Here is a 221,408-nt window from a genome sequence, read left to right as displayed (position 1 = left end):
AGGTCCCCCGCGCGCGGCAGGTGTTCGTCAACCGCAACCTGCGGATGGACCGCATCGACGCGGTCGGCTTCGACATGGACTACACGCTGGCGATCTACCACCTGCGCCAGCTCGAGACGCTCGCGTTCCAGATGACGCTGGCGCGGATGATCTCGGTGATGGGCTACCCGCCCGCGCTCGGGGCGCTCCACTACGATCCCGAGTTCGTGATCCGCGGCCTGGTGGTGGACAAGCTCCACGGCAACATCTTCAAGATGGACCGGCACAACCACGTGGGCCGCTGCTACCACGGGCGCCGGGAGCTGCCGTTCGACGAGCTGAAGCGGCTGTACCGCGACGAGAAGATCCACCTCTCGCTGCCGCGCTTCGCCTGGATCGACACGCTGTTCGCGCTCCCCGAGGCCTGCCTGTTCGCGCTCGTGATCGAGCTGCTCGAGGGGCTCGGCCAGACGGTGGACTACGCCCGCCTCTACGACGACATCCGCGAGGCGATCGATACCGTCCACCGCGACGGCACGCTCAAGGCCGAGGTGAAGAAGGAGCTGCCGCGGTACCTGGTGAAGGACGCGGAGCTCGGGCCCGCGCTCCACAAGCTGCGGTCCGGCGGCAAGAAGCTGTTCGTGCTCACGAACTCGCTCTGGGACTACACCGACGCGGTGATGTCCTACGTGCTCGACGGCGTGCTCCCCGAGTACCCGAGCTGGCGGAACTACTTCGACGCGGTGATCACCGGCGCGGCGAAGCCGGCGTTCTTCGCGGAGCGGCGGCCGCTGTACGAGGTCGGCCCCGCCGGCGAGCTGGCCGAGGGTCCCGCCGCGCTGGAGCGCGGGCGCTTCTACCAGGGCGGCGACCTCCCCACGCTGGAGCGGCTGCTCGGCATCGGCGGCGACCGGATCCTGTACGTGGGCGACCACATCTACGGGGACATCCTGCGGTCGAAGAAGAGCTCGCTCTGGCGCACCTGCATGATCGTGCAGGAGCTGGAGGACGAGCTGGCCTGGCTGGAGCGGAACCAGGCGTCGCTCGCGGAGCTGTCGCGCCTCGAGGACCTGCGCGTGCGGGTGGAGGACGAGCTCGCGGTGCACCGCGCCGCGCTGAACCAGCTCGACCGGCGCATCGATCGCGAGGCGCCCACCCCGGACGAGCGCGAGCGGCTGGAGCAGGAGCGCCGCCGCGACAAGGCGGAGCTCGAGGCGCTCCGGCGCGCGCAGCGCGACGCGAACACGCGGATCGAGGAGCTGCAGCTCGGCGTCGAGGGCGGCTTCAACCGCTACTGGGGGCTCACGTTCAAGGAGGGGAACGAGAACTCCCGCTTCGGCGAGCAGATCGAGGACTACGCCTGCCTGTACACGAGCCGCGTGTCGAACTTCGTCTTCTACTCGCCCATGCAGTACTTCCGCTCGCCGCGCGCCGCGATGCCGCACGAGCGCGCCGCGCCCGCCCGCATCTCGCCGTGGGGCGACGAGCACGGCGCCCCGGTGGCGGGCGACCGCCCGTCCAAGGCGTCGAAGGCCTCGCGCTGAGGGGCGCCTCGCGGCGCCTTGCGGGGCCGCGTCCCGCGGTCCACGTACGCGAGCGGTGACGCACATCAAGCCGGCTCCGCCGAAGGAGGCGCAATCCCGGTTGCGCAGCGATCCCTCGTGGGGTGACGGCAACATGCCTGCGATTGAGCACGATTGCCGGTGATAGGTGTCCTCGCGTTCCACCCATGGTCAGGAACGGGGGATCCCATGCTCGGTCTTGCGAAGGGGATGGCGGCAGCCGCCGTGCTGCTCGCGTCGGTCGGCGCGTTCGCGCTCGACGTCGGGCCGGAGCTCGTGGTCCCGGGCAGCGCGCTGTCGCCCTACAGCGACGCGCTCACGGCGGGCTACGCGACGAACGGCTATCGCGGCCGGATCGCGGTGGCGGCCACGCCGGCCGGCTACGCCGTCGCGTGGAGCGGCGCCGACCATGCGATCCACGCGCTGGCGCTCGGCCGGTACGGCGAGCCGCTCGGGGTCGCCGCGGTTCGCGTCGGCGAGAACGGACATTCCCCTTCCATCTCCTGCGCGAGCGAGAACTGCCTGGTGGTCTGGAGGGCGCGGGACGGCTCGACGGATTCCTTCGGGAACGTCCGCGCGGCCATCTTCGGCGCGCGCCTCTCGCACGGCATGCAGCTGCTCGACGCGTCGCCCATCCGGATCGCGGTCTATCCGGAGCCCGCGCGCGACCGGATCTGGCAGGTCATCGGCGCGCAGTCGGATACCGACGGCGCGAGCTACTACGTGACCTACATCTCGCTCTTCGATGCGCCCGGCTGTTACACGCTATGGGGCACCGCGATCTCGAGCGCCGGGGCGCTGGCCCCGCCGACCATGCTCGCCCAGGAATGCGACTGGGGCTACCCGCTCGAGTGGGCGGGCCTCTACGACGGGGACTGCTTCGTCGCGCTCCAGTGGTGGGACGAGATGCCCGGAAGGCGGTGGCCGACCACCGTGCTCGCCTATTCCACGGCCAATCGCTTCGTCAACTGGGATCAGCCGAGCCCATGGTGGCCGATCGAGGTGGCGGCGGGCGGACCATCGTCCCTCGTCCTCTTCAACTCGTACGACTACGAGCTCCACGACGGCGCGGCCTCGCTGACGCAGTACACGTTGCGGGCCGGCTGGCTGGGTGACCAGCCGGTCCAGTTCACCGCCGACAACACCGCCCTGCTCCAGGCCGAGCCGCCGGCGGCCTCTGCCGGCGGGTACCCGGTCGTCGGGGCCTTCGACGGCCAGCAGTACCTCGCCGTCTGGTGGACGCGACGCGCGTACCAGCCCGCGGACGTCCTCGGCGCCCTGCTCCCCGTCGAGCTCGGCCCAGCGGTCGGTGCACAGCCCCTGTTCTCATCGGTGAGCGTCGAGCCCGCGCTCGCGTCCGCGGAGAACGGGACCGCCCTGCTGCTGTACGCGGCGCCGTCCGCGGCGGATCCGACCGTGGACGAGGTCAGGGGCCGCGTGATCTTCACCGACTCGACGCCGCCCATCGTCACCGTGCCGGCGTCGATCGCGGCCATCGCGAGCGCCGCGGGCGGCGCCACGATCTCCTTCGACGCGACGGCCCACGACGACCACGCAGGGATCCTGCAGCCGACGTGCTCCCGCCCGTCCGGCTCGATGTTCCCACCGGGCACCACGCACGTGACGTGCACCGCGGTGGACCCAGCCGGCAACGCGGGGTTCGCGTCGTTCGACGTGGTCGTGACGTTCCAGTGGACCGGCGTGCTGCCGCCGGTCCGCCCCGACGGCTCGTCGGTGTTCAAGGCGGGCCGGACCGTCCCCGTGAAGTTCCAGCTCGCCGGCGCGAGCGCCGGGATCCGCGATCTGCAGGCTCGGCTGTTCCTGTCGCGGATGGCGGACGCCGAGCTCGGGAGCGTCGAGGCGGCGGCTCCCTCCACGCGCGCGGCGACCACCGGAAACCTCTTCCGCTTCGACGGCGAGCAGTACGTCTTCAACCTGAAGGTCGCGAGCGGGACCTGGCGGGTGACCATCGACCTCGGGGACGGGGTCGACCGCAGCGTCCTGGTGTCGGCCACCGAGTGACGCGCCCGGCCCGCTGCCCGGGGCCTGGCGAGGCGTGGTACGCCCAACGCCGCGCTTGACCGCGCCCGCGCTCGCACGTACACCCGATCCCGGCAGAGCGTCCTAGGCTGGTGCCGGGCCCGGTCTTCAAAACCGGTGGATGGTGCTGAGAGGCGCTGTCGGAGGGTTCGATTCCCTTGCTCTGCCGCCACTCGCCCGCGGTGCGTCCTCCCCGCTGGCGGCGCGCAGCTGCCGGCTACCGCGCGAACTGCTCCAGGCGATAGCCGGAGGTCACGCTGAAGGCGAACATCGCCCCGCCCTCGCGCTCGCCGAGGTCGTTGCGGCGGCGCACCAGATCCGACACGCCGGAGAACGAGAACGTGAGCGTGTCCATCCAGGGGACGGCGCGCCGCCACGCCAGGCCGACCCGCGCGCCCAGGGCGGGCATGAGCACGACGGTGCTGCCGGCGGCGTCCACGCCGCCGATGCCGAGGAGCTGGAGCGAGACGCGCTCGTGCACCGGGAGCTCGGCGCCGCCGCCCACCATGAAGAGCACGTGGCCCCGGTCGCGCCCGCCCACCCAGTCCAGGCTGTGCGCGAGGAGCGCGCGGTCGTAGTGCGAGGTGAGCCGGACGGACGGGCCGGCCACGAGGTCCTGGCCCGTGCCGCCGAGGACGGAGAGGCCGGCCTCCAGCGTGCGAACGAACGGCGCCAGCGCCGGGGCCGCGTCGCCCTCGCCCGCGGGAACCTGGACCAGCGGCGCCGCCGTCCCGGCGCGCGTGACCGCGACGGCGGCCGGTGCGCCGGCGGAGGGGGGCAGCGTCATGACCGGGCGCCCCTCGCCGGCCCGGCTCACCGCGCCGGCCTTGGGCTCGGGGGCCGCCTCGGCCACCACCGGCGGCTCCTTGGCGGGCACCACGTGGCACCCGCGGCAGTCGGTCGGCCCCTTCGCGATCTGCACGTGGCAGCTGCGGCAGGTCTCGTGCGCTTGCCTGGGGGTGAACACGATCTTCGTGACCGCGCCGTTCCCGTGGCAGGACTTGCAGGAGATCTTCCGGGCGAGGTGCGCGGCGTGGTCGAGCGTGACCGTGCCGTAGGTCTTGGTGGTGCGGACCACCTTCGAGGGCGGCGGCGGGAGCGCGGTGATCACGACGCCACCGGCCGCCTCCGGCACCGACGCCACCCGCGCGCCCTCGGCGGGAGGCTGGGGCGTCGCGGCGAGCGCCAACGCCAGGAACGCTGCGAGCGGCGCCACGGGCATGGCGCGCACCATACCCGAGGTGCGGCGCCCTCCGACAGCCCCGCCACCACGGCACGCGGCCGCGCGGCGCAAAGCTTTCGCGCCGCCTGCCCTGGATCAACTTCGCGCCGCCGGACCGGACCGGCCGCGCGTCAGCGCGCGGCGAAGCCGGGGCAGGTCACCCCGGTGCCGCCGATCCCGCAGTAGCCCTCCGGGTTCTTGGCCAGGTACTGCTGGTGATACTCCTCGGCGTAGTAGAAGGGCGGCGCGGCGCGGATCTCGGTCGTGATCGCCCCGCGCCCGCGCGGCGCGAGCGCGGCCTGGTACGCCTCGCGCGACGCGTCCGCCAGCCGGCGCTGCGCCTCCCCGTGCGCGTGGATGGCCGACCGGTACTGCGTCCCCACGTCGTTCCCCTGCCGCATGCCCTGGGTCGGGTCGTGCGATTCCCAGAACACCTTCAGCAGGTCGGCGTAGGTGATCCTGGCCGGGTCGAACACCACGCGGACCACCTCGGCGTGGCCGGTGCGGCCGGTGCAGACCTCGCGGTAGGTCGGGTTGGGCGTCTCGCCGCCCGCGTAGCCGACCGCGGTCGCGTACACGCCCGGCAGCTTCCAGAAGACGCGCTCGGCGCCCCAGAAGCAGCCGAGGCCGAAGTCGGCGAGCTCCATTCCGGCGGGGAACGGAGGGACGATCCGGTTCCCGTTCACGAAGTGGTGCTCGGGAACGGGCATCGGCTCGGCGCGCCCGGGGAGCGCCTCGCCGGCCGCCGGCAGCGTGGTCTTGGTCGCGAACATGCGCGGGATCTAACGGGCACGCCGCGCCTGGCGCCACCCGCGCGAGGGCACCCCACGTGACGCTTCCGCGCCGCCGGGACACAGCGTCAAGTACGCCCGCAGCCCCCCTGATCCAGGAGACGGACCATGAAGCGCCTCGCACTCGCCGCCCTGCTCGCCGGCCTCGCCGCGCCGGCGCTCGGCGCCACGAAGACGTACCAGGTCACCGGCCCGGTGGTGGAGGTCGGCGACGAGAGCATCACCGTGCAGAAGGGCAAGGAGAAGTGGGAGATCGCCCGGAGCGCGGACACCAAGCTCGCCGGCGAGGTGAAGAAGGGCGACAAGGTGACGGTCGAGTACCGCATGACCGCCACGAACATCGAGGTGAAGCCCGCCGGCAAGGCGGCGGCGAAGGCGAAGTAGCCCGTGAAGCAGCCTGCGCGCGCTCCCGGGCCGCGCGGCCCGGGAGCGCCGCGAGGCGTGCGCCTACTCCAGCTTGAAGCCGATGCGCAGCGTCACCTGGAACTCGGCCACCTTGCCGTCCTTGATGGCGCCGCGCTGCTCGGCCACCTCGAACCAGCTCATGTGCCGCACCGTCCGGCCCGCCTCCTCGATCGCCGCCCGGGTCGCCTCCGCGAAGCTCACCGGGGACGTCCCGACCACGTCGATCTTCTTGTAGACGCCGCTCATCTCGGCTCCTCTCCCCGGCCGCGCGCCGGGATGGTTGACGGTCGGTCACCATGATGCGCCGCGGCCGCGAGGTCCGCAGACGCCCTGGTGGGTCCGTTCACCGCCCGCGCAGGGCCGGGCCGGCCCCGGCGCGCCGCGCACGCCAGCGCGCCAGCACCGCCTCCACGTCGAGGGGCGCGAGCGTGGTGGGCGGGCCGGTCACCGCGGTCCGGTTGATGCGGCGGATCCGCGCATTCAGCGCCTCGAGCCGCTCGCGGACGACCCGCTCGTCGTCGAGCCGCTCGATCCCGGCCAGCACCGCCTCGGCCTCGTGGCGGATCGCGATCGCGTCGGGCAGCGAGGAGAGCCCCTCGCGCTTCAGCTTCTCCTTGATCCACCAGGCCTCGGGCAGCTCGCCGCCGGTGAGCGGCAGCGGCTTGCCCGCGCCGGAGAGGCGCTCGAACGCGCCCTCCTCCTGCGCCTCGCGGATGAGGCGCTCCACGAACCCTTCGTGGCTCTCGCCCTGCCTGCGCCGCGCCACGCCGGATCCATGGCGCCGCGGGCGCGCGGGCGCAAGCGCTAGACGCCGCCCAGGTACGTGTAGCCCTTCATCACCGCCTCGTAGAAGTCCTGGAGGCTCACGCCCTCCTTCGGCCGGATGGCGCCCTCCTTCACCTTCTGGTCGAGCGCGGCCTTGACGCGGCGGAACAGGTCGGCGGGCTCGTACTGCACGCGCGAGAGCACCTTCTCGATGGTGTCCCCCGGGATGACCTCCTCGATGTAGAAGTCCTCCGGGTCCTCGTCGTCCACGAACACGTGGATCTCGTTCACCCGGCCGAACAGGTTGTGCATGTCGCCCATGATGTCCTGGTAGGCGCCGGTCATGAACATGCCGAGGTAGTACGGCTCGCCGGGGCGGAGCGCGTGCAGCGAGAGCGTCTCGTCCACCCCCTCCCCCTCGATGAAGCGGTCGATCTTCCCGTCCGAGTCGCAGGTGATGTCGACGATGGTCGTGTCGCGGGTGGGCGCCTCGCCCATGCGGTGCAGCGGGACGATGGGGAAGAGCTGGTCGAACGCCCAGTGATCCGGCGCGCTCTGGAACAGCGAGAAGTTCGCCATGTACTGGTCGGCGATCTTGTCGCCCAGGTCCTTGGTCTCGCGCGGCGGGCGCTTCTTGCCGCGGTTCATGTCGGCGATGCCGCGCACCAGCTTCCAGAACAGGCTCTCCACCACCGCGCGCTCCTCCAGCCCGAGGATGCCGAGCTTGAACATCTGGAGCGCCTCCTCCTTCTTGGCGGCGGCGTCGTGGTAGGTCTCGGCGCGGTTGCGCGGGGTGAGCGAGGAGACGATCTCGCGCATCTCGCGCACCACCTTGGCCTCGTTCGGCTCCGGCTCGGAGGCCTTGGCGATCTCCTCGACCGAGCCGATCTCGATGTGCCCGAACACCGGGATGATGATGCAGGAGTGGTGCGCGGTCACCGCCCGCCCCGACTCCGAGACGATGTGCGGCTCGGGCACGCCCTCGTTCATGCAGACGCGCTGGACGTTGTAGACGACGTCGCCGACGTACTCGTCCATCGAGTAGTTCACCGAGGAGGTGAAGTCGTTGGTGCGGGTGCCCACGTAGTCCACGCCCAGGCCGCCGCCCACGTCGAAGTATTCGATGGGCAGCCCCATCTTGCGCAGCTTGGCGTAGACGCGGGCGCCCTCGTTCACCGCGTCCTTCACCACCCGGATCTCGGTGAGCTGCGAGCCGACGTGGAAGTGGAGGAGCTTCGCGCAGTGCTCCTTGCCGGCCTCCTTCAGGATCCGGACCGCCTGGATCAGCTCCGGCACGGTGAGGCCGAACTTGGCGAAGTCGCCGGAGGAGCCCTCCCACTTCCCGGTGCCGCGGGTGGTGAGCTTCGAGCGGAGCCCGATCATCGGGTCCACGCCCATCTCCTCGCCGAGGCGCAGGAGCTGCGGCAGCTCGGAGAGCTTCTCGATCACCACGATGACCTTGCGGCCGAGCTTGCGCCCGAGCAGCGCGAGCCGCAGGTACTCCTCGTCCTTGTAGCCGTTGCAGATGGTGAGCGCGTCGGGGTCGGCGTTCATCCCGAGCACCACCAGCAGCTCGCCCTTCGACCCCGCCTCGAGCCCGTAGTGATACGGCGCGCCGGCGTCGACGATCTCGTCGACGACCTCGCGCATCTGGTTCACCTTGATCGGGTAGACGCCGAAATAGCTCGCGCCGTAGCCCATCTCGGCGACGGCCTTCCCGAACGCCTCGTTGATCTGCTTCACCCGGGCGCGCAGCACGTCCTGGAACCGGACCACGCACGGGAAGCCGATGTTGCGCTCGCGGATGTCCTCGACCACGTCCATCAGGTCGATGGTCGGGCCCGGCTGGCCCATGGGGTGGACGGCGACGTGCCCCTTCTCGTTGATCGAGAAGAAGCCGGCGCCCCAGCCGCTCACGTTGTAGTACTGCGCCGCGCGCTCGATGGACCAGTCCGCGGCCGCCATCGCCGTCGTCGCGTCGCTCCGCTGCTCGGGGATGCTCATGTCGCCGCTGATCTACGACACCGCGGCCGAGAAATGAAGCGCCGCGCCCGTCGACTTCGCGGGCGCCGTCCGCTAAGGAACGATCCCCGGTGACCCCGCGCCACGCCCGCCCTCCCCGCCCCACCGCCGACGCGTCGTTCCGCGGCCGGATCGCGGGCGCCCGGACCGTCTTCCGGCAGGTCCCGGGCACGCTGCGCCTGGTGTGGGACACCGACCGCCGCAGCGCGATCGCGGTGGCGGCGCTCACGCTCGTGTCGGCGCTGCTCCCGGCCGCCATGGCCTGGATCGGCAAGCTCATCGTGGACGGCGTGGTGGCGTCGGCCCGCAGCGGCCTCGCCGCCGACCGGGTGCGCGTACTGTGGCTGGTCGCCGCGGAGGCCGGGCTGATGGGCCTCCAGCTGGCGCTCGCCCGGCTCCTCGGGATGCTGCGCGAGCTGATGCGCGCCGGCGTCGGCAACGTCATCAACGAGCGCATCCTGGAGAAGGCGGTCGAGCTGGAGCTCCGGCACTTCGAGGACGCCGAGGTCTACGACAAGATGCAGAACGCCCGGCGGGAGGCCTCCGCCCGGCCGCTCTCGCTCGCCATGCAGGCGTTCGCCATCGGGCAGAACGCCGTCACCCTGGCCGCGCTCTCCGGGCTCCTGCTCCGCCTCTCGCCGGTGAGCGTGCTCGTCATCGTGGCGGCGTCCATCCCGGCGTTCGTGGCCGAGGCGCGGCTCTCGGCCGAGTCGTTCCGGGTGAACACCTGGCGCGCACCCGAGGGGCGCAAGCTCAACTACCTCGAGTGGATCCTGACCCGCGACAGCCACGTGAAGGAGGTCAAGCTGTTCGGGCTGGGCCCGCTCGTGCTGGGGCGCTACCGCGCGCTGTTCCGCAAGTTCTTCGAGGAGGACCGGCGCATCGCGATCCGGCGCATGCGCGCGGGCGTGGCGTTCGGGCTGGTGTCGCTGGCCGCGTTCTACGGGATGTACGCGCTCATGGCCGGCCGCGCCGCCCAGGGCGCCATCACGCTCGGCGACCTGACGCTCTACATCGCGGTGTTCCGGCAGGGCCAGGGGGCGGTGCAGGCCATCCTCTCCGCCATGGGCGGCATGTACGAGGACGCGCTGTTCATGTCCAACCTGTTCGCCTTCCTGGGCATCCCCACCGGCGGCGAGGCGGCGCGGGTCCGGCCGGCGCTGTCGCCGCCGCGCGGCCGCCCCGGCGCGCTCGAGCTGCGCGACGTGTCCTTCCGCTACCCGGGCAAGCAGGAGTGGGCGCTCCGCCACGTCACCCTCACGCTCGCGCCGGGCGAGAAGCTGGGGCTGGTGGGCGAGAACGGCGCGGGCAAGAGCACGCTGGTGAAGCTGCTGCTGCGGCTCTACGAGCCCACCGAGGGCGCCATCCTGTACGGCGGGGTGGACCTGCGCGACATGGACCCGGCCGACCTGCGCAGCCGGATCGGCGCGGTGTTCCAGGACTTCGTGCGCTACCAGTTCACCGCCGCCGAGAACATCGGCCTCGGCAACCCGCTCCACGTGGACGACCGGCCCCGCATCGAGGAGGCGGCGCGCCGCGGCGGCGCCGAGCCGGTCATCGACGCGCTGCCGCAGCGCTACGACACCGTGCTGGGCGGCTGGTTCGAGCGCGGCCACGAGATCTCCGCCGGCCAGTGGCAGAAGCTCGCCATCGCGCGGGCGTTCATGCGGGAGGCCGAGGTGCTCATCCTCGACGAGCCGACCGCGTCCATCGACGCGGAGGCCGAGCACGAGCTGTTCCACCGCTTCCAGGCGCTCGCCGCCCACCGGTCGGCCATCGTCATCTCCCACCGGTTCTCGACGGTCCGCATCGCCGACCGCATCGGCGTGCTCCACGGCGGGCACCTCGAGGAGCTGGGCACGCACCAGGAGCTGATCGCGCGCGACGGCCGCTACGCCCACCTCTTCCACCTGCAGGCGCAGGGCTACCTGGACTGACGCGTGCGCGGCCTCGAGCAGATCCCCTGGCTGTACGACCTCGGCCTCTCGCTCGCCGAGCGCGGGCTGGTGGGGCGCTGGCGGCGGTGGCTCGCCGGCGGGGCCCGCGGCCGGACGCTCGACCTCGGCACCGGGACCGGCCGCAACCTGCCGCTCGCGCCGGGCGGCGTGCGCATCCTGGCGCTCGATCCCCACCCGCAGAACCTGGCCCGCGCGCGGCGGCGGGGCCCGGGCGTGCCCATGGTCCGGGCGCGGGCGGAGGCGCTGCCGTTCCGGGACGGAGCGTTCGACACGGTGCTCTGTGCGCTCGTGCTGTGCAGCGTGGAGGACCCGCCGCGCGCGCTCGCCGAGCTGCGGCGCGTGCTCCGGCCCGGCGGCGACCTGCGCGCCATGGAGCACGTCCGCCCGGCCGGCCTGGCGGGCCGGATCCACGACCTCCTCCAGCCGGCCTGGACGCGGCTGACCGGCGGCTGCCACCCGAACCGCGACACCGAGCGGACCATCGCCGAGGCCGGCTTCGAGCTCGTCCCGGCCAGCCGCGAGGCCCGCGGCAACCTGCGCCGGCTCGAGGCGCGCGCGCCCCTGTCGCGCGGGCCCGACTCCCGGTAACGTCGTCGCGTGCGCCCCGTCCGACGCCTCCGCGCGCTGCGCGCCCTCGCCGCGGCGTTGCTCGCCGCGGGCGCGGCGCCGGCCACCGCCGACGAGGCGCCGGCGCCCGGGGCGCCGCCGGCCGCGGCACCGACCGAGGCCGCCCCCGACGCAGCTCCGTCCGACGCGCCATCCTCGGCCACCGCGGGGCCGTCGTCGTCCGCGACCGTCCCGGCGGCGCCGCCGGCCCCGTCACCGGCCGAGGCCGCGCCCCAGCCGGCGGAGCCCCCGCCCTCGCCGCCGCCGGATCCGTCGGTGCCGCCCGAGGACACCTCCCCGCCGCCCTACGCCGAGGACACCTGGCTCGACGTCGGCCACGCCTTCCTGGAGGAGCGGCTGTTCGCGCCGGTGCTGGTGCTGGACCGGTTCTTCTCCGACGAGCGCGACCTCGAGGCGGAGCGCGCCCGCTCCTTCCTGCGCGTGCGCAACGCGCTGCGGGTCCACCAGCGCGGCACGCCTGCGTACGCGCTCGACGTCCGGGCGAGCCTGCGCCTGCCCGGGCTGAACCGGAGGCTGGAGCGGCTCCGGCTGGTGATCGTCGGCCAGGCCGAGGACGTGGTGAACGGGTTCTACCCGGAGCTCACCGGCGCGACGCCGCTCGGCCCGAACCAGCAGGGCGCCGCGAACGCGGAGCTGCGCTACGGCGCCTGGGACGGCCTCTACTCGCACGTGGACCTCGGCGCGGGCCTCCTGCTCGAGCTGCCGGTCGGCGCGTTCGGCCGGGTGCGCTACCGGGCCTCGGTCCCGCTCGGCCGGTGGTTCCTGGGCCGCATGGCGCTGGCGGGGTTCTGGCGGACGGACACGCGGCTCGGCACCTCGCTCGACGCGTCCGTGGAGCGCCCGCTCGGCTCCATCGCGCTCCTCCGCCTCGCCGGGACGTCGCGGCTGACCCAGCGCAGCCGCGGCGTCGAGTGGGGCTCGGAGCTGGCCGGCCTCCGCGCGCTCGGCCCGCGGACGGCGGTGTCGCTGGCGGCCTCGGTCGAGGGCGCCACCGACGCGCCGGCGGACGTGGACCGCTACCGCGTCTACGCCCGCCTCCGGCGCGACCTGTACCGCCGCTGGATCTTCTACGAGCTGGAGCCGGAGGTGGCCTGGCCGTGGGAGGCCGAGCGCGGGGGGCGCTTCCGCGAGTACGCCATCACGTTCCGGCTCGAGGTGCAGCTCCAGGGCAGCGAGCCGCCGGTCGAGCCGCCGGCGGAGCTGCCCGAGCCGCGCGACCCTCCCCACCTCCGGCCGTCCGGCGCGCAGCCCTAGCGGCCTCCCGCGTCGGGAGGGGGACTTGCGGAGGTGCCCGCCGCCGCGGGTACGATCCCCGGATGCGGTCACCCCCGGCCGCCGCGTCCGTCGCGCTCGTGCTCGCCGCGCTGCTCGCGCAGGCGTGCGCGGCGCCCGCGCGCACCTTCCGCTGCCCCGAGCACGGCGGCGCCCCGTGGCGCGAGCTCACCAGCGACCACTTCGTCCTGCGCACCGACCTGCGCGCGCCGGAGGCGGCCGCGCTGGTGGCGCGCCTGGAGCGGCTGCGCGCCGGCGTCGCGGCCACGCTCCTCGCGCCGGCGCTGGGCGCGCCGGCGGCCGAGGACGAGGCGCGCGTCGAGGTGATCGCGTTCCGCACCGACCAGGAGTACCGCCCGTTCGCGCCCGACGGCGCGGAGGGCTACTACCTCCGCTACGCCGGCGGGCCGCCGCGGATCGTGCTGTCGGGCGCGATCGACCGGCGCCAGCGCGCGCTGCTCGCGCACGAGCTGACGCACCACTACCTGGCGGGCGCGCTCCGGCGCCAGCCGCGCTGGTTCGCCGAGGGGCTGGCGGTCTACATGGAGTCGCTCGGCGACGATCCGGGCGTGCGCGCGCTCCACGTGGGCGCGCCCCCCGCCGACCGGCTGGCGCGGGCCCGCGCCTCCCCGGTGCCGGCCCGCGAGCTGCTGGCGTGGGACGGCGCCCCGGGCGCGCGGTCTGCGCTCGACGACTACGCCGCGAGCTGGCTGCTGGTGCACTGGCTGGCGCACCGCCGTCCCGAGGCGTTCGCCGACCTGGAGCGGCGCCTGGCCGACGGGGAGGCGCCGGCGCGGGCCTGGACCGCGGCGCTGCCCGACCTCGACCCCGCCCTCCCCGGCGCGCTGGAGCGGCTCGACCGGACGCTCGCGGAGTACGCCCGCGGGCCGCTCGAGGCGCGGCGCCGCGAGGCGGACGTGCCGGTGGCGGTCGGCTACTTCGAGCGGGCCGTCGCGCCGGTGGAGGTCCACGCGATCCGCCTGGCGCTGTGGCAGCTCGGGCCGCGCAAGGGCCGGGCCGCGCTGGAGGACGAGGTGCGCGAGGCGCTGGTGGAGGATCCGGCGCACCCCATCGCGCTCCAGTTCCTCTCGGCCATGGACAAGCTCGACCCCGCCGCGCTGGCGCGCCGGTCGGTGGCCGCGCACCCGGACGACCCGCGGGCCTGGACGTTCCTCGCCTCGGCGCTCGAGGGCGAGGCGCAGGCCGGGGCGCGCGAGGCGGCGCTCCGGCGCGCCGCGGAGCTGGCGCCGTCGAACCCGGCCGCGCTGCACAACCTCGCGCAGGAGCTGCTGGCCCGCGGCCGCTCCGGCGAGGGGCTGCCGTTCGCGCGCCGCGCCGCGCAGATCGCGCCCTGGAGCGCGCCGGTGCTGGCCGGGTACGCGGCGGTGCTCTCCGACCTGGGGCGCTGCGGCGAGGCCATCCCGCTCCAGCAGCGCGCGCTCGACGCGCTGCCGGAGCGCGAGCCGGCGGCTGCGCGCCGCGAGCTGGCGCGCGGCCTCGACCGCTACGCGCTGCAGTGCCAGCTCGCCCGGCGCCTCGACGACGCCGGCCCGGCCCCGCGCCCCTGAGCCCTACCGCCGCCGGCGGGAGCCGGGGCCCGCGGGCGCGGGCTGCGCGGCGCGCAGGACCTCGATCGCGGCGCGCAGGTCGGCCGGGAGCGGCGCCTCCACCACCAGCCGCCTCCCGGTGCGCGGGTGGTCGAAGCCGAGCCGCAGCGCGTGCAGCGCCTGGCGTCCCACCGCCTCTGCCGCCCGCCGCGCCGGATCGGCGGGCGCGAGCCGGGCCTCGCGGCGGGTCCCGCCGTAGACCGCGTCGGCGAGCAGCGGGTGGCCCGCCTCCGAGAGGTGGACGCGGATCTGGTGGGTGCGGCCGGTGTGCAGCGTCACCTCGGCGAGCGACGCGGCCGCGCCGAACGCCTCGCGCACCCGCCACTCGGTCACCGCCCGGCGCGACGAGGTCACCCGGCCGGTGAAGCGCAGGCGGTCGCGCGGATGGCGGCCATAGGGCGTGTCGAGCCGGCCCTCCGGCGCGAGCGCGCCGTGGCACAGCGCCAGGTACACCTTCTCGACCGAGCGGCCCTTCCACTGCGCCTGGAGGGCGGCGAGCGCGGCCTCGGTCTTCGCGACCACCAGGCAGCCCGAGGTGTCCTTGTCCAGCCGGTGGACCAGGCCGAGCCGCGGGAGCGCGCCGTCCGGCCCGGCCGCGCCCGGCAGCCCGAGGCGGTGGAGGAGCGCGTTCACCACCGTCGAGTGCGGCGTGCCGCGCGCCGGGTGCACCACCATCCCGGGCGCCTTGTCGAGGACGATGAGGTCGGCGTCCTCGTGCAGCACGGCGAGCGGCAGGTCCTGCGCGACGAGGCCGCTCGGCTCGGGCGGCGGGAGCTCGAGCGCGATCGCCTCCCCGCCGCGGAGCCGGGCCGAGGCCTTGGCGCCGCGCCCGTCCACCTGGACCAGGCCGGCCTCCACCAGGCGCTGGACGCGGGCGCGGGAGAGCTCGGGCGCGAGCCGCACCAGCGCCGCGTCGAGGCGCGTGCCGGCGAGCTCCGGGGGGACGTGCAGGGTGCGCCGGTCCGGCGTCGCGCCGCCTTCGGCGGGGGCGGTGCCGGGCGCCGCGCGCGGCGGGGGTCGCGTCACCAGATGCGGGACTTCACGTGCCCCTTGGACCTCAGGATCACGTCCACGATGGCGCGGTCGTAGAAGTTGGTGCGGCCGTAGAGGTCCGGCGAGACGCGCGACCGGTACAGCTCGCGCCCCTCCTCCAGCTCCTCGCGCAGCGCGTCGAAGAAGTTGTCCTGCTCGATGCCGCGGACGATCTTCTCCTCGTTGTAGAGGGAGACGTCGGAGCAGATCGCCCGCGCCAGGCGCGTGGCGGCCTCGGGTGAGTCGATGAGCGGCATACGGGCGCGGATCGTACGCCGCCTTCCCGGGGTGGTCAACGATGCGGCCCGCACGCACCGTGGAACCGCCGGTCCCGGGCCGCTCCGCGCGGCGCCTCGATGCGGCCGCGCCTCGCGACCTGGCCGCCCATCCCGAGCGCGAGCGCGGCCCGCGGGCGGCGCGCGAGGTCGAGGGACGCTCAGCGCGGCCGGGGCGCGCCCGGGGCGGTCGCCGCCGAGACGCGCTCGAGGTAGGAGCGCGCCACCTTCTGGCCGTCGAGGCGCAGCTCGCGCGCCATGCTGAGGAGGATGCCGCGCAGGTAGACGGGCGCCGGCAGGAGCGCGAAGCGGTCGCCCTCGATGTTCTCGATGTGGTGGCGGGTGACCTTGATGCGCTCGGAGAGCTGCTGGAGCGTGATCCCGCGGGCCTCGCGGAGCCGCCGCAGCACCTCGCCCGTCCAGGCGGTGGCCTCCGGCGCCGGCGCGCCGCCCGGCGCGGCCGCGCTCACCAGGGGGATGGGCTCGGGACCCGCCTGCGCGGCGGAGGGCAGCGGCACCGGCGTCATGGCCGGGCCGCTGACCTCGCGGCGGAGCGGGATGGGCGGCGGCCGCGGGGGGACCGGCGGGGGCCCGTCCGTGGGCGGTGGCGGCGTGGGCGCGGACGCGCCGGCGGCGTGGCCCGGGCGCAGCGGCCAGGACTCCTCGGCGCTCGCCTCCGCCTCGCGCAGCGCCTCCTCGCGATCCGGCTGCGGCACGAGCGGGAGCACGCGCGCGGGCGCCGGCCAGCGGTCGCCGGCGTCGGCCTCGGACGTCTCCGCGTTCGCAGCGCCGGACCGGTCGCCGAGCAGGTCGTCGTAGCGCCGCCGCGCGTCCGGGTCGAGGAGCGTGGACTGCGCCTCCTCGATCCGCCGCGTGAGCAGCGACGCCTCCTCGCTCGACATGAGCGTGTAGGTCGCGATCGAGCCGGGGCCGTAGAGCGCGCGGGCGCGCTCCACCGCCTCGGCGATGTCGCGCGACGACGCGTCGGGTGGGACCTCCAGGATCTCGTACAGGGTCTGATCTGCGAGCCGCTTCAGCACCTCATGCCTCGTGCCGCGCCGCGATGTCGAGCGCCAGCAGCGCGTCGGCGATCCCGGCGAAGGCCTTGGCGGCCCGGACGTCGGGCCGCTCGACGAGCAGCGGGCGGCGCGCACGGAGCGTCCGCCACATCTCGTCGTCGTAGGGGATGAACCCGAGATAGTCCATCTCGAGCCCGAAGTACTTGCGCCACGCCGCCACCACGGCCTTGCCGACGTCGGCGTCCTGCGGCGTGCGCGCCTCGTTCACCACCAGCCGCGGCCGGAACGCGGCGAGCTGCCGGGCCAGGTTCGCGCCCGCCTCGGGATCGCGCTGGCTCACGGTGGTGACCAGCTCCACCGGGCTGCGGAAGTTGCCGCCGGCCATCACCGTCCGGAGCAGCGGCTCGTACCCGTACACCTGCGCGACGTTCCGCATGCGCCGCCAGAACGCCGCCTTCACGAAGCGGTACGCGTTCTCGACCGCGGTCGGCTCCGGCACCAGCACCAGCACGCCGTGGTCGGCCACCAGGAAGAAGTCGAGGACGTTGGTGTGCGTGCCCGCCCCGAGGTCGAGGATGGCGTAGTCCACGTCGAGCTGCTGGACGTGGCGCAGCAGCCGCATCTTCTGGGCGTAGGGCGGGTTCGCGGCGTCGAGGTGGTCGAGCGCGCCGGAGACGAGCCCCAGGTTCTCGATGCCGGTCGGCGTGACCACGTCGTCGATGCGCGGCACGCGCCGCTCGATGAAGTCGGACAGCGTCCGCTTCGGGACGTCGAGGCCGAGCGTGGTGTGCAGGTTCGCGCCGCCCAGGTCCGCGTCCACCAGCACCACCCGCCGCCGGCGCCGCGCCAGCTCGATGCCCAGGTTCGCGGAGATGAGGCTCTTGCCGATGCCGCCCTTGCCGCCGCCGACCGCGACGATGCGCCGGGCGCGGGCCGGGTCCGGGCGCGGGCCGGCCTGCCGGGTCTCCGGCTCCGGGACGGTCCTCACCAGCTTGAGCGTCGGCACGTCGCCCATCGCCTCATCCTAATCCGAAAGGACGACTACTCCAACAGCTCGGCGTTCCAGTATGCGGCGTCGGCCAGGGACAGGAAAGGCCGCCACTCGCGGTACAGCGCGCGCCGCGCCCGGCTCCGGAACGTGGGCGTCCAGCGCGGCCGGGTGGGCTGGCGCAGCAGCCGCATCCCGGCCTCCTCCGGCGTCCGCCCGCCCTTCCTCAGGTTGCACCGCACGCACGAGCAGACGACGTTCTCCCAGTTCGTGGACCCGCCGCGCGAGCGCGGGACCACGTGATCCAGGTTCAGCTCCGCGCGGCGGAAGCGCCGGCCGCAGTACTGGCACGTGTTCTCGTCGCGCGCGTAGATGTTGAACCGCGAGAAGCGCACCCGCGCCCTCGGCAGGTGCTCGTACGCGAGCAGGACGATCACCCGTGGCACCCGGATGCGCCGGCCCACCGTGCCGATGGAGTCGTGGTCCGCGGCCGCGGCCAGCGCGCTCCAGCTCTCGAAGTCGAACAGCTGGAACTGCTCGTCGAGCGCCTTCGCCACCCCCTGGTACAGCAGCGTGAACGCGCGCCGCACCGAGGTGATGTGTACCGGCTGGTAAACCCGGTTGAGGACGAGGACGCCGGTTTCGAGCATCGCTGTTCGGAAGATCATACGCGGGCGGCCCGCTGGCCGCACGCGGGCCCGGGGGCGCGGATCGCCGCGGTCGGGTGGGTCGCGGTGCGCCCCTCCTCCGGGTCAGCCCTTGCCCCCGGCGCGGCGGAGCAGCCCGAGGGACGCCTCCTCGGGCGCGCCGTAGAGCAGCCGGTACGCGGCGTAGGACCGGAGCACGCGCTTCACGTAGCCGCGCGTCTCCTCCACCGGGATCTCCTCCACGAACTCGTCCACGTCGAGCGCGTCGCGCCCGCCCAGCCAGCGTCGGACCGCCCCGCCGCCAGCGTTGTACGCGGCGAGCGCGAGCGGGAGCGAGCCGTCGAACCGCCGGACCAGCTCGCCCAGGTAGTGCGAGCCGAGGCGGATGTTGAGCGACGCGCGCATGAGGTCGGTGCGCGTCGGGCGGGAGAGCTTCAGGCTCTTCGCCACCGACTGCGCGGTGGGGAGCATGAGCTGGGTGAGGCCGACCGCGCCGGCGCCGGACATGGCGCGCGGGTCGAGCGCGCTCTCCTCGCGCATGAGCGCCTGCACCAGCTCCACCGGCACGCCCGCGGGCGGCGCCCAGCGGCGCACGTCGTCGCGGTAGGCCGGCGGATACGCGATGCGCCAGGCGCGCAGGTTCTCGCCCTCGGGCGGCTTGCGGAGCGCGCCGCGAGCGCGGGTGCGCAGCAGGTTGTGCGCGGCGCGGTGGTCGCCGGCGCGGTCGAGCAGGTCGGCCACCAGCAGCACCGGCTCGGGCGCGTCGCCGGCCGCGCGCAGCCGCGCGGCCGGGATCGCCGACAGCTCCTCCGAGGCGGCGCGCGGCAGGCCCATGCGCAGGAGCAGCAGGCCGGCGCGGAAGTGCGGCTCCTCGCGCAGCGGGCCGGGGTCGTAGGCGGCCTCGGGGGTGCCGCCGGCCGGCGCGGCGCGCCGCGCGGGGAGGCTCTGGCCGCCGTGGCCGTCGAGCCGGGCCCGGGCGAGCAGGCCGTAGTAGTCGGTGGGGTAGCGCGTGGCGAGCTCGGTGAACACCGCCTCGGCGGCCCGGCGCCCGTCCTCGCCGCGCCCGGCCAGCAGCCGCGCGCGCCAGTAGGCCGCCCGGGCGTGCTCGTAGCCGTCGCGGCCCGCCTGCTCCTCCTCGACCGCGAGGAGCTGCGCGATCGCGCCGTCCAGGTCGCCCGCCTGCTTCAGCAGCCACGCGAGCCGGAAGCGCGCCTCCTCGCGGTAGTCGCCGCCCGGGTGGTCCCGCACCAGCGCCGCGAGCGCCTCGCGCGCCTCCTGCGACTTGCCGGCGCGCGCCAGGAGGTCCGCGGCGAAGAACAGGGCGTCGTCGGCGAACGCGTGGCCGGCGAAGTCGCGCGCGAGCTGCCGGTACAGCGCCACCGCCTCGTCGCGATCCCCGGAGATCGACGACGCGCCGGCGAGCAGGTACAGCGAGCGGACCCGCAGCCCCTCGTCCTCGCAGCCCGCCACCACGGGTCGCAGCGTGTCGATCGCCAGCCGGTAGTTGCGCTCCTTGCGGTAGCCGCGGCCCAGCGCCGCCCGGGCGCGGCAGGCGGCGGCGCCGAGGTCGTCCGGGCGGAGCGCGGCCACCGCGGGCTCGAGCAGCGCCAGCGCCTGCCCGTTGCGGTTCGCGTCGAGCAGCCCCTCCGCGCGCCGCAGCGTCTCCTCGGCCGAGGGCGGGCCGCCGTGCGGCGCCGGCAGCGCGGCCGCCGCGGAGAGGCACTCCGAGGACTCCGGCGCGAGCGGGTGCGCCGTCCAGCACGCCATCAGGTCGCGCCGCGCGCCGGCGGGATCGGGAGGACGCGCCGCGGCGCGGATCCGGCCGGCGAGGAGCAGCGCGGACGCGGCGAGGTCGGGCCGCGAGAGATCGTCCGGCGCGCCGTCGCGCAGCAGCGGCGCGAGCGCCTCGAGCGCGGCCGCGCCCTCGCCGAGCGCCGACGCGGCGCGCGCCCGCGAGAGCCGCGCCTCGGCGGCGAGCAGCGACCGGTCCGGCACCTGCGCCCAGGCCGCCAGCGCCTCGCGCGGGCGCCCCGCCGCGAACAGCGCCGCCCCGCGCAGGAACGCCACGCGGTCGGCGAGGTCGGGCACCTTCTCCTCGAGGCCGGCGAGGACCTTCAGCGCCTCCTCGGGCCGCGGGACCTCCAGGAGCGCCAGCGCGCGGACGTAGGCCGCCTCCGGCTCGGGCGCCCTCGCGAGCCGCGCGGCGGCGTCGGCGTGGCGCCCGGCGTCGTAGGCGGCCTTTCCCTCCGCGGCGGGGCCCTTGCGGAACAGCGGCGCGAGGTCGGCCTCGCGGAGCGGCGGGGGCGTGGGGGTCGGGGCGGCGGCGAGGAGACAGGCGGTGAGCGCGGCGGTGAGCATCGGTCCGGGGGACAGAGTGGGACCCGGGGGAGACGCGGTCAAGGGACCGTTCGCCCGCAGGGGCGAGCGGGGGCGTGCCGCCCGGGCGCACCGGGGGGAACGGCCGGGGCCGCCGGCGGATTCCCTCCCCGGCCGGCGTGCGCCCGTGCGGTGCGCAGCGCCGAAAAGGGTTAGGATCCCGGGGCGTGGACATCCGCACCCAGGCCACCCTGCTCGCCGCGATCGTGACGCTCGCCCTCGCGGCGGCGGCGCTGCTCCGCGACAACCGCTCCCGCGTCTTCACGCTGTTCGCGCTGTTCTCGGCCGACCTGTTCCTGTTCTCGCTCGCGCTCTTCTTCCTGCGCTGGAAGCAGTCGTTCGGGACGGTCTGGTGGGAGCGGCTGGCGGTCGGGACCGGGGCGCTCATCCCGGCGGCGGCGCTCGCCTTCTTCCTCGAGTTCCTCGGGGTGGCGCGCCGGCCCGCCCGGCGCGCGCGGAACGCGATGCTGGCCGGCTCGCTCACCGGCCTGGTGGTGGCGATCACGCCGCTCGTCCACGTGAAGCCCGCCAAGCTCCTGGTCGGCGCCTACGTGCTGGGCGGCCTCGCGGCGGTGCTCTCCACCCTGTGGGGCAAGCGGCACGGCTCGCAGACCCGGGTCGAGCGCGCGCGCCTCCAGTACCTGTTCGTCGGCGCGCTGGTGGCGGTGGTGCTCTCGACGCTCGACATGCTGCCGATCTTCGGCGTGCCCTATCCGCCGGAGGGGCTCGGGTCGATCGTCCTCACCGTCTTCATGTTCTTCCTGTCGCAGACGCTGCAGCGCCACCGGCTGCTCGACCTGCACGAGTTCCTCGGGAAGATCGTGGTGGTCACCGCCCTCGGCCTGGTGCTGGTGGCGATCTACGGCGGCCTGGTGTCGTGGGTGGGCGACCGGCCGGAGCTCTTCTACTTCAACACGGTGGTGGCCTCGTTCGTGATCCTGTCGCTGTTCGACCCGATGCGCGACAAGGTCGAGGAGTGGGTGGTCGCGACGCTGTTCCACGAGCGCTACGAGCTGGTGCGGCGCCTCGAGGACCTGCGCGACCGGACCGGCAAGGTGATCGAGCCGGCCGGGCTCGCGGCGGTGGTGCTGGACGGGCTGGTGGAGACGCGCCGGGTCACCCACTGCTCGCTGTGGCTGCTCGCCGACGACCGCCCCGGCTACCGGCTGCTCGACTACCGCGGCCCGCCGCCGGCGCCGTTCCTGGAGCCGGCCACCGCGCGGGCGCTGCTCGGCGCCTCGTCCTCGGGCCAGAAGGCGATCCTGGCGGAGAACATCGACCGCCGCGTGGCGGAGCTGCGGGCCCTGCTCCCCACCGGCCCCGGCGACCACGTCAGCCGCCGCGGCGCGCCGGCCGCCATCGCCGAGGAGCTGAAGCGGCTCGGCGACGCGCGCGCGGTCATGGGCACCATGCGCGCCGGCATCGCCATGCCGCTGCTCGCCGGCGACCGGGTGGTCGGGTTCCTGGCCTGCTGGGACGAGCGGGTGCAGGAGGCGTTCGCCTCCGACGAGATCGCCGCGCTCATCGAGGTGGCGGATCGCTGCGCGCTGGTGATCGAGAACTCGAAGCTGTACCAGCAGATGAAGGAGCGCGACCGCCTCGCCGCGCTGGGCGAGATGTCCGCCGGCCTGGCGCACGAGATCCGCAACCCGCTCGCCGCCATCAAGGCCGCCATCCAGTACCTCGACCCGCGCAAGGTCCCGGAGGACGACCGCGAGTTCTTCGAGATCGTGGTCGAGGAGGTGAACCGCCTGAACGGCGTGGTCACGCAGTTCCTCGACTACTCGCGGCCGCTGAAGCCCTCGCTCGCGCCCACGCAGGTGAACGAGGTGCTGGAGAAGACGTTCAAGCTCCTGCAGGCCGAGGTGCCGGAGTCGGTCCGGCTGGAGCTGGAGCTGGCCGAGTGGCTGCCGCGCGTCCAGGCCGACGCGGAGCAGCTGAAGCAGGTGTTCCTGAACCTGGCGCTGAACGCGTTCCAGGCCATGCCGCACGGCGGACGCCTCACCGTCTCGACGAAGCTCGCCCGCGACGAGCTGGCGTTCTGGCGCGAGGGGGCGCGGCGCGCCGACGTGGTGGAGATCCGCTTCCGCGACACCGGCCCGGGCATCCCGGACGACGCGCGGGAGTCGATCTTCGTGCCGTTCTACACCACCAAGGAGAAGGGCACCGGCCTCGGCCTCGCCATCTGCCAGCGCATCGTGAAGGCGCAGCAGGGGACGATCGTGGTGCGCTCGGCCCCGGGCGAGGGCGCCGAGTTCCTGATCGCGCTGCCCGGCCTCCACGAGGAGCGCCCGGCCGAGGCGCCGCGCCCGCCGCTCGACGAGGAGGAGAAGGCCCGCGCCCGGGAGCGGCGCCGGGCCCGGGCCGAGGCGCGCCTCCGCGGCCGGAGGCGGCGGAAGAAGCACGCCTGATGCATACCCCTGCCCTTCCGTGGTAACGAGGCGCCGTGGCCCACGTCCTCATCGTAGACGACGAGGTGAACATCCGCCGGGTCCTCGCGGCCATGCTGAAGCGCGAGGGCTACGAGGTCACCACCGCGGCCGACGGCGAGCAGGCGCTCGGCGTGCTGCACCGCACGCCGGTGCACGTGGTGGTCACCGACCTCGTCATGCCGCGGGTGGGCGGGATGGAGCTCCTGCGCCGCGTCTCGCAGGACTTCCCCGACGTGCCGGTCATCCTCATCACCGCGCACGGCTCGGTGGACAGCGCGGTGGCCGCGCTCAAGGCGGGCGCGTTCGACTACATCACCAAGCCCTTCGAGCAGGAGGAGCTGAAGAAGGTCATCGCCAAGGCGGCGCGCGCGCACGACCTCGAGCGCCAGAACCTGCACGCGATGCTGAACGACGGCGACGGCCCGCCGCTCATCGGCCAGTCGCCGCCCATGCGCGCCATCTACGACATGGTGGCCCGGGTGGCGGACTCGCCCTCCACCGTGCTCATCACCGGCGAGAGCGGCACCGGCAAGGAGCTCATCGCCAAGGCGCTCCACCGCGGCTCGTCGCGGCGCGACAAGCCGCTCATCAAGGTGAACTGCGCCGCCATCCCCAAGGACCTCGTCGAGAGCGAGCTGTTCGGCTACGAGCGCGGCGCGTTCACCGGCGCGGTGGGCTCGAAGCCCGGGCGCTTCGAGCTGGCCGACGGGGGCACGCTGTTCCTGGACGAGATCGGCGAGGTGCCGGTCGAGATGCAGGTGAAGCTGCTGCGCGCCATCCAGGAGTCCGAGTTCGAGCGCGTCGGCGGCATCAAGACGCTCCAGGTGGACGTGCGCCTCATCGCCGCCACCAACCGCGACCTGAAGCAGCTCATCGCCGACGGGCGCTTCCGCGAGGACCTCTACTACCGGCTGGCGGTGGTCCCCATCGCCCTGCCCCCGCTGCGCGACCGGCGCGAGGACGTGCCGCTGCTGGTCCGGTACTTCATCGAGAAGTACGACCAGCGGCTGGGCAAGAAGGTCGAGGGCATCGAGGACGAGGCGCTGGAGCTGCTCGCGAACTACTCCTGGCCCGGGAACATCCGCGAGCTGGAGAACCTGATGGAGCGCTCGGTGCTGTTCGCCGACGGCCCGCTCATCCAGGCGAGCGCGCTCCCCGACGCGCTCCGCGAGAAGGGCGCGCAGGCGTCGGTGCCGATCGCCGCGGTGGGCCCGCTGGGCGCCATCGCCGCGCCGAGCGGCGCGTCCATGAAGGAGATCGTCCGCCAGGCCCAGGCCGAGCTGGAGCGCGAGCTGATCACGCGGGCGCTGGAGGAGACCGGCGGCAACGTCACGCGCGCGGCCAAGCGGCTCCAGATCAGCCGCAAGTCGCTCCAGGTGAAGATGAAGGAGCTGGGCCTGCGCGGCGCCGTGGACGTCGAGGACGATCGGAGCTGAGCCGCGCCTAGCCCTGGCCGCCGTGCTTCAGCCGCTCCAGGGCGGCGTACACGTCGGAGCGGACCAGCCCGCGGGCCCGGGCCACCTCGCGCGCGACCGCGGAGGGCGGCTCGCCCGCCGCGAGGCGCCGCCTCAGCTCGTCCTCGAGCGGCTCGGCCTCCGCCGCCGCGGCCGGCCCGGCCCCGGGCGCGGGCGGCGCGACCACCAGCGTCACCTCGCCCTTCACCTCGCCCGCGAAGCGGTCCGCGAGCGCGCCGAGCGGCCCGCGCGCCAGCTCCTCGTGCAGCTTGGTCAGCTCGCGCGCCACGAGCGCGGGGCGGTCGCCCAGCGCGGCGGCGAGGTCGCGGAGCGTCTCGGCGGTCCGGTTCCCGGCCTCGTACAGCACCAGCGTGGCCGGCGACGCCGCCAGCCAGCCGAGCGCCGCGGCGCGGGCGCCGCCCTTGCGCGGCAGGAACCCGGCGAACACGAACCGGTCGGCCGGGAAGCCGGAGGCCGCCAGCGCCGTGACCGCCGCGCTCGGGCCGGGCACCGGCACCACCGGGACGCCCGCCTCCCAGGCGGCCGCCACCAGCGCGGCCCCGGGGTCCGAGACGCCGGGGGTGCCCGCGTCGGTGCAGAGTGCCACCGACTGGCCGGCCCGCAGCCGCGCCAGCACCGGCTCCAGCCGCCCGCGCTCGTCGAACGCGGGGAGCGACAGGAGCAGCGGCGCCGCCGCCCCGAGGTGCGCGAACAGCTTGTGCGTGCGGCGCGTGTCCTCGGCCGCCACCGCCGAGACGGTGCGCAGCAGCTCCGCCGCCCGCGGCGACAGGTCGCCCAGGTTGCCGATGGGCGTCGCGAGCACGTACAGCGTGCCCGGCGCCGCGGCCTGCGGCGGCCGCGCGCTCACCCCACCCTCCCCGTCGCCGCCGTGCGCGCCATCACCAGTGCCCCGGGCGGCCGTCGCCGTCGAACGCGGCCGGGAAGTGCTCGATCCGCGGCGCGCCCTCGCCGAACGTGATCGCCACCACGTCGAAGCGGATCGCCTGCTCCAGCCCGCCGTGCCCGAGCGCCCAGTCGGTGGCGGCGGCCACGACCCGCCGCCCCTTGCGCGGGCCCACCGTCTCCTCGGGACCGCCCTGCGCGTCGGAGGTGCGGCTGCGCACCTCGACGAACACGAGCACCTCGCCGTCGCGGCAGACCAGGTCCACCTCGCCGCGCCGGGTGCGGTGGTTGCGGTCGAGGATGCGGAAGCCGCGCTCGGCGAGCCAGGCCGCGGCGAGCGCCTCGCCCTCGCGCCCGCGGGCGTGCCGCCCGTCCCCGTCGCCGCCGGCGTCCGCCATCGCGCTAGGCCCCGTGGTCCGCGGCCTCGCGGAACGCGAGGTCCGCCGTGGCGTGGACCACCTGGCCCGCGCGCGCCGCCTGCTTCAGCAGGCGCGCAGCGAAGCGCCGCGCGCCGTCGGAGAGCCCCTGGAACGCGTCGTCCACCAGCCCCACGCGCCGGCCCCCGGCGAGCCCCTGCTCCAGGAACGCGAGCTTCATCGCGAGGAACACCAGGTCGCGGTCCGCCGGCGGGAGCGAGATCGCCGCCGCCGGCCGCCCCGCGACCAGCACGTGCAGCCCGCCGCGGTCGTCCACCTGCACCCCGCCCAGCCGCTGGGAGGTGAGCCCCGCCAGCACCTGCCCCGCCTTCTCCGCCACCCCGCGGCCCGCGGCGGCCGCGCTCCCCCCCAGCTCGGCCGCGGCGCGCTGGAGGAGCTCGCGCAGCGGCTCCGCCGCCGCCGGCGCCGCCACCACCGGGGCCGGCGCCGGCGGGGCGGGCGCGGTCGCCTCCGCCTCGAGCCGCTGGAGCTCCGCCTCGATGGAGCGCACGTCGCGGACGAACCCGCCCGCCTCGGAGGCGAGCCGCGCCTCGAGCGCGGCCTGCTGCTCGTCGAGCCGCGCCTTCTCCGCGGCCGCGCCCCGCGCCTCCGGTTTCGCCTCCCACGCCTCCAGCCGGGCGCGCGCGCCGGTGACCGCCGCCTCGGCCTCGGCCAGCTTCCCGAGCACCTCGCGCAGCTCCGTCGGCCTGGCCAGGCCCAGCGCGGCCAGCGCGCCGCGCACCGCGGCGCCGTCGCGCTCGAACTGCGCCTCGACCTTCGCCTGCCAGTCGTCCACCACCCGCCGCCGCCGCGCGATCCGCTCCCAGCCCTCCTGCGCGGAGACCCAGCGCAGCGCGACCCACGCCGCCCAGCCGAACGCGGGGATGTCGAGCAGCGCCAGGTAGCGCATCCCGGTGGCGGCCGCCGCGCCCGCCACCCCGGCCGCGGCGAGGAGCGCGCCCGCGCCGGCCCCGGCCCAGAACGGCGGCGCCCGCCAGAACGGCAGCGGCGCCCCGCTGGCCTCGGCCTCCTCGATCCCGGCGCGCTCGGCCTGCACCCGCGCCACCGCGTCCGCGCGCCGCGCGGCCGCCTTCTCGTACGCGGCCAGCGCCGCGTCGGCGTCGCCCAGCGCGTCGCGCGCGGCCGCCGCCGGCGCGAGCTCGTCGCGCGCGCGCCCGGCGGCCGCCAGCGCCTCGCGCAGCCGGGCGCCGTCACGCAGCGCGACCTCCAGCTCGGTGGCGCGGGCCTGCAGCCCGTCCAGCTCCTGCTGCAGCTTCTCCGAGGCGCGCGCGCGGACCCGCTCGCCCTCGAGCTGCTCGCGGCGACGCCGCGCCTGCTCCGGCGAGAGCGGCGCGCGCTGCGGGACCGCGGCCGCGGCGCCCGCCACCGAGGGGCGCCGCGAGGGCAGGTCCGCCGCGGCGATGGTGAGGAGCGCGCCCTGCCGCGCGCGCGGCGGGACGCCGATGGGCGCGCGCAGTGCGGCGGCGATCTCGGCGAGGTCCTGGGAGACGAGCGAGAACGCGCGGCGCTCGGCGTCGAAGCGGTGGAGCTGCGCGCCCGCGGTGAAGTCGCGCACCAGGCGGTAGGTGACCCGGTCGTCGCCGACCAGGGTGAGCCCGGCGCGCACGGCGGCGCCGGCCGGGCCGCCGGGGGCGCGGGGCAGCGCCTCCCCGTCGCGCGGATCGGGGTGCAGGAGCGCCTCGAGCAGGCGCCGCAGGGCGGCGCCGTCGGCGGAGACCACGTTGTATCCGGGGCGCAGCGTCGCCCGGCCACCAGCGGGCGCGACGCCGCGCACGCCCTGGGCTGCGAACTCGAGGAGGATCACGCTCGGGCCGGCATGTTAGCTCCCGGGCGCCGACGCGGGAAGCGCGGTGTCCCGCGCCCAAGGCACGGCACGGCCGCACACCGGCACACGCCGGGGTGCGGCCGCGAGGTGCGGAGGTGCGAGGCCGGCGCCGGACGGCGCGCCGGCTGGACGCTACGCCGGGGTCGGCGCGGCGTGGGCGGCGTCGGCCGCGCCCGGACCTTCCTCCTGGTGGAGGCGGGCCGCCTTGCCCTGCAGGCCGCGCAGGAAGTACAGGCGCGAGCGGCGCACGCCGCCGTGACCCACGACCTCGATCTTGTCGATGCGCGGGCTGTGCACGGGGAACATGCGCTCCACGCCCACGCCGTAGCTCACCTTGCGGACCGTGAACATGGAGGAGCCGGGCGCGCCCTTGCGGTACGCGATCACCACGCCCTCGAAGACCTGGATGCGCTCCTTGTCGCCTTCCTTGATCTTCGTGTGCACGCGAACGCTGTCGCCCGCACGCATCTCGGGGAGGTCGGTCCGCAGGTACTTCGCCTCGATGTCGGCAATCGCCTTGCGCAGCATGACGTACGTCTCCTTTACCGCTCGCCTACAGTTCGTCGTCCCCGGCCTCGATGAGCCGGAGGTCGCTCTCCGGAAGCGAGAGCCTCGCGAAGAGGTCCGGCCTCCGCTCCCGGGTGGCCCTGAGCGCCTCGCGCCGGCGCCACCGCTCGATCCGCCGGTGGTCCCCGGACAGGAGGACCTCCGGAACCTTCATCCCCCGGAACTCCGGGGGCCTCGTGTACTGCGGGTGCTCGAGGAGCCCCTCGACGCCCGCGAAGCTCTCGGCGTCCGCGGACGCCGCGTTGCCCAGCACGCCGGGGACGAGGCGCGCGGCGGCGTCGACGACGCAGAGCGCCGCCAGCTCGCCGCCCGTGAGGACGAAGTCTCCGATCGAGACCTGCATGTCCACCGCCGTCATCACCCGCTCGTCCACTCCCTCGTACCGCCCGCACACCAGGATCAGCCGCCCGTGCTCCGCGAACCGCCGCGCCAGCGCCTGGTCCAGCCGCGCGCCGCGCGGGCTGGTCAGGACCACCCAGGCCCCCGGGAGCCGCGCGCGCGCGGCCTCGATGGCCTCGACGAGCGGCTCCGGCTTCATCACCATGCCCGCCCCGCCGCCGTACGGCGCGTCGTCGCAGACCCGGTGCTTGCCCGTCGCGTGGTCGCGGATGTCCGTGATCGTCGCCGCGAGCAGGCCGGCCTCCTGCGCCTTCCCGAGGATGCTCTCCCCCAGGTACCCCGCGCACATGCGCGGGAACAGCGTCAGGATGTCGACCTCGAGCCTCGCCACGTCCGATCCTCTTCCTCGGCGGCCTCCTCTCGCCCCCGGCCTACGGCTCCAGGAGCCCTTCCGGCGGGTCCACCACCACGCGACCCGCCGCGCGATCCACCTCGACGTACGGCGCGAGCGGCACCAGCAGCTCGCCCCGCGCGCCCTGCACCACCAGCACGTCCACCGCGCCGGTCTCCATCAGCCCGGTCACCGTCCCGAGCGCCTCGCCCTGGACGGTCACCACCGGCAGGCCCTCCAGGTCGCCCCAGTAGTGCCTGCCCTCTCCCGCCTCGCCCAGGGCCTCGCGGGGCGCCAGCACCTCGGCCCCGACCAGCGCCTCGGCGCCGGTGCGATCGGCGACGCCGTCGATCCGCACCGCCCAGAGGCGCCCCTGCGGCCGCGCCTCCAGCACCTTCCGCTCCACCTGCCCGGCCGCGCCGTGCCGGAGCACGACGCGCTCGAGCGTCCCGAGCGCGCCCTCCGACCCGGCCACGCCCAGGTGGCCCTTCAGCCCGAGCGCCCGGACCACCTTCCCGATCCGGACGAGCGCCACGGTCAGTCGAGGATGTCGAGCACCGCGCGCCGGCCCTGGCGCCGGGCCGCGCAGTCGAGCACGGTCCGGAACGCCTTGGCGGTCTTGCCGCCCCGCCCGATGACGCGCCCGAGGTCGTCGGGGGCCACCGTGAGCTCGAAGACGGTCGCGCGGTCGCGCTCGATCGCCTCCACCCTCACGGCGTCCTTCTGCTCGACGAGCTCGCGGGCGAGCCAGTGGACGAGGTCGCGCATCGACCCTTACGCCTTCGGCGCGACGGGCGCGGCCGCCTTGGCGGCCCGCTTCAGGATCATCGCGACCGTCTGGCTCGGCTTGGCGCCGGCCTTCAGCCAGTGCTCGATCCGCTCGACCTTGAGCTCGATCCGCTCCGGGCGCTTGGTCGGATCGTAGATGCCGACGTCCTCGAGGTACTTGCCGTCCCGCGCGTTGCGCGAGTCGGTCGCCACCACGTGATAGAAGGGCGCCTTGTGCGTGCCCGCGCGCGACAGACGAAGAACGACCGCCATGAGCTCTGCCTCCGTGAAGCCTAAGATCCTGGAACGTGGAAGCTTCTCCAGCGGTGCGTCCGCGGAGCCTCCACGAAAAGTGGGTTCCTTTACGCTAACTTAGCGCGGGTGTCAAGGCGCAGGGTGACCTTCCTGCGCGGCACCGTCCGCCGTCGCGCGGCGCGAGGCCCGCAGCCGCGCCAGGTGGCCGCGCGGCGACACGCGCAGCACCGCCGCCCAGACCGCCCAGGCGATCGCGGCGCCGCCCAGGCCGCCGACCAGCAGATCCGGGCCCCAGTGCGGCCCGGACCACGCCCGCGCCGCCGCCCCGGCCGCGGCGACCACCAGCGCCACCCTCCCCCGCCGGCCGTAGGCGAGCAGCGTGTAGCCGACGAACACGCCCAGCGGGAGCCCCGGCGCCGAGGTGAGGTGCCGGAAGGTGGTGACCAGCAGGTCTCCCGCGTCGGCCGGGCGCGGCGCGGAGAGGACGCCCTGCGCCCCCACCGCCACGGCCCCTGCGACCGCCAGGGCGGCCCACAGCGGCGCGACCGCCTTCAGCACCCCGGGGACCTCGCGCTCCAGCCACGAGTACAGCGCGAGCCCCAGCAGCGCGAGGGCCCAGGGCTCGCTCGCGACGCCGGCCATGGCCCAGGCCACCTCGGCCCACCCCGGCGGCCCGGCGTGCCGGAGGGCGTCGAGCGGGTCCTGGGCGAGGAACGGCGGCATGGGAGGGATGGTTGTACCAGCGGGCCGCGGCAGCGGAAAGCGAGAGGGGGCCCCGAACGCGCGAGAGGCCGCGTGCGGCGCACGCGGCCTCCCTGGCGAGCATCGGCCGTGCGGCCGGCGCTACTCGGCCTTGGCGGCCTTCTTGGCGGGCTTCTTCTCCGCCTTGGGGGCCTTCTCGGCCTTCGGGGCCTTGGCGGCCTTCTTCTCGCCCTTCTCCTCCGCCTCGGGGGCGGCGGCCGGGGCGCGGTCCACCAGCTCGATGACCGACATCTCGGCGTTGTCGCCGGCGCGGCGGCCGACGCGGACGATGCGGGTGTAGCCGCCCGGCCGCGCCTTGAAGCGCTCGGCGAGCGTGTCGAAGAGCTTGTTCAGCACCTCGACGTCCCGGACGTCCCGGTGGGCGAGGCGGCGCGCGTGCGGCGTCCCGCGCTTCGCCTGCGTGATCACCTTGTCGGCGAAGCGCTTCAGCTCCTTCGCCTTCGGGGTGGTGGTGACGATCCGCTCGTGGCGGAGGAGGCTCGTCACCATGTTCTTGAACATTGCGGTCCGGTGCTCGGTGGTGCGATCGAGCCGGCGGCCGACGACGCGGTGCTTCATCTGGTGATCTCCTGTCCCTGTGCGGGCGCGCTAGACCTTGGGCGCGCCGCCCTGCGGCGCCGCCTTCGGCGGCCAGTTCTCGAGCTTCATGCCGAGGGAGAGGCCCATCTCGGCCAGGATCTCCTTGATCTCCTTCAGCGACTTCCGGCCGAAATTCTTCGTCTTGAGCATCTCGGCCTCGGTCTTCTGAACGAGGTCGCCGATGGTCTTGATGTTCGCGTTCTGCAGGCAGTTCGCGCTGCGGACCGAGAGCTCCAGCTCGTCCACCGAGCGGAAGAGGTTCTCGTTCAGCTTCTGCTCCTCGACCGGCTTGATCTCCTCGGCCGGCTCCTCCGCCTCGTCGAAGTTGATGAAGATCGAGAGCTGCTCCTTCACGATCTTCGCGGCGAAGGCGACCGCGTCGGCCGGGGCGACCGAGCCGTCGGTCCAGACCTCGAGCGTCAGCTTGTCGTAGTCGGTCTGCTGCCCGACGCGCGCGTTGGTGACCTGGTAGTTCACCTTGCGGATGGGGCTGAAGAGCGCGTCGATGGGGATGGTGCCGATCGGCGAGCCGGGGATCTTGTTCCGCTCGGCCGGGACGTAGCCGCGGCCGCGGCGCGCGGTCATCTCGGCGCGGACCCGCCCGCCCTCGCTGATGGTGAGGATGTGGTGGCCCGGGTTCAGCACCTCGACCTGCGCGTCCGTGATGAGGTCGCCGGCCTTGATCTCCTTCGGGCCGTCCGCCTCGATCCGGATCGTCTTCACGTCGTTGGTGTGGATCTGGAGCAGCACTTCCTTGAGGTTGAGGATGATGTCGGTGACGTCCTCGGCCACCTCGGGGATGGTCATGAACTCGTGCTCGACGCCCTCGACCTTCACCGAGGTGATCGCGGCGCCCTGCAGGCTCGAGAGCAGCACGCGCCGGAGCGAGTTGCCGAGGGTGATGCCGAAGCCCCGCTCGAGCGGCTCCGCGACGAACTTCCCGTAGGTGTTCGAGAGGCTGTCCTGGTCGACGACCAGGCCGCGGGGCTTGATGAGGTCCCGCCAGTTCTTCGTGACGATCGGATCGACCATGGGCTGTCTCCTCGGCCGCCGCCCCCTCTCCCGGCCCGCTCAGCCATGCGGCGGGAGCACCGTGGGACGCGCGACTGCTTGGGATGGTGCGGTGCGGGCCCGCGGCGCTCGCGCGCCCGGCCCGCCCGCCCGGGCCCGTACCGCGGCCGCCGTGACGACGGCCGCCGCCCCGGGCCCGCGGGGGGGGCGACTACTTCGAGTACAGCTCGACGATCAGCTGCTCCTGGATCGGCATGGTGATGTCCTCGCGCGCCGGCGAGGTCTTCACGGTGCCCTTGAAGCCGCCCTTGTCCAGGTCGAGCCACGCCGGCACGCCGCGGCGGTCCACCGCCTCGAGCGCCTCGGTGATCCGGACCACCTTCTTCGAGCGGTCCTTCAGCTCCACCTTGTCGCCGGGCCGGCACAGGTAGCTGGGGATGTTGACCTTGCGGCCGTTCACCTTGAAGTGGCCGTGGCGGACCAGCTGCCGGGCCTCGTTGCGGGTGTCCGCGAAGCCGAGCCGGAAGACCACGTTGTCGAGCCGGAGCTCGAGGGTCTGCAGCAGGTTCTCGCCGGTCTTGCCCTTGGCGGCCGCCGCGTTCTGGTAGGCGTGGCGGAACCCGGCCTCGAGCAGGCCGTACATCCGCTTCACCTTCTGCTTCTCGCGGAGCTGGACGCCGTACTCGGAGAACTTGGTCCGGCCCTGGCCGTGCTGGCCGGGAGGATACGGGCGGCGCTCGATGGCGCACTTGTCGGTGTAGCACCGATCGCCCTTGAGATACATCTTGAGGTTTTCCCGGCGGCAGAGCCGGCAGACGCTTTCGCTGTAACGGGCCACGTGTGTCTCCTGGAGGTGATCAGACCCGGCGGCGCTTGGGCGGCCGGCACCCGTTGTGCGGGATCGGCGTCACGTCGCGGATCAGGGTGATCTTGAGGCCGGCGGCGGAGAGCGCACGGAGGGCGGACTCGCGGCCGGCGCCCGGGCCCTTCACCACCACCGAGACGGTCTTGAGGCCGTGCTCCATCGCCTTGGCGGCGGCGTCGCCCGCCGCGACCTGCGCGGCGAACGGCGTCGACTTGCGCGAGCCCTTGAAGCCGCGCGCGCCGGCGCTGGACCAGGCGATCACGTTGCCGGTCACGTCGGTGATGGTGATCTGCGTGTTGTTGAAGGTCGAGGCGATGTGGACGATGCCCGCCGCGATGTTCTTCTTCACCCGCTTCTTCCCCTTCTTCGGGGTCACGGGCGACGCGGTCACCGGCTCGATGCCGCCGAGGTTGGGCGCCGCCGGGGCGGTCGCCTCCTCCTTCTTCGCAGGCTGCTCTGCCTTCGTCTGCTTCTCGTCAGCCACTGAGGATTCTCCGGTTCTCTAGGAGTGCGTTAGGCCTTGGGGGCCGGCGCCGCCGCCTTGCGGACGAGGCCCTTCTTCGGGCCCTTCCGCGTGCGGGCGTTGGTGTGCGTGCGCTGGCCGCGGACCGGCAGGCCCTTGCGGTGCCGGAGGCCGCGGTAGCAGCCGAGGTCCATGAGCCGCTTGACGTTGAGCGAGATCTCGCGGCGGAGGTCGCCCTCCACCTTCACGTTCTGCTCGATGGTCTCGCGGATGCGGCGGACCTCGTCGTCCGTGAGGTCCTTGGTCCGGGTCACCGGGCTGACGTTCGCGCGCTCGAGGATGAGCTTCGCGGAGGTCTTCCCGATTCCGTAGATGTACTGGAGGCTGACCTCGATCCGCTTCTCACGGGGAAGGTCGACGCCGGCGATTCGAGCCATTCGTCTCTCCGAAAACGCGCGGGGGCCTAGCCCTGGCGCTGCTTGTGGCGGGGGTTCGCCGGGCAGATGATCCGCACGGTGCCCTTGCGCTTGATGACCTTGCACTTGTCGCAAATCTTCTTGACCGACGCGCGGACCTTCATGACCGACGCCTCCGATGCTGCTTCAAAAGACAAAAACGCCCGCCGCGACGACCGGCGGGGCTGGCGGCGGGACCCTTGCTCCTGGCCCCTACTCTGAGCCGCCCGGATTTTCCGGGGTTTCCCGGTGCCGCCCCTGAACGAGCGGCTTTGCGAAGCGGGCCCTATAACACAGAGGATTTTGGGGTGCAAGCACGAGCGACGGCCCGTCGTCGCCCGCTCCCCCGCTCGCCTGCGGTCAGGCGTCCTCCAGCGGCACTCCTTCCGGCAACGTGAGGACTTCCGGTCCGTTTTCCGTGATGGCCACGGTGTGCTCGAAGTGCGCGGATCGAGACCCGTCCCGCGTCACCGCGGTCCACCCGTCGTCGAGCGTCTCGACCTCGCGACCGCCCGCGTTCACCATCGGCTCGATGGCGATGACCATCCCTGCCCGGAGGAGCGCCCCCGTCCCGGGGGTCCCGAAGTTCGGGACCTGGGGCGGCTCGTGCAGGCGGCGGCCGATGCCGTGGCCCACGAAGTCGCGCACCACCGAGAAGCCCGCCGCCTCGACGTGGCGCTGCACGGCCGCGCCGACGTCGCCGGTGTGGCGCCCGGGGAGCGCCGCGGCGATGCCCCGCGCCAGCGCGGCCCGGGTCACGGCCAGCAGCCGCTCGCCCTCGGGCGAGGTCCGGCCCACCGCGACCGTCCGGGCCGAGTCGCCGTACCAGCCGTCGAGCACCGCCCCGAAGTCGAGGCCGACCAGGTCGCCCTCCTCGAGCACGCGGTCCGGCGACGGGATCCCGTGGATCACCTCGTCGTTCACCGAGATGCAGAGCGTGGCGGGGTAGCCGTGGTAGCCGAGGAACGCCGGGGCCGCGCCGAGCTCGCGCGTGCGCGCGGCCGCCAGGCGATCCAGCTCGGCGGTGGTGACGCCCGGGGCGGCGGCGGCCGCGAGCGCCTCCAGCACCTCCCAGACGACGCGGCCGGCGGCGCGGATCCCTGCCACGTCGGCGGAGGTCCGCGTGGCGGCGCGTTCGCGGGTCGTCCCGTACATGCGCTGGCGGTGCGGGCCGGGCCTAGCGGCCCAGGACCTTCTTCGTCACGGCGAGGATGCCCTCGGGCGTGCCGACGCCCTCGACGTCCGACAGCTCGCCGCGATCGCGGTAGTAGCGCTTCAGCGGCTCGGTCTTGGTGCCGTACTCCTGCATGCGCTTGCGGACGTTCTCCGGCTTGTCGTCCTCGCGCTGCACCAGGGCGGTGTCGTCGCGGTCGCAGAAGCCGGCACGGTGCGGCGGGTTCTGCGACACGTGGTAGACCGCCCCGCACCTCGGGCAGCTCCGGCGGCCGCTGATCCGCTCGACCACGAGCTCCTCGGGGACCTCGTACGAGAGCGCGCGGTCGATGGACCGGCCCAGCGAGCGCAGCAGGCCGTCGAGGTACCCCGCCTGCACCACCGTGCGCGGGTAGCCGTCGAGGATGAAGCCCGGCGCCACGTCGGGGCGGGAGAGCCGCTCCTTCACCATGGCGTTGGTGATGTCGTCGGTGACGAGCCCGCCGGCGTCCATGATGGCCTGGACCTGCTTGCCGATCTCGGTCCCCCGCGCCTTGTGGTCGCGGAACATGTCGCCGGTCGAGATGTGCGGGATGCCGAGCTCCGAGGAGAGGAGCTTGGCCTGCGTGCCCTTGCCCGCGCCGGGCGGGCCGAGGAGGATGAGGATCATCGCGTCGCCTCCGGATGCGCGAGGGGCGCCGCCGCGGCGAGGCCCCCGCGGCGTGTCACGCGCCGACCGCCTGCCCCGTCGTCATGCGCCGCCCGCGGATGCGCGGGCCCCGCGGGCCGGTGAAGCCTTCGTAGTGCCGCGTGATGAGGTGCCCCTCGATCTGCTGCACGGTGTCGAGCGCCACGCCCACCACGATGAGCAGCGAGGTGCCGCCGAAGTAGAAGTTCACCCCGAACTCGTTCGTGATGATCGTCGGCAGCACGCAGATGGCGGCCAGGTAGATGGCGCCGCCGAAGGTGATGCGGGACAGCACGAAGTCGATGTAGTCGGCGGTCTTCTTGCCCGGGCGGATGCCGGGGATGTAGCCGCCGTACTTCTTGAGGTTGTCGGCCACGTCGACCGGGTTGAACGTCACCGCGGTGTAGAAGTACGCGAAGAAGATGATCAGCGCGACGTAGATGGTGTTGTAGATCCAGCTCCCCGCCTGGATGGCGTTCGACATCCGCTGCAGGAACGGGAACCAGCCCGCCATGGTCGCCGGCAGCAGCAGCAGCGACGACGCGAAGATGGGCGGGATGACGCCGGAGGTGTTCACCTTCAGCGGCAGGTGCGTGGACTGGCCGCCGTAGAGCTTCCGGCCCACCATGCGCTTCGCGTACTGGATCGGGATGCGGCGCTGGCCGCGCTCCACGTAGACGATCGCCCCGATCACCACCACCATCAGCGCGGTGAGCACGAGCAGGCCCAGGGCGCTGAGCTGCGAGCCGGAGGCGCCGAGCTGCCGGACCGTGGTGTAGATGGCGGCCGGGATGCGGGCCACGATGCCCGCGAAGATGATGAGCGAGATGCCGTTGCCGACGCCGCGCTCGGTGATCTGCTCGCCCATCCACATGATGAAGGCGGTGCCGGCGGCGAGCGACACCATGGTGAGCAGGCGGAAGCCCCAGCCCGGATCACCCACCACCGCCACGCCGTTCCCGGCGCGCAGCGACTCGAGGTAGGTGGCGATGCCGTAGCCCTGGATCGCGGAGAGGATCACCGTGCCGTAGCGCGTGTACTGCGTGATCTTGCGCCGCCCCAGCTCGCCTTCCTTCTGCATCTTCTCGAGCGACGGGACCACCACCGTCAGGAGCTGCAGGATGATGGACGCCGACACGTACGGCATGATGCCGAGCGCGAAGATCGAGAGCTGCTCGAAGGCGCCGCCGGAGAAGAAGTTGAGCAGGCCGAGCAGGCTGCCCTGCTGGGCGACCACGTCCTGCATCGCCCGCCGGTCCACGCCGGGGGTGGTGACGAAGATGCCGAGCCGGTAGACGGCCAGCATCCCGAGGGTGAAGACCAGCCGCTTCCGGAGCTCGGCGATCCGGAAGATGTTGAACAGCCCGCTCGCTGCCGCCATGCGGTTCCCTTTCCCCTTCGCCCTGCCGGACGGCCGACCGCCCGCCCACCGTCCGGGCGGCCCGCCGTGGACGGCGGGCGCGCCGGGACCCCTACTTCGCCTGCGCGGCCGCCTTCTTCGCGGCCTTCGCCTTCTGGTGCATGGTCTGCGGCGCGGGGATCAGCTCGACCTTCCCGCCCGCCTTCTCGATGGTGGCGCGCGCGCCGGCGGTGACGCGGTGGACCTTGACCGTCAGCGCGCTCGAGAGCTCGCCGCCCGCCAGGACCACCACCCCGTCGCGGTTGCCGCGCACCAGGCCGGCGGACTTCAGGGCGGCCGGGTCCACGACGCCGGAGAGGCCCTGGAGGTCACCCACCTTCACCTCCTCGAGCTCGCGCCGGAAGATGTTGTGGAAGCCGAACTTCGGGAGGCGCCGCTGGAGCGGCATCTGGCCGCCCTCGAAGCCCTCGAAGTGCATGTTGCCGGAACGGGCCTTCTGGCCCTTTCCGCCGCGGCCGGCGGTCTTGCCGAGGCCGGAGCCCTGGCCACGGCCGACGCGCTTCTTGGCGCGGTTGGCGCCCCGGGGCGCCTTGAGCTGGTTCAGCGACATGAAGGTTCTCCTTTTAGCACGCGGCGCGTGACTGTCACGAACGGGCCGCGGCCTTCCTGGCCTTCCGGCCAGGCGGCGGCGCAGCGTCCACCCGCTCCCACTCCACGAGGTAGGAGACCTTCGCGATCATCCCCAGCGTCTGGGGCGTGTCGGGGAGGAGCTTCGTCGACTCACGCTTCTTGAGACCCAGGCCCTCGACGATGACCCGGTGCGGCCAGGGGCAGCCCGCGAGCCCGCGGACGAGCTTGACCTTGATGGCAGCCATGGTGGTTCCTTCCTACGCCCCGGTGATCTCGGCGGCCTGCTTGCCGCGGAGCCGGGCGCTGTCCTCGATCGAACGCAGCCGCTTCAGGCCGGCGACGGTCGCCTTGAGGACGTTGTGGGGGTTGCGGGAGCCCTGGCTCTTGGTGAGCACGTTGCGGACGCCGGCCGCCTCGAGGACGGCGCGGACGGCGCCGCCGGCGATGACGCCGGTGCCCTCGCCCGCGGGCTTCAGCAGCACGCGCCCGGAGCCGAAGTGGCCGAGCACCTCGTGCGGGATGGTGGTCCCGACGAGCGGCACCTTGAACAGGTTCTTCTTGGCCTGGTCGCCGCCCTTGCGGATGGCCTCCGGGACCTCGTTCGCCTTGCCGAGGCCGACCCCGACGTGGCCCGCGCCGTCGCCGACGACGACGAGCGCCGAGAAGCTGAACCGGCGGCCGCCCTTCACGACCTTGGCGACGCGGTTGATGTGGACGACGCGATCCTGGAGCTCGAGCTCGTTCGCGTTGATGGGGGTGGTAGCCATTCGAGACCTTTCCGTCGCCTAGAACTTGAGCCCGGCTTCGCGCGCGGCGGCGGCCACCGCCTCGACGCGGCCGTGATAGTCGAAGCCGTTGCGGTCGAACACGACCTGCTCGATCCCCTTCGCCTTGGCCGCCTTGGCGAGGGCCTCGCCCACCTTCTTGGCGGCGGCGGTCTTGTCCTCGTCGCCGAGCTCGCCCTTGAGCGACTTCGAGGTGGTCGCGACCGAGACGAGCGTCTTGCCCGCCACGTCGTCGACCAGCTGGGCGTACATGTGCTTGAGGCTCTTGTAGATCGTGAGCCGCGGCCGCAGCTCGGTGCCGGAGATCTTCCGGCGGATGCGGGCCCTGCGCTTCTCGCGCGTGGTGACGTGCTTCGCCATGACGTTCCTCCTTGCGGCGGCGCCGACCCGGCCGCCGCATGAGTGGGTGTGGAGACGGGCGCGCTACGCCGCGCCGGTCTTGCCTTCCTTGCGGCGGATGGTCTCGTCCGCGTACTTGATGCCCTTGCCCTTGTACGGCTCCGGCGGGCGGAGGGCGCGCACCTTCGCGGCGGTGAGGCCGAGCAGGTGCTTGTCCACCGAGCGGATGGTGAGCTTGGTCTGCTTCGCGTCCACCTCGGCGGTGACGCCGTCGGGGAGCTTGAAGACGACCGGGTGCGAGAAGCCCAGCGTGAAGTGGATGTCCTTCCCCTTCACCTCGGCCTTGAAGCCGACCCCGTTGATCTCGAGGCCCTTCTCGTACCCCTTCACCACGCCCTCGAGGGCGTTCTTCACCAGCGTGCGCGTCAGGCCGTGCAGGCCCTTCGCGACGTGGGACTCGTCCTGGCGGGCGACCTTCACCTCGCCCTTGTCCACCTGGACGCTGACGAGGGGGTTCGTCGGGAAGTGCATCTTCCCCTTCGGCCCCTCGACCTTCACGACGTTGCCGTCCACGGAGACCTTGACCTTCTCCGGGATCTTGACGGGCAGCTTGCCGACACGAGACATGGCGGTCTTCCTTACCAGACGGTGCAGATCAGCTCGCCGCCGACCTTCTGCTTGCGGGCCTCGCGATCCACCATCACGCCCTTGGACGTGGAGAGGATCGCGACCCCCATCCCGTTGAGGACACGGGGGATGGAGTCGGTCGCGACGTAGCGGCGGAGCCCGGGCTTCGAGACGCGCTTGATGTCGCTGATGGCCGGCTCGCGGTCGGCGCTGTACTTGAGGACGATGGTGATGGCGCCTTGGACGCCGTCCTCGTGGAGGACGAAGTCCTTGATGAAGCCCTCCTCGCGGAGGACCTCGGCGATGCGGACCTTGAGCCGCGAGGCCGGCACCAGCACCTTCTCATGACGCGCGGAGGAAGCGTTCCGGATGCGCGTCAGCATGTCGCCAATGGGATCGGTGAAGCTCATCGATCGATCTCTCCTACCAGCTCGACTTGATGACGCCGGTGATCTCGCCCTGCAGCGCGCGCTTGCGGAAGCAGATGCGGCACATCTGGAACTTGCGCAGGAAGGCCCTCGGGCGGCCGCAGAGCGGGCAGCGGTTGTACTGCCGCACCGGGAACTTCAGCTTGCGCGTGGCCTGCGCCATCTTGGAAAGCTTCGCCATGGAATCTCCCTCTACTGACGGAACGGCATGCCGAGGTGGCGCAGCAGCGCTCGGCCCTCTTCGTCGTTCCGGGCGGTGGTCACCACCGTGATGTTGAGGCCTTTGATCTTCTCGACCTTGTCGTAGTTGATCTCCGGGAAGATGATCTGCTCGCGGACGCCGAGCGTGTAGTTGCCCTTCCCGTCGAAGGCCTTCGGCGACACGCCCTTGAAGTCGCGGACGCGCGGCAGCGCGATCGAGACCAGGCGGTCGAAGAACTCGTACATCCGGTCGCCGCGCAGCGTGACCATGGCGCCGATGGACTGGCCCTGGCGCAGCTTGAAGTTGGCGATCGACTTGCGGGCGCGGGTCACGACCGGCTTCTGGCCGGTGATCGCGGCGAGCTGCTCGACGGACGCGTCGATGATCTTGCCGTTGTTGATCGCCTCGCCCAGGCCCATGTTCACCACGATCTTCTCGAGGCGGGGGGCCTGCATCGGGTTCGCGAACCCGAGCTCCTTCATCAGCTCGGCACGAAGCTGCTTGTCGTACCGCTCCTTCAAACGCGCTGCCATCGTGTGTCTCCTTGCCTTCGGCCGGCCTCTTCGCGTGCCGGGCGATGCGTCGTGTCTCGATCCCGCCGCGACCTACTTCGCGGCGGCCTTGCGCTTCTGCAGCCGGGCCTTCTCCTTGGCGCCCAGCTCGCGGCCGATCTTCTCGCGCCGCACCGGCTTCTCGTCCTTGCCCACCACCATCACGCTCGAGATGGCGATCGTGCCGGCCATCTCCAGGATCCCGCCCTCCGGGTTCGCCTGGCTGCGGCCCTTCTTCTGGTGCCGCTTGACGGTCATGAGCTTCTCGACGCGCACGCGCCCATCCTCGCGCAGCACCTCGAGCACCCGGCCCGACTTGCCCTTCTCCTTGCCGGCGATGACCTTGACGGTGTCGCCCTTGCGAATCTCGGCCATGACCTAGAGGACCTCCGGCGCGAGGCTGATGATCTTCATGAACTTGCGGGCGCGGAGCTCGCGGGCGACCGGGCCGAAGATGCGGGTACCGATGGGCTCGAGGTCCTTGTTGATGAGGACCGCCGAGTTCCCGTCGAACCGGATGTAGCTGCCGTCGGGGCGCTTCACCTCGCGGGCGGTGCGGACGATGACGGCGCGGGCGACCTCGCCCTTCTTCACCTTGGCCTGCGGGATCGCCTCCTTGATCGAGACGACGATCACGTCGCCGATGGAGGCGTACTTCCGCCGGGTGCCGCCGAGCACCTTGATGCACATCACCCGCTTCGCGCCGGAGTTGTCGGCGACGTCGAGCATGGTCTGCTGCTGGATCATGGCCTAGGCCTCCGCCTTCTCGATCGTCTCGGCCACGCGCCAGCGCTTGTCCTTCGAGATCGGGCGCGTCTCGACGATCCGCACGCGGTCGCCGATCTGGCACGCCTGGTCCTCGTCGTGCGCCTTGTACTTCTCGGCCTTGGTCACGATCTTGCCGTACTTCGGGTCCGCCACCCGGCGCTCGACCTTCACGACGACGGTCTTCGTCATCTTGTTCGAGACCACCACGCCGATGCGGGACTTCCGGTTGCCGCGCTCCATGTCGGTCACTCCTTCGCCTTCCCGGCCACGGCCGAGGCGAGGGCCTTCTCGCGGGCCACGGTGAGGCAGCGCGCGATGTCGCGCTTCGTCTTGCTGAGGTCGGCGGTCGAGTCGAGCACGCCGGTGTTCGCCTTGCTCTTCAGGTCGAAGAGCGTCTGCTTGAGCTCCGCGGCGCGGGCCTCGAGCTCCTGAACCGAGAGCTCTCGCAGCTCCTTGACGGTCGCCATGGTCGTCGCTCCTTACAGCGTCTCGCCGCGCTTCACCATCTTCGTGGCGACGGGCAGCTTGTGGGCGGCGAGGTGGAACGCCTTCTTCGCGGAGGCGTCGTCCACGCCGGCCAGCTCGTACAGCACGCGGCCCGGCTTGATGACGGCGACGTAGAACTCCACGTTGCCCTTGCCGGTGCCCATGCGCGTCTCGGCGGGCTTCTTGGTGATGGGCTTGTCCGGGAAGACGCGGATCCAGAGCTTGCCGCCGCGCTTCACGTAGCGGGTGATGGCCACGCGGGCCGCCTCGATCTGGCGGGACGTGAGCCGGCCGCACTCGGTGGCCTGGAGGCCGTACTCGCCCTGGGCGAGGTCCGAGCCGCGGTACGCCTTGCCGCGCATGCGGCCCTTCTGCATCTTCCGGTACTTCGTTCGCGCCGGCTGAAGCATGTCCTTCTCCTAGGTGTGCCTGAGGCGCGGCCTTACGGCCGGGCGCCGCCGGTGGTGCGCGGAGCGCGCGCGGCCGCGGACTGCGGGAGGACCTCGCCGCGCATGATCCAGACCTTGCACCCGATCTTGCCGTAGGTCGTCTTCGCCTCGGCGAACCCGTAGTCGATGTCCGCGCGCAGGGTGTGCAGCGGCACGCGGCCCTCGCGGTACCACTCGTACCGGGCCATCTCGGAGCCGCCCAGGCGGCCCGAGCACGCCACGCGGATGCCCTTCGCGCCGAACTTCAGCGCGGTCTGCACCGACTTCTTCATGGCGCGGCGGAACGCGATGCGGCGCTCGAGCTGCGTCGCGATGTTCTCGGCGACGAGCTGCGCGTCGGTCTCGGCCTTCCGGACCTCGACGACGTTCAGGTAGACCTCGTTGTCGGTCAGGCCCTGGAGGTCCTTCTTGATGGTCTCGATCCCGGCGCCGCGCTTGCCGATGACGATGCCCGGGCGCGCGGTGTGGACGTTGATCTTGACCTTGTTGGCCGCCCGCTCGATCTCGATCCGGGAGATGCCGGCCTGGCCGAGCTTCTCCTTCACGAACTCACGGAGCTTGATGTCCTCGTGCAGCCACTTCGCGTAGTTCTTCTCTTCGTACCACTTCGAGTCCCAGGAGCGGATCACTCCGAGGCGGAACCCGATAGGATGAACTTTCTGTCCCATTGATCTCTCCTCTCGGGTTCCTAGCCGCGCGCGGCGGTACCGAGCTCCACGTACACGTGGCTGGTCTTCTTCTCGACCCGGAACGCCCGGCCCATCGCGCGCGCCATGAAGCGGCGCATCTTCGGGCCCTGGTCCACGGTCAGCGTCTTCACGAACAGCGCGTCCACGTCCACGCGGCCGCCGCCCTGCTCGGCGTTCGCGACCGCCGACCGCAGCAGCTTCGCGAGCGGCTTGGCGGCGGACTGCGGCGTGTACTTCAGCATCGCGAGCGCGTCGCCGACCTTCATCCCGCGGACCTCGTCCGCGACGATGCGCACCTTGCGCGGCGCGACGCGCAGGTAGCTGAGGGAGGCGTGCGGCCCCGGCGCCGGGGCGGCGGGGCGGTTCTTGCGGGCGCGCGCCGGCGGCGGAGCGCGGCGTTCGGCCTTCTTCTTCGGCGTCGTGGTCTGGGTCTCGGCCATGTCCAGTTCCTCGCTACTTCTTCGCCGGGGCAGGTGCCGCCGCGGCCTTCTTCTCGGCCGAGTGGCCGTGGAAGGTGCGGGTGGGCGCGAACTCGCCCAGCTTGTGCCCGACCATGTTCTCGGTCACGAACACCGGCACGAACTTCCGCCCGTTGTGGACGGCGAACGTGTGCCCGACGAAGTCCGGCAGGATGGTGCTCCGCCGCGACCAGGTCTTGATGACCGACTTCTTGTTGCCCTTGTTCGCGTCCTCGACCTTCTTGGTGAGGTGCTTGTCGGCGAACGGGCCCTTCTTGATCGAACGCGCCATGAGTGGCTATCCCTTCCCGCCTAGCGCTGCGTGTTGCGCACGCCGGGGCGGCGCCGCGTGACGATGAACTTGTCGGTGCGGCGGTTGTTGCGGGTCTTGAGGCCCTTGGTCTTCTGTCCCCACGGGCTGACCGGGTGCGGGTTGCCCTGCCCCGACTTGCCCTCGCCGCCGCCGTGCGGGTGGTCGACCGGGTTCATGGCGAGGCCGCGGACGGTCGGGCGGATGCCCAGCCAGCGGCTCTTGCCGGCCTTGCCGACGCGCACCGACGAGCTCTCCACGTTGCCGAGCTGGCCGATGGTCGCCTTGCAGTCCTGCAGGACCTTGCGGACCTCGCCGGACGGCAGGCGGATCTGGGCGTAGCCGCCCTCCTTCGCCATGAGCTGGCCGAAGGAGCCCGCGGTGCGGATCATCTTCGCGCCCGAGCCCGGCGCCGTCTCCACGTTGTGGATCACGGTGCCGAGGGGGATGGTGCGGACCGGCAGCGCGTTGCCCGGGCGGATGTCCACGTCCGCGCCGGACAGCAGCGTGTCGCCGACCGCCACGCCCACCGGGGCGAGGATGTACCGCTTCTCGCCGTCCAGGTAGTGGAGCAGCGCGATGCGCGCGGTGCGGTTCGGGTCGTACTCGATCGCCGCGACCTTGGCCGGCACGCCGTCCTTGTCGCGCCGCCAGTCGATGAGGCGGTAGCGGCGCTTGTGGCCGCCGCCGATGTGGCGGGTGGTGACCTTGCCGTGGGCGTTGCGGCCGCCGCTCTTGCGGACCGGCTTGGTGAGCCGCTTCTCGGGCTTCGCCTTGGTGATCTCGGCGAAGTCCGCCACGGTCATGTGGCGCCGGGCCGGGCTGGTGGGCTTGTATTCCTTGAGGGCCATGTGCGTCTCCCGTCCGGCTTATGTCCCCTCGAAGAGGGCGATGGTGTCGCCTTCCTTGAGGGTCACGTAGGCCTTCTTCCAGTTGGGCCGGCGGCCGACGTTGCGGCCGACGCGCTTGTTCTTCCCGCGCGCGATGGCGGTCCGCACGTCGAGCACGTGCACGTTGAAGAGCTTCTCCACCGCCTGCTTCACCTGGATCTTGGTGGCGTCGCGGTGGACCTCGAAGGCGTACTGACGGTTCGCCTCGCGGGCCCGCTCCGCCTTCTCGGTGATGAGCGGGCGCTTCACCACGTCCTGGACAGCGAGGTTCATGACAGGCTGGCCTCCAGCTTCTTGGCGGTGTCCGCGGTCAGCACCAGGGCGTCGTGCCGCAGGATGTCGTACACGTTGAGCCCCTCCACCGCGAGGAAGTCGGAGCCGTCCAGGTTCCGGACGCTCTTCGCGAGGGCGAGGTTCGCGGCGTCGTCCACCACCAGGGCCTTCTTCGCGCCGAGCGCGGCGAGGACCTTGGCGGCGGCGGCGGTCTTCGGCGCCCCGGGCTTCCACTCCTGCACGATGACCAGCTTCTGGTCCTTGGAGCGGAGCGCGAGGGCCGAGCGCAGCGCGGCCTTCCGCACCTTCTTCGGCACGTCGTAGGAGTAGTCGCGCGGCTTCGGCCCCATGGCCTTGCCGCCGCCCACCCACTGGGACGCGCGCGTCGAGCCCTGGCGGGCGCGACCGGTGTGCTTCTGCTTCCAGGGCTTCTTGCCGCCGCCGGAGACGAGGGACCGGTTCTTCACCGCGTGGGTGCCCGAGCGATCGGAGGCGAGCTTCGCCTTCACCACCTCGTAGAAGAGGTGCTCGTTCACCTCGCCGGCGAAGACGGCGTCGGCGAGGTCGAGCTCGCCCACCTTCTTCTTCGACAGGTCGTAGACGTCGAACTTGGCCATGATGTCCTCGACTACTTGATCTCCACGTCCACGCCGGCCGAGAGGTCGAGCTTCATGAGCGCGTCGAGCGTCTGCGGCGTCGGCTCGAGGATGTCGAGCAGCCGCTTGTGCGTGCGGATCTCGAACTGCTCACGCGACTTCTTGTCGACGTGCGGGCTGCGGAGGACGGTGAACTTGTTGATCCGGGTGGGGAGCGGGATCGGGCCGGCGACCTTGGCGCCGGTCCGCTTCGCGGTCTCCACGATCTCGCCGGCCGACTGATCGAGCAGCTTGTAGTCGTAGGCCTTGAGCCGGATCCGAATCTTCTGAGTCGCCATTGAAAAGCCTTTTGTCTGCGTGTCCGGCGCAGCGCGACGAGGGGCCCGTCCATCCGGGCGGGCCACCCGCCGCCGTTCGCTCGGCGTGCTTCGCTACTGGATGACCTCGGCCACCACGCCCGCGCCGACCGTGCGGCCGCCCTCGCGGATGGCGAAGCGGAGCTCCTTCTCCATCGCGATGGGGGTGATCAGCTCCACCTCCATCCCGATGTTGTCGCCCGGCATCACCATCTCGACTCCCTGCGGCAGCTGCACCGACCCCGTCACGTCCGTCGTCCGGAAGTAGAACTGCGGCCGGTAGCCGTTGAAGAACGGGGTGTGACGGCCACCCTCCTCCTTCGTCAGCACGTACACCTCGGCCTTGAACTTCGTGTGCGGCGTGATCGACCCCGGCTTCGCCAGCACCTGACCGCGCTCCACCTCCTCGCGCTTCAGGCCGCGCAGCAGCGCCCCGATGTTGTCGCCCGCGCGCCCCTCGTCCAGCAGCTTGCGGAACATCTCGACGCCGGTCACCACCGTCTTCGCCGTCGCCTTCAGCCCGACGACCTCGATCTCCTCGCCCACCTTCACGATCCCGCGCTCCACGCGGCCCGTCGCCACCGTCCCGCGCCCCGAGATCGAGAACACGTCCTCGACCGGCATCAGGAACGGCTTGTCCGTCGCGCGCTGCGGCGTCGGGATGTACGCGTCCACCGCGTCCATCAGCTTGAAGATCGCCTGCTCGCCCAGCTCGCCCTTGTCGCCCTCGAGCGCCTTCAGCGCCGACCCCTTCACGATCGGGATCTCGTTCCCAGGGAAGTCGTACTCGCTCAGCAGCTCCCGGACCTCCAGCTCCACCAGGTCCAGCAGCTCCTTGTCGTCCACCATGTCCACCTTGTTCAGGAAGACCACGATGTACGGCACGCCCACCTGCCGGGCCAGCAGGATGTGCTCCCGCGTCTGCGGCATCGGACCGTCCGCCGCCGACACCACCAGGATCGCGCCGTCCATCTGCGCCGCCCCGGTGATCATGTTCTTCACGTAGTCCGCGTGCCCCGGGCAGTCGACGTGCGCGTAGTGCCGCTTCTCCGTCTGGTACTCCACGTGCGCCGTCGCGATCGTGATGCCGCGCTCCCGCTCCTCCGGCGCCTTGTCGATCTGATCGTACGCCAGGAACTGCGCCCCGCCCTTCTGCGCCAGCACCTTCGTGATCGCCGCCGTCAGCGTCGTCTTGCCGTGGTCCACGTGCCCGATCGTCCCGACGTTCACGTGCGGCTTGCTGCGCTCGAACTTCTCCTTGGCCATGGCTTCCTCTCTTCCGTTGACGTACGCGGCGCTACTTCGCGCCGGCGGCGACGCCCTTCGCCTTGGTGACGATGGTCTCCGCGATGCTCGTGGGGACCTGCGCGTAGTGCGCGAACTGCATGCTGTAGGTGGCGCGGCCCTGGGTCTTCGACCGAAGGTCCGTCGCGTAGCCGAACATCTCCGCCAGCGGGACGTGCGCCTCGATGACCTGGACGCCCGCGCGGGGGTTCATCGCATGAATCTTGCCGCGACGCGAGTTCAGGTCGCCGATGACGTCGCCCATGTAGTCGTCGGGCGTGGTGACCTCGACCGCCATGATCGGCTCGAGCAGGACGGGCGAGGCCTTGGCGGCGCCCTCCTTGAAGCCCATCGAGCCGGCGATCTTGAACGCCATCTCGGACGAGTCGACGTCGTGGTAGCTGCCGTCGAACACCTCGACCTTGAGGTCGACCATGGGGTAGCCGGCGAGCACGCCGGAGGTCATGGCCTCCTCGATGCCCTTCTGGATCGGCGAGATGAACTCCTTCGGGATCACGCCGCCCACGATCGCGTTGTCGAACTCGAAGCCCTTGCCCGGCTCCTGCGGGTGGAGGCGCAGCCAGCAGTGACCGTACTGGCCGCGGCCGCCGGTCTGCCGGATGTAGCGGCCCTCGGCCTCGACCGTCTTCGTGATGGTCTCGCGGTAGGCCACCTGCGGCTTGCCGACGTTCGCCTCGACCTTGAACTCGCGGAACATGCGGTCCACCAGGATCTCGAGGTGGAGCTCGCCCATGCCGCCGATGATGGTCTGGCCGGTCTCCTCGTCGGTGTGGACGCGGAAGGACGGGTCCTCCATCTGGAGCCGCTGCAGGGCGACGCCCATCTTGTCCTGGTCGCCCTTGGTCTTCGGCTCGATGGCGATGTGGATCACCGGCTCCGGGAACTCCATCCGCTCCAGGATGACCGGGGAGTCCTCGGCGCAGAGCGTGTCGCCGGTGGTGCTGGCGCGCAGGCCCACGGCGGCGGCGATGTCGCCGGCGTAGACCTCCTTGATCTCCTCGCGCTTGTTCGCGTGCATCTGCAGGAGCCGGCCGATGCGCTCCTTCTTGTCCTTCGTCGAGTTGTAGACGTAGGACCCGGCCTCGAGCTTCCCCGAGTACACGCGGAAGAACGTGAGGTTCCCGACGAACGGGTCGTTCATGATCTTGAACGCCAGCGCCGAGAACGGCTCCGCGTCGGAGGTCTTGCGGACGACGTCGTTGCCCTTCGCGTCCACGCCCTTCATGGCGGGGATGTCGACCGGGCTCGGGAGGAAGTCCACCACCGCGTCGAGGATCTGCTGGACGCCCTTGTTCTTGAACGCCGTCCCGCAGAGCACCGGGAAGAACTTCATCTCCAGGGTGCCGCGGCGGATGCCGCGCATCAGCTCGTCGTTGCCGAGCGGCTTGCCGTCCAGGTACTTCGCCATCAGCTCGTCGTCGATCTCGGCGACGGTCTCCTCGAGCTTGGCGCGGTACTCCTTCGCCTGCTCGGCCAGGTCGGCCGGGATCTCGACCTCCTGGTACTTCGCGCCCATGGTCTCGTCGTCGAAGGTGATCCCCTTCATCTTCAGGAGATCGACCATGCCGCGGAACTTGTCCTCGGCGCCGATGGGCACGTGCAGCGGGAGCGGGCGGGCGCCCAGCTTCTCGCGGATGGTGTCGACGGCGTGGAAGTAGTCCGCGCCGACGCGGTCCATCTTGTTGATGAAGCAGATGCGGGGGACCTCGTACTTGTCCGCCTGCCGCCAGACCGTCTCGGACTGCGGCTGCACGCCCTGCACCGCGTCGAACACCGCGCACGCGCCGTCGAGCACGCGCAGCGACCGCTCCACCTCGATGGTGAAGTCGACGTGGCCGGGGGTGTCGATGATGTTCAGGCGGTGGTCGCGCCAGAACGCGGTCGTCGCGGCGGACGTGATGGTGATGCCGCGCTCGCGCTCCTGCTCCATCCAGTCCATGACGGTGGTGCCCTCATGGACCTCGCCGATCTTGTGCGTGACGCCGGTGTAGAAGAGGATCCGCTCGGTCGTGGTCGTCTTGCCGGCATCGATGTGGGCCATGATGCCGAAGTTGCGATAGCGCTCGAGTGGGGTGGTGCGGGGCATCTGGACCTTCCTGAACCGTCGTGCGTACGCAGAACCGGGCCGCCCTGGGCGGCGCCGTGACCAACGACCGAGCTGTCAAAGAGCGAAGCGGGTTCCCTGAACCCTGCCGGCCGAGCCGGCCCCCTGCTCTCCTCGATCCCTTCTCGCCTCTCCCTTACCAGCGGTAGTGGGCGAAGGCCTTGTTGGCCTCGGCCATCTTGTGCGTGTCCTCGCGCTTCTTCACCGCGTTCCCGCGGTTCGAGGCCGCATCCATGATCTCGCCCGCGAGCTTCTCCACCATGGTCTTCTCGCCACGGCCGCGGGAGTACTCGATGAGCCAGCGCATCGCGAGCGCGGTGCGGCGGTCCTGGCGGACCTCGACCGGCACCTGGTACGTCGCGCCGCCGACGCGGCGGCTCTTCACCTCGACGACCGGCTTCACGTTGTCGAGCGCCTTCTTGAACACCTTGAGCGGATCGTCCTTCAGCTTCGCCTCGACCTGATCGAAGGCGCCGTAGATGATGCGCTCGCCGGTGGACTTCTTGCCCTTGCGCATCAGGTTGTTGACGAACTTCGCCACGATCCGGTCCTGGAACTTGGGATCGGGGAGGATCTTCCGCTTCTCGACTTCACGACGACGAGGCATCGAACCGTTTCCTTGTCCGCGAGGCTAGCTCGCGCGCTTGGCGCCGTACTTCGAGCGGCCCTGCTTGCGGCCCTGCACGCCCACGGCGTCGAGGGTCCCGCGGATGATGTGGTAGCGAACGCCCGGGAGGTCCTTCACGCGGCCGCCGCGGATGAGCACCACCGAGTGCTCCTGCAGGTTGTGGCCGACGCCGGGGATGTAGCTCGTCACCTCGAAGCCGTTGGTGAGGCGCACACGGGCGACCTTGCGGAGCGCCGAGTTCGGCTTCTTGGGCGTCGTCGTGTAGACGCGCGTGCAGACGCCGCGCTTCTGCGGCGACTCCTTGAGGGCCGGGGCCTTCTTCTTCACCTGGAGCCTCTCGCGGCCCCTGCGCACCAGCTGGCTGATCGTCGGCATCGTGTGCGAGCTCTTTTTCTCAACAGAAACGCCCCGGCGTTCGGCACGGGGGCGTCGGAGGACAAATCCCGTCGTAAGGGCGGCGGATTATACGGAAGAGCCCACACGTGTCAAGCGGTTCCCGAACTCGGGTCTTGACGCGCGCTGCAACCTCCCGGATGCCGCCCGGAAGGCCGCGCTTCTACACGAAATCGCGAGGAGGTGCGAGCGAATTCGCGCGGACCCGCGCGCGCTCCCGGTCGCGGGCTCCCCCGGACGGCCGCGGCGCCTGCCCGAGCACGTCGCCGACCACCCCGGCCAGCGCCCGCATGGCCGCGGGGAGGCCGGCGCCGTCCAGCTCGTCCGCCGGGATCCAGCGGATCCCCTCCTCCGGCGGCGGCCGGGCGAGGGAGCAGCGGAGCGCGCGGAGCTCGAGCCGGCGATGCGTGAGCACCCGCTCGACCCGGCCCAGCTCCTCGCCGGCGCGCAGCCGCAGGCCGTGGCGCGCCCGTGCGTCGCGCTCGAGCGCGCGCCCCGCCTCGTCCCCCGGCCCCACCTCCGCCGCGGGGAACGCCGCCAGGCCGGCGAAGAGCCCGCCCGCGGGCCGGCGCACCAGCGCCACCCTCCCCTCGCGCACCACCACGGCGCAGGCGAGGACCAGGCGCACCTTGTCCGGGCGCCGCCGCGGCGGCGGGAGCTCCGCCGCGCGGCCGGCGGCCCGCGCCGCGCACCGCGCCGCCACCGGGCAGCGCGCGCAGTCCGGGCTCGGCCGGCACACCGTCGCGCCCAGCTCCATGAGCGCCTGGTTCAGGTCGCCGGGCCGCTCGCGGTCCACCAGCGCCGCGGCGAGCGCGGCCACGCGCGCGCGGGCGGCGCGCGCGGCGGGATCGCCCTCGACCAGGAACAGCCGCGACAGCACGCGCGTGACGTTGCCGTCCACCGCCGGCACGGGCGCGGCGAACGCGATCGAGGCGACCGCACCCGCGGTGTACGGCCCGAACCCGGGCAGCGCGCGCAGCGCGTCGTAGCCGGACGGCAGGCCGCCGTGGCGGCGCAGCGCCTCGCGCGCGGCGGCGAGCAGGTTGCGGCAGCGCGCGTAGTAGCCGAGGCCGCTCCAGGCGGCGAGCACGTCCTCGTCGCGCGCGGCCGCGAGCGCCTCGAGCGTGGGCCAGCGCTCCACGAAGCGCAGCCAGTACGGCGTGGCCGTCACCACCTGCGTCTGCTGCAGCATCACCTCCGCGAGCCAGACGCGGTACGGGTCCGCGCCGCGCTGCGGCTGGCGCCACGGCAGCGGCCGGTGGCCGGCGTCCCACCACGCCAGCAGGCGGCGGCGGAGCGCGGCGAGGCGGGCGGGCACGGCGGGAGCGGGCACGGCCGGAAGGTAGGCGGGAGCGCGGCGCACCGTCAAACTCCCGGGGCTGCGCGCCGGCCCACCGCACCGCGCGGCCTCGCGCGCCCCGGTTCGCGGGCTGACGCGAGGTCCGCGCGGGCCCGGACGCACGACGGCCCGGACCGCTCGCGCGATCCGGGCCGCGGGGACGCCGGGGGATCGCGCTACGCGATCCGCTTCTCGACGGCCTCCCAGTTCACGTTCTTGAAGAACGCGTCCACGTACTTCGCGCGCTCGGTGGCGAGGTAGTCGCGCATGAACGCGTGCTCCCAGCCGTCCAGCGCCAGCACCGGCCGGAAGCCCACCGGCACGTTGTTCTCGTGCAGCGTGAGCCAGTGGTTCGACAGCCAGCCGGTGTTCGGATCCTGGAACGTCATGGCCCAGCCGATGCCCGGCATGGTGGCGATGGCGCGGAAGTCGGCGAGCCAGGTCTCGTACTTGCCGAAGGACGCCTCGATGGCCTTGCGGAGCTTGCCGCCGGCCGGCGGCTCGGCCTGCGCGCCCGGGGCGAGGTTCGCGAAGTAGTACTCGTGGTTCACCATGCCGGAGTACTCGAAGCCGAGGCGGCGGGTGAGCTCGGCGAACACCGGATCGGCGCCCGCGGCCTTGCCCTCGTTGCACAGCCCCTGGAGCTTCTCGGTGAGCGCGTTGGTGCGCTTCACGTAGCCCTCGTACAGCTTGAGGTGCTCCTCGATCTGCTTGTCCGAGATGCCGGTGAGGCCGCGGACCTTGGAGAAGTCGTGCGGGGTGTAGCGCTTCACGTCTGCCATGATTGCCTCCGTCGGCCCCCTGGGCCGGGCAGTGAATTCCGTTCGAGATGCGGTGGCCGGGACTTATGAATCCGCCCCGTATGTGTCAAGGCGCCGAACGGGTCCCGAGCGGGACGATGTTCACCATTGGATAATCTCGGCGCGGGCCGCGCGCGGGCGCGCGGGGGCGACCGCCGGTCCGGCGGGACGGCTCGGCACCGCGCGCGCGCCGGGCGCCCCCTCTCGCGCCTCCCGTCCAGGTGCTAAGGTGCGCCGCATGCCAGCCCCCCGGAGCCGCCGGCGCGTCCCGCGCGCCCTCCTCTTCGCCGCCGCCGCGGTCGCGATCGCGGTCGCGGGGCTCACGCTCCTCTGGGCCGCCCTCCCCGACCCCGCCCCGCTCGCCCGCGACAACCCGCGCACCACCGCGCTCATCGAGCAGCGGCGCGCCGAGGCGAAGGAGAAGCGGCGCGCGTTCCGGCCGCGCCAGGCCTGGGTGCCGCTCGACCGCGTCTCGCGCTCCATGGTCCAGGCGGTGCTGCTCTCCGAGGACGCCAACTTCTACGGCCACGAGGGCATCGACTGGGAGGCCACCCGCGACGCCGCCGCGCACGACCTCGAGCAGCGCAGCTTCGCCCGCGGCGCGTCCACCATCACGCAGCAGCTCGCCAAGAACCTGTGGCTGGGCACCGAGAAGAGCCTGTGGCGCAAGCTCAAGGAGGCGCTGCTGGCCGTGAAGCTGGAGCGCGAGCTCCCCAAGCGCCGCATCCTCGGGCTCTACCTGAACGTGGTCGAGCTGGGCGACGGCGTCTTCGGCGTGGAGGCGGGCGCGCGGGCGCGCTTCGGCACCAGCGCCGCGGCGCTCACCCCGGCGCAGGCGGCCGTGCTCGCCAGCATGCTGCCGGCGCCGCGCCGGGTGGACCTCTCCAGCCCGTCCACCTGGCTGAAGCGTCGCTCGCGGCGGCTGCTCGACCGGATGCGCGCGGCCGGCCGGCTCACGGCCGAGCAGCACCAATCGGCGAGCGCCGAGCTGGAGCGGATCCTGGCCGGCCCGGCGCCGCGCGACGACCGCGAGGAGCCGCCGGACGTCGTGGACGACGTGCCGGTCGCGGCGGTGCCGCGGGCGGAGCCGGTGCCCGCGGCCGCGGCGGCGGCCCCGGAGCCCGCGGCCGCCGAGCCGGCCGGCCCCGGCGAGCCGCGCTAGCCGCTCATCCGCGCCGCGCCCGGAACCACTCCAGCGTGCGGGCCAGCCCGTCCGCCAGCGGCACCTCGGGCCGCCAGCCGATCGCCCGCGCGGCGAGCGACGGGTCGATGCACGACCGGCGCTGCTCGCCCGGCCGCGCCGGCGCGTGCTCCGCGGGGCGATCCACGCCGGCGGCGCGCGCCAGGTGCGCGTAGAGCGCGTTCACGTCGGTCTCCACGCCGGTGCCGACGTTGAGCGGCCCGTCGTGGCGCCGCTCCGCCGCGAGCAGGTTCGCGCGCGCCACGTCGCCCACGAACACGTAGTCGCGGGTCTGGCCGCCGTCGCCGTACACGGTGCAGGGACGTCCCTCGAGCAGCCGCCCGCAGAAGATCGCCACCACGCCCGCCTCGCCGTGCGGGTCCTGGCGCGGCCCGTACACGTTCGCGTAGCGCAGCGCCGCCACCGGGATGCCCAGGGCCGCCCGGTAGACGCCCAGGTACAGCTCGCTCGCGGCCTTCGCCGCCCCGTAGTGCGAGACCGGCGCCTGCGGGTGCGTCTCGGGCGTGGGGATGACCTCGGTGTCGCCGTAGGTGGCGCCGCCGGAGGAGGCGAACAGGACGTGCTCCACCGAGCCCGCCGCGGCCGCCGCCTGCATGAGGTTGAGCAGGCCGCCCACGTTGACGTCTGCGTCGAAGCGCGGGTCCGCCATGGAGCGCCGCACGTCGATCTGCGCGGCGTGGTGGCAGATCACCTGCGGCCGCTCCTTGCGGATCGCCTCGGCCGCGGCGGCGCTGCGCACGTCCACCGGGTAGAAGCGCGCGCCCTGCGGCACGTTCTCGCGCTTGCCGCTGGAGAGATCGTCGAGGACCGCGACGTCCCAGCCCGCCTGCACGAACAGGTCTGCGATGGTGGAGCCGATGAACCCTGCCCCGCCGGTGATGAGGATGCGCTTGCCCATGGTGTGTCCCCCGCCCTCGCCGGTCAGACGTGCGCGCGGAACCAGTCGATGGTCCGGCGCATCCCTTCCTCGAACCCGATCCGCGGCGCCCAGCCGAGCCGCTCCCTTGCGCGCGTGAGATCGGGTCGCCGAACCCGCGGGTCGTCCTGCGGGAGCGGCCGGTGCTCGATGGGCACGGTGCGGCCCACCAGCCGCTGCACGGCCTGCGCGAACTCCAGCACGGTCATCTCGTGGTCGTCGCCCACGTTCACCGGGTCCTGGCAGTCGCCGTGGAGCAGCCGCCAGATCGCCTCCACGTTGTCGTCCACGTAGCAGAAGCTGCGCGTCTGCGAGCCGTCGCCGAACACGGTGATGGGCTCGCCGCGGAGCGCCTGCGCCACGAACGTCGGCACCACCCGGCCGTCGTCGAGCCGCATGCGCGGCCCGTAGGTGTTGAAGATGCGCGCGATGCGGACCTGCACCTCGCGGTAGCGGCGGTACGCGACGGTGATGGCCTCGGCGAAGCGCTTGGCCTCGTCGTACACCGCGCGCGGGCCGACCGGGTTCACGTTCCCCCAGTAGCTCTCGCGCTGCGGGTGCTCGAGCGGGTCACCGTACACCTCGGAGGTGGACGAGAGCACGAACGGGGCGCCGCTGCGGCGCGCCAACTCGAGCGCGTTCTCGACCCCGACCGAGCCGACGTGGAGCGTCTCGAACGGATGCCGGAGGTAGTCCACCGGCGACGCCGGGGAGGCGAAGTCCAGCACCGCGTCCACCCGGCCCGAGATGGCGAGCGGCGCGCAGACGTCGGCCTGGAGGAAGTCGAAGCGCGGCTCCCGGCCGAGGTGCTCGAGGTTGCGCAGCGTACCCGTGATGAGGTTGTCGACGCCGGTGACGCGCCACCCCTCCGCGAGGAAACGATCCGTGAGGTGGCTGCCGATGAACCCGGCCGCGCCGAGGATGACCGCTCGCTGTTCGCTCATGCCGCTCGCAATCTATTTCTTCGCCTCGCCCACGTCCTCGAGCGACAGCTGGCCGGGCAGGGCCCCGCGGTACTTCTCCAGCACGAGGTCGATGCCCTGCCGGATGTACTCGGCGACCGGCACCTTGGTGCGGGCGTGGAGCAGCTTCAGCCGCTCGTCCTGCTCCGGGGTGATGTAGACCGTCGTGGAGATCTTCTTTCGCGCCATGGGAGCGAACCCTCGGGGACGGCTGCCTACGCGGCGCGAACGTATGTGACCGTCGATATAGTGTCAATTGGCGCAACCCGGGGCGCGCCGCGGACGCCCCGGCCGCCCCGCGGACCCGTCCCGCGCGGGCGGGACGCGCACGGCGGCCGTTCACGCAGGGTGCTGCGCCGGCACGGGGCGCGCAGGGGACGCGGGCATGCCCACCCCTCCCCTGCGCCGCAGCGATCGCCCCGCCCTGGCCGCCGCCCTCGCCGCGGCGCTGCTCGCCCCGGCCTGCGCGGCCGTGCCGCGCCTCCACCCCCGCGCCGCCGAGGAGGTCGAGCGCGGGTACCGCCACCTCGCGGACGGCGATCCCGAGCGCGCCGAGGTGGCGTTCGAGCACGCGCTCGCGTTCGACCCGGATTTCCCGGAGGCCGAGAACGGGCTGGCGGTGGTGGCGCGCGTTCGCGGCGACCTGCCCGAGGCGCGGCGGCGCCTGGAGCGGGCCCTGCGGCTGCGCTCCGACTTCCCGGAGGCCCACGCCAACCTGGGCGAGGCGCTGCTCGCCGGGGGCGACGCGCGGGCGGCCGAGGGCGCGCTGCGCGAGGCGCTGCGGCTCGACCCGGATCTCGCCGACGCGCGCCAGAACCTGGCGCGCGCGCTGCTCCGGCGGGCGCTCGCGCCGGGCGCGGACCGCGCCGCCGGGCTGGCCGCCGCGCGGCGGGAGCTCCTGCACCTGCTCGAGACCGACCCCGGACGCGCGTCCGCGCACCACGATCTCGCCCTCGTGGACTCCCTGGAGGCGCGGTGGGCGGCGGCGGAGCGCGGCTACCGGCGCGCCGTCGAGCTCGCCCCGGCGTTCCCCGAGGCGCTGCACGGGCTGTGCAACGCGCTGGTGCGGCTGGACCGCTGCGGCGAGGCGGTGGTCGCCTGCGCCCGGTGCCTCGAGGCCGCGCCCGGGCTGGAGGCGTGCCGGACGAGCCTGCGCGGCGCGAGCGCGTGCGCCGCGGGCGCGACCGCGGGCCGCTGAAAGGGAACGCGCCGGGCCCGCGAAGGCCCGGCGCGCCGGTGCGGCGGAGGCGTCCCCTAGTTCCTGGGGCCGGCGAGCAGCTGCTTGCCGTAGGCGAAGCCGCGCTCGAACGCCTTCATGTTGAGGTCGATGGTGGCGGGCGGGACCGAGTCCTTCACCGCCTCGCGGGCGGCCTGCTCGGAGACGAGCCCGGTGATGGCGGTGAAGAAGCCCACCATCACGATGTTCAGCACCATCTTCTTGCCCAGCTCCTCCGCGATGCGCGTGGCCGGGACCGCGTACACCTTCACCGTCGGGGGCAGCCCGGTGGGCTTCACCAGGTCCTCCTCGATGATGAGCGTCCCGTCCTTGCGCAGCTCGGGCGAGAACTTGGCGAATGCGTCCTGGGACATCGCCACCATGAGGTGCGGGTTGTGGACGTACGGGTAGAGGATCGGCTCCGCGTCCACCACCACCTGCGCGCTGCAGGCCGACCCGCGCGCCTCGGGGCCGAACGCCTGCGTCAGGCAGGAGTGCTTGTCGTCGAACAACGCGGCGGCCTTGCCGATGATGATGCCGCCCAGGATGACGCCCTGGCCGCCCAGCCCGCCGATCTTGATCTCCGTGGGACCCATGTCGTCTCTCCCGCTCACGCCCAGGCCGGCTTCTTGCCGGGGGACTCGTAGGGAACGTACTTGGCGCCGAGGACCTCGCTCATGCGGGCCTCCATCGCCTCGACGTTGGTGGGGCGCTCGCGGTTCACGAAGGTCCCGACGACGATCTCCTTGCGGTAGTCGAGGTCGGTCTCGGTGGTGGGCGCGCCGTTCTTGATGACGCTCTTCTCCTTGTAGAACTTCATCTCGTCGAGCCCCTCGCCGAGCTTGTTGCGGCGCAGGTAGAGCGTCGGGCAGGGCGAGAGGATCTCGATGAAGCGGAAGCCCTTCTTGTTGAGGGCCTCGCCCATCGACTTGGCGAGCTGCTTCACGTGGTAGGAGGTCCAGCGCGCCACGTAGACGCCGCCGCAGGAGTCCACCAGGCGCGGCAGGTTGAACGTCTCCTCGTAGGCGCCGTACGGCGTGGTGGAGGCCACCGCGGTCTGGAACGTGGTGGGCGTGACCTGGCCGCCGGTCATGCCGTACGTGAAGTTGTTCACGCACACGACCAGCATGTCCACGTTGCGGCGGGCCGCGTGGATGAGGTGGTTGCCGCCGATGGCGGACAGGTCGCCGTCGCCGGAGTAGACCACCACCTTCAGGTCCGGGTTCGCCATCTGCAGGCCGGTCGCGAACGGGATGGCGCGGCCGTGCGTGGTGTGGAACGAGTCGAGGTTCAGGTAGCCCGCCACGCGGCCGGTGCAGCCGATGCCGGAGACGATGGCGACCTTGTCGAGGTCGAAGCCGGAGCCGTCGAGCGCGCGGGTGAAGCAGTTCACCGTGGTGCCGATGCCGCAGCCGGGGCACCAGATGGACGGCAGCCGCTCGGTCCGGAGGTACTTCGAGGTCGGGTTGGGCTTGACGGGCTCGCTCATCGCACGGACTCCAGGATCTTGTTCAGGATGGTCTCGGGGTTGTGGACCGTGCCGCCGACGTGCGGCACCGGCACGACCTTGGTGCGGCCCGCCACCACCCGCTCCACCTCGAGGGCCATCTGGCCGAGGTTGAGCTCGGGCACGACGAACGCCTTCACCTTCTTCGCCAGCTCCGCGATCTGCTTCTCGGGGAACGGCCAGGCGGTGATGAGCCGGAACGAGCCGACCTTGACGCCCTGCTCGCGCGCCGCCTTGACGGCGCGCTCGGCCACGCGGGAGGTGATGCCGAAGCTCACCACCACCACGTCGGCGCCGTCGAGGTCCTTCTCCTCCCAGCGCACGATGCGGTCGGCGTTCTCGACGATCTTGTCCTGCAGCCGGAGCTGCATCTTCTCGTGCGTCGGCACGTTCATGGCCGGGTAGCCGCGCTCGTCGTGGGTGAGGCCGGTCACGTGGATCCGGTAGCCGTCGCCCGCCTTGACCATCTCCGGGACCATGCTGCCGTTCGGAGCCTCGAACAGCTTGAAGCCCTCACCCGGCTTCTTCTTGGTGTAGCGGCGCTCGCTCACCTTGATCTGCTCGGCGGGCGGGATGACCACCTTCTCGGTCATGTGCCCGACCACCTCGTCGAGCATCACCAGCACCGGGACGCGGAACTCCTCGGCCAGGTTGAACGCCTCGACGGTGAGGTCGAAGCACTCCTGCGGGGAGTTCGGGCAGAGCGCGATGAGGCGGTAGTCGCCGTGCGAGCCGAAGCGGGCCTGCATCATGTCGCCCTGGGCCGGCTGCGTGGGCAGGCCGGTGGACGGGCCGGCGCGCTGCACGTTGATGTAGACGCAGGGCGTCTCGGTGATGGCGGCGTAGCCGATGTGCTCCATCATCAGCGAGAAGCCGGGGCCGGAGGTGACGGTGCAGGCCTTGGCGCCGCCCCAGACCGCGCCGAGCAGCGCGATGGAGGCGCCCAGCTCGTCCTCGAGCTGGATGAAGCGGCCGCCCACGCGGGGGAAGCGCGCGGAGAGGCGCTCGACCACCTCGGTCGAGGGCGTGATGGGGTAGCCGGAGGCGAAGCGGCAGCCGGCGGCGATGGCGCCCTCGCTGCAGGCGTGGTCGCCGTCCAGGTAGTGGCTGCCGGTGAGGGTGCCGGACGAGTTCGCGTTGGACATGTCTCTTCGGGCCTCCTAGGCCGCAACCTGCTCGAGCTTCTCGCGGTAGCCGTAGATCGAGAAATCGGGGCAGAAGTGACCGCACATGTCGCAGCCGTTGCACAGCTCCGGCTTCGCCAGGAACGGCGGGTGGTAGCCCTTGGCGTTGTAGTCGCTCTCCAGCTCGAGCGCGCCCAGCGGGCAGAACTCCACGCAGAACGCGCACCCCTTGCAAGTCTCGCGGTTGATCACCACGACGCCGCGAAACTTCTTGTCCTTCTTCGCGGCAGGCGAAGTCGCACTCATGCTCCGGTCCTCGGTGCCCGGTCGGCCGGGCGTTTGAGAGAGAGCGCTCTCGTACCAGACCGGGGCGTGCCGTCATTGGACCGCGATCAATCTTTGGCAAATTCCCGACGATTTCCGCGAATCTCGGACAAAATGCACCCATTCAATCGATTTTCCGGCGCGCTCACCCACCGTGAACGACGGCGGCCCGCGCCGCCCGCTCGCCGCCGCGGATACAGCGCTTTTCGCCGCGCGGCTTCGTGCACCGGATCGGTCCACGTCCGCCGCGGCGCGCCGCGGGCGCCGGACGCACGAAGGCCGGCGCCCAGGCGGGCGCCGGCCTCCTCGTTTCACCGATCGTGTCGGAACCGGCCTACTTGATGGTCCAGGTGTCGTTGCCGGCGAGCAGCTTGCCGAGCTGCCCCGCGCCCGGCTTCGCCTTGGCGGCGTCGATCATCTCCCAGGTCATCTCCTCGCAGGTGGCCTTCTGCACGTTGCGGAAGATGCCGATGGGCGTCGGGAACCCGGCCTTGTCCGCCAGGCCCGCCAGCATGAACGCGATGGTCGGGTCCTCGCGCGTCGAGTCGTGGACCAGGATGTCCTGCTCGGTGATCCCGTCCACGCCGAGGGTGACGACCTCGAGCTCGCCCCGCTGGTGGTTGATGCGGATGCCCTTCTTGTTGTCCTTGCCGAACAGGAGCGGCTTGCCCTGCTCCATGCGGAGCTGCGCCTCGGCCTTGTTCGCCTTCTCGGTGAGGAACGTGTAGGCGCCGTCGTTGAACACCGGGCAGTTCTGGAAGACCTCGACGAACGTGCTGCCCTTGTGCTCGGCCGCGGCCTTCAGCACGCCGCCCATGTGCACGCCCTCGACGTCGATGGCGCGCGCCACGAACGTCGCCCCGGCGCCGAGCGCGAGCAGCGGCGGGTTGAACGGGTAGTCCGGCGAGCCGTCCGGCGTGGACTTGGTCTTCTTGTGCAGCTCGGACGTCGGCGAGACCTGGCCCTTGGTCAGGCCGTAGATGCGGTTGTTGAACATGACCAGCTTCATGTCCAGGTTGCGCCGCATCGCGTGGATGAAGTGGTTGCCGCCGATGGCGAGCGCGTCGCCGTCGCCGGTCATGATCCACACCTGCAGCTCGGGCCGGGAGACCTTCAGCCCCGAGGCGAAGGAGGGCGCGCGGCCGTGCAGCGTGTGCATCCCGTAGTTGTTCATGTAGTACGGGAAGCGCGAGCTGCAGCCGATGCCGGACACGAAGACGATGTTCTCGCGCTTCACGCCGACCGAGGGCAGCGTCTTCTGGATCTGGTTGATGATGGAGTAGTCGCCGCAGCCCGGGCACCAGCGCGGATCGACGCCGGACTCGAAGTCCTTCTTGGTGTAGACCGGCAGCGCCGCGGTGACCGTCTGACCGTTCGTGCTCATGTGTTCCTCGTTCCTTTCCGGGCGGCCTACAGGGCCTCGGTGACCTTGGCGACCAGGTCGTGGATCTTGATCGGCTTGCCGTTGATCCGGTTGTACTGGAGCGGATCGACGCCCGGGAACATGCCGCGCAGGTAGAAGGCCAGCTGCCCGCCGTTCACCTCGGGCACGAGCACCTTCTCGAAGCTCCGCAGCACGTCGCCGAGGTTCTTCGGCAGCGGGTTCAGCCAGCGCAGGTGGACGTGGGAGACCTTCTTCCCGGCGGCCTGCAGCGCCTCGGCGGCGCCGCGGACCGAGCCGAAGGTGCCGCCCCAGGACACGAGCAGCAGCTCCCCGCGCTTGTCGCCGTACACCTCGACGTCCGGCACGTCCTCGACCACGTTCCGGACCTTCTGGGCGCGGGTGAGGACCATCTTCTCGTGGTTGTTGCCGTCGTACGACACCATGCCCGAGAGCGCGTCCTTCTCCAGGCCGCCGACGCGGTGCTCGAGGCCGGCCGTGCCCGGGATGGCCCAGGGGCGGATGAGCTTGGCGTCGCGCAGGTACGGCATGTACTGCGTGCCGTTCGCGTAGTTCTTCTCGGTCTGGTACTTCACCTTCAGCTCGGGCAGCTCGTCCGGCGACGGGACGCGGAACGGCTCGGAGCCGTTCGCGAGGTAGCCGTCGGTGAGCAGCAGCACCGGCGTCATCCACTTCGTCGCGATCTTCATCGCCTCGATGGCCGACCAGAAGCAGTCGGCCGCGCTCTGCGCCGCGATGACCGGCATGGGCGACTCGCCGTGGCGCCCGAACAGCGCCTGGAGCAGGTCGGCCTGCTCGGTCTTGGTGGGCATGCCGGTGGAGGGGCCGCCGCGCTGCACGTCCACGATCACGAGCGGGAGCTCGGTGATCACCGCGAGGCCCATCATCTCGGACTTGAGCGCGAGGCCCGGGCCGGAGGTGCTGGTGCAGGCGAGCGCGCCGCCGAAGGCCGCGCCGATGGCCGAGCCGATGCCGGCGATCTCGTCCTCGGCCTGGTAGGTGACGACGCCGTACTCCTTGAACTTCGCCATCTCCTGCAGGATCTCGGTGGCGGGCGTGATGGGGTAGCTGCCCAGGAACACCGTGCGCCCGGTCAGCTGCGCCACCGTGGCGAAGCCGAGGGCGGTGGCGAAGTTGCCGGTCACGTTGCGGTAGGTGCCCGGCGCGAGCTTCGAGGCCGGCACCTGGTACCGCTCGTGGAAGAGCTCGGAGGTCTCGCCGAACACGTGGCCCGCCATGAAGACCTTCGCGTTCGCGTCCGCGAACTCGGGCTTCTTGGCGAACTTCCGCTTGATCGACGCGAGCTGCGGATCGATCGGGCGGCTGTACAGCCAGTACATCAGGCCGAGCGCGAAGAAGTTCTTGCAGCGCGCGACCTCCTTCGAGGACAGGCCCGTCCCCTCCAGCGCCGCCTCGGTGAGCTTGTTCATGTCCACGAGGACGACCCGGTAGTTCGACTGCAGCGCGGGGTCCTCGAGCGGGTTCGACTTGTAGTTCGCCTTCTCGAGGTTCGACTCGGTGAAGGCGCCCGCGTTCACGATCAGCATGCCGCCGTGGCGGAGGTCGGCCAGGTTCGTCTTGAGCGCGGCCGGGTTCATCGCGACGAGCACGTCCGGCTGGTCGCCCGGGGTGAGGACCTCGTTCGCGCCGAACGAGAGCTGGAAGCCGGAGACGCCGAACAGCGAGCCCGCGGGCGCGCGGATCTCGGCGGGGTAATCGGGGAAGGTCGCGAGGTCGTTGCCGGCCAGCGCGTTGGCCTTGGTGAACTCGGTGCCGGTGAGCTGCATGCCGTCGCCCGAGTCGCCGACGAAGCGGATCGTGACGGTTTCGACCTGCTCGACCTTGTGCTTGGCCGTCTGTGTGGACATGTCGCCCTTCGTCTCCCTGTGAGGTGCCTGGCTGCTGTGACCGTGCGTGCGGCTGCCGGATCCCGCCGCGCCGCTGGATGTACCCTCGGCGCGCCCCGCCAATTCCTGACGGGGATCTAAAATGGGGCCACAGCTATGCCGGACCGCGGCATGGCTTGTCAAGCCGACCTGATGAGCCAACGCCGCGAAACGACTCAGTTTATTGTGGACCGGACCCGTCCCCAATACCTGCGGTGCGGCGATCTGGCGCAAAGAACCGAGCCACCTCAGCGACTTGCGCGGGGTCAACCCCGGCGGGCCTCGCTCCCGGCGACTCCAGGGGGCACGCGGCGGGGCCCGATCGCCGGCGCACGGCCCGCACCGACCGTGCCTCGATGGCGTCAGCGCTCCGGGAAGATCTTCCCCGGGTTCAGGATGCCGAGCGGATCGAACGCGGCCTTGAGCCGGCGCTCCAGCGCCACCACCTCGGCGCCCTGCTCGTACTCGAGGAAGTCTCGCTTCGCGACGCCGACGCCGTGCTCGCCGGTGATGGTGCCGCCCAGGTCCACCGCGTCGCGCAGGATGGCCGCCACCGCCTCGTCCACCTTCGGGCGCTCCTCGGGCCGGTCGAACAGGACGTTGCAGTGCAGGTTCCCGTCGCCGGCGTGGCCGTAGGTCGCGACGGTGAGGCCGAGCCGCTCGCCCACCGCCTTGGCGCGCGCGATCATCTCCGGGATCCTCGAGCGCGGGACCGCGACGTCCTCGGAGAGCTTGAGCGGGTGCAGCGCCTTCAGGTTCACCGACAGGTAACGCCGCGTCTCCCACACGTCGCGCCGCTGGGCCTCGTTCTGCGCCACGATCACGTCGCCCTGCGCGTGCGCCTGGACCTTCTCGGCCAGCCGCACGATCTCGGCGAACACCTGCTCCTCGTCGTTGCCGTCGGTCTCCACCAGCAGCGCCGCGCCGGCGCCGGGCGGGAAGCGGTAGGGCGAGGTCTTCGCGGCGGCGGCCAGCGAGACGTCGTCGAGCAGCTCCAGGCAGCGGGGCAGGATGCCGCCCTGCAGCACCTCGTTCACCGCGCGCGCCGCCTCCGCCACCGAGGCGAACACCACCAGCGCGGTGGCCACGTGGCGCGGGCGGGGCAGCAGCTTCAGCGTCGCCTCGGTCACGATCCCGAGCGTCCCCTCGCTGCCCACCAGCAGCGCGGTAAGGTCGTAGCCGGCCACGCCCTTGATGCTGCGCTTGCCGACCCGCAGGATCTCGCCGGTGGGGAGCACGGCGGTGAGGCCCAGCACGTACTCGCGGGTGACGCCGTACTTCAGCGCGCGCGGGCCGCCGGCGTTCTCCGCCACGTTCCCGCCGATGGTGCACATGTCCAGCGAGTTCGGGTCGGGCGGGTAGAACAGCCCGTGCCGCTCCACCTCGGCCTGGAGCACCCCGGTCACCACCGCCGGCTGCACCCGCGCCACCAGGTCCTCCGGCGAGATCTCCAGGATCCGGTTCATGCGCTCGAGCGAGACGGCGATCCCGCCGTGCAGCGCCAGCACGCCGCCGGACTTGCCGCTGCGCGCCGCGACCGGGATCACCGGCACGCGGTGCCGGCTCGCGACGGCGAAGATCGCGCGGATCTCCTCGGCGGACTCCACCAGCACCGCCGCGTCCGGCGGGCGCGCGCCCAGGTCGGACTCGTCCCGCCCGTAGGCCTCCAGCCGCCCGGGATCCCGCACCAGCCGCTCGCGCGGGAACGCGGCCTCGAGCTCGCGCAGCGCGGCGTCGCGGGCGGCGGTCATCCGTACACCTCCAGGTTGGCGCCGGTGATGGCGTCGGGCGCGTCCAGCGCCGCGAACACGACCACGCGCGCGACCTCGTCCGCGCTCATCCGCGGCGGGAACGGCGTGCGGGCCAGCATCTCGGTGTCGGTGGAGCCCGGCGACACCGCCACGCACTGCACGCCGTGGTCGCGCAGCTCCTCCGCCAGGCAGCGGGTGAGCCCGATGAGCCCCCACTTCGACGCGTTGTAGGCGGCCGCCTCGGCGGTGCCGATGGTGCCGGAGATGGAGGCGACGTTCACGATCCGTCCCCTCCCCCGCGCCTTCATGCCCGGGATGGCCGCGCGCGCGCACAGGAACGGCCCGACCAGGTTGACGTCCAGCACCTCGCGGAACGTCTCGGGCGCGGTGTGCTCGGCGAGCCCGCGCGCCAGGATCCCGGCGCCGTTCACCAGCACGTCGACCGGCCCGAGCGCCGCCTCGTGCCCGGCCACCAGCCGCTCCACCGCGGCCGCGCTGCGCACGTCCCCGGCCACCGCCCGCGCCGCCCCACCCTCCGCCACCACCGCGCGCAGCTGCGCCTCGGTCCGGGCGAACACCGTGACGCGCAGGCCGCGCGCGGTGAGCGCCCGCGCCACCGCCGCGCCGATGCCGCGGCCGCCGCCGGTGACGATGGCGGTCCGCCCGGCGGTCATCGCGCCCTCGGGCCCGCCCCGCGCGCCCGCCCGCCCCGCGCGCCGCGGCGGGCCGGCCGCGGGCCGTCCGCGCGCGCGATGGCCTGGGCGAAGCTGCGCCGGGCCACGCCGCTCCGCGCCAGCGCCCCGGCGAACCCCTCGGCGTGCGCGCGGGCGCGGGCGCGCCGCTCGCCGCGCACCGTCAGGCACAGGTGCTCGGCGTCGAGCACGCACCCCGCGCCGCGCGCGCCGAGGTGCGTCACCAGCGCGTCGGCCACCGACTGCGCCAGGTCCTCCGCGAGCACCAGCCGGTGCGCGAGGCAGTCCACCAGGCGCACCAGCTGGCCGAAGCCCACCACCCTGCCGCCGGGCAGGTATGCGACGTGCGCGACGCCGCGCGAGGGCAGCAGGTGGTGCGGGCAGACGGAGTGGAAGTCGATGCCGGTGAGCGTCACCAGCGCACGGCCGGCGCTCGGCATCGCGTCGGCCAGCACCTCGGCCGGCTCGATCCGGTAGCCGTCCACCAGGTCCTCGAGCCAGGCCTCCGCCACGCGGCGCGGGGTGCCGGCCAGCTCGGGCGAGGCCCGCACCTCCGGCGGCAGCCCCAGCGCGTCGAGGAAGCGGGCGGTCGCCTCGGCGGCGGCCGGGGCCGAGGCGCGCGGGCGCGCCGGCCGCAGGGCGCGGAGCCTAGCGGCCACCCGGCCCCCGGTACGTCACGCACGAGTCCGGGATCTCGTAGAGCCGGATCTCGCACAGGCCGGGCAGGTGCGGCTCGAGCACCTCCCACACCCAGCGGGCGATGTTCTCGGCGGTGGGGTTGTCGAGGACGTCGTTCAGCGTGCGGTGGTCCACCCGCGCGAGCACGTGCTCCTGCACGATCCGCTTCACGTCCCCGAAGTCGGCGATCATCCCGGTGGCGGGATCGATCTCGCCCTCCAGCGCGACGAAGAACCGGTAGTTGTGGCCGTGCATGCGGAAGCACGGGCCCTCGTAGCGCGGCAGGCGGTGCGCGGCGGCGAAGTAGAACTCGACGTCGAGCCGCATGCGCCGGCGGTCGGTGTAGTCGATGGGCGCCATCGGTGTCCTCGTTATAGCTCCACTTCGAGGTCCCCGCCCTCGCCGACGTGCACCGGGAACGTGCGCACCGACGCCTCGGGGAACTCCGGGCAGGCGCCGGTGGCCAGCTGGAAGGGCCAGGCGTGGAGCGGGCAGTACACCACCTCGCCGCGCACGTCGCCGAACGCGAGCGCCGCGCCGCGGTGGGGGCAGACGTTGTCGAGCGCGTGCACGCGCTCGCCGCGGCGGAACAGGGCGATCTCCTGGCCCTCGATCTCGACCAGCCAGCCGTGCCCGTCGGGCAGGTCCTGGAGGCGTCCGACGCGGTGTCTCACGGGCCGGGATCTACGGCGGGCGCCCCCGTCCCGCCGGGGAATCGCCCGTCCGTTCGCCCCCTTCCGCGGAGCGCCCGGCGCCCCGGGCCCACCTGCACGCACCGCCCGGGGCTGCGCGTCCCCTCGCAGCAGGACAGGCGTGGGCGTAACGGTCCTCCGCGGTGGCCGTCTTGTCAGCGGGGAGGGAAGCCACGTGGAACGCAACCGCACGATCGTCATCGAGGCCGATCCGGAGCGCCGCCAGCAGCTCTCGCAGCTGCTCGTCGCGTCCGGGTTCGACGTCACCGTCTCTGCGGACCTCGCCGCCGCGCTCCTCGAGGCCGCCCGCGCCGCGCCGCCCTCCGACGGCCAGCCGGCGCGCCGGCCCACGCTGTCGGAGATCGAGCGCCGCTACGCGCGCGAGGTCCTGCGCGCCACCGGCGGGAACAAGACGCGCGCGGCCGAGATCCTGGGCATCGACCGCAAGACGCTCTACCGGCTCATCGGCGCGGTCCCGGTGCGGCAGCCCGACGCGGTCGCGCCGGTGAACGGCGTGGACGCGCCCGCGCCGGCGGCGGCCGCCGGCCGCGTCAACGGCATTTGAGAGCGCCGCCCATTCGCGTAGAGCCCTGCTGCGGCGCACGCTGGCTGCCTGCGCCGGGCAGACTCGTCCCTGTGCTGCTCGACGTGCCTACGGGCACGCCTGCGCTGCTCGGTCCTCATGTGCCCGGCTCGGCGACGCCATCGTGTGCCTCGCGACGGGCCCCACGCGAACGGGAGGCGCTATGAGCGGCTGGCGACCGGGGGCGGGGGCGCTACTCGTCGCCCTCGCCCTCCTCGTCGTCGTCGTCGTCCGCGCCCTCGGTGGTCTCGTCGGAGACCTCGCCGTTGAGCGCGTTCTTCAGCACCTGGCTCGGGCGGAACGTCAGCACGCGGCGCGCGCTGATCTCGATCTCCTCGCCGGTCTGCGGGTTGCGGCCGACGCGGGACTTCTTGTCCCGCACGATGAAGTTGCCGAAGCCGCTGATCTTGATCTTCTCGCCGCGTTCGAGCGTCTCCTTGATGGTGTCGAAGACCATCTCGACGATCTCGGCGGCCTCCTTCTTGGAGAAGCCCACCTTCTCGTAGACGCTCTCGATGATGTCGGCCTTGGTCACGGTGTCGCTCCCATCCCCGCGGGCGGCGTCGGCTAAGTCCCGAATTCGTTAGCCTATTTGCCCCAACGTGTCAAACCTTCGCTAGCGCCCCGCGGGCGATCCGCCGCGCTCGGCCGGCGGCTTCGCGCCGCCGCTCGCCGCCTCGAGCTCGTCGCGAGCGCGCTCGCGCGCGGGCCGGGTGGGCTCGCCGGCCGCGTCCAGCGTGCGGCGCACCTCGTCCGCGCCCGGGCCAGGGACCACCGGCTCGCCGGCCGGGTCGCGCCCGACGCCGGCGGTGAGCGCGAGCACCACCCCGCTCGCCGCCACGGCGATCGTCGCCAGCACCAGCCCTGCGGCGGCGACCCGGCGGGCGCCGCCCTGGACCAGCGCGCGGATGCAGAGGACGAGGGAGACGAGCCCGACCACCAGCCCGAACGGCGCGGCGAGCGGGTTCCACGACGCGAACGCCGCCGCGAGCGCGAACGCCGCCGCTGCCCAGGCGCGCCGGCCCGCGGGCGTCACGCTATCCCCGGAGCTCCGCCCCGACGCGCTCGCGCAGCCGCGCCACGATGCGCGCGTGCGCGGCGTCCGCCTCGGCGTCGGTGAGCGTGCGATCCGGCGCGCGGTAGGTGATGGCGAGCGCGAGGTTCTTGCGCCCCGCCGGCAGCGGCGCGCCCTTGTACACGTCGAACAGGATCACCGCCTCGACGAGCGGCTCCTCGCGCACCAGCGCCTCCACGGCGGCGGCGGTCACCGCGTCCTCCACCACCACCGCCACGTCGCGGAGCACCGCCGGGAGCCTCGGGATGGGCCGGTACTGCGGGATCAGCCGCGCGGCCGCGAGCAGCGCGTCCAGCGAGAGCCGGAACGCGAGCACGCCGCGCGGGAGCTCGAACGCCTCGGCGACCCGGGGGTGCAGCTCGCCGAGCTCGCCCAGCGCCGCGCCGCCCGGCGCGCGGAGCGCCGCCGAGGTGCGCGGGTGCAGCCAGCCGGGCCCCGGGGCGGACCAGGACGCCTCCACCCCGAGCGCCTCCAGCAGCCCCTGCACCGCCGCCTTGGCGTCGTGGAAGTCGGCGACGTCGCCGCCCACCGCCCAGCCCACCGGGCTGCGCCGCCCCAGCAGGACGCCGGCGACCTCGGTGGCCTCGTGGCCGGGCGCGTCCCCGGCGGCCCCGGCCGCGCGCGGGCCGTAGGCGCGGGCGATCTCGTACAGGCGCACGTCCTCGACCCGCTGCCGCCGGTTGTGCGCGGCGTTGCGGAGCAGCGACGGCACCAGGCTGGTGCGCATCACCGCCAGGTCGGCGCTGATGGGGTTCCGGAGCGCGATGCCGCCGGCGGCGAGCCCGCCGGCGAGCGGCTCGAGGTCGCGCGCCGCCACGAAGCTGAAGTTCACCGCCTCGCTGAACCCGGCCGCCTCCAGCGCGGCGCGGGCGCGGCCCACCGCCTGCGCCTCGGCGGACTCGGCCGGCGTGCGCACCGCGGGGCCGGGGAGCGTCTCGGGGATGGCGTCGTAGCCCAGCGTCCGGACGATCTCCTCGACCAGGTCCTCCTCGATCAGGACGTCCACGCGCCAGCTCGGCACGCCGAAGCTCACCGCGTCGCCGTCGCTGGCGCGCTCCTCGAAGCCCAGCGAGAGCAGGATGCGGCGGGCGTCCTCGCGGCTCACCGGCATGCCCAGCACCTGCGCCGGGCGATCCCAGCGCATGCGCACCTCGGGCGAGGCGACCTCGCGCGCCTTCGCGTCCACCACCCCGGCGCGCACCGTCCCGCCGGACAGCCCGGCGATGAGCGCGGCGCAGCGATCCAGCGCCGGGATCACCATCCCGGGGTCGGCGCCGCGCTCGAAGCGGTAGGACGCCTCGCTCTTCAGGCCGTGGCGGCGCGAGGTCCGGCGCACGCCGCTCGGCGCGAACCAGGCCGACTCCAGCAGCACGCGGGTGGTGCCGCCGGAGATCTCCGAGTCGCCGCCGCCCATCACCCCGGCGAGCGCGCTGCCGCGGTCGCGATCGGCGATGAGCAGGTCGTCCGGCTCGAGCGCCCGGTCCTTGCCGTCGAGGGTGGTGATCCGCTCGCCCGGCCGCGCGGTGCGGACCACGATCTCGTGGCCGGCCACCCTGTCGAGGTCGAACGCGTGCAGCGGGTGCCCGAGCTCGAGCAGCACGTAGTTCGTCGCGTCCACCACGTTGGAGATGGAGCGGATGCCGCAGCGCTCCAGCCGCTGCGCGAGCCAGGTCGGGGACGGGCCGATCTTCACGCCCTCCACCACGCGCGCGGCGTAGCGGGCACACTTCTCCGGCGCCTCGATCCGCACCTTCACCGCGTCGCCCGCGGCGCCGCCGCCCTCCACCAGCCCGGGCCTCGGCAGCCGGACCTTCTGGCCCAGCAGCGCCGCCACCTCGCGGGCGATGCCCACGTGCGAGAGCGCGTCCGGCCGGTTCGGGGTGACGTTCACCTCGAACAGCACGTCGTCGAGGCCGAGCGCCTCGCCGACGGGCGTGCCCGGGACCGTGCCGGGCGGGAGGATGAGCAGGCCGGTCGCGTCGGCGGAGAGCCCGAGCTCGCGCGCCGAGCAGAGCATCCCGAAGGACTCCACCCCGCGCAGCTTCGCCTTGGAGATCTTCGTGCCGCCGGGCAGCTCGGCGCCCACCGTGGCGAGCGGGACCACGTCGCCCACCTGGTAGTTCTTCGCGCCGCACACCACCTGCAGCGGCTCGCCGCCGCCCGCGTCGACGCGGGTCACCGAGAGCTTCTCGGCGTTGGGGTGCGGATCGGAGGCGGCGATGCGCGCCGCCACCACGCCCTTCAGGCCCGCGCCGGTGCGCTCCACCGCCTCGATCTCGAAGCCCACGGCGGTGAGGCGCCGCGCCAGCTCCTCGGGCGCGGGCAGGTCCACGTACTCCGACAGCCACTTGAGCGAGATGCGCACGGCGTTCTCAGAACTGTTCGAGGAAGCGGAGGTCGTTCTCGAAGTACAGGCGCAGGTCGTCGATGCCGTAGCGGAGCATCGCCATGCGCTCGACCCCCATGCCGAAGGCGAAGCCGGTGAAGCGGCGCGGATCCACGCCGCCGTTCTCGAGCACGCGCGGGTGCACCATGCCGGCGCCGAGCACCTCCAGCCAGCCGGTCTCCTTGCACGTGCCGCAGCGCTTGCCGTCCTTGCGCCCGGTGCCGCCGCAGATCGAGCAGGACACGTCCACCTCGGCGCTCGGCTCGGTGAACGGGAAGTAGCTGGGCCGGAAGCGCGTGCGGGTGCCCGGGCCGAAGTAGGCGCGGGCGAACGCGGCCAGCGTGCCCTTCAGGTCGGCGAAGGTGATGCCCTCGTCGACGCACAGCCCCTCGATCTGGTGGAACATGGGCGAGTGGGTCTGGTCGTAGTCCGACCGGTAGACGCGCCCCGGGCAGATGATGCGGATGGGCGGCCCGCCGATCCGCTTCATGGCGCGGATCTGCACCGGCGAGGTGTGCGTGCGGAGCAGCACCGCCCCCGGCCTCGCGGGCCCGCCCGGCGCCGCGCCGGTGCGCCCGCCCGGCGACAGGGTGGACTCGTCCACGTAGAACGTGTCCTGCATGTCGCGCGCGGGGTGGTCCGGCGGGATGTTGAGCGCCTCGAAGTTGTACCAGTCGAGCTCGATCTCCGGCCCGCTCGCGACCTCGTAGCCGAGGCGCGCGAAGATGGCGGAGATGTCCTCGGTGGCGCGCGTGACGGGGTGCCGGTGCCCGCGCGGCAGGAGCCGGCGGCCGGGCAGCGTCACGTCCATGGGCGGGCCGGCCAGCTCGGCCTCGAGCGCGCGCGCGGCGACGCCGCGCGCGGCGCCCGCGAGCAGCGCCTCGACCTCGTCGCGGACGCGGTTCGCGACCTCGCCGACGCGCGGGCGCTCCTCGGCGGGGAGCTGCCCCATGCCCCGGAGGACCTGGGACAGCTCGCCCTTCTTGCCGAGGAAGCGGACGCGGAGCTCCTCGAGCCCCTTCTCGTCCGCGGCGGAGGCGATGGCTTCACGGGCGCTCCGTGCGAGCGCCTCGAGCTGCGAGAGCAGGTCGGCCATCGGACCCCTCCCCTACGCCTGGGCGGTCTTGACGATGGCGGCGAAGTCGCCCGGGAGGGCGAGCGCGAGATCGGCGAGGATCTTGCGGTCGATCTCGATGCCGGCCTTGCGGAGCGCGGCGACCAGCTTCGAGTAGGTGGTGCCGTTCTGGCGGGCGGCCGCGTTGATGCGGACGATCCAGAGCGCCCGGAACTCGCGCCGCTTCAGCCGGCGATCGCGGGTCGAGTAGTTGAGGGCGCGCTCCACCGCCTGGTTCGCGCGGCGGTAGCAGTTCTTGCGGCGGCCACGGAAGCCCTTCGCGAGCTTGAGGACGCGATTGCGACGGCGACGGGCCTTGAATCCCTTCTTGACGCGCATCTTCCTTCTCCTTGCCGGCGGGAGGCACGTCGGCCCGTCACGCTGCGTGACGGGCCGGGTACGCTTCGGAACCCCGCTTGGGCGTTACGGCTTCTCCGGCCCTAGCGGGCGTACGGGAAGCACTCCTTGATCTTCTTCTCGTCCATCGGCGTGAGGTGATCGGTCCCGCGCAGGTGGCGCTTCTGCTTCTTGGTCTTGCCGAACGTGGCGAGGTGGCGGACGCCGGCGCGGCGGAACTTCACCTTGCCGCTCTTCTTCGGCACGAAGCGCTTCTTGGCGCCGCTCTTGGTCTTCAGCTTGGGCATGGGTCCTGTCGCTTCCTGTTCGCTGCTGCGTCGTGCGCCGCGCCTGCGCGCGGCGGTGCTGTCTATCTCTGTGCGGCCGGGTCCGCGGCGGCCGGCGCGGGCGCCGGGGCGGCGGGCGCCGGGGCCGGCGTGGGCGCGGGCGCGCCGGCGGCGGGGGCAGCGGCGGGCGCCGCGGCGGCCGCGGCCTTGGCCTTGTCGCGCTGGGACTGGAGCATCTTCGGGTTCGGCGCGAGGATCATGAACATCTGGCGCCCTTCCATGCGGGGCGCCGACTCGATGACCGCCACGTCGCGCAGATCCTCGATGACCCGCTGCAGGACCTTCTGGCCCAGCTCGCGGTGGGACATCTCGCGGCCGCGGAACATCACGGTGATGCGCGCCTTGTTCGCCTCGCCGAGGAACGCGCGCACCTTCTTGATCTTGGTGTCGTAGTCGTGCTCCTCCGTGCGCGGGCGGAGCTTCACTTCCTTGAGCTGCACCACGACCTGCTTCTTCTTGGCCTCGTTCTGCTTCTTCTTCTCGAGGTACTTGAAGCGGCCGTAGTCCATGATCTTGCAGACGGGCGGCTTCGCCATCGGGCTGACCTCGACGAGGTCCATGCCCAGCTCCTGCGCGCGCGCCAGCGCCTGGTCGATCGGGAGCACGCCGAGCTGCTCGCCCTCGGCCCCGATGACACGTACCTCGCGGGCCTTGATGCGGCGGTTGGTGCGCGCATCGCGGCTGCCGCCGCCGCCCCGCGGATCTCTGTGCTGGATCGCCATGCTCCTCCGGCCCTCGGAAAAAGACGCTGTAGAATAAGGATTTCGGCCGCAATGTCAACGCGGCCGTGCGCCCGGGCGCGCGCGTCCCCTTCCCCTCGTGCGGGGACGGGGACGGCGCGGCGGGTCCTAGCGGCTGCCCGGGTCCGACGAGTCCTTCTTCGCCTCGCGGATCCAGCTCATCATGTCGCGGAGGCGCTTGCCCACCTCCTCGATGGGATGAGCGGCCTCGGCGGCGCGGTAGCGGGCCATGGTGGGACCGCCCGCCTGGTTCTCGAGGATGAACTCCTTGGCGAAGTGGCCGCCCTGGATCTCCTTGAGGATCTTCCGCATCTCGTCCTTGGACCGGCCGTCCACCACCCGCGGGCCGCGGGTGTAGTCGCCGTACTCCGCGGTGTCGGAGATGGAGTGGCGCATCCAGGCCAGGCCGCCCTCGTACATGAGGTCCACGATGAGCTTCAGCTCGTGGAGGCACTCGAAGTAGGCGCTCTCCGGCTGGTAGCCGGCCTCGACCAGCACCTCGAACCCGTTCTTCACCAGCGCCGCCGCGCCGCCGCACAGCACGGCCTGCTCGCCGAACAGGTCGGTCTCGGTCTCCTCCTTGAACGTGGTCTCGAGCACGCCGGCGCGGGTGCAGCCGATGCCGCGGGCGTAGGCGAGGCCGACGGCCTTGGCCTGGCCGGTCGCGTCCTGGTGGACCGCGACGAGGCCGGGGATGCCGCGGCCGTCCTGGTACTGGCGGCGGACCATGTGGCCCGGGCCCTTCGGCGCGACCAGGAGCACGTCCACGTCGGCGGGCGGGCGGACCTGCACGAAGTGGATGTTGAAGCCGTGCGCGAAGAGCAGCGCCTTGCCCTTGGACAGGTGCGGCGCGATCTCCTCGTCGTAGACCTTCTTCTGCGTCTGGTCCGGGATGAGGACCATGATCACGTCGGCCTCCTTCGAGGCCTCCGCGACCGAGAGGACGCGCAGCCCGGCGCCCTCGGCCTTGGCCTTGGACTTCGAGCCGGCCGCCAGGCCCACCCGCACGTCCACGCCGGAGTCGCGCAGGTTGAGCGCGTGGGCGTGGCCCTGCGAGCCGTAGCCGATGATCGCGACCTTCCGCTTCTTCAGGAGGTCGAGGTTCGCGTCCTTGTCGTAATAGATGGTCGCCATGTTCGTTCCTCTACGTCAGTGAGGGGGGAGCCAGCGTCTTGAAGCCCCGCTCGAGGGCGATGCGCCCGGAGCGGCAGAGTTCCTGGATGCCGAAGGGGCGGAGCCGCTCCTCCAGCGCGTCGAGCTTGCCGGCGGTGCCGCTCGCCTCCACCACCAGCGCGTCGGGAGAGACGTCCACGATCACCGCCTCGTAGGTCTCGGCCAGCGCCCGGAGCTCGGCGTGGTTCCGCTCCGGCGTGCGGATCTTCGCGAGCAGCAGCTCGCGCTCGATCAGGTCCTGGGGCGAGAGCTCGCGCACCTCCACCACCGGGACCAGCTTCTGGACCTGCCGGACCACCTGGTCCACCGGGCTCGAGGAGAGCCGGACCACGATGGTCATGCGCGAGTACTCGGCCCGCTCGGTGGGGCCGACGGTGAGGCTCGCGATGTTGTAGCCGCGCCGCGAGAACAGCCCGGCGATCCGGTGCAGCACGCCCGGCTTGTTCTCGACGAGGAGGCTGATGGTGTGGGTGGAGCCGTTCGGCTGCGGGGTCTCGGTCCGTTCCATGTCACTCACCGTCGATCATGTCGTTGAGGGGGGCACCGGCCGGCACCATCGGGTACACCTTCTCCTCGCGCCGGATCCGGACGTCCACGATGGTGGGGCCGTCCTGGTTCGCGAGCGCGCGGTCGATGACCTGGTCCAGCTCCTCCGGGGTCCGGGCGCGCAGGCCGAGGCACCCGTAGGCGTCCGCGAGCTTCACCAGGTCCGGGAGGTCGGCGAGCGGCGTCTCCGCGTACTTCTCCTCGTAGAACAGCTCCTGCCACTGGCGGACCATCCCCAGGAACAGGTTGTTCAGGACGAAGATCTTGATGGGCAGCCGGAGCTCCGACGCGGTGGCGAGGTCCTGCAGCGTCATCTGGAACGAGCCGTCGCCGTCGATGCCGATCACCAGCGCGTCCGGGCGGCCGAGCTGGATGCCGATCGCGGACGGGAGGCAGAAGCCCATGGTCCCGAGGCCGCCGGAGGTGACGAACGTCCGGGGCTCGGCGGTCTTCCACCACTGCGCCGCGAACATCTGGTGCTCGCCCACGCCGGTGGTGACGATGGCCTTGCCGCCGGTCCTCTTCCAGAGCGTGTCGATGACGTACTGCGGGAGCAGCGGCTGCTTGGGATCCTGGCGGTAGCGGAGCGGGTGCTTCTCGCGCCAGTCGTTCACCCGCTTCCACCAGGCCGCGAGGTCCGGGCGCCCGTGGTCGGCGAACGCGCGCCGCGCCTCCTCGTGGAGCTGCGGCAGCAGGCGCTTCAGGTCGCCCACCAGCGGCACGGTGGCGGTCACCAGCTTCGAGATCTCCGCCGGGTCCACGTCGAGGTGGATCACCTTCGCCTCGGGGGCGAACGTGGAGAGCTTGCCGGTGACGCGGTCGTCGAAGCGGGCGCCGAGCGCGATGATCAGGTCGGACGCCTGCACCGTGTAGTTCGCGAACCGCGAGCCGTGCATGCCGAACATGCCCAGGCACAGCGGGCTGGTCTCCGGGAACGCGCCCTTGCCGTGGAGCGTCGTCACCACCGGCGCGCCGAGGAACTCGGCGAAGGCGAAGACCTCCTTGTGCGCGTCGGCGGTGCGGACGCCGCCGCCCAGGTACACCACCGGCCGGCTGGACGCGCGCATGAGCTGCGCGGCGTCCTTGAGCCGCGGCTCCTCGCGGACCGGCGGGTGGTAGCCGGGGATCTCCACCGTCTCCGGCCACTCGAACTCGAGCTCGGCGTTGAGGACGTCCTTGGGGATGTCCACCAGCACCGGGCCGGGCCGGCCGGTGCGGGCCACGTAGAACGCCTCCTTGAGGATGCGGGGCAGCTCGCGCACGTCGGTCACCAGCCAGTTGTGCTTGGTGATCGGCATGGTGATGCCGGTGATGTCCGCCTCCTGGAACGCGTCGGTGCCGATGAGGCTCGAGGACACGTTCGCGGTGATCGCGACCATGGGCACCGAGTCCATGTACGCGTCGGCGATCGCGGTCACGAGGTTGGTCGCGCCGGGGCCGGACGTGCCCATGCACACCCCCACCTTGCCGGTGGCGTGGGCGTAGCCCTCCGCGGCGTGCCCGCCCACCTGCTCGTGGCGGACCAGCACGTGCTTGGGCCGCTCGACCCCGTACAGCGCGTCGTAGAGCGGGAGGATCGCGCCGCCCGGGATGCCGAAGAGGACCTCCACCCCCTCCGCGTCCAGGGCGCGCAGGACCGCCTTCGCGCCCGTCATCTTCTCCTTGGCCATGCCGTCACCTTCGATTCACGAGTGTTCGAGGGAGCTGCGCTGTCGTCGAAGCGGAACGCCGACGCACGGCCCGGCGTCGCCGCCCCGGGGGGCGGCGCCGGCGCGGACCGTGCGCGTCATACGGCCACGGCGCGGATGCCGCGGCCCGCGGAGCCGCGCGAGGGCGCGGACGCGGCGGCGCCGCCGGGAACGGCGAGGCGCTTGGCGCCCTCGCTCACCGGCGGCCCCCTTCGAACGCGGCGATGTCCGCCTCCTGCGCGAGCAGGAAGCCGAGCTCGTCCACGCCGTTCAGCAGGCAGTAGCGCGCGAACCCGTCCAGCGGGAACCGCGCGGTGGACCCGTCGGGCAGCGTGACGGTCTGCGCCTCGACGTCCACGCGGACGCTGGCGCCGGGGGCGGCGAGCAGCTTCGCGTGGCTGGCCGCGTCGAGCACCACCGGGACGAGGCCGTTCTTGAGCGCGTTGTTGCGGAAGATGTCGGCGATGCGGGTGGAGATCACCGCGCGGACGCCCGCGTCCACCAGCGCCCAGGGCGCGTGCTCGCGCGACGAGCCGCAGCCGAAGTTGTCGCCCGCCACCAGGATCGAGCAGCCCTGGGCCTCCGGCCGGTTCATGACGAAGTCGGGCCTGGGCGCGCCGTCGGCGGCGTAGCGCCAGTCGGAGAACAGCGCCTTGCCGAGCCCCTTCTTGTCGGTGACCTTGAGGAAGCGGGCCGGGATGATCTGGTCGGTGTCGACGTTCTCGCGGGGGAGGACGACGGTGCGGCTCTCGATGACGCGGATCGGTTCCATCACCGGCCCTCCAGCACGCGGCGGGGATCGGCGACGGCGCCCGTCACCGCGGCGGCCGCGGCGGTGAGCGGGCTGGCAAGGAGCGTCCGCCCGCCGGGGCCCTGGCGCCCCTCGAAGTTGCGGTTCGACGTCGAGACGCAGTACTGGCCGGCCTGGATGTTGTCGCCGTTCATGGCGATGCACATCGAGCAGCCGGGCTCGCGCCACTCGGCGCCGGCCTCGCGCACGATGCGGTCGATGCCCTCGGCCTCGGCGTCCTTCTTCACCCGGTGCGAGCCGGGCACCACCAGCGTGCGGGTCCGCACCTTGCGCCCCTTCAGCACCCGGGCCGCCTCGCGCATGTCCTCGATGCGGCCGTTGGTGCAGGAGCCGATGAACACCACGTCCACCTTCTGGCCGGCGATGGGCTTGCCGGGGACGAGCCCCATGTAGCGGAGCGCGGCCTCGAGCGTGGCGCGGGCGGAGGCGTCCCGCTCGGCTACCGGGTCCGGCACCAGGCCGGTGACGGCGATGCCCTGCCCCGGGTTCGTGCCGAACGTGATCATCGGCTCGAGCGCGGCGGCGTCCAGGCGGAGCTCGCGATCGTAGGTGGCGCCCTCGTCCGACGGCAGCGCGCGCCAGCGGGCCACCGCCTCGTCCCACGCGGCGCCCTTCGGCGCGCGGGGCCGGCCGGCCAGCCACTCGAAGGTGGTGTCGTCCGGCGCGACCAGGCCGGCGCGGGCGCCCGCCTCGATCGACATGTTGCAGAGGGTCATGCGGCCCTCCATCGAGAGCGCGCGGACCGCGGGGCCGAGGTACTCGATGACGTGGCCGGTGCCGCCGCCCACCCCGAGCTTCGCGATGATCGCGAGGATCAGGTCCTTGGCGGAGAGGCCGGGGCCGAGCTGCCCGTCCACCCGCACCGCCAGCGTGCGGGGGCGGCGCTGCAGCAGGCACTGCGAGGCGAGCACGTGGCCGACCTCGGAGGTGCCGATGCCGAACGCGAGCGCGCCGAACGCGCCGTGCGTGGCGGTGTGGCTGTCGCCGCACACCACCGTCATGCCGGGCTGGGTGGCGCCCATCTCCGGGCCGAACACGTGGACCACGCCCTGCGCGTCGTCGCCGAGCCCGTGCAGCTCGACGCCGAAGTCGGCGCAGTTGCGCTCCATCTGCGAGACCTGCGCCGCCGCCTGCGCGTCCACGAACGGCCACCGCCCATCCGCGCCGCGGGGCAGCGTCGGGATGGAGTGGTCCATGGTGGCGAGCGTGCGCTCGGGGCGGCGGAGCTTCAGGCCGCGCTCCCGCAGCACCGTGAACGCCTGCGGGCTCGTCACCTCGTGCACGAGGTGCAGGTCGATGTAGAGGATCGCGGGCGCGTCCGGGGTCTCCGCGCGGACCACGTGCGCGTCCCAGACCTTGTCGACGATGGTCCTCGGCTGGCTGCCGTCGCTGCGCTTCGACATCAGGGCGTCCCCATCTCCGCGCGGGCCTCGCTCTCGGTGGGCGGTGGCATCTTCAGGGCGATCCGGTTGACCACGTCGAGGAACGCCCGCGCGCTGCCCTCGATGATGTCGGTGGAGAGCGCGCGGCCGCGGTACACGCCGGTCGGGTGCTCGACCTCGATGGAGACCTCGCCTTGCGCGTCCTCGCCGTGGGACACGCTCGCGATCTGGTAGTCGCGGAGCTTGAGGCTGATGCCGGTGACCTTCTCGATGGCGCGGTACACCGCGTCCACCGGGCCGTCGCCGGCCGCGACCTCCTGGATCCGCTCGCCGGCGGCGGAGCGGAGCGCCACGGAGGCGCAGGGCAGCGTGCCGGTGCCGGAGGTGGTGGAGAGCGCCTCCAGCTCCCAGGCCACGCTCCCCTTCCCCAGGATCTGCCCGTGGACCACGAGCGCCTCGATGTCGGCGTCGTAGATGTCCTTCTTCTTGTCGGCCAGCACCTTGAAGTCGGCGAAGACCTTGTCGATCTGCGCCTCGTCGAGCTGGTAGCCGAGCGCGAGCAGCCGGTCCTTCAGCGCGTGGCGCCCGGAGTGCTTGCCGAGCACGAGCTGGCTGCGGGCGAAGCCGACCTCCTCGGGCCGCATGATCTCGTAGGTCTCGCGGTTGGTGAGCATCCCGTGCTGGTGGATGCCGGCCTCGTGCGCGAACGCGTTCTGGCCCACGATGGCCTTGTTCCGCTGCACGTGGAGCCCGGTCACCTGCGACACCAGGCGGCTGGTGGGGAAGAGCCGCTCGGTCTGGACGCCGGTGGTCACCCCGAGGACGTCGTGGCGCGTCTTGAACGCCATGACGATCTCCTCGAGGGACGCGTTCCCGGCGCGCTCGCCGATGCCGTTGATGGTGCACTCGACCTGGCGCGCGCCCTCGAGCACGCCGGCCAGGCTGTTCGCGACCGCCATTCCCAGGTCGTTGTGGCAGTGCACCGAGATGACCGCCTTCTCGATGCCGCGGACGTGCTTGCGCAGGTAGCGGATGGTCTCGGCGTAGGTCGAGGGGAGCGCGTAGCCGACCGTGTCCGGGATGTTCACGGTGCCGGCGCCGGCCTCGATGACGCGCTCGACCACCTCGGCCAGGAACTCGAGCTCGGTGCGGGCGGAGTCCTCGGCGGAGAACTCGACGTCGTCGAACTTCTCGCGGGCGAGCTTCACGCCGTCCACGGAGCGCTTGATGATCTCGTCCTTCGCGAGCTTCAGCTTGAAGTCGCGGTGGATGGGCGAGGTGGCGAGGAACACGTGGCAGCGGCGCCGCGGTGCGTCGGCGAGCGCCTTCCACGACGCCTCGATGTCGCCCTTGTTGCAGCGCGACAGGCTCGCGACGATCGGCCCCTCGACCTGCCGGCTGACCGCCTGGATCGCCTCCAGATCACCGGGGGAGGCGGCCGCGAAGCCGGCCTCGATCACGTCCACGCCCAGATCCCGAAGGGCCCGCGCCACCTGGAGCTTCTGCCCCAGGTTCATCGACGCCCCCGGCGACTGCTCCCCGTCGCGGAGAGTGGTGTCGAAGATGGTGACCCTTTGGCCTGCGTCGCTCACGGTTTCGTCTCTCCTTCCGGGACCTTGACTCGGTCTGACCGGCTCGGCTGAAACGGGAACCGCGAAGGGTACCAGAAACGTCCGGCGATGTGTACCCATCGAACACCCGTAAATGGGCGTTCTACCGCACCCTGGTGGGCGTGGAGTCAGTCCCGGCGACCTTAAAAGGGCGCCGTCGCCTCGCGGGTCATCAACTCGGCGAAGGCCTCGAGCGGCATGGTCTTCAGGTCCTCGCCGCCGTGCCGGCGCGGCGAGACGCCCTTCGCCTCGACCTCCTTCTCGCCGACCACCAGCGTGAACGGGATCTTGGCGAGCTGCGCGTTGCGGATCTTCGCGCCGAGCTTGTCCGACGACGCGTCCACCTCGACGCGCCAGCCGCGCGCCTGCAGCGCCTCCCCCGCCTCGCGCGCCCACGCCTCGAAGCGATCCGAGACGGTCACCACCCGCGCCTGCACCGGCGCGAGCCAGGCCGGGAACGCGCCGGCGTAGTGCTCGACCAGGATCGCGACGAAGCGCTCGAAGGAGCCGTAGATGGCGCGGTGGATCACCACCGGCCGGTGCTCCTTGTTGTCCTCGCCCACGAAGGTGAGGTCGAAGCGCTCGGGCGCGGCGTAGTCGAGCTGGATGGTGCAGGTCTGCCACTTCCGGCCCAGCGAGTCGGTCACCAGCATGTCGATCTTCGGGCCGTAGAACGCGCCGTCGCCCGCGTTGAGCGTCCACTTCAGCCCGGTCGCGTCGAGCGACTTCCGCAGGAGCGCCTCGGCGCGGTCCCAGAGCGCGTCGTCGCCGATGCGCTGCTCGGGCCGGGTGGAGAAGGTGGCCTCGAAGCCCAGGCCGAACGCGCCGTAGACCACCTTCATCAGCTCGAAGATCCGCAGCACCTCGTCGGTGACCTGCTCCTCGCGCAGGTAGATGTGCGCGTCGTCCTGCTCGAACTGGCGCACGCGGGTGAGGCCGCCCAGCGAGCCGGACGCCTCGTTGCGGTGGAGCGCGTCGGTGGTGAAGTAGCGGACCGGCAGCTCGCGGTACGAGCGCTTGTCCATCCTGTAGATGAGGTGGTGCGACGGGCAGTTCATGGGCTTCAGCGAGAAGCTGCACCGGTCCTCCAGCGGGAGCGCCGGATCCGACTCGCTGTCCACCACCAGGAACATGTTCTCCCGGTACTTGCCCCAGTGCCCGGAGGTCTCCCACAGCCGCTTGTTGAACAGCAGCGGCGTCTTCACCTCCTGGTAGCCGTTCTTCAGCACCAGGCGGCGCATCGCGTCCTCGAGCACGTTGTAGAGGACGGTGCCGGCGGGCAGCCAGAACGGCGCGCCGGGCGCGAACTCGTGGAACGTGAACAGCCCGAGCTGCGGGCCGAGGCGGCGGTGGTCGCGCTTCTTCACCTCCTCGAGCTTCGCGAGGTGCGCGTCCAGCTCCTTCTTGTCGAAGAAGGCGGTGCCGTAGATGCGCTGGAGCATCGCGTTCTTCGCGTCGCCGCGCCAGTACGCGCCGGCCACGTTCAGCAGCTTCACGACGCCGATGCGCCCGGTGGACGGCCCGTGCGGCCCGAGGCAGAAGTCCACCCAGTCGCCGTGCTTGTAGAGCGTGAGCGTCTTCGCGCCTTTCGCGGCGATGTCCTTCACGATCTCGACCTTGTAGCGCTCGCCCATGCCCTCGAAGAGCGCCAGCGCGGCCTCCATCGAGATCTCGGAGCGGACGAACGGCAGGTCGGCCTTGATCGCCTCGTTCGTCGCCTTCTCGATCCGCTCGAGGTCCTCGGGCGTGAACGGGGTCTCGCGCGCGAAGTCGTAGTAGAAGCCGTCCTCGATGGCCGGGCCGATGGTGACCTGGGTGCCGGGGTAGAGCTTCTGCACCACGCTCGCCATGACGTGCGCGGCGTCGTGGCGCGCGACCTCGAGCGCCTCCGGGCTCCTCGTGGTGACGATCTCCAGCCGCGCGTCGCGCTCGATGGCGCGGGAGAGGTCCACCGGCTCCCCGTCCAGCCTGGCGAAGTAGGCCGCCTTCGCGAGGCCCGGGCCGATCTGCCCCTTCACGAAGTCGATCACCGGGGTGCCCCGCGGCGCCTCCTTCTGGCTGCCATCCGGGAGCGTCACCTTCACGAGGTCGGACATGTCGGTATGCCTATCTGCGGTCGAAAAAAAAGGCCAGCCTGGCGGCTGGCCCTCGGTGGCGGGGGACGCCCGCGATGTGGGCACGGCTGGGATCGAACCAGCGACCCCCTGCGTGTCAAGCAGGTGCTCTACCACTGAGCCACGCGCCCTTCGATGAGGCGCGGTTATAGCCGAACGGGAATCGGTGTCAACGGCCGGGCGCGCGCGCGGCGCGCAGGAAGAACAGGAAGTACTGCGCGAACGAGACCGTCACGCACAGCGCCGCCAGCAGCCCCAGGGCGGCCACGTACGGCTCGACGGCGCGCCGCGGGTAGCCGCCGTAGTCGCCGGCGAGCGCGGTGAGCACGGTCGCGGCGAGCGCGAACGTGGCGTACTTGCCGATGCGGGTCGGGGCGACCGGGATGACCCGGTGGACGGTGCGCAGGAGCGCCGCGCCGGCCAGCTGCGCCAGGTCGCGGGCCACCACCAGCGCCGGGAGCCACGCCGGCAGCCGGCCGGTGGCGGCCAGCGCCACCAGCGCGCACGCGGCCAGGAACTTGTCGGCGATGGGATCGAGGAACGCGCCGAGCCGGGTGCGCTGCCGGAGCGCGCGCGCCACCAGCCCGTCGAGCACGTCGGTCGCGGCCGCCGCCGCGAACGCGGCCAGCGCGCGGGGCCGGTCGCCGCCCACGTAGAGGACCAGGAACGCCGGCGCGAGCGCGATGCGCAGCGCGGTGAGCGCGTTCGCGAGGTTCACCGGCGAGCCCTCGTCCTCGGCCGGGCGGGGCTCGTCGTCGAGCGGGCGCGGGGGCGGGACGCTCACGACGCCTCACGCGCGGTCGCGCAGCGCGCGCAGCGCCACGAAGCGCCGCACCGGGCCGGCGGCCGCGGCCGCGGGGTCGGCGCGCGCCACCGCGGCGGCCACGCCGGGCGCGTCGAGCCGCAGGAACGGGTTGACCGCGCGCTCGCCGGCGAGCGTGCTCGGCGCGGGCTCGCGCCCGGCGGCGTGCGCCGCCTCCACCTCCGCCAGCCGCGCGCGCGCCGCCGCGCCGTCCGGCTCCAGCGCGAGCGCGAACGCGAGGTTGGGCGCGGCGTAGTCGTGGCCGGGGTGGACCTCCAGCGCGCCGTCGAGCCGCGCGATGGGGCCGAGGAAGCTCTCCGCCAGCCGGGCGGGATCGCCCCCGTGCCGGCAGTTGCCGCACCCTGCCCAGAACAGCGTGTCGCCGGTCAGCAGCCGCCCCGCCCACTCCAGCAGCACCGAGCCCGGCGTGTGGCCCGGGACCGGGTGCACGCGCAGCGCGAGCGCCCCGAGCGCCACCTCGGCGCGGCCGGCCAGGTCCACGTCGGGCCGGAAGCGCTCCGCGTCGCCGCCGTGCCCGAGCACCTGCGCCCCGAGCGCGCGCGCCACCGCGGCGGTGCCGCCGGTGTGGTCGGCGTGGCCGTGCGTGTGGAGGATCCAGCGCGGGCGGACGCCGTGCGCGGCGGCGAGCGCGAGCGCGGCGTCCGGATCGCCGGGATCCACCAGCGCCGCGTCCCCGCCCGCGGCGAGCAGGTAGGTGTAGTTGTCCTTCCCGTACCGGCGGCGGTCGAAGATCACGGCCGCTCCCCGCCCCCGGCGTCGTGCGGGTGGTGGCTGAGCCCGATGCGGTTCCCCTCGGGGTCGAGCACGTAGATGGTCCAGCGGGTCCGGTGGACCACCTGCACGCCCGCCTCCTCCAGCCGGTCCTCCCAGGCCCGCCGCTCGTCCGGCCCGATGCGCAGCGCCACCAGGTGCAGCCCCGGCTTGCCGTCGCGCCAGGGGCGCGGGGCCGGCGCCTCCTCGGCGCGCTCCAGCGCCAGGAACTGCCCCTCCCCGAGCGCGAGCCACACGCTCCGGTCGCCCCCGCCCTCCTCGCGCGGCCAGCGCCGCAGCACCTCCAGGCCCAGCACCTCCCGGTAGAACCGCTCGCAGCGGGACAGGTCGGCGCACTGGATGGCGAGGTGGTGGAGCGCGGGCGGCACGCGCGGAGGGTAACCCCTCGCCCTGGCCGGACGCCACCACACCCGTGATAGCCTCGGCGGGCCGTGAACCCCTCCCCCTTCCCCAGGCGACTGCTGGTGCTCTCCGAGGACGCCGCGCTGGCGGGCCTCGTCGCGGGCGCGGCGGTGCGGCTGGGCGCGGCCGCCGAGGCGGTCGGCAGCGGCCGGGCCGCGCTGCAGGCGCTGGCCCGCGGCGGCGCGCGCGCGGCGGTGCTGGACCTGCCGGTGGCCGACGTGGGCGCGGGCGAGCTGCTCGCGGCGTTCGGGCGCGCGGGTGTACCGGCGCTGGTGGTGTCCGGCGTGTACCGCGGGCGGCAGGGCGAGGCGGCGCTGCGCCGGCTCGGCGCGCGCGAGGTGTTCGAGAAGCCGTTCGACGTGGACGCGCTGGCGGCCGCGGTGGCGCGGCGGCTCGGGACGCACGCCCCGTCGCCCGCGCCGGAGGAGGCGCCCGACGAGGTCACCGGGGCGCTGCCGCTCCCGCCCGGCGAGGGCGATCCCGCGCCGCTCGCGGCGCCGCCGCTGCCCGCGCTCGACCTGCCGCCGGCCGCCGCGCGCCCGGCCCCGCCGGCGGCGCACGACGCGTTCCTCACCCCGCTGCCCGAGACGCGGCACGCCCGCGCCACCGCGCCGGAGCCGGCGCCGGCGTCGGCCGGCGAGCTCTCCGCCACGCGGGTGCCGCGCCTCCTGGTGGCCCTGCACGTCGGCCAGGCCAGCGGCGCGCTCACGCTCACGCGCGGGCCGGTGCGCCGCATCGTGGTGGTCGAGCGCGGCGCGCCGGTGTACGCGGCCTCGAACGTGGCGGCGGAGCGCTTCGGCGCGGTGGCGGTGCGCCGGGGCGCCGTGACCGCCGAGCGGCTGGAGGCGCTCCGGCGCGCGGCGCCACCCGGCGCGCGCACCTCGGACCTGCTGGTCGAGGCGGGCGTCATCACCCCCGACCAGCGGGTGGAGCTGCTCACCGGCCTGGTGCGCGCCGTGGCCTGGTCCACCTTCGAGTGGCGCGACGGCACCTACGCGTTCCAGCACGGCCGCCCGCCGGCCGGGCGGGTGCCGCTCCGGCTGGATCCGGCCGAGGTGATCCTCGACGGCATCCGCCGCACCGCCTCCCCCGAGCGGCTGCGCGAGGACCTGCCCGGCGCGGCGCACCTCGCCCCGGTCCCGGATCCCGCCTTCGAGCTGTACGCGCTGCGGCTGCGGCCGGAGGAGGCGCGGCTCCTCGCGCTCGCCGACGGCACCAAGAGCGTGGACGATCTGCTGCGGCTCACCGAGCTGCCGGCGCGCGACGCGCGCGCGTTCCTGGCCGCCTGCCGCACGCTCCGCGTGCTCGACGAGGTGGAGCGCGTGCTCGCCTCGACCCGCCGGATCGGCTTCATGTAGCGCCCGCGCCGGCCTCGTCCGCGGCCCGCCGCGCTTCCCCTTGCCCGCGCGGCGTCAAAGGACTATAAGTTCCGGCCCTTTGCAGGCCGGCGTCCGTACCGGCCCTTTCCAGGCCGGAGCCCAATGACCCCCCGCGAGCAGATCCGCAACGTGGCGATCGTCGCCCACGTCGACCACGGCAAGACCACCCTCGTCGATTTCATGCTGCGCCAGGCCGGCGTGTTCCGGGCCAACGAGCAGGTGGTCGAGCGGGTCATGGACTCGAACGACCTCGAGCGCGAGAAGGGCATCACCATCCTCGCGAAGAACACCGCCGTCACGTACCAGGGCGTGAAGATCAACATCGTGGACACGCCCGGCCACGCCGACTTCGGCGGCGAGGTGGAGCGCGCGCTGCGCCTGGTGGACGGGGTGCTGCTGCTGGTGGACGCGGCCGAGGGGCCGCTCCCGCAGACCCGCTTCGTGCTCTCCAAGGCGCTCTCGATGGGCCTGCCCTCGGTGCTGGTCGTCAACAAGGTGGACCGGCAGGACGCGCGCGCGAAGGAGGTCCTCGACCTCGTCTACTCGCTGTACATCGACCTCGGCGCGAACGAGCGGCAGATCGACTTCCCGGTCATCTACGCGATCGCGCGCGAGGGCAAGGCCGCCCACACCGTGCAGGGCGCGTTCGCGGCGGAGTCGCTGAAGCCGCTGTTCGACGCGATCCTCACCCACGTCCCGCCCCCGCCCGCCGGCGAGCGCGAGACGCTGCAGATGCTGGTCGACAACCTCGACTACGACGACTACGTGGGCCGCCTCGCCATCGGCCGGGTCGCCTCCGGCCTGGCGCGCGAGGGCATGGCCATCTCGGTGCTGCGCGAGGAGGGCAAGGTCGTCCCCGCGAAGATCGTGCGGCTGTACGCCTACGACGGCCTGAAGCGCGTCGAGGTGAAGGACGCCGGCCCGGGCGAGATCGTCTGCATCGCCGGCGCCGAGGAGATCGGCATCGGCGACACCATCGCCGACCCGGCCGCACCGGAGGCGCTCCCGCGCATCAGCGTGGAGGAGCCCACCATGTCGATGGTCTTCAAGGTCAACGACGGGCCCTTCGCCGGACGCGAGGGCAAGTACGTGACCAGCCGCAACATCCGCGAGCGGCTCTACCGCGAGGCGTACCGCAACGTGTCCATCCGCGTGGAGGACACCGACACCCCGGACGCGTTCAAGGTGGTGGGCCGCGGCGAGCTGCAGCTCGCGGTGATCGTCGAGAACATGCGGCGCGAGGGCTACGAGGTCACCGTCTCGAACCCGGAGCCGATCCTGAAGACGGTCGAGGGCGAGGTGCACGAGCCGATGGAGCTGCTCGTCTGCGACCTGCCCGACGACGGCGTGGGCGGCGTCACCCAGAGCATGGGCTCGCGCAAGGGCCGCATGGTGGACATGCAGCCGCTCGGCTCGGGCCGCACCCGCCTCCAGTTCCGCGTGCCCGCCCGCGGCCTGATCGGCTTCCGTGGCGACTTCCTCACGCTCACCCGCGGCGAGGGCATCATGTCCTCGCAGTTCGACGGCTACGAGCCGTGGCAGGGCAAGATCGAGAAGCGGAAGAGCGGCGCCATCGTGGCCGACCGGATCGGCGACGTGGTCGCCTACGCCTGCTTCTACGCGCAGGAGCGCGGGGCGCTGTTCGTGAAGCCGGGCGACAAGGTGTACCCGGGCATGATCGTGGGCGAGCACAGCCACGACAACGACCTCGACTTCAACATCTGCAAGGAGAAGAAGCTCACCAACATCCGCGCCGCCGGCCGCGACGAGAACGTGATCCTGACGCCGCCGCGCGAGCTGAGCCTGGAGGCGGCGCTGGAGTGGATCGCCGAGGACGAGCTGGTCGAGGTGACGCCGCAGTCCATCCGGCTGCGCAAGAAGTTCCTCGACCCGACCGCGCGCTACAAGATCGAGCGCGACCGCAAGCGCGGCCAGGCCGAGGCGTCGTAGCCGGGCCGCCCCTCCCCGCAGCACCGACGCCGCCCGGCCCCCGGGCGGCGTTCGTCGTTCCGGGCCCGCGCTCGCCCCGGCGGATCGCCGCCCGGGCGGCGCCGGCCCCGCGATCCCTCCCGACGCGGCGCGCCGGACGGCGGCCCGGAAAGCGAAACGCGCCGCCCGGTCTCCCGGACGGCGCGTCGTGTCCTGCGGCGCTGCCGCGAAGCCGGCTACACCTTCGGCTTGGCGCGCTCGCGGACCTCCTGCTTCTGCTTGATCCGCGGCTGGCCCTTCGCCGCGGTGTTCACGAACAGCAGGCCGTCGGCGTGGCCGGGGACCGCGCCGGACACGAGCAGCACGTTCTGCTCGGCCTCGATGCCGACCACGGTCAGGTTCTGGATGGTGACGTTGTCCACGCCGTAGTGGCCGGGGAGGTGCTTGCCCTTCCACACCTTGCCCGGCGTCTTGCGCTGGCCGATCGCGCCGACGTGGCGGTGGTGCTCGTGCGCGGTGGAGCTGTCGCGCGCGGCGCCCTTCATGTTCCAGCGCTTCATGACGCCGGTGAAGCCGCGGCCCTTCGTGACGCCGGCGACGTCGATCCGCTGGTTCGCCTTGAAGACCTTGTCCACGGTGAGGACGTCGCCCGCCTTGAGGTCGCCGAGCTGCTTGGCGTCCTTCACGCGGATCTCCTTCACGTGGCGGAAGATGGGCGTGCCGGCCTTCTTGAAGACGCCGACCTCGGGCTTGGAGAGGCGGTGGGCGTGCTTCTCGTCCACCACGCCGAAGCCGATCACGACGGCGTCGTAGCCGTCCTTCTCCGCCGTCTTGCGGCGCACCACCGTGCACGGGCCCGCCTCGAGCACCGTCACCGGGACGCAGTCACCCTCGGGGGTGAAGATCTGCGTCATCCCAACCTTCTTCGCCAGCAGTCCCGTCGACATGAGCACCTCGCATTGGTCCGCCGCGCGTCGGATGGCCGCGGAGGACGTGCCTTGGAAAGGGTGGGCTTTCTACCCGCCGGCGCGCGTGCTGTCAAGCGAAGCCCGCGTGGCGCGGGGGGTTTTGGCGGCGGGCGCGGCTACCCGGGCATCGCCTGGCCGGCCATGTCGGTGACCTGCGCCAGCAGCGCGTCGATGTCGAAGGGCTTCGCCAGGTAGCCCTGGGCGCCCACCGACGCCGCCTTCTGCGGGTTCCCGTCGGCCGAGATGACCACGATCGGGATGCGCGCGGCCCCGTTCCGCCGCTGGCGGAGCGCCTGCGCGAACGCGAGCCCGTCCATCACCGGCATCATCAGGTCGAGGAGGATGATCGACGGCTCCTCCTCGGCCACGCGGTCCAGCGCCTCGAGGCCGTGCCGCGCGCGCGCCACGCGATACCCCTCGCCCTCGAGGATGTCGCAGATGGCGTCGAGGATGTCGGGATCGTCGTCGACGACGAGGACCAGCGGATGTTCGTTCATGGCAACGGCGGCGATGCGGGGCGCGCAGTATACGCTCCGGCTCCGGGAAGGGTGAGCACGAATGCTCCCTCCTCCACCGAGAGCGTCCCGCCCAGCGCCGCCGCCGCCCTGCGCGCCGCGGGCAGCGCGAGCGCCCTGCCCTTGGGATCCCCGGCAGCGCCCTTTTTCGGGTCTTCGAGCGCGCCCGGAACGGCCTCGGAACCGCTCACCCGCAGCGTCGCCCGGCCCCCGTCCAGGCGGGCGCTCACCCGCACCGGCTCGCCGTCGCGACCGGCCGCCGCCACCAGCGCGTCGAGCACCCGCTCGAGGAGCGCGCGATCGGCGCTCACCGCCAGCGCCGCCTCCACGCCGTCCAGCGACACCTCGCCGACGTCCGCCGGCCGGTGGCCCGCGGCGTGCTCCAGCGCGTCGCGAAGCGCGATGGCCTCGGGCCGCACCGGGAGGCCGCCCACCTCGAGCCGCTCGCACAGGAAGTGATCCTCGACGAGCTGGCGCACCCGCCCCAGCGAGCGCAGGCACATCGCGGTCAGCTTCTCGCCCCGCGCCCCGCCGCGCTCGGCGGCGCTCATGCGCGCCAGCAGCTCGGCCGACCAGAGCGCGGTCGAGAGCGGGTTGCGGACCTCGTGCGCGACGAAGCCGAGGTAGCCCGAGCGCTCCTCGGCATCCGCCGGCGCACCCTCGCTCGCCGTCCGTTCCGTTCCGTTCTTCGCCGACATTCGCGCGTCCGCCTGGCCGCCTGGCCGCCTCCTGGGGATAGCCATCACAGGTTGCGGAGGGTACCGCCCATCCGCAAGGGGGTCGCAGGCGCCCTGAATCGGGTGTTTGCAATTCTTACAGCCGAAAAACCCAACAGGGCAGGCTTCTCGTGGAGACCCTGTAAGGATTACGGGCTCCGGCCGGGCTGGCGAGCCGCGGCCCTCCAGGCAACCACTCGGGATCACGGCTGAAAGGCGCTTGACCCCAGACGGCACATGGGTTGCTTAGGGGCCTACTTGCTGCCACCGCCATGCACCACGGAGGTCCGATGAAGCGCCAGAGCGTCCCGGGTACCGCGAGCTCCCTCGAGGTCTACCTCTCGGAGATCAATCGGTTTCCGCTGCTGACGGTCGAGGACGAGCAGCGGCTGGCGCGCCAGTACTGCGCAGATCGCGACACCCGCGCCGCCCACCGGCTGGTCACCGCGAACCTCCGCTTCGTGGTCAAGGTCGCCTACGAATACCGCTCCTACGGGTTCCGCATGGCCGACCTCATCCAGGAGGGCAACATCGGCCTGATGAAGGCGGTCCAGAAGTTCGATCCGGACAAGGGCATCCGCCTCATCTCGTACGCGGTCTGGTGGATCCGCGCGTACATCCAGAACTACATCCTCAAGTCCTGGTCGCTGGTGAAGCTCGGGACGACGCAGGCGCAGCGCAAGCTGTTCTTCTCGCTGGCCCGCACGAAGCGCGAGCTCGACAAGCGGTCCCAGGAGCACGGCGCCGACTCCGACGGGCACGACGCGAACAAGGTGGCGAAGAAGCTCCGCGTGAAGCCCGGCGAGGTCCGCGAGATGGAGCAGCGGATGGAGGGGCGCGACCTGTCGCTCGACGCGCCCATGGGCGACGACGGCGGCTACTCCCACGTGGACTTCCTCCCCTCCGGCACCGCCTCGCAGGACGACGAGCTGTCCGGCGTGCAGGAGCAGAAGGTCGTCTCCGGCCGGGTCGGCGAGGCGCTGGGTCGCCTCGACCAGCGCGAGCGCTACATCATCGAGATGCGCGTCATGAGCGACCGCCCGCTCACGCTCAAGGAGCTGGGCGAGCACTTCGGCTTCTCGCGCGAGCGCGCCCGGCAGCTCGAGATCCGCGCCAAGGAGAAGCTGAAGGAGGAGCTGCGCGCGCTCGCGACGGAGATCGACTGGCCCACCGACGGCGCGCCGGTGGACATCGACGACCGCGCGCTGGCCTGACCGCGGGCTCGCCCGGCCCTGGGCCGCCCGGGGCCGGCGCTACGCCATGCCGTGCTTCTTGAGGCGGTAGCGGAGCGTGTCGCGCGACACGCCCAGCAGGCGCGCCGCCTTGGACTGGTTGCCGCTGGCGCGCTCCATCGCCTCGGCGATGAGCTTGCGCTCCACGTCGTCGAGCACCAGCCCCTCCCCCGTGACCTGCGGCACCAGCTTCTCCGGGCGCTTCCCGCCGGGGGCGGCCGCCTTGCGCAGCTCGGGCGGCAGGTGCTCGGGCCGGATCTCGTCGGCGCCGGCGTGCAGGATGAAGGCGCGCTCGATCACGTTGCGCAGCTCGCGGACGTTGCCGGGCCAGTGGTACGCCCTGAGCAGCTCCATCGCCGCCGGCGCCACGCCCTTCACCTGCCGCTTCATCTCCTGGTCGAAGCGCGCGACGAAGTGGGCGGTGAGGATGGGCACGTCGTCGAGGTGCTCGCGGAGCGGCGGCACCACGATGCGCACCACGTTGAGGCGGAAGAACAGGTCGGCGCGGAAGCGCCCCTCCGCCACCCGCTCCTCCAGGTTCACGTTGGTGGCCGCGATCACGCGCACGTCGGCGCGGAGCTCCTGCACCCCGCCCACCCGGCGGAACGTCTTGTTCTCGAGGAGCCGGAGGAGCTTGGCCTGGCCGCCGGGCGGCAGGTCGCCGATCTCGTCCAGCATCACCGAGCCGCCCTCGGCGGTCTCGAACAGGCCGCGCTTCTGGGCGTGCGCGTCGGTGAACGCGCCGCGCTCGTGGCCGAACAGCTCCGACTCGAGCAGGTGCTCGGGGAGCGCCGCGCAGTTCACCTGGAGGATGGGCTTGTCGGCGCGCGCGCTGCGGAAGTGGATGGCGCGCGCCACCACCTCCTTGCCGGAGCCGCTCTCGCCCTCGATCAGCACGGTGGTGGTGTCGCTGCCGGCCAGGCGCGAGATCATCGAGCGCACCTGCTCCATGGCCGCCGACGAGCCCACCACCGCCTCGACCGCGCTCGCGCCGCGCTTGTCGCTGGTGAGCGTGGCGATCTGCCGGCGGGTGCGCACGTTCGCGAGCGCGCGCTCCACCGCCTCGTCGAGCTGCTGGAACGGGAACGGCTTCACCAGGAAGTCGATGGCGCCGTGCTTCATGGCCTCCACCGCGATGTCCACGGTGGAGTGCGCCGACATCATCAGCACCGCCACCTCGGGGTGGAGCGACAGCGCGCGCTGCAGCGTCTGGACGCCGTCGATCCCCGGGAGGCGCACGTCGAGCAGCATCACGTCCGGCGGGGTGGCGGCGACCATCTCCAGCGCCTGCTCGCCCGACTCGGCCGAGAGGACCTCGTAGCCGCCGCGCTGCAGCCGCTCCGCCACCGACCAGCGGATGAGCTTCTCGTCGTCCACGACGAGGATGCGGGCCGGGGTGCTGTTCATGCGGCGTGCTCCGGGGCGCGCTGGGGCCGCGCCTGTTGCAGCGTCACGGTGAAGGTGGTGCCGCCTTCGGGCGGGCAGCGGTAGCCGATGTGGCCCCCGTGCTCCGCCACGATGCGCGCGGAGATGGCGAGGCCGAGCCCGTTCCCCTCGCGCTTGGTCGTGAAGAACGGCTTGAAGATCTGGGCGCGGAGGTCGGCCGGGATGCCCGGGCCGGTGTCCTCCACCTCGACGCTCACGGTGCCGTCGCCGGCGCGGGAGCGGACGGTGAGGCGCCCGCCGCGGCGGGTCGCGATCATCGCCTGGCAGGCGTTCAGGCAGATGTTGAGGAACACCTGCTCGAGCTGCGACGGGTCGGCCAGCACCGCCGGGAGCCCGGGCGAGAGCTCGGGGACCAGCTCGAGGGTGCCGTCGCGCGACTGCTGGCGGATGAGGAACAGCACCTTCTCGAGCGTGGCGTTCACGTCGGTGGAGCGGAGCTTCGCCTTGGCCGGGCGGGCGAAGCTGAGCAGGCTCTCCATGGTGTGCGTGAGCCGCCGCACCTGGTGCTGCATCTCGGTGACGATGTCGGAGTGGCGCGCGTCGTCGGAGAAGTCCTCGGCGAGCAGCTCCAGCGCGCCGGACAGCCCCGCCAGCGGGTTCTTGATCTCGTGCGCCAGGCCGGTGGCGATCTCGCCCACCGCCGCGAACCGGTCGGCCCGCACCATGCGCTCGCGGTAGAACGCCTCCAGCTCGGCCTGGCTGCGCCGCAGCGCCGCCAGCGTGGCGTCGAAGCCGCGCGCCGCCACGCCCAGCTCGTCCGGGCGCCCCTCGTCGGCCCGCACCGAGAGCTCGCCCGCCTCGGCCCGGCGCATCACCGTCACCAGCCGCTGCAGCGGGGTCACCGCCTCGCGGCCCAGCAGCCAGAGCAGGATCCCGAGCAGGCACACGAGCGCGGCCCCGGCGGACAGCGACAGCGTCTTCGCGAGCTGCGCCTGCGCCTCCAGCACCGGCTCGCGGGTGAAGCGCAGGTCGAGCCAGCCGTTCACGTGGCTCTGGGTGCCGTGGCAGCGCGCGCAGGACTCGGCGTTCACGATGGGCTGGAGCACCGCGTACTCGGCGTCGTTGCCGCCCGGCCCCACCACCACGGTGGTGCCCTCGACCCGGTTCACCTCGGACCACGGCACCCGCCCCAGCAGCGCCGGGCTGGTGGAGATGGAGATGTAGCCGTTCGGCGCGATCAGGCTGGCGGAGAGCAGGTCGCTGCGGTGGGCCACCAGGGCCTCCAGCAGCGTGCTCACCTCGCGCGGCTTCCCCGAGAGCATCACGTTCGACACGCCCGAGGAGACCATGGTCGCGAACAGCTCGGCCCGGTCCTGCCGGCCGCTCTCGATGTCGGCGCCGTAGAAGTGCACGGCGGCGGCCACCATCGCGGAGAGCGTCACGGCGAACAGCAGCGCCGTCGGCACCAGCACGCGCGCGCGCATGCTGGAGTCCAGGCTCCGGTAGCTGCGCTCGAGCAGGTTCATGCGGTCGGCCCGTGAGACAACGCGCGCCAATATCTCAGGAATTCCGGGCCCGGGGAAGGCCCGGCCTCCCCGCTAGGCGGCGTCGCCCCGGGCGGCCGGCGCCGCGGACAGGTCGAAGATCTGGACGGCGGCCGCGACCAGCGGGTCGTTGGCCCCGCCGTCGCACACCGCCTGGCGCAGGCGCGTGCTGGGGGCGTGCAGGATCTTGGAGACGATCGAGCCCGCCATGGCGTCGAGCCGCTTCGCGAGCTCCGGGTCCTCGCCGAGGCGGCGGAGCGTGCGCTCCACCTCCTCGCGCGCGATGGCGCTGGCGCGGCTGCGCATCTCCTGGATGAGCGGCGCGGCGCGGCGCTCGGCCTCGGCGCGCGCGAACTTCTGCACCTCCTCGTCGGCGATCCGCTCGGCGTGCTGGGCCGCCTGGGCGCGCTCGGCCATGGCGGCCTTCATCACGCGATCGAGGTCGTCGACGTCGCACAGGTAGACGTCCGGCAGCGCCCCGGTCTCGGCGGGGATGGCGCGCGGGACGGCCAGGTCGACCATGACGATCCGCTTGCGGCGGGCGTGCAGGATGCGCTGCATGACGGCCGGGGCCAGCGCCGGCGGCGCGGCCGGCGCGGCGGACACCACCACGTCGGCGCGCAGCAGCTCCTGCTCCAGCGCCTCCAGCGGCCGGGCCTCGCCGCCCACCTCGGCGGCCAGCGCCTCCGCGTTCGCGAGCGTGCGGTTCAGCACCACCACCGAGGCGCGCTCGTCGCGCATGTGCTGGGCGGTGAGGCGGGCCATCTCGCCCGCGCCGATCACCGCCACGCGCCGCCCGGCGAGCGGGCCGAGCACCTTGCTGGCGAGCGCGGCCGCGGCGTTGCCCCAGGACACGCCGGCGCGGCCCACCGCGGTCTCGGTGCGGACGCGCTTCGCGGCCGCGAGCGCGCGGGAGAGCACCGAGGCGAGCTCCTTGCCGGCGGCGCCCGCCTCGGCGGCGCGGTGGAACGCGTCCTTCACCTGGCCCAGGATCTGCGGCTCGCCCAGGATGGCGGACTCGAGGCTGGAGGCGACGCGGACGAGGTGCCGGAACGCCTCCTCGCCCTGGAGCTCGAACAGCGGGAGCGGGCGGCCGGCGCGCGCCTCCATCGCGTGGCGCAGCGACAGCTCCGCGGCGGCGGGGCAGCGGGCGGCCGCGAAGATCTCCACGCGGTAGCAGGTCGAGACGATCGCGACCTCGTCCACGCCGTCGAGCGCCTGGAAGGCGGTGAGCGCGTCCAGCAGCTCCTCCGACGGCAGCGCGAGGACCTCGCGGTCTGCGACCGTGGCGCCCTTCTGGTTCAGCCCGACTGCGACGAGCACGAGGCGCTCCTTTCGGGAACGGGCGGCATGCGAGCAAGCGGCGTGCCCCACGAGATCGTGCAGGATTTCAGCATCGGCGCGCCCCGGATCGCGCAAGGGTTGCGCCGGACCAGGGCATGGGTCCCCGCCGGCGAAACCGCTGCGGGCCCGCCGGGAGCCCGGGGGATCCCTCGATCCTGCGCGCAACGTCGCAGGGTTAGCTCCTCGAGTGGACCTCCTCGCGCCACCGCGCCGCACCGCCTCCCCAGGTCCGCATTGGTTCACGCCCGGACGTGCGCCGCCGCCCGGCGCGGCGCCGCCTCCGGCGCGCCGGCCCGCGCGCCGGCGCACATCGGGAATCCGCCCGACCCCGTCTCCGGTGTCCGCGCCCGCGGCGCTCGGGCCCGCGCGGCCCGCCGGCCCCGGTGCCCGCGCCGGCCCGTCCCCGGCCTCGCGCCCCGGCCCGCTCCGGCGCCGCGCCGGTCCGCGCCCCGGAATCTTTCCCGCGCGGCTCGGGCATCGTCCCAATTTCTTCGCCGCTCGATTGGCGAGACATTGCCAATCGAAAGGAGCCAATCAATGGCCAACACGTTCAAGAGCGGCAGCGCGGTGCAGAGCGGTTACTACCTCAACCTCTCCCGGTGGGCGATCGAGCCGGTCGCGAAGGACGGCGAGCGCCTCCCGCAGGGCAAGGGCGAGTGGCGGCGGATCCCGGTGGCCCTGGCGCTGGTGCTCACCCCGGTGCTCGGCGCGACGTTCCTGATGTTCATGCCGGTCATCGGCTTCGTGCTGCTGGCGCAGGCGGTGGCGACGCGCGCGGTCCGCACCTTCCGCGGCCCCGCCGAGGAGCTGGCCGCCACCATGAGCCCCGGCTGGCAGCCCGGCGAGGCGCACTTCACCGGCAAGTCCCCGGAGAACGGCGGCGTCGAGGAGAAGGGGCCCTCGGCGCGCGACGAGAAGCTCGAGGCGCTCGAGAAGGAGATCGAGGAGAAGCGGCGCCAGGGCTGAGCGGCGCGGTCCACCGCGGTCCCACGGTCGACGGAGCAGCACGGAAGGAGACGGTCATGGCCAAGTACACGGGCGGAGCGAACGTGAAGGGCGGCTACTACTGGAACCCGAGGGCGTGGGCGGTCGAGGTGGTCCCGTCGGAGGGCGGGCGCCTCCCGGGCAGCGGCGCACGGTTCGTGAAGGTGCCGTTCCCGCTGCTGCTGGTCGTGGTCCCGGTGCTCGGGGCGCTGTTCCTGATGTTCATGCCGGTGATCGGGTTCGCGCTCCTGGTCCACGCGGTGGTGAAGAAGGTGACCGGCGGGGTGAAGGAGGGCGCGGCCGACCTCGCCGCCACCGTCCACCCCGGGTGGCGCCCTGGTGAGGCGCACTTCACCGGCAAGCCCGGCGAGGAGGAGGAGAAGGCGCCGGGCGCCGCGCCGACGAAGGAGCTGAAGGCGCTCGAGGACGAGATCGCGCGCAAGCGCGGCGACGAGTAGCTGCAGGGGGCGGGGACCGGGGCCGGCGGCGATTGCCGCCGGCCTCTTTCTTTGGGAGTGTGGGTCGGGTGGGGCCATTCCCCCACGCGCCCGAAGGGATGGGTGAACCCACCCAGGACCGCCGGTGCGCCGCCCGCGTAACCGCCGGATCTCGCTGGGCTGACCCGCGCAGCACGGAGCTCCGGCGCGGGCACGGCACGTGCTACCTGCCGGGGCTGGAGAACGGCGGCACTCTGGGAGGGGGGCTGCGGTTCTTCACCCGATGCGGGCAGCTTCCGGTGGGGGCCGGCGGCTGCGCCGCATCTCTTCTTTCCGGCCCCGGACGCCCTACTCGTCCACGCGGATCACGCCCTTGCGGATCGCGAAGCGGACGAGCTCGGTGCGGTTGTGGACCCCGAGCTTCTCCATGACGTGCTCGCGGTGGCTCATGGCGGTCTTCACGCTGATGCCGAGCACGTCCGCCACCTCCTTGTTGCTCCGCCCCTCCGCCACCAGCTTCAGCACCTGCTTCTCGCGGTCGGTGAGCGACTCGTACGGATCCGCCTCCCCGGGCGCCGCCGGGCCGGCCTCCTCCATGGCGGTGCGCGCGACCTCCGGGTCGAGCACCAGGCCGCCCCGGTGCACCGCGCGGACCGCGTTCGCGAGCTCGGCGCCGGCGGACTTCTTGAGCACGTAGCCCGACACGCCGGCCTTGAGCAGGCGGCGGACGTACTCGCGATCCTCGTACTGCGAGAGGATCAGGATGCGCGCGCGCCGCCCCAGCTTCTTGAGCTGGAGGCTGGCCTCGATGCCGCCCAGCCCGGGCATGGCGATGTCCATCAGCACCACGTCCGGATCGAGCCGCTCCACCTGCTCCAGCGCCTGCATCCCGTCGGCGCCCTCGCCGACCACCTCGATGTCGGGCTGGAGCTGGAGCAGCGCGCGCACGCCCTCGCGCAGGATGGCGTGGTCGTCCACGATGACCACCCGGATCTTGTCGCTCACGTTCCCCTCCCCTCGGCGTCCGCCTCCGCTCCGGTGGCGGCCGGGCCCGGCTCGGTCGTGGCGCGCGGCACCGGGATGCGCACCTCGACGCGGGTGCCCTTCCCCGGCGCCGACTCCACCGTGGCGCTGCCGCCCAGGATCTCGGCGCGCTCGCGGATGCCCATGAGGCCCCAGGAGCGCCGCCCCTCGCGGCGCGCGACGGCCTCCGCGTCGAAGCCTCGCCCGTCGTCCTCGATGTCGATGCGGAACACGTCGTCCTCCAGCGCGACCTCCACCAGCACCGCGGTCGCCTGGGCGTGGCGGGCGATGTTGCTCATCGCCTCCTGGCAGATGCGGAACAGCGCCGTCTCCATCTCGGGCGGCAGCCGCCGGTCCAGCTCCCCGAACTCGCAGCGCACCGACATGCCGCGCGTGCCGAGCTGGCGCTCCGCGTACCAGCGGATCGCGGACAGCAGCCCGAGGTCGTCGAGCACCGACGGGCGGAGGTCCAGGATGATGCGGTGCACGTCCTCCAGCGTGCGCACCGCCACCGCCTTCACCTCCTCCAGGCGCGGCGCCTTGCCGCCGCGCATCGCGTCCTGGGCCGCCTCGAGCCCCATGGCCAGCACCGCCAGGCTCTGGCTGGTCTCGTCGTGCAGCTCGCGGGCGATGCGCTTGCGCTCGTCCTCCTGCGCCGAGATGAGCTTGCGGAGGAGCTGCGCGCGGGCCTCCTCGCGCGCGGCGAGCTGGGCGTACGCCTCGTTGAGCGCGTGCGTGCGCTCCTCCACGCGCTGCTCCAGCTCGGCGTTCACCCGCGCCACGTCGTCGAGCAGGCGCCGGAGCGCCAGGCGCATGCGGTCGAGCGAGCGCCCCAGGCGCCCGACCTCGTCGGTGCCGAGGTCGGGGATGGACCAGTCCAGCTCGCCGCCCGCGATGCGCTCCGCCTCGCCGGTCAGCACGCCGATGGGCCGGGTCACGCTGCGCGCCGCGCCCCAGGCGAACGCCGCCGCGATGCCGAGGTGCGCCGCCAGGCCGGCCGCCACCAGCCACCAGGGCACGTCGCCCTCGGTCGGCAGCGCCTCGGCGGTGCGCTGCCGCACCACCACGCCCCACGGCGCCGCGGCCAGCGGCGCGAACACCATCAGCTCGGCCGGCGCCGCCGCCTTCACGCCCCACTCGCCATGGCAGCCGTCGCAGCGGGCCGCCTGGGCCCGCTTGTCCTTCACCAGCTCGCCCAGGTGCGCCCGGCACTCGGTGCGGCGCCCGACCCGGGCCGGCACGGTGCTCGCGATGATGGTGCCGCCCGCGTCGATCAGCTCGGCGAAGCCGCTCTCCCCGCGGCGCAGGTGCTGCAGCACGCGATCGAAGCCGCGCCGCGACGGGTCGAACGTGCCGCCGGCGATCCCGATGATCTGGTTCTGCCAGCTCCGCACCGGGACGAGCTCGTGCACCACCCGCCCGCGCGCGCCCTGCTCCGCGCCGGAGAGGCGCGGCAGCCCGGTGCGCAGCACCTCGTCCACCACCGTGAGGTCGTCGGCCGGCGCCGCCGAGCGCGGGCCGCCCGGCGCCTCCGCGAGCACGTTGCGCTCGGCGTCCAGCAGGTAGACGCCCTCGCGGTGGCGGAACTGGTGGTACGCGTCGGCCACCACGCGCCGCTCCTCCTCGAGGTCCGCGTTGCCCATGGTCTGGGCCACGCCGGAGGCGAGCCGCTGCAGCACCTCGAGGTCCTCGGTCAGGACGCCGTCGAAGTGCGTCGCCGCCATGGCCGCGGCGGACATGCGGCCCGCCACCACCCGATCGTCGAGGTTGCGCGCCCAGTGGATCCCGGTCGCGCCCATGATGACGAGCGGGACGGCGATGCCGGTGGCCATCAGCAGGTAGACGCGCCGGCGGATGCCGCCCGGCATGGCCGGGTGCGGCGCGGTCCGGTACGCCGCCGGGGCGGGCGGGGGCGCGGGCGGCACCGGCGGCGCGGGCGGCGCGCCGGCCTCGGGCCCGGGCCTCATCGGCCGCCCCCGGGGTGCGTGCTGTGGGCCATGTGGTACAGCTCGTCGAGGTCGCCGCGCGTGCGGAGCAGCACCGTCCGGCCGCGCTGCTCCCAGGCCAGCTCCTGCCAGGGCTGCCCCGCCACCAGCACCGCGGAGAGCGTGGCCGGGTACGAGCCCACCGTGGTGCGCTGGACGCGGAGCACGTTGCGATCGGCGAGCAGCGGCGCCGCGATCTCGGCGCCCTCCGCGGTGGACTGCAGGATCTGGACGGCGGGCGCGCCGCTGCGATCGACGACCGTGATGGCCGCGGAGCCGCGGCGCCCACCGGCGAGCCGGATCTCCGAGGGCGGCCAGGCGAGCCGCTGCGGGAAGTAGCCGGGCAGCATCAGCATCGCGCCGAGCCGGCGCTCGGCCTCCTGCACGGTCGCGGCGTGGCGGACCGCGCTGCCCTCCCCGGCGATCCACCCGGGCAGCGCGCCGAGGGCGGCGATCACCAGCGCGGAGGTCGCGGCCACCCACACCAGCGCCGCGAGCATCCGCGCGAGCTCGAGCCCCGCCTCGCGCGCGCGCGTCACGCTCCCGGTCATACCACGAAGAACAGCAGGGCCGTCAGGGTGAGGGCCGCCAGCGCGACGCGCGCCGCCCCGAACGGCAGGCGCGGCGCCGGCGGCTGGAGCAGGCGGCGGCAGCGCAGCTCGATGTCGCGCGAGCGCACGCGCGCGAGCGGCTCGGACAGCGCGGCGGCGAGCGGCAGCGTCCGGCGCACCGGCGGCGGCCCGGCGGTGGCGCGGTGGAGCTTGAGCAGGCCGCTGGCGAGCGCGAGGCGATCGCCGCACGCCTCCGCGGCGTGCTCGTCCGCGAGCCACTCGGCGTCGCGGGCCAGCGCGCGCGAGACCACCTGGAACGCCGGGTTGAACCCCATCACCACGCGCGCCAGCAGCACCACCCAGCTCGCGGCGGGATCGCGGCGGGCCAGGTGGGCGAGCTCGTGGGCCAGCGCCGCGCGCAGCTCGGCCGCGTCGAGCAGGCGGAGCGCGCCGCGCGAGAGCACCACCGCCGGCCTGCGGATGCCGGTGCAGAACAGGATCGGCGCGCCGCGCTCGACCCACAGCAGCGAGGGCACGCGCGTGCCGAGGCGGGCGGCCAGCTCGGCCAGCGTGGCGCCGAGGCGCGCGGCGGTCTCCGGGTCCGGCACCGCGCGCGCCGGCGGCCGCGCGCGCCGCCTGCGGCACAGGAACGGCACCAGGTCCATGAGCAGCAGCGCCAGCCCGATGGTCGCCAGCCCGCCCACGAACCACTGGTACATCCCGGTCCCGAGCAGCCGCACGTCGGCCCAGCGGCGGCCGACGAGCAGCGCGCCGCCCTCGCGGAACGCGTCGCCGGCCCGCACCGGGAACAGCAGCACCAGGGCCGGAAACAGGACCAGCGGATAGCCCAGGGCGGTGAGCCGCAGGGCGATCCGCTGGCCGGGGTCGCGCACTCGCCAGGTCCGCACCAGCGCCTCCACGAACAGCGAGGCGACCAGGGTGTGGAAGATGGCCTGCGCGAGGACGTCAGCCCACGTGGCGCTCGTCATGCGACGAGGCGTGGCCGCCGTGCTCCGCGGGCGGCGCCCGCCCCTCGATGCGCGCGAGCTCGAGCGGGTGCTCGTGCTCGTAGCGCTCGCGGCTGACCTTGCCGGTGAACATCGACGTGTCGAACGGGAACACGTCGGGGCTCAGGTGCGCGTTGAACACGTGCCAGATGGTGATCACCAGGAACGCCATCAGGCCCTCGTTCGAGTGGGCCACCTTGGCGGCGGGGATCACCTCGCCCGGGAGCAGCGACGCGACGGTCACCGGGAAGAACAGGATGAAGCCGGTGAGCACCATGATGACGTTGCCGAACACCAGGCCCCAGTACTCGAACTTCTCCTTGTACGTGTACCGATCGTACATCGGGTGCTTGTCGGTCACGCCCAGGTAGTACTTGAGCTGGAGGATGGCGTCCTCGAAGTCCTTCTTCGACGGCACCATGGTGAAGCCGATCTTCTTCGAGAGCATCGCGGCGATCGCGTTCGCGAAGTGGATCACCGTGGACGCGGCCAGGATCAGGCCGCACACGCGGTGGACCCAGCGCGCCACGTCGATGCCGCCGAACACGCCGACCACCGCCTGCGACCAGCCGGCCGTGTAGAACTTCTGCGGCAGGCCGGTGAGGCAGAGCAGCACGAACACGAGCATCGTGATGAAGTGCTCGATCCGCTGCTGCAGGTTGAAGCGGACGATGTAAGCGCTCATCGGTTCACCACCACGCGCCAGAGGTGCAGCGCGATCTGGAGCACGAGCCCGCCCACCATGAACGGGATCAGCATCTTGTAGAAGACCTGCACGCCCCACACGAGCGGCGCCTTCTGCGGCGTGGGCTCGTAGTGCGACAGCCAGGCCTTCGGGAAGCTCGCGCTGGCGCCCTCGTGGCACTTCGCGCAGGTCTTCTGCAGGTTGGCCGCCATCACGGTGGACGACGGGTCCTTGGACGACTGGATGTCGTGGACGCCGTGGCAGTCGGTGCAGACCGCGGCGAGGCGCGCGTCCGGCGCGTTCTTCTGCTTGCGCTGGAGCGTGGCGGCCATGCCGTGGAAGTCGGAGAGGTAGGTCGACACGACGTTGCTGGAGAGGCCGTACTTCGACATCAGCTTCTCGTCGGTGTGGCAGCGCCCGCAGATCTCCGGGGTGCGCATGGCGAGCTGGCCGTCGCGCGGGTCGGTGGTGTCGTGGGCGCGGTGGCAGTCGGTGCACACCGGTACGTCGGGGCTGCTCTCCGCCGCGCGGCCGTGCACGCTCTTCGCGTAGACGTCCGCCTCCTCCGCGTGGCAGCCCGAGCACATCTTCGAGATGCGCGTGCGCGGCTGGCCCGGCCGGGAGATGTCGTGGGCGCCGTGGCAGTCCACGCAGAGCGCGGCCTTGTCGTTGCCCTTGGCCATCACCGCGTAGTGAACGCCGTCCAGCGTCTTGGTGTAATTCGCGAAGTGGCAGCCCTTGCACTGCTCGTAGTAGGCGCGGGTCACGTCGCGGCGGGTCTTGAACTTCAGCTCGCCGGTGGCGTGGTCGCTGGTCTTGTCGGTGTGGCACTCCGTGCAGCGGAGCGCCTCGCCGTGGACCGACTTCGCGAACGCGTCCTGGTCGACGTACAGCGAGAGCTTCTCGCCGCTCGGGAGGTCGAAGGTCTGGCTCGGGTCGCTGTGACAGCCGAGGCAGTCCTCCTGCTCGGCCGGGATACCCGCCCAGGCTGGGTTCGCGGCGAACGCGAGGAGGAGGGGCAACAGGCGTCGGATCATTTGCACACCCTGGAGGAGTCGGTGCGTCAATCCGTGACAGCCACGGATTGCGCCACTTCCTACCAGGGGGCGAACGGATTGTCCAACGCCTCCGGCCGGATAAGCACGCGTGAATTCAGCACGAATTGATCTGGATTCATCCGGTCGAGATGCGGCGCAAGAATCGCGGCGTCCGCACACCTCCCCCGCGCCTCGCGCAACCGCCGACGATTCTGCGCCGGGGCCGGGGAGGATTGACGTCCATCAACCGGGTCTGCAATGCCTCCCCCGGATCGCCTGCGCGCAATCGCGCACCGCCCGCCGGCGCGCCTGCGCCCTCGCGCGCACCCCGGACGCAATCCCGCAGATTGCGACGGGATCGGATCGCCGCGCGCCGCCGCCCCGGCCCGCGGCGCGCCCGCCGCCGACGCCGGCGCGCGCGCCGCGCGGGCGGTCGTGACCCGTGCGGCCGCGCGCCGCACCTGGTCTCACGCCCGCTCGCGCCCGCGCGCGCCCGCGAAAGTCGTGCGTGGGGCGGCCGATCGCCGCACCCGCCGCGAACGCGGCCCTCACGGCCGCAGGAACGCCTGCGTCAGGGCGGCCCATCCCTCCTCGCCGACCAGCCACGGCGCGGGCGCGACCAGCGTCCCGCCGTCGGCCGCGGCGAAGCCGAGCTGGTGCTCGACGAAGTGGTTCCAGCGCTGCGCCTCGCGCCGCATCCACGACTCCGCGGCGCCGGCGCGCGGCATCGACGCGTAGGCCTCGTCCACCGGCGCGAGCGCGACCAGCCAGCCGCGCCCGTAGCCGTCGCGCTTCACCAGCGCCGGGTCGCGCACCACCGAGACGTTCACGCCCACCACCGTGCCGTCCACCGGCGCGGGGATCTCCAGGGCGCGGCCGCCGCCGTGCAGCGTGGCGATGGTCTCGCCGCGGGCCACGCGCGTGCCCGGCCGCGCCAGGTCCACCGCCGTGACCGCCGGCATCAGGCGCTGCGCGATGCCGTCGAGCCCGAGCTCCACCGCGCGGCCGCCCGGGCGCCGGTGCAGCCAGAGGTGGCCGGGCGCGTAGAACAGGTCCGGGCGGAACGGCACGCCGTCCACGTCGCGGATCCCGAGCGCCCGCTCGCGCCGCTCGGCGCGCCCGCGCACCACCAGCGCGATGATCAGCGCCGGGACCACGATGACCGCCACCATCGCCAGGAAGAGGCCGAACCGGGCCAGGATGCCGAGGGTGAAGACGCCGATCGACTGGAGGACCTCGAGAACGCTCTGCATGGCTTCCTCCCGACTGCGAGCCCGCGCCCGTCACCGGGCGCCTGCATCGACCCGCGCCTGCGGTCCCCGGCCCGGAGCGAGTGGGCCGGGGACCGCCGACGCGCCCCCCTCACTGCGCGTGGCACATGGTGCAGTCGTCGAACCCGAACGCCTGCTTGCCGTGGCACGCCCCGCACGACTCGCCCTTCTCCATCGCGGCGTGCGTCACCGCCGGCTTCTTCTCCTTGGCCGAGCGGCCGAGGATCCCGAACCGGCGCGGGTGGCAGGACACGCAGTCCGGCTTGGCCGAGTCCACGTGGCTGTCGTGCCGGAACGTCACCTGGCCCGGGCTGTCGCCGCCCTGCGGGAGCGGGAGCTCCGGAGGCAGGTTCGGGAGGTCGCCCGCGAGCGCGCTGCCGCCCAGCAGCAGCCCGGCCAGCGCACCGCACCACGAGAGCTTGAGCGTCATGGCTGTGATCTCCGTTCTCAGGTCAGGAAGAAGGTGCGCGCCATCTCGTCCCAGTCGTCGCCGGCCAGCGCGCGGCCGATGCCGTGGATGGGCACGCCGCCGTCCTGCAGCACGCGGCCGAGCTCGGGGCTCATCCGCATGGCGAGGCGCTCGGACGCGTCCTCCAGGAACCGGTTGGCGGCGCTGTCGGTGAAGAGCTGGCGGAGGTTCGCGGCGAGGCGGGGCGCCTTCACCTTGAACAGCCAGCCGGCGCCGTACGGATCCTCGACGCCGTCCGTCCGCTCGCGCGCCGCCGCGTTCACCGCCACCACGGTCCCGTCGATGGGCGAGAGCATCGGGACGCTGCGCTCGCCGTCGCCGAGCTCGAGCGCCGGCTCGCCCTGCGCGACCTTGGCGCCGACGCTGGGCAGCTCGACGCGGGCCGGCCCCACCAGCTTGTGGGCGAAGTCGTCCACGCCCACCGCCACCAGGCCGTCGGACTCCAGGCGCGCCCAGGTGTGGCCGGGGTGCAGGTGCACGCCGGCGGGCACCTGGAACCAGCCGGCCACCGCGGGCCGGGCCGCGACCGGGTGGGCCGCGGGCGCCACCGCGGGGACGCGGGCGGGGGCGCGGACCTCGGCCGCCGCCGGCTTGCCGCCCTGGACGTAGCGCCAGAACGGGATGAACATCAGCAGGTAGGCGATCCCGAGTCCGTACTCGAGGAGCTTGGCCGGATACACGGAGAGCAGGTCGTAGGCCATGGCTTCCTCCTTTCAGTGCTCAGCGGGGAACGCCGGGTCCCCACGCAGGATGGGCATGCGGTTGACGATCCAGCGGTAGGCCAGCACGCCGATGGTGACGAGGGTGATGGACACCCAGATCTCCATCCAGCTCGGCACGTACCGGTCGACCCGGTTCCAGTTGAACGCGATGACCGAGATGTTGAGGCGGTTCAGCACCACCCCGAGGACGCCGACCACCGAGGCCGCCCGGATGAGCTTCACCTTGCGGTTGCGCGCGCCGTAGGCGAACACCAGCGAGGGCAGCAGCACGAAGCCGACGACCTCGACCAGCCACCAGGCGCCGTAGCCGGTGGCCAGGTAGCCCCAGCTGTGCCCGTCCACCACGCTCTGCAGCTTCAGGAAGAAGTAGGCGAACATCACCACCGCCGCCGCCTTCCCGAGGCCGATGGTCAGCTTGTCGACGTCGACGTGGTGGTCGGCCCGGCTCTGGAAGATCCGGTGCGAGAGCGCGCTCTCGAAGATCACCATGTTGAGGCCGGCGATGATCGCGCTGACGAAGAAGAACACGAAGATGTAGGGCGTGTACCAGAGCGGGTGGAGCTTGGTCGGCGCGAGCAGGAAGAGCGAGCCGAGCGCCGACTGGTGCATGGTCGAGAAGATGACCGAGAGCACCGTGAGGGCGATGAGCGTCTTCTTCATCACCGAGTGGATGCGCTTCCAGCCGAGCCACTCGAACATCGGCACGGTGAACTCGAGCAGCAGGACGGTCGTGTAGCACATGACGCACCACGCGACCTCGAACAGCACCGAGGCGGTCCCGAAGTTGAAGAGCGCCATGATGATGTTCCAGGGGCGGCCCAGGTCGGCGAGCAGGCCGATGACCGCCATCACGTAGCCGAGGAAGGCGGTGAGGATCGCGGGCCGCTCGATGCCGTGGTAGTCCTTCAGCCCGAACAGCTGCACCGCCGAGCCGATGGTGAAGCCGCCGGCGGCGAGCACGATGCCGGTCATCATGTCGAAGCCGATCCAGAGGCCCCACGGCGCCGACTGCGACAGGTTCGTGGTGGCGCCCAGGCCCGCCGCGAAGCGGTAGACGAGCAGCGGCACGCCGATGATGAGGATGAACGTCGCGACGGCGTTCGTCGGCGTGAGCTGGGCGCGGAGGTACTCCTTCAAGCTCATCCCGAGCAGGATCTTCTCGCGGACGAACGAGTGCTGGGCGACCGCGGTGGCGTTAGCCATGGTGCTCCTCCTTCCCGTTCGACGACTCCGACTCGGCGTTCTTGATCTCCTCGCGCCGGTTGGAGAACGCGTAGATGCCCATCAGCAGCGGCGGCCAGAGCGTCATCACGAACGGCGGCACCGACAGCGCGCCGGAGGCGAGGTCCGGGATGGGCCGCTCGGGGACGTCGGTCCGGAACGCGAGCTGCTCCATGTCCACGTCGGTGATGTACAGCCAGCTCGTCCCGCCGGCCTCGTGCTCGCCGTACACGTGGTGCACGTAGCGGCCGGGGTTGGTGTAGATGCGGGTCTTGGCGGCCTCGAGGAGCTCGCTGCGCTTCCCGAAGGTCAGCGCGCCCGAGGGGCACACCTCGGTGCACGCCGGCTTGAGGCCCTTCGCCTGCCGCTCCGCGCAGAAGGTGCACTTGCGCACGCGCGGCGCGTTCGAGCCGTACTCGTACTTCGGCACGTCGAACGGGCACGCGATCATGCAGTACCGGCAGCCCATGCAGCGGTTCGGGTTGTAGACCACCGGCCCCTCGGGCGACTTGGACATCGCCTTGACCGGGCACGCCGAGGCGCAGCCCGGCGCCAGGCAGTGCATGCACTGCTTCTTCGCGAAGCGCTCGATGCCGGGGGCCTTCTCGGTGCGGTTCACCACCGTGAAGGCCTGCTCGTGCATGTCGCGCTTCTGGTCGAAGACGTTCGCGTCCTCGGGCGGCGGCGCGAGGTGGTTGGCCTCGGCGCACGCCGCCTCGCACGCGCGGCAGCCGACGCAGAGGGTCGTGTCGACGAGCACGCCTGGCCCGTCCTCCGCCGCCCCGTGCGCCGCTGCGGCGGCCGTCGCCGCCGACGCGCCAGCGGCCCCCGCCGTCACTGCCGCGATCTTGAAGAACCCTCTGCGTCCGATCTTCATGGTTGTCTCCGCGCGGGTGCGGCTAGCTGTGTGCCGCGACGAGGTTCATGGTCCCGAGCACCGCAACTCCGACCACCATCACGACGAATGCGAACATCATGGCGTCGCTCCTTTGGGCCCTGCGGGTGAGGGATGGGAGTCCGCGTCGGCCGACCGTTCCGCACGCTCGAGCGCCTCGCGGAAGAGCGGGCAGGTCTTGAATGCCTCGCCTTCGCAGGTGCTCGCCGTGGTGACCCGGTCGATCGGCACGAGCTTCTTCACCGGGTAGGCCCGGCAGAACACCATCGAGACCTCTTTCAAGTACGGGCAGGTCATCTGTCGCCGTCCTCCCGCGGATCCCTATGGCAAGGCGCGCGCCAGCCGGGGCGCGGCGGCGCGCGCGCGCGAAGAGCGGCGTGTTCACGGTGGGTTACGCTCGCGGTGCGGCGTGCACCGGCGCGCGGCGCGGACCCCCGGGCTGTCGAGTTCCTCAGCGCCCCTCGACCGGGACGGGGTGCGACCGCTCGTGATCACGCGGGCTTGCGGCGCCGGCGGCCCCGGTGGAGAGAACCTCGACGGTGCGGAGGAACTCGACGTGGCAGCCGGTCGCAGCCGGTGCGCGGCGGGCGCGGGGGCGCGGCAGGAGCGCGCGGGCGCTTCACTCACCGTGACTTCACCGTGCGCGGATGCGGCGCCGCGCCGCCGTGCGCGGCGGCGCGGGCGGTCCGGCGAGCCGGCGGCGGGGGTGGCGCGTGCGCGCGGGGGCGCGGGGGCGGCGCGCCGGTCAGCGCGCGCCGGTCTCGCCGTCGCGGGACGGCTCGTCCTCGCCGTCCCGGCGCAGCCCCCACTTGCGCATCTTGTTGTAGAGGGTGACCCGGTCGATGCCGAGGATGCGCGCCGACTGGCTCACGTTGCCGCCGGTGTGCGCCAGGACCGCCGAGACGTGGCGCCGCTCCACCTCCTCCAGCGAGGCGAGCGTGCCGGGCCGCGGCGCGGCCTCCGGCTTCCCGGGGAGGCCCAGGTCGGCGATCTGGATCACCGGCCCGGTGCAGACCACCGCGCCCCGCTCCAGGATGTTCCGGAGCTCGCGCACGTTGCCGGGCCAGTCGTGCGCCATGAGCGCGCTCATCGCCTCGGAGGAGACGCCGTCGATGCGCTTCTTCATCTCCACCGACAGCCGCTCCACGAAGCTCTCCACCAGGAGCGGGACGTCCTCCCGCCGGTCCCGCAGCGGGGGGATGAGGATGGGGATGACGTTGAGCCGGTAGAACAGGTCCTCGCGGAACTTCCCCTCCGCCACCGCGCGCTTCAGGTCGCGGTTCGTGGCGGCGATGATCCGGACGTCCACGTCGACGCTCTCGTTTCCGCCGATGCGGTGGAAGCGCCGCTCCTCCAGCACCCGCAGCAGGTCGAGCTGCAGCTTGGGCCCGATGTCGCCCACCTCGTCGAGGAACAGCGTGCCGCCGTGGGCGGCCTCGAACTTGCCCTTGCGGCGGGCGATCGCGCCGGTGAACGCGCCCTTCTCGTGCCCGAACAGCTCGGACTCGAGCAGGCTCTCGGTGAGCGCCGCGCAGGAGACCGCCACGAACGGCCCCTCCGCCCGCGGGCTCTCCTGGTGGATGGCGCGCGCCAGGACCTCCTTGCCGCTGCCGGACTCGCCCAGCACCAGGATGGTGGAGTTGGAGCGGGCCGCGGTGCGCGCCAGCTCGAACACCGACTGCATGGCCGGGCTCTTCGAGAGCAGGTCGCGGAACTTGTACTCGCGCTTCAGCGCCTGGCGCAGGACCGCGTTCTCCCGCACCAGCGTCTGCTGGGAGACGATCTTCTGCATCATCAGCGACAGCTCCTCGGGATCGAACGGCTTCACGAGGTAGTCGTAGGCGCCCAGCTTCATGGCCGCGACCGCGGTGTCCACCGTGGCGTAGGCGGTCATGATCACGACGGCCAGCTCGGGCTGGAGCTTCTTCGCCTCCTCCAGCACCTGCAGGCCGTCCATCCCCGGCATCTTCAGGTCGACGATGAGGATCGACCAGCGCTCCGCCTTGAGCTTCTCGACCGCGGCGAACCCGTCCGCCGCCACGTGGACGGAGTAGCCGTCCTTCTCGAGCCAGCCGCCCAGCGACTCGCGGACGATCTCCTCGTCGTCCACCACCAGGATGCGCGTTCTCTCGTTGGACATCACCTGGGACCTCCGGCCTGCAGCTCCTCGAGCCTGCGTCGGCACTCGGAGCAGAGCTCCGGCATCTTCTCGTCCACGTTGCGGACGCCCGACGAGCGCGCCATCACGCACACCGGCGTCGCGCAGTGCAGCAGGCCGAACGCGTGCCCGACCTCGTGCACCGCCTCCTTGGCGAGCCGCTCCAGCAGCAGCTGCGGCCCGATCAGCTCGACGTCCTCCAGCAGCCGCGCGGTGGAGACGACCGCCGCGCCGCCCCCGAGCTGCCCCTCCCCGAACACGTAGGTGAGGATGGGGATGAACAGGTCGCGGTCGGTCACCCCGAGCACCTTCCCGGCGCCCGGCCCCGCCTCCAGCAGCCACTTCAGGATCGCGCCGGAGAGGTGCTGCTTGCGCTTCGGGTCGTAGGCGTGGCGCGGGCGCTCCGGCGAGGTCCACTCCTGCACCGGCCGCCCGAAGGCGCGGGCCAGGTGCAGCGCGGCGTGGTCCAGCAGCGCCCGGTCGGGCGCCGCCTCGCCGATCCACCAGATGAAGATCGGGTCCATTCATTCGATGCCCTGGGCGCGCCGCCGACGCGCACCCCCGGAACCCGCCCTGGCCCGCCCGCCGCCGCGCATCACGCCGCCGCCCCCCGGGGCGGCAGCCGGATGGCGATGCGCGTCCCCTTCCCCACCTCGCTCTGGATCTCGATCTTCCCGTGGTGCCGCTCGACGATGCCGTACACCACCGACAGCCCGAGCCCGGTGCCGCGCTCCTTGGTGGTGAAGAACGGGTCGAAGATCTTGGACAGGTGGTCGGGCGGGATGCCCGGGCCGGTGTCGGTGAACGCGATCTCCACCCAGCCGCCGCCCGCCGACGCCGACGCCGACGACTCGACCGTCAGCTTCCCGCCGCGCGCCATCGCCTCGCAGGCGTTCATGATCACGTTCACGCACGCCTGCCGGAGCTGCCCGAAGTCGCCCTCCACCGGCGGCAGCGGCACGAGCCGCTTCTCCAGCGTCACGTTCTGGATGTTGATCTGGTTGGAGAGGAGCTGGAGGCCCTCCTCGACCACCGCGTCCAGGTCCACGTCCTTGAGCGTGAGCGGCCGCTCGCGCGCGAAGTCGAGCAGGTTGCGCACGATGGCGCTGCACCGCTCGGTCTCGCGCTGGACGAGGAGCAGGTGCTTCACGAGCGTCTTGCGCGTCGCGTCGTCGGGCACGCCCTGGTCCAGCGTGCGGACGATGAGCTTCGCGAAGGTGAGGATCCCCGCGAGCGGGTTGTTGATCTCGTGCGCGATGGACGCGGACAGCTTGCCCAGCGAGGAGAGCTTCTCCGAGCGGACCAGCTGGTCCTGCGCGGCCCGGAGCGCGGCGGTCCGCTCCTGCACCTGCTGCTCGAGGCTCGACATGAGCGCGTCGAGGTCGCGGCGCGCCGAGCGCAGCGAGCGCGTCATGTCGTTGAAGGAGGCGGCCAGCAGGCCCAGCTCGCCGCTCCAGGTGACCGGCACCTCGAGCTCCAGCTGCTCGCGCGCCACCCGCCGGGTGGCCTGCACCAGCGCGGCCACCGGCCGCATCAGGTGGTGGCGCGTGAACAGCCAGGCGAACAGCCCGAGCAGGCCCGAGGCGAGCGCGGCGGCCGCCAGCGTCCGCCAGCGGAACGTGTAGGTCTGCGCGTCGAGGCGCGCCAGCGAGACGTCCAGGTCGATGACGCCCAGGACCTCCTTCGTGGCCGGGTGCGCGTGGCAGGCGCCGGTCGAGCAGGACGCCTCGTTGTAGACCGGGGTCATGATCCCCAGCACGCGGTGGTCGCCCGCGCGGAAGACCCGGCTCCGGTCCTCCAGCTCGAGCTTGCGCAGCGGCTGGCCGGCCGCGTGGCAGCCGGAGCAGGCCTCCGCGTCGCGGTCCACCATCCGGCCCACCTCCTCCGGCACGGTGGAGAAGGTGACGCGCCCGTTCGCGTCCATCATGCGGACGCGCTCGATGCCGCCCTGCCGCGCCACGTCCTGCATGATGAGGTAGGCGTCGCCGCGGCGGTCCTGGAGCATGGCGCGGTGGAGCGCGTTGCGGACGGTCTGGCTGAGGAGGTCGGACTCCTGCACCACCTGGCCGAGCAGGTGGCGCTGCACCGCGATCTCCGCCAGGAAGAACAGGCCCACGGTGGCGAGCGCCACCGCGCCGATCATGGCGAACAGCTTGGTGGAGAGCCGCTGCTGCCAGGGGATCTCCAGGCCGAGCGCGCCGAGCGACGCGGGCGCGATGGCCCTGGCGAGGCGCTGGAGCGCGCGGTCCTCCTCCGGCGTGCGGTCCGGCTCCGGGGTGCGCGCCGCGGGCTCCGCCGGCGGGGGCGGCTCGGGGGCCGGGGAGATCCCGGGCGAGGTTCCTGGCGATGCGCTCACGGCGTGCTCGGCCGCTCACCCGTACCGCCGCAGGAAGGCCGGGTGCCTTGCGGTCCGTCAACGATTGTTCAATTTTTCGTCGCCCCGACGCAATCGTCGGCGGCCCGAAATTGCGCGCGAATTGACGCATCCTGCGCGCTCCTGCCGCACCCCGGCGCCCGCGCCCTCGCCGGCGGCCGCGGCGCGCCGCCCCCGGCCGCGGGTGCGCCGGGGCGCGCAGGGGATTTGATCCCGGGCACGCCTCCGTCTACCCTGTCGGGTCCCGTGACCCAGCCCCGCGCCATCCTCCTCGTCCAGTGCCCCGACCGCCCCGGCATCGTGGCGGCCATCTCCAGCTTCCTCTACCGCCACGGCGCGAACATCCTCGACTTCGACCAGCACACCTCGGTGGACAACGGCGGCGCCTACTTCACCCGCCTCGAGTTCCAGACCGACCGGCTGGACCTCCCGGTGGAGGACCTGGAGCGCGCGTTCGCCCTCGACGTCGCCAGGCCGTTCGGCATGGAGTGGCGGCTCACCCTCTCCTCGCAGCGCAAGAAGGTCGCGATCCTGGTCTCGAAGCACGACCACGCGCTCCTGGAGCTGCTCTGGAACTGGGATCGCGGCGACCTGCACGCGGACGTCTCCACGGTGATCTCCAACCACCCCGACCTGCGCGAGTCGGTGGAGTCGTTCGGCGTCCCGTTCGTCCACGTGCCCAACAGCCGCGACACCCGCGCGCAGGCCGAGGCGCGCATGCTGGAGCTGCTCGAGGGCAAGGCCGACCTCGTGGTGCTCGCGCGCTACATGCAGATCGTCTCGCCGGAGCTGGTGGCGCGCTGGCCGAACCGCATCATCAACATCCACCACTCCTTCCTCCCCGCGTTCGTGGGCGCCGACCCGTACCGGCAGGCGTACGACCGCGGGGTGAAGATCGTCGGCGCCACCGCCCACTACGTCACCGCCGAGCTCGACGCCGGGCCCATCATCGACCAGGACGTGGGCCGGGTCTCGCACCGCGACGCGGTGGACGACCTGAAGCGGCTCGGGCGCGACCTGGAGCGGCGGGTGCTGGCCCGCGCGGTGCGCTGGCACTGCGAGGACCGCGTCATCGTGAACGGCAACAAGACCGTCGTGTTCAGCTGACGCGCGGCGGGGCGCCCGCCCGGCCGCAGCGCGCGGCGCGTGCCCCGGGCCGCGGCCGGCCACACCTTCCGGCGAGGGAGGTGCGCCATGGCGGCCCGGACGCTCACGCTGATGCTCGGCCTGTGGCTGTTCTTCTCCGCGTTCCTGTGGAGGCGGGCGCCCGCCTCGTTCGCGAACGCGTCGGCGGTGGGCCTGCTCGCGTGCGCCGGGGCCCTCTGGGCCATGTGGCGGCCGCGCGTGCGCCTGGCCGGCGTCGCCCTCTCCGCCTGGCTGCTCGCGGGGGCGCTGCTCCTCGGGGAGCCGTCCTCCACGGCCCGGTGGAACGACGTGGCGGTGGCGCTCGCGATGTTCCTCACCGCGCTCGTGCCCGGCACCATGCACTCCTCGCGGCGCGCGACCGCCGCGAGCGCCTGAGCCGCGGCCCCGCGCGGGAGGTGCGGAGGCGCCGCGCCGGCGGCAAGGGTTCCGCCGTGCCCACGCCCGCGTCCCCCGAGCTGCTCGCCCGCCTGCGCGCGGGCATGGCCGAGACCGTCCGCGCGCTGCAGGAGGAGATCTGCGCCGCGCTGGAGCGCGCCGACGGCGCCGCCCGCTTCGCCGCGGATCCCTGGGAGCGCCCCGGGGGCGGCGGCGGCGAGAGCCGCGTGCTCCAGGACGGCGCGGTGCTGGAGAAGGCGGGCGTGAACGTGTCGGAGGTGCACGGGGAGCTGCCCGACGCGCTCGCGCGCAAGGTGCAGGGCGAGGGCGGGGCGTTCACCGCGGTGGGCCTGTCGGTGGTGGTCCACCCGGCCAGCCCCATGGCGCCCACCGCGCACATGAACGTGCGGCTGCTGAGCCGCGGCGGGGGCGCCTGGTTCGGCGGCGGCGCCGACCTCACCCCGTACTACCTCTTCGAGGAGGACTGCAGGCACTTCCACGCCGTGCTGCGCGACGCGTGCGAGCGCCACGCGCCCGGCAGCTACGCCCGCCACAAGCGCGCCGCCGACGCGTACTTCTACCTGCGGCACCGGGGCGAGCACCGCGGCGTGGGCGGGATCTTCTACGAGGACGCCGGGGACGACCTGGAGCGCGAGCTGGCGTTCGCGGGCGAGATGGGCCGGGCGTTCCTGCGGGCGTACCTGCCCATCCTGGAGCGCCGCCGGGCGGCCCCGTTCGGCGAGGCGGAGCGGCGGTGGCAGGAGATCCGGCGCGGGCGCTACGTGGAGTTCAACCTGGTCTGGGACCGCGGCACCGTGTTCGGGCTGGAGACCTCCGGCCGGACCGAGTCGATCCTGATGTCGCTGCCGCCGCGGGTGCGCTGGGTCTACGACCACCGGCCGGCGCCCGGCAGCCGCGAGGCGGCGCTCCTCGACGTGCTGCGCGCGCCGCGCGACTGGGCGTGAGCGGCGCGGCCGGGCGCGTTAACCCACCGGCATGCAGCTCGAGCTGGTCCCCTCGCCCGTCCCCGCGCTGCCGCCGGGCATGCGGCTGTGGCGCGCGCTGCTCCCCGCGCAGGAGCAGCAGGCGCTCCTGGGCGCGCTCGCCGGCCTGGAGCTCGGCGAGGTCCGGATGCACGGGGTGACGGCGCGGCGGCGGGTGGCCCACTTCGGCCGCGCCTACGCGTATGACGCCCGCGCGGTGGAGCCCGGGCCGCCGTTTCCGGCGGCGCTCGAGCCGCTGCGCCGGCGCGCGGCGGCGCTGGCCGGCGTGGAGCCCGCTGCGCTCGCCGAGGCGCTGGTGACCCGCTACCCGCCCGGCGCCGGGATCGGCTGGCACCGCGACGCGCCGGCGTTCGGGAAGGTGGTGGGCGTGTCGCTCGGCGGCCCCGCGCGCTTCCGGATGCGCGAGGGCGGGCCGGGCGGCCGCGCGCTCGAGGTGCTGCTCGAGCCCGGCTCGGCCTACCTGCTGGCCGGCGCGGCGCGCTGGAGCTGGCAGCACGCCATCCCGCCGGTGCCGGCCGAGCGCTGGTCGGTGACGTTCCGGACGCTGCGCGACGCGCCCCCGGCGCGGTGACGGCGCGCCGCCGCGGGAGGTCGCTACGCCTCCGGCGACCCGGTCGCCTCGCGGCGCGTGCGCCACAGCGAGTACGCCATCGCGCCGCCGAGCAGCGTCACCACCACCCCGAGCGACGCGAACGCGTTCACGTGCACCCAGCTCGACGCGACCATCTTCAGCCCGATGAACACGAGCACCAGCGCGAGGCCCGCCTTCAGGTACTCGAAGCGCCGCAGCAGCTGCGCCACCGCGAAGTAGAGCGAGCGCAGGCCCATGATGGCGAAGATGTTCGAGGTGAAGACGATGAACGGGTCGAGCGTGATGCCGAAGATCGCCGGGACCGAGTCGAGCGCGAACACGACGTCGGAGATCTCGATCATGCAGAGCGCCAGGAACAGCGGCGTCGCCACCCGCCGGCCGTCCTCCACCAGGAAGAAGTGGTGCCCCTCCATGCGGCTGGTGGACGGGACCAGCCGGCGCAGCACGCGGAACGCGACGCTCTTCTCCGGGTGGTGCTCCTGCTCCTCGTGGAAGAAGATGCGGATCCCGGTCACCACCAGGAAGCCGCCGAACACGTAGATGAGCCAGTGGAAGCGCGAGAGCAGCGCGGTGCCGCCCACGATCATCACCAGGCGCAGGAAGAACGCGGTGGTGATGCCCCAGAACAGCACGCGGTGCTGCAGCTTCGGCGGGATCGCGAACGACGCGAACACGAGCACGAAGACGAACAGGTTGTCCACCGAGAGCGACTGCTCGATGAGGTAGCCGGTGACGAACTCGATGGCCTTGTTCGCCCCGAAGCGCCACCACACGAACCCGGCGAACGCCGCCGCCAGCGACGCCCACACCGCGGTCCAGCCCAGCGCCTCGCGCGCGCGGATCACCTCGTCGCGCCGGTGGAACACGCCCAGGTCGAGCGCCAGCAGGACCAGCACCAGGACCAGGAAGCCGAGCCAGAGCCAGGGGTTTCCGACGGTCTCGAGCGCGAGGGCGGGAGGGTGCATGAGGCGGCCTTTTTAGACCTTCCGGCGGGTTCGCGCCGGGGAATTCTGGATCCGGGTTAGATTTTCTCCATGGAATGGCTCAACTACCATCACCTCTTCTACTTCTGGACGGTGGCCCGCGCCGGCAGCATCGCGCGCGCCAGCGAGGAGCTGCGGCTCGCGCAGCCCACCATCTCGAACCAGCTCAAGACGCTGGAGGCGAACCTCGGGGTGAAGCTCCTGGAGCGGCAGGGGCGGCGGCTCGTCCTCACCGACGTGGGACGGACCGTGCTCCGCTACGCGGACGACATCTTCCGGACCGGGCGCGAGCTGCAGCGGGCGGTGAAGGGCCTCCCCACCGGCCAGCGGCTTCGCCTGGTGGTCGGCGTGGCCGACGTGATCCCGAAGCGCATGGCCGCGCTGCTGCTGCAGCCGGCGGTGGACGCGCACCCGGACCTGACGCTGGTCTGCCGCGAGGGCCCGCTGCCGCAGCTGCTCGCGGCGCTGGCGCTGCACGAGCTCGACGTCGTCATCGCCGACGTCCCCGCGCCGGAGGACGTGAAGGTGAAGGCGTTCAGCCACCGGCTCGGCGACTGCGGGACCTCGTTCCTGGCGGCGCGGCCGCTCGCGCACCTCAGGAAGGGCTTCCCGCGGTCGCTCCAGGCCGCGCCCATGCTCCTGCCGTCGGAGGGCACCGCGCTCCGGCGCGGGCTCGACACCTGGCTCGAGCGCACCGGCGTGCGCCCGGTGGTCGCGGGCGAGTTCGACGACAGCGCGCTCATGCAGGCGTTCGGCGCGCGCGGGCTGGGCGTGTTCGCCGCCCCGCGCGTGCTGGAGGACGACATCCGCTCGCAGCTCGAGGTGGGCGTGATCGGGCGGGCCGAGGACGTGCGCGAGGCCTACCACGCCATCACCGTGGAGCGCCGCCTGCGCCACCCGGCGGTGGTCACCCTGGCCGAGGCGGCGCGCGACGCGATCTTCGGCGCGCCGCAGGCCTGAGGGCACGTGAGCGCCGTCCCCTCCCGCGCCAGGGCGGCCGGCGGCCGGACCCCGGTTTTCTCGCAGGCTCGCGCCAACATTTTCTATTTGTCTGCGTCAGGCCAGGGACTAGGTTCTCCCTGCGCGCGCACCGTCGCGCGGCGGAGGCCACACCTTGAAGAACCAGCTGAAGACCATCCTGCTCCTCGGCACGCTCTCGGCGCTGCTGGTCGCGTTCGGCGCCAGCCTGGGACCGGGGCCGTTCTGGCTGTTCACCGCGCTCGCGGTGCTCATGAACCTCGGCGCCTACTTCTTCTCGGACAAGCTCGTGCTGCGCATGCACCGCGCCCGCGAGCTGGCGCCCGGGGAGGCGCCGCGGCTGCACGAGATCGTCCGCGAGCTGTCGGGCCGGGCCGGCATCCCCCCGCCGCGGCTGTTCCTCATCGACGAGCCGCACGCGAACGCGTTCGCGACCGGGCGCAACCCGCAGCACGCGGTGGTGGCGGTGACGCGGGGCATCGTCGACCTGCTCGACGAGCGCGAGCTGCGCGGCGTGATCGCGCACGAGCTCGCGCACGTGGCGAACCGGGACATCCTGGTGGCGAGCGTGGCGGCCGGCATGGCGGCGGCCATCTCGAACCTCGCCAACATGCTCATGTTCTCGAGCCTGCTCGGCGGCGGCCGCGACGACGAGGAGGGCGGGGGCGGCGGGCTGCTCATGATGCTCGTCGCGCCCATCGCCGGCACGCTGGTCCAGCTCGGCATCTCGCGCTCGCGCGAGTACCTCGCCGACGAGACCGGGGCGCGCATCAGCGGCGACCCGCTCGCGCTGGCGAGCGCGCTCGAGAAGCTGCAGCGCGGCGCCGAGGTGGTCCCGGCCGCGGCGGGCGCGCCCGCCACCGCCAGCCTGTTCATCGTCAACCCGTTCGGCGCCGGCGCCGTGATGGGCGGCTTGGCCCGGCTGTTCTCGACGCACCCGCCCGCCGAGGAGCGCATCCGGCGGCTCCGCGAGCTGGCGCGCGTGGCCGGCGGCGCCGACGGGTACGGCCCGCGCTCGCGGATGGTGCGCGGCTGATCGAAGGATTCCTCCATCGGAAGCCGGCGCGGAACACGGACCGCGCCGGCCGCCGCGGGGGCGGCGCCCGGTCCTGCTGGGCGGGGACCGGGCGCCGCGTTATCTAGGAGAGGTCATGAGCGCACCCACCATCACCGTCTACACCAAGCAGAACTGCCCGTACTGCGTCCGCGCCAAGCGGCTCCTCGAGAAGAAGGGCGTCGCGTTCGAGGAGATCTCCGTCGAGGGCAAGGACGAGCTGCGCACCTGGCTGGCCGAGAAGAGCGGGCAGCTCACCGTCCCGCAGATCTTCGCCGGGGAGCGCTCGCTGGGCGGGTTCTCCGACCTCGACGCGCTCGAGCAGCGCGGCGAGCTCGATCCGATCCTCCGCGGCGAGTGACGCGTCGCGCAGGGTGGGATGCGGGCGGATGGGTCGCGCGCGCGCGACTTCCTTCCGGAAATCCCGCGCGCGCCGGGCCACTCCGCCGTTGACGCGCGGGCCGGCGTCCTTCAAATAGGGCAGAGCATGGCCGCCGCCCGCGCCCGCACCGCCGCCGTCCTCGCGCTGCTCCTGCCCGCGAGCGGCTGCGCCACGCTGGCGCCGTCGGGCTTCGTGGACGGACGCACCGCGCCGCCGCCGGACGTGGCGCGCCGGGCCGCGGCCGAGCCCGCGCCGGCGCGCGCGCCCGCCGCGCCGGCCCCGTCGCCGCCCTCCCCCGCGCCCGCCGCGCCGCGCTCGATCCCGGAGCTGGTCGCCCGCGCGCTGGAGGTGGACCCCGCCACCCGCGCCGCCTGGCACGACGCGCGCGCCGCCGCGGCGGCCGCCGGCGGCGAGCGCACCGCCTACCTGCCCTCGGTGTCGGTCGGCGCCGGCCTCCAGCGCGCCGAGACCGCGCGGACGCTGACGCGCGCCGGCACCACCGCCACCACCGCCGGGCCGTCCGGCGAGCTCACCTGGATCCTGCTCGACCTGGGCGCGCGCGCGGCGCGGGTGGACCAGGCCGACCAGCTCCTCCTCGCGTCGCGGCTCGCCGAGCACGCGGCGGTCGCCGACCTGGTGCTGCGCGTCCAGGAGACCGCCTACCAGTACCTGGGCAGCCGCGCGCTGGTCGAGGCGGAGGCCGCGGCGGTGAAGCAGGCCGAGGAGAGCCTCGCCGCCGCCGAGGGACGGCGCGGCGCCGGGGTGGCCACCGTCGCGGACGTCCTGCAGGCCCGCACCGCGCGCTCGCAGGCGCGCCTGCGGCTGCAGCAGCTCGAGGGCCAGGCGCTCACCGTCGGCGGCGCGCTCGCCACGCTCGCGGGGCTCCCGCCCACCGCCACGCTCGACCTCGGCGCGCTGCCCGCCGACGTCCGCGTCCCGGAGACCGCCCCGGCGGTCGAGGCGCTGCTGGACGAGGCGGCGCAGCGGAGCCCCGACCTGGCCCGCGCGCGCGCCCAGGCCGGTGCGGCCGCCGCCGGCGCGCGGGCCGCCGAGCGCGCCTGGCTCCCGGTGCTCTCGCTCGGCGCGACCGCCAACCGCTCCTGGTACCTCGATCCGTCCGGCGTGCCGCCCTCCACCGCCTGGACGGTGGGGCTCTCGCTGCGCATCCCGCTGCTCGAGGGGCTCCTCCGGCCGGCGTACGACGCGCTCGCCGCCCGCGCCGCCGCCGACGCCGCCGAGGCGCGCGCCGCCGCGACCGCGCAGGCGGTGGCCCTCCAGGTCTGGACCGGCTACCAGGCGTTCCGCACCGCCGGCCTCCGCGTCGAGACCGCGCGCGACCTGCTCACCTCGGCCCAGGCCTCGAGCGACGTCGCCGCCGGGCGGTACCGCGAGGGCGTCGGCTCCATCCTCGATCTCCTCACCGCGCAGGCCGCGCTGGAGGGCGCCCGGGCCGAGGAGGTGCGCGCCCGCGCCGACTACCTGGTGGCGCTGGCCCAGCTCGCCCGCGCCACCGGCCGCCTCGCGCCGCCCGCCCAGGCCGCCGCCGCGCCGCCGCCCGCGCCAGAAGGGAACCCATGACCGCCCCCCGCGCCACGCCGCTCGCGCTCACCCTCGTCGCGCTCGCCGCCGCCTGCGGGCGGGGCGACGCCGGGCCGAAGGGCCCGCGCCCGGTGGCGGTTCGCACCGCCGTGGCGGAGCGGCGCGACGTGCCGGTGGAGGTCCGCGCCGTCGGGCGCATCGTGGCGAACCAGTCGGTGGCGGTGCGCGCGCAGGTGTCGGGCCCCATCGTCGCGGTGCGCTTCACCGAGGGCCAGGCGGTGCGCCGGGGCGACGTGCTGCTCGAGCTCGACCCGCGCCCGTACCGCGCCGCGCTGGACGAGGCGCGCGCCCGCCTCGCGCAGGACGAGGCGCGCGCCGCGAGCGCCCGCGACGACGCGCGCCGGTTCGCCGAGCTGGTGAAGAAGGAGTACGTCACGCAGCAGCAGGCCGAGCAGGCGGCGGCGGCGGCGACGGCCGCCGCGGCGGCGGTGGCGGGCGACCGCGCGCAGGTGGAGCGGGCCGCGCTCGACCTCTCCTACTGCACCGTCCGCGCGCCGGCGGCGGGCCGCACCGGCCGCCTGCTCGTGCACGCCGGCAACCTCGTCGCCGCGTCGGCGCAGACCCCGCTGCTCACCATCGAGCAGGTGAAGCCGGTGTACGCCGCCTTCTCCATCCCGGAGCGCCACCTCCCGGCGCTGCAGGGCTGGCGCGCCCACCCGCCGGCGGTGCGCGTGCGCGCGGGCGACGGGCCCGAGCTCGCGGGCGTGCTCGACTTCGTGGACAACGCGGTGGACGCCGGCACCGGCACCATCCTGCTCAAGGCGCGCCTCGCCAACGAGGACGAGGCGCTCTGGCCCGGGCAGGTGGTGGACGTCGCGCTCCGGATCGGCGAGCGGCGCGGCGCGGTGGTGGTGCCGGCCGCCGCGGTCGCGCAGGGGCAGCAGGGCGATTACGCCTACGTGGTCGGCGCGGACGGGAAGGCCGAGCTGCGCGGGGTGACGGTGGAGCAGGCGGGCGACGCCGAGGCGGTGCTCTCGAAGGGGATCGCTCCCGGCGAGCGGGTGGTGATCGAGGGCCAGCTGAAGCTGCGGCCGGGCGCGCCGGTGGAGGTGCAGGGGCCGCGCGAGGACGGGCGGAAGGCGCCGGGCACATGAACCTCTCCGAGCCGTTCATCCGCCGGCCGGTCATGACGACGCTCGTCATGGCGAGCTTCATCGCGTTCGGCCTGGTCGCCTACCAGAAGCTGCCGGTCTCCGACCTCCCCAACGTCGACTTCCCCACCATCTCCGTCTCGGCGTCGCTGCCCGGCGCCAGCCCGGAGACCATGGCCTCCTCGGTGGCGACGCCGCTGGAGCGGCAGTTCTCCACCATCGCCGGCCTGGCCGCGATGAACTCCTCCTCGGGCCTGGGGACGACGCAGATCACGCTGGAGTTCGACCTCGACCGCAACATCGACGCGGCCGCGCAGGACGTGCAGTCCGCCATCTCGGCGGCGGGCAGGCAGCTCCCGCAGAACATGCCCAGCCCGCCCACCCTGCGGAAGGTGAACCCGGCCGACGCGCCCATCGTCTACTTCTCGCTCACCTCCCCCACCCTGCCGCTCTCCGACCTGAACCGCTTCGCGCAGGACGTCGTCGCGCAGCGGGTCGCCACCATCGCCGGGGTCGCGCAGGTGCTGGTGTACGGGCCGCAGAAGTACGCGGTCCGCATCGAGCTGGACCCGCAGGCGCTGGCGGCGCGCGGCATCGGGCTCGACGAGGCCACCGCCGCCATCGCGGCCGCGAACCCCAACCTGCCGGCCGGCCTGGTGCAGGGCGGCGCGCGCGCGTTCACGGTGGAGGCGACCGGCGGGCTGATGCGCGCCAGGGACTTCGCCGACGTGGTGCTCGCGTTCCGGAACGGCGCGCCGGTGCGCGTGGCCGACGTGGGCCGGGCGCGCGCCGGCGTGGAGAACGAGCTCGCCGCCGCGTGGCTGTGGAAGGACGGGCGCGAGCAGCGCGCCATCGTGCTCGCGGTGCAGCGCCAGCCCGGCACGAACACCGTGGCGGTGGCGCAGGCGGTCCGGCAGCTCCTCCCCACCCTGCGCGCCCAGCTCCCCGGCGCCGCCCAGCTCGAGCTGCTCTACGACCGCTCCGAGACCATCGAGGAGTCGGTCACCGACGTGAAGTTCACGCTGCTGCTCACGCTCGCGCTGGTGGTCCTCGTCATCTTCGTCTTCCTGCGCAACCTGCCCGCGACGGTGATCCCGAGCCTGGCGCTGCCGGTGTCGCTCATCGGCACGTTCGCGCTCATGTTCCAGCTCGGGTACTCGCTCGACAACCTGTCGCTCATGGCGCTCACGCTCGCGGTCGGCTTCGTGGTGGACGACGCCATCGTGATGCTCGAGAACGTGGTCCGGCACATGGAGATGGGCGAGCGGCCGTTCGAGGCCGCCCTGAACGGCTCGAAGGAGATCGCGTTCACCATCGTGTCGATGACGATCTCGCTCGCGGCGGTGTTCCTGCCGGTGCTGTTCATGGGCGGGATCGTGGGCCGGCTGTTCCACGAGTTCGCGGTCACCATCGGCGCGGCCATCCTGGTCTCCGGGTTCGTGTCGCTGACGCTCACGCCCATGCTGTGCAGCCGCTTCCTGCGGCCCGGCAAGGAGGCCCACCACGGCCGGCTGTACGCCGCGACCGAGCGCGCCTTCGAGGCGAGCCTGCGGATCTACGACCGCGGCCTGGTCTGGTCGCTGGCGCACCCGCGCGCCGTGCTGGCCGGCTCGGTGGTGGTGCTCGTGGCGATGGTCCCGCTGTTCGCGGCGGTGCAGAAGGGCTTCCTGCCGAGCGAGGACACCGGCCGGCTGCAGGTGATCACCGAGGGGCCGGAGGGCGCGAGCTGGGACTACATGGTCCGGGCGCAGCGCGGCGCGGCGCAGGTGGTCGCGACGCACCCGGAGGTGGAGATGTTCATGTCCAGCGTCGGCGGGCGCGGCACCGCCGGCGTCACGCAGGGCAACATGTTCCTGCGGCTGCGCAACCGGCACGACCGCGAGGCGAGCGCGGACGAGCTGCTCGCCCGGCTCCGCGCAGAGCTGGCCCGGTACCCGGCGCTGCGCGTCTTCCTGGTGAACCCGCCGCCCATCAACATCGGCGGCCAGCAGAGCCGCGCCCAGTACCAGTTCACGCTGCAGGACGCCGACACCGAGGGGCTGTACCGGCACGCGCAGGCGCTGGAGGAGCGGCTGCGCGCCATGCCGCTGCTCCAGGACGTCACCAGCGACCTGCGGCTCGCGTCGCCGCGCGTCACGGTCCAGATCGACCGCGATCGCGCCGCGGCGCTCGGGGTGACGCCGGACGCGATCGAGGACGCGCTCTACACCGCCTACGGCGACCGGCAGGTCTCGACCATCTTCGCGCCGGAGGACCAGTACCAGGTGATCCTCACGCTCGGGCCCTCGTTCCGGCTCGAGCCCGCGGCGCTGGCGCTCCTGCGGGTGCGCTCCGCCAGCGGCGCCGCGGTCCCGCTCGACACGGTGGCACGGCTGGAGCGCGGCGTCGGGCCGCTCACCGTGAACCACTCCGGGCAGCTCCCCTCGGTGACGCTGGCGTTCAACCTCCGCGAGGGCGCGTCGCTGGGCCAGGCGGTGAGCGCGGTGCAGGCCGAGGCGGACCGCATGCTGCCGGCCACCGTCGCCACGCGCTTCCAGGGCACGGCGCAGGCGTTCCAGTCCTCCCTGTCCGGCCTGGGCCTGCTGCTCGTCATGGCGGTGCTGGTCATCTACGTGGTGCTCGGCATCCTGTACGAGAGCTTCGCCCACCCGTTCACCATCCTCACCGCCCTCCCGTTCGCCGGCCTGGGCGCGCTCGTGACGCTGCTCCTGTTCCGGGTGGAGCTGTCGCTCTACGCGTTCGTCGGCATCGTCATGCTGGTCGGCCTGGTGAAGAAGAACGGCATCATGATGGTGGACTTCGCGGTGGAGGCGCAGCGCGGCGGGCGCACGCCGGCGGAGGCCATCCGCGAGGCGTGCCTGGTCCGCTTCCGCCCCATCATGATGACCACCATGGCCGCGCTCATGGGCACGCTGCCCATCGCGCTCGGCTTCGGGGCCGGGGCCGAGTCGCGCCGGCCGCTCGGCCTCGCGGTGGTGGGCGGCCTCGTGTTCTCGCAGCTGCTCACGCTGTTCGTGACGCCGGTCTTCTACGTGGCGATGGAGCGGCTCCGGAACCTGCGCCGCCGCGGCGGCTCGTCGGGTGCGGGCGCGCCGGAGCGCTCGGCGGCCGCGCCGCAGGGCTGACCCCCCGCCTGGCCGCGGCGCGCGGCGGTGCCCAGGCTTCCCGCGGAGGGAGGCACACGTGAACCGCGACCAGATCAAGGGCAAGCTCGACGAGCTGAAGGGCAACGCGAAGAAGCGGATCGGCGGGGCGACCGAGAACCCGTCCAAGCAGGCCGAGGGCTGGGTGGAGGAGCAGGGGGGGAAGATCCGCAAGGGCGTGGGCGATCTGAAGGAAGACGCCGAGCGCTCGCGGCGGAGCGACCCGGACCGCGACCTGGACCGCTGAGCAGGCGACGGTCGATGACGACGCGCCCCGGCGACCGCTCGGTCGCCGGGGCGCGCTTTCCTTCGCAAGCCGCCCGGCCGCAGCGCGGCCGCGGCCCGCCTACCAGCCGCAGGACTGGCCGGCGATCTGCTTCCGGAGCCAGGCGCGCAGCGGCGCGAAGTACTCGAGCATGGCGGACGCGTCCGCCTGGCGCGAGCCGGTCAGCGCGGCGTAGGCCTCGGGCCACGGCTTCGACGCGCCCATGGCCAGCATCGCGTCCAGCTTCTTGCCGGCCGCCTTCGAGCCGTAGATCGAGCACTCGTGCAGCGGGCCCTTCCAGCCGGCCGCCTCGCACAGCGCCTTGTGGAACTGGAACTGGTACACGTGCGCGAGGAAGTAGCGCGTGTACGGCACGTTCGCGGGCACGTGGTACTTCGCGCCCGGATCGAAGTCCGCCTCGGTGCGCGAGACCGGCGCGTCCACGCCCTGGTACTTGCGGCGCAGCTCCCACCAGGCCGCGTTGTAGCGCGACGCCGGCGTCTTGCCGGAGAACACGTCCCAGCGCCACTGGTCGATGAGCTTGCCGAACGGCAGGAACGCGACCTTCTCGAGCGCGCGCTTCATCTGCACGTTCACCACGCCCTTCTCGTCCTTCGGCACGGTCTGGATCAGGCCGACCTGCTTCAGGTACCCGGGGGTGATGGACAGCGCGATCGCGTCGCCGATGGCCTCGTGGAAGCCGTCGTTCGCGCCGTTCTGGAACAGCACCGGCAGGTGCACGTAGGCGCGCTGGTAGAAGTTGTGGCCCAGTTCGTGGTGGATGGTGACGAGGTCCTCCTCGGTCGGCCGGATGCACATCTTGATGCGCAGGTCGGCGGAGTAGGTCACGTCCCAGGCGCTGGCGTGGCACACCACGTCGCGGTCGCGCGGCTTCGTGAACTGCGAGCGCTCCCAGAACGTCTTCGGGAGCGGCTCGAAGCCCAGCGAGGTGAAGAACGCTTCGCCCAGCTTCACCATCTTGATGGGATCGGTCTTCTGCCGGCGCAGCGCCGCGTCCACGTCGAGCGAGGGCTGCCCGTGGTACGGCTCGACCAGCGGGTAGAGGTTGGCCCAGTCCTGCGCCCACATGTTGCCGAGCAGGTGCGCCGGGATGGGCTTGCCGTCCGGCACGCGCGCCTTGCCGTAGGCCTTCTGCAGCTTGCTGCGGACGTAGCAGTGCAGCTCCTCGTAGAACGGCTTCACCTGCGCCCAGAGCCGGTCGGTGTCGGCCTCGAACGCGTCGGGCGGCATGTCGTAGCCGCTGCGCCACAGGTCGCCGAGGTCGCGGAAGCCGATCTCGCGCGCGCCCGCGTTGGAGATGGTCACCATCCGCTCGTAGAGCGGGCGCATGTCGCGCGAGATGGTGTGCCAGCCGGTCCAGGCGTCGAGCAGCGCGTCGTAGTCGCGGCTCTTGGCCATCACCTGCTCGAGGTCCTGCAGGTCGCGGCACTTCTCGGCGCCGCGCGCCGCGCTGCCGGGCGCGCCGCACCACTTGCCCTTGCCGTACATGCCCTCGAGCTTCGCGGCGAGCTGCGCCAGCTCGGCGCGCTGCGCGGCGTCGCTCGGCGCCGGGAGCGGCGAGGCGATGCGCAGCAGCATCAGCATGCGCTCGGTGTCGGGGTCGGCGCCGACGCCCTGGAACCGGACCGCGCCGCGGATCGCGTCGGTGAGGTACGCCATCTGGTCCTCGTTGAGGGCCGCGGCGTTCCGCTCGGTGTCGTCGGTGATGTAGGTGGACTTGATCCACTCCGCGGTGGACCAGCGGATCCAGAGCTTCTTCAGCTCCGCGTTCGCCTCGCCCACGAACGCCTTCGCGTCGGCGGCGGTGGGCTTCGCGGCGGCTGCGGGCTGCGGGGGCGCCGCCGGCGCCGAGGGCGTCGCGGCGAGGAGGACGGCTGCGAGCTGCAAGACCGGGAGTGTCGTCATGCGCGCGGATCCTAGGACGGGGTCGACGGGCCCGCCAGCATGGCGGGACCGGACCGTTCCTGAGACGCGAGCGCGCCGGACGTGACCGCGCGGGACGCGCCGCGGGGGACGCGGCCCGCCCCCGCGACGGGCTAGTGAGCCTGGCCGCCGCCGCGGCGGTCGTTCGCGAAGCTCCCCGCGAACGCGCGCGGCTCCTCCTGCACCCGGAACAGCGGGCACTTCTCGCAGGACCAGCTGTCCCAGTCGAGCTTCACCGCGACGTCCAGGCACGCGTCGTAGTGGAAGCAGTAGAGGTTCCGATGGCCGGAGACCGTGGTCTCGGAGCGGATGAGCGTCGCGAGCGGGGTCGGATTGGGCTGGGTGTGCACGCTGGAGGTCTCCCGGGTGGCTGCTCGGGTCGGAAACAGGCAAGCGCCGCCGCCATTCCCACTTTCGGCGCGTTGTGTGAGCCCGAACGTGAGCCTTGACCACACGCGGGGGAAGCCCCCTCCGGGTCGCACCCCGGGCGCCTCGCCCATCGAGGTCTGCTATGACGGACGCTTGCAACCGCCGCCCGGTCCGCCGCGCTCCGTCAGGGATTCGCTCCGGGCGCGACCAGCGGCCTCGCGCCGCACCGGAGCCCCCATGTCCATCGCCGACCCCTGCACCGCCTGTGAGCTCCTCCTCGGCCGGGGCCGCGTGCCCGGCGGGCTGCTGCGCCGCGAGGGCGGCTTCGCGCTGCACGCGCTCGCCGACGCGTCGCCCATTCCCGGCTGGCTGGTGCTCACCAGCGAGCGCCACGCGCGCGCCTGGTACGACCTCGCGCCCGCCGAGCTCGCCGCGCTCGGGCCGCTCGCCGCGCGCGTGATGAACGCGCAGCGCGCCGTGCTCGGCGCCGAGCACGTCTACGCGTTCGCGATCGGCGACGCGCTCCGCCACTTCCACCTGCACCTCGTCCCGCGCACCGCCGCCACCCCGGAGCGCCTGCGCGGCCGCCGCTGCTTCGAGGGCCGGCCGGAGGACATGCTGGGCGAGGACGCGCTCGCCGCCGCGGCGCGCGCCGTGGCCGCCGCGCTGTGAGCCGGCCCCGCTCAGGCCCGCCGCACCTCGGGCACGAGCGGGATGAGCCCCTCCCGGAAGCTCGGGCAGGCGAGCGTCACGCCGAGCGCGGCGCGCGTCCGCTCGGAGAGGACGCGGCGGTCCGGGCCCGGCGGCGCCACCGTGGCGCGGGCGGGCTCGACGCCGATCCGGTCCGCGATCCAGCGCACCACCTCGCGCCGGCGCGCCGGCGCCGCGTCGCTCCCGTGGTAGACCGCGCCCGGCGCGCCGCGCGCGATCGCGGCGAGCACGAACGACACCGCGTCGTCGAGGTGGCAGAAGTTCATCCAGGCCTGCTCGCCCGCCCCGAGCGCGAGCCGGCCGCTCCGCACCCGCTCCACGATGCCGGCCCGGCCGGGCCCGTACAGGCCGGACAGGCGCACCACGCACGCCCCCAGCCCCGCCGCGCCTGCCGCCTGGATCGCCCGCTCCGCCTCCGCCAGCACCTCGGCCGTCGGGCCGAGCGGCATGGGCGGGCTCGACTCGTCCACGTCGAGGCCGTCGCTCTGCCCGAGGACGCCGGTGGACCCGGTGTAGACGAGCCGCGCGCCGCAGCGGCGGGCGTGCGCGAGCAGCGCGCGGTTCGCGTCCAGGTACGCGGCGCGGTAGGCCTCCGTCGTGTCGGAGGTCGCCGACTGGCAGGCGACCACCGCGTCCACCGCCGGTAGCCGCGCCTCGGCGCCCGGCGCGGCGAGGTCCAGCGCGAGCGGCGCGATGCCGGTCGAGGCCAGCGCCGCCGCCCGCGCCGGGTCGCGACGGATCCCGGTGACGCGCTGCCCCTCGAACAGCAACCGCCTCGCGATCGCCGAGCCCAGCCAGCCGCACCCCGCCACCAGCACGTGCATGCGTCACCTCTCCGGGGGATCATCCCACCGCCCGCGGCGCCCGCGAAACGCGGGCGGTGCGCGGCGGCCCGGCCTGCGTCATTATGTCGTCTCGACCCTCGGTTCGCCGTTCCGCCGCGAGGGTGAGGAGACGTCATGGCCGGCGCCTGGACGATCCGATCGACCGTCGAGCTTCGCGGCGGCGTGCGCATGCCGATCCTCGGCCTGGGCGTGTGGCAGTCGCCGCCCGGGGACGAGACGCGCAACGCCGTGCTCGCGGCGCTGCGGCTGGGGTACCGGCTGGTGGACACCGCCCGCGCCTACCGCAACGAGGAGGACGTGGGCGCGGCCATCCGCGAGAGCGGCGTGCCGCGCGACGAGGTCTTCGTCACCACCAAGCTCTGGAACTCCGATCACGGCTACGACTCGACGCTGCGCGCCTGCGACGAGAGCCTGCGGCGGCTCGGGCTCGACCGGCTCGACCTGTACCTCGTCCACTGGCCGGTGCCGAAGCTGCGCGGCGAGACCTGGCGCGCCATGGAGCGGATCCTCGCCGACGGGAAGGCCCGGGCCATCGGCGTGTCGAACTACACCGTGCGTCACCTGGACGAGCTGCTCGCGTCGGCGAACGAGCCGCCCTCGGTGAACCAGGTCGAGCTGCACCCGTTCCTGGTCCAGCGCGGGCTGGTGGACCACTGCAAGGCGAAGGGCATCCAGGTCGAGGCGTACGGCCCGCTGGTGCGCGGGCACAAGATGGAGAACCCGGTGCTGCAGCGGGTCGCGCACCGGGTCGGGCGCACGCCCGCGCAGGTACTCATCCGCTGGGGCATCGAGCACGGCCTGGTGACCATCCCGAAGTCGGTGCACGAGCACCGCATCCGCGAGAACGCCGACGTGTTCGGGTTCTCGCTCTCGCCCGCCGACCTGGCCGCGCTCGACGCGCTCGACGAGGGCTACCGGACGAGCTGGGATCCCACCGACGCGCCCTGATCGCGTTCCGCGGCGCCGGGCCGGCTCACGCGCGCAGCGCCGCGGCCACGATCGCCCTCGCCTCCTCCAGGATGCGATCCAGGTGGGCCGCGTCGCGGAAGCTCTCCGCGTAGATCTTGTACACGTCCTCGGTGCCGGACGGCCGCGCCGCGAACCAGCCCTGCTCCGTCGTCACCTTGAGCCCGCCGATGGCGGCGCCGTTCCCCGGGGCGCGCGTCAATCGCGCGGTGATGGGATCGCCGGCGAGCGTGGTGGCCGCGACCGCCTCCGGCGAGAGCTTGCCCAGGATGGCCTTCTCGGCGGGCGTGGCCGGCGCGTCCACGCGCGCGTAGACCGGCGCGCCGAGGTCGGCGGCGAGCGCGCGGTACCGCTCGGCGGGATCGCGGCCGCTCCGGGCGCGGATCTCCACCGCCAGCAGGTCCATCACGATCCCGTCCTTGTCGGTGGTCCAGGGGCTCCCGTCGCGCCGCAGGAACGTCGCCCCGGCGCTCTCCTCGCCGCCGAAGCCGAGGCTGCCGTCGAGCAGGCCCGGCACGAACCACTTGAAGCCGACCGGCACCTCCACCAGGCGGCGCCCGAGCCGGCGCGCCACCCGGTCGATGAGCGCCGACGAGACCAGCGTCTTGCCCACGGCCGCCGCGGCCGGCCAGCCGTCGCGGTGCGAGAACAGCCAGTCGATCGCGACCGCCAGGTAGTGGTTCGGGTTCATCAGGCCGGCGGACGGCGTGACGATGCCGTGGCGGTCGGAGTCGGCGTCGTTGCCGAAGGCGAGGTCGAACCGGTCCTTCAGCGCCACCAGGTTCGCCATCGCGTACGGCGACGAGCAGTCCATGCGGATCTTCCCGTCGTGGTCTAGCGGCATGAAGCCGAACGTCGGGTCCACCACCGGGTTCGTCACCTCGAGGTCGAGCCCGAACGCGTCGGCGATGGCACCCCAGTAGTGCGCGTTCGAGCCGCCCAGCGGGTCCACGCCCACCCGGAGCGGCGCGCCCCGCGCGGCGTCGAGGTCCACCGCCGCGGCGAGGTCCTGCACGTACGGCCGCACGTAGTCGCGCTCGCGCACCGTGGCGGCCCGCCGCGCCCGCTCCCACGGGACGCGCCGCACCTCGCGGTTGCCGCCGGCGAGCAGCGCGTTCGCGCGCGCCTCGATGGCCGCGGTCACGGCGGTGTCGGCCGGACCGCCGTCGGGTGGGTTGTACTTGATGCCGCCGTCCTCGGGCGGATTGTGCGACGGCGTGATGACGATCCCGTCCGCCAGGCCCGCGGTCCGCCCCCGGTTCGCGGTGAGGATGGCGTGCGAGACGACCGGGGTGGGGACGGGCGCCCCGCCCTGCGAGATCACCACCTCGACGCCGTTCGCGGCGAGCACCTCGAGCGCGGTCCGCTCCGCCGGCTCGGACAGCGCGTGCGTGTCGCGCCCCAGGAACAGGGGACCGGTCACCCCGGCGCGGGCGCGGTGCTCGCAGACGGCCTGCGCCACCGCGAGGATGTGCGCCTCGTTGAAGCTCCGGCGCAGCGAGGAGCCGCGGTGGCCGGAGGTGCCGAACGCGACCCGCTGGGCGGGGACGGACGGGTCGGGCGCGTCCGCGGCGTAGCGGCGGAGCAGGTCGGGGACGTCCACCAGCACGTCCCGCGGCGCGGGCTTTCCGGCGAGGGGATGGGCCATGGAAGGATCCTGGCACGCCCCCGGCCCTTGTCACGACCTCGTGCGGGCCCGACAATGCGCGGGATGCCCGCGCTCGCCCTCGCCGCCCTCCTCGCGCTCGCCGGGGCCGCCCCGTCCGCCGCCCCGGCCGGCTTCCAGGCGCTCGAGCCCGGCCTGGAGCTGGGCCACTTCGACGGTCCGCCCGGCGTCGCCGGCGACGGCAAGATCGTGGTGGTGCGGATCGACCCGGCCCGCTTCGAGCTGCGGCTCCTGAACGCCTCGGCGCCCGCCCACGGCGGGCTGCTCACCGCGCGCGCCTGGGCGGAGCGGGCCGGCGCGTCCGCCGCCATCAACGCGAGCATGTACCAGGAGGACTTCCGCACCAGCGTCTCGCTGATGCGGACGCGCGAGCACGTGAACCAGCGGCGCGTCTCGCGCGACCGCACCGTGCTCGCCTTCGACCCGCTGGAGCGCGGCCTGCCCGCGGTGCGGATGATCGACCGCGACTGCGAGGACCTGGACGGCGCGCTGCGCGGCTACGGCGCGGCGGTGCAGTCGATCCGGATGATCTCCTGCCAGCGCAAGAACGTCTGGGCCCCGTCGGCGCGCCGGACCTCGGCCGCGGCGGTGGGCGTGGACGGCAAGGGGCGCGTGCTGTTCATCCACGCGCGCAGCCCCTGGCCGGTGCACGAGCTGGTGAACGCGCTGCTGGCCCTGCCGCTCGACCTGCGGCAGGCGATGTACGTCGAGGGCGGCCCCGAGGCGCAGCTGTTCGTGCGCGGCGGCGGGCGCGAGCTGGAGCGGGTGGGCGCGTTCGAGGCGGCGCCGGCGGCCGACAACCGCGACGCGTGGCCGGTCCCGAACGTGATCGCGGCGGTGCGCCGCCGGTAGCGCACGGGGCCTGCGGCCCGCCCCGCGGCGTCCGCCCCCGACGTGTGCCCGCCCCCGGCGCGGCGCTTCCCCCGCGCGGCACCGGCCCCCACCGTGCGGCGCGATGCGGCCGACCGCCCGGAACCTCGCCCCCCTGCTCGCCGTCCTGTGCGCCCCGCCGGCGCTGCTCGGGGGGTGCGGCCACGCCGAGGCGCGCCCCCGCGCGGCCGCGCAGGACCGCGACGGGCTCTCGGCGCTGTGGAGCTACTATCGGTACACCCACGTGCAGGGCGGGCGGGTGGCCGCGCTCGACGAGGGCGGCGTCACCACGTCCGAGGGCCAGGGCTACGCCATGCTCCGCGCGGTGTGGATGGACGACCGCGCCACGCTCGACGCGGTCTGGCGCTGGACGCGCGAGAACCTGGCCGTGCGCGAGGACCGGCTGCTGGCGTGGCGCTGGCTGGGCGGCAAGGTCCAGGACCGGAACGCCGCCACCGACGCGGACCAGGACGTGGCGCTCGCGCTGGTGCTCGCGTCGCGCCGCTTCGGCGACCCGCGCTACCTCGAGGCGGCGCGCCCGCTGCTCGCCGACATCTGGGCGCGCGAGGTGATCCGCGCCGGCGGGCGCTGGCTCCCCACCGGCGGGAACTGGGCGCCCGCCGAGCGCTACCCGACCATCCACGTCGCCTACCTCGCGCCGTACGCGTACCAGGTGTTCGCCGACGTGGATCCGGAGCGCCCCTGGGCCGAGCTGGTCGAGTCGAGCTACCAGGTGCTGCGGTTCCTGATGATCGAGAAGGGCCTGGCGCTCCCGCCCGAGCGGATCTGGGTGGACCCGCGCACCGGCGAGCTGCTGCTGGCGCGCCCCGGCGGCGCGCCCGACGCGTTCGGCTACGACGCGGTGCCGATCTACTGGCGGGTGGCGCTCGACGCGCGCTGGTTCGGGCGGCGCGGCGAGGCGGAGCTGCGCGCGCGGCTGCTCCGCTTCCCCGCCGAGGCGTTCCGCGACGAGGGGCGGCTGCGCGAGCGGTACACGACCTCGGGGCGTCCGCTCTCCGGGCTGGACGGGCTCCCGCACCTCGCCGCGGTGCAGGCGCTCGCGCAGGTGGAGGATCCGGAGCTGGCGCGCGCCATGCGGGCGGCGAGCCTCGACGCGCTGTTCGACCGCGCGCTCTCCGGCGAGGCCACGCCCTACTACCTCCACAACTGGCTCTGGTTCGGGCGCGCGCTGGAGGCAGGGCTCCTGCGCCGCTTCGACGAGCCGCTCGCGTTCCTCTCCTCGCTGGACTGGGGCGCGTTCCGCGATCGCTTCCCGCTGCTGGCGGTCGGGCTGGCGCTGCTGCTCGCGCCGCTGGCGCGCCGCCTCTGGCCGGCGCGCGCCGCCCTGGTGGCGCTCGCGCTCGGGCTCTCGGTCCGGTACCTGGCCTGGCGCGCCGGCGCGACGCTCAACTTCGTCGAGCCGCTCGGCCCGCTCCTCTCGCTGTCGCTCCTCGCCGCCGAGGCCTACGCGCTCTCCACCGTCGCCCTCCTCGCGGTGCAGGTCGGCCTGCGCCACCGCGCCCGCCCGCCGGAGCCGCCGCTCGGGCCCGAGGAGCCGCACCCGTCGGTGGACGTGATGGTGCCCATCTACTCCGAGCCGCTCGACATCCTCGACAAGACGCTCGCCGCCTGCGCGGCCATGCGCTACCCGCGCAAGACGGTGGTGGTCTGCGACGACTCGCACCGCGACGAGGTGGCCCGGCTCGCGGCCGAGCACGGCGCCCGCTACCTGGCCGGCCCGCGGCGTCACGCCAAGGCCGGCAACCTGAACGCCGCGCTGGCCCGGACCGACGGCGAACTGGTGGTCGTGTTCGACACCGACCACGTGCCCACCGCCGCGTTCCTGGAGCGGACGGTGCCCTGCTTCCGCGACCCGCGCCTCGGCGTGGTCCAGACGCCGCACCACTTCTACAACCCCGACGTCTTCCAGCGCGCGCTCGGCGCGCCGGCCGCGGTGCCGAACGAGGCCGACCTGTTCAACCACGCCATCCAGGGCGGGCGCGACCGCTGGGGGGGCGCGTTCTTCGTGGGGAGCGGGGCGGTGTTCCGCCGCGAGGCGCTCGCCTCGGTGGGCGGCTTCCACCTGCTCTCCATCACCGAGGACATCCACACCAGCCAGAAGCTGCACGCGAGGGGCTGGCGCACGCGCTTCGTGGACGAGGACCTCGCCGCCGGGCTCTCCGCCGAGGACCTGGCGAGCTACGTGGTGCAGCGGCGGCGCTGGATGCTCGGGTGCCTCCAGATCTTCTTCCGCGACAACCCGCTCCTCCAGCGCGGGCTGCCGCTGCGCCACCGCGTCGGCTACCTCGCCTCGCTCTGGTACTTCTTCTTCCCGCTCGCGCGCCTCGTGTTCTTCGCGACGCCGCTCGCGTACCTGCTGTTCCACCTGCACCCGCTCTTCGCCGAGCTCCCGGTGCTGCTCGCCTACCTCGTCCCGCACCTGGTGGCCGCCCCGCTGGCCGCGTCCGCGCTGGTGCCGGGCTGGCCGCGGGCGCTGTGGGGCAGCCTGTACGAGGGCGCGGTGGCGTTCCCGCTGGCGCGCGCCACGCTCGACCTGCTCCTGCCTCGGCGCCTCGGCTTCAAGGTGACGCCCAAGGGCGTGCGCTCCGAGCGGCGCCGCTTCGACCTGCGCACCTCGGCGTTCACGCTGGCGGCCGCCGGCGTCGGGCTCCTCGCGATCGCGAAGGGCGCGGCGGAGCTGTGGGCGTTCGGCATCGAGGTCGAGGCGTACGCGTTCAACCTGGCCTGGGCGGCCGCGAACCTGGTCTCGGTGCTGCTCGCGCTGGTGGTCGCCTGGGAGCGCCCGCAGCGCCGCGAGGACGAGCGGATCCGGCGGCGGGTGCCGGTGCGGCTGGAGGCGCCGGGCCTCTCGCTCGACGCGACCACGCTCGACCTCGCCCGCGGCGGCGCCGCGGTGGCGCTGCCGCCCGGCGCCGCGCTGCCGGCCGAGGTGGAGGTGGCGTTCGGCGCGCCCGAGCCGCTCCGCCTGCGGGCCCGGGTCGCCTACCTCGAGGCGGTGGGCGGGACGCCGCGCGCCGGGCTCGCGTTCCAGGGCGTCTCCGCGGCCGACGCGCGCGCGCTCGTCCGCATCGCGTTCTCGGCCGACGGGGCGCACGCGGGCGCGCACGCCGGCCGCAGCCGGTGGCAGGTGGCGATGGCCTGGCACCTCCTCGCCGGGCTGTGGCGGGCGGTGCGGCCGCTCCGCGCGCGGCGCCGCCTCGGATCGCGGCGGCGGACGCTCCGGCCGCTCCGGCTCTGCGGCGCGGGGCGCGCCTGCCGGGCCGTGGCGGTGGACGCGTCGCCGGGCGGGCTGGGCCTCGTCGCCGCCGGCCCGGGCGACGCCATGCCCGCCCCGGGGACGTCGCTGGCCCTGCTCGCCCCCGAGGGGATCGCCTGGGCGCGCGTGGCCCACGCGCACCGCATCCTCCCGGGCCTCTGGCGCCTGGGGCTGACGCTCCAGGCGGAGCCCGTCCCGGGCGCCGAGCCGCATGCCTACCTTGCCGCCTGACGACCTGACGCTCGAGGGGAGCCCCGCCCGATGATCCGAACCCTTCGCGTCGCCGCCCTCGCGGCCGTGCTCGCGCTCCCCGCCGCCGCCCTGCCCTCCGGGATCTCGGAGGCCTGGTACCTCGCGCGCGGGCGCGCCAACCTGCGCATCGGCAACTTCGCCGCGGCGGTGGAGGCCTACCGCAAGGCGCTCGCCGGGAACCCGGGCAGCCGCGAGGCCTCGCGCGGCGTGGCGCTGGCGCTGCTCCAGAACGGCGACACCGATCTCGCCGTCGCGGAGCTGGACCGGCACCTGGCGCGGTTCCCGGACGACGCGGAGCTGGCGTTCCGCCAGGCCGGGCTGCTGCAGTGGTCGCGCTACGCCTACCGCTCGAAGGACGCGGTGCGCTACCTGCGCATGGGCCTGGCGGTGCGGGACGACCCCGCCCGCCGGCGCGAGCTGGCGCGGCTGCTGGCGCGCGATCGCGGCACGCTGGGCGAGGCGCTCGCCGAGTACGACCGGCTGCTCGCGGCGGCCCCGGAGGACCGGACGCTGCGCGACGAGCGGCTGCGGCTGCTGCTCTGGGATCCGGGCCGGCGCGAGGCGGCGATCGACGAGCTGCGCCGCCGCCGGCGCGAGGCGCCCGGCGACGAGGCCGCGGCGCGCACGCTCGCGGGCCTGCTCGCCGCCGACGCGCGCAGCGCCGGCGAGGCGGTGGGGCTGTACGACGCGCTGCTGGCGCGGCGGCCCGACGACGCGGAGCTGGCGCTCGGGCGGGCCCGGGCGCTCGCCAGGGCCGGGCGGCGCGCCGAGGCACGCGACGCGTACGCGCGGGCCATCGCGTTGCGCCCCTCGGCGGAGGCGCGGCTGGAGCGGGCCGAGCTGCTCGCGGCCGACCCGGCCACCCGCGACGAGGCCCGCGCCGAGTACCAGGCGGTGCTGCGGGCCGAGCCGCGCTCGCGGCGCGCGCGCCTCGGGCTGGCGCGCGTGCTCGGCGCCCGCAAGGAGACGAGCGGCGAGGCCATCGCCGCCTACGAGACGGTCCTCGCGTCGGCGCCCCGGGACGCCGAGGCGCACCGCGGGCTCGCGCAGGCGTACGCCTGGAACGGCGACCCCGACCGCGCGCTCGCGCACGGTGACCTCGCCGGCCGCTACGGCCCGGCCCGGCCCGAGCTGGCGGCGCTGGAGCGCGACCTGCGCCGCGGGCGCGAGCCGGCCGCCGGCGCGCTGGGGCGGGCGCTGGCGCAGGCGGGCGGCGACTTCGCGTTCACGTCGGCGGGCGCGTTCGCCACCGGCCGCACCGACCCGACGCCGTTCACCACCGGCTCGGTGGAGGCCGGCGCCGCGGCGCACCGCGGGCCGGACGGCGCGCGGGCCGAGGGCGGGCAGGTGCGGGTCACCGGCCGCTGGCGTCCCGACCCGGCCTGGCGGCTCGACGCGGCGGGCGGGTGGGACGGCGCGCGGCGCGCCGGACAGGGGTTCCAGGGCGCGCTCGGCGTGGAGGGATCGCTGGGGGCCGCCACCCTGGTCGCGACCGTCTCGCGCGCGCCGCGCCTCGACTCGTTCCGCGCCTACGCCGGCGAGCTCGTGGACGGGCGCGTCGTCGGCGCCGCCTCCGAGACCGCCGCCGCGCTGCGGGTGGCGCTCGCCGGCCAGGACCTCCGGGGCGAGCTGTCGGCCCGGGCCGGCAGCGTGTCCGGCGCGGGCTTCCGCTCCGCCTTCACCGCCGGGGTCGCCGCCCGCGCCGACCGCGTGCTGGCCCGGCCCGGCGGCTTCGAGCTGGCCGCGGGCGGCGCGGTCGAGGCGGTGCACCACGCCCGGGATCTCTCCGGCGACGGTCCGGTCGCCGATCCGGCCGCGCCGCGCCTGTTCTCGCCCCCGCTGCACGCCACCGCCTCGCCGCGCCTCTCGCTGGCGCGCGACGACGGCCTGGCCGGGCGCCTCGTCCTCGACGCCGGCCCGGCCGTGCAGCTCACCACCGGCCCGCGCGGCGCGGTGCGCGCCGGCGGCGACGCCCGCGCCGCGGTGCTCCGCCGGATCGGGCGGCTCCAGCTCTCCGCCGAGGCCCGCTACGGCCGGCTCGCCTCGGTGCACTCGGCCTTCAGCGGCGCGCTCGGGGCGGAGCTTCTCTTTCCGTGAACACCGCGCCGCCCCTCCCCGCGCCGGGCTCGGCGCCGCCCGTCCCGAGGCCGGCCCACGCGCCCGGCACGCCGGGGCGCGTGCAGCCACCGCGCCCGCTCGCGGCGCCCGACGGCACGCCGGGACCGGCGCGCGACGCGGCCGAACCCTCGCGGACGCTGGCGGAGGTGCTGGCGGCGCGCCCGGATGCGGGGGCCGCGCTGGCGATCGCGCGCGGGGTGGTGGGCGCGGTGGCGGCGCTGCACGCGGAGGGGCGGGTCCACGGGGCGCTGCACCCGTGCACGGTCCGGATCGGCCCGGGCGGTGCGGTGGCGCTCGGAGCTCGCGGCGCGGCGCGCCCCGCGCTCGGCCCGGGCGCGCCGGTGGAGCGCGCCGCCTTTGCCGCGCCGGAGGTGCTCCGCGGCGCGCGGCCCGGGCGGCGCGCAGACGTGTTCTCCACCGCGGCGCTGGTGCAGGCGATCGTGTCCGGCGCGTCCCCCTTCGACGCGGCCACCGCGCTCGAGGCCGCCCACCGCGTGCTGTACCGACCGCCGGCGGCGCCGGGGCCGGCGGTGCCGCCAGCGCTGGAGGACGCGATCGCGGCCGCGCTCGCGAAGCCGCGCTGGCGCCGCCCGGGCAGCGTCGACCCGCTGCGCGCCGCGCTCGGCGCGCCGGCGCCCGGGACGGTGGAGGCCGCGCCGCCGGCGCCACCCGCCCGATCCCTCGATGCGCCGGCCGTCCTCGAGCCGGCCCTGGCCGCCACGCCGGCGCCGAGGCCGACCCTGGCCGTGACGCCGGCGCCGGCGCCGTCCACTGCTTCCGCCCCTATCGCCGGGTCGGAGCTGGCCGCCCGGGCGCGCGCCCGCCTCGCGCCGTTCGCCGCGCAGGCCCGCGCCCTGGCGGTGGGCGCGGTCACGTCCGCAGCCCGGCGCGCGCCCGCGCTCGGCGCCGCCGCGCTGCGCGGCCTCGGTCGCCTCCGGCCGCTCGCCCGGACCGCCCGCGCCCGCCTCCCCGCGACGCGCCGCGGCCGCGCCCTGCTGGCCGTCGCGCTCCTCGCCCTCGCCGGCCTCCTCGCCGTCCCGCGCGGCGAGGCCGACCTCGCCGCGAGCGTGGCCGCGCGCCTATCTGCCGGTGACGCCGCCGGCGCCCGCGCCCTCCTCGACGAGGCCGATCGCGCCGGCCGGCGCGGGCCGCTCCTCGACAAGCTCCGCGGCGACGTGGCCTGCGCCCGCCGCGCCTCCGGCGAGTGCCTGCGGCGCTACCGGCTCGCGCTCGCGGCCGAGCCCGCGCTCCGGACCGACCCGGTGCTCCGGCAGAACGCCCGGCGGCTGCTCGGCGCCGACGGCTGCGGGACCCGCCGCGCCGCCGCCGAGCTGATCGGCGAGCTGCGCGATCCCGAGGCGCTGCCGGCGCTCCGCGCAGCCCAGCGCGGCGGCGGCTTGCTGGCCTACTTCTGCACCGGCGACTCCATCGACCGCGCCATCCGCGAGGTCCGCGCCGACGCGCGGCCGTGATCGTTCACGGGGAGGCGGTCCGCCGCGCCAGCCAGCCGTGGATGAGGATGCTCTGGAAGCAGCGGACGGGCTCGTCGAAGCCGCCCGACGCGACGATGGCGGCGACCTCGTCCGGCGGGAGCACCGCCACCTCCTTGCGGAAGGTCTCGGACATCCGCGCGACCTGCTCCGCCGGCACGCCCGCGTGCAGCCAGGCCTGGCCCCACAGCGCGATCAGGCCGCCCTCCAGCGACGGCGCGGCCAGATCCGCCACCATGAGCGGCGCCCCGGGGCGCAGGCGGCCGGCGATCCCGCGGAAGAACGCCTGCCGCGCCGCGGGATCCACCAGGAACTGCGAGACGAGCAGCGCCGTCGCCCCGTCGTGGTCGCCGGGCTCGCCGGGGAGATCGTCGATGGTTCCCTCGTGGAAGCGGCACCGGTCGGCGACCCCCGCGGCCTGGGCGCGCGCGCGCGACAGCGCCGGAGCATGGGCTCGGAGGGATCGACCGCGGTGAAGCGCCAGCCCGGGAACGCCGCCGCGAGCGACAGGAGCTCCGCCCCGGTGCCCGCGCCGACGCAGAGGATCCGGGCCTGGGCGGGCAGCTCGCCGAGCGCGAGGCGGGTCACGAGGTGCAGCGCGTCGCGCATCGGGGCGAGCGCGGCGAAGCGCTCGTCGTACGTGGCCGCGTGCGCTTCGTCGAAAGGTCTCGGCATGACGGGGAGGCTAGCGATGCGCGCCGCCCGGCGGTAGGGCGCGGCGTGCGCCCGCATCGGCCGATCTTCCGGCGGGCGACCCGTCCGGTAGCCGTCCCACCGCGGCGGCCGGGAAGTACGCGCGCAGGATCCCACGGTACCCCTCCCCGGCCCGCGCGCGGCGCGCGGCGCCGGCCTGGCAGAGCCCTACCCCGTGGCCATGCCCGGCACCCTCCAGCACCGGAGGCCCGGCGCCGCCGGCGAGCCGGAAGCGCGAGCTCCGCACCACCCCGCGCCCCGCGGACGCGTCGGCGGCCCGCGCGAACGCATCGCCCCCGAGCGCCCAGCCGCCGCCGGCGCCCCCCACCTGCGTCACCCACCCGCCTGCGCCGGCGCGCACCGCGAGGTCCGCCGCGCCGAGCCGCGCCGGCACCGCCGCGGCGCCGGCCGGATCCGAGACCGCGAGCGCGGCGCGCACCGCCGCCGCCAGCGCGGCCGGGTCGAGCGCCGCGCGCCAGCGCGCCGGCGGGCAGCCCGGGTCGGCCACCGCCGCGGCGCCCGTCCCCGCACCGCCGAACGCCTGGCGCGGATCGGCGGTGTGGCCGCCGCAGGCGGCGTGGAACGGCGCCGCCGCCACGGCGCCGCCCGGCAGCCGGAGCACCTCGCCCGCGGTGGCGCGCGCCGCCGCCCGCGCGGCCGCCTCGTGCGCGCGGTCCGCCCCGCCGCCGCGGAGGAGCTGGCAATGCGCGAGATCGCAGCGGGCGCCCTCCGGGTGGCGCGGCGGCGCGGCGAGCGCGTACGACCGGGCCACCACCGCCAGCGCGCGCAGCGCCTCGCGCGGCGTGCCCGGCAGCGCCTCCGACGCGACCACGCCGGCCACGTAGTCCTCGAGCGCCAGCGTGGCGCGCACCCGCAGCACCCCGCGCTCGGCGCGGATCCGGAGCGCGGCGCGGTAGGTGCGGGGCCGGGCCGCGGGGCCGCCGCCGGGGACGATGCGCCAGGTGCGGGCCGGGAGCGAGAGCACCGCGCCCGCCGGCGCCCCGTCCAGCCGGAGCCCGTCGCCGGCGGCCGCGACCGAGCGCCGCCGCCCGCCGCCCTCCAGCTCGATGCGCCGCGGCGCGAGGCGGGCGAGCAGCTCGACCTCGATGGACGGCGCCGCCGCGGCGGAGGACGCGCCCGCCGGAGCCGCGGCCGACGGCGCGGCGGGCGAGGCGGAGCCGGGGCCCACCAGCAGGAGCACGCCCGCGACGGCCACCCTCCCCGCCGTCACTGCGCGCCCCGCACCGTGAAGGTGCTGACCGCGGCCGGCGCGGCGCCGCCGGGGAGCCACACCTCCAGCCGGTGGCGCCCGGGCCGGGCCTCGAGCCGCCCCGCGAACGGCGGCCCGAGCGCGAGGCGCTCGTCCCCGACCCGCACCTCCGCCCGCGCCGTGCCCGGCGGCAGCGCCAGCCGCAGCGGGATGCCCTGCGCGCCCGCCGGATAGCCCGCCTCGACCAGGTACTCGTCGCCGTCGGCGGGGAGGAGCACCCGCGCCGCGCCGGCGCCGGCGGCTCCCGGAGCGGGCCCGTCGGCCACGGCCGCGATCCCCTCGGCTCGCGCCCAGCCCAGCAGCTCCGGCCCGAGCGCCACCGGCGCGCCCGGGCCGCGCGCGTGCGCGCCGCAGGTCGCCGAGGGCGCCGTGCCGGGCAGGAAGACCTCGTCGAGCGCGCCCGGGCAACCAGGGCCTGCGCGCAGGCCGGTGAGCGGGCACACGCGGGCGCGGGCGAAGCGGCCGCGGTCCACCAGCGGCGCGGGCTCGATGCCGCGCATGGCGCGCACCATCACGCGGGCGAAGATGGGCCCGGCCCCGGTGATCCCGGAGACGCCCTGCATCGGGCGCCCGTCGAAGCTCCCCACCCACACCGCCACGGTCCGCTCGGCGGTGTAACCGGCGGTCCAGTTGTCCACGTACGCGCGCGAGGTCCCCGTCTTCGCCGCCACCGGGAACGGGAGCCGGAGCGCGTTGTGCACGCCGAACGCGGGCGCCCGCGCCGCCTCGTCGGAGAGGATCTCGCCGAGCAGCGCCACCGCGCCCGCCGGCAGGAACCGCCGCGGCGCGAGCTCTCCCGCCACCGCCAGCGGTCGCCCGGCCGCGTCGCGCGCGGCCCGCACCTCGCGGAGCGGCTCCAGCACGCCGCCGCGGGCGAGGCCGCGGTACGCGCGCGCCAGCTCGCGCAGGGTCACGTCGCCGTTCCCCAGCACCACCCCGGCGCCGTAGCGCTCGGCGCCGCCGTCCAGCGACTCGAAGCCGGCCGCCCGCAGCGTGCGCAGCACCCGCTCCGGCCCGAGCGCCTCGGCGAGCCGCACCGCGGGCACGTTGTAGCTGTTCTGCAGCGCCGCGCGGAGCAGCACCGGGCCGTGCGCCCGCCGGTCGTAGTTGCGCGGCACCCAGTCGCCGGTCGGGGTCGCGAGCCGCACCTCGACGTCGGACAGGACCGACGCCGCGGTCCAGCCGCGCGCGAGCGCCAGGCCGTAGGCGAACGGCTTCAGCGCCGAGCCCGGCTGGCGGCGCGCCCGCACGCCGTCGTTCTGGCCGAGCGCGGCCGCGTCGAGGAAGTCCGCCGAGCCGACGTACGCGAGCACCTCGCCGCTCGCGTTGTCCACCACGACGACGGCGGCGTTGCCGAGGCGCGGATCGCCGGCCAGCTCGGCGCGGACGAGGTCCTCCACGTCGCGCTGCAGGCCGCGGTCGAGCGTGGTCTCCACCTCGGCGGCGGCGTCGAGCCCGAGCGCGCCCAGCCGGGCCGAGAGCGCGTCCACCAGGTGCGGCGCCTCGAAGCTCCGGTCGGCCGGGGCGAGGTCGAGCGGCGCGTCCCGGGCCAGCCGCGCCTCCTCGGCGCCGACCAGGCCGAGCGCCTCCATCCGGCCGAGCACCGCCAGGGCGCGGTCGCGCGAGGCCTCGGGCCGCCGGAGCGGGTCGAGCGCGGTGGGCGCGCGCGCCAGCCCGGCGAGCAGCGCCGCCTGCGCCGCGGAGATCGTCCGCGCCGGACGGCCGAAGTACAGCCCGGCCGCCGCCTCCACGCCGTACAGGTCGCCGCCGAGCGGGACGCGGTCCAGGTACGCGCGGAGGAGCTCGTCCTTGCCGAGGTGCGCCTCGAGCCGCAGCGCCCACAGCGCCTCGAGCGCCTTGCCGCCCGCGGTGCGCGGGTGCGGGACGAGCGCGCGGGCGAGCTGCATGGTGAGGGTGGACGCGCCCGACACCACCCGCCGGTACCGGGCGAGCTGCCAGCCGGCGCGGGCCACCGCCAGCGGGTCCACGCCGGGGTGGCGGTCGAAGCGCGCGTCCTCCGCGGCGAGGAACGCGGCGCGGACCCGCGGCGGCACCGGCTCGCCCGGTGGCAGCGGCACGCTGCGCCCGTCCGCCCGCGAGGCCACCTCGCGCAGGAGCCCGCCGTCACGGTCCGTGAAACGCACCGCCGCCACCGGCCGGCGCTCGAGCAGCCCGTCCGGCAGCGGCCAGCCGACGAACACCGCCGCCGCGAGCGCGGCCACCGCGCCCAGGCCGGCGAGCGCGGCCGCGAGCCGCCCGAGGGCGGGGCGGAGGGCCCTCGCGGCCCGCTGGAACGCCTCCGGCACCGAGCCCCCTAGCGGCCGCCGCCGGCCCGCACCTCGAACGTGCCCGCGTCGGAGCGGCCGAACACCTCCGGCGCGTACATCTCCTCGGCCCGGGCCGGCGCGAGCAGGAACGTCCCGGGCGTGGTGGCGCGGGCAACGAACGTCGCCAGGTGGAGCCCCGGCGGCAGCGCGTCGGCGAACAGCACCAGCCGGTCGTCCCGCCGCTCCTGGTGGTTGAACGGGCTCCAGAAGCGGAACGCCCAGCCCTCCGGCGATCCCGCCTCCTCCTCCGACAGGTCCTCCGCCGACTCCCAGGCGTAGCCCTCGCCCGCCTCGGCGTCCTCGCCCTCGTCCCGGCCTGGCGCCGGCGCGGCCGCCACGGCGGCGGTGGTGGCGAGCGAGGTGTCCACGATCTCCAGCCCGGCGGGCACCGGCACCGAGACCGCCACGTGGTGCCGCTCCTGCGAGGTGCCGAGCCGCACCCGGATCCGCACCAGCTCGCCGGCCGCGACCGCGCGCACCTGGCCGCCCCCGGCATACGGCTCGATCCAGCGCTGCACGTGGATGCCGCGCTCGAGCGGCTCCCGCGGCAGCTCGGCGGGCGCCCAGCGCAGCACCGCGCCGTAGTAGAGGACGCCGCCGGTGCCGTCGCGCGCGAAGTCGAGCGCGCCGCCGCCGCGCGGCAGGCGCGACATGGGCAGCTCCCGGCGCACCGCCTCGACGCTCCGCCCGGCGAAGCGCGCCGAGGCCACCTCGGCGCCGGCGAGCGAGACCCGGGCGGTGAAGTCGGGCACGTCCTTCTCGCGGGCGCGCATCACCTCGGACAGCGCGAGCAGCGCGAACGCCGCCTCCTGCGTGTTGCGGAAGCGCCCGTCGGCGCGGCGGACCCCGGCGAGCCAGGCCGCCATCTTCGGCACGTACGGGTGATCGGGCAGGGTCGACGCGAGCGTCCCGAGCACGATGCCGGTGGTGCGGGTGTCGGACGACCAGAGCGGCGCGTACGTGCGCGGGTCGGCCTCCTCGAGGTGCGCCCCCGTGGGCGACTCCTTCACGTGGTTCAGCACCTCCTGCAGCACCCGCCGGCCCTCGTCGCGGCTGCCGGTGACGAGCAGCGCGTCCGCCAGCATCGCCTGCGAGAACAGCGGCAGCGCCGCCCGGCGCGCCACCAGCTCGGCGTGGAAGGAGGCCTTCGGGGCGCGGGTGCGCGCGAGCGCGTACAGCGCGAACACGCGGGTGGGATCGTCCGGGGTGGCGCAGGAGCTGCCGCAGCGCGTGCAGCGCCCGGCCGCCACGGTGCCGGCGAGGTACTTCTGCCCGCGCGAGAGCGCGGCGCGCTCCACCGGGTAGCCCAGCTCGGCGGCCCGGCCCAGCGCCAGCACCGCGTACGACGACGCCCACGGCGCCGAGCACTCCGAGGACGCCCAGTAGCGGTAGCCGCCGTCCGGCCCCTGCAGCCGCTCGATGGCCTTCACCGTCCGCCGGACCACCTCGTCCGGATCGTCGGTCTCCTGGATGCGGAACACCTCGTCGCCCAGCCACGCGCGCGCCCAGTCCGGCGGCGCCGGCGCGCGCTCGCCGGGCAGGTGACGCAGCCCGAGCCGACCCTGCAGCTCGCGCAGCGCGATGAACGGGACCAGCCGCGAGGAGAGCTGCTCCAGGCAGCCGTAGGGGTACTCCACGAGCTGCCGCATGCCCTCGGAGAAGCCGGCCAGCGCGGTGGAGGCGAGCCGCACCTCCAGGCCGCCCACGTCCGGCCGCGCCCCGGCCGGCGGCGCCAGCGCCTCGCGCCGGCGATCGCGCGTGTCGCCGGACACGGCGACCGCCTCCTGCTCCACCGCGAGCCGCACCGGGAGCCGCTGCTCCACGCCGTCCTGCCCGGCCGCGCCGCGCGCGGCGAAACGCAGCACCGCCAGGCCCGGCGCCTCGGCGCGGAACGCGAAGCGGACCTCCCGCGGCGCGCCGTCGAGCCGGACCTTCTTCACCGCCTGGCCGTCGAGGACGAGGCCGCTCGCCTCGGCGCGGACCTCCACCTCCTGCGCCGGCGCGCCCGGCGCGTGCACCACCACGCCGGCCTCGAACCGGTCGCCCACCCGCGCCAGCCGCGGCAGCGCCGGGAGCGCCAGGAGCGGCTTCGAGACGGTCACCTTGGACCGGCCCGCGCCCATCCGATCGCCGCGCGACACCGCCACCGCCATGATGCGCCAGGTGGTGAGGTTGTCCGGCGCCGTGAACCGCACCGTGGCCCGGCCGTCCGCGTCGGTGTGGACCTCCGGCGCGAACAGGACCGTGGTCTCGAAGCGCGTCCGGAAGCCGGCGCCCGCGCCCTCCCCGCCGCCGCCGCCGCCCGGCGACCTGCCCTTCTCGCCGTAGCGGGCCCGCTCCACCAGGTGGATGAGCGACTCGCCCAGGCGCACCGACAGGCCGCGCTCCGGGTGGACCAGCGCCACCGGGTCCGGCGGCTCGTAGCCGGTGAGCCGGAGGATGCCCTCGTCCACCGCCCACACGGTGACCTCGGCCGGCGTGCCCTTCCCGGCGTGGTCGGTGACGCGGATCTGCACCTCCACCGGCTCGCGCGGCCGCTTCTCGGCCCGGTCCGGCTCGAGCGCCACCTGGAGCCGCTTCGCGCGCCGCTCCACCGCGAGCTTCGCGTACCCCACGCGCACCTCGGGCCGGCCCGGATCGGCGCCCGCGCCGCCCGGCGCCTCGCCGCGCGCCTCCGCCGCGGCGACCCGGCCGCGCACCAGCAGCACCGACACGAAGACGTTCGGGATGTCCTCCTCGGTGATGGGCACCTCCAGCGTGGTGGCGCTGCCCTCCAGCGTCACCCGCCGCGCGGACCGCACGCCCTCGCGCTCGAGGGTGAGGATGGCCTCGGCGCGGGGGAACGGGCTCTTCACCAGCACCTTCGCCACCTCGCCCGGCTGGTAGCCCTGCTTGTCCGGCACGAGGTCGATGCGGCCGGTGTCCTCGCGCTGCCAGGACACCCAGCCCGGCCCGGTGGCGTAGAACGGGAACCGGGTGACCTGCGCGCGCCCCTGCGCGTCCTTCAGCGTGGCCTCGGCCACGTACAGCGCCGGCGCCGGCGGCGTGAACGCGCACGCCACCGGCTCCTCCCGCGTGCGCAGCGCGCAGCCGCCGGCCCGCTCCTCCACCACCTCGCTCTCGGTCACCCAGCGGCCGCCCACGCCCTTCTTGCGGATCCAGCGCCACTCCCGCTTCTTCACCACGAGCTCCACCGCGACCCCGGCCCGCACCGCGCCGTCCGGCGCCGCCGCGATCACCTCCAGCTCGCCCGGCCTCCCCGCCTCGGCGAACCCGGCGCCCTTGCGCCGCACGCCGGCGTACACCGCCGCCGGGTGGACGGTGACCGCGGCGCGGGAGGCGAGCCGCTGCCGGTTCACGTCGGTGACCTCGGCCTCGAGCGTCACCGCGAACGTCCGGCCGCCGGTGGCCTCGGCCTTGCCGGCGTCGATGGCGAGGTGGCCGGTGTCGCCGGTCTCGCCCGAGCCGGAGGCGACCACGTCCGCCGTCCGCCGGGGCGCCTCGTCGTCCCACCACCAGGTCTGCGGACCGAACGCGAAGCCCGGGTGCCCGGGCGGCTGGAACTCGATCGACTCGCGGCTGGCGGTCCAGCGCACCGCCGCCTTCGGCATGGCCCCGCCGAACAGGTAGCGGGCCAGCACCTCCGCGCGGAGCGGCTCGCCCGCGGTCACCTCGCGCGCCGGCGCGGTGACGTCCACCTGGAACTGCGGCGCGCGGTACTCCTCCACGCGGAAGCCGGCGTGGTAGGGCAGCACCGCCCCGCCCGCCTCCACCCGCGCACGCACCTCGAACGCGCCGAGCGGCGCGTCGCCCGGGATGGGCACCTCGACCGACCAGGTCGCGAACGGCGTCAGCGCCGCCTCGCCGGACCAGATCTCCTTGCCCCGCGCGCTCAGCACCGTCACCGTCGCCTTCCCGCGCGGCGGCGTCCCGATCCGGCCCAGCGCGCGGGTGCGGACGAGGCCCTTCAGGTGCACCTTCTCGCCGGGCCGGTAGATCCCGCGGTCCGCGAACACGCCGCCGAGCGGCCGCGGCTCGGTCCCGTCCCAGTCGGTGGGGACGTCCTGCGCCGCCGGATCGAGGCCGCCCGACCAGCTCGAGAGCGTGACGCCGAGGTCGCCGCCGGCCCGCGCCGAGACCAGCGCGAACGGCGTGGCCCACGGGTACTGCCGCTCCTTCCCGGCCGGCGGGATGACCTCCGCCAGCCCGGGCACCTCGGCGAGCCCGTCGGCGCCGGCCCGTCCGCGCCAGCGCTCGATGCCGTCGCGATCGTGCAGCGCGACGTCCGCGCCGGGCACCGGCTTCCCGTCGGAGAGCCGCGTCACCCACACCACGCCGCCGGTCGCGCCGAGCTTCGCGTGGACCGCGAGATCGGTGAGCTGGCCGACGATCCGCCGCTCGCGCCGCCACCGCTGCCAGGGCTGCTCGACGTGGATCTCCGGGGCCACCACCCGCACCGCGAACAGCGTGGTGCCGCGGCCCGCCAGCAGCTCGCGCACCGGGAGCGGCACGGTGCGGCCGGTGTTTCGCGGCCCCGCCACGTCCAGCGTGCGGGACACCGCCGGCCCGCCGCCCAGGTCGGCGCGATCCGGCCTCGCGAGCAGCCGCGCCAGCGCGGGCACGTCGAGCGGCGCGAGCGTCGCCTCCACCGTCGCGAGGTTGGTGGCGCCGACCGGCAGCGCCCCGTCCCCGCCCGCCTCGAGCAGCGCCAGCTCCTCGCCGGCGTCGAGCTCGGGCTCGAGGTCGGAGGTGTCGAAGGTCCGCTCGGACCGCTCCGCCAGGGCCTGGCCGAAGACGTCGCGGAGCGCCGGCCCGATCGCGATCCGGTAGCGGGTCCCGGGCGCGAACGCGGCCGGCAGGATCACCTCCGCGGCGCTCGCGTCCGGGCCGGTGACGTCCACCTCGTCCCAGTCGATCTTCACCGGCGGCGTGATGGTGATCGCGGCCGCGAGCGTGGCGCGGTCCACCGGGTTGGTGGTGCGGATCCGGACCGGGCCCCGCGGGCAGCGCTCCCCGCCCCACCAGCAGGGCTCCACCGCGGCGATGCGCAGCGGCCCGTAGGTCCGGAGCGCGAAGCGCGGCGCGCCCTCCAGCGTCAGCGGGCCCTCGGCGCCGGCGAGCGCGCCCTCGATGCGCAGCTCCACCGGCGTGTCGAGCGGGTACGGGCGCCGGGGCGTGACCTCGTACCGGACGCGGCGATCGCGGCCGGTGCGCGCGGCCGGCTCCGGTGTCGGCAGGCGGCGCCCGGGGGCGGCGGGCTTCTCGGCGGCGACCGGGATCTCCTTCAGCGCGTAGGGCCAGCCGTCCTCTCCGCCGACCTTCAGCCTGAGGTGGGCGGCGAGGTCCCGCACCGGCTGGTCGAGCACGAGCGACACCGGCTCGCCCGGCGCCAGCCAGCCGTAGCCCTCGCGCGGCAGGAGCCGCTGCACCGCCGGGCGCGGCGTCTCGAACGTGAACACGTAGGGCGCGGCGAGCGCGGCGCCGTCCACCGCGCGCAGGCCGGCCGGGACGGTGACGGTGAACCGCGTCGCGAGCGGGAGGAGCGCGCGCGGCACGAGCTCCACCGTGGCCGAGCCCAGCCAGCGCCACTCGCCCTCGACCGGCGGCGAGATCGTGATCGCGGCCGCGGGATCGCGGGCCGGGTCGCTCGCGCCGAGCGCCACCACCGGCCGCGAGAACGTGATGGCGGGCCGGACCTCGCCCTCCACCGGCCCCACCGGGCGCGCCGCCACCACCGCCAGCTCGCCGGCCGCGGCCAGCGCGCCCTCGGGGATGGCGAGCGGGGGCGGCTCGGGCAGCGGCGAGAGCGCCACGCCGTCCGGCGTCGGCGCGGGGCCGCAGCCGCGGCCGCAGGCGGTGAGGGCGAGGGCCGCCAGCAGGGCGGCGAGCGGGGTGCGGAGCATGGGTCCTCCCGGTCCGGGCGACGGCATTGCAGGCGGGAGGCCAGCGCTCGCCCCCGCGCCGTCCGGGAGGTTTCGGGCGCCGACCGCGGGGCCGTGTCCGCCGTGCCGCAGGTGCGCGCCGAGTAGGACACACCGCGGGCTGTGGGTGCAACGCTCGCGTGCGGCGCCGGGCCGCGCCCCGCGCCGGGATCAGCCGCGCGACCGGGCGCGGGCCACCGCCGCGCCGTCGCCCGCGCCCAGCAGCGCGTCGCGCAGCCCGCCGTCCACCGGCCGGCTCCCCAGCCAGATCGAGAAGAAGGCGCGCGCGAAGTCCGCCCCCTCCACCCGCGCCAGCGTGCGGCCGTTCAGCGACAGCTCGGTGCCGCGGCCGGGCGTGTAGGTGAGCGCGTAGCGATCGCCGGGCTTCAGCCCGACGTACGCCGCGCGGAGCCGCGCCAGGCGCGCGCCGAGCGCCCGCAGCACCTCCGGCCCGTGGGCGCGCTCCATCAGCCGGTCGGTGGCGCGCGCCAGCTCCGCCGCGCTCACGTTCACCAGGCACGCGATCTCGAGCCGGCGCGCCACGTCCGCCTCGGGCGGCGCACCCGGCGCCGCGGCGTCGAGGTAGTGCGCCGCCGCGTACACCTTCACGAACCAGCCCCACCGGAACAGCCCCGCCCCCTGCAGCTTGAGGTGCGCGCCGCCCGCGTCCTGCCACGGCGCGAACGCCGCGCCCGCCACCCGCACCGGCGCGTCGCCGGACGCGGCGGCGCGGCCCGGGAGCGCGAGCAGGAGGGCGGCCAGCGCCGCGGTGGAGGCCAGGGAGGGCACGCGAGGGCGGCGCATCCTGGCACGCCGGGCCGCGGAGGCCAGGTCCCTGGAAGGTCGAGTGGTCTCGGATCGGCTCATGGACGGGCGTGGCGGAGCCGCTGCTCCTCGCGGTACGGGAAGATGTCCACGATCTCCCCCGCCCGCAGCCGCGCCTGGATCTCGCGCCACCAGCGCCCGGTGAGCAGCTCCCCGTGGGCCCGCAGGAACACCTCGCGGAGCCGCCCCGTCAGCCCGAGGAACGGCAGCAGCTCCTCCGGGAACACGTCCGCTGGCCCGACGTAGAACGGCGGATCGCCGCCGTCGTAGCCGGCGTCGGGGCCGCCGCCCCACCCGTCCTCGCCGCCGTCGCCGGGCCCAGCGCCGGGGAGGTCGCGGAAGTTGCAGTCGGTCACCCGGGTGAGCTCGTCGTAGTCGTAGAAGATGACGCGGCCGTGGCGCGTCACGCCGAAGTTCTTGAGGAGCAGGTCGCCGGGGAAGGTGTCGGTGGCGGCGAGGTCGCGCAGCGCGCAGCCGAAGTCGAGCACCGCCTGGCGTGCCGTCCACTCGTCCGCCTCGCGGACGAACAGGTTGAGCGGGGTGACGCGGCGCTCGGCGTAGAGGTGCCGGATGGCCACCTCCCCGTCGGCCACGCGCACGCCGTCGCCGCACTCGGTGCGCAGCTCCTCGAGCAGCGCCGGCGCGAAGCGGCCGGCCGGGAACGCGAGGTGCTCGTACTCCTGCGCGTCCACCAGCCGCCCGGCGCGGTCGTGGCGGAACACGTGGCGGTACCGGTCCATCACCTCGCGCCGGGTGGTCTGCTTGGGCGGGGCGAAGCGATCGCGGATGACCTTGAAGATCACGTCGAGCCCGGGGAGCGTGAACACGCACATCACCAGCCCGCGGTCGCCGCGCGCCGGCACGAAGCGGTCCTCGCCCTCGGCCAGGTGGAGCGTCACCTCGCGGTACAGCTCTGCCTTGCCGTGCTTGTGGTAGCCGAGGCCGGTGTAGAGCTCCGAGCGCCGCTTCAGCGGCAGCAGCGTGGACAGGAACGCCACCATGGCGCGGGGGCGCTCCAGCGCCACGTGGAAGTAGGAGCGGGTGAAGCCGAAGACGATCGACACGTCCTCCTCGGTGAACAGGACCGCGTCGAGCGCGACGCCGCGCTCGCCGTGCGCGAGCGCCAGCACGAGCGGCGTCAGGTGCCGGCCGCGCCGGATCCGTCCGACCAGGTACGCGCCCTTCCCGCGGTAGAAGACCGGCCGCGCCAGCTCCACCGCCTCGATCGGCTGGCGATCCGGGAGGCCGCGAACGTGCGCGTCCAGCTCCAGGGCGGCGAGGCGCGCGTCGCGGGCGAGATCCTCGAACGGCGCGGAGATCGGGGTCGCGCGCAGGACGCGCGCGAGCAGCGCCTCGGTGGTCGCCTCGCGCGGGAAGGTGCGGTGCTGCGGCGGATCCTCGCGCGGCGGCGGCGCGTCCGCCGCCAGGAACTCGATGGCCGGGTCCACGCCGACCGTGGTGAACACGCGCCGCGTGACCGAGTTGAAGAACGACCCGGCGACCTCGAAGTCCGGCCTCGACCCGGCCGCCGCCTCGAACGCCTCCTTCGCGCGGCGCCACACCTCGCGGTCCTGGACCGCCCCGCCCAGCTCCGCCCGGACCTCGCCCACCGTCCGGTGCACCACGCCGTCGCGCAGGTCGAGCCGCTCCCGCGCGTCGCGCTGCGCGCCGGCCCAGTCGCGCGCCTCGAACCGCGCGCGGGCGCGCGCGGTGATGCGCGCGCGCTCGGCCTGGTACGCCTCGTACCCCGCCCGGATGGCCTCCGCCGCGCCCCGCGCGAGCGCGCCCCGCTCGTCGAGCATGCCAGGGGTTGTAAGGCCCGGGCGCCGCCACCGCCGGGAGCGCCGCGCGGGGCGGGCGTCGCCGGCGGGGCGGCCGCGCTCAGGCGGCCGCGGCGGCCGCCCCCTCGAACAGCGCCTTCCAGCGGGCGAGCGCCTCGGCGGGGAGGCCGTACGGCTGCACCAGCATGAGCGACCGGCCGTGCTCGGCCCAGGCCAGCTTCACGGTCGCGAACCCGCGCAGCGCCGGGTCGCACGCGATCTTCATCTCCAGCAGCACGTTCTCGGGCAGCGCGCGCGGCCCGGAGACCACGCACTGGGCCCCGCCCATCGCGCGGATGTCGAACACGTGCTCGGTGCCGCCGAGCCGCAGCGTCATGAGGTACGGCAGCGGGTGCCCCGCCGACGGGGCCGGACCCGGTGGCGGGGCGATCAGGCTCGCGCCCACGTCGGCCTTCCACGCCTCGGGACGCTCGAACGCCGCCACGAAGCCGGGCAGCACCTCGATGGCGCGGACCACCAGCGGCCGCTCCGCCGCGTCGAGCAGCGCCGCCTCGGCGAGGTCGTCGGCGGCGACCGAGGTCCGGTCCGCGAGCAGGCGCACCACCTCGTCCACCGCCGCGACCGTCTCCACGTACCGCGGGTCCGCCGCCGCGCCGATGCGCTCGGCGTGGTGCTGCGCGACGACGTCGGCCAGCACCGGCGGCAGCTCCCAGCGCGCCGCCATCACCACGCCCATCTCCACGTGGAACCGCTCGGCGATCGCGGCCCACTCCGAGGCCTGCCGCGGCACCGCGCCCTCGCGGCGCGCCAGCAGGTCCTCCAGGCAGGCGATGGCCACCACCTTGCCGAAGTCGTGCAGGAGGCCGGCCGAGAACGCGATCTCGGGGGAGAGGCCGCGCCCTCGCGCCAGCGCCTGGCAGAGGAGCGCCGAGGCGAGCGCGTCCATCCAGACGCGCCGGCGCAGCGGCGCGAGCCTCCCGGCCGCGAGCACGTGCGCGCCCAGCCCCGAGGCGAGCGCCAGCCGGGCGACGTCCGTCGCGCCGATGCGCTGCACCGCCTGCTTCACCGAGGCCACCGGCGCGCCGCGGGCGTAGAGCGCGGCGTTCGCGCACCGGAGCACGTCGGCCGCGAGCACCTGGTCCGACGCCACCAGCCTCGCGAGATCGTCGAGGCCGTAGTCCTGCGTGCGCAGCAGCGCGTCGATCTGGAACGCGACCGCGGGATAGGGCGGGACCTTCACCTGCTGGCGCGCCACGAGGTCCACCATGGCGCTGTCGAGATCGGTCATGCGCCGGCAGTGTATCGCAGCGACGCGATCAGATGGGTGGCCGCGCGCGCGCGCCGTAGCCCGTCAGCTCGACGTATCCCTCGCCCGCGGCGCGGCCGTCCGGACCCGTGAGTCGCACCGGCCCCTCCCAGTAGGCGAGCCCCGGCACGCGCGCGGAGACGTTCTCCGCCGCCTCCAGCTCGGGTCGCACCGTGAGGCGGATCCCCGCCGACGGGATCGTGACGGTCCAGCCGAGCGGGTACTCGGCGCCGGTGGCCGGGCTGCGCCAGCGCCCGAGCGGCTCGGCGCGCCAGGCGTCCGCGTCGAGCCACCGCACCGCGCCGTCCGGCGTCACCAGCGTGGCGCGGCGGAAGTCCACGGTGCCGTCGGCGCGCCGGAGCGCGTACAGCATCAGGTCGCGCCCGTCGGCGAGCCGGAGCGCGAACCAGTCCCAGCCGACCTGCGCGGGCGCGAGCTGGGACGAGCCCATCTCCCGGTCCATCCAGCTCGTCCCGCGCACCGCGCGCGCCCGGCCGCCCAGCGAAACGGTGCCGGAGGTCGCCATCCGGGTGAACGAGTAGTAGAGGCTGGCGTGGCCGGGCGCGACGGCCTTGCGGCTGTAGCCGTTCGGCCCCTGCAGCACGACCGGGCGCTCCGGCCGCGCCACCAGGTCGAGCGCGATCCCCTGCGCGTCGTCGCGGGCCGAGAGGGTGAACGTCCCGTCGTCGCCGAGCGCGAGCGCCCAGCGGCCCGCGGTGCCGGGCGGCGCGACGGCCCAGGCCAGCACCGGCTCGCCCGTCGCCCCGAAGCCGCCCAGCATCGGGACCTCGCGCCAGAGCACCTCCGAGAAGCGGTGCGTCCCCGCGCGCGGGTCGGTGATCGCGAGGTGCGCCATGACCGCGCCGCCGGTCGCCCAGGCGGACGCGAGCGCCGGCGGATCGCGCACCAGGCCCACGCGGAAGAACGTCACCTGGTAGCCGAGCCGGTGGCCGGGCGCGGCCGCGTCCTCCAGCGTGCCCGTGAGGTACCACCACTCGTTCCGGTACTCCGGATGCGCGTGGTGGTCGCGCGGGAAGCTCCAGCGGTGCGAGGGATCGGCCGGCGCCCAGGCCCCGCCGCCCCGGCCCTCCGACGCGCTCGCAGCGTCGGGCGCGGGCGCAGACTCCGTCGCGCGCGCCGCGGTGGCGCCGCCCGCGTCGGTGCCCAGCGAGGCCGCGAGCGCGAGGGCGAGCAGGCTAGAGCGCATCGCGGGAGAGCTCCTGCGCCGGGGTGCGGCTCGCCGCGAGCGCCGGGTACAGGCTGGCCGCCGCGGCGGCGGCGAGGATGGCGAGCGCCTCGAGGGCGAGCGCGCGCAGCGGGACGGAGATCCCGAGCGTCCAGCCGAAGAACGCCGGGTTGACCGCGCGCACCAGCACGATCGCGAGCGCGCCGCCGCCGGCCAGCCCGAGCAGCAACCCCGCCCCGCCCACCGCCAGCCCGCGCCCCAGGAACACCCGGAACAGCTGCCCGCGGCTCGCGCCCAGCGCCCGGTACAGCGCCAGCTCGGCGCGCCGGTCGCGCGCCAGCACCAGCAGCGAGAGCGTCACCCCCGCGGCGGCGATCACGAGCCCCATGGCCTCGAGCAGCCGCGTCACCGCGAACGTCTGCTCGAAGATGGCGAGCACCTCGGCGCGGAGCGTGCGGTTGGAGCGGATCTGCAGCGCGGCGCCGGGGAGCGCGGCCCGCAGCGCCGCCACCGCGCGCTCCGGGTCGGCGCCGGGGGCGAGCGTGAGCGCGGCGTTGGAGGGGGCGCCCGGGCCGAACGCGCGCGCGTACGCCTGGAGGTCCATCAGCACCGCCCCGCCCTCGGCGCCGTAGTCGCGGTAGACGCCGGCCACCGGGAAGCGCACCGGGCCGGCGCGGCCGCGCAGCGCGAGCGTGGCCCCGCGCGCGAGGCCAGCCTTGCGCGCGAGCGGCTCCGACACCAGCACCGCGCCGTCCACGTGGAGCGCCCGCATCGCGGCCGCCGCGTCGCCGCCCACCAGCACCACGCGCTGCCCGGCGCCGGCGAGCGCGGCCTCCACGCCGGACACCTGCACGCGGCGGCCGTCGGCGGTGTAGCCGGTGTGCTGCCGCAGCACGTCCACCGACCGGACCCCCGGATGCGCGCGCAACGTCGCGAGCACGTCGGGCGCGAGCGTCGCCTCGCTGCGCGCCCGGCGCCAGGAGGGCGTGGTCACGTACACGTCGGCGCGCAGCGTGGCGTCGAGCCAGCGCTCCACCGTGTCGCGGAAGCTCCCCACCATCACGGTCACGCCGGCGAGCATGGCGACCGCCACCGCCAGCGCGCCCGCCGCGGGCGCCGAGGCCGAGAGCCGCCCGCCCAGGCTGCGGAGCCCGTACGCGATCCCGAGCCGGTGCGGGAGGCCGGCGCGGCCCAGCGCGCGGAGCAGCGCCGGCGTGGCGAGCGGCACCGCCACCAGGATGCCCACCGCCGGCGCGAAGCCGGCCGCGGCGACCCGCTGACCCGCGATCACGTACACGGCCAGCCCGCCCGCGAGGGCGGCGAGCCCCGCCGCCAGCAGGCGCCCGGCGCGCGCCCCGGCGCCCTCCTCCAGCGTGATCGAGGCGAGGAGCGCGCGCGGGTCGGCGCGGGCCGCGTCGAGCGCCGGCCAGAGGGCGCCCGCCAGCGCGCCGGCCAGCCCGGTGGCGGCGGCCAGCGCGACCAGGCCCGGCGTCAGCGCCACGCGGTCGATCCCCTCCAGCAGGTAGAGGTTGCGGACGGTGCCGGAGACCGCGCCCACGTTGGCCCGCGCCGCGAGCCAGCCCAGCGGGACGCCCGCGGCCGTGCCGAGGACCCCGAGCAGCGCCGCCTCGCCGAGCACGAGCCCCAGCACCTGCGCGCGGGTGGCGCCGACCGCCCGCAGCAGCCCCAGCTCCTCGCGCCGGCGCGCCAGCGAGGCGCGCACCGAGGCGTAGACCAGGAACCCGCCCACCAGCACCGAGACCAGCGACAGCGCGGTGAGGTTCAGGCGGAAGGCCGAGAGCAGCCCCCCGGCCTCCACGGTGCGCTGCTCGGGCGTGGCCACGCGCGCGCGCTCGCCCAGCACCGCCGAGAGCCGCTCCGCCAGCGTCGCCGGCGCCACGCCCGGCGCGGCCCGGACGTCGATCTGGTGGATGCGACCGCGCGTGCCGAGCAGCCCCTGCGCCTGCCCGATGTCCATCAGCGCCAGCCGGCGGCTCGCCAGCGGCGCCGCCGCCTGGAAGTCCACCCGCGCCCCCAGCACCAGCCGCGCACGGCGCGAGCCGAGGGACACGTCGATCCGGTCGCCCACGCGCCAGCCCATCTCGTCCGCCCAGGCCGGCGTCACCGCCACCCAGCCCGGCGTGCCCAGGGCGCCCTGGAGCGCGCCCGGCGGCAGCGCCGTCGGGCCGCGCGCCGCGCCGAGCAGGTCGGCGCCGACGAGCTCCAGCGACGCGCCGGGCCGCCCCTCCACCACCGCGTCGGCCCGCCAGAGCGGGCGCGCGGCCGCCACCCCCGGCACCGCCAGCACCTCCGGGAACAGCGCCTCGTCGAGCGCGCCGGTCCAGCCCAGCACCGACAGGTCGGCGTCGCCGGAGACCGCCCGCACCGTGCCGGCGAACGCGCCCAGCGCGCTGCCGTTCAGGATCTGGATCGAGAGGACCGCGCCGACGCCGAGCGCCACGCCCGCCACCGAGAGCAGGAACAGCGCCTTGCCGGCCCGGAGCTCCCGCCCCACGGCGCGCGCCAGGTAGCCTCTCACGGCGCGGTCACCCGCCCTGCTCCAGGCGGCCGGCGTGCAGGATCCAGGTGGCGTCGGCGAGCGCCGCGAGCTCGCGGCTGTGCGTCACGTACAGCACCGCGCTCCCCTCCTCGCGCGCGAGCCCGAGCAGCAGGTCCATCACCGTCTGCCCGTTCGCCTCGTCCAGGTTCCCGGTCGGCTCGTCGGCGAGGAGCAGCTTCGGGCGGCGCAGCAGCGCCCGGCAGAGCGCCACGCGCTGCATCTCGCCGCCCGAGAGCTTCTGCACCGCCTCGCGCGCGCGCCCCTCCAGCCCCACCCGCTCGAGCAGCTCCCGGGCGCGCGCCGCGGCCCCGCCGGGCGGGTCGCCGGCGACCAGCGCCGGCACGAGCACGTTGTCCTCCACCGAGAGGTGCGGCAGCAGGTGGAAGAACTGGAAGACGAGGCCCACGTGGTCGCGCCGGGCCCGGGTGCGCTCCGCGTCGGGGAGCGCGCCCAGCGAGCGTCCGAGGAGCAGCACCTCGCCGGAGGTGGGCGCGTCGATGCCGGCGGCCAGGTGGAGCAGCGTGGACTTCCCCGACCCGCTCCGCCCGGTGATCGCCACCGCGCGGCCGGCGGGCAGCTCGGCCGAGACGCCGCGCAGCACCGGCAGCGGGACGCCGCCGGCCCCCGCGAAGGTGCGGGTCACTTCACGGAACGTGAGCACGGGCGCCATGCGCGCCCCGATCCATGCCGCGGCGGGGCGGCGGGTTCAAGCGGCGCGTCGGGCCTCGGGCGCGGAGCCCTCTCGCGGCCTCACAGCTTCCCGTTCGCGTGGGGCCCGTCGCGAGGCACGCGATGGCGTCGCCGAGCCGGGCACACGAGGACCGAGCAGCGCAGGCGTGCCCGTAGGCACGTCGAGCAGCGCAGGGACGAGTCTGCCCGGCGCAGGCAGCCAGCGTGCGCCGCAGCAGGGCTCCACGCGAATGGGCGGCGCGCTCAGGCCCGGCGCACGCGGGCCGGCGGCTCGGCCAGCCGCGCGCGGATCTCGGCCAGCACGAGGTCGGCCGGGTCCTGGCCGAGGAGGGTGCGAAGCATGGGGCGGAGCGCGTCCAGCAGCGCCGGCACGTCGGCGCGCGTGAGGTCCTCGGGCCGGCGCGCGAGGGCGCGGTCCGCGAACGTGCGCACCGCGGTGCGCGCGGTGTTCGGGCCGAGGCAGGTCGCAAGCGACGCGGCGATGATCTCGGCTGGTGAGCGCTCCTCCCCCACGATCCGATCAGGGTAGCGTGCGGCCCTGACGGCGGGCAAGGCGCGAGGGGCGCGCCTGGGCGGCGGGCGTGTACGCCTTGCCGCGGGGCCTGCGTCCGTGGACACCCGCCCCGGCCGGCGCTAGAACGCGCAGTCGTGTCCCACCCCGCTCCCCGGCCGCCGGGCCGCCCGGCGTTCCTGCCGGTCGCGCTCGCGATCTCGACGGTGCTGGCGGCGGCCGGTGCGGTGGCGTGGGAGCGCACCCCGGCGCGTCGCGCCCGCGCCGCGGCGGCCCGGGCGGAGCGCGCCGGACCCAGCCCGCACGGCCGTCCCCTGCGCCCGGCACGCCTGCTCTCCCGCGGCGCCCAGGTCGCGGCCAGCCGCCCCGGCGCCGCGGTGCTGGTGGACGGCGTCTATCGCGGCGAGGCCTGGTCGGGCGGCTTCCCCACGCCCGCGGCGCCGGCCTGGGTCGCGATCCGCATCGGCCGCGGCCCGAGCCGCGTGCTCCTCTCCTGGACCTCGTCCCACAACCACGACTACCGCGAGCAGCAGTACGGCGCGCCGGTGGACTACCGCATCGAGACCTCGGCCGACTCGCGGGACGGCCGGGACGGCACCTGGCGCACCGCCGTGGAGGCCCGCGGCAACCCGGTGCGCAGCCGCGCCCACGCGCTCGACTTCACCGGCCAGCGCTGGGTGCGGCTGGTGGTCACGGCGCTGTCACCGACCGTGAACCCGTGGGGCCTGTTCCTCGACGAGATCGACGTCCACGACCTCTCCGTCGGCGGCGACGACGTCTGGGTGTTCCTCGGGGACAGCATCGGCGCCGGCGTGTTCGACCGCGCCGCGGCGCACCGGCCCAGCTTCGCCGACGCGATCGCCCGGGCGCACCCCGGCTACCAGCCCGCCATGATCGACGCGGGCTTCTGCCGCGCGCGGACCTGGGAGGTGGCCGAGCGGATCGACGAGGTGCTGGCGCTCAACCCGGACGCGAGGGTGTTCGCGATCGTGCTCGGCGCGAACGACGGGGATCTCCCGCGGCTCCGCGCCGGCCTCGAGCGCATCGTCGAGCGCGTCCGGGCGGCCGGGCGCATCCCCCTGGTGGCCCGGATCCCGTTCCAGACGCGGTACGGGTACGACTGGGTCGCGCAGAAGAACGCGGTGGTGGACGCGGTGGTGGCAGCGCAGGGGCTGCTGCCCGGGCCGGACCTGTACGCGTGGTTCCGCGACCGTCCGGACCGGCTCGCCGACGGGCTCCACCCCGACGCCGAGGGGGCGGTGGCGATGAGCCGGCTGTGGGCCGAGGCGGCGGCGCCGCTGTACCCGCCGCCGTGACGAGGCCGGGCCGGGACGCGCGGTGGCGGCCGGGGCCGGGGCGTGCTTCACTCGCGCGCGCATGAAGCCCCTGCTCGACTTCGGCCTGCTCGTCTTCGTGTCGATGTTCACCATGATGGGCCCGGTGGGCGTGCTCCCGCCGTTCGTGTCGATGACGTCCGGGCTGTCCGGGCCCGAGGCGCGGCGGGTCGCCCGGCGCGCCACCATCACCGCGCTCTGCGTGCTGCTCGTGTTCGCCCTGGGCGGGCAGCTCGTCTTCCGGTTCTTCAACATCTCGGTGAACAGCCTGCGGGTGGTGGGCGGAATCATCCTGCTGCTGGTCGGCTACGAGATGCTCCAGGCGCGCCCGTCGCGGACCAAGCACGACGAGCCCGACCCGGAGGGCTACGCCGAGGACATCGCCATCACGCCGCTCGGGATCCCGGTGATCGCCGGGCCCGGCGCCATCACCACGGTGATCATCCTGATGAGCGAGGCGCACGACCTCGCGCGCAAGGCGGTGCTGCTCACGGTGCTGCTCGGGCTGCACGTGCTCACCTACGCCATGCTCGTCTCCGCGAAGCCCCTGCTCGCGTTCCTCGGCCCCAGCGGGAACAAGGTGCTGGTCCGGATCATGGGCCTCATCGTGATGGTGATCGCCGTCGAGTTCTTCTTCGCCGGCCTGAAGCCCATCGTCCGCGACATGCTCGGCCGCTGAGACCCGACCCAGAGTCATCCTGACGCAGGCGATGACGCGGTCGGCCGCCACCTGACCGGAAAACCGCCGGTGCTGCGAGCACTTGCGCCGGGCAGTCTTGACGCGCCCGGACACCGGAGCGCGGTTCCGCGAACGACTCTGGGTCGGGGGACGCGAGGGTCGGGAGACGACGGAGGACGACGCGCCTGCGAACGACTCTGGGTCGGGGGGGGAGATGCCTCACGGGGTCAGGCGGGCATCGCGAAGCCGGCGCGGGCCAGCAGCGTCGCCTCGTCGAACCAGAGCCTCCGGGCCAGCTCCGCGGTCGCCTCCCGGTCCAGGGTGACCATGGCCGAGCCGGCCCATGCCCAGACCCGGTTCTGCGCGTTCCACAGGTCGAGCCGCAGGCCCAGCCGCTCGGCCAGGCTCAGGATCCCGGCGAGCTCCGCCGCCCGCGCCGCCGGCGCCTGCCCCGCCACCAGCGCCGACACCCGGTCGTCCACGAGCTGCTCCACGTCGCGCCGGACGGCGTCGATGTGCAGGTGCGCCCCCAGCCGGCGGGCGAGCTCCACGGTGGCCCCCAGCTCCGCCTCGGCGGCGGCGAGGTCCACCTCCCCCCTCCGCGCCGCGCCGGTGACGCGGAGCACGCGGGCGGTCAGCGTCACGTCGGCGGTGACCCGCAGCGGCCCCGGGACCGGCGAGTCGATCTCCCGCAGGAACTCCATCAGGCGCCGGTTGTCCTCGAAGATCTCGCGGTAGCCCTCCTCGTACCGGCGCAGCGTCCCTTCCAGCAGCGTGCCCGCCACGCGGCGGCGCTCGTCCAGGAACAGGTCGCGCAGGCCGTAGTCGCGCCCGGGGAAGAAGCGGTCCACCGCCCGCAGCAGCTGCGCCAGCGACTGCGCCGGCGACCGGGCCAGCAGCGCCTCCTCCAGCTCGGCGAGCTGCTCCGGCCCGCGGTACGGCGCCAGCCCGCAGCGGAAGTCGGCCGCGCCGAAGTGGAGCACGCAGGCGACCGCGTCGAGGGTCTCGCGGGTGAGCGCGCTCTCGAGCTGCAGCCGGCACAGCGCCACCGCGACCGGGCCGGCCGCCGCGGCCCGCCGCCCCTCGACCCGGTACGCGTAGCAGAACACCCAGCCCGCGTCCGGCACCGGCCGCACCGACGCGGCGATGGCGAGGTGGGCGCCCACGCCCTCCAGCGACACCACGCTCGGCTCGACCAGCCGCCGGAACACCTCGCGCCCGTTCGCCAGCGCCGGGTCGTTGGAGGGCGCGGCGGCGAGCGCGCGCTCCAGCCCGGGCTGCAGGTCCACGCCGGCGACCTCGCGGGCGAGCTGCACCGCGCGCGCCGCGTACCGGAGCACCTGCACCGTCTCGATCCCGGACAGCTCGGAGAAGAACCAGCCGCAGCTCGTGAACATGAGCTGCCCCTGCCGCTGCATCTCCAGCAGCCGGAGCGCGCGGACCGCCTCCTCCGCCGAGAGCGCCCTCCCCGCCTCGCGCCGCACGAAGTCCGGCGCGTCCCGGCGCTCCGGGTCCACCAGCACCTCGGCGTAGCGGTCGCGCGTCCGCCACGGGTCCGGCAGCAGCCCCGCCGCCTCGCGCTCGTAGACGCCGTCGAGCTGCCCGCGCAGCCCCTCCAGCGCGGTCCGCAGCGGCGCGCGCCAGGCCTGCGTCCAGCCCTCCGCGCCGCCCGCGCTGCACCCGCAGTCCGAGCGCCAGCGCTCCACCCCGTGCGCGCAGCTCCAGGACGACCCCTCGGCGATCTCCGCCTCCCACTCCACCGGGATCCGGTCCAGCGCCTGGCCCAGGTTCACCAGCTCCACGCCCGGCCGCCGCGCCAGCTCGCGCAGCGCCCCGGCCAGCACCTCGTCGCCGCCCTTCTTGTGGTGGCCGAGCGTCTCGCCGTCCACCGCCACCGTGAGCAGCTCGTCGTGGTCGCGGCCCGCGTCGAACCCGCCCTCCAGCCGATCGAGGAGCGCGGCGGCGGAGCCGAGCGCGTCGCCGAACGCCAGGTCGCGCGCGATGTGGCCGTCGTAGAAGAACACGGTGAGCTCGCGGGCGCCGGCGCGCACGCGGTACGGCCGCGTCGGGTCGAAGCGCGCGCCGGTGGCGTCGGCCCACTCGCCGCCGGGCGGCCGCACCCGGACCGCCTGGTACGGCGAGAGGATGGTGAACCGGAGGCCCTCGCCCGCCAGCGCCTCCAGCGTGGCCGCGTCGGCGGCGGTCTCCGGCAGCCAGAACCCCTCCGGCTCGCGGTGGAAGCGGCGCCGGAAGTCGACGAGGCCCCAGCGGATCTGCGTGAGCCGGTCGCGGGGCGAGGCGAGCGGCAGGATGGCGTGGTTGTAGCCCTGCGCGAGCGCGTTGCCGTGGCCGCGCAGCTCCAGGCTGCGCGCGTCGGCCTCGAGGACGCGCGCGTAGGCGTCGGGCCGGTGGCGCTCCAGCCACGCGAGCAGCGTGGGACCGAAGTTGAACGACAGGTGGAGGTAGCTGTCCACGATGTCGAGGATCCGGCCGCGCCCGTCCTTCAGGCGCGCCGCGCCGTTCGGCGCGTAGCACTCCACCGCGATCCGCTCGTTCCAGTCGTGGAACGGGTCGGCCGAGTCCTGCACCTCGATGGCCTCGATCCAGGGGTTCTCGCGCGGCGGCTGGTAGAAGTGCCCGTGCAGGCAGAGCAGGCGGCGGGACATGGGTCCGACATGGTAGGCGCGCCCCGGCGCGGCGCGACTGCTCGTCGGGGCCGTTCCGCTCCTGCGCCGGCCCCTCGTTCGGCGGCCCCCCGTGCGCGGGCGCGCCGACCGCGCGCGGGGGCGATCCTGGGCTATGGTGCGCGCACCATGAAGGTCGCCCTCACCATCGCGGGCTCGGACTCCGGCGGCGGCGCCGGCATCCAGGCCGACCTCCGCACCTTCGCCGCCCACCGGCTCCACGGCACCTCCGCCATCACCGCCGTCACCGCCCAGAACTCGGTGGCGGTGACCGCCTGGGTGGCGCTCGAGCCGGCCATGGTGGTCGCGCAGCTCGAGGCGGTCGCGACCGACATGCCGGTCGCGGCCACCAAGACCGGAATGCTCGCGAACGCGGCCATCATCGGCGCGGTGGCCGACGCGGCGGCGCGGCTGCCGCTCGGGCCGCTGGTGGTGGACCCGGTGATGGTCGCGAAGAGCGGCGACCGGCTGCTCGACGCGGCCGCGGAGCGCGCCTACGTGGAGCGGCTGTTCCCGCTCGCCACCGTGGTCACGCCCAACCTGCACGAGGCCGAGGCGCTCCTGGGCAGGCCGGTGCGCGGGCTCGCGGCGATGCGCGAGGCGGCGCGCGACCTCCACCGGCTGGGCGCGCGCGCGGTGCTGGTGAAGGGCGGCGAGAGCGTGCCGGGCGCCGAGGACGTGTTCTTCGACGGGTCCCGGCTCGAGGAGATCCCCGGCCCGCGCATCGACACCGCCAACGTGCACGGCACCGGCTGCACGCTCTCCGCCGCCCTGTGCGCCCGGCTCGCGCTCGGCGACGCGCTGCTCGACGCGGTCCGCGGCGCGAAGGCCTACCTCGTGGAGGCGCTGCGCCGCTCGTACACGGTGGGCAAGGGGCGCGGGCCGGTGGACCACCTGCACCCGCTCACCGGGTAGCGTCGCCCGGCCGCGCCGCTCAGAGCGTGATCACCTGGTCGAGCTTCGCGCCCGAGAGCGCCTTGTACAGATCCGGGAAGCAGCCGATGGGGATCCCCTCGATCAGCCGGTCGGCGATGGCGCGCTGGTAGCAGCACTGGTCGCAGCCCATGAGCAGCATGCCGCTCTTGCGCGCGACCGCGGCGAGCCGCTCGCCGGTGGGGTTGCCCTTCACCAGCAGGTAGGTGTTGTCCACGAAGAAGAACATCCCGACCACGGTCGCGCCGTGGCGGCCCTCCTCGAGCTGCGGGACGATCATCTTCTCGAGGATGTACGACGCGTTCGGCGTCGAGAACACGTAGGCGACGTTCAAGCGCTGCTCCCTTCCGGCTGGGCCGCGGCGGCCCGCACCGCGGCCGCGACCAGGTCTGCGCGATCGAGGTGGACGGGGTGCACCCCGCTCACCTGGGCCCGAAGGAGCGCCGGCGTGAGGTCGCGCGGCGGCGTGCCGGCCTCGAGCAGCGCGCAGGCGGCCTCGGCGTAGGCGAGCAGCGAGGCGCAGGTGGTGGCGCGGAAGCGCGCCCGGACCACCCGCTCGCGCTCGAGCCACAGCCCGACCCGCACCCGCAGGCGCTCGCCGCCCTCGGCCTCGCCCGCCCGGTCTGCCCGGTCGATCGCGGCGCCGTGGCGCAGGCTCGAGACCAGGTCGGCGACGGAGCGGGACACGGCCCCTCCCCATGCCACGCCTCCGCTCGGCGTGCGTGTACCGGAAGGGTCGCAGCGCGTAGACTGCGCCGCCATGCGAAAGAAGATCCTGCTCCTCGGCTCCGGCGAGCTCGGCAAGGAGTTCACCATCGCGGCGCAGCGCCTCGGCCAGGAGGTGATCGCCGTCGACTCCTACGACGGCGCGCCCGCTCAGCAGGTGGCCCACGCGCGCGAGGTCGTGAGCATGCTCGACGGCGCGGCGCTCGACGCGCTGGTCGCGAAGCACCGGCCCGACGTGATCGTCCCGGAGATCGAGGCCATCCGCACCGAGCGCCTCCAGGCGTACGAGGCGCAGGGCGTCCAGGTCGTCCCGAGCGCCCGCGCCGCCGCGGTCACCATGAACCGCCGCGCCATCCGCGACCTCGCCGCCCGCGAGCTCGGGGTCGCCACCGCGCGCTACGCCTACGCCTCGACGCCCGAGGCGTTCCGCACGGCGGTCCGCGAGATCGGCCTCCCCTGCGTGGTGAAGCCGCTCATGTCCTCGTCGGGCAAGGGGCAGAGCGTGGTGCGCGCCGAGGGCGACCTCGAGGCCGCCTGGTCCTACGCGATGTCCGGCACCCGCGGCGACCTGCGCGAGGTGATCGTCGAGGAGTTCATCCCGTTCGAGTCGGAGATCACGCTCCTCACCGTCACCCAGCGGCGCGGCGAGACGCTGTTCTGCCCGCCCATCGGCCACCGCCAGGAGCGCGGCGACTACCAGGAGAGCTGGCAGCCGCACCCGGTGCCGGCGCCGCTCCTCGAGGAGGCGCGGCGGATGGCGGCGGCGGTGACCCGCGCGCTCGGCGGCGCGGGCATCTTCGGCGTGGAGTTCTTCCTGGGGAAGGACCGGGTCTGGTTCTCGGAGCTGTCGCCGCGACCGCACGACACCGGGATGGTGACGCTGGCCGGCACGCAGCCGCTCAACGAGTTCGAGCTGCACCTGCGCGCGGTGCTCGGCCTGCCCATCCCGCCGGTCACGCTGGTCCGGCCGGGCGCGAGCGCGGTGATCCTGGCGCACGGCACCGGCGCGCCGGCGGTGCGCGGGCTGGAGGCGGCGCTCTCCGAGCCGGGGGCCGACGTGCGCATCTTCGGGAAGCCGGCGCTGCGCCCGCACCGGCGCATGGGCGTGGCGCTCGTCGCGGGCACGCCCGGCGACGATCCGCGCGCGCTGGTGGAGCGGGCCAGGGCGGTCGCCGCCCGCGTCACCGTCGATCCGTAGCGGACGCCTGTCGCCGCGGCGACGGCCGATCGTCGTCGTCCGGCGCGTCGCCGCGCCCACGCGAAGCGTGTCCCGCGCGACACGTCGCGGGGAAAGCGCGCGCCGCAGCAGGGCGCGAGGGCGGGCACGCGAGGTGCAGTACCGGGGATCGTCTCGCAACCTCCTTCCCCGGAATCGCACCATGTTCGAACGCGCCGCCTTCCTCGCCATCCCCGTTGCGCTCGCGCTGCTCGCGGGCGCCTGCTCCAGCCGGTCCGACGCGGCGGTCCCGCCGTCGCCCTCCGCGCACGCGGCGACCGCCCTCCCCGACCCCGCCGCCGTCCCCGCGCCGGCGCCGGTCCCGGAGCAGGCCGGCTTCCGCCCCGCCGAGCCCGAGCCGCAGCCCAGCGCCGAGGAGATCGCCGCCTTCCAGGCGCCGGTCCCGAAGTAGCCACCCCCCGGCCTCCCCCGCCCGCCGCGGGGGAGGCGCGCCGGGCCGCGCCGCGTTGCGCCCTCTCCGGCTGGGGGTTAGCCTCGCGCCCGTCCATGCCCTCCGATCCCGCGCGCCTCGAGGCGCTCCGCCAGGCGCTCCTCGCCGAGGCCACCCGCCTCGCCCCCGCCAGCCTGGAGGAGCTCGCCCGGCCGGCCCCGGTGCCCTCCGAGGGCCTGCGTGCGTTCGCCGCGACGCTGCTCGCGGACCGGGAGGCGCTGCGGGCCTGGCTGGAGGCCGCGCTGGCGGCGCCGCGCGCCGGCGCCGGGTTCGCGCAGGACCCGGCCGGCGATCTCGCCGCCCGGCTGGTGACGGCGCTGCTCGCCCGCAACCAGTTCCTGCCGGTCGGCGCGCGCGAGGAGGGCCGGCTGGCGGGGCTCGTGGCCGGCGCGCTCCGCTCGGGCGCCGGCGCGCTCGCGGCGGCGCGCACCGAGGCGGCGCTCGCCGAGGCGCTGGCGGCCGTGGCCGAGGCGTTCCGGTCGGACCTGGCCGGCTTCGTGGCCGGGCTCGGCGGCGGCGCCGCGCCCGCGCTGCGCGAGGTGGTCTCCGCCGAGTACGGGCCCGAGCTGCAGCTCCGCGTGCTCGGGCTCGATCCCGGCGCGCTCCTCGCGCCGGTGCTCGACCTCGGCTGCGGGACCGAGGCGCGGCTGGTGCGCTGGCTCGCGGCCCGGGGCGTGGACGCGCGCGGGGTGGACCGCGCCGCGGCGCCCGCCGGGCGCGTGCAGCGCGGCGACTGGCTCACCGTCCCGGTCGCGCCCGCCAGCCTCGGCACGATCGTGTCGCACCTGGGCTTCTCGCTGCACTTCCTCCACCACCACCTGCGCCCGGGCGACGAGGCGCTCCGCTACGCGCGCCGGTACATGGAGCTGCTGCGCGCGCTGCGCCCCGGCGGCACGTTCGCGTACGCGCCGGGCCTGCCGTTCGTGGAGGCGCACCTCCCCCCGGATCGCTGGCGCGTGGAGACGACGCCGGTGCCGGCGCCGCCGCCTGCCGCGCCGGGCGGTGCGGCGCTGCCCTGGTACGCGTGCCGCGTCACGCGCCGTGCGTAGCCGCTAGCGCCCGAACAGCCCCTTCAGCTTCTTCCGCGCCTCCTCCTCGAGCTGCTGCTTCCGCTTCTGGGCCTCGTCGCGCGCCTTCTGCTCCGCCGCGGCCTTCTGCTTCTCGAGGTCCGCGCCGGCCGCGCCCGCCTTGTCGCCGAGGAGCTTCCCGGCGACCGAGGTCGCCGCCTGCTTCGCGATGGCCTGCACCGCCGCGTCGAGCGCGAGCCCGTCGAGGCGCGGGCTCCAGGCCGGGCCGGAGAGGTTGAACGTCACCGGGATGGGCGCGCTCGTCTTCGCCCGGCCGCCGGTGATCTTCGCGATCACCTCCGGGCCGAGCTCCAGCGTGGTCGGCATCTGCAGCGTGCCGTCCAGCCGCACGCCGCCGTCGAACGAGAGCGCGTTGTCCCCGGTCTTGATCGTGATCGGCTTGGTGAGCTTCGCCACGCCGTTCGCGATCTGGAACGCGAAGCCGAGCTGCTTGCCCAGGCTGGTCGAGCCGCCCTCGGTGACGCGCCCGCCCGCGAACGGGAGCTTCGAGGCGATGGGCGCGGCGACCGCGGCCACCAGGTCCTTCCCGAAGAACGCGCCGTCGCGCAGGTCGCCGGTGAGCGAGCCGGTGGCGCTCTGCTTGATGGGGTCGAGCGAGGTGCCCTTGCCGGTGAGCTGCAGCGCCGCGTCGAGCTTACCGCCGAGCACCTTGCGCTTCGAGAAGAGCGCCAGCATCTGCTCGCCCTCCACGCCCTTCATGGTCACGTCGATCTTGAACGGCTCCTCCGGGTGGGCGAGCTTCACCGCGGTGCCGCCCGCGGACACGTTGCCGCCGAACGCGACCAGCCGCGCCTCCTCCAGCGTCACCGCGTCCTCCACCACCTTCACCTTCAGCACCACGTCGCGCAGGTCCTGCTGCTTCATGCGCAGCAGGCCGAGCCGCACGCTCGCCGTTCCGGAGATCCCCGCGAACGTCTTCGGGTCGAGCGGCTTCGAGGCCTCCGCCTGCTTCGGCGGCTCCGGAGCCCCCTCCGGCGCCGGGATGAGCAGCCGGTCGAGATCGAGCCGCTGGCCGGACAGCTCCGCGTCGAAGCGCGTGGTGGGCCTCTCCTTCGTGCCGCCCATGGCCACCCGGGCCTTCCCGGCCAGCGCGTCGCCGAGCAGGTCCAGGTCGAGCCGCGTCAGCTCCACCTGCTGCTCCGCGCCGGCCTTGCGGTACGTGCCGGCCGCGCGCGCCGACATGGGATCGCCCGGCTTCTTCGCGACGGAGCCGCCCGGCCGCAGGTCCACGCCGGCGAGGTCGGCGCTCGCGTCGAAGCGGACCACGCCGCCCTGCTGCGCCAGGTCGGCGCGGGCCACGAGCGACATGGGCGCGCCGGCCGCCTTCGAGAGCTGCCGCGGGATGGACAGGTGGACCGGGCCGAGGTCCACCCGCAGCTCGAGCGACTGCGCCGCCTGCCCGCCCGAGCCCTTCAGCGATAGCCCGATGGGCCCGGCCACCACGTTCCCGCCCAGCTGCTTCCGGAGCGGCGGGTAGTAGGCGGTGAGCGCGGCGAGGTCGAGCCCCCGGGAGACGATCTCCAGCCCCTGCACGCGCGGCGCGTCGCCGCGCAGCCCGGTGGCGGCGCCGTGGCCGGTGAGGCCCACCGGCCCGGCGGTGAGCTCGAGCTTGCCGATGCGCAGGTCGCCCTTCTCCGCGTCGGCGTCCAGGTCGGCGTCGAGCGCCGCGTCCAGCTTCTTGCCGCCCTCCTGCCCGGCGAAGGCGAGCTGGTCGGCGCGGAAGCCGCCCTTCACCGTGGTGCGCCCGCTGCCGCCCGGCACCGCCGCCCCCAGCGCCACCGCCAGGTCGGCCTGGAAGCGGCCGCCGCGGAACCCGGCCTCGCCGGGCACGAACGGCGCGAGCGGCCCGAGGTCGATGGGCTGGACCTTCAGCGTCAGCTGCTCGGGCGTGGGCACCAGCGTGGGCGGCAGCGGCGCCGCCTTCACCCGCAGCTCCAGGTTCTGCGCCTTCGCCAGCACCGCCGCCTTCAGGACCACCTCGAGCGGCCGGCCGGCGCGCAGGTCGCGCACCTCGACGTCGAGGTCGTCCACGTACAGCTCCTCGGCGCCCTTCACGCTCCGGTCCAGGAACGCGATGCGCGCGTTCTCCACCGCGGCGCGGTCCACCCGCACCGCCGAGAGGTCCGCCGGCTTCTGCTCGCCCGCCGGCGCCTCCGCCGCGGGCTCCTTCGCGGACGTCTCCTGCAGCCGCTTCGCCACGCGCTCCAGGTTCGTGGTCCCGTCGGGGAAGCGGATCACGTTCACCCGCAGTCCGTCCACGACCGCCTCGCGGACGGTCACGCGCTTCCCGCCCGAGAGCAGCGCCCCGACCAGGTTCACCTCGACCTCGGCGCGCTCCAGCGTGGCGAGCGGGCGGTCCTCGCCCTCCCCGGCGCCGACCGACACGCCGGCGACGCGCACGCCCACGCCGCCGAGGAGCCGGGTCTTCACGCGCTCCACGGCCACCGGGCGCCCGAGCTGCTGCGAGAGCCGGTCCGTCTGCTTGCGGACCTGCGAGAGGAGGATGCGATCGAGCAGCAGCACGGCGGCAATCCCGAGGACCACGACGACCGCGACGACGACCCCGAGGACCTTCGGCCAGCGGCGGGAGCGAGCGGGAGACATGGCGGGAGGCTACGTCGGAGCGGGCGGGTTGTCAGCACGGAGCGTCCTGCGCCGGGGCGACGGCGGCGCGCGCCCCGGCGCGGCCCCGGGCGACCGGGCGGCGGGGCGCCGGGCGACGGGGCCGGGAGGCACCCTGCAAATCCTCCCCGGCCGGGCCGGCCCGTGGCAGGCTGGATGGTTCGTTCGCCGACACCTCGCCCGGAGCGCCGCCGTGCCCACCCCGATCGCCCTGCTCGCCGCCCTCACCCTCGCCGCGGCCCCCGCGAAGCCCCCGGCGCAGCCCGCCACGAGCCGCGCCCAGGTGCCGGACCGCTACAAGTGGAAGCTCGCCGACCTGTTCCCGGACGACGCGGCCTGGGCCAGGGCGCGGGCGGACCTGGCCAGCCGGCTCCCCGGCTTCGACCGGCACCGCGGGCACCTCGGCGACTCGGCCAGGGCGCTCGCCGACGCGCTCTCGGAGATGGGCGCGCTGCAGAACGCGCTCGAGCGCGTCTACGTGTACGCCTCCGCGCGCGCCGACGAGGACACGCGCGAGCCCGGGCCGCGCGCCATGCGCGCGGAGGCGGAGCGGCTCGCGGTCGAGGCCCAGGCGGCGCTGTCCTGGGTGCGGCCGGCGGTGCTGGATCTGCCGCCGGAGACGGTGAAGCGCTTCCTGGGCGAGGACCCGCGCCTGCGCGAGTGGGCGTTCTTCCTCGACGACACGCTCCGCTGGAAGCCGCACACGCTGCCCGCCGGCGAGGAGCGGATCGTGGCGAAGACCGGCGACCTCGACGGCGCCGGGCGCGACGTGCACTCGGTCCTGCTCAACGCGGACCTGCCCTTCCCCACCGTGAAGCTCTCCACCGGCGCGGTCCGGCTGGACCAGGCGGGCTACGAGCGCTCGCGCACCAGCCCGGTGGCCGCCGACCGCGAGAAGGTCTTCCACGCGTACTTCGGCGCGCTGAAGCAGTACGAGCGCACCATCGGCACGGCCCTGTACGCGCAGGTGAAGGCGCACCTGTTCGAGCGGGACGTGCGCCGGTTCGACTCGTCGCTCGCGGCGGCGCTGTTCCGCGACAACGTGCCCACCGCCGTGTACGAGCGGCTGGTGGCGGACGTGAACGCGAACCTCCCCACCCTGCACCGCTACCTGAAGCTCAGGCAGCGCATGCTCGGCCTGCAGCGGCTCCGCTACGAGGACCTGTACGTCCCGCTGGTGAAGGCGGTGGACCGCCGCTACGACGTGGACCAGGCGGTGGCGCTCACGCTCGACGCGGTGAAGCCGCTCGGCGACGCCTACGTCGCGAAGCTGCGCGGCGGGTTCCAGTCCGGGTGGACCGACTTCCTCCCGGTCACCGGCAAGCGGGCCGGCGCGTACTCCACCGGCGTGTACGGCGTGCACCCGTACCAGCTCCTCAACTTCAACGGTCAGTGGACCGACGTCTCCACGCTCGCGCACGAGGCCGGGCACTCGATGCACACGGTGCTCGCGTTCGAGAAGCAGCCCTACGCCACCTCGAACTACGCCACGTTCGTCGCCGAGGTGGCCTCCACGCTCAACGAGAACCTGCTGTTCCGCCGCGCCATCGGACAGGCGAAGGACGACGGCGAGCGGCTGGCGCTGCTCGGGAACCGCCTGGAGTCGCTGCGCACCACCCTGTTCCGCCAGACCATGTTCGCGGAGTTCGAGCTCGCCATCCACCAGCTCGCCGAGAAGGGCGAGGCGCTCACCGGCGAGAAGATGAGCGCGCTCTACCTGGGGCTGGTGCGCAGGTACTACGGGCACGACGCCGGCGTCTGCCAGGTGGCCGACCTCTACGGCGCCGAGTGGACCTACATCCAGCACTTCTTCCACTACGACTTCTACGTGTACCAGTACGCGACCAGCCTGGTCGCCTCCACCGCCATCGCCCGCGCCATCCGCGAGGACGAGGCGCAGGGGCGCACCGGGGCACGCGATCGCTACCTGGCCATGCTCGCCGCGGGCGGCTCGCGCTACCCGGTCGACCTGCTGCGCGAGGCGGGGGTGGACATGACCACGCCCGCGCCGTTCGCGGCCGCCATGGAGGAGATGAACGCCACCATGGACGAGATGGAGCGCATCCTGAAGCGGACCCCGGGCGCGGCCGGCCGGCCGGCGGCGCCCGCGCAGCCCGCGCAGCCCGCGCAGCCCACGCAGCCCACGAAGGGCCGCTAGCGGCCCGGCACCACCGGCGACACCGCGGGGGGCGGCGCCTCCGGCGCGTGCGGCGCGAACGGCCACACGTGCGCGCGGCGCGCCAGCAGCAGGCCGGCGAGCACCGCCAGCACCACGAGCCAGGCCAGCCGGCGGCGCGTCCGCGCCCTGCGATCCTCGTAGGGATCGTCGAGCGTGCGGCGCGCGCCGGGCGGCAGCGCCGCCGCGTGGGTCAGCGCCGCGCCCAGCGGCACGTTCACCTTCACCCGCCCGTTCACGGCCCAGCCGTTCGCGTCCAGCACCGGGCCGATGTTCCGCTGCCGCAGCTTCAGCCACGCGATGAGCATGGACGGCCCGGAGACGACGAGCAGCACGCCCAGCACCGCCACCGCCTTCGCCCACCACGGCTCCAGCCCGACGAAGCCCGACACCAGCCCGCCGAGCAGCGTGCCGATGGCGCCGGCGCCGACGCCCAGGGCGGCGACGATCCCGACCATCTTGCCGACGTCCACCGCGGCCGGGACCGGCGGCTTCCCGCCGGTGGCCGCGCCCACCCCCGCCTCCGCGCCCGCGGCGAGGCGCGCCTCCGACGCCTTCTCCTTCGCGGCGGCGAACCGCGCCACCTGGTCCTCGATCATCCGCAGGAACTTCTTGTACGGCGAGAAGAACGCCTGGCGGATGGAGATCGGGTTGTCCACGATCTTCACGATGGTGGCGTCCCAGTCCCGCCCCTGCCGGTCGTAGAACAGGCCGTTCCGCCCCACCATCAGGTAGTCCGAGTCACCCTGCGTGAAGCAGGCCGCGATCTTCATGGCCTCGCCGCCGGGGCGGCGGCAGTCGCAGTAGGCGATGTACATGCGCGAGTGGGCGGCCAGCACCGCGTGCGCGCCCGGGTCGTCCACCCGCACGCACAGGTCGCAGCTCCGGCCGTCGAGGTACAGCGTGCCCGCCTGGAACACGGCCGGGCGGCGCGGGTCGTAGAAGTCGGCGAACGAGACGAAGTTGCGGAGCAGCAGCGCCAGGTCGCGGTGGTAGTGCACCATCCGCACCACGTCGCCGATGGCCGCCTCCTCCGCCTCGAGGGCGAGGTCGCGCGCCACGAGCGCCTCGATGGGCGCCTTCCCCATGGCGAGCAGCGCCCGCACGCGCGGCACGCCGAGCGGCTCCACCGCCTGCGCGGGCCTGGCCCCGAGCCACGCCTGGTACGGCAGGAAGCGCGCCGAGAGCAGCTCCCACTCGTCGGCCGTGAGCGCGGCCTTGTCCGCCCCGAGGACCGGCGCGACCACCTTCTCGCGCAGCGCGGCCAGCGCCGCGGCCCAGGCCGGGTTCAGCGGGCCGCCGAGCGGCAGCGGGCGCCCGGGCTCCACCCGCGCGAGCGGGAACGCGGCCACCTCGTCGCGCGACCGGGCCAGGTCGCGGGCCGCGAGCGCCACCAGCTCCGGCTCGGACCGGTTCATGGCCACCGCGGCGCGCGGGTCGAGCGCGGCCAGCCGGCAGCGGACGAAGTGGTCGTCGACCTTCTCCTTCACCGTCCGGAACGCCTCCCAGGCCGCCGCGGTCGCCTCGCCCAGGAACGCCACGTCCGGCGCCTCGCCGGCCCGGGCCCAGGCGTCGAGCTTCGCCAGGTCCTCGAAGAAGGCGTCGAGCCGCTTGCGGTCGATGCCGGGGTTGCCGCTCCGGTCGCGCTCGCTGCCGGCGCAGGCGATCGCGTCGGCGATGGCCTGGCGCACCTCGGGATCGTCGGCGGTCTCGGGCGGCACCACGCCGTCGCCGTTGAAGCGCGTGCGCTCGTACAGCCTGGTCAGGTCGGCCACGTCGGCCGGCAGCACCGCGGACGCCTCCGGCTTCCCGAGGTGGAACAGCACCTGGCGCGCGGCGCCGAGCAGCACGTGCCCCGCCGGCTTCGCGGCGTCGATGTCGGCGAGCGGCAGCGCGTCCCCGCCGCGCAGCAGCGACTCCAGGTCCACCAGCCGCTCCTCGCACCAGCGCAGCGCGGCCAGCACCTCCGGCGCGCGGACGCGGCCGTCGCGATCCAGGTCGAGCAGCTCCAGGGTGCGCGCGTCGAGCTCCAGGCCCCGCGTCGGGCAGGAGAGCGCCACCCAGAGCTTCTGGTCCAGCTCGGCGAGGCGCGCGAGGTCCTCGCCGGTCTCGAGGTAGGGCTGCTCCAGGCCGCCGACGCGATAGAAGCGCCAGCGGTGCGGGCCGGCGCGCTTCTGCGGCGCGCGCGGGACGGGCGCGGACGGTGGCGGCGGCGTGGCGGGAACCGCGGCGGCGGGCTCGGACATGGACTCCCCCGGTGCAGGCAGCCGCCCGGCGAGCGCACGGGCGGTGGACCGGTCCGTTGTATCCCATGCCGCGGGCGGGTGGGTACCGCGCGGTCGGCCGCACGGCCCGGCGGGCGCCGGCACGCCCGCCCGCTGCGTGTGTAGAATCGCGAAGATGTGGACCCCGGACCTCGCGCTCCTCGACGCGCTGCCCTCGCCGGGCGTGCTCGGCGTGCTCGAGGCGGCCTGGGTGGTCGCGGCGAGCTGCTGGATCCTGCTGGAGCGCCGCTCCCCCACCGCCACGCTGGCCTGGATCCTGGCGCTCGCCGCCATGCCGGTGGTGGGCGTGGCGGTGTACCTGGTGGTCGGGCCCCGGCGGCTCGACCGCAAGAAGCTGCGCCTGAACGTGCTGAAGCGCGCCCGCGGCGCCTACCTGGAGGCGTGGGATCGGGCCACCGCGCGCGATCTCTCCAGCATGGGCCAGCTCGCGCGGCTCGCGATCCGGCTCCAGGCGCCGCCGCCCGAGACCGCGCGAACGGTCGTCCTCTTCTCGGAGGGCGACGACCACTTCGAGGCGCTGGAGCGAGACCTCGCGGCCGCGCGGCACCACGTCCACGTCGAGATGTACATCTTCGAGCGCGACCGGACCGGCGCGCGCGTGCTCGCCGCCCTGGCCGCCGCCGCCCGCCGCGGCGTGCAGGTGCGGCTGCTGGTGGACGACGCGGGGTCGCCGCGGCTCGGCGCCGCGCTGCTCGCGCCGCTCCGCGAGGCGGGCGGCGAGGTGGAGCGCTTCAATCCGATGCTCGTGTCGCGGCTGCGCGGCGGCTCGGCGAACTTCCGCACCCACCGGAAGATCGTGGTGTGCGACGGGCGGGTGGGCTTCACCGGCGGGATGAACGTGTCGGACGACCAGAGCGCCGCGGCGGTGGGCCGGTCCGCCTGGCGGGACACCACGGTGCGCATCGAGGGGGCCGCGGTCCACGGCCTGCAGCTCACCTTCCTCGAGAACTGGGCCTTCGCCACCGGCAAGACCGGCTCGCCGCTGCCGGCGGGCGGGCTCCGGCCGTACTTCCCCGACGAGCCGCCCGGGTCGCACGAGGTGCAGATCGTTCCGTCCGGCCCGGACCAGGACACGTCCACGGTCGGCCAGCTCCACGTGGCCGCGATCGGCGGCGCGCGCGAGCGCGTGTGGATCACCACCCCGTACTTCGTGCCCGACGAGGCCATGCTCGCGGCGCTGACCAGCGCCGCGCTCCGCGGCGTGGACGTGCGCCTGCTGCTGCCGCGCCGCACCGACTCGCGGGTGGTGGACGCCGCCTCGCGCACGTACCACGACGCGCTGCTCGCGGCCGGCGCGCGGATCTGGCTCTACGGGCCGCGCATGCTCCACGCCAAGACCTGCCTCGTGGACCAGGACGTCGGGATGATCGGCACCGCCAACCTCGACAACCGAAGCCTGCGCCTCAACTTCGAGGTCACGGCCGTGCTGTACGGCGCCCCCGCGGTGCAGGCGCTCGCGGAGCTGTTCGAGCGCGATCTCGAGGTGGCCCGGCCCAAGACCACGCGCGAGGCCGACGCGCCGTTCCTTTCGCGCCTCGGCGCCAGCGCGGCGCGGCTGCTGGCACCGCAGCTGTAGCGAGGGCTGCGGCCGCCGCGTCCCGCGGCTGCGGCCCCTCCCCGCAAGCCGGCTGCGTTCCGGCGTCAGGCGCCGGCGCCGCCGCGGTGCCGCGGGTTGCGCCGCGCCCCGCGCGCGCACTCCAGCTGCTGCGCCACCATCTTCCGGAACGCCTCGCGCATGGGCTCGAAGCGGGCCGGGTCCTGCTCCAGCGCGCCGAGCGCGAGCGCCACCGCCTCGAGCGTGGAGAGGTACTCCGGCTCCGGCTCGCGCCGCAGCCCGGCGTAGCCGCCCGGCCCGTCGGGCACGACCGAGATCCGCGGCAACGCCGCCAGCGACGGGCTCGCCTCCACCATCTTCCGCGCCTGGTGCCAGGTGCCGTCCACCGCCATCAGCACCCGGGGCGGGTCGGCGGCGCGCGCCGCGGCGGGCACCGAGCCCTCCCCCGGGAACAGCAGCGCCGTCCCCGGGTCGGCCACCACCGCGCGCACGCGCGGGTGATCCTCGAAGCGGACGCCCCGGTGCAGCTCGCAGCGCTCCAGCGCCAGGCGCGTCAGCCAGGCGGTGCAGATGGCGAGCCTGGCCTCGCGGGGATGCTGGAGGATCACCACGCGCGTCCGCGCGCGCACCGCCGGGAGCGAAGCGCACAGGCAGAGGGCGGTGGGGCGCAGGCAGCGGCGGCAGAGCTCTCGCACGGGACGCGGAGCCTAGTCGAAGCGCCGCGGATCCGGAACCGGTCGCGCCGTGGGGATGGACGTATACTTCCCGGAGCGCGCGGCCGGAGGCGGGGCGGCGGGCGGAGGGTCGGTGCATGGGGGAGCCACGCGGCGAGGGGACGGCGTCGGAGCGGCGCATGCGCGCCATCCGCAACCTCGGGATCATGGCGCACATCGACGCCGGCAAGACGACGCTCACCGAGCGCCTCCTGTTCGTCGCCGGCCGCACCCACAAGATGGGCGAGGTGCACGAGGGCGCCGCGGTGATGGACTGGATGGACCTCGAGCGCGAGCGCGGGATCACCATCACCTCCGCCGTGACCCGGCTGGAGTGGCGCGCGCACGAGCTGCACCTCATCGACACGCCCGGCCACGTGGACTTCACCATCGAGGTCGAGCGCTCGCTGCGCGTGCTCGACGGGGCGGTGGCGGTGTTCGACGCGGCGCACGGGGTGGAGCCGCAGAGCGAGACCGTCTGGCGGCAGGCCGACCGCTACCGCGTGCCGCGCATCGCGTTCGCGAACAAGATGGACCGCGTCGGCGCCGACCTCGGGCACACGCTCGCCTCGATGCGCAAGCACTTCCCCGACCACGTGGTCGCGGCGGTGCAGCGGCCGCTCGGCGCGGAGGCGGCCTTCTCCGGGTTCGAGGACCTGGTGGCCCGGCGCACCGTCCGGTTCGGCGATCCCGACGACCCGCGCGCGTTCACCGCCGAGCCGGGCATCTCGGCCGAGGGCGAGGCCGAGCGCGCCGCGCTGGTGGCCGCGCTCGCCGACCTCGACGACGCGGCGGCCGAGGCGGTGCTGTCGGACCGCGACCTCGACGAGGAGGGGCTGCGGTCCGCCATCCGGCGCGCCACGCTCTCGGGCCGGTTCGTGCCGCTGCTGTGCGGCTCGGCGCTGCGCAACAAGGGCATCCCGCAGGTGCTCGACGCCGTCTGCGACTGGCTCCCCTCCCCGCTCGACGTGCCCCCGCCGGCGGGCGTCCACCCCGACACCGGCGAGGAGGAGCGGCGCCCGCCGACCGACGGCGCCCCGCTGCTGGCGCTCGCGTTCAAGGTCTCGCTGCTCGACGAGCGGCGCCGGTACGTGTTCCTGCGCGTGTACTCCGGGCGGATCGCCGAGGGCGACGCGGTGTGGAACGCGAGCCAGCGGAAGTTCGAGAAGGTCGGGCGCGTGCTGCTCATGCACGCCGCGCAGAAGGAGCGCGTGCCGTCGCTCGGCGCCGGCCAGCTCTTCGCCGTGGCGGGCCTGAAGGAGACCCGCACCGGCGACACGCTCACCGACAAGGCCCACCCGCTGCTGCTCGAGCGGCTCTCGTCCTACGATCCGGTCATCTCCGAGGCCATCGAGGCCGCCTCGCAGAAGGATCGCGAGCTCCTGCTGGAGGCGCTCGCGCGGGTCGCCGACGAGGATCCGACGTTCCGGTGGGGCGAGGACCCCGACACCGGCCAGCTGCTCGTGTCGGGCATGGGCGAGCTGCACCTCGACGTCGTGGCCGAGCGGCTCCGGCGGGAGTTCGGGCTCGCGGTCCGCACCGGCCAGCCGCAGGTGCTGCTGCGCGAGACGCTCTCGGCGGAGGCCGCCGCCGAGGCCACCTTCGAGCGCAGGCTCGAGGACGAGGAGATCTACGGGCAGGTGTCGGTCGCGGTCGGGCCGCTGCCGCGCGGCGGCGGCTTCCGCTTCGAGGTCTCGCCCGAGGCGGCCGCGCTCCCGTTCCTCCGACCGGAGGTGCGCCGCATGGCGGAGGACGGCGCGCGCGAGGCGGCCGAGGCGGGGGCGCTGGAGGGTCACCCGCTGCAGGACGTCCGGGTGACGCTCACCGGCGCGACCTGGCGCGAGGGCGCGTCGAAGCCGTTCGCATACAAGGTCGCCGCCGCCGACGCGGTGCGGACGGCCGCCGCAAAGGCCCGCCCGGTGATCCTCGAGCCGCTCATGCGCGTCGAGATCGTGCTCCCGTCGGAGCACCTGGGCGAGGTCATCGGGAGCCTCGACCGGCGCAAGGGCACCGTGCTGGACGTGGCCGACCGGGGCGAGGCGGTCAAGGTGATCACCTGCGAGGCCCCGCTCCGGCGCATGTTCGGCTACGCCACCGAGCTGCGATCGGCGACGCAGGGGCGCGCGCTGTTCACCATGCGCTTCGACCGCTTCGACGTGGCCGGCTGACGCCGCGCTGGGCCGCGGCGCCGGCGACGGCGGACGCCGCTGACTCCGGCGAGCCAACCCCCTGCCCGGCGCCGGGCAGGGCGTACCGCCGGGCGGCGTTGTTCCGGCGCGCGCCAGCGCGCAGGTTGATCGGAGATGCTCCGATCCCTGCTCGCGCTCGCGCTGCTCGCCTCCTCGCTCCCCGCCCTCGCGGGCGACGACGGCCGCCGGGCCGCGCTCCCGAGGCTCGGCCTGGCCTCCTCCCGGAGCGCCCTGGTCGCGCAGGCGCCCGCGCCCGCTGCCTCGCGGCAGGCCTCCCCCCTGGAGGAGCCGGAGGGCGAGCTGCGGCGTCAGGGGCCCGTCTGCCCCCCGGAGGTCTGCCAGCTCCAGGCCTCCGCCATGCCCGACTCCGGCCCCCTCTACCGGGCCAGCCGCACCGACCTCGTGCTGGGCATCCTCTCGCGCGCGCCCATCCCCGCGCTCTCCACCGTGGCCGGGTACATCGCCAACGCGAACCTCCGCGTGGACTTCCGTCCCGGCGAGCCCGGCGGCACGCCCGGGGCGCGCGGGTGGGGCAAGGTGATGGTCACGCTGCGCTGGAAGCTCGACGCCGAGAACAAGCCGCACGACTAGCGCCGGTCGGCGCCGCTCACTCGCCGCGCATCGGGCAGCCGTGCTCGACCACCTCGACGGCCTCGCCCGGGTGGCGCTCGCGGAGCATCGCCGCGTACTCCTCGGCGCGCTGTCGGTTGCGCGCGCCGCACACCGGCGGCTCGAGCCGCTCCTCCTCCGTGATCACCGGCGAGGTGCAGGCCGGGACGCCGTTCACCTGGACGTGCCACACGCTCATGGGGGCGCGGAGGATACCGCGAACCCGGCCGCGCCGCAGCGGCCGCCGCCACGCCCGGGCTAGGCGCCGCCGCCGCGGAACGACTCCAGCTCCTGCCAGCGCGCGTACAGCCGCTCCACCTCGGCCGCGAGCCGCTCCAGCTCCTCGCGCATCCCGGCCACGGCCGCGCCGTCCCGGCGGTACGTCTCCGGATCTGCGAGCGTCGCCTCGAGCGCGGCCTTGCGCTCCTCGGCCGCGAGGATCGCGACCTCCATCCCCTCCAGCTCGCGCTGCTCCTTGAAGGAGAGCTTGCCGGGCCTGCGCGCCCTCGGCTCCGCCGCGCCCGCGCCCGCCGCGGTGGGCGCCTCCCGCGTGCGTCCGCCGGGCGGCGCGACCTCGGGCGCCGCCGCGGCCGCCGCCTGCTCCTTCAGCGTCCGGTACGTCTCGTAGTTGCCCGGGTACCGGATCGCGCGCCCGTCGCCCTCCAGCGCCAGGATCGACGTCGCCACCTTGTCGAGGAAGTAGCGGTCGTGCGTGACGAGCAGCACCGTCCCGTCGAACCCGAGGAGCAGGCCCTCGAGCACGTTCAGCGTGACGAGGTCGAGGTCGTTGGTCGGCTCGTCGAGCACGAGCACGTTCGCGCCCTCCAGGAACAGGCGCGCCAGCAGCAGCCGGTTGCGCTCGCCGCCGGAGAGCGCCTTCACCTGCATGCGCTGCATGGTGGGCGGGAACAGCAGGTCGTCGAGGTAGTCGCGGAGCGCCACGCGCTTGCCGGACAGCTCGACGAAGTCCTCGCCGGTGCGCCCGGGCGGCGAGCCCCCGGCGGCCTCGTAGACCGTCTGCTCGGGATCGAGCCCGGCGCGCTGCTGATCGTAGTAGGCGACGCGGGTGCGCTTGCCCACCACCACCTCGCCCGCGTCCGGCGCGAGCTCCCCGAGGAGCACGCGCAGGAACGTGGTCTTGCCGGCGCCGTTCGGGCCGACGATGCCGAGCCGCTCGCCGCGCTGCAGCACCACCTCGACGTCGCGCAGGACGGTCCGCTCGCCGAAGCGCTTCTCCACCCCGTGCGCCTCCAGCACCACCTGCGACAGCCGCGGCGCCTCCGCCAGCCGCAGCTCGGCCGCGCGCGGCCGCTGGTACCCGCGCTCGGCCATCAGCCGCCGCGCCCGCTCGATGCGCGCCTTGCTCTTGGTGCGCCGCGCCTCCACGCCGCGCCGGAGCCACGCCACCTCCTGCGCGATCCAGCGCTCCTGCTTGTGCTGCGCGGTCGCGGCGAGCGCCTCCGCCTCCAGCTTCTGCTCGAGGTACGCCTCGTAGTTGCCCGGGTAGCTGGTGACGCCGGCGCCGGGCGTGATCTCGACGACGCGGTCCACCAGGTCGTCGAGGAAGTAGCGGTCGTGCGTGACGAGCAGGAGCGCGCCGTCGAGCCGATCCAGCTCCTCCTCCAGCCAGTCCACCGTGTCCGCGTCGAGGTGGTTGGTGGGCTCGTCGAGCAGCAGCAGGTCCGGCCGCGTGAGCAGGGCCCGGGCGATGGCGACGCGCTTGCGGGCGCCGCCCGACAGCTCGGCCACCGCGCGATCCCAGTCCGGCACGCCGAGCCGGTCGAGCAGCCGCCGCGCCTCGTGCGCCGTGTCCCAGCCGCCCAGGTGCTCGATCCGATCCGACAGCGCCGCCATCTCGCCGAGGAGCCGCGCGTGCGCCGCGCCGTCCTGCTCCGTCTCCAGCCGCGCCGCGAGCGCGGCGTGCGCCTCCAGCGCGGCGCGCAGCGGCGCGCGCGCGACCTCGAGCTCGGACGCGACGGTGGCGTCCGCCGGGAACGCCGGCTCCTGCGGCAGGTACGTCACCAGCGCGCCGCGGCGGAGCTGCACCTCGCCGCGGTCCGGCTCGGCGGCGCGCGCCAGGATGCGCATGAGCGACGACTTGCCGGCGCCGTTCACGCCGACCAGGCCGACGCGCTCTCCCTCCTCGATGGTGAACGTCAGGCCGTCGAACAGGGTGCGGCTGCCGAAGGAGAGGCCGAGGCCGGCCGCGTGCAGGAGCGTCACCGCGCCTTCATAGCACCGGCGCGGCCCCGGCGGGCCGGCTCGAGGTCACAAGCCGGCCGCCTGCCCCTCCCATCCCGAGCGGCCCCCGCGCCCGAGATCGACCCGATGTTCCCGCCCCCCCCAGCGCTCGCCCTCGCCCTCCTCCACCTCGCCGCCGCCACCCCGCTGCCCGGGAAGGTCGGGCCGGATCCCCAGCTCTCCGCGCGCGTCGAGCAGGACCTGCTCGAGGGGCGCTGGGACGCGGCCCGCGCCGCGGTGGAGCGCGAGCTCGCCTGCGGCGAGGTCCCGGCGAAGGTGCGCGCGGACCTGGCCGTGCTGCTGGCGCGCATCGCGGTGGACCGGAGCGAGTTCCACCGGCACGCGCCGCGGGAGGCCGCCAGCGCCGCCGACCGGGCGCTCGCCGCCGCGCGCGATTCCGGCGATCCGCGCGTGCTGGCCACCGCGCTGCTCGTCCACGCGCGGCGCGTCTTCTTCGAGGCGCTCGACGACCCGTCGCGGATGCGCGCGGCCGCCGCCGCGATCCGGGAGGCGCGCGCCGCCGCGGGGCACGCCGGCGACCCGCGCCTGGAGGCCGAGGCGATCTTCCACCAGGCGCTCGCCGAGGATCGGCTGGGGCGGCCGGAGGCGGCGCGCGCGCTCCTCGAGGACGGCGCCGCGCGCGCCCGGCGGCTCGGCGACGACTTCATGCTGTCCAACATGGAGCGCCACCTGGCCGGGCTGGACCAGGACCGCGGCGAGCTCGCGCGCGCCGAGCTCGGCTTCCGGCAGTCGCTCGCGCTGCGCGAGCAGGCCGGCGCGGCCGCGTTCGTGCCCTGGGCCCAGATCGCGCTCGCGGAAGTGCTCGCGGAGCGCGGCACCGCCGAGGAGGAGCAGCGCGTGCTGCTGCGGAAGGCGGCGCAGCTCGGCGAGCGGAGCGGCAGCCTGCGCGCGGCGAGCACCGCCTCCGCCACGCTGGCCCGGCGGCTGCTCGCGGCCGGGCACCGCGGCGCCGCCCGGGTGGCGGCCCAGCGCGCGGTGGCGCTGGCGCGGCGGTTCGGGGCGCCGGGGGACGTCCGCGCCGCCGAGGAGGTCGCCTCCCGCGCCTCGACCCCGGGCGAACCCTGAGGCAGGCACGGGCGGTTCTCCCCGAACTCCGCGCTCCTCGCGTGACGGGCTGGCAACGCTGCGTCCCCGCGTGTAACGTCACGGGGTCGAAGGGGGCCGCATGCGGGCAGCGGAGGGAACGGAGCAGGCGCGCACCTCCGGGCGCGAGGTGGAGTTCCCCCGCCTCGTCTTCCTGGTGAACCCCGAGGCGCAGGACGGCCACGCCGCCGCGCGCCTCCGCGGCCTCCTCTCCCGCGCGCCCGCCTGGACCCGCCGATCGCGCCTTTCGGTCGTGACCACGCTGTCCGGGGCCGAGCGCGCCATGCGCGGGCTCGCGCCCGACGAGATCCCGGTGGCCGCCGGCGGCGACGCGACCGTGAACTTCGTGGCGCGCGCGGTGCGGGCCGCGGACCGCGCCGACCGGCCCATGGCCATCCTCCCGCTCGGCGTCGGCAACGTCATCGCCCACGCGCTCGGGGTGGCGGACCTTCGCCGCGCGCTCGCCGCCATCGCGGACGGCCGCTCGCTCCAGATCGACGCGCTGGTGACCACCCACCCCGAGGCGCCGCTGGCGCTCGCGTCGGTGAGCTGCGGGTTCGAGGGGCAGATCATCTCCGGCGCCTCGCGCGGGCGCGGCCTGGCGCGGGTGGGGGGCGTGCTGGCGGCGCTCCCGGGCGCGCTCCGCAAGCACACCGGCGTCCGCCTGGAGGCGGACGGGGTGGTGCTCGCCGATCCCTCCGAGCCGGTGTTCAACGTGGGCGTGTACAACCTGCCCTGCGTGGCCTGGGGCACGGTGGTCCACCCGGACGCCGACCCCGCCGACGGCCTCGCCGACGTGGTGGTGCACCGGCGGCGCCGCACGTTCACCTCCGCGCTCCGCCACGGCGTCGCCACGGCCGCCCCGCCCCGGAGCAGCGTCCGCACCGCGCGGGCGGCGCGGATCCGCCTCGCCTCGCGCTGGCCCATCCAGATCGACCTGGAGGGCTCGGCCTCCCCCGGCGAGATCGAGATCCGGGTCGAGCCGGCCGCCCTGCGGATCATCACCGGCCGCCGCCGGCGCGTCGCCGCGAGCGGCGCCTGACGGCGCTGCCGCCCGTTCGCCGTCGCGTGGAGCCTTGCCCCGCCCCCCGGAGGCGGCGCGCGCCGCGTCCGGGGGGACGTCAGCGGGCGGGCGGCCGGACGCAGCGGCGCGCGACGACGCCGCACACGCACGCATGGGTCCTTGCGCCGCGGTCCCGCGAGGGGGATACGCGAGGACGACGGCACTCGACTGCGCGAGAGGGGGCTCGCCATGGCTCGACCGCTCCGTTCCGTAGCAGCGTTCCTGCTGGCCGCGCTGCCCGCGCTGGCCCTGGCGCAGCCGGCGGCGCCGCCCGGGAGGACCGACGGCCCGGAGGGCACCGAGATCGGCCAGGGCGGCTACCGCCGCGCGCCCGGTCCCGGCGCGTTCCAGATCACGTTCGACGCGGGGGGCGCGATCTCCAGCGAGGGGCCGGGGTACCCGCTCAAGGACCGGCCCTACTTCCTCGGCGCCGACCTCGCCTGGTCGCCCGACGACTGGCTGCTGCTCGAGCTCACCGGCGCCTACGACTTCGACCTGGAGCGGACGCTGGTGCTGGTGGGGCCACGCCTGCGCACCCCGGCGTCGCCGTTCTCGCTGAGCGCCGGGGTGAAGGGCGGCGTCATGCACTGGAACGGCCGGAGCCGCTTCGGCCTGAGCCCGCAGATCGGCGCCGAGCTGGAGGCGAGCGACCGGTTCGTCCTCGGCCTCCACTACGCGCTCGACATCCCGGTGGAGCAGGACACCACCGTCACCCACCGCATCTTCCTCGGCCTCGGCCTGCGCCTGTAGCGCCCGGAGGACCGCCATGACCCGCGCCAGCCCCCGCGCCCCGTCCCGCACGCTCCCGCTGCTCGCCGCCGCCGCGCTCGTCGCCGCCTGCGGCCCGCGAGCCTTCACCCGCGGTGCCTACGAGGACCCGAACACCATCGAGCTGCTCTCCGACCAGTTCAACGAGAACGACCTGCAGCTCATCGCCAGGAAGATGACCGGCTCGCTGCTCGGCGCGCCCGCGGTGCAGGGGCTGCCGGGCCGGCCGGTGCTGGTGGTGGGCCGCGTCCGGAACAAGACCTCCGAGCACATCGACACCGAGTCGCTCGCGGACAAGGTCCGGGTCGAGCTGCAGCGGTCCGGCCGGTTCGCGTTCGCCGACGCGGCGGCCCGCGAGCAGATCGCCGCCGAGTACGACTACCAGCAGTCCGGCATGGTCGCGAAGGAGACCGCCAAGGGCCCGGGCGCGCAGGTCGGCGCCGACTACGTCCTGACCGGGCAGATCGCGTCGATCGTGCAGGAGGTCGGCGCGGACAAGGTCGTCTACTACAAGATGACCATGCAGCTCACCGACCTCCGGACCGGCCTCATCACCTGGACCGACGAGAAGGAGCTGCGGAAGAAGTTCCGGAAGCAGTCGGTGGGCTGGTAAGGGGGGGGGGGCCGTGCGCCGCGCCCGCGCGGCCGCGATGGCGCTCGGGGCCGTGCTGCTCTCCGGCTGCGCCGGCGACTACGTCTCGCGCACGCGCGCGATGCGCGAGGCATACCAGGCCGGCGACCACGACCGCGCCGCGGCGCTCGCCGAGGCGGAGGTGCGCCGCGGGCCCGAGCGCGACCGCCTGCTCGCGCTGCTCGACCAAGGCATGATCCTGCACGCCGCGCGGCGCTGGGAGGAGAGCCTCCCGGTGCTCGCCCGCGCCGAGCGGCTGGCCGCGTCGCTCGAGGCGATCTCGGTCAGCGAGGAGGGGCGCGCGCTGCTCGAGAACGAGCGCGCCCGCGCCTACCGCGGCGAGGACTTCGAGAAGCTGATGATCAACGTCGTCCAGGCGCTCAACTACGCCGCCCTGGGGAAGGACGAGGACGCGCTGGTGGAGGTGCGGCGCGTGGACGAGCGGCTGCGGAAGATGGTGCAGGAGGAGAAAAAGCCGTACCAGCAGCTCGCGGTGGCGCGCTACCTGGGCGGCGTGCTGTGGGAGGACTCCGGCAACCCGGACTCGGCGTACATCGACTACGCCGACGCGCTGCGCCTCGCGCCCGACCTCGGCCCGCTCGCCGAGCCCGCGCTGCGGCTGGCGCGGGCGACCGGCCGCGCCGAGGAGGCCGACGCGCTCGCCGCGGCGCGCCCCGCGCTCGGCGCGGATCCGCTCGGCGCCGAGGAGGGGCAGGTGGTGCTCGTGCTCGAGGCGGGCCTGTCGCCGGAGAAGCGGTCCAGCCGGCAGGGCGCCGGGCCGGAGCTGCTGGTGGTCCCGGTGTACGTCACGCGCCCGTGGGTGCGCGACGCCGCCACCCTGGAGGCCGGCGCCCGGCGCGCCGACGCGGTCACCGTCACCTCCCTCGAGGAGGTGGCGCAGGTGCACCTGTCGGAGCGGATCGGCCGCATCGCCGCCAAGGCGGTGGCGAGCACGGTGCTGAAGGGGGGCGTCGCCGCCGCGGTCGGGGAGGCGACGGACAGCGAGGTGCTCGGGTGGCTGACGTTCCTGGCCCTGACGTCCACCAGCGAGGCGGACCGGCGGAGCTGGCTGTCGCTGCCCGCGGAGCTCCAGGTCGCGCGCCTGCGCCTGCCCGCCGGCACGCACGAGGTGGTGCTCCGCAGCGGGGGCAAGGTGCTCCGCCGGACGGTGGTGGTCCGTCCGCGCCGCGTCACCCTGCTGGTGGAGCGGCGGTACTGACTGACCGGCCGGCCGGCCGCCCTCCCCTGCGTCACGTCGCCCGGGCTCCCTCCCGGTCCCTCCCTCCGCGCGCCGATCCGCGCAGGATCCGGCCCAGGAGCCGACATGACCCGCGAGCCGATGAGCCGGGTGGACGCCGCCTGGCTGCGCATGGACCGCCCCGAGAACACGGCCGACATCGTGGTGCTGCTGCGCCTCGCCGGCCGCCTCACCCCGCCGCGGCTGCGCGCGCTGCTGGAGCAACGGCTGCTGCCGCACGAGCGGTTCCGCGCGCGGGTGGCGGACGCCGGCGCGCTGGGCGGCCCGGCCTGGGAGCCGGATCCGCGCTTCTCCATCGCGCGGCACCTCAGCGCGCGACCGCTGCGCGAGGCGCACCCGGAGGCGCTCGAGGCGGCCGTGTCCGAGGCGGCCACGCAGCCGCTCCCGGCCGGCCGCCCGCCCTGGCGCGCGCTGCTGCTCGAGGGCGCCGAGGAGAGCGCGCTGGTGGTGAAGCTCCACCACTGCATGGCGGACGGGGTCGCGCTCGTGTCGGTGCTGCTCGGCCTCTCCGACGAGCACGCCGGCCGCGTCGAGGCGCCGGCGCCGGACGTGCCCGGGGGCGACCCGCTCCGCCGCGGCGCCCGCGCGCTGCTCCGGGATCCGCTCGCCGCCGCGGCCGCGCTCTGGAAGATGGCCACGCTCCCCACCGCGACCGGACCGCTCGCACCGCCGGCACTCTCCGGCCGGCGGACCGTCGCGTGGTCGCGGCCGTGGCCGCTCGACGACGTGCGCGCCGCCGCCCGGGCCGGCGGGGGCACCGTGAACGACGCGCTGCTCGCGGCGCTCTCCGGGGCGCTCTCGCGCGCCCTCCGCGCCGGGCCCGTCCCGCCGGGACCGCTGCCCGACGACGTGCGCGCGCTCGTGCCGGTGAACCTGCGCGCGGCGCCCGCGGCCGGGGTGGCCGGGGCGGGCAACCAGTTCGGCCTCGTGTTCCTCGACCTGCCGGTCGATGCGCTCGCGCCGGACGAGCGGCTGGAGATCGTGCGCGGCCGCACCGCCGCGCTGAAGCGCAGCCCGGACGCGTGGGTGGCGCTCGGGGTGCTGGGCGCCCTCGGCTTCGCGCCGCCCGCGCTGGAGCGGCTCGGCACCGCGTTCTTCTCGCGGAAGGCGTCGCTGGTGGTGACCAACGTCCCCGGCCCGAGCCGGCGGCTCCACCTCGCCGGCCGGCGGGTGGACGAGCTGCTGTTCTGGGTCCCGCACCCGGCCGCGCTCGGGCTGGGCGTGAGCGTCTTCAGCTACGCCGGCAAGGTGACGATGGGCGTGCGCGCCGACGCGGCGTTCCCGATCGACCCGCGCGCGCTGGCGGGCGCGCTGGACGAGGAGCTGGCGGCGTTCGCGCCGCGGCCCCCCGCGCGCCGCGCCCGGCACCCGGCCGCCGCGGCGGCCCCGGAACACGACGGCCGGCAGGCGGCCTTCGCGGGCGCGCCTGCCAGCCGGAGGGTGCGGGTGATCGAGGCGGGGCCGGCTACATCCCCAGCTTCTTGAAGAAGTCGTTGCCCTTGTCGTCCACCAGGATGAACGCGGGGAAGTTCTCGACCTCGATCTTCCAGACGGCTTCCATGCCGAGCTCGGCGAAGTCGATGCACTCCACCTTCTTGATGTTCTCCTCGGCCAGCACCGCGGCCGGGCCGCCGATCGAGCCCAGGTAGAAGCCGCCGTGCTTCTTGCACGCGTCGGTCACCTGCTGGCTGCGGTTGCCCTTCGCGATCATCACCATCGACGCGCCGTGCGACTGCAGCAGGTCCACGTACGAGTCCATGCGGCCGGCGGTGGTGGGGCCGAACGAGCCGGACGGCTTGCCCTTCGGCGTCTTGGCCGGGCCGGCGTAGTACACCGGGTGGTGCTTCAGGTACTCGGGCACGCCCTTGCCCTGGTCGATCAGCTCCTTGAACTTCGCGTGCGCGATGTCGCGGGCCACCACCAGCGTGCCGGTGAGGAGCAGCGGGGTCGAGACCGGGTACTTCGTCAGCTCGGCCAGGATCTCCTTCATGGGCTTGTTGAGGTCCACCTTCACGCCGTGCTCGTGCTTGCCCTTCTTCAGCTCGAGCGGGATGAGGCGGCCCGGCGCGTGGTCGAGCTCCTCGATCCAGAGCCCTTCGCGGTTGATCTTCGCCTTCACGTTGCGGTCGGCCGAGCAGGACACCGCCATGCCGACCGGGCAGGAGGCGCCGTGGCGCGGCAGCCGCACCACGCGGATGTCGTGCGCGAAGTACTTGCCGCCGAACTGCGCGCCGATGCCGAGCTTGTTGGCCGCCTCGAGCAGCCGCTGCTCCAGCTGGACGTCGCGGAACGCCTGGCCGTGCTCGTTCCCCTCGGTGGGGAGGCCGTCGTAGTACTTCGTCGAGGCGAGCTTCACCGTCTTCAGGCAGGTCTCGGCGCTCGTGCCGCCCACCACCACCGCGATGTGGTACGGCGGGCAGGCGGCGGTGCCGAGGTACTTCATCTTGTCGACCAGGAACTTCTCGAGCTTCTCCGGCGTGAGGAGCGCCTTGGTCTCCTGGAACAGCATGGTCTTGTTGGCCGACCCGCCGCCCTTCGCCACGAACAGGAACTTGTACTCGGCGCCCTCCGTCGCGAGGACGTCGATCTGCGCCGGCAGGTTCGTGCCGGTGTTGACCTCGCGGTACATGTCGAGCGCGGAGGTCTGCGAGTAGCGGAGGTTCTCGCCGGTGTAGGTGAGGTACACGCCCTCCGACAGGTACTGCTCGTCCTTCACGCCGGTCCAGACCTGCTGGCCCTTCTTCGCCACGATGGTGGCGGTGCCGGTGTCCTGGCAGATGGGCAGCTCGCCGCGGGCCGCGATCTCGGCGTTCTTGAGGAACGCGACGGCGACGCCCTTGTCGTTCTGCGAGGCCTCGGGGTCGGAGAGGATCTTCGCGACCTGCTCGTTGTGCTCGGGACGGAGGAAGAACGACACCTCGCGCATCGCCTCGCGCGCGAGGCGGGTGAGCGCCGCCGGCTCGACCTTCAGGATCTCCTTGCCCTCGAACGTCCCGACCGACACGCCCTCGCTGGTGAGGAGCCGGTACTTGGTCGCGTCCTTCGAGACGGGGAACGGGTCCTGGTAGTGGAACGCGGGAGTCGCCATGTGTGCCTCTCCTTCGCGGGCGAACGGGGTGGGAAGTCGAAACGCGGGCCGGTGCGCTCTCGGTGCCCGGGGCCCGCAGGAAAGCACAGGACGGCGGCCGGTGTCGATGCGCCGCTGAGCCCCGTTCGCACGCGGATTCTCGCCCGGACCGGTCCGCTTTCGGCCCCTCCGCAGGCGCGCGCGGGGGGCCGCTACGCCGCGGCGCGGCGCGGCGCGAGGCGGTCCTTGAGCGCGAGGAAGCGCTGCTCCACCAGGTGGAAGCTCGCCCAGGCGAGCAGGAGCGAGGCCGCCAGCGCGGTCACCGCGTAGGCGGCGTAGCCCGCGCGCGAGGCGAGCAGCGCCGCGCCCCAGGGCCGCGCCCGCAGCGCGCCGAGCGCGCCGACGTGGACGAGGTAGTGGACGACGTACAGGCCGTAGCTGTACCGGCCCAGCGCGCGGAGCGGCGCGGCGGACAGCGCGCGCCGGAGCGGGTGGAGGGTCCCCTCCGTCGCGACCGCGCCCGCCACCAGGCCGCCGAACGCCAGCGCCAGCCAGAGGTGGCTCCAGATCTCGAGCGGCCGCGCGTGCATGTCGAACCCGTGCGGCAGCCCGAGCGCGGCGAACCCGGCCGCCCCGACCGCCGCCGCCGGCCACCAGGCGCGCCGCAGCAGCCCGGCGCCGCCCGGCGCGCGCGCCACCACCGCGACGAGCGCGCCCATGGCGAGCGCGTCCACCCGGCCCGGCGTGAGCCGGTAGGCGCTCCCCACCGGCAGCCCCGAGTCCACGATGAGCCAGCGCAGCGCCGGCCCGGCGCAGACCAGCGCGGCCGACGCCGCCGCGAGCGCGCGCCCGCGCGCGAGCAGCACCACCAGCGGCCAGGCCAGGTAGAACTGCTCCTCCACCGCGAGCGACCAGAAGTGCGAGAGCGCCGGGATGACCTGCCGCGCCGCGTAGGCCCAGTTGCCGAGGTAGCCCCAGTACCACCAGCCCCACCGGCCGAACGTCCACGGGTCCACCAGCCCGAGCGCCGGCCCCACCACCGCGAACACCGCGAGCGCGAGGTAGTAGAGCGGGAAGATCCGGAGCGCCCGCCGGACCAGGAAGCCGCGCCACCAGCCGCGCTGGCCGAGCGTGTCCACCAGGCCGCCGGTGATGAGGAAGCCGGAGAGGACGAAGAACAGGTCCACGCCGGTCCAGCCCAGCCCGAGCGCCGCCACCGCGCGGCGCTCCCAGGCGCCGGCGCCGGGCCAGGCGTTGAGCAGGTGGCAGGCGAGGACGCCGCCGATGGCCAGCCCGCGCAGCCCGTCCAGCGCGGGGAGCGGGCCGCGTGGGCCGGCCGGCATGGCGGCGTCCCGGGGCGTGGCTAGGCGAGCCGCTTCAGGATCTCGTCGGCCATGGCGCGGGTGGAGAGCTTCCCGCCCAGGTCGGCGGTGCGGCAGCCGTCGGTGATGGTCCGGTCCACCGCGCGCTCGATGGCGGCCGCCTCCGGCTCGAGGCCGAGCGAGTGGCGGAGCAGCAGCGCGGCGGAGAGCACGGTGCCCACCGGGTTCGCGATGCCCTTGCCGGCGATGTCCGGGGCGGAGCCGTGGATGGGCTCGTAGAGGCCGGGCCCCTTCTCGCCGATGGAGGCGGACGGGAGCATGCCCATCGAGCCGGCCAGCACCGACGCCTCGTCGGTGAGGATGTCGCCGAACATGTTCTCGGTGACGACCACGTCGAGCGTGGCCGGGCTGGTGACGAGCCGCATGGCGGCGGTGTCCACCAGCATGTGATCGAGCGCGACGTCGGGGTTGGCCTGGCCGATGCCCGTGGCGATCTCGCGCCACAGCCGCGAGGACTCGAGCACGTTCGCCTTGTCCACGCTGGTGACCTTCTTCTTCCGCCCCTTGGCGATGCGGAACGCGAGCTCCACCACCCGGCGCACCTCGAAGTCCTGGTACTCGAGCGTGTCCACCGCGCGCGCGTGCCCGTCCTTCACGTCGCGCCCCTTGGGCTGGCCGAAGTAGAGGCCGCCGGTCAGCTCGCGGATCACCATGATGTCCACGCCGCGGAGCTTCTCCGGGCGCAGCGGGGAGGAGTCGAGCAGGCTCGGGTGCACGCGCACCGGGCGCAGGTTCGCGAACACGCCCAGGCCCTTGCGCAGGCCGAGCAGCCCCTGCTCCGGGCGCACCTTGGCGCGCGGGTCGTCCCACTTCGGCCCGCCCACGGCGCCGAGCAGCACCGCGTCGGCCGCCTGGCAGTCGGCGAGCACCTCGGGCGTGAGCGCGGTCCCGTGCGCGTCGATGGAGCACCCGCCCATCAGCCGCTCGGTGAACGATAGCGTGTGCCCTCCCCGGCGCGCCACGGCCTCCAGCACCCGCACCGCCTCGGCCGTCACCTCCGGCCCGATCCCGTCGCCCGGCAGCACCACGATCTTCGCGTTCACGCTCGGTGTCTCCTTGGGTTCCTGGTGTGAGGTCTAGGCGAGGGCGAGCCCGTACTCGACCGCGTCCACCAGCGCGATCCAGCTCGCCTCGATGATGTTCTGGCTCGCGCCCACCGTGCTCCAGCGCCGCGGCCCCTTCTGCATGTCGATGAGCACCCGCGTGACCGCCGCGGTGCCGTGCTGCCCGTCGAGGATGCGGACCTTGTAGTCCGACAGGTGCAGCGCCTTCACCTGCGGGTAGTGCCCCGCCAGCGCCTTCTGCAGCGCCGCGGTGAGCGCGTCCACCGGGCCGTCGCCCTCGGCGGCGGTGTGCAGCACCTCCTCGCCGACCCGCACCTTCACCATGGCCTCCGAGAAGATGCCGCGGCCGGTGCGGTGCTCCACGTTGACGAGGAAGTCCACCAGCTCGAACGGCGCGCGGTGGCCCGGCTGCTGGCGGCGCATCAGCATCGCCACCGAGGCCTCGGCCGCCTCGAACGCGAAGCCCCTCGCCTCGAGCGCCTTGATCTCGTTCAGCACCGCGCCCACGTCGGCGATGGAGTCCGGCGCGATGCCGTACTCCTCCGCCTTGGAGAGCAGGTTCCCCCGGCCGGACAGCTCGCTCACCACCACGCGCATGGTGTTGCCGACCCGCTCCGGGTCCACGTGCTGGTAGCTGGTGGCGCTGCGCCGCATCGCCGCGACGTGGATGCCGCCCTTGTGCGCGAACGCGGACCGGCCCACGTAGGCGAGGTGCTCGTCCGGCGCGAGGTTCGCCACCTCGGCCACGAAGTGCGCGACCTCGTACAGCTCGGAGAGCTTGCCCTCGGGGAGGCAGCGCACGTCCAGCTTCAGCTCCAGCGCGGGGATGATCGAGCAGAGGTTCGCGTTGCCGCAGCGCTCGCCGTAGCCGTTGACGGTGCCCTGCACCTGCACCGCGCCGGCGTGCACCGCCGCGAGCGAGTTCGCCACCGCGCACTCGGAGTCGTTGTGGCAGTGGACGCCGAGCGGGTGGCCGAGCGCGGCCTGCACCTTCGCGACCGTCTCGCCGATCTGCCAGGGCAGCGAGCCGCCGTTCGTGTCGCAGAGCACCAGCGTCTCGGCGCCGCCGCGCACCGCGGCCCGGAGCGTCTCGAGCGCGTAGCCCGGGTCGGCGCGCCAGCCGTCGAAGAAGTGCTCGGCGTCGTAGATCACCCGCCGCCCCTGCGCGCGCAGGTACGCGAGGCTCTTCTCGATGATGCGGAGGTTCTCGTCGAAGGTGGTGCGCAGCACCTCGGTGACGTGCAGCGTCCAGGTCTTGCCCACCACCGTGCAGGCGGGCGTGCCGGCGTCGAGGAGCGCGCGGATGTTCGCGTCGTCCTCGGGCCCGCCGCCCACCCGGCAGGTCGAGCCGAACGCGGCGATGCGGGCGTGCTTCCAGGGCAGGTCGCGGGCGCGCTCGAAGAACTCGGCGTCCTTCGGGTTCGATCCGGGCCACCCGCCCTCGATGAACGTCACCCCGAGCTCGTCGAGCCGGCGCGCGATCCGGAGCTTGTCCTCGCACGAGAGCGAGATGCCCTCGCGCTGGGTGCCGTCCCGCAGCGTGGTGTCGTAGATCTGGATCATCCGCGTTCCTTCCGCGCGCTGCGGACGACGCGTCCCCGACCGCCGGCGCCCGTCGCGCCGCGGCCGTCCCGCCGTCCGCTGTGATCGAGCCCCCAACGGGGCTGGACCGTGCACGATACACGACCCGGATGGTTGCGTCGATCCGCCACGTTGCGTGCGGGCGGCGACTCACCGCCGGAGCGCGAACAGGAGCGCCCCCACCACGCCGGCGAGGCCGGTCGCCACGTACAGCACGCCGGCGGCGAGCGCCTTCCCGCCGGTGAGCAGGCCGCCGCTGGTCGGCATGCGTCGGCGCACGAACCCGTCGCGCACGCCGATCCAGGCGCAGACCAGGCCGGAGACGAGCAGCACCGCGGCGACGATCCAGTGCAGCGGCTTCGAGGGGTCGAGGAGGGCTTCCAAGGGGCGGGGATTCTACGGTCCTCGCCGGCGGGCGTCACCCGCGGATGCGCGGCCGGCCCGGACCCCGTCGGGGTCTAGATCGGATCCGGCCCCCGGGCGTTCCTACCGCCGAACCCGCACCGGAGGTCGCACCATGTTCCGCACCCTGGCCCTCGCCACCGCCCTCGCCCTCGCCCCCACCGCCCCGGGCGCCCAGCCCGTCCCGGCCGGCCCGGCGCCCGCGACGGCCCCGTCGCCGCGCGTCATCGCCGTCTCGGGCGAGGGGCACGTCTCGGTGCGCCCGGACGTCGCGGTGCTGTTCGCCGGCGTCACCGCCACCGGCAAGGACCTCCGGCGCGTCACCGCCGACACCGACGCCCAGCTCCGCCGCATCCTCGACGCCCTGGCCCGCGCCGGCGTCGCCGAGAAGGACGTGCAGACCGCGCGCCACGACGTCTCGGTGGACCGGGACTGGAACGTGAAGGGCGGCGGCCCCGGGCCCATCACCGGCTACACGGTGACCGACGAGCTGCGCGTGAAGGTCCGCGACCTCGCCGCCCTCGGCACGGTGATCGAGCGCGTGCTCGCGGCCGGCACGAACACGCTGCGGTCGCTCGCGTTCGAGAAGGAGGATCCCACGCCGGAGCAGGCCCGCGCGCTCGCCGCCGCCTACGCCACAGCGCGCTTCAAGGCCGAGGCCATCGCCCGCGCCGCCGGCGTGACGCTGGGCGAGGTGCTGACCGTCTCCGAGGGCGGCGAGGTCCGCCCGTTTCCGGTGATGCGCGACGCGCGCGTGATGTCGATGAAGGCGGAGGCCGCGCCGGTGGCCGCGGGCGAGGTCGAGGTGGCCGCCACGGTGAGCGTCACCTTCGCCATCCGCTGACTCGCGACGGCCGCCCGCCGCCCGGCGTCCCCGCGTGGCGCGCCGGGCCGCGCGCGGCTACCCTACGCGCCACACCCGTCGAGGAGCGCACGCGCATGGCCAAGCCGAAGATCGAGGAGCTGGTGAAGGGGAAGGGCCCGGAGGCGGTCCGGGGCAAGACGGTCGAGGTCCACTACACGGGCTGGCTCCTCGACGGGAAGCAGTTCGACTCGTCGGTGGGCGGCAGCCCGTTCTCCTTCCGGCTCGGCGCCGGCGAGGTGATCGAGGGCTGGGACCGCGGCGTCGCCGGGATGAAGGTCGGCGGCAAGCGGAAGCTGACGCTGCCGCCGGAGCTGGCCTACGGCGCGCGCGGAGCGCCCCCGGAGATCCCGCCCGGCGCCACGCTGGTGTTCGAGGTGGAGCTGCTCTCGGTTTACTGACGGTCCGCGTCCGGCCGCCGCCCTCCTGCGCTGGCCCCCGAGAGGAGGCCGCGGCGGCCGTCGCAACCCGCCCGGCGCGCCGTTAGGTGCTCCCCGTCCGCGATCCACCGGAGACAGGAGGGGGCACGTGACCACGACCATCGACTATTCCAGCCTGAGCCTGCAGGACGCGCTCGACCTCGCCATCGGCATCGAGCAGGAGGCGCAGGGCCGGTACGAGGAGTTCACGAAGCTGGTGGGCGGCCGGTACGCCGGCGACGCGTCCGACATGTTCCGCATGATGGCGAGCTACGAGGCCCGGCACCGCACCGAGCTGGCCGAGCGACGCGCGAAGCTGTTCGGCGCCGCGCCGGCGCACGTCTCCCCGGACGCCGTCGAGGACGTCGAGGCGCCCGACGTCACCGCGCCGCGCGTGTTCATGTCGGCGCGCCAGGCCATGGAGGTGGCGCTCGCCTCCGAGGAGAAGGCCTACGACTTCTTCACCGCCGCGCTCGAGCAGGTGCGCGATCCCGAGGTGCGAAAGCTGTTCACCGAGCTCCAGGGCGAGGAGCTGAAGCACCAGCGGCTGGTGCGCGAGAAGATGGAGAGGCTGCCGCCGGGGCCGGACCTCGAGGAGGAGGACGCGGACGAGCCCGGCTCCGACGCCGGGTAGCCCGGCCCCGCCTCACCCGAGCCAGCTCGGGTTGTGGGTGGTGGCGTCGTACCCGTCGGTCGTCTTGTACCGCTCGTCCGCGCCGCTCGCGGCCGCCGGCGCGGTGCGGGCGAGGAGCGCGCTCACCTCCGCCTCGGCGAGCGGCCGGAACCCCCGCGCCACCCGCAGCGCCTGCTCCACGCGCTCGAGCGCGTCGCAGCCGGTGATCACGGTCGCGACCGGCAGGCTCATGGCGTAGCGCAGGCACTCCTCGGCCGAGGCGATGTTCCGCTGGACGATGCGCGCGTCCGCCATCGGCTTCATGCCGAGCGGCGCGATGCCCTGCTCGAGGAGCGCCGGCAGCACGCGGTGCTCGAAGCTGCGGAAGTGCGCGTCGAGCACGTTCAGCGGCATCTGCACCGTGTCGAAGCGGAAGCCGTGCGCCCCGGCGGCCGCGAGCATGGCGAGGTGGATGTCGGGCGACTTGTGGCCGGTGAAGCCGAGGAAGCGCGCCTTCCCGGCCTGGCGCGCCTCCAGCAGCGCCTCGGCGGCGCCGCCGGGCGCGAACGTCCGGCCCGGGTCGTCGTCGCGGATCACCTCGTGGAGCTGCAGCAGGTCCACGTGATCGGTCTCGAGCCGGCGGAGCGACTCCTCGAGCTGCTGCGCCGCCGAGGCCTTCGTCCGCCCGTCCACCTTGGTCATCAGGAACACGCGGTCGCGGTAGCCGTCGCGGAGCGCCTTGCCCATCCGGCGCTCGCTCTCGCCGTCGTGGTAGTCCCAGCAGTTGTCGAGGAACGTGATGCCGCCGTCCACCGCGGCGCGGAGGATGCGGAGGCTCTCCTGCTCGGAGGCCGGCACCGCCAGGTGGAAGCCGCCCAGCCCGACGATCGACACCGCCTCGCCGGTGCGGCCCAGCGCCCGGCGCGGGACCTCGTCCGCGCCGCCTCCCCGCCCGTCACCCATGCCCGCGCCCCCGCCGCAGCCGGCGGCCGGGAGCACGGTCGCGGCGAGCGCGGCGCGGAGGAAGTCCCGGCGGGTCAGCGGCGGCATCTCCGCCACAGGATGCGGCCGCCCGCGCCGCGGCGGGAGGGCGCAGCCCGCGTCCGGAGACGGTCAGGCGCGCGAGGAGCGGGGTGCCGCCGGGCCGCCGGCCAGGAACGCCTCCGCCCGCAGCGCCGCCACGACCTCGGCCTCGCCCGGACCGGCCACGCCGCGGGCGGCCGCCTGGGCGAGCTGGTCCACCACCTCGTTCACCGCGTGCCCGTCGTGCCCGCGCACCCAGGTGTAGCGGACGCTGAGCGCGCTGGCGCGCGCGTCGAGCGCCTCGATGAGATCCCGGTTCAGCACCGGCTCGCCGCTCGCGGTGCGCCAGCCCTTCTTGCGCCAGCCGTGGATCCACCGGGAGAGCGCGTCCACCACGTAGCGCGAGTCGGAGATCACCTCGACCTGCTCGCCGCCCGGGAGCCCCTCCAGCGCCTCCAGCACCGCCCGCAGCTCCATGCGGTTGTTGGTGACGGCGTTGGGCCCGTCCTCCACCCAGCGCGTGCCGCCGAACCGGTAGGCCGGGCGGGCGCGGTCGAGCACCACGAAGCCGGTGCCGCCCGGGCCGCCGGGGTTCACGAGCGCCGAGCCGTCGGAGAAGGCGATGAAGCGGGCCTGGGACATGGGGCGCGCACCCTACCCCGCCGCCCTGACAGCACCTCGGGGCGCGGCGTGGCCGGCGGGCGCCCGGCCCGCTACCCTGTTTCCGTGCGCCGGCTGCTCGCCACCGCCCTCACCTACGCGCTCGCCGGGGCGGTGGTGGCCGTGTCCTTCCCGCTCGCGCTCGTCCTGTTCCTGCTCACCGCGCCGTTCGACCGGCGGCGGATGGCGGTGAGCGAGCTGCTCCGCTGGCTGGGCGAGGTGCTGCTGCGCCACGCGCCGCTCTGGCCGGCGCGCATCGAGGGGTCGCTCCCGCCGCCCCCCGCCACGTTCGTGGTCGTGCCGAACCACCAGTCCATCGTGGACGCGATCGCGGTCGCGTGCCTGCCCCGCAACATGAAGTGGCTCGGCAAGGTGGAGGCGTTCCGGCTGCCCTGGCTCGGCTGGGCGTTCCACCTCGCCGGCTACGTGCCGGTGAAGCGCGGCGACCGCGCCAGCGGCGCGGCGGCGCTCGGCGCGATGCGGCGCTGGCTGGAGGCGGGCGTGCCGGTGGGCCTGTTCGCCGAGGGGCACCGCACCCGCGACGGCCTGCTCCAGCCGTTCCACGCCGGGCCGTTCCGCCTGGCCGTGGACCTGGGCGTGCCCATCGTGCCGGTGGCGATCTCCGGCGCCTGGCGCGCCATGCCGCCGGATCGCGCGGCCATCCGGCCCTCCACCATCCAGGTGCGGATCCTGCCGCCGGTGCCGACGGTGGGCCGGACGCCGGCCGACGTGGACGCGCTCCGCGAGGAGGTGCGCGGCCGGATCGCGGCGGCGCTGGCGGAGCTGGAGGCCCCCGCCGCGCCGCCGCGGGCCGCGCCGGCTACGCCTGCGCCAGGATCGCGGTGAGCAGGCGCCAGAACGCCGCCACCGACGCGATCGAGACCCGCTCGTCCGGCGTGTGCGCGTCCCACATGCTCGGGCCGATGGAGGCCATCTCCATGCCCGGGTACTTCTCGCCGATGAGGCCGCACTCCAGGCCGGCGTGGATGGCCTTCACCACCATGGGCTTGCCGAACAGCGCCTGGTGGACGCCGTTCACCAGCTTCACCATCCCGGACCCCGGCTCCGGCTTCCAGCCCGGGTAGCCGCCGGAGTGCCGGGCCTCGAACCCGGCCAGCGCCGCGATGGCGGCGATCCGGGCCGCCAGCGCCCGCTTGGAGGCGTCGATGGCGCTGCGCGTGAGGAAGCAGACCTCGGCCCGCCCCGCCGCCGCGTCCGCGTCCACGATGGCGAGGTTCGTGGAGGTCTGCACCAGCCCCGGGATGTCCGGGCTCATCGCCTCCACGCCGTGCGGCCCCGCCACGAGCAGCCCGGTCACCGCGCGCGCGTCGCCGGCCGCGATCACCTTCGTCGCCGCGCCGGGCTCGAGGGCGATGGCCAGGCCGGGGTCGAACGCGCCCAGCGCCGCCTTCCAGTCCCGCTCCAGCGCCCCCAGGTCCGCGCGGAGCGCGGCCTCGCGGGCCGGCTCGACGAGCACCACCGCCGAGGCCTCGCGCGGGATGGCGTTCCGCTTGTTGCCGCCCTTCAGCGCGGCGATCCGCAGGTCGTGCTTCGCGACCACCGCCTCGAGCACCTGCCCCAGGAGGCGGACCGCGTTCCCGCGGCCGGCCGCGATGTCCACGCCGGAGTGGCCGCCCTTCAGGCCCATCACCCGCAGCCGCAGCGCGGTCCGGCCGGCCGGCGCCGCCTCGACGGCGAGCGCGCGCGAGGCGACGGTGTCCACGCCGCCGGCGCAGCCGATGGTCAGCTCGCCCTCCTCCTCGCTGTCGAGGTTGAGCAGGCGCGGCGCGCGGAGCCAGCCGGGCTTCAGGTTGTTCGCGCCGGTGAGGCCGGTCTCCTCGTCCACCGTGAACAGCGCCTCGATGGCGGGGTGGGCGAGGTCGCGCGAGGCCAGCACCGCGAGCGCCGCGGCCACGCCCACGCCGTTGTCGGCGCCGAGCGTGGTGCCGCGCGCGCGCAGGACCTCGCCGTCGCGCCACACCTGGATCGGATCCTTCTCGAAGTCGTGCGGCGTGCCCTCGTTCTTCTCGCACACCATGTCGAGGTGGCCCTGCAGCGCCAGGGCCGGCCGGCCCTCGCGGCCCGGCGAGGCGCGCTTGCGGACGAGCACGTTCCCGATGGCGTCGCGCTCCACCTCGCAGCCGAGCCGGGTCGCCTCCCCGGCGACCCAGGCGGCGGCCGCCGCCTCGTTCTTCGAGCTGCGCGGGATCCGCGAGAGGTCGAGGAAGTAGCTCCAGAGGGCCCTGGGCTCGAGGGTTCCGAGATCGGCGGACATGCGTGCTCCCGTTGCGAAGGTTCGCGGATGCGGTCCCCGCACCGTGCGGGCGGGCTCCGTGCGCGCGCAGCCTAGCAGGAAGCCGGCGCGGCGGAGCGCCCTCGCGCCGCGGCCGGGGCCGCGTCACGGACGGCCGGCTCGCGTCTCCCTGCGGCGGGCGTCCGCCCGATGCGCTATACCGACGCCCTCCACACTCCCGGAGCGCTCCCCTCCATGCGGATCTGCATCTTCTGCGGCTCTTCCAGCGGTGTCCGGCCCGAGTACGCGGCCGCCGCCCGCGACACCGGCGCCCTGCTCGGCCGGCGCGGCATCGGGATGGTGTTCGGCGGCGGACGGGTGGGCCTGATGGGCCTCGCCGCCGACGCCGCGCTCGCCGCCGGCGGAGAGGTGGTGGGCGTCATCCCGCGCACGCTGGTGGAGCGCGAGGTGGCGCACCAGCGCCTCACCGCGCAGCACGTGGTCGAGACCATGCACGAGCGCAAGGCGCTCATGGCGAAGCTGACCGACGCGTTCGTGGCGCTGCCGGGCGGGGCCGGCACCTACGAGGAGCTGTTCGAGATCTGGACCTGGGCGCAGCTCGGCATCCACCGCAAGCCGCTCGGCGTCCTGGACGTGTCCGGCTACTTCGCGCCGCTGCTGGCGATGGCGGACCACGCGGTGAAGGAGGGCTTCATGCGGCCCGAGTACCGCGCCATGCTCCAGGTGGCGCGCGATCCCGCGGAGCTCCTCGACAAGCTCGCCGCGTACCGCCCGCCCGAGCACAAGTGGGCGGCGCCGCGCGACGTGGAGCCCTGAGCGCACGTCACGCCCGGCGCCGCAGCCGCCACGGCGCCGGGGCGCCCGCCCGCGCCCAGGCCGCGCGCGAGTCGGGCAGCATCTCGTCGCCGGCGGCCGCGCCCGCGGTGGCGCGCATCACCCAGCCCTCGCGCACGTCGACGCGCAGCCGCGCCGCCATGGCGCGCGCGCTCGCCACCCGCCACCAGCCCAGCCCCGCCGCGAGCACCCACAGCGCGGCCGTGGCGGGCGCGGCCGCGTGCGCGCCGGCCCGGCCGGCCGCCGCCGCGAGCAGCGCCAGCGTGAGGATCGCGAGCGCCCAGGGGAAGCGGGCCACCCGGGCCGCGAACGCGGCGATCTCGTCCTTCTCCTCCGGCGTGAGGGCGCGCTTCACCCAGCCGCCGCCCTGCAGCGCCTCGGGCACGTCCGACACCGGCAGCGCCCAGGTGACCGGGTCCGCCGGGACCGCCGCGGCCTCGCCCACCGCCACGCGCCGCGCCCGGCCGCGCGCGCCGCCGGGCAGCACCCGGCCGCTCCGCGGCAGCAGCTCGAGCGCGCCGGCGCCGTCGCCGAAGCGCACCGCGAGCCCCTCGTCGAGATCGCGGGCCAGCGTCCGCCAGGCGCGGAGACCGTCGCGCACCAGCAGAACGGCCGCGGGCACGCCGAGCAGCAGCACCAGCCCCATCCACCCGGTGCCGGCGGCGTAGGCCATGCGCTCGCCGAGGCGCATCACGTGCCGCGCGAACCACGGCGCGAGCGGCACGGTCGCGAGCGCGAGCGGACCCGCCAGCGCGGCCAGCCCCGCGCGGAGCGCCAGCCGTCGGCGCAGCGCCGCCGCCCAGGCCCGCTCGCCGGGCGTCAGCGGGCGCGCGCCCGACTCCGGCCGTCCCTCGCAGTACCGCACCCGCCGACTGTACCAGCCGCGCCGCGCGGCGGGGGCGCCGTCACGAGCCGCCGCCGGGGCCCTCGTCGCGCCCGTACGCCCGTGCGGGATCGACGTGGAGCCGCCGCAGCGTCTCGCGATCCGGCGCGCCGGTGGCGGCCAGCCCCTGCGCCTCCTGGAAGCGGCGCAGCGCGGCGCTGGTGGCGCGGTCGAGCTCGCCGCGGCGGTGCGCACCGAGGTAGCCGCGGTCGCGCAGCGCGTCCTGGATCTCGCCCACCGCGCCCGGCGCGAGCAGCGCCTCCGGCGACGACGGCACGCGCGGGCGCTCGCCGCGCGGGGGGACGCCGAGCTCCTCGGGCCGGTCCGGCGCCTCGGCCGCGCCCCCGGTCGGCGGCGGGCGCACCGGCTCCCTCCTGCCGCCGGTCGCGCAGCCCAGGGCCGCCGCCAGCGCGAGCGCGCGCCAGGCCCTCATCGCTTCTCGCCCTTCCGCGGCTGCGCCCGCGGCGGCCCGTGCCCCGGCGACAGCGCCCGCCGCGCCTGCTCCAGCGTGCCCTGCTTCTCCTTCGCCTTCGGCGGCGGCAGGCCGGAGAGGCCGCCGGCCAGCCCGCGGACGAACGCGTTCCGCAGCACGCCGAGGATGGTCGGCACCGCCTGCACCTGCGGCCCTCGCACGCTCCCCTCGATCGGGATGGTGGTCGCGACGACCTCCTTGCCGCCGCGCTCGTCCGAGAACAGGTGCAGCGACGCGTCGGCGAGCATGGCCTTCAGCCGCGTACCGAGGTCCGGCGCGCCGGCCTTCAGCTCGGCGTCCTTCACCAGCGGGCGAACGCCGCCGGAGAGCCGCCCGTCCTCGGCGCGGAACCGCACGTACAGGTCGAGCGTCCCTTTCTCCGGCACGAGGTCGGTCTTCGCGTCGAGCAGCTCGCCCAGCTCCGCGAGCCGCAGCCCGGTGACCGTGCCCTGCCCTGCGAACGTGAGCTGCTTCGCGAGCGGGTCCGCGGTCGCGAACACCGACACCGTGCCGGAGCGCTGCAGCGTGGCGCGCGCGGCGAGCACGGTGGGCTCCCGGCGCGCCAGCGCGGCGCGGGTGGCGAAGTTCTCGAGCGTGGCCTCGATGCCGTGGAACCACAGCCGCGGCTTCTCCTTCTCGCGGCCGTCCACCCAGAGCAGCTCGCCGTCCTTCACCTCGGCCCGATCGATCCGGAACGGCGCCAGCCGCTCCAGGCCGCGCCCCGCCTCCGGCGCCTCCTTCGCCGCCTGCGTGCGCTCGCGCGCCTTCCCGACCAGCAGGTTCAGCTTGGGGCGGCGCAGCTCGACGCCTGCCACCACGTTCCCGTGCAGCAGCTCCTTGCCGTACAGGCCCAGCTCCACGCGCTCGGCCTCCAGGTACGGCAGCGCCGCGCCGCCGGCGCCCACCTTCACGATGCGCAGGTGGTGGATGACGTAGGACAGCGACAGCAGCCGGATCTCCACGTCGGAGAACGTCCCGCGCATGCCCTCCAGGCCGGCCAGGACCTTGCGCGTCCGCCAGGTGGCGATCGGATCGAGCGCGAGCCGGACCGCGATCCCGAGGACGAGCAGGATCCCGAGCGCGACGGCGAGGCGTCTGGCGGTGCGGCGCCGCATGGCCTCGCTGAAGCATGGCCCCGGGCGCGCGCCCCGGCACCCGCGGGGATCGCCGGCCGGGCGCCCTACCCGGCGGCCACGGCGCGGAGCCCCTGCTCGAGGTCCGCGACGAGGTCGTCGGGATCCTCCAGGCCGGCCGAGACGCGCAGGAGCGCCGGCGGCGCCTCGGGGTCCACCTTGCGCCGCCACTCGACGAGCGACTCGACGCCGCCGAGCGAGGTCGCGTCCCGGAACAGCCGGAGCTTGCCGGGGAGCGCCCGCGCCTCGGCCTCGCTGCCGAGCTCGAACGCGAGCATGGGCCCGGGCCCGCGCATCTGGCGGGCGGCCAGCTCCCGGCCCGGGAAGTCCGGGCGCGAGGGGTGCCACACGCGCGCCACCCGCGGCGCGAGGAACTCGGCCAGGCGCGTGGCGGTCGCGGACTGCGCCCGGACCCGGACGCCCAGCGTGCGCACGCCGCGCAGGACGAGCCAGGTCTCGAGCGCGCCCAGCACCGCGCCGCCGACCGTGCGCCCGCGGCGCAGCGCGGCGCCCAGCGCCGGGTCGCGGGCCACCAGCACGCCGCCCAGCGCGTCGGAGTGGCCGGAGAGGAACTTGGTGAGCGAGTGCATCACCAGGTCGGCGCCGAGCGCGAGCGGCTGCTGCAGCGCCGGCGTCGCGAACGTCCCGTCCACCACCAGCAGCGCCCCGGCCGCGCGGGCGCGCGCCGCGTGCGCCGCGACGTCCTGCACCTCGCAGGTCGGATTGCGCGGGGTCTCCAGCCAGACGAGGTCGCCCTTGCCCACCGGCGCGTCGAGCGCGACCTTCTCCACCCCGAGCCGCGCCAGCGCGTCGATGGCGGCGTGCGTGCCGTGGTACCCGCCGCGCGCGATGGCGACGCGCCGGGGCTGCAGGTGGAGCAGGGCCGCGGTGACCGCCGCGAGGCCGGAGGCGTACACCACCGCGGTGCCGCCCCCCTCCAGCGCGCCGAGCACCGCCTCCAGGCGGCGCCGCGTCGGCTGCTCGTCGCGCGAGTAGACGAGGCCTTCCGGGTTGTCGGCGTCGAAGGTGGTGGAGAGGTGGATGGGCGGGGCGACGTCGGGGGACGGCTCGAGGCCGGCGTCGGCGTGGAGGGCGAGGGTCTCGGGGCGGAGCGGATCGGCCATGCGGCGCATCCTCGTCCCGCCCGGCCCCGGCGGCAAGCTGCCGCACGCGTCACCCCGGCCCCGCCCGGTCACCCGGCGTCACGCTCCGGTTTCGGGCGCGGGCGCGCGGGCGCGGCTAGGATGCTGGCCATGACCAAGAAGCGCGTCGGCATCCTCACCGGCGGCGGCGACGTCCCCGGCCTGAACAGCGTCATCAAGAGCGTCGTGTACCGCGGCGCCGAGCACGACATCGAGGTCGTGGGCATCCGGCGCGGGTGGGAGGGGCTCACCCACCTCGACCTCACCGACTCCGCCAGCAAGGCGCGCTACGTCTGGCCGCTCGACCGCGAGAACACCCGCACCATCGACCGGACCGGCGGCACCATCCTCCACTCCTCGCGGACGAATCCCGCGAAGATGAAGAAGCTGCCGCCGCACCTGCAGGGGACGTCGTTCCCGACCTCGACCAGCACCAAGGGCGGGACGGCCACCACCACCTTCGACGTCTCGAAGCAGGTGCTCGCGAACCTGGAGGCGCTCGGGCTCGACTACCTGCTCGCCATCGGCGGCGACGACACGCTGTCCTACGCGGCCAGGCTCCACGACCTCGGGTTCAAGGTCATCGCGATCCCGAAGACCATGGACAACGACGTCCGGAACACCGAGTACTGCATCGGGTTCTCGACCGCGATCACCCGCGCCATGGACGCGATCGAGCGCCAGCGCACCACGGTCGGCTCGCACGAGCGCATCGGCGTCTTCCGGGTGTTCGGCCGCGACGCGGGGTTCACCTCGCTCTACACCGCCTACGTCACCTCGATCCGCTGCCTCATCCCCGAGCACAAGCCGAAGATCGAGCACGTGGTGGACCTGCTGGTCACCGACAAGCGCGACAACCCCTCGGGCTACGCGCTCATCGTGCTCTCCGAGGGCGCGCAGTGGGAGGGCTACGCGGTGCAGGAGTACGGCGACCCCGACGCGTTCGGCCACCGCAAGAAGGCCAGCGTGGGCGAGTCGCTCTCCGACGAGATCAAGCGGCGCACCGGCGAGGAGACGATCGTCTCCGACCTGACCTACGACCTGCGCTCGGGCGATCCCGACTTCATCGACAAGCTCATCGCGTACACCTTCGGCACCATGGCGTTCGACGCGGTGCTGGAGGGCAAGAGCGGCCTCATGTCGGCGCTGGTGGACGGGCGCTACGACCTCGTCCCCATCCCCGACCCGAAGCTCGGGCCCCGCAAGGTGGACGTGGCGAGCATGTACAACACCGACCGCCTGCGCCCGATCTACGCGAACAAGCGCGGGCTGCCGGTGTTCCTCAACAAGATCTGACGCGACCCCCGGCCCTGCGCGCGGCCCCCGGCCCTGCGCGCGGCCCACGGCCCGCGCCGCCCCCGCGGCCCGTCCTCCGGGCGCGGGGCCGCGGCGCGGTCCCGCCGGCCTACAGCTCGTACAGCGACGTGCCGAGGCGCTTGTAGCCGCGCTCGCGGGCGAGCGCGTCGAGCTGGAGCGTGGTCCAGTCGGCGAGCAGCAGGTCCGGCGCGCCCTCCCGGGCCACCGTCTTCAGGTAGCCGTTGCAGCCCTGGCAGACGTCGAGGCGCAGGCCGTCCTCGCCCTCCACCTCGAAGACGTCGATCTTCTCGGCGGTGGCGTTGCCGCAGTACGGGCAGCCGATGCGGCGGAACTTCCAGCGGGTCCCGCAGCAGCCGCAGGCGAGGCGGCGCTCGCGGCCGGCCGCGGCGGGGACGAGCTGCGCCACCACCGGGCGCGCCGCGCAGGTGGGGCAGTGCGCGTGCATCCACCCGTCCTCGTCGCGCCAGGCCTGGAACGCGGCCACGGTGGGCGCGAGCACGCGGCGCAGCGCGCTCCAGCCCAGGTAGCGGAGGAGGCCGGGCTGCGCCGGCGCCTCGGCGTGCTCGCCGTCGAGCACCCAGGCGACGGCGCCGCGCAGCTCCGCGGGCCGGCCGGCGAAGCGCTCCTTCAGCTCGCGCACGCCGGCCGCGACGGCGTCGGGCAGCGGCGCGGCGTCCAGCGCGGCGATCACCTGCTCGAGCGCGGCGGCGCCGTGCGCCGCGACGTCGGGCCGGCCCTGCTCGGCGCGCAGGAGCGCGATGCCGCGCCCGTACTCGGCGCGGTAGGCCTCCCACTGCTCCGGCGCGGGCGGGGGGGCCGCCTCGGCGCGCGCCGCGGCGTCCTCGACCCTCCCCTGGACGTCGGCGATCCGCGAGAGGTAGGGGTGGGTGCGCAGCCAGTCCTGGAGTTCCGTGTCCATGGGCCTTCCCTTGTAGCGAAAAGAGAAGCTCCCGGCACCGGGAACCGGCACCGGGAGCTTCGGGTCGCGTACGCGCGGGCGCGTTACGCGCTGGCCTGCTCTGCGTTGGGCTCGTTCGCCGCCTGGGCGGGCTCCTCCTTCGGCAGCACCGGCATGTGACGGACGGCGAGGCCGAACAGGAAGATGGTCGCCGCGATGAGGCCGAGCGAGACGCCCCACTCGACCGCGCTCGGCAGGTACGGCTGCGCCGAGTCCTGGGGCATGGCGCCCTTCAGGTTCATCGCGAACACCACCACGCTCATGCGGTTCAGCACGATGCCGCCGGTCGCGAGGGCCGACGCCAGGCCGAGGACCGCCGGGCGCTCACGGAGCTTCGCCGCGCCGAGGAGCACGAGCGGCAGCAGGCCGCCCAGCACCACCTCGGCCAGGAACAGGCCGGCCTTCGGGCCGGTGAGCGCGTGCCCGAGCTGGCCGCGGACGGCCAGGTCGCCGAGGCGGAACGCCTCGTACACCGCGAGGGCCCAGAAGGCCACCTTGCCCAGCGCGGCGAGCTGCGCCACGCGGACCTGCCGCTTGAACGCCTTCGCGATCCACAGCTCCACCAGCACCATCAGGCCCAGGCCGGCCGCGATGGACGAGAGGAAGAAGTAGACCGGCATGACCGGCGACCACCAGGCGTGGTCGAGCTTGTCGGGCATGAGCAGGAACAGCGAGCCCAGCGAGCTCTGGTGCATGGTGGACAGCGTCACCGCGGCGATGGCGAGCAGGATGGGCACCGGCTTCTCGCCCGGGCGCGTGCGGAACGCGTACGCCAGGACCGAGAACACCGCCGCCGCGCCGGCGGCGATGAGCACGTTGCGGGACATCAGGTAGACGAACAGCGTCACCGCGCCCACCACGTACCAGGGCGACCAGCGCTTCCAGGCGTCCATCGCCTTCTTCATGCCCCAGCGCTCGAACGGCACCGGCATGAACTCGAACGCGAGGACCGTCACGTACAGGCCGACGCACCAGGAGACCTCGAACATGGCCGAGTGGTGCGGGGCCTCGGTGCCGAGGCGCCAGAAGTGCCACGGCAGGCCGAGGTCGGCGAGCAGCGTCACCGTGACGAAGGAGTAGGACAGCAGGCCCATCAGCACGGCGGACCGTCCGATGGAGTACAGGTCCTTCCGCTGGAGCACGTAGATGAGGCCCGCGGTGGCGAACGCGCCGGCCGCGACCGCGATCCACACCAGGTCGAAGACGATCCAGAGGCCCCAGGCGTAGGTGTCGCTCAGGTTGGTGGAGCCGCCCAGGCCGAGGGCGAACCGGGCCACGAAGGAGATCGCGCCCCAGGCCATCACCGCCGCGAGCAGCTTGTTCGCGGTGGTCCAGAACGGCTGCTTCACCGGGGCGAACTCGGGGTGGTGCTCGTGCGCCTTCCCCTCCTTCGCCTTCACCTCCTGCTTGCGCTTCGACAGCGCGTACACGCCGCCGAGCGCCGCGCCCACCCCGATGACCGCGGGCGGGACCGCGCCGAGCGCCACCGCGCTGCGGCGGGGCAGCGGGTCGGTGCCGAGGTCCATGGGGAACCCGAGCTTCTCGAACGGGACCGGCGACAGGTACAGCATGTTGGTCCCGCCCACCTCGTGCTCGCCGTAGACGTGGTCCACGTACTTGGACGGGCTGGCGGCGATGCGCGCGTGCGCCTCCTTCAGCAGCTCGTCCCGGTCGCCGTACTTCAGCGCGCCGGCCGGGCACTGCTTCACGCACGCCGGGGTGGCGTACGCCGCGGCGAGGCGGGTGCGCTCCTCGGCGCTGAGCGCGACGCCGTTGCGCTCCACGGGCGCGACCGCCGCCTGGCGGCCCACGCACATGTCGCACTTCTGGATCTTGGGCGCGAGCGAGTCCCACTCCGCGGTGGGCACGCCGAACGGGCAGGCCCACATGCAGTAGCGGCAGCCGATGCACTTCGAGGCGTCGTAGGCGACCGCGCCCGACTCGGTCTTGTGCAGCGCCGTCACCGGGCAGGCGGCCGCGCAGGCCGGCTCCTCGCAGTGCATGCACTGGCGCTTGGTGGAGACGTACCGGAGCCCGCCCGGCGCGCTCGCGTCCTCCACCTCGTCGAACGTGACCACCGCGAACGTGCTGGAGGTCAGCGTGTTGGGGTTCTGGAGCCCCTTGTCACCGCCGAGCAGGACGGTCTGCTCGGCGGGGAGGTCGTTCCATTGCTTGCAGGTGCTCTGGCAGGAGCGGCACCCGATGCAGTACGTCGTGTCGATCAACGTGGCCTTGCTCATCGTCGTGTCCTTTCAGCGCGCCGCCCCTACCGCGAGGCGACGGCCTCCTCCACGCGAGCGACGTCGACGAGGCACGCCTTCGTCTCCTGGGTGCCGGCTCCCGGGTCCACCGCGTCGATGGTCAGGTAGTTGGTGCTCGGACCGGTGCTGAGGCCCTTGAACCCCCAGTTGTAGGGCATCCACACCACCGGCACCTCCTGGCCGGCGATCGTCATGACCTGCATGCGCTTGGTGACGACGGCCTTCACCGTCACGTTGCCGCGCGCCGAGGTCACCTTCACCTTGTCGCCCGACCGGATCGCGAGCTTCGCGGCCAGCTTCTCCGGCAGCTCGATCACCGGCTCCGGGAACAGCTCGTTCAGCCAGGGCACGTTGCGCGTGGTGGACCCGGCGCACCAGTGCTCCGCGATGGACGAGGTCATGAGCACGTACGGGAAGTCCTTCGACGCGCCGATGGGCTGCTTGGCCTTGACCCGCGGGTACTTGAGGCACGGGTTCGTCTGCACCTTCGGGTGCATGACGTTCGCGACCGGGCTCTCGACCGGCTCGTAGTGCTCGGGGAACGGACCGTCCTTCGGCACGTAGGAGCTGTCGATGGGCAGCTCGTCCTTCGCCTCCTTGAAGGACTTGTACGGCGCGGCCATGAGCCGCCCCAGGCCCTCGGCGTTCATGCGGAACGCGCGCTGGCCCTCCGGCGTGTCCGGGCCCTTGGTGGCGTCCGGCACGTCCGGCGTGTCCTTGCCCTTCCACTTCTTCTCGGTCTCGTCCCAGGCGATGATCGGGATGGTCCCGGGCCAGGGCTTGCCGTTCGCGTCGCAGGAGGCGCGGTTGTAGAGGATCTTCATGTTGCCCGGCCACGACCAGGCGAAGTCCTTGTAGAAGCCGATGCCGGACTTGTCCGAGCTGTCGCGACGCTTCGACAGGTTCTTCCCGCCGGCGAAGACGCCCGCGTACAGCCAGACGCCCGACGAGGTGGAGCCGTCGGCCTGCAGCTGGCCGATGCCGCCCACGAAGTCACCCGCCTTCAGCACCTTGCCGTCGGGGAGCGTCACGTCGCGGTGCACGCGGCCGTTGATCTCCTTCAGCACGTCCTCGGCGCGGCTCTCGGCGCGGTAGTCCCAGGCCGCCTTCGCGAGCGGCGCGTCCTTGGGATCCGCCGACCCGGCGTACAGGTCGCGGACCTTGCGGTAGACCGCGTCGATGATCTCGAGGTCGGTCTTGGCCTGCCCCGGCGGCTTCACCGCCTCGTGGCGCCACTGCACCATGCGGCCCGAGCCGGTGATGGTGCCCTCCTTCTCCATGAAGTACGCGGCCGGGAGCAGCAGCACCTCGGTCTGGATCGCCTTCGGGTCGGTGCCCGGGCGCTGCCAGAACGCGGCGGTCTCGGTCTCCCACAGCTCCTGCACCACCAGCATGTCGAGCTTCGACAGCGCGTCGTGCACGTACGAGAGGTTCGGGTTCGTGACCATCGGGTTCTGCCCGAGGGCCCACAGCACCTTCACCTGCCCGGCGTAGGCGGCGTCGAGGATGCCGTACAGCGAGTAGTCCTTCTTGGCGCTCTTCTTCGGCAGCCAGGCCCAGCCGAACTCGTTCTCGGGGGTGGCGTTCTCGCCGAACCACGCCTTCAGGCCGTTCGCGGTCATCTTCGCGCGGAAGCTGCCGTTGGCCTTCGTCCAGTCCTTGAACGTCCGGTGGACGTGCTCGGGGTAGTTCAGGTAGCCGAACATGTAGCCGTGCAGCACGGACATGTCGCAGGCGCCCTGCACGTTCGGCTCGCCGCGCAGCGCGTTCACGCCGCCGCCCGCCACGCCGATGTTGCCGAGCAGCATCTGCAGGATGCCGTAGCAGCGGATGTTCTGGATGCCCACCGTGTGCTGGGTCATCCCGAGCGCGTACAGGATCGTGCCGGGGCGGTTGTTCGCGTACAGCTCCGCGATCTCGACCACCTGCTTCGCCGGCACGCCCGAGATCTGCTCCGCCACCTCCGGCGTGTAGCGCGCGAAGTGCTGCTTCAGCTTCGAGAACACGCAGCGCGGGTCGTCGAGGTCCTTCGCCTTGACCGGCTTGCGCGCGGCGTCGAGCTCGTAGCCCCACGAGGCGTTGTCGTACTTGTGCTTCTCGTGGTCGTAGCCCGAGAACACGCCCTCGTCGAAGCCGAACTCGTCCTTCGAGACGAGCAGCGCGTTCGTGTGCAGCTTCACGTACGCCTCGTCGTAGAGGCGCTTCTGCAGCACGTGGTTGATGACGGCCGACAGGAACGCGATGTCCGAGCCCGGACGGATGCGCGCGAACACGTCGGCGACCGAGGAGGTGCGGTTGAAGCGCGGATCGACGTGGATGATCTTGGCGCCCTTCTCCTGCGCCTTGCGGATCCACTTCATCGCCATCACGTGGTTCTCGGCGGCGTTGGATCCCTCGATCAGGAAGACCTTCGCGTTCTGCAGGTCAGCCCAACCATTCGTCATCGCGCCACGGCCGAACGATGCCCCCAGACTGGGGACGGTGGGGCTGTGTCAAAGCCTGGCCTGGTGCTCGACGTAGCTCGTCCCGAGGAGACGGCCCATCTTGTTGAAGAGGTAGCACTCCTCGTTCGTGTTCTGGGCGCCGCCCATGAGCGCGATCGCGTCGGTCCGGTTGACCGGGTACTCGGTGTCGCCGTCCTGCTCGGTGGCGGTCCAGCTCGCGTCGCGGACCTCCTTGAGCTTCCGGGCGAGCTTCTCGTACGCCTGCTCCCAGGAGAGCTCCTCCCAGCGGTCGGAGCCCGGCGCGCGGTACATCGGGACCTTCACCCGCCGCGGCGAGTCGTGCGTGGCCTTCATGGCCGCGCCCTTGGTGCAGAGCGCGCCGAAGTTGATGGCGTGGTCCGGATCGCCCTCGAGGTTGACCAGCTGCCCGTCCTTGACGTGGGCGACCATGCCGCAGCCGCACGAGCAGAAGTTGCAGGCGGTGGTGAACTCCTTGGTGCCCTTCAGCTTCAGGGCGCCGGTGGCGGCCCGCGCCTCACCCGGGCCGAAGCCCAGGTCGGCGAGCGCCAGCCCGGCCGTGCCCCCGGCTGCAATCTTCAACCAATTTCTTCTGCTCAGGGTCATTGTGGTGCTTCCCTTTCGTTGCCAATCCGGATGGCGGCTGCTCCGCGGGTCGCGGCGTGTGCACCGGCCGGGCCACCCGATCGACTGCCTCCTCGAGCGTAGGCCGGGCCTCGACGCGGGCGCACTGTACCGATCGGTCCACATTGATGCAAGTACGCGTCACGGCGAGCGAATTCCGACCCAAGTCGAGTTCAAAGGTCCATGAAATCGGGAATACCTGTTCCGGGGGAGCGGGAGAACCCCTGGACTTCCCGGGTCCGGTACCGGGTTGATCGGGATCAATTGCACACGTGCATTTGGTCGCGCGCTCGCGGCGCAGACGAAAATTACGCGCCGGGATTCCCCTGCGGCCGTCCCGGCGCAATCGGTGCGCGCGGGCCGCCGCGCGCCCGGGGGCGCCCGCGCGACGACTCCCTGCCCGGCCCGCACAACGGGCATACTTTGACGAGGCGGGGCCGCGGGCCCGGCCAGACGCCCATGCCCAACCGCCGCCGCCCGCCCGCCGTCGTCCTCCGCACGCACGCGGTGCCCGCGGCCGTGGCCGCCATCAGCCTCGCCGCCGCGCTCGCGTCGTGGCAGTACGTCCGCGCCGCGGTCCAGGCCCAGGAGGCGGCGCGCTTCCGCGAGCGCGCCACCGCCGGCACCGACGCGATCCGCGACCGGATGAACGCGTACGTGGCGATGCTGCGCGCCACGCGCGGCTTCGTCGAGGCGACCGGCGGCGAGCCGGACCGGATCGGCTTCCGCGCCTACGTCCAGAGCACGGAGCTCACCCGCTACTACCGCGGCATCCAGGGCCTCGGCTGGAGCCGGGCGCTCCTGCCCGGCGACCTGGAGGCGCACGTGGCCGCGGTGCGGGCGCAGTGGGATCCCGGCTACCGCGTCTGGCCGGAGGGCGAGCGCGCGCTCTACTCCAGCATCGTCTTCCTCGAGCCGCTGGACTGGCGCAACCGCCGGGCGATCGGCTTCGACATGTTCTCCGAGCCGGTCCGGCGCGCGGCGATGGAGCGGGCGCGCGACAGCGGCGACGTGGCCGCGTCCGGCCCGGTGGAGCTGGTGCAGGAGGCCGGCAGCGAGCGCCAGCCCGGGTTCCTCGTCTACCTGCCGGTGTACGCGCGGGCGCCGCGCTCGCTGCAGGAGCGGCGCGAGTTGCTGCGCGGCTGGGTGTACGCGCCGTTCCGCGCCACCGACCTGCTGCGCTCCACGCTCGACGACGCGCCGGCGCGCACCATCGGGCTGGCGGTGTACGACGGCGAGTCGGAGACGCCCGACGCCCTGCTGTACGACGACGGGACCGCCGCCCGGGGCGGCGCGCTCACCACCGCGCACCGCCTGGAGGTGGCCGGCCGCACCTGGACCGTGCGCCACACCGCCACCGCCGCGTTCGTCTCGCTCACCGATCGCGCGCTCCCGGGCCTGGTGCTGGGCGTGGGCGCGGCGCTCACGGTGCTGCTGTTCTGGATCACCCGCTCCGAGGTGATGGCGCGCGGCCGCGCCGAGCAGGACGCGCGCCGCACCGCGTTCCTGGCCGCCGCCAGCCAGCGGCTGGCCTCGGACCTCGACTACCGGCGCACGCTGCCGGACGTGGCCCGGCTCGCCGCCGAGCGGGTGGCGGACGCGTGCGTGGGCTGCGTGGTCGAGCCCACCGGACCGCTGTGGTTCGCCGGCCACCGCGATCCGGCGCGGGCCGAGGGCTGGCTGGCCGCGGCCGCCGCCGCCGGGCTGGATCCGGAGGGGCGCACCGGGATCGCGGCCGCCCTGTCCACCGGCCAGCCGCACGAGGTGGACCACGCGCCGGACCGCCTGCCCCACTTCGCGCGCTCGCCGGCGGTCGCGGCGCGGCTGCGCGAGGAGCGGGTGGAGGCGCTGCTCAGCGTGCCGCTGGTGGTCCGGGGCGAGCCGGTCGGCGCCGTGACCCTGCTCTCCGCGCACGGCCCGTTCGACGCCCACGACCGCGCGCTCGCCGAGGACCTGGCCCGGCTGCTCGCCGCCGCGGTGGACACCGCGCGGCTCACCTGGCGCGCCCAGGACGCGGTGCGCGTCCGCGACGAGTTCCTCTCCATCGCCTCGCACGAGCTGAAGACCCCGCTCACCTCGCTCGCGCTCCAGTCCGACAGCCTGCGCGCCAGCGCCGGGCGCGGCGACGCGGAGGCGCTCGTGCGCAAGTCCGAGGTGATCCGGCGCAGCGTGGACCGGCTCACCCGGCTGGTGGCGAGCCTGCTCGACCTCTCGCGCATCAACGCGGGCCGGCTGGAGCTGGAGCTCGAGCCGGTGGACCTCGCCGAGGTGGCGCGCGACGTGGTGGCGAGGTTCGAGGAGGAGGCCTCGCGGGCGGCGTGCCCGCTCTCGCTGGAGGCGCCCGAGCCGGTGGTGGGACGCTGGGACCGGGTGCGGCTCGACCAGGTGCTCACCAACCTGCTCGGGAACGCGGTGAAGTACGGGCCGGGCCGGCCGGTCGAGGTGCGCGTGCGGACCGACGGAGACCGGGCGCTGCTCTCCGTCCGCGACCACGGCATCGGCATCTCCGCCGCCGACCAGCGGCGCATCTTCGAGCGCTTCGAGCGCGCGGTGTCGCGCCGCCACTACGGCGGCTTCGGGCTGGGGCTGTGGATCGTGCGGGAGATCGTCGAGGTGCTGGGCGGGACCGTCCGCGTCGAGAGCACGCCCGGCGCCGGCTCGACGTTCACCGTGACGCTGTCGCGCGCGCCCGAGGCCGCCGCGACGCACCGGGCCGGCGCCGCCACCACCAGCCCGCCCCCCACCGCCTGACCGCGCTACGCCGGCCCCGGCTGGCACCGCGGACACCACCAGGTGCCGTGGGCGTGCGGGCCCTGGCGCGCGAACGCGATGGGCGCGCCGCACCGGCGGCACGGGCGCCCGCCGCGGCCGTACACCCAGGTCCGCTCCCGCGGGTTCATGCGGCGGGTGGTGCGCCGTCCGCCGCGCCAGGTCTCCACCCCACCCGGCCCGGGCGGCGGCACGTTCTCGCCGATCAGCCGCCGCGCCGTCGCGATCACCGCCCGGAGCGCTGCCTCGTCGAGCTCCTCGACCCGCCGGAACGGACTCACCCCGGCCACGAACAGGATCTCCGACTTGAGCTCGTTGCCGGCGCCGGCGAGCGCCGACTGATCCACCAGCGCGTCCGCCACCGCGAGCCCCCCGCGCGCCCGCAGCCGCCGCTCCGCCTCGGCCGCGTCGAACGCGGGGGAGAGCAGGTCGGGCCCGAGGCGCGCCAGCGCCCGGTGGCGCCCCAGGTCCGCTGCGCGGATCCACTCCGCGACCGGGAGATCGAACGCCACCGCCACCGCGTCCGGCACCTCCAGCAGCACGCGCATCGCCGAGGCCGGGCGCCGCCAGGGGGCGCCGGGCCGGTACAGGTGCCAGCTCCCGTTCATGCGCAGGTGCGTGCGGAGCACCAGGCCGCCGGAGAGGTGGAGGAGCAGGTGCTTGCCCACGGCCTCGGCCCGCTCCACGGTCCGGCCGACCACCGGCGCGTCGGCGTCCACGCGCGCCAGCCGCGGCAGCACGGTCTCGAAGCGGACCACCGGCTTGCCGGCGAGCGCGCGGTGCAGGGCGCGCGCGGCCCGGGCCAGCGTGTCGCCCTCCGGCATCAGGCCAGCCCGGCGCCGGAGGGGAGCGTGAGCGCGCCGGCGGCGCGGCGCGGGAGCTGCAGCGCGGTCCCGGCCGGCGAGAACCCGGCCTGCACCAGGAAGCCGGCCAGCGGGTGCTCCGCCGCGGCGGCCCCGTTCACCTCCTCGAGCAAGGCGCCCTCCCCGCGCGCGAGCGCGTCGCGCGCCAGCCCCGCGAGCGCGGCCGCCACCGCCTCGCCCACCCGCGAGCGGTCCGGCTCGTCCTCGGGCAGCCACGCCAGCACCTGCCGCAGCCCGCGGGCGACCCAGGCGCCGGGCGCGCCGTCCACCAGCACCACCTGGGCGCCCACCGCGCGCGCCGGGCGCTTGCCGTCCGGCGCGCCCGGCACCGGCGGCCACTCCACCAGCGCGCCCCAGGCGTTGGCCGGATCGGCCGCCGCCAGCGTCACCACCTCCGGCGCCTCGCCCGGCTCGCGCGACGCGCGCAGGAGGTCCAGCGCGCCCGGCTGCGCGAACTGCATCGCGCCCACCCCGGCCACGAAGTACCCGCGGCGGATGCGCCCGGACTCCTCCAGGTGGCGGAGCACGTCGTAGACCGCGCCGAAGCCGCCCGGCAGCGCCTCGGCGGCGGCCACGCCGCGGGTGACCACGCCGTAGCGGGCGAGGAGCTGCTGCGCCACCGCCGCGCTCCACTGCGTCGGGGTGGGCCGGGGCCGGCCGCCGGCGTCGCGGCGCGCCTCCACCAGCGTCCAGCGCCCGCCCGCGCCGGGCGGCGCGGACAGCCGCGAGCGGTACCCGGCCGCCGACGCCCGCCGGGCGGTGCGGCGCGCCCGCTCGCGATCGCGCCGCGGCGCGGAGCGCGCGGCGCGGGCCCGGAGCACCTGGAACGTGTCGTTCGTCACCAGGCCGCGCCACACCAGCGCCCAGATCGCGTCCACCGTCTGCTGCGCGAACCCGCCGCCCGCCGCCTCGTGCAGCTCCGGGAAGAAGCAGGCCCCGCGGCGCGCCAGGTGCTCGAGGATGCGCCGCTCGCGCGCGTCCTCCGGCGGCTCGGCGGGGCGCGCCGGCGGGAGCAGCGCGGGCAGCGCGTCGGCGAGGAACAGCGCCACCCGCCCATCGCGCTCGCCGAGCGGCTCGAGGCCGACCCAGGTGACCTCGCCGCCCGCCGCGAGCGCGTCGAGGTCGCCGGGCAGGTAGCCCTCCACCCGCGCCGGCAGGATCTCGCTCTCCAGCAGCGACGCGGGGAGCGGCGCGCCCTGGAGCTTTTCGACCGCGTCCAGCACCGCGTCGAGCCCCGCGGTCCGCCGGGTGATCCCGTGCCAGCCGAGCAGCGTGCGGCCGAGCACGCGCGGCTCGACCGGCTCGATCTCCTCGCGGAGCTTCGCCAGCGAGCGGCGCCGCAGCGTCCGGAGCACGTCCGGGTCGCACCACTCGCGCTCCGCCCCGTGCGGCCGGAACGCGCCCTCGAGCAGCCGGCCCGCGCGCCCGAGCCGCTCCAGCACCCGCTCCCCCGCGGCCCGCGCCAGGCCGAGCCGCGCCGCCAGCTCCCCCGCGGTGAACGGCGCGTGGCGCCGCGCGTACCGCGCCACCAGGCCGTCCAGCGCGTCCGGCACCGGGGCGAGCAGCGCCTCGGGCACGCCGGGCGGCAGCGGGACCCCGAGGCCGTCGCGGTAGCGGGCCGCGTCCTCCACCGCCACGAACCGCTCCTCTCCGCCGACGCGGAGCGCCACCGCCCGCCGCTCCGCCACCAGCCGGTCGAGGCTCGCCGCGACCTCCGGGCTCGCCGCGCGGCGCTCCACCTCGGCCCGGGTGAGATCGCCGAGCCGGAGCAGCATGTCCGCGAGGCCGTCGGCGCTGCGCACCCGCAGCTCCGGCGGCAGCAGCTGCAGCCGCGCCTCCAGGTCGGCGAGCGCGTCCGCGTCGAGCAGCTCGCGCAGCTCCGCCTCGCCCAGCAGCTCGCGGAGCTGCGCCTGGTCGATGGCGAGCGCCTGGGCGCGGCGCTCCGCCAGCGGCGCGTCGCCGTCGTAGATGAAGCTCGCCACGAAGCCGAACAGGAGCGATCCGGCGAACGGCGAGGGCACCCGCGTGTCGGCCACCGCGCGGCGGACGCGCCCGGACTTCAGGTCGCGCATCAGCTCCACCAGCGCCGGCAGGTCGAACACGTCGCGCAGGCACTCGCGGTAGGCCTCGAGGAGCAGCGGGAACTGCGCGAAGCGGGAGGCGACCGCCAGCAGGTCGGCGGCGCGCTTGCGCTGCTGCCACAGCGGGGTCCGCTGGCCGGGGCGGCGGCGCGGCAGGAGCAGCGCGCGCGCCGACGCCTCGCGGAAGCGGGCGGCGAACAGCGCGGTGGCCCCGAGCTGCTCCACCACCAGCGCCTCGACCTCCTCCGGCTCGGGGAACAGGAAGTCCACCTCGGGGGGCTGGTCGGTCTCGGGGAGGCGCAGCGCGAAGCCGTCGTTGGTCCAGAGCGTCTCCGGGTCGGCGCCGAGCCGGTCGCGGGCGCGCCGGGCCGCCGCCATGCACCACGGCACGAGCAGCGCGCTGCCGAACGGCGCGAGCACGCACACGCGCCAGTCGCCCAGCTCGTCGCGGCAGCGCTCCACCAGCACGGTCCGGTCGTCCGGCACCGCCCCGGCCGCCTGCTGCTGGTCCTCCAGGTAGCGGACCAGGTTCTCCGCGGCGCGCGCGTCGAGGCCGTGGCGGGTCCGCAGCCGCTCCAGCGCCGCCGCGCGCGGCACGCCGCGCAGCTCCCGCACCAGCCGCCCGATGCGCCGCCCCAGCTCCACCGGCCGGGCGGCCGCGTCGCCGTGCCAGAACGGCATCTTGCCGGGCTCGCCCGGCGCCGGCGACACCAGCACGCGGTCGTGCGTGATCTCCTCGACGCGCCAGGTGGAGGCTCCCAGGGTGAACGTCTCTCCCACGGCGGTCTCGAAGACCATCTCCTCGTCCAGCTCGCCCACCCGCGCCTGGCCCTTGGCGCCGCCCAGCAGGTACACGCCGTAGAGCCCGCGGTCGGGGATGGTCCCGCCGCTCACCACCGCCACCCGCCGCGCGCCCTCGCGCGCGCGGAGCACGCCGCGCACCCGGTCCCAGGTGACGCGCGGGCGCAGCTCGGCCAGCTCCTCCGACGGGTAGCGGCCGGAGAGCAGGTCGAGCACGCCCTCCAGGATCCCGCGCGGCAGCTCGGCGAACGGCGCGGCGCCGCGCAGCGCGGCGTGGAGGTCGTCCACCCGCCAGTCGTCGAGCGAGACCATGGCCACGATCTGCTGCGCCAGGACGTCGAGCGGGTTTCGCAGGTAGCGGGTCGCCTCGACGTCGCCCTCCTGCATGGCCTCGGTCAGCGCGGCGCACGCCACCAGGTCGCCGCGGTACTTCGGGAACAGCACCCCGGCGCTGGGCGCGCCCACCTGGTGGCCGGCGCGCCCGATGCGCTGCATGCCGCTCGCGACCGAGGGCGGCGCCTCGATCTGGACCACCAGGTCCACCGAGCCCATGTCGATGCCCAGCTCGAGCGAGGAGGTGGCCACCAGGCCGCGCACCCGGCCGGCCTTGAGGTTGTCCTCGATGGCGATGCGCTGCGGGCGGGCGATGGAACCGTGGTGCGCCTGCACCAGCGTCTCGCCGGCCAGCTCGTTCAGCGCGCCCGCGAGCCGCTCGGCCACCCGGCGGCTGTTCACGAACAGCAAGGTGGTGCGGTGCGCCTGCACCAGCTCCAGCAGGCGCGGGTGGATGGCGGTCCAGATCGAGGCGCGCGGCGGCGCCTGCGAGGCGTCGCCGCCGGGCAGGTCGAGCGGCTCGCCCAGCCGCGCCATGTCCTCGACCGGCACCTCCACCGTGAGCTCGAGGGGCTTGCGCGATCCGGCGTCCACCACCGTCACCGGCCGCCAGGCCGGGCGGGCGGCCCGGTCGCGCAGCTCGCCCAGCGCGCCCTCGGCCTCGCCGGCCGCCGCGGGCGCGGCGGGGACGGCGCCGCCCAGGAAGCGCGCCACCTCGTCGAGCGGGCGCTGCGTGGCCGAGAGCCCGATGCGCTGCAGCGGCCGCCCGGCGAGCTGCTCGAGGCGCTCCAGCGACAGCGCCAGGTGCGCGCCGCGCTTGCTGGGCACGAGCGCGTGGATCTCGTCCACGATCACCGTCTCGACGGTGCGCAGCCCCTCGCGCGCCGCCTGCGTCAGCAGGAGGTAGAGCGACTCCGGGGTGGTGATGAGGATGTCGGCCGGATCCCGCGCGAAGCGGGCCCGCTCCGCCGCGGGCGTGTCGCCGGTGCGCACCGCCACGGTGGGGATCCGGTGCGCGTCGCCGCGCGCGGCGGCCACCTGCGCGATGCCGGCGAGCGGCGCGCGCAGGTTGCGCTCCACGTCCACCGCGAGCGCCTTCAGCGGCGACACGTACACGACGCGCAGCCGCTCCCGGCGCGCCGGCTCGGGCGAGAACATGAGCCGGTCGATGCAGGAGAGGAACGCGGCCAGGGTCTTGCCGCTGCCGGTCGGCGCGAGCAGGAGCGTGCGCTCCCCCCGGTGGATGGGCGGCCAGCCGAGCGCCTGCGCGCGGGTCGGCGCAGCGAAAGCGCGCTCGAACCAGGCCCGCACCGCGGGGTGGAACGGCACCGCCGCCGGGCCGGGGGATCGCGCCATCTCCCGAGTCTAACGGAGGGGCCGGACGGCCGCCCCCGGCGAGCCGGCCGCGAGCGCCAGCGCGCCGGCGCGCACGCGCACGGTCACCTCCACCGAGGCGACCCGCGCCCCGGCGCGCAGCCCGCCGGGCTCCGCCTCCACCCGCGCCCCGGGCTCGCCGCCGCGCCCGCCGGCGCCGGCGGCGAGGCCGCGGATGACGCTCCCCGCGATCCATGCCGCGCCGGCGGTGCGGGGCGCGGCCTCGAGCTCGGCCTCCGGCCCGACCGCGGCCACCGTCACGAGGTCCACCGCCGCCGCGCCGCCGACCTGCTGCGCGCGCGCCACCTGGTCGCGCGCCGACACCACCTGCAACCGGCGCGGCGCGCGCCGCGGGGGCGCCCTGCGCGGCAGCAGGCCCTTCCCGGCCCGGGCCAGGTTCGCCTCGCGCAGCGTGGGCGCCGCGGGCGCCGGCGCGGCGGGCTGGGCCGCGGGAGGACCGCCGGGCGCGACGGCCG

Annotated in this window: 207 protein-coding genes and 2 tRNA genes (2 of these 209 cut by a window edge); 58 read left to right on the top strand and 151 right to left on the bottom strand. The window is 74.5% G+C overall.

What is annotated here, in order from left to right; genetic code table 11:
• From ANAEK_RS09980 to ANAEK_RS09970, 3 genes are all read left to right on the top strand, one after another.
• Window positions 1-1,523 carry the 3' portion of an HAD-IG family 5'-nucleotidase gene (locus tag ANAEK_RS09980; protein ID WP_232288422.1) on the top strand. Its footprint begins 106 nt before the window's first position, so 1,523 of the gene's 1,629 nt are visible here — the last part of the coding sequence; the start codon falls outside the window, past its left edge; the stop codon is at window positions 1,521-1,523.
• Window positions 1,524-1,730: 207 nt separating this feature from the next.
• Window positions 1,731-3,563, top strand: a complete 1,833-nt coding sequence (locus ANAEK_RS09975; RefSeq protein WP_012526018.1) for a PxKF domain-containing protein — start codon at window positions 1,731-1,733, stop codon at window positions 3,561-3,563.
• Between the two features lie 91 nt (window positions 3,564-3,654).
• Window positions 3,655-3,753, top strand: a tRNA-Sec gene (locus ANAEK_RS09970).
• Window positions 3,754-3,798: 45 nt separating this feature from the next.
• Here ANAEK_RS09970 and ANAEK_RS09965 read toward each other — a convergent pair.
• Window positions 3,799-4,803 (bottom strand): cytochrome c3 family protein, encoded by a 1,005-nt coding sequence (locus ANAEK_RS09965; RefSeq protein WP_232288421.1) that lies wholly within the window; start codon window positions 4,801-4,803, stop codon window positions 3,799-3,801.
• 131 nt (window positions 4,804-4,934) lie between these two features.
• A complete protein-coding gene (msrA, locus tag ANAEK_RS09960; protein ID WP_012526016.1) occupies window positions 4,935-5,576 on the bottom strand; it encodes a peptide-methionine (S)-S-oxide reductase MsrA in 642 nt (213 codons plus the stop codon).
• Window positions 5,577-5,702: 126 nt separating this feature from the next.
• On the opposite strand from msrA, the gene ANAEK_RS09955 reads away from it, so the two are divergent.
• Window positions 5,703-5,978, top strand: coding sequence for a hypothetical protein (locus ANAEK_RS09955; protein ID WP_012526015.1), 276 nt, complete (start codon window positions 5,703-5,705; stop codon window positions 5,976-5,978).
• Between the two features lie 63 nt (window positions 5,979-6,041).
• Here ANAEK_RS09955 and ANAEK_RS09950 read toward each other — a convergent pair whose 3' ends face one another.
• The 3 genes from ANAEK_RS09950 to speA all read right to left on the bottom strand — a co-directional run bounded on the left by ANAEK_RS09950 (window position 6,042) and on the right by speA (window position 8,768).
• Window positions 6,042-6,245 (bottom strand): dodecin, encoded by a 204-nt coding sequence (locus ANAEK_RS09950; RefSeq protein WP_011420948.1) that lies wholly within the window; start codon window positions 6,243-6,245, stop codon window positions 6,042-6,044.
• Between the two features lie 97 nt (window positions 6,246-6,342).
• Entirely contained in the window at window positions 6,343-6,765 is a 423-nt protein-coding gene (locus ANAEK_RS09945) for a DUF1992 domain-containing protein (RefSeq protein WP_012526014.1), read from the bottom strand.
• A 38-nt stretch (window positions 6,766-6,803) separates the two neighbouring features.
• Window positions 6,804-8,768, bottom strand: coding sequence for a biosynthetic arginine decarboxylase (gene speA, locus ANAEK_RS09940; RefSeq protein ID WP_012526013.1), 1,965 nt, complete (start codon window positions 8,766-8,768; stop codon window positions 6,804-6,806).
• Window positions 8,769-8,857: 89 nt separating this feature from the next.
• Here speA and ANAEK_RS09935 point away from each other — a divergent pair, with 89 nt between their 5' ends.
• The 4 genes from ANAEK_RS09935 (at window position 8,858) to ANAEK_RS09920 (ending at window position 14,211) form a co-directional block, all read left to right on the top strand.
• On the top strand, window positions 8,858-10,723 hold the full coding sequence (locus tag ANAEK_RS09935) for an ABC transporter ATP-binding protein (RefSeq protein WP_012526012.1): 1,866 nt from the start codon (window positions 8,858-8,860) through the stop codon (window positions 10,721-10,723).
• Between the two features lie 3 nt (window positions 10,724-10,726).
• Window positions 10,727-11,332: a class I SAM-dependent methyltransferase gene (locus tag ANAEK_RS09930; RefSeq protein ID WP_012526011.1), complete on the top strand. Its 606-nt coding sequence runs from the start codon at window positions 10,727-10,729 to the stop codon at window positions 11,330-11,332.
• A 9-nt stretch (window positions 11,333-11,341) separates the two neighbouring features.
• Window positions 11,342-12,625 (top strand): hypothetical protein, encoded by a 1,284-nt coding sequence (locus ANAEK_RS09925; protein WP_012526010.1) that lies wholly within the window; start codon window positions 11,342-11,344, stop codon window positions 12,623-12,625.
• A 62-nt stretch (window positions 12,626-12,687) separates the two neighbouring features.
• A complete protein-coding gene (locus ANAEK_RS09920; protein WP_012526009.1) occupies window positions 12,688-14,211 on the top strand; it encodes a DUF1570 domain-containing protein in 1,524 nt (507 codons plus the stop codon).
• 3 nt (window positions 14,212-14,214) lie between these two features.
• Here the strand turns inward: ANAEK_RS09920 and ANAEK_RS09915 are convergent, their stop codons facing one another.
• The 6 genes from ANAEK_RS09915 to ANAEK_RS09890 all read right to left on the bottom strand — a co-directional run bounded on the left by ANAEK_RS09915 (window position 14,215) and on the right by ANAEK_RS09890 (window position 20,569).
• Window positions 14,215-15,276, bottom strand: a complete 1,062-nt coding sequence (locus ANAEK_RS09915) for an RluA family pseudouridine synthase (RefSeq protein ID WP_012526008.1) — start codon at window positions 15,274-15,276, stop codon at window positions 14,215-14,217.
• A complete protein-coding gene (locus ANAEK_RS09910; RefSeq protein ID WP_012526007.1) occupies window positions 15,273-15,539 on the bottom strand; it encodes a hypothetical protein in 267 nt (88 codons plus the stop codon). The genes ANAEK_RS09915 and ANAEK_RS09910 overlap by 4 nt, the downstream gene beginning before the upstream one ends.
• Before the next feature lie 179 nt (window positions 15,540-15,718).
• Complete coding sequence (locus ANAEK_RS09905; RefSeq protein WP_012526006.1) at window positions 15,719-16,597, bottom strand: helix-turn-helix domain-containing protein; 879 nt, start codon at window positions 16,595-16,597, stop codon at window positions 15,719-15,721.
• 1 nt (window position 16,598) lies between these two features.
• Window positions 16,599-17,591, bottom strand: coding sequence for a P-loop NTPase (locus ANAEK_RS09900; RefSeq protein WP_012526005.1), 993 nt, complete (start codon window positions 17,589-17,591; stop codon window positions 16,599-16,601).
• Window positions 17,592-17,617: 26 nt separating this feature from the next.
• Window positions 17,618-18,214, bottom strand: coding sequence for an HNH endonuclease (locus ANAEK_RS09895; RefSeq protein ID WP_012526004.1), 597 nt, complete (start codon window positions 18,212-18,214; stop codon window positions 17,618-17,620).
• Between the two features lie 102 nt (window positions 18,215-18,316).
• Window positions 18,317-20,569 (bottom strand): transglycosylase SLT domain-containing protein, encoded by a 2,253-nt coding sequence (locus ANAEK_RS09890; protein WP_012526003.1) that lies wholly within the window; start codon window positions 20,567-20,569, stop codon window positions 18,317-18,319.
• A 185-nt stretch (window positions 20,570-20,754) separates the two neighbouring features.
• Here ANAEK_RS09890 and ANAEK_RS09885 point away from each other — a divergent pair, with 185 nt between their 5' ends.
• A complete protein-coding gene (locus ANAEK_RS09885) occupies window positions 20,755-22,998 on the top strand; it encodes a sensor histidine kinase (RefSeq protein ID WP_012526002.1) in 2,244 nt (747 codons plus the stop codon).
• A 35-nt stretch (window positions 22,999-23,033) separates the two neighbouring features.
• Complete coding sequence (locus ANAEK_RS09880; RefSeq protein ID WP_012526001.1) at window positions 23,034-24,455, top strand: sigma-54 dependent transcriptional regulator; 1,422 nt, start codon at window positions 23,034-23,036, stop codon at window positions 24,453-24,455.
• A gap of 7 nt (window positions 24,456-24,462) precedes the next feature.
• Here the strand turns inward: ANAEK_RS09880 and rsmI are convergent, their stop codons facing one another.
• The 44 genes from rsmI to ANAEK_RS09660 all read right to left on the bottom strand — a co-directional run bounded on the left by rsmI (window position 24,463) and on the right by ANAEK_RS09660 (window position 52,681).
• Entirely contained in the window at window positions 24,463-25,341 is an 879-nt protein-coding gene (rsmI, locus tag ANAEK_RS09875) for a 16S rRNA (cytidine(1402)-2'-O)-methyltransferase (RefSeq protein WP_012526000.1), read from the bottom strand.
• A 31-nt stretch (window positions 25,342-25,372) separates the two neighbouring features.
• Window positions 25,373-25,774, bottom strand: coding sequence for a YraN family protein (locus tag ANAEK_RS09870; protein WP_012525999.1), 402 nt, complete (start codon window positions 25,772-25,774; stop codon window positions 25,373-25,375).
• A 4-nt stretch (window positions 25,775-25,778) separates the two neighbouring features.
• Window positions 25,779-27,617, bottom strand: a complete 1,839-nt coding sequence (locus ANAEK_RS09865; RefSeq protein WP_012525998.1) for a hypothetical protein — start codon at window positions 27,615-27,617, stop codon at window positions 25,779-25,781.
• Between the two features lie 153 nt (window positions 27,618-27,770).
• A complete protein-coding gene (rplS, locus tag ANAEK_RS09860) occupies window positions 27,771-28,166 on the bottom strand; it encodes a 50S ribosomal protein L19 (RefSeq protein ID WP_012525997.1) in 396 nt (131 codons plus the stop codon).
• 25 nt (window positions 28,167-28,191) lie between these two features.
• Window positions 28,192-28,935: a tRNA (guanosine(37)-N1)-methyltransferase TrmD gene (gene trmD, locus ANAEK_RS09855; RefSeq protein WP_012525996.1), complete on the bottom strand. Its 744-nt coding sequence runs from the start codon at window positions 28,933-28,935 to the stop codon at window positions 28,192-28,194.
• A 40-nt stretch (window positions 28,936-28,975) separates the two neighbouring features.
• Entirely contained in the window at window positions 28,976-29,470 is a 495-nt protein-coding gene (gene rimM / locus ANAEK_RS09850; protein ID WP_012525995.1) for a ribosome maturation factor RimM, read from the bottom strand.
• 2 nt (window positions 29,471-29,472) lie between these two features.
• Window positions 29,473-29,703: a KH domain-containing protein gene (locus tag ANAEK_RS09845; protein WP_012525994.1), complete on the bottom strand. Its 231-nt coding sequence runs from the start codon at window positions 29,701-29,703 to the stop codon at window positions 29,473-29,475.
• Window positions 29,704-29,709: 6 nt separating this feature from the next.
• Window positions 29,710-29,976 (bottom strand): 30S ribosomal protein S16, encoded by a 267-nt coding sequence (gene rpsP / locus ANAEK_RS09840; RefSeq protein WP_012525993.1) that lies wholly within the window; start codon window positions 29,974-29,976, stop codon window positions 29,710-29,712.
• A 111-nt stretch (window positions 29,977-30,087) separates the two neighbouring features.
• The gene (locus ANAEK_RS09835; RefSeq protein WP_012525992.1) at window positions 30,088-30,681 is read right to left on the bottom strand and encodes a hypothetical protein; all 594 of its coding nucleotides are present in this window, start codon (window positions 30,679-30,681) and stop codon (window positions 30,088-30,090) included.
• 120 nt (window positions 30,682-30,801) lie between these two features.
• Complete coding sequence (gene rplQ, locus ANAEK_RS09830) at window positions 30,802-31,278, bottom strand: 50S ribosomal protein L17 (protein WP_012525991.1); 477 nt, start codon at window positions 31,276-31,278, stop codon at window positions 30,802-30,804.
• Window positions 31,279-31,308: 30 nt separating this feature from the next.
• Window positions 31,309-32,331: a DNA-directed RNA polymerase subunit alpha gene (locus tag ANAEK_RS09825; RefSeq protein WP_012525990.1), complete on the bottom strand. Its 1,023-nt coding sequence runs from the start codon at window positions 32,329-32,331 to the stop codon at window positions 31,309-31,311.
• Window positions 32,332-32,521: 190 nt separating this feature from the next.
• A complete protein-coding gene (gene rpsD / locus ANAEK_RS09820; protein ID WP_011420974.1) occupies window positions 32,522-33,148 on the bottom strand; it encodes a 30S ribosomal protein S4 in 627 nt (208 codons plus the stop codon).
• Window positions 33,149-33,167: 19 nt separating this feature from the next.
• A complete protein-coding gene (rpsK, locus tag ANAEK_RS09815; RefSeq protein WP_011420975.1) occupies window positions 33,168-33,551 on the bottom strand; it encodes a 30S ribosomal protein S11 in 384 nt (127 codons plus the stop codon).
• A gap of 137 nt (window positions 33,552-33,688) precedes the next feature.
• Complete coding sequence (gene rpsM, locus ANAEK_RS09810; RefSeq protein WP_011420976.1) at window positions 33,689-34,075, bottom strand: 30S ribosomal protein S13; 387 nt, start codon at window positions 34,073-34,075, stop codon at window positions 33,689-33,691.
• 26 nt (window positions 34,076-34,101) lie between these two features.
• Entirely contained in the window at window positions 34,102-34,218 is a 117-nt protein-coding gene (gene rpmJ / locus ANAEK_RS09805) for a 50S ribosomal protein L36 (protein WP_011420977.1), read from the bottom strand.
• A gap of 235 nt (window positions 34,219-34,453) precedes the next feature.
• Complete coding sequence (gene map / locus ANAEK_RS09800) at window positions 34,454-35,248, bottom strand: type I methionyl aminopeptidase (protein ID WP_012525988.1); 795 nt, start codon at window positions 35,246-35,248, stop codon at window positions 34,454-34,456.
• A 22-nt stretch (window positions 35,249-35,270) separates the two neighbouring features.
• Complete coding sequence (locus tag ANAEK_RS09795; RefSeq protein WP_012525987.1) at window positions 35,271-35,915, bottom strand: adenylate kinase; 645 nt, start codon at window positions 35,913-35,915, stop codon at window positions 35,271-35,273.
• Window positions 35,916-35,970: 55 nt separating this feature from the next.
• Window positions 35,971-37,314 carry a preprotein translocase subunit SecY gene (gene secY, locus ANAEK_RS09790; RefSeq protein WP_012525986.1) on the bottom strand — a complete coding sequence of 448 codons (1,344 nt, stop codon included), beginning with the start codon at window positions 37,312-37,314 and terminating at the stop codon, window positions 35,971-35,973.
• Between the two features lie 91 nt (window positions 37,315-37,405).
• Window positions 37,406-37,903, bottom strand: a complete 498-nt coding sequence (gene rplO / locus ANAEK_RS09785) for a 50S ribosomal protein L15 (RefSeq protein ID WP_012525985.1) — start codon at window positions 37,901-37,903, stop codon at window positions 37,406-37,408.
• Window positions 37,904-37,937: 34 nt separating this feature from the next.
• Window positions 37,938-38,168 (bottom strand): 50S ribosomal protein L30, encoded by a 231-nt coding sequence (rpmD, locus tag ANAEK_RS09780; RefSeq protein WP_011420982.1) that lies wholly within the window; start codon window positions 38,166-38,168, stop codon window positions 37,938-37,940.
• Between the two features lie 12 nt (window positions 38,169-38,180).
• Window positions 38,181-38,690, bottom strand: coding sequence for a 30S ribosomal protein S5 (gene rpsE, locus ANAEK_RS09775; RefSeq protein WP_012525984.1), 510 nt, complete (start codon window positions 38,688-38,690; stop codon window positions 38,181-38,183).
• A gap of 18 nt (window positions 38,691-38,708) precedes the next feature.
• Window positions 38,709-39,068 carry a 50S ribosomal protein L18 gene (gene rplR, locus ANAEK_RS09770; protein ID WP_012525983.1) on the bottom strand — a complete coding sequence of 120 codons (360 nt, stop codon included), beginning with the start codon at window positions 39,066-39,068 and terminating at the stop codon, window positions 38,709-38,711.
• Window positions 39,069-39,131: 63 nt separating this feature from the next.
• The gene (gene rplF, locus ANAEK_RS09765; RefSeq protein WP_012525982.1) at window positions 39,132-39,674 is read right to left on the bottom strand and encodes a 50S ribosomal protein L6; all 543 of its coding nucleotides are present in this window, start codon (window positions 39,672-39,674) and stop codon (window positions 39,132-39,134) included.
• A gap of 11 nt (window positions 39,675-39,685) precedes the next feature.
• Entirely contained in the window at window positions 39,686-40,084 is a 399-nt protein-coding gene (rpsH, locus tag ANAEK_RS09760) for a 30S ribosomal protein S8 (RefSeq protein ID WP_012525981.1), read from the bottom strand.
• Between the two features lie 13 nt (window positions 40,085-40,097).
• Window positions 40,098-40,283 carry a type Z 30S ribosomal protein S14 gene (locus tag ANAEK_RS09755; protein ID WP_011420987.1) on the bottom strand — a complete coding sequence of 62 codons (186 nt, stop codon included), beginning with the start codon at window positions 40,281-40,283 and terminating at the stop codon, window positions 40,098-40,100.
• A gap of 11 nt (window positions 40,284-40,294) precedes the next feature.
• Window positions 40,295-40,837, bottom strand: coding sequence for a 50S ribosomal protein L5 (gene rplE / locus ANAEK_RS09750; protein ID WP_011420988.1), 543 nt, complete (start codon window positions 40,835-40,837; stop codon window positions 40,295-40,297).
• 72 nt (window positions 40,838-40,909) lie between these two features.
• Window positions 40,910-41,230, bottom strand: coding sequence for a 50S ribosomal protein L24 (rplX, locus tag ANAEK_RS09745; protein ID WP_012525980.1), 321 nt, complete (start codon window positions 41,228-41,230; stop codon window positions 40,910-40,912).
• Between the two features lie 3 nt (window positions 41,231-41,233).
• Window positions 41,234-41,602 (bottom strand): 50S ribosomal protein L14, encoded by a 369-nt coding sequence (rplN, locus tag ANAEK_RS09740; RefSeq protein WP_011420990.1) that lies wholly within the window; start codon window positions 41,600-41,602, stop codon window positions 41,234-41,236.
• A gap of 3 nt (window positions 41,603-41,605) precedes the next feature.
• Window positions 41,606-41,863 carry a 30S ribosomal protein S17 gene (rpsQ, locus tag ANAEK_RS09735; protein ID WP_011420991.1) on the bottom strand — a complete coding sequence of 86 codons (258 nt, stop codon included), beginning with the start codon at window positions 41,861-41,863 and terminating at the stop codon, window positions 41,606-41,608.
• A 5-nt stretch (window positions 41,864-41,868) separates the two neighbouring features.
• Window positions 41,869-42,090, bottom strand: coding sequence for a 50S ribosomal protein L29 (gene rpmC / locus ANAEK_RS09730; RefSeq protein WP_011420992.1), 222 nt, complete (start codon window positions 42,088-42,090; stop codon window positions 41,869-41,871).
• Between the two features lie 12 nt (window positions 42,091-42,102).
• Complete coding sequence (rplP, locus tag ANAEK_RS09725) at window positions 42,103-42,519, bottom strand: 50S ribosomal protein L16 (protein WP_012525979.1); 417 nt, start codon at window positions 42,517-42,519, stop codon at window positions 42,103-42,105.
• Between the two features lie 32 nt (window positions 42,520-42,551).
• Window positions 42,552-43,226, bottom strand: a complete 675-nt coding sequence (rpsC, locus tag ANAEK_RS09720; protein WP_012525978.1) for a 30S ribosomal protein S3 — start codon at window positions 43,224-43,226, stop codon at window positions 42,552-42,554.
• A 20-nt stretch (window positions 43,227-43,246) separates the two neighbouring features.
• Window positions 43,247-43,687, bottom strand: coding sequence for a 50S ribosomal protein L22 (gene rplV / locus ANAEK_RS09715; protein WP_011420995.1), 441 nt, complete (start codon window positions 43,685-43,687; stop codon window positions 43,247-43,249).
• 13 nt (window positions 43,688-43,700) lie between these two features.
• The gene (rpsS, locus tag ANAEK_RS09710) at window positions 43,701-43,997 is read right to left on the bottom strand and encodes a 30S ribosomal protein S19 (protein WP_012525977.1); all 297 of its coding nucleotides are present in this window, start codon (window positions 43,995-43,997) and stop codon (window positions 43,701-43,703) included.
• Between the two features lie 20 nt (window positions 43,998-44,017).
• The gene (gene rplB / locus ANAEK_RS09705; protein ID WP_012525976.1) at window positions 44,018-44,866 is read right to left on the bottom strand and encodes a 50S ribosomal protein L2; all 849 of its coding nucleotides are present in this window, start codon (window positions 44,864-44,866) and stop codon (window positions 44,018-44,020) included.
• An 18-nt stretch (window positions 44,867-44,884) separates the two neighbouring features.
• Window positions 44,885-45,178, bottom strand: a complete 294-nt coding sequence (locus ANAEK_RS09700; protein WP_012525975.1) for a 50S ribosomal protein L23 — start codon at window positions 45,176-45,178, stop codon at window positions 44,885-44,887.
• The gene (rplD, locus tag ANAEK_RS09695; protein WP_012525974.1) at window positions 45,175-45,795 is read right to left on the bottom strand and encodes a 50S ribosomal protein L4; all 621 of its coding nucleotides are present in this window, start codon (window positions 45,793-45,795) and stop codon (window positions 45,175-45,177) included. The genes ANAEK_RS09700 and rplD overlap by 4 nt, the downstream gene beginning before the upstream one ends.
• 11 nt (window positions 45,796-45,806) lie before the next feature.
• On the bottom strand, window positions 45,807-46,112 hold the full coding sequence (gene rpsJ / locus ANAEK_RS09690) for a 30S ribosomal protein S10 (RefSeq protein ID WP_011421000.1): 306 nt from the start codon (window positions 46,110-46,112) through the stop codon (window positions 45,807-45,809).
• A gap of 93 nt (window positions 46,113-46,205) precedes the next feature.
• Window positions 46,206-47,396: an elongation factor Tu gene (tuf, locus tag ANAEK_RS09685; protein WP_012525973.1), complete on the bottom strand. Its 1,191-nt coding sequence runs from the start codon at window positions 47,394-47,396 to the stop codon at window positions 46,206-46,208.
• 31 nt (window positions 47,397-47,427) lie between these two features.
• Entirely contained in the window at window positions 47,428-49,521 is a 2,094-nt protein-coding gene (gene fusA, locus ANAEK_RS09680; protein WP_012525972.1) for an elongation factor G, read from the bottom strand.
• A 154-nt stretch (window positions 49,522-49,675) separates the two neighbouring features.
• On the bottom strand, window positions 49,676-50,146 hold the full coding sequence (rpsG, locus tag ANAEK_RS09675) for a 30S ribosomal protein S7 (protein WP_012525971.1): 471 nt from the start codon (window positions 50,144-50,146) through the stop codon (window positions 49,676-49,678).
• 24 nt (window positions 50,147-50,170) lie between these two features.
• Window positions 50,171-50,542 carry a 30S ribosomal protein S12 gene (rpsL, locus tag ANAEK_RS09670; protein ID WP_011421003.1) on the bottom strand — a complete coding sequence of 124 codons (372 nt, stop codon included), beginning with the start codon at window positions 50,540-50,542 and terminating at the stop codon, window positions 50,171-50,173.
• A gap of 181 nt (window positions 50,543-50,723) precedes the next feature.
• Entirely contained in the window at window positions 50,724-51,929 is a 1,206-nt protein-coding gene (gene mutY / locus ANAEK_RS09665) for an A/G-specific adenine glycosylase (RefSeq protein WP_041454060.1), read from the bottom strand.
• A 146-nt stretch (window positions 51,930-52,075) separates the two neighbouring features.
• On the bottom strand, window positions 52,076-52,681 hold the full coding sequence (locus ANAEK_RS09660; RefSeq protein ID WP_012525969.1) for a superoxide dismutase: 606 nt from the start codon (window positions 52,679-52,681) through the stop codon (window positions 52,076-52,078).
• A 256-nt stretch (window positions 52,682-52,937) separates the two neighbouring features.
• On the opposite strand from ANAEK_RS09660, the gene mtgA reads away from it, so the two are divergent.
• The gene (gene mtgA, locus ANAEK_RS09655) at window positions 52,938-53,861 is read left to right on the top strand and encodes a monofunctional biosynthetic peptidoglycan transglycosylase (protein ID WP_012525968.1); all 924 of its coding nucleotides are present in this window, start codon (window positions 52,938-52,940) and stop codon (window positions 53,859-53,861) included.
• A gap of 4 nt (window positions 53,862-53,865) precedes the next feature.
• Here the strand turns inward: mtgA and ANAEK_RS09650 are convergent, their stop codons facing one another.
• The 3 genes from ANAEK_RS09650 to ANAEK_RS09640 are packed head-to-tail and all read right to left on the bottom strand — an operon-like array spanning window position 53,866 to window position 55,967.
• Window positions 53,866-54,798, bottom strand: coding sequence for an NAD-dependent epimerase/dehydratase family protein (locus tag ANAEK_RS09650; protein WP_012525967.1), 933 nt, complete (start codon window positions 54,796-54,798; stop codon window positions 53,866-53,868).
• A gap of 23 nt (window positions 54,799-54,821) precedes the next feature.
• Complete coding sequence (locus ANAEK_RS09645; RefSeq protein WP_012525966.1) at window positions 54,822-55,760, bottom strand: UDP-glucuronic acid decarboxylase family protein; 939 nt, start codon at window positions 55,758-55,760, stop codon at window positions 54,822-54,824.
• A 12-nt stretch (window positions 55,761-55,772) separates the two neighbouring features.
• A complete protein-coding gene (locus ANAEK_RS09640) occupies window positions 55,773-55,967 on the bottom strand; it encodes a ribbon-helix-helix domain-containing protein (protein WP_012525965.1) in 195 nt (64 codons plus the stop codon).
• Between the two features lie 196 nt (window positions 55,968-56,163).
• On the opposite strand from ANAEK_RS09640, the gene ANAEK_RS09635 reads away from it, so the two are divergent.
• Window positions 56,164-56,976, top strand: a complete 813-nt coding sequence (locus ANAEK_RS09635) for a tetratricopeptide repeat protein (protein WP_012525964.1) — start codon at window positions 56,164-56,166, stop codon at window positions 56,974-56,976.
• 56 nt (window positions 56,977-57,032) lie between these two features.
• On the opposite strand, the gene ANAEK_RS09630 is transcribed toward ANAEK_RS09635, so the two are convergent.
• From ANAEK_RS09630 to ANAEK_RS09580, 11 genes are all read right to left on the bottom strand, one after another.
• Window positions 57,033-57,590, bottom strand: a complete 558-nt coding sequence (locus ANAEK_RS09630) for a 2-oxoacid:acceptor oxidoreductase family protein (RefSeq protein ID WP_012525963.1) — start codon at window positions 57,588-57,590, stop codon at window positions 57,033-57,035.
• Between the two features lie 14 nt (window positions 57,591-57,604).
• Window positions 57,605-58,483: a 2-oxoacid:ferredoxin oxidoreductase subunit beta gene (locus tag ANAEK_RS09625; RefSeq protein ID WP_012525962.1), complete on the bottom strand. Its 879-nt coding sequence runs from the start codon at window positions 58,481-58,483 to the stop codon at window positions 57,605-57,607.
• Window positions 58,480-59,646 (bottom strand): 2-oxoacid:acceptor oxidoreductase subunit alpha, encoded by a 1,167-nt coding sequence (locus tag ANAEK_RS09620; protein ID WP_012525961.1) that lies wholly within the window; start codon window positions 59,644-59,646, stop codon window positions 58,480-58,482. Before ANAEK_RS09620 ends, ANAEK_RS09625 begins: the two co-directional genes overlap by 4 nt.
• Before the next feature lie 15 nt (window positions 59,647-59,661).
• On the bottom strand, window positions 59,662-59,931 hold the full coding sequence (locus ANAEK_RS09615) for a ferredoxin family protein (RefSeq protein ID WP_012525960.1): 270 nt from the start codon (window positions 59,929-59,931) through the stop codon (window positions 59,662-59,664).
• Window positions 59,932-60,283: 352 nt separating this feature from the next.
• Complete coding sequence (locus ANAEK_RS09610; RefSeq protein WP_012525959.1) at window positions 60,284-61,333, bottom strand: 2-oxoacid:ferredoxin oxidoreductase subunit beta; 1,050 nt, start codon at window positions 61,331-61,333, stop codon at window positions 60,284-60,286.
• A 26-nt stretch (window positions 61,334-61,359) separates the two neighbouring features.
• The gene (locus ANAEK_RS09605) at window positions 61,360-63,219 is read right to left on the bottom strand and encodes a 2-oxoacid:acceptor oxidoreductase subunit alpha (protein WP_012525958.1); all 1,860 of its coding nucleotides are present in this window, start codon (window positions 63,217-63,219) and stop codon (window positions 61,360-61,362) included.
• Between the two features lie 380 nt (window positions 63,220-63,599).
• Window positions 63,600-64,988, bottom strand: a complete 1,389-nt coding sequence (locus tag ANAEK_RS09600) for an FAD-binding oxidoreductase (protein WP_012525957.1) — start codon at window positions 64,986-64,988, stop codon at window positions 63,600-63,602.
• The gene (locus ANAEK_RS09595; protein ID WP_012525956.1) at window positions 64,985-65,662 is read right to left on the bottom strand and encodes an SDR family NAD(P)-dependent oxidoreductase; all 678 of its coding nucleotides are present in this window, start codon (window positions 65,660-65,662) and stop codon (window positions 64,985-64,987) included. Before ANAEK_RS09595 ends, ANAEK_RS09600 begins: the two co-directional genes overlap by 4 nt.
• Window positions 65,659-66,339: a GTP cyclohydrolase I gene (folE, locus tag ANAEK_RS09590; protein ID WP_012525955.1), complete on the bottom strand. Its 681-nt coding sequence runs from the start codon at window positions 66,337-66,339 to the stop codon at window positions 65,659-65,661. Before folE ends, ANAEK_RS09595 begins: the two co-directional genes overlap by 4 nt.
• Window positions 66,329-66,718 (bottom strand): 6-carboxytetrahydropterin synthase QueD, encoded by a 390-nt coding sequence (gene queD, locus ANAEK_RS09585; RefSeq protein ID WP_012525954.1) that lies wholly within the window; start codon window positions 66,716-66,718, stop codon window positions 66,329-66,331. Before queD ends, folE begins: the two co-directional genes overlap by 11 nt.
• An 11-nt stretch (window positions 66,719-66,729) precedes the next feature.
• The gene (locus ANAEK_RS09580) at window positions 66,730-67,032 is read right to left on the bottom strand and encodes a Rieske 2Fe-2S domain-containing protein (protein ID WP_012525953.1); all 303 of its coding nucleotides are present in this window, start codon (window positions 67,030-67,032) and stop codon (window positions 66,730-66,732) included.
• A gap of 193 nt (window positions 67,033-67,225) precedes the next feature.
• Between ANAEK_RS09580 and ANAEK_RS09575 the strand changes: the two genes are divergently transcribed.
• Window positions 67,226-67,615 carry a helix-turn-helix domain-containing protein gene (locus ANAEK_RS09575; protein ID WP_012525952.1) on the top strand — a complete coding sequence of 130 codons (390 nt, stop codon included), beginning with the start codon at window positions 67,226-67,228 and terminating at the stop codon, window positions 67,613-67,615.
• Between the two features lie 211 nt (window positions 67,616-67,826).
• Here the strand turns inward: ANAEK_RS09575 and ANAEK_RS09570 are convergent, their stop codons facing one another.
• From ANAEK_RS09570 to ANAEK_RS09485, 18 genes are all read right to left on the bottom strand, one after another.
• Window positions 67,827-68,168: an integration host factor subunit alpha gene (locus ANAEK_RS09570; RefSeq protein WP_012525951.1), complete on the bottom strand. Its 342-nt coding sequence runs from the start codon at window positions 68,166-68,168 to the stop codon at window positions 67,827-67,829.
• A gap of 81 nt (window positions 68,169-68,249) precedes the next feature.
• On the bottom strand, window positions 68,250-68,669 hold the full coding sequence (locus ANAEK_RS09565; protein WP_012525950.1) for a hypothetical protein: 420 nt from the start codon (window positions 68,667-68,669) through the stop codon (window positions 68,250-68,252).
• A 1-nt stretch (window position 68,670) separates the two neighbouring features.
• Complete coding sequence (gene pheT, locus ANAEK_RS09560; protein ID WP_012525949.1) at window positions 68,671-71,073, bottom strand: phenylalanine--tRNA ligase subunit beta; 2,403 nt, start codon at window positions 71,071-71,073, stop codon at window positions 68,671-68,673.
• Window positions 71,074-71,080: 7 nt separating this feature from the next.
• On the bottom strand, window positions 71,081-72,190 hold the full coding sequence (gene pheS / locus ANAEK_RS09555; RefSeq protein ID WP_012525948.1) for a phenylalanine--tRNA ligase subunit alpha: 1,110 nt from the start codon (window positions 72,188-72,190) through the stop codon (window positions 71,081-71,083).
• A gap of 12 nt (window positions 72,191-72,202) precedes the next feature.
• Entirely contained in the window at window positions 72,203-72,547 is a 345-nt protein-coding gene (gene rplT, locus ANAEK_RS09550) for a 50S ribosomal protein L20 (RefSeq protein ID WP_012525947.1), read from the bottom strand.
• Between the two features lie 101 nt (window positions 72,548-72,648).
• Window positions 72,649-72,852, bottom strand: coding sequence for a 50S ribosomal protein L35 (gene rpmI / locus ANAEK_RS09545; RefSeq protein WP_012525946.1), 204 nt, complete (start codon window positions 72,850-72,852; stop codon window positions 72,649-72,651).
• Window positions 72,853-72,914: 62 nt separating this feature from the next.
• On the bottom strand, window positions 72,915-73,613 hold the full coding sequence (gene infC / locus ANAEK_RS09540; protein ID WP_012525945.1) for a translation initiation factor IF-3: 699 nt from the start codon (window positions 73,611-73,613) through the stop codon (window positions 72,915-72,917).
• A gap of 126 nt (window positions 73,614-73,739) precedes the next feature.
• Window positions 73,740-74,765: a ketol-acid reductoisomerase gene (ilvC, locus tag ANAEK_RS09535; RefSeq protein ID WP_012525944.1), complete on the bottom strand. Its 1,026-nt coding sequence runs from the start codon at window positions 74,763-74,765 to the stop codon at window positions 73,740-73,742.
• Window positions 74,766-74,775: 10 nt separating this feature from the next.
• A complete protein-coding gene (ilvN, locus tag ANAEK_RS09530; RefSeq protein WP_012525943.1) occupies window positions 74,776-75,312 on the bottom strand; it encodes an acetolactate synthase small subunit in 537 nt (178 codons plus the stop codon).
• A gap of 1 nt (window position 75,313) precedes the next feature.
• Entirely contained in the window at window positions 75,314-77,020 is a 1,707-nt protein-coding gene (ilvB, locus tag ANAEK_RS09525; RefSeq protein WP_012525942.1) for a biosynthetic-type acetolactate synthase large subunit, read from the bottom strand.
• Between the two features lie 214 nt (window positions 77,021-77,234).
• Entirely contained in the window at window positions 77,235-77,810 is a 576-nt protein-coding gene (gene leuD, locus ANAEK_RS09520) for a 3-isopropylmalate dehydratase small subunit (protein WP_012525941.1), read from the bottom strand.
• The gene (leuC, locus tag ANAEK_RS09515) at window positions 77,810-79,252 is read right to left on the bottom strand and encodes a 3-isopropylmalate dehydratase large subunit (RefSeq protein ID WP_012525940.1); all 1,443 of its coding nucleotides are present in this window, start codon (window positions 79,250-79,252) and stop codon (window positions 77,810-77,812) included. Before leuC ends, leuD begins: the two co-directional genes overlap by 1 nt.
• Window positions 79,252-80,823: a 2-isopropylmalate synthase gene (locus ANAEK_RS09510; protein WP_012525939.1), complete on the bottom strand. Its 1,572-nt coding sequence runs from the start codon at window positions 80,821-80,823 to the stop codon at window positions 79,252-79,254. Before ANAEK_RS09510 ends, leuC begins: the two co-directional genes overlap by 1 nt.
• A gap of 161 nt (window positions 80,824-80,984) precedes the next feature.
• A complete protein-coding gene (thrS, locus tag ANAEK_RS09505) occupies window positions 80,985-82,937 on the bottom strand; it encodes a threonine--tRNA ligase (protein WP_012525938.1) in 1,953 nt (650 codons plus the stop codon).
• 77 nt (window positions 82,938-83,014) lie between these two features.
• A tRNA-Val gene (locus ANAEK_RS09500) sits at window positions 83,015-83,086 on the bottom strand.
• Between the two features lie 38 nt (window positions 83,087-83,124).
• Window positions 83,125-83,739, bottom strand: a complete 615-nt coding sequence (locus ANAEK_RS09495; RefSeq protein ID WP_012525937.1) for a CDP-alcohol phosphatidyltransferase family protein — start codon at window positions 83,737-83,739, stop codon at window positions 83,125-83,127.
• A 6-nt stretch (window positions 83,740-83,745) separates the two neighbouring features.
• Window positions 83,746-84,513: a hydroxyacylglutathione hydrolase C-terminal domain-containing protein gene (locus ANAEK_RS09490; RefSeq protein WP_012525936.1), complete on the bottom strand. Its 768-nt coding sequence runs from the start codon at window positions 84,511-84,513 to the stop codon at window positions 83,746-83,748.
• Window positions 84,510-84,917 carry a VOC family protein gene (locus ANAEK_RS09485; protein ID WP_304411953.1) on the bottom strand — a complete coding sequence of 136 codons (408 nt, stop codon included), beginning with the start codon at window positions 84,915-84,917 and terminating at the stop codon, window positions 84,510-84,512. The genes ANAEK_RS09490 and ANAEK_RS09485 overlap by 4 nt, the downstream gene beginning before the upstream one ends.
• Before the next feature lie 63 nt (window positions 84,918-84,980).
• Here ANAEK_RS09485 and ANAEK_RS09480 point away from each other — a divergent pair, with 63 nt between their 5' ends.
• Window positions 84,981-86,309, top strand: a complete 1,329-nt coding sequence (locus tag ANAEK_RS09480) for a DUF4388 domain-containing protein (RefSeq protein ID WP_012525934.1) — start codon at window positions 84,981-84,983, stop codon at window positions 86,307-86,309.
• Between the two features lie 123 nt (window positions 86,310-86,432).
• The gene (typA, locus tag ANAEK_RS09475; protein WP_012525933.1) at window positions 86,433-88,280 is read left to right on the top strand and encodes a translational GTPase TypA; all 1,848 of its coding nucleotides are present in this window, start codon (window positions 86,433-86,435) and stop codon (window positions 88,278-88,280) included.
• Between the two features lie 215 nt (window positions 88,281-88,495).
• Here typA and rplC read toward each other — a convergent pair whose 3' ends face one another.
• The 3 genes from rplC to ANAEK_RS09460 form a co-directional block, all read right to left on the bottom strand.
• Window positions 88,496-89,206, bottom strand: a complete 711-nt coding sequence (rplC, locus tag ANAEK_RS09470; RefSeq protein WP_012525932.1) for a 50S ribosomal protein L3 — start codon at window positions 89,204-89,206, stop codon at window positions 88,496-88,498.
• Between the two features lie 137 nt (window positions 89,207-89,343).
• Window positions 89,344-89,724, bottom strand: a complete 381-nt coding sequence (locus tag ANAEK_RS09465) for a response regulator transcription factor (protein WP_012525931.1) — start codon at window positions 89,722-89,724, stop codon at window positions 89,344-89,346.
• Window positions 89,721-90,440: a sensor histidine kinase KdpD gene (locus ANAEK_RS09460; protein WP_012525930.1), complete on the bottom strand. Its 720-nt coding sequence runs from the start codon at window positions 90,438-90,440 to the stop codon at window positions 89,721-89,723. Before ANAEK_RS09460 ends, ANAEK_RS09465 begins: the two co-directional genes overlap by 4 nt.
• A 308-nt stretch (window positions 90,441-90,748) precedes the next feature.
• On the opposite strand from ANAEK_RS09460, the gene rpoH reads away from it, so the two are divergent.
• Window positions 90,749-91,672, top strand: coding sequence for an RNA polymerase sigma factor RpoH (gene rpoH, locus ANAEK_RS09455; RefSeq protein ID WP_012525929.1), 924 nt, complete (start codon window positions 90,749-90,751; stop codon window positions 91,670-91,672).
• A 39-nt stretch (window positions 91,673-91,711) separates the two neighbouring features.
• On the opposite strand, the gene ANAEK_RS09450 is transcribed toward rpoH, so the two are convergent.
• The 3 genes from ANAEK_RS09450 to hemA form a co-directional block, all read right to left on the bottom strand.
• Window positions 91,712-93,097 (bottom strand): sigma-54 dependent transcriptional regulator, encoded by a 1,386-nt coding sequence (locus ANAEK_RS09450; RefSeq protein ID WP_012525928.1) that lies wholly within the window; start codon window positions 93,095-93,097, stop codon window positions 91,712-91,714.
• Entirely contained in the window at window positions 93,094-94,602 is a 1,509-nt protein-coding gene (locus tag ANAEK_RS09445) for a HAMP domain-containing sensor histidine kinase (RefSeq protein ID WP_012525927.1), read from the bottom strand. Before ANAEK_RS09445 ends, ANAEK_RS09450 begins: the two co-directional genes overlap by 4 nt.
• Window positions 94,603-94,674: 72 nt before the next feature.
• The gene (gene hemA / locus ANAEK_RS09440) at window positions 94,675-95,943 is read right to left on the bottom strand and encodes a glutamyl-tRNA reductase (RefSeq protein WP_012525926.1); all 1,269 of its coding nucleotides are present in this window, start codon (window positions 95,941-95,943) and stop codon (window positions 94,675-94,677) included.
• Window positions 95,944-96,501: 558 nt separating this feature from the next.
• Between hemA and ANAEK_RS09435 the strand changes: the two genes are divergently transcribed.
• Both ANAEK_RS09435 and ANAEK_RS09430 read left to right on the top strand, forming a co-directional pair.
• Window positions 96,502-96,930 carry a hypothetical protein gene (locus tag ANAEK_RS09435; protein WP_012525925.1) on the top strand — a complete coding sequence of 143 codons (429 nt, stop codon included), beginning with the start codon at window positions 96,502-96,504 and terminating at the stop codon, window positions 96,928-96,930.
• Window positions 96,931-96,986: 56 nt separating this feature from the next.
• Entirely contained in the window at window positions 96,987-97,406 is a 420-nt protein-coding gene (locus ANAEK_RS09430; protein ID WP_012525924.1) for a hypothetical protein, read from the top strand.
• A gap of 327 nt (window positions 97,407-97,733) precedes the next feature.
• Here the strand turns inward: ANAEK_RS09430 and ANAEK_RS09425 are convergent, their stop codons facing one another.
• The 15 genes from ANAEK_RS09425 to ANAEK_RS09355 form a co-directional block, all read right to left on the bottom strand.
• Complete coding sequence (locus tag ANAEK_RS09425; RefSeq protein WP_012525923.1) at window positions 97,734-98,390, bottom strand: response regulator transcription factor; 657 nt, start codon at window positions 98,388-98,390, stop codon at window positions 97,734-97,736.
• Window positions 98,387-100,375, bottom strand: coding sequence for an ATP-binding protein (locus ANAEK_RS09420; protein ID WP_012525922.1), 1,989 nt, complete (start codon window positions 100,373-100,375; stop codon window positions 98,387-98,389). The genes ANAEK_RS09425 and ANAEK_RS09420 overlap by 4 nt, the downstream gene beginning before the upstream one ends.
• Window positions 100,372-100,932 (bottom strand): hypothetical protein, encoded by a 561-nt coding sequence (locus tag ANAEK_RS09415; protein WP_232288419.1) that lies wholly within the window; start codon window positions 100,930-100,932, stop codon window positions 100,372-100,374. Before ANAEK_RS09415 ends, ANAEK_RS09420 begins: the two co-directional genes overlap by 4 nt.
• 8 nt (window positions 100,933-100,940) lie before the next feature.
• Window positions 100,941-101,933, bottom strand: coding sequence for a M56 family metallopeptidase (locus tag ANAEK_RS09410; protein ID WP_012525920.1), 993 nt, complete (start codon window positions 101,931-101,933; stop codon window positions 100,941-100,943).
• The gene (locus ANAEK_RS09405) at window positions 101,911-102,636 is read right to left on the bottom strand and encodes a formate dehydrogenase subunit gamma (RefSeq protein WP_011421053.1); all 726 of its coding nucleotides are present in this window, start codon (window positions 102,634-102,636) and stop codon (window positions 101,911-101,913) included. Before ANAEK_RS09405 ends, ANAEK_RS09410 begins: the two co-directional genes overlap by 23 nt.
• Window positions 102,633-103,658: a cytochrome c3 family protein gene (locus tag ANAEK_RS09400; protein ID WP_232288418.1), complete on the bottom strand. Its 1,026-nt coding sequence runs from the start codon at window positions 103,656-103,658 to the stop codon at window positions 102,633-102,635. The genes ANAEK_RS09405 and ANAEK_RS09400 overlap by 4 nt, the downstream gene beginning before the upstream one ends.
• 563 nt (window positions 103,659-104,221) lie before the next feature.
• The gene (locus tag ANAEK_RS09395; RefSeq protein ID WP_012525918.1) at window positions 104,222-104,926 is read right to left on the bottom strand and encodes a glycine cleavage system protein H; all 705 of its coding nucleotides are present in this window, start codon (window positions 104,924-104,926) and stop codon (window positions 104,222-104,224) included.
• A gap of 109 nt (window positions 104,927-105,035) precedes the next feature.
• The gene (locus tag ANAEK_RS09390) at window positions 105,036-105,374 is read right to left on the bottom strand and encodes a c(7)-type cytochrome triheme domain-containing protein (RefSeq protein ID WP_012525917.1); all 339 of its coding nucleotides are present in this window, start codon (window positions 105,372-105,374) and stop codon (window positions 105,036-105,038) included.
• A 17-nt stretch (window positions 105,375-105,391) separates the two neighbouring features.
• Window positions 105,392-106,114 carry a glycine cleavage system protein H gene (locus ANAEK_RS09385; protein WP_012525916.1) on the bottom strand — a complete coding sequence of 241 codons (723 nt, stop codon included), beginning with the start codon at window positions 106,112-106,114 and terminating at the stop codon, window positions 105,392-105,394.
• A gap of 12 nt (window positions 106,115-106,126) precedes the next feature.
• Window positions 106,127-107,338, bottom strand: coding sequence for an NrfD/PsrC family molybdoenzyme membrane anchor subunit (nrfD, locus tag ANAEK_RS09380; protein ID WP_012525915.1), 1,212 nt, complete (start codon window positions 107,336-107,338; stop codon window positions 106,127-106,129).
• Window positions 107,331-108,116, bottom strand: coding sequence for a 4Fe-4S dicluster domain-containing protein (locus tag ANAEK_RS09375; RefSeq protein ID WP_232288417.1), 786 nt, complete (start codon window positions 108,114-108,116; stop codon window positions 107,331-107,333). Before ANAEK_RS09375 ends, nrfD begins: the two co-directional genes overlap by 8 nt.
• Before the next feature lie 213 nt (window positions 108,117-108,329).
• On the bottom strand, window positions 108,330-108,548 hold the full coding sequence (locus tag ANAEK_RS09370) for a hypothetical protein (protein WP_011421060.1): 219 nt from the start codon (window positions 108,546-108,548) through the stop codon (window positions 108,330-108,332).
• A gap of 448 nt (window positions 108,549-108,996) precedes the next feature.
• A complete protein-coding gene (locus ANAEK_RS09365) occupies window positions 108,997-110,391 on the bottom strand; it encodes a sigma-54 dependent transcriptional regulator (protein ID WP_012525913.1) in 1,395 nt (464 codons plus the stop codon).
• Window positions 110,391-110,933, bottom strand: coding sequence for an archaemetzincin family Zn-dependent metalloprotease (locus ANAEK_RS09360; RefSeq protein ID WP_012525912.1), 543 nt, complete (start codon window positions 110,931-110,933; stop codon window positions 110,391-110,393). The genes ANAEK_RS09365 and ANAEK_RS09360 overlap by 1 nt, the downstream gene beginning before the upstream one ends.
• Before the next feature lie 71 nt (window positions 110,934-111,004).
• Window positions 111,005-112,765, bottom strand: coding sequence for an ATP-binding protein (locus tag ANAEK_RS09355; protein WP_012525911.1), 1,761 nt, complete (start codon window positions 112,763-112,765; stop codon window positions 111,005-111,007).
• A 264-nt stretch (window positions 112,766-113,029) separates the two neighbouring features.
• On the opposite strand from ANAEK_RS09355, the gene purU reads away from it, so the two are divergent.
• The 4 genes from purU to ANAEK_RS09335 all read left to right on the top strand — a co-directional run bounded on the left by purU (window position 113,030) and on the right by ANAEK_RS09335 (window position 115,879).
• Window positions 113,030-113,890 carry a formyltetrahydrofolate deformylase gene (gene purU / locus ANAEK_RS09350; RefSeq protein WP_012525910.1) on the top strand — a complete coding sequence of 287 codons (861 nt, stop codon included), beginning with the start codon at window positions 113,030-113,032 and terminating at the stop codon, window positions 113,888-113,890.
• A gap of 87 nt (window positions 113,891-113,977) precedes the next feature.
• Window positions 113,978-114,304: a hypothetical protein gene (locus ANAEK_RS09345; protein WP_012525909.1), complete on the top strand. Its 327-nt coding sequence runs from the start codon at window positions 113,978-113,980 to the stop codon at window positions 114,302-114,304.
• 104 nt (window positions 114,305-114,408) lie between these two features.
• Window positions 114,409-115,269, top strand: a complete 861-nt coding sequence (gene hemF / locus ANAEK_RS09340; RefSeq protein ID WP_049778444.1) for an oxygen-dependent coproporphyrinogen oxidase — start codon at window positions 114,409-114,411, stop codon at window positions 115,267-115,269.
• Window positions 115,270-115,300: 31 nt separating this feature from the next.
• Window positions 115,301-115,879, top strand: a complete 579-nt coding sequence (locus ANAEK_RS09335) for an alpha-ketoglutarate-dependent dioxygenase AlkB (RefSeq protein ID WP_012525907.1) — start codon at window positions 115,301-115,303, stop codon at window positions 115,877-115,879.
• A gap of 23 nt (window positions 115,880-115,902) precedes the next feature.
• Here the strand turns inward: ANAEK_RS09335 and ANAEK_RS09330 are convergent, their stop codons facing one another.
• The gene (locus ANAEK_RS09330; protein ID WP_012525906.1) at window positions 115,903-116,865 is read right to left on the bottom strand and encodes a TerC family protein; all 963 of its coding nucleotides are present in this window, start codon (window positions 116,863-116,865) and stop codon (window positions 115,903-115,905) included.
• Window positions 116,866-116,934: 69 nt separating this feature from the next.
• Here ANAEK_RS09330 and nhaR point away from each other — a divergent pair, with 69 nt between their 5' ends.
• From nhaR to ANAEK_RS09295, 7 genes are all read left to right on the top strand, one after another.
• Entirely contained in the window at window positions 116,935-117,843 is a 909-nt protein-coding gene (gene nhaR / locus ANAEK_RS09325) for a transcriptional activator NhaR (protein WP_012525905.1), read from the top strand.
• Window positions 117,844-117,997: 154 nt separating this feature from the next.
• Window positions 117,998-118,897 carry a zinc metalloprotease HtpX gene (locus tag ANAEK_RS09320; RefSeq protein ID WP_012525904.1) on the top strand — a complete coding sequence of 300 codons (900 nt, stop codon included), beginning with the start codon at window positions 117,998-118,000 and terminating at the stop codon, window positions 118,895-118,897.
• A 115-nt stretch (window positions 118,898-119,012) separates the two neighbouring features.
• Window positions 119,013-119,276 carry a glutaredoxin 3 gene (gene grxC, locus ANAEK_RS09315; protein WP_012525903.1) on the top strand — a complete coding sequence of 88 codons (264 nt, stop codon included), beginning with the start codon at window positions 119,013-119,015 and terminating at the stop codon, window positions 119,274-119,276.
• Window positions 119,277-119,402: 126 nt separating this feature from the next.
• Window positions 119,403-120,875: a TolC family protein gene (locus ANAEK_RS09310; RefSeq protein ID WP_012525902.1), complete on the top strand. Its 1,473-nt coding sequence runs from the start codon at window positions 119,403-119,405 to the stop codon at window positions 120,873-120,875.
• Window positions 120,872-121,990 (top strand): efflux RND transporter periplasmic adaptor subunit, encoded by a 1,119-nt coding sequence (locus ANAEK_RS09305; protein ID WP_012525901.1) that lies wholly within the window; start codon window positions 120,872-120,874, stop codon window positions 121,988-121,990. The genes ANAEK_RS09310 and ANAEK_RS09305 overlap by 4 nt, the downstream gene beginning before the upstream one ends.
• The gene (locus ANAEK_RS09300) at window positions 121,987-125,112 is read left to right on the top strand and encodes an efflux RND transporter permease subunit (RefSeq protein ID WP_012525900.1); all 3,126 of its coding nucleotides are present in this window, start codon (window positions 121,987-121,989) and stop codon (window positions 125,110-125,112) included. Before ANAEK_RS09305 ends, ANAEK_RS09300 begins: the two co-directional genes overlap by 4 nt.
• Window positions 125,113-125,170: 58 nt before the next feature.
• Entirely contained in the window at window positions 125,171-125,377 is a 207-nt protein-coding gene (locus ANAEK_RS09295) for a CsbD family protein (RefSeq protein WP_012525899.1), read from the top strand.
• Window positions 125,378-125,476: 99 nt separating this feature from the next.
• On the opposite strand, the gene ANAEK_RS09290 is transcribed toward ANAEK_RS09295, so the two are convergent.
• Complete coding sequence (locus ANAEK_RS09290) at window positions 125,477-127,321, bottom strand: M2 family metallopeptidase (RefSeq protein ID WP_012525898.1); 1,845 nt, start codon at window positions 127,319-127,321, stop codon at window positions 125,477-125,479.
• A 131-nt stretch (window positions 127,322-127,452) separates the two neighbouring features.
• A complete protein-coding gene (locus ANAEK_RS09285; protein WP_012525897.1) occupies window positions 127,453-127,689 on the bottom strand; it encodes a hypothetical protein in 237 nt (78 codons plus the stop codon).
• A 256-nt stretch (window positions 127,690-127,945) separates the two neighbouring features.
• Between ANAEK_RS09285 and ANAEK_RS09280 the strand changes: the two genes are divergently transcribed.
• A complete protein-coding gene (locus tag ANAEK_RS09280) occupies window positions 127,946-128,380 on the top strand; it encodes an HIT family protein (RefSeq protein WP_012525896.1) in 435 nt (144 codons plus the stop codon).
• 11 nt (window positions 128,381-128,391) lie between these two features.
• Here ANAEK_RS09280 and ANAEK_RS09275 read toward each other — a convergent pair whose 3' ends face one another.
• On the bottom strand, window positions 128,392-129,243 hold the full coding sequence (locus ANAEK_RS09275) for an NAD-dependent epimerase/dehydratase family protein (RefSeq protein ID WP_012525895.1): 852 nt from the start codon (window positions 129,241-129,243) through the stop codon (window positions 128,392-128,394).
• 135 nt (window positions 129,244-129,378) lie between these two features.
• On the opposite strand from ANAEK_RS09275, the gene ANAEK_RS09270 reads away from it, so the two are divergent.
• Entirely contained in the window at window positions 129,379-130,212 is an 834-nt protein-coding gene (locus ANAEK_RS09270) for an aldo/keto reductase (protein WP_012525894.1), read from the top strand.
• Between the two features lie 25 nt (window positions 130,213-130,237).
• Here the strand turns inward: ANAEK_RS09270 and pgm are convergent, their stop codons facing one another.
• Complete coding sequence (gene pgm / locus ANAEK_RS09265) at window positions 130,238-131,878, bottom strand: phosphoglucomutase (alpha-D-glucose-1,6-bisphosphate-dependent) (protein ID WP_012525893.1); 1,641 nt, start codon at window positions 131,876-131,878, stop codon at window positions 130,238-130,240.
• A gap of 63 nt (window positions 131,879-131,941) precedes the next feature.
• On the opposite strand from pgm, the gene ANAEK_RS09260 reads away from it, so the two are divergent.
• The 4 genes from ANAEK_RS09260 to ANAEK_RS23145 all read left to right on the top strand — a co-directional run bounded on the left by ANAEK_RS09260 (window position 131,942) and on the right by ANAEK_RS23145 (window position 139,885).
• The gene (locus tag ANAEK_RS09260) at window positions 131,942-132,748 is read left to right on the top strand and encodes a phosphodiester glycosidase family protein (protein WP_232288416.1); all 807 of its coding nucleotides are present in this window, start codon (window positions 131,942-131,944) and stop codon (window positions 132,746-132,748) included.
• A 103-nt stretch (window positions 132,749-132,851) separates the two neighbouring features.
• A complete protein-coding gene (locus tag ANAEK_RS09255) occupies window positions 132,852-136,274 on the top strand; it encodes a glycosyl hydrolase family 8 (protein WP_012525891.1) in 3,423 nt (1,140 codons plus the stop codon).
• Window positions 136,275-136,304: 30 nt separating this feature from the next.
• Entirely contained in the window at window positions 136,305-138,392 is a 2,088-nt protein-coding gene (locus ANAEK_RS09250; protein ID WP_012525890.1) for a tetratricopeptide repeat protein, read from the top strand.
• Complete coding sequence (locus ANAEK_RS23145; protein ID WP_012525889.1) at window positions 138,389-139,885, top strand: serine/threonine protein kinase; 1,497 nt, start codon at window positions 138,389-138,391, stop codon at window positions 139,883-139,885. The genes ANAEK_RS09250 and ANAEK_RS23145 overlap by 4 nt, the downstream gene beginning before the upstream one ends.
• 4 nt (window positions 139,886-139,889) lie before the next feature.
• On the opposite strand, the gene ANAEK_RS23310 is transcribed toward ANAEK_RS23145, so the two are convergent.
• From ANAEK_RS23310 to ANAEK_RS09190, 12 genes are all read right to left on the bottom strand, one after another.
• Entirely contained in the window at window positions 139,890-140,210 is a 321-nt protein-coding gene (locus ANAEK_RS23310) for a hypothetical protein (RefSeq protein ID WP_232288475.1), read from the bottom strand.
• Window positions 140,099-140,512 (bottom strand): class I SAM-dependent methyltransferase, encoded by a 414-nt coding sequence (locus ANAEK_RS23305; protein WP_232288441.1) that lies wholly within the window; start codon window positions 140,510-140,512, stop codon window positions 140,099-140,101. The genes ANAEK_RS23310 and ANAEK_RS23305 overlap by 112 nt, the downstream gene beginning before the upstream one ends.
• Before the next feature lie 76 nt (window positions 140,513-140,588).
• On the bottom strand, window positions 140,589-141,812 hold the full coding sequence (locus ANAEK_RS09235) for a SpoIID/LytB domain-containing protein (RefSeq protein WP_232288415.1): 1,224 nt from the start codon (window positions 141,810-141,812) through the stop codon (window positions 140,589-140,591).
• A gap of 11 nt (window positions 141,813-141,823) precedes the next feature.
• Window positions 141,824-144,172, bottom strand: a complete 2,349-nt coding sequence (locus ANAEK_RS09230; protein WP_012525887.1) for a transglycosylase domain-containing protein — start codon at window positions 144,170-144,172, stop codon at window positions 141,824-141,826.
• An 8-nt stretch (window positions 144,173-144,180) separates the two neighbouring features.
• Window positions 144,181-150,096, bottom strand: a complete 5,916-nt coding sequence (locus ANAEK_RS09225; RefSeq protein ID WP_012525886.1) for an Ig-like domain-containing alpha-2-macroglobulin family protein — start codon at window positions 150,094-150,096, stop codon at window positions 144,181-144,183.
• A gap of 189 nt (window positions 150,097-150,285) precedes the next feature.
• A complete protein-coding gene (locus ANAEK_RS09220) occupies window positions 150,286-150,903 on the bottom strand; it encodes a chalcone isomerase family protein (RefSeq protein WP_232288414.1) in 618 nt (205 codons plus the stop codon).
• Window positions 150,904-150,977: 74 nt separating this feature from the next.
• The gene (gene aceK / locus ANAEK_RS09215; RefSeq protein WP_012525884.1) at window positions 150,978-152,741 is read right to left on the bottom strand and encodes a bifunctional isocitrate dehydrogenase kinase/phosphatase; all 1,764 of its coding nucleotides are present in this window, start codon (window positions 152,739-152,741) and stop codon (window positions 150,978-150,980) included.
• A gap of 79 nt (window positions 152,742-152,820) precedes the next feature.
• Complete coding sequence (locus ANAEK_RS09210) at window positions 152,821-154,008, bottom strand: HDOD domain-containing protein (RefSeq protein WP_012525883.1); 1,188 nt, start codon at window positions 154,006-154,008, stop codon at window positions 152,821-152,823.
• 28 nt (window positions 154,009-154,036) lie between these two features.
• Window positions 154,037-155,233 (bottom strand): lipocalin-like domain-containing protein, encoded by a 1,197-nt coding sequence (locus ANAEK_RS09205; protein WP_012525882.1) that lies wholly within the window; start codon window positions 155,231-155,233, stop codon window positions 154,037-154,039.
• Window positions 155,223-157,751, bottom strand: coding sequence for an FtsX-like permease family protein (locus ANAEK_RS09200; RefSeq protein ID WP_012525881.1), 2,529 nt, complete (start codon window positions 157,749-157,751; stop codon window positions 155,223-155,225). The genes ANAEK_RS09205 and ANAEK_RS09200 overlap by 11 nt, the downstream gene beginning before the upstream one ends.
• Window positions 157,752-157,758: 7 nt before the next feature.
• Window positions 157,759-158,442, bottom strand: a complete 684-nt coding sequence (locus ANAEK_RS09195) for an ABC transporter ATP-binding protein (protein WP_012525880.1) — start codon at window positions 158,440-158,442, stop codon at window positions 157,759-157,761.
• 263 nt (window positions 158,443-158,705) lie between these two features.
• Complete coding sequence (locus ANAEK_RS09190; protein ID WP_012525879.1) at window positions 158,706-158,975, bottom strand: hypothetical protein; 270 nt, start codon at window positions 158,973-158,975, stop codon at window positions 158,706-158,708.
• A gap of 135 nt (window positions 158,976-159,110) precedes the next feature.
• Here ANAEK_RS09190 and ANAEK_RS09185 point away from each other — a divergent pair, with 135 nt between their 5' ends.
• Both ANAEK_RS09185 and ANAEK_RS09180 read left to right on the top strand, forming a co-directional pair.
• Window positions 159,111-160,289 (top strand): GDSL-type esterase/lipase family protein, encoded by a 1,179-nt coding sequence (locus ANAEK_RS09185; protein ID WP_012525878.1) that lies wholly within the window; start codon window positions 159,111-159,113, stop codon window positions 160,287-160,289.
• A gap of 61 nt (window positions 160,290-160,350) precedes the next feature.
• Window positions 160,351-160,986 carry a MarC family protein gene (locus tag ANAEK_RS09180; RefSeq protein WP_012525877.1) on the top strand — a complete coding sequence of 212 codons (636 nt, stop codon included), beginning with the start codon at window positions 160,351-160,353 and terminating at the stop codon, window positions 160,984-160,986.
• A 227-nt stretch (window positions 160,987-161,213) separates the two neighbouring features.
• On the opposite strand, the gene ANAEK_RS09175 is transcribed toward ANAEK_RS09180, so the two are convergent.
• Window positions 161,214-163,652, bottom strand: coding sequence for a DUF3536 domain-containing protein (locus ANAEK_RS09175; protein ID WP_012525876.1), 2,439 nt, complete (start codon window positions 163,650-163,652; stop codon window positions 161,214-161,216).
• Between the two features lie 147 nt (window positions 163,653-163,799).
• On the opposite strand from ANAEK_RS09175, the gene thiD reads away from it, so the two are divergent.
• The gene (thiD, locus tag ANAEK_RS09170; RefSeq protein WP_012525875.1) at window positions 163,800-164,585 is read left to right on the top strand and encodes a bifunctional hydroxymethylpyrimidine kinase/phosphomethylpyrimidine kinase; all 786 of its coding nucleotides are present in this window, start codon (window positions 163,800-163,802) and stop codon (window positions 164,583-164,585) included.
• 19 nt (window positions 164,586-164,604) lie between these two features.
• Here the strand turns inward: thiD and ANAEK_RS09165 are convergent, their stop codons facing one another.
• Entirely contained in the window at window positions 164,605-164,937 is a 333-nt protein-coding gene (locus ANAEK_RS09165) for a SaoD/DsrE family protein (RefSeq protein WP_012525874.1), read from the bottom strand.
• Window positions 164,934-165,290 (bottom strand): DUF732 domain-containing protein, encoded by a 357-nt coding sequence (locus ANAEK_RS09160; protein WP_012525873.1) that lies wholly within the window; start codon window positions 165,288-165,290, stop codon window positions 164,934-164,936. The genes ANAEK_RS09165 and ANAEK_RS09160 overlap by 4 nt, the downstream gene beginning before the upstream one ends.
• A 73-nt stretch (window positions 165,291-165,363) precedes the next feature.
• On the opposite strand from ANAEK_RS09160, the gene purT reads away from it, so the two are divergent.
• The 3 genes from purT to ANAEK_RS09145 all read left to right on the top strand — a co-directional run bounded on the left by purT (window position 165,364) and on the right by ANAEK_RS09145 (window position 168,045).
• Entirely contained in the window at window positions 165,364-166,527 is a 1,164-nt protein-coding gene (gene purT, locus ANAEK_RS09155) for a formate-dependent phosphoribosylglycinamide formyltransferase (protein WP_012525872.1), read from the top strand.
• 181 nt (window positions 166,528-166,708) lie between these two features.
• The gene (locus ANAEK_RS09150) at window positions 166,709-166,957 is read left to right on the top strand and encodes a hypothetical protein (RefSeq protein WP_012525871.1); all 249 of its coding nucleotides are present in this window, start codon (window positions 166,709-166,711) and stop codon (window positions 166,955-166,957) included.
• A 95-nt stretch (window positions 166,958-167,052) separates the two neighbouring features.
• Window positions 167,053-168,045, top strand: coding sequence for a class I SAM-dependent methyltransferase (locus ANAEK_RS09145; RefSeq protein ID WP_012525870.1), 993 nt, complete (start codon window positions 167,053-167,055; stop codon window positions 168,043-168,045).
• Between the two features lie 3 nt (window positions 168,046-168,048).
• Here the strand turns inward: ANAEK_RS09145 and ANAEK_RS09140 are convergent, their stop codons facing one another.
• Entirely contained in the window at window positions 168,049-170,688 is a 2,640-nt protein-coding gene (locus ANAEK_RS09140) for an AsmA-like C-terminal region-containing protein (protein ID WP_012525869.1), read from the bottom strand.
• 211 nt (window positions 170,689-170,899) lie between these two features.
• On the opposite strand from ANAEK_RS09140, the gene pepF reads away from it, so the two are divergent.
• Window positions 170,900-172,864 carry an oligoendopeptidase F gene (pepF, locus tag ANAEK_RS09135; RefSeq protein ID WP_012525868.1) on the top strand — a complete coding sequence of 655 codons (1,965 nt, stop codon included), beginning with the start codon at window positions 170,900-170,902 and terminating at the stop codon, window positions 172,862-172,864.
• On the opposite strand, the gene ANAEK_RS09130 is transcribed toward pepF, so the two are convergent.
• Window positions 172,861-175,128 (bottom strand): hypothetical protein, encoded by a 2,268-nt coding sequence (locus ANAEK_RS09130; protein ID WP_012525867.1) that lies wholly within the window; start codon window positions 175,126-175,128, stop codon window positions 172,861-172,863. The two genes, pepF and ANAEK_RS09130, sit on opposite strands and share 4 nt — an antisense overlap.
• Window positions 175,129-175,282: 154 nt before the next feature.
• Here ANAEK_RS09130 and cls point away from each other — a divergent pair, with 154 nt between their 5' ends.
• Window positions 175,283-176,743 (top strand): cardiolipin synthase, encoded by a 1,461-nt coding sequence (cls, locus tag ANAEK_RS09125; protein ID WP_012525866.1) that lies wholly within the window; start codon window positions 175,283-175,285, stop codon window positions 176,741-176,743.
• Window positions 176,744-176,808: 65 nt separating this feature from the next.
• Here the strand turns inward: cls and ANAEK_RS09120 are convergent, their stop codons facing one another.
• A complete protein-coding gene (locus tag ANAEK_RS09120) occupies window positions 176,809-177,417 on the bottom strand; it encodes a tRNA-uridine aminocarboxypropyltransferase (RefSeq protein ID WP_012525865.1) in 609 nt (202 codons plus the stop codon).
• A gap of 116 nt (window positions 177,418-177,533) precedes the next feature.
• Here ANAEK_RS09120 and fusA (ANAEK_RS09115) point away from each other — a divergent pair, with 116 nt between their 5' ends.
• Together fusA (ANAEK_RS09115) and ANAEK_RS09110 are read left to right on the top strand one after the other, a co-directional pair.
• A complete protein-coding gene (fusA, locus tag ANAEK_RS09115; RefSeq protein WP_012525864.1) occupies window positions 177,534-179,603 on the top strand; it encodes an elongation factor G in 2,070 nt (689 codons plus the stop codon).
• Between the two features lie 135 nt (window positions 179,604-179,738).
• Window positions 179,739-180,215, top strand: a complete 477-nt coding sequence (locus ANAEK_RS09110) for a hypothetical protein (RefSeq protein ID WP_012525863.1) — start codon at window positions 179,739-179,741, stop codon at window positions 180,213-180,215.
• A gap of 16 nt (window positions 180,216-180,231) precedes the next feature.
• On the opposite strand, the gene ANAEK_RS09105 is transcribed toward ANAEK_RS09110, so the two are convergent.
• Window positions 180,232-180,432 carry a hypothetical protein gene (locus ANAEK_RS09105; protein ID WP_012525862.1) on the bottom strand — a complete coding sequence of 67 codons (201 nt, stop codon included), beginning with the start codon at window positions 180,430-180,432 and terminating at the stop codon, window positions 180,232-180,234.
• 59 nt (window positions 180,433-180,491) lie between these two features.
• Entirely contained in the window at window positions 180,492-182,456 is a 1,965-nt protein-coding gene (locus ANAEK_RS09100; RefSeq protein ID WP_012525861.1) for an ABC-F family ATP-binding cassette domain-containing protein, read from the bottom strand.
• Window positions 182,457-182,561: 105 nt separating this feature from the next.
• Here ANAEK_RS09100 and ANAEK_RS09095 point away from each other — a divergent pair, with 105 nt between their 5' ends.
• The 6 genes from ANAEK_RS09095 (at window position 182,562) to ANAEK_RS09070 (ending at window position 188,783) form a co-directional block, all read left to right on the top strand.
• Window positions 182,562-183,560 carry a hypothetical protein gene (locus ANAEK_RS09095; RefSeq protein WP_012525860.1) on the top strand — a complete coding sequence of 333 codons (999 nt, stop codon included), beginning with the start codon at window positions 182,562-182,564 and terminating at the stop codon, window positions 183,558-183,560.
• A gap of 100 nt (window positions 183,561-183,660) precedes the next feature.
• Entirely contained in the window at window positions 183,661-184,620 is a 960-nt protein-coding gene (locus tag ANAEK_RS09090) for a diacylglycerol kinase family protein (protein ID WP_012525859.1), read from the top strand.
• A 210-nt stretch (window positions 184,621-184,830) separates the two neighbouring features.
• Entirely contained in the window at window positions 184,831-185,391 is a 561-nt protein-coding gene (locus ANAEK_RS09085) for a hypothetical protein (protein ID WP_012525858.1), read from the top strand.
• A gap of 16 nt (window positions 185,392-185,407) precedes the next feature.
• Window positions 185,408-186,022: a penicillin-binding protein activator LpoB gene (gene lpoB / locus ANAEK_RS09080; protein WP_012525857.1), complete on the top strand. Its 615-nt coding sequence runs from the start codon at window positions 185,408-185,410 to the stop codon at window positions 186,020-186,022.
• 13 nt (window positions 186,023-186,035) lie between these two features.
• Window positions 186,036-187,259 (top strand): COG3014 family protein, encoded by a 1,224-nt coding sequence (locus ANAEK_RS09075; protein ID WP_012525856.1) that lies wholly within the window; start codon window positions 186,036-186,038, stop codon window positions 187,257-187,259.
• A 105-nt stretch (window positions 187,260-187,364) separates the two neighbouring features.
• Entirely contained in the window at window positions 187,365-188,783 is a 1,419-nt protein-coding gene (locus tag ANAEK_RS09070; protein ID WP_012525855.1) for a WS/DGAT domain-containing protein, read from the top strand.
• Here the strand turns inward: ANAEK_RS09070 and ANAEK_RS09065 are convergent.
• The 5 genes from ANAEK_RS09065 to ANAEK_RS09045 form a co-directional block, all read right to left on the bottom strand.
• The gene (locus ANAEK_RS09065) at window positions 188,764-190,386 is read right to left on the bottom strand and encodes a fumarate hydratase (RefSeq protein WP_012525854.1); all 1,623 of its coding nucleotides are present in this window, start codon (window positions 190,384-190,386) and stop codon (window positions 188,764-188,766) included. The two genes, ANAEK_RS09070 and ANAEK_RS09065, sit on opposite strands and share 20 nt — an antisense overlap.
• A 191-nt stretch (window positions 190,387-190,577) precedes the next feature.
• Window positions 190,578-191,708: an acyltransferase gene (locus ANAEK_RS09060; RefSeq protein ID WP_012525853.1), complete on the bottom strand. Its 1,131-nt coding sequence runs from the start codon at window positions 191,706-191,708 to the stop codon at window positions 190,578-190,580.
• A gap of 20 nt (window positions 191,709-191,728) precedes the next feature.
• Window positions 191,729-192,790, bottom strand: coding sequence for a 3-isopropylmalate dehydrogenase (leuB, locus tag ANAEK_RS09055; RefSeq protein WP_012525852.1), 1,062 nt, complete (start codon window positions 192,788-192,790; stop codon window positions 191,729-191,731).
• 33 nt (window positions 192,791-192,823) lie between these two features.
• Window positions 192,824-194,374: a citramalate synthase gene (cimA, locus tag ANAEK_RS09050; protein ID WP_012525851.1), complete on the bottom strand. Its 1,551-nt coding sequence runs from the start codon at window positions 194,372-194,374 to the stop codon at window positions 192,824-192,826.
• Between the two features lie 168 nt (window positions 194,375-194,542).
• Window positions 194,543-194,776 carry a hypothetical protein gene (locus ANAEK_RS09045; protein WP_012525850.1) on the bottom strand — a complete coding sequence of 78 codons (234 nt, stop codon included), beginning with the start codon at window positions 194,774-194,776 and terminating at the stop codon, window positions 194,543-194,545.
• A 133-nt stretch (window positions 194,777-194,909) separates the two neighbouring features.
• Between ANAEK_RS09045 and ANAEK_RS09040 the strand changes: the two genes are divergently transcribed.
• The 3 genes from ANAEK_RS09040 (at window position 194,910) to ANAEK_RS09030 (ending at window position 196,709) form a co-directional block, all read left to right on the top strand.
• Window positions 194,910-195,638, top strand: a complete 729-nt coding sequence (locus ANAEK_RS09040) for an SIMPL domain-containing protein (protein ID WP_012525849.1) — start codon at window positions 194,910-194,912, stop codon at window positions 195,636-195,638.
• A 95-nt stretch (window positions 195,639-195,733) separates the two neighbouring features.
• A complete protein-coding gene (locus tag ANAEK_RS09035) occupies window positions 195,734-196,057 on the top strand; it encodes an FKBP-type peptidyl-prolyl cis-trans isomerase (protein WP_012525848.1) in 324 nt (107 codons plus the stop codon).
• Between the two features lie 127 nt (window positions 196,058-196,184).
• Window positions 196,185-196,709, top strand: a complete 525-nt coding sequence (locus tag ANAEK_RS09030; protein ID WP_012525847.1) for a ferritin family protein — start codon at window positions 196,185-196,187, stop codon at window positions 196,707-196,709.
• A gap of 12 nt (window positions 196,710-196,721) precedes the next feature.
• Here the strand turns inward: ANAEK_RS09030 and ANAEK_RS09025 are convergent, their stop codons facing one another.
• Together ANAEK_RS09025 and ANAEK_RS09020 are read right to left on the bottom strand one after the other, a co-directional pair.
• Window positions 196,722-197,738: an aldo/keto reductase gene (locus tag ANAEK_RS09025; RefSeq protein ID WP_012525846.1), complete on the bottom strand. Its 1,017-nt coding sequence runs from the start codon at window positions 197,736-197,738 to the stop codon at window positions 196,722-196,724.
• Between the two features lie 63 nt (window positions 197,739-197,801).
• Window positions 197,802-198,353: a ribonuclease H gene (locus ANAEK_RS09020; RefSeq protein ID WP_012525845.1), complete on the bottom strand. Its 552-nt coding sequence runs from the start codon at window positions 198,351-198,353 to the stop codon at window positions 197,802-197,804.
• Between the two features lie 84 nt (window positions 198,354-198,437).
• Here ANAEK_RS09020 and ANAEK_RS09015 point away from each other — a divergent pair, with 84 nt between their 5' ends.
• Complete coding sequence (locus ANAEK_RS09015) at window positions 198,438-199,217, top strand: lysophospholipid acyltransferase family protein (RefSeq protein ID WP_232288413.1); 780 nt, start codon at window positions 198,438-198,440, stop codon at window positions 199,215-199,217.
• On the opposite strand, the gene ANAEK_RS09010 is transcribed toward ANAEK_RS09015, so the two are convergent.
• Window positions 199,192-200,646: an aminoacyl-histidine dipeptidase gene (locus ANAEK_RS09010; protein WP_012525843.1), complete on the bottom strand. Its 1,455-nt coding sequence runs from the start codon at window positions 200,644-200,646 to the stop codon at window positions 199,192-199,194. The genes ANAEK_RS09015 and ANAEK_RS09010 overlap by 26 nt on opposite strands.
• A gap of 213 nt (window positions 200,647-200,859) precedes the next feature.
• On the opposite strand from ANAEK_RS09010, the gene ANAEK_RS09005 reads away from it, so the two are divergent.
• Window positions 200,860-201,441, top strand: a complete 582-nt coding sequence (locus ANAEK_RS09005) for a TIGR00730 family Rossman fold protein (protein ID WP_012525842.1) — start codon at window positions 200,860-200,862, stop codon at window positions 201,439-201,441.
• A 7-nt stretch (window positions 201,442-201,448) separates the two neighbouring features.
• On the opposite strand, the gene ANAEK_RS09000 is transcribed toward ANAEK_RS09005, so the two are convergent.
• The 4 genes from ANAEK_RS09000 to ANAEK_RS08985 form a co-directional block, all read right to left on the bottom strand.
• A complete protein-coding gene (locus ANAEK_RS09000) occupies window positions 201,449-202,324 on the bottom strand; it encodes a hypothetical protein (RefSeq protein WP_012525841.1) in 876 nt (291 codons plus the stop codon).
• A gap of 40 nt (window positions 202,325-202,364) precedes the next feature.
• A complete protein-coding gene (locus tag ANAEK_RS08995) occupies window positions 202,365-202,775 on the bottom strand; it encodes a peptidoglycan-binding domain-containing protein (protein WP_012525840.1) in 411 nt (136 codons plus the stop codon).
• Window positions 202,772-203,929, bottom strand: coding sequence for a DUF748 domain-containing protein (locus tag ANAEK_RS08990; protein WP_012525839.1), 1,158 nt, complete (start codon window positions 203,927-203,929; stop codon window positions 202,772-202,774). Before ANAEK_RS08990 ends, ANAEK_RS08995 begins: the two co-directional genes overlap by 4 nt.
• Before the next feature lie 65 nt (window positions 203,930-203,994).
• The gene (locus ANAEK_RS08985) at window positions 203,995-205,071 is read right to left on the bottom strand and encodes a PLP-dependent aspartate aminotransferase family protein (protein ID WP_012525838.1); all 1,077 of its coding nucleotides are present in this window, start codon (window positions 205,069-205,071) and stop codon (window positions 203,995-203,997) included.
• 129 nt (window positions 205,072-205,200) lie between these two features.
• Here ANAEK_RS08985 and ANAEK_RS08980 point away from each other — a divergent pair, with 129 nt between their 5' ends.
• Window positions 205,201-206,385 (top strand): 6-phosphofructokinase, encoded by a 1,185-nt coding sequence (locus ANAEK_RS08980; protein ID WP_012525837.1) that lies wholly within the window; start codon window positions 205,201-205,203, stop codon window positions 206,383-206,385.
• 109 nt (window positions 206,386-206,494) lie between these two features.
• Here ANAEK_RS08980 and ANAEK_RS08975 read toward each other — a convergent pair whose 3' ends face one another.
• The 3 genes from ANAEK_RS08975 to fdnG form a co-directional block, all read right to left on the bottom strand.
• Window positions 206,495-207,325, bottom strand: a complete 831-nt coding sequence (locus ANAEK_RS08975) for a formate dehydrogenase accessory protein FdhE (protein WP_012525836.1) — start codon at window positions 207,323-207,325, stop codon at window positions 206,495-206,497.
• Between the two features lie 83 nt (window positions 207,326-207,408).
• Window positions 207,409-209,604 carry a 4Fe-4S dicluster domain-containing protein gene (locus ANAEK_RS08970; protein ID WP_012525835.1) on the bottom strand — a complete coding sequence of 732 codons (2,196 nt, stop codon included), beginning with the start codon at window positions 209,602-209,604 and terminating at the stop codon, window positions 207,409-207,411.
• Window positions 209,605-209,630: 26 nt separating this feature from the next.
• Window positions 209,631-212,693, bottom strand: coding sequence for a formate dehydrogenase-N subunit alpha (gene fdnG, locus ANAEK_RS08965; protein ID WP_012525834.1), 3,063 nt, complete (start codon window positions 212,691-212,693; stop codon window positions 209,631-209,633).
• Window positions 212,694-213,170: 477 nt separating this feature from the next.
• On the opposite strand from fdnG, the gene ANAEK_RS08955 reads away from it, so the two are divergent.
• Window positions 213,171-215,462, top strand: coding sequence for a CHASE domain-containing protein (locus ANAEK_RS08955; protein WP_012525833.1), 2,292 nt, complete (start codon window positions 213,171-213,173; stop codon window positions 215,460-215,462).
• Between the two features lie 5 nt (window positions 215,463-215,467).
• On the opposite strand, the gene ANAEK_RS08950 is transcribed toward ANAEK_RS08955, so the two are convergent.
• The 3 genes in view from ANAEK_RS08950 to ANAEK_RS08940 are tightly spaced (at most 9 nt apart) and all read right to left on the bottom strand, a layout consistent with a single transcriptional unit that may run on beyond the window.
• Entirely contained in the window at window positions 215,468-216,304 is an 837-nt protein-coding gene (locus ANAEK_RS08950) for a DNA-formamidopyrimidine glycosylase family protein (protein WP_012525832.1), read from the bottom strand.
• Window positions 216,304-220,914 (bottom strand): DEAD/DEAH box helicase, encoded by a 4,611-nt coding sequence (locus ANAEK_RS08945; RefSeq protein ID WP_012525831.1) that lies wholly within the window; start codon window positions 220,912-220,914, stop codon window positions 216,304-216,306. Before ANAEK_RS08945 ends, ANAEK_RS08950 begins: the two co-directional genes overlap by 1 nt.
• Before the next feature lie 9 nt (window positions 220,915-220,923).
• On the bottom strand, window positions 220,924-221,408 hold the 3' portion of the coding sequence (locus tag ANAEK_RS08940; RefSeq protein ID WP_012525830.1) for a hypothetical protein. It continues 79 nt past the right edge of the window; the window shows 485 of its 564 coding nt (coding positions 80-564); the start codon falls outside the window, past its right edge; the stop codon is at window positions 220,924-220,926.

Source organism: Anaeromyxobacter sp. K (assembly GCF_000020805.1).
Lineage (GTDB): Bacteria > Myxococcota > Myxococcia > Myxococcales > Anaeromyxobacteraceae > Anaeromyxobacter > Anaeromyxobacter dehalogenans.
Note: the sequence above shows the minus strand (reverse complement) of the source record. Positions and strands in the feature narration are given on the sequence as shown.

Excerpts from the sequence above, each read along its gene's own strand:
- ANAEK_RS09975 (WP_012526018.1), top strand. The coding sequence starts at position 1,731 with ATGCTCGGTCTTGCGAAGGGGATGGCGGCAGCCGCCGTGCTGCTCGCG.
- ANAEK_RS09965 (WP_232288421.1), bottom strand. The coding sequence starts at position 4,803 with ATGCCCGTGGCGCCGCTCGCAGCGTTCCTGGCGTTGGCGCTCGCCGCG.
- msrA (WP_012526016.1), bottom strand. The coding sequence starts at position 5,576 with ATGTTCGCGACCAAGACCACGCTGCCGGCGGCCGGCGAGGCGCTCCCC.
- ANAEK_RS09955 (WP_012526015.1), top strand. The coding sequence starts at position 5,703 with ATGAAGCGCCTCGCACTCGCCGCCCTGCTCGCCGGCCTCGCCGCGCCG.
- ANAEK_RS09950 (WP_011420948.1), bottom strand. The coding sequence starts at position 6,245 with ATGAGCGGCGTCTACAAGAAGATCGACGTGGTCGGGACGTCCCCGGTG.
- speA (WP_012526013.1), bottom strand. The coding sequence starts at position 8,768 with ATGAGCATCCCCGAGCAGCGGAGCGACGCGACGACGGCGATGGCGGCC.
- ANAEK_RS09920 (WP_012526009.1), top strand. The coding sequence starts at position 12,688 with ATGCGGTCACCCCCGGCCGCCGCGTCCGTCGCGCTCGTGCTCGCCGCG.
- ANAEK_RS09910 (WP_012526007.1), bottom strand. The coding sequence starts at position 15,539 with ATGCCGCTCATCGACTCACCCGAGGCCGCCACGCGCCTGGCGCGGGCG.
- ANAEK_RS09900 (WP_012526005.1), bottom strand. The coding sequence starts at position 17,591 with ATGGGCGACGTGCCGACGCTCAAGCTGGTGAGGACCGTCCCGGAGCCG.
- ANAEK_RS09895 (WP_012526004.1), bottom strand. The coding sequence starts at position 18,214 with ATGCTCGAAACCGGCGTCCTCGTCCTCAACCGGGTTTACCAGCCGGTA.
- ANAEK_RS09890 (WP_012526003.1), bottom strand. The coding sequence starts at position 20,569 with ATGCTCACCGCCGCGCTCACCGCCTGTCTCCTCGCCGCCGCCCCGACC.
- ANAEK_RS09870 (WP_012525999.1), bottom strand. The coding sequence starts at position 25,774 with ATGGCGGACGCCGGCGGCGACGGGGACGGGCGGCACGCCCGCGGGCGC.
- rplS (WP_012525997.1), bottom strand. The coding sequence starts at position 28,166 with ATGCTGCGCAAGGCGATTGCCGACATCGAGGCGAAGTACCTGCGGACC.
- ANAEK_RS09845 (WP_012525994.1), bottom strand. The coding sequence starts at position 29,703 with ATGCGCGACCTCGTCCACTGGCTCGCCCGCGAGCTCGTCGAGCAGAAG.
- rpsP (WP_012525993.1), bottom strand. The coding sequence starts at position 29,976 with ATGGCGGTCGTTCTTCGTCTGTCGCGCGCGGGCACGCACAAGGCGCCC.
- ANAEK_RS09835 (WP_012525992.1), bottom strand. The coding sequence starts at position 30,681 with ATGCCGCCGTTCCTCGCCCAGGACCCGCTCGACGCCCTCCGGCACGCC.
- rplQ (WP_012525991.1), bottom strand. The coding sequence starts at position 31,278 with ATGAAGCACCGCGTCGTCGGCCGCCGGCTCGATCGCACCACCGAGCAC.
- ANAEK_RS09825 (WP_012525990.1), bottom strand. The coding sequence starts at position 32,331 with ATGGTCGATCCGATCGTCACGAAGAACTGGCGGGACCTCATCAAGCCC.
- rpsM (WP_011420976.1), bottom strand. The coding sequence starts at position 34,075 with ATGGCTCGAATCGCCGGCGTCGACCTTCCCCGTGAGAAGCGGATCGAG.
- rpmJ (WP_011420977.1), bottom strand. The coding sequence starts at position 34,218 with ATGAAGGTCCGCGCGTCGGTCAAGAAGATTTGCGACAAGTGCAAGGTC.
- map (WP_012525988.1), bottom strand. The coding sequence starts at position 35,248 with ATGTACGGGACGACCCGCGAACGCGCCGCCACGCGGACCTCCGCCGAC.
- ANAEK_RS09795 (WP_012525987.1), bottom strand. The coding sequence starts at position 35,915 with ATGATCCTCATCCTCCTCGGCCCGCCCGGCGCGGGCAAGGGCACGCAG.
- secY (WP_012525986.1), bottom strand. The coding sequence starts at position 37,314 with ATGGCGGCAGCGAGCGGGCTGTTCAACATCTTCCGGATCGCCGAGCTC.
- rplO (WP_012525985.1), bottom strand. The coding sequence starts at position 37,903 with ATGTCGCTGAACCAGCTCAAGGCGCCCCGGGGCGCCAACCGCGCCAAG.
- rpmD (WP_011420982.1), bottom strand. The coding sequence starts at position 38,168 with ATGGCTGCCATCAAGGTCAAGCTCGTCCGCGGGCTCGCGGGCTGCCCC.
- rpsE (WP_012525984.1), bottom strand. The coding sequence starts at position 38,690 with ATGGCTACCACCCCCATCAACGCGAACGAGCTCGAGCTCCAGGATCGC.
- rplR (WP_012525983.1), bottom strand. The coding sequence starts at position 39,068 with ATGGCGAAGCACGTCACCACGCGCGAGAAGCGCAGGGCCCGCATCCGC.
- rplF (WP_012525982.1), bottom strand. The coding sequence starts at position 39,674 with ATGTCTCGTGTCGGCAAGCTGCCCGTCAAGATCCCGGAGAAGGTCAAG.
- rpsH (WP_012525981.1), bottom strand. The coding sequence starts at position 40,084 with ATGAGCTTCACCGATCCCATTGGCGACATGCTGACGCGCATCCGGAAC.
- ANAEK_RS09755 (WP_011420987.1), bottom strand. The coding sequence starts at position 40,283 with ATGGCGAAGCTTTCCAAGATGGCGCAGGCCACGCGCAAGCTGAAGTTC.
- rplE (WP_011420988.1), bottom strand. The coding sequence starts at position 40,837 with ATGGCAGCGCGTTTGAAGGAGCGGTACGACAAGCAGCTTCGTGCCGAG.
- rplX (WP_012525980.1), bottom strand. The coding sequence starts at position 41,230 with ATGGCCGAGATTCGCAAGGGCGACACCGTCAAGGTCATCGCCGGCAAG.
- rplN (WP_011420990.1), bottom strand. The coding sequence starts at position 41,602 with ATGATCCAGCAGCAGACCATGCTCGACGTCGCCGACAACTCCGGCGCG.
- rpsQ (WP_011420991.1), bottom strand. The coding sequence starts at position 41,863 with ATGGAGCGCGGCAACCGGAAGTCCCGCATCGGCGTGGTGGTCTCGAAC.
- rpmC (WP_011420992.1), bottom strand. The coding sequence starts at position 42,090 with ATGGCGACCGTCAAGGAGCTGCGAGAGCTCTCGGTTCAGGAGCTCGAG.
- rplP (WP_012525979.1), bottom strand. The coding sequence starts at position 42,519 with ATGCTTCAGCCGGCGCGAACGAAGTACCGGAAGATGCAGAAGGGCCGC.
- rpsC (WP_012525978.1), bottom strand. The coding sequence starts at position 43,226 with ATGGGACAGAAAGTTCATCCTATCGGGTTCCGCCTCGGAGTGATCCGC.
- rplV (WP_011420995.1), bottom strand. The coding sequence starts at position 43,687 with ATGGCCGAGACCCAGACCACGACGCCGAAGAAGAAGGCCGAACGCCGC.
- rpsS (WP_012525977.1), bottom strand. The coding sequence starts at position 43,997 with ATGGCGCGTTCGATCAAGAAGGGCCCGTTCGCCGACAAGCACCTCACC.
- rplB (WP_012525976.1), bottom strand. The coding sequence starts at position 44,866 with ATGGCCCTCAAGGAATACAAGCCCACCAGCCCGGCCCGGCGCCACATG.
- ANAEK_RS09700 (WP_012525975.1), bottom strand. The coding sequence starts at position 45,178 with ATGAACCTCGCTGTCCAGGACGTGGTGAAGCGCCCGCTCATCACCGAG.
- rplD (WP_012525974.1), bottom strand. The coding sequence starts at position 45,795 with ATGGCCAAGTTCGACGTCTACGACCTGTCGAAGAAGAAGGTGGGCGAG.
- rpsJ (WP_011421000.1), bottom strand. The coding sequence starts at position 46,112 with ATGGCGACTCAGAAGATTCGGATCCGGCTCAAGGCCTACGACTACAAG.
- tuf (WP_012525973.1), bottom strand. The coding sequence starts at position 47,396 with ATGGCCAAGGAGAAGTTCGAGCGCAGCAAGCCGCACGTGAACGTCGGG.
- fusA (WP_012525972.1), bottom strand. The coding sequence starts at position 49,521 with ATGCCCCGCACCACCCCACTCGAGCGCTATCGCAACTTCGGCATCATG.
- rpsG (WP_012525971.1), bottom strand. The coding sequence starts at position 50,146 with ATGCCTCGTCGTCGTGAAGTCGAGAAGCGGAAGATCCTCCCCGATCCC.
- rpsL (WP_011421003.1), bottom strand. The coding sequence starts at position 50,542 with ATGCCGACGATCAGCCAGCTGGTGCGCAGGGGCCGCGAGAGGCTCCAG.
- ANAEK_RS09660 (WP_012525969.1), bottom strand. The coding sequence starts at position 52,681 with ATGGCAGACGTGAAGCGCTACACCCCGCACGACTTCTCCAAGGTCCGC.
- mtgA (WP_012525968.1), top strand. The coding sequence starts at position 52,938 with ATGCCAGCCCCCCGGAGCCGCCGGCGCGTCCCGCGCGCCCTCCTCTTC.
- ANAEK_RS09650 (WP_012525967.1), bottom strand. The coding sequence starts at position 54,798 with ATGGGCAAGCGCATCCTCATCACCGGCGGGGCAGGGTTCATCGGCTCC.
- ANAEK_RS09645 (WP_012525966.1), bottom strand. The coding sequence starts at position 55,760 with ATGAGCGAACAGCGAGCGGTCATCCTCGGCGCGGCCGGGTTCATCGGC.
- ANAEK_RS09640 (WP_012525965.1), bottom strand. The coding sequence starts at position 55,967 with ATGGCGCGAAAGAAGATCTCCACGACGGTCTACATCACCCCGGAGCAG.
- ANAEK_RS09635 (WP_012525964.1), top strand. The coding sequence starts at position 56,164 with ATGCCCACCCCTCCCCTGCGCCGCAGCGATCGCCCCGCCCTGGCCGCC.
- ANAEK_RS09630 (WP_012525963.1), bottom strand. The coding sequence starts at position 57,590 with ATGGGTCCCACGGAGATCAAGATCGGCGGGCTGGGCGGCCAGGGCGTC.
- ANAEK_RS09625 (WP_012525962.1), bottom strand. The coding sequence starts at position 58,483 with ATGAGCGAGCCCGTCAAGCCCAACCCGACCTCGAAGTACCTCCGGACC.
- ANAEK_RS09620 (WP_012525961.1), bottom strand. The coding sequence starts at position 59,646 with ATGTCCAACGCGAACTCGTCCGGCACCCTCACCGGCAGCCACTACCTG.
- ANAEK_RS09615 (WP_012525960.1), bottom strand. The coding sequence starts at position 59,931 with ATGAGTGCGACTTCGCCTGCCGCGAAGAAGGACAAGAAGTTTCGCGGC.
- ANAEK_RS09610 (WP_012525959.1), bottom strand. The coding sequence starts at position 61,333 with ATGAGCACGAACGGTCAGACGGTCACCGCGGCGCTGCCGGTCTACACC.
- ANAEK_RS09605 (WP_012525958.1), bottom strand. The coding sequence starts at position 63,219 with ATGTCCACACAGACGGCCAAGCACAAGGTCGAGCAGGTCGAAACCGTC.
- ANAEK_RS09600 (WP_012525957.1), bottom strand. The coding sequence starts at position 64,988 with ATGACCGCCGCCCGCGACGCCGCGCTGCGCGAGCTCGAGGCCGCGTTC.
- ANAEK_RS09595 (WP_012525956.1), bottom strand. The coding sequence starts at position 65,662 with ATGACCGCCGGGCGGACCGCCATCGTCACCGGCGGCGGCCGCGGCATC.
- queD (WP_012525954.1), bottom strand. The coding sequence starts at position 66,718 with ATGGCGCCCATCGACTACACCGACCGCCGGCGCATGCGGCTCGACGTC.
- pheS (WP_012525948.1), bottom strand. The coding sequence starts at position 72,190 with ATGGCCGACCTGCTCTCGCAGCTCGAGGCGCTCGCACGGAGCGCCCGT.
- rplT (WP_012525947.1), bottom strand. The coding sequence starts at position 72,547 with ATGCGCGTCAAGAAGGGATTCAAGGCCCGTCGCCGTCGCAATCGCGTC.
- rpmI (WP_012525946.1), bottom strand. The coding sequence starts at position 72,852 with ATGCCCAAGCTGAAGACCAAGAGCGGCGCCAAGAAGCGCTTCGTGCCG.
- infC (WP_012525945.1), bottom strand. The coding sequence starts at position 73,613 with ATGGCGATCCAGCACAGAGATCCGCGGGGCGGCGGCGGCAGCCGCGAT.
- ilvC (WP_012525944.1), bottom strand. The coding sequence starts at position 74,765 with ATGGCGACCATCTATTACGACAAGGACGCGAACCTCGACCTCCTGAAG.
- ilvN (WP_012525943.1), bottom strand. The coding sequence starts at position 75,312 with ATGGAACGGACCGAGACCCCGCAGCCGAACGGCTCCACCCACACCATC.
- ilvB (WP_012525942.1), bottom strand. The coding sequence starts at position 77,020 with ATGGCCAAGGAGAAGATGACGGGCGCGAAGGCGGTCCTGCGCGCCCTG.
- leuD (WP_012525941.1), bottom strand. The coding sequence starts at position 77,810 with ATGGAACCGATCCGCGTCATCGAGAGCCGCACCGTCGTCCTCCCCCGC.
- leuC (WP_012525940.1), bottom strand. The coding sequence starts at position 79,252 with ATGTCGAAGCGCAGCGACGGCAGCCAGCCGAGGACCATCGTCGACAAG.
- thrS (WP_012525938.1), bottom strand. The coding sequence starts at position 82,937 with ATGTCCGACCTCGTGAAGGTGACGCTCCCGGATGGCAGCCAGAAGGAG.
- typA (WP_012525933.1), top strand. The coding sequence starts at position 86,433 with ATGACCCCCCGCGAGCAGATCCGCAACGTGGCGATCGTCGCCCACGTC.
- rplC (WP_012525932.1), bottom strand. The coding sequence starts at position 89,206 with ATGTCGACGGGACTGCTGGCGAAGAAGGTTGGGATGACGCAGATCTTC.
- ANAEK_RS09465 (WP_012525931.1), bottom strand. The coding sequence starts at position 89,724 with ATGAACGAACATCCGCTGGTCCTCGTCGTCGACGACGATCCCGACATC.
- ANAEK_RS09460 (WP_012525930.1), bottom strand. The coding sequence starts at position 90,440 with ATGTCGGCGAAGAACGGAACGGAACGGACGGCGAGCGAGGGTGCGCCG.
- rpoH (WP_012525929.1), top strand. The coding sequence starts at position 90,749 with ATGAAGCGCCAGAGCGTCCCGGGTACCGCGAGCTCCCTCGAGGTCTAC.
- ANAEK_RS09450 (WP_012525928.1), bottom strand. The coding sequence starts at position 93,097 with ATGAACAGCACCCCGGCCCGCATCCTCGTCGTGGACGACGAGAAGCTC.
- ANAEK_RS09445 (WP_012525927.1), bottom strand. The coding sequence starts at position 94,602 with ATGAACCTGCTCGAGCGCAGCTACCGGAGCCTGGACTCCAGCATGCGC.
- ANAEK_RS09435 (WP_012525925.1), top strand. The coding sequence starts at position 96,502 with ATGGCCAACACGTTCAAGAGCGGCAGCGCGGTGCAGAGCGGTTACTAC.
- ANAEK_RS09430 (WP_012525924.1), top strand. The coding sequence starts at position 96,987 with ATGGCCAAGTACACGGGCGGAGCGAACGTGAAGGGCGGCTACTACTGG.
- ANAEK_RS09420 (WP_012525922.1), bottom strand. The coding sequence starts at position 100,375 with ATGAGGCCCGGGCCCGAGGCCGGCGCGCCGCCCGCGCCGCCGGTGCCG.
- ANAEK_RS09410 (WP_012525920.1), bottom strand. The coding sequence starts at position 101,933 with ATGACGAGCGCCACGTGGGCTGACGTCCTCGCGCAGGCCATCTTCCAC.
- ANAEK_RS09405 (WP_011421053.1), bottom strand. The coding sequence starts at position 102,636 with ATGAGCGCTTACATCGTCCGCTTCAACCTGCAGCAGCGGATCGAGCAC.
- ANAEK_RS09395 (WP_012525918.1), bottom strand. The coding sequence starts at position 104,926 with ATGCAGAGCGTTCTCGAGGTCCTCCAGTCGATCGGCGTCTTCACCCTC.
- ANAEK_RS09390 (WP_012525917.1), bottom strand. The coding sequence starts at position 105,374 with ATGACGCTCAAGCTCTCGTGGTGCGGTGCGCTGGCCGGGCTGCTGCTG.
- ANAEK_RS09385 (WP_012525916.1), bottom strand. The coding sequence starts at position 106,114 with ATGGCCTACGACCTGCTCTCCGTGTATCCGGCCAAGCTCCTCGAGTAC.
- nrfD (WP_012525915.1), bottom strand. The coding sequence starts at position 107,338 with ATGGCTAACGCCACCGCGGTCGCCCAGCACTCGTTCGTCCGCGAGAAG.
- ANAEK_RS09370 (WP_011421060.1), bottom strand. The coding sequence starts at position 108,548 with ATGACCTGCCCGTACTTGAAAGAGGTCTCGATGGTGTTCTGCCGGGCC.
- ANAEK_RS09365 (WP_012525913.1), bottom strand. The coding sequence starts at position 110,391 with ATGTCCAACGAGAGAACGCGCATCCTGGTGGTGGACGACGAGGAGATC.
- ANAEK_RS09360 (WP_012525912.1), bottom strand. The coding sequence starts at position 110,933 with ATGGACCCGATCTTCATCTGGTGGATCGGCGAGGCGGCGCCCGACCGG.
- ANAEK_RS09345 (WP_012525909.1), top strand. The coding sequence starts at position 113,978 with ATGGCGGCCCGGACGCTCACGCTGATGCTCGGCCTGTGGCTGTTCTTC.
- hemF (WP_049778444.1), top strand. The coding sequence starts at position 114,409 with ATGGCCGAGACCGTCCGCGCGCTGCAGGAGGAGATCTGCGCCGCGCTG.
- ANAEK_RS09335 (WP_012525907.1), top strand. The coding sequence starts at position 115,301 with ATGCAGCTCGAGCTGGTCCCCTCGCCCGTCCCCGCGCTGCCGCCGGGC.
- ANAEK_RS09330 (WP_012525906.1), bottom strand. The coding sequence starts at position 116,865 with ATGCACCCTCCCGCCCTCGCGCTCGAGACCGTCGGAAACCCCTGGCTC.
- nhaR (WP_012525905.1), top strand. The coding sequence starts at position 116,935 with ATGGAATGGCTCAACTACCATCACCTCTTCTACTTCTGGACGGTGGCC.
- grxC (WP_012525903.1), top strand. The coding sequence starts at position 119,013 with ATGAGCGCACCCACCATCACCGTCTACACCAAGCAGAACTGCCCGTAC.
- ANAEK_RS09310 (WP_012525902.1), top strand. The coding sequence starts at position 119,403 with ATGGCCGCCGCCCGCGCCCGCACCGCCGCCGTCCTCGCGCTGCTCCTG.
- ANAEK_RS09305 (WP_012525901.1), top strand. The coding sequence starts at position 120,872 with ATGACCGCCCCCCGCGCCACGCCGCTCGCGCTCACCCTCGTCGCGCTC.
- ANAEK_RS09300 (WP_012525900.1), top strand. The coding sequence starts at position 121,987 with ATGAACCTCTCCGAGCCGTTCATCCGCCGGCCGGTCATGACGACGCTC.
- ANAEK_RS09290 (WP_012525898.1), bottom strand. The coding sequence starts at position 127,321 with ATGACGACACTCCCGGTCTTGCAGCTCGCAGCCGTCCTCCTCGCCGCG.
- ANAEK_RS09280 (WP_012525896.1), top strand. The coding sequence starts at position 127,946 with ATGTCCATCGCCGACCCCTGCACCGCCTGTGAGCTCCTCCTCGGCCGG.
- ANAEK_RS09275 (WP_012525895.1), bottom strand. The coding sequence starts at position 129,243 with ATGCACGTGCTGGTGGCGGGGTGCGGCTGGCTGGGCTCGGCGATCGCG.
- ANAEK_RS09270 (WP_012525894.1), top strand. The coding sequence starts at position 129,379 with ATGGCCGGCGCCTGGACGATCCGATCGACCGTCGAGCTTCGCGGCGGC.
- pgm (WP_012525893.1), bottom strand. The coding sequence starts at position 131,878 with ATGGCCCATCCCCTCGCCGGAAAGCCCGCGCCGCGGGACGTGCTGGTG.
- ANAEK_RS09260 (WP_232288416.1), top strand. The coding sequence starts at position 131,942 with ATGCCCGCGCTCGCCCTCGCCGCCCTCCTCGCGCTCGCCGGGGCCGCC.
- ANAEK_RS09255 (WP_012525891.1), top strand. The coding sequence starts at position 132,852 with ATGCGGCCGACCGCCCGGAACCTCGCCCCCCTGCTCGCCGTCCTGTGC.
- ANAEK_RS09250 (WP_012525890.1), top strand. The coding sequence starts at position 136,305 with ATGATCCGAACCCTTCGCGTCGCCGCCCTCGCGGCCGTGCTCGCGCTC.
- ANAEK_RS23305 (WP_232288441.1), bottom strand. The coding sequence starts at position 140,512 with ATGCGCGACGCGCTGCACCTCGTGACCCGCCTCGCGCTCGGCGAGCTG.
- ANAEK_RS09225 (WP_012525886.1), bottom strand. The coding sequence starts at position 150,096 with ATGCTCCGCACCCCGCTCGCCGCCCTGCTGGCGGCCCTCGCCCTCACC.
- aceK (WP_012525884.1), bottom strand. The coding sequence starts at position 152,741 with ATGCTCGACGAGCGGGGCGCGCTCGCGCGGGGCGCGGCGGAGGCCATC.
- ANAEK_RS09210 (WP_012525883.1), bottom strand. The coding sequence starts at position 154,008 with ATGACCGATCTCGACAGCGCCATGGTGGACCTCGTGGCGCGCCAGCAG.
- ANAEK_RS09205 (WP_012525882.1), bottom strand. The coding sequence starts at position 155,233 with ATGCGCTCTAGCCTGCTCGCCCTCGCGCTCGCGGCCTCGCTGGGCACC.
- ANAEK_RS09195 (WP_012525880.1), bottom strand. The coding sequence starts at position 158,442 with ATGGCGCCCGTGCTCACGTTCCGTGAAGTGACCCGCACCTTCGCGGGG.
- ANAEK_RS09180 (WP_012525877.1), top strand. The coding sequence starts at position 160,351 with ATGAAGCCCCTGCTCGACTTCGGCCTGCTCGTCTTCGTGTCGATGTTC.
- ANAEK_RS09175 (WP_012525876.1), bottom strand. The coding sequence starts at position 163,652 with ATGTCCCGCCGCCTGCTCTGCCTGCACGGGCACTTCTACCAGCCGCCG.
- thiD (WP_012525875.1), top strand. The coding sequence starts at position 163,800 with ATGAAGGTCGCCCTCACCATCGCGGGCTCGGACTCCGGCGGCGGCGCC.
- purT (WP_012525872.1), top strand. The coding sequence starts at position 165,364 with ATGCGAAAGAAGATCCTGCTCCTCGGCTCCGGCGAGCTCGGCAAGGAG.
- ANAEK_RS09150 (WP_012525871.1), top strand. The coding sequence starts at position 166,709 with ATGTTCGAACGCGCCGCCTTCCTCGCCATCCCCGTTGCGCTCGCGCTG.
- ANAEK_RS09145 (WP_012525870.1), top strand. The coding sequence starts at position 167,053 with ATGCCCTCCGATCCCGCGCGCCTCGAGGCGCTCCGCCAGGCGCTCCTC.
- ANAEK_RS09140 (WP_012525869.1), bottom strand. The coding sequence starts at position 170,688 with ATGTCTCCCGCTCGCTCCCGCCGCTGGCCGAAGGTCCTCGGGGTCGTC.
- ANAEK_RS09130 (WP_012525867.1), bottom strand. The coding sequence starts at position 175,128 with ATGTCCGAGCCCGCCGCCGCGGTTCCCGCCACGCCGCCGCCACCGTCC.
- cls (WP_012525866.1), top strand. The coding sequence starts at position 175,283 with ATGTGGACCCCGGACCTCGCGCTCCTCGACGCGCTGCCCTCGCCGGGC.
- fusA (WP_012525864.1), top strand. The coding sequence starts at position 177,534 with ATGGGGGAGCCACGCGGCGAGGGGACGGCGTCGGAGCGGCGCATGCGC.
- ANAEK_RS09110 (WP_012525863.1), top strand. The coding sequence starts at position 179,739 with ATGCTCCGATCCCTGCTCGCGCTCGCGCTGCTCGCCTCCTCGCTCCCC.
- ANAEK_RS09105 (WP_012525862.1), bottom strand. The coding sequence starts at position 180,432 with ATGAGCGTGTGGCACGTCCAGGTGAACGGCGTCCCGGCCTGCACCTCG.
- ANAEK_RS09095 (WP_012525860.1), top strand. The coding sequence starts at position 182,562 with ATGTTCCCGCCCCCCCCAGCGCTCGCCCTCGCCCTCCTCCACCTCGCC.
- ANAEK_RS09090 (WP_012525859.1), top strand. The coding sequence starts at position 183,661 with ATGCGGGCAGCGGAGGGAACGGAGCAGGCGCGCACCTCCGGGCGCGAG.
- ANAEK_RS09085 (WP_012525858.1), top strand. The coding sequence starts at position 184,831 with ATGGCTCGACCGCTCCGTTCCGTAGCAGCGTTCCTGCTGGCCGCGCTG.
- lpoB (WP_012525857.1), top strand. The coding sequence starts at position 185,408 with ATGACCCGCGCCAGCCCCCGCGCCCCGTCCCGCACGCTCCCGCTGCTC.
- ANAEK_RS09070 (WP_012525855.1), top strand. The coding sequence starts at position 187,365 with ATGACCCGCGAGCCGATGAGCCGGGTGGACGCCGCCTGGCTGCGCATG.
- ANAEK_RS09065 (WP_012525854.1), bottom strand. The coding sequence starts at position 190,386 with ATGGCGACTCCCGCGTTCCACTACCAGGACCCGTTCCCCGTCTCGAAG.
- ANAEK_RS09060 (WP_012525853.1), bottom strand. The coding sequence starts at position 191,708 with ATGCCGGCCGGCCCACGCGGCCCGCTCCCCGCGCTGGACGGGCTGCGC.
- cimA (WP_012525851.1), bottom strand. The coding sequence starts at position 194,374 with ATGATCCAGATCTACGACACCACGCTGCGGGACGGCACCCAGCGCGAG.
- ANAEK_RS09040 (WP_012525849.1), top strand. The coding sequence starts at position 194,910 with ATGTTCCGCACCCTGGCCCTCGCCACCGCCCTCGCCCTCGCCCCCACC.
- ANAEK_RS09035 (WP_012525848.1), top strand. The coding sequence starts at position 195,734 with ATGGCCAAGCCGAAGATCGAGGAGCTGGTGAAGGGGAAGGGCCCGGAG.
- ANAEK_RS09025 (WP_012525846.1), bottom strand. The coding sequence starts at position 197,738 with ATGCCGCCGCTGACCCGCCGGGACTTCCTCCGCGCCGCGCTCGCCGCG.
- ANAEK_RS09020 (WP_012525845.1), bottom strand. The coding sequence starts at position 198,353 with ATGTCCCAGGCCCGCTTCATCGCCTTCTCCGACGGCTCGGCGCTCGTG.
- ANAEK_RS09010 (WP_012525843.1), bottom strand. The coding sequence starts at position 200,646 with ATGTCCGCCGATCTCGGAACCCTCGAGCCCAGGGCCCTCTGGAGCTAC.
- ANAEK_RS09005 (WP_012525842.1), top strand. The coding sequence starts at position 200,860 with ATGCGGATCTGCATCTTCTGCGGCTCTTCCAGCGGTGTCCGGCCCGAG.
- ANAEK_RS08995 (WP_012525840.1), bottom strand. The coding sequence starts at position 202,775 with ATGAGGGCCTGGCGCGCGCTCGCGCTGGCGGCGGCCCTGGGCTGCGCG.
- ANAEK_RS08990 (WP_012525839.1), bottom strand. The coding sequence starts at position 203,929 with ATGCGGCGCCGCACCGCCAGACGCCTCGCCGTCGCGCTCGGGATCCTG.
- ANAEK_RS08985 (WP_012525838.1), bottom strand. The coding sequence starts at position 205,071 with ATGGCCGATCCGCTCCGCCCCGAGACCCTCGCCCTCCACGCCGACGCC.
- ANAEK_RS08980 (WP_012525837.1), top strand. The coding sequence starts at position 205,201 with ATGACCAAGAAGCGCGTCGGCATCCTCACCGGCGGCGGCGACGTCCCC.
- ANAEK_RS08975 (WP_012525836.1), bottom strand. The coding sequence starts at position 207,325 with ATGGACACGGAACTCCAGGACTGGCTGCGCACCCACCCCTACCTCTCG.
- ANAEK_RS08970 (WP_012525835.1), bottom strand. The coding sequence starts at position 209,604 with ATGAGCAAGGCCACGTTGATCGACACGACGTACTGCATCGGGTGCCGC.
- ANAEK_RS08955 (WP_012525833.1), top strand. The coding sequence starts at position 213,171 with ATGCCCAACCGCCGCCGCCCGCCCGCCGTCGTCCTCCGCACGCACGCG.
- ANAEK_RS08950 (WP_012525832.1), bottom strand. The coding sequence starts at position 216,304 with ATGCCGGAGGGCGACACGCTGGCCCGGGCCGCGCGCGCCCTGCACCGC.
- ANAEK_RS08945 (WP_012525831.1), bottom strand. The coding sequence starts at position 220,914 with ATGGCGCGATCCCCCGGCCCGGCGGCGGTGCCGTTCCACCCCGCGGTG.